This is a genomic window from Streptomyces sp. NPDC034043, assembly GCF_055575675.1.
This window is the reverse complement of record NZ_JBVISF010000003.1, coordinates 389,902-556,181: the sequence shown is the minus strand read 5'-3', so window position 1 is coordinate 556,181 and position 166,280 is coordinate 389,902. Positions and strand designations below refer to the sequence as shown.

The window sequence follows — 166,280 nt, the reverse complement described above, 5'->3', positions numbered from 1 at the left end:
ACCGGACGGACGGTCATCGCGACGGAAACCACCACGGTCGCCACCACGGTTGTCGCCACCACGGTCATCGCGGCGGAAGCCACCCGACGGACGGTCGTCACGGCGGAAGCCGCCACGGTCGCCACCACGGTCGTCACGGTTGAAACCACCGGACGGACGGTCATCGCGACGGAAACCACCACGGTCGCCACCACGGTTGTCGCCACCACGGTCATCGCGGCGGAAGCCACCCGACGGACGGTCATCGCGGCGGAAGCCGCCACGGTCACCGCCACGGTCGCCACCGCGGTTGTCGCGGCGCTCGTAGTTGCCCCGGTCGTCACGGCGCTCGAAGGTGCGCTCCTGGACGACGGGCTCGGCGACGGCCGCCACGGCAGCGGCGACCTCGGCCTCGGCGGCCTCGACGACCTCGGCGACGGCGGCCTCCGGGTCCTCACCGCGCTCGCGGGCGGAGCGGGCGACGAGACGGTCGGCCTCCTCGCGCAGCTCGGCGGCGCGACGGGTCGCGCGCTCCAGCTGCTTCGTCAGGTCGGCGACCTCGCGCTCGGCCTGCTTGGCGGCGTTGTTCGCGGAGTCGGCCTGGACCTCGGTGAGCGAGCGCGCACCGGTGATCTCGGCGACCTCCGGGTCGAAGGCGCCGGCGCCCTGGACGATGTGGCGCGAGGCGTCGACGCCCGCGTCCTCCATCAGGCGGAAGATCTGGCGGCGCTGGTGCGGCAGGGCCAGGGAGACGACGACACCGGACTTGCCGGCACGGGCGGTACGGCCCGAGCGGTGCAGGTAGTCCTTGTGGTCGCCGGCCGGGTCCACGTTCAGGACCAGGTCGATGCCGTCGACGTGGATGCCGCGGGCGGCGACGTCGGTGGCGACGAGCGCGTTGACGTAGCCGTCCTTGAAGTCGGCGAGGACGCGGGTACGGGCGCCCTGCGTCATGCCGCCGTGCAGCGCGTCGGCCTTCACGCCGGCCTCGATGAGCTGCTCGGCGATGCGGTCGGCGCCCAGCTGGGTGCGGACGAAGATGATGGTGCGGCCCTTGCGGGCGGCGATGGCGGCCGTGACCGGCGCCTTGTCCTTCGGCTTCACGACGAGGACGTGGTGGGTCATGGTCGTGACGTTGCCCTGGGCGCTGTCGACCTCGTGCGTGACCGGGTTGGTCAGGTAGCGCTTGACCAGGGTGCCGATCTCGTTCTCCATGGTGGCGGAGAAGAGCATGCGCTGGCCGCCGCCGGGGATCTGGTCGAGCAGCTCGGTGACCTCGGGCAGGAAGCCCAGGTCGGCCATCTGGTCGGCCTCGTCGAGGACGGCGACCTCGACGTTCTCCAGGGAGCAGGCGCCGCGGTTGATGATGTCGCGCAGGCGGCCCGGGGTGGCGACGAGGACGTCGACACCGCGCTCCAGGGCGTAGATCTGGTTGCCCATGGAGGTACCGCCGCAGACGACCTTCATCTTGAGGCCGAGGACGTCGCCGTAGGGCTGGAGGGCGTCCGCGACCTGCATCGCGAGCTCACGCGTCGGCGTGAGGATGATCGCGCGGGGCTTCTTCTTCTCGGTGTGGCCGCCGGCGAGGCGGGCCAGGGTCGGCAGACCGAAGGAGAGGGTCTTGCCGGAGCCGGTGCGGCCGCGGCCGAGGATGTCCTTGCCGGCCAGGGCGTCCGGGATGGTCGCGGCCTGGATCGGGAACGGGGAGGTGACGCCGTTCTGGGCGAGCTTGCGCACGACGCCCTCGGGCAGACCGAGGTCCGCGAAGGTGGTGGTGGGCTCGGCGTCGTCGGCGTCGGCCGCGTCCGCCTCGGCGGTCACGTCGGCGACATCCGCCACGTCGGCCTCGAGGGCCTCGATGATCTCGTCGCGCTCGATGGCGTCCATGGCCTCGGTGACCGCGAGGGTCTCGGCGTCGACGATCTCGGTGGAGTCGTTCTCGGGCATGACGGAACGGTCAGAACTGGAAATGGACATGCGAAATGCGAAACCTTCCGGAGTCTCGGCACGCGCCCAAACTCCGTGAATCGCAAATCGACCGCCTCAATGCGGTCAGCCACGGCTAGGGAGAGTACGCGCCACACGGCGCTCTTCGGATTCGGCGCCGGGCAATGGGATCAAACGATCTATAACCATACGCACCCTACCGGGGGTCTGGCAAGTCGCTCCCGGGACATCGCCCCTGACCTGCGGCGATGCTCCGGGGACGAGTTGCGCGAATCCCGGAAGGGACCACCCAGAACCCCGTGGAACGGGGCAGAGCGCCCCTACGCGACGCTCGACCCGGGACCCGGATCGGACGGCGGCGTGGGTGTGGGTTCCGTCACAGTGGGCGAGGGCTCCGCGGTCGGGCCGGTGCCGCCGCTGGTCCCACCCGACCCGCCCGACCCACCGGACCCACCCGAACCGGAGCCGCCTGAGCCGGACCCGGACCCCGAGCCCGAACCCCCCGACGCCGAACCGGATCCCGAGCCCCCGGCGGCCGACCCCGCACCGCCGGCCCCCGAGCCCGAACCGGAGCCGCCCGCCGCGGACCCCGAGCCGCCGGCCCCCGTACCGCCCCCGGACGGCGCCTGGCCGCCCTGACCGCCCGCGCCGCCGCCCGGACCGGCCGTCGGCGCGGGCTGCCCCGGCTTCGCGGGAGCCCCCGGGCTGGGCGAGGCCCCGGCCGCGCCGGGGGCCTTCCCGGGCTCACCCGGCTTGGCCGCCTGGTTCCCCGTACCGTCCTTCACGCCGCGCCCGCTGCCGTGAACCCCGGAACCGTGGCCGCCGCCGGCCGCCCCGGCGGGCCCGCCCGTGTCCTTGCCGCCGACCGAAGCCGCGGGCCCGGGCTTGGCGGCGTCCTCGCCGACGCTCATGCAGCCGGCCGTCGCCGCCACCGCGAGGGCGGAGACGGCCAGTCTGAGGGACGCGGACAGGGAAGCGGTCAAAGGGCGCACGGGGGCACCTCCGGAGCACTGCGGCGGGGTCCGCGATGAGCGGGTCAATGAACCCAACTCCCTTTACCCCGTAAGAGACACGCCCCTTACGCGAACAGCTGTCGCGCCACCTGAGAGCCGAGCGTCACCGCGCCCAGCCCCACCAGCACCGACGCGGCGACGTTCGCGGCGGCGAGGAACCGCCGGCCGCGCTCGGCCAGCCGCAGGGTCTCGTACGAGAAGGTCGAATAGGTGCTCAGCGCCCCGCACAGCCCCGTACCGAGCAGCAGCCGCACCTGCGAGGAGCCCGCCCCGGCCAGCGCCGCCCCGGTCACCACCCCGAGCAGCAGGCACGCGGCGGCGTTGACGACGAAGGTCCCCCACGGGAAGACGGAATCGTGCCGCGCCTGCACCGCCCGGTCGGTGAGGTACCGCAGCGGCGCCCCGACGACCGCGCCCGCCACGACCAGCAGCCAGTTCACCGGTGCCTCCGCGCGAGCGCCAGCCGCGTCACCGACGCCGCCGCCCACACCGCGCCCAGGGCCGCCGCCACCGTCAGCCCGGCGTATGCCAGCGCGGTCCCGGCCTCGCCCTCGTCCAGCAGCCGGGAGAAGTCCGCGGCGTAGGCGGAGAAGGTGGTGAACCCGCCGAGCACGCCCACCCCCGCGAACGGCCGCAGCAGCGGGTGCGGCGCGCTCCGCCCGCCCTCGCTGATCAGCACCATGAGTACGCCGATCAGCGCGCAGCCCGTGGCGTTGGTCCAGAAGGTCGCCCACGGGAAGGCCCCGGGCCCGGCCGGCCACAGCAGGGCCGCCCCGTACCGCGCCGAGGCGCCCACGGCCCCGCCCGCCGCGACGGCGGCGAGCACCCGGCCCTGCGGTTCGGCGCGCTGGGCGGGTACGTGGAGGTCGACATCGGGGTCGATCGCCTCCGCGCCGGGGACGGGCCGGGTCACCCGTAACCCAGGGCGTGCAGCCGCTCGTCGTCGATGCCGAAGTGGTGGGCGATCTCGTGCACGACCGTCACCTCCGTCTCGGCGACCACGCTCTCCCGGTCCTCGCACATCCGCAGTGTGGGGTTCCGGTAGATGGTGATGCGGTCGGGGAGCACTCCGGCGTACCACTCGCCGCGCTCGGTGAGCGGTGTCCCCTCGTACAGGCCGAGCAGCTCGGGATCATCGGCCGGGGGCTCGTCCTCGACGAACACCGCGACGTTGTCCATCAGCCGCGTCAGCTCCGGCGGAATGCGGTCCAGGGCCTCTGCGACGAGCTCCTCGAACTCCTCGCGCGTCATCTCCAGCACCCGGCCATTGTCGCTCCGGCGGGGGCCGCCGCTACCCCGGGGGAAACCGTTTTGGCGATAGCTCCTCCGATCCCATATGCTTCTCACGTCCCCGACGCGCTGAAAAGTGCCCGGCGGGCCTTTAGCCCTCATCGTCTAGTGGCCCAGGACGCCGCCCTTTCAAGGCGGTAGCACGGGTTCGAATCCCGTTGGGGGTACGCAACACCATGTGCAAGACTTGCTCTTGCACAAACCAGGTCCTGTGGAGCAGTTGGTTAGCTCGCCACCCTGTCAAGGTGGAGGTCGCGGGTTCAAGTCCCGTCAGGATCGCTGAGGCTGGAAACAGCCTCGTGGCTGGGTAGCTCAGTTGGTACGAGCGATCGCCTGAAAAGCGATAGGTCGCCGGTTCGACCCCGGCCCCAGCCACAACAGGAAGGCCCCGTCCATCGGACGGGGCCTTCCGCGTTCTACCCCTCCCGCTCCTCCGCGCGGGCCGTCCGCCGCCACCGGACCAGCCCGAAGGCGAGCGCCCCCGCGCCGACCAGTGCGAGCAGCGCCCAGTCCGGTACGGCGTCCGCGAGGGCGCCCACCCGGCGCTCGACGGCGTACGAGTCGTCCACGTCCAGCAGCCCGGGCAGGGCGCTCGTCCCGTCGTAGGCCAGGAACAGCGTGCCCAGGGTGATGAAGAACAGCCCGGACAGCAGCGAGGTCGTGTGCAGTTCGAGGCGGCCCAGCCGGACGGCCCGGCCGCGCAGCCAGCGCCGCCGGCCCAGGTCGAAGCGCTCCCACAGCAGGGCCAGCACGAACAGCGGTACCGCCATGCCCAGCGCGTACACGGCCAGCAGCAGACCGCCGTAGACCGGGCTGCCGCTGACGGCGGCCACGGTCAGGACGCTGCCTAGGATGGGGCCCGCGCAGAAGCCGGCCAGCCCGTAGACCGCGCCGAGGGCGTACACCGACAGGGCGGTCGTGGGGCGGATCCGGCCGGACAGCTCCGAGAGCCGCTTCGGGGCGAAGCCGAGGCCCAGGATCTGGGCGAGGCCCAGCGCGATGATCAGCCAGCCGCCCGCGAGGACGAGCAGGTCGCGGTTGCCGTGGAAGAAGCGGCCCGCGTAGGAGCCCGCCGCGCCCATCGGTACGAGGGTGCTCGCGAGGCCCGCGTAGAAGATCCCGGTGCGTGCCAGGAGCCGTGAGCGGGAGTCGATCGAGTACGCGAAGAAGGCGGGCAGCAGCAGGGCGCTACAGGGGCTGAGCAGGGCGAGGAGACCGCCGAGCAGGGCGGCCAGGTATCCGATGCCGGTCACTGCCCGGCCGCTGCCCGCTCGGCCCTGGCGATGGCGGCCGCGAAGGCGTCCAGGGGCTGGGCGCCGGCGAGGGGCTGCCCGTTGACCAGGAAGGAGGGGGTGGAGCGGACGCCGATGCGGTAGCCCTCTTCCTGGTCCCTGCGCAGGGCGGCGGCGGCCTCCTCGCCCGCCGTGTCCCGCTTGAAGCGCTCCAGGTCCGGGACCCCGGCCTCGCGGGCCAGCTCGGTCAGGCGCTCCTCGCCGAAGCCCTTGGCCTTGGCGTCCTCGGCGTACGCGGCGGCGTGGAAGGCCTTGAAGCGGTCCTGCCGGCCGGCGGCCCAGGCGGCCTTGGCCGCGGCCTCGGACTCGGCGCCGAAGATCGGGAAGTTGCGCCACTCGATGCGCAGGGTGCCGTCCTCGACGTACTTCTTCACCAGTTCGGGTTCGGTGTCGCGGGCGAACTTGCCGCAGTAGCCGCACTTGAAGTCGGAGTACTCGATCAGGACGACGGGGGCGTCGGCGCGGCCCAGCGCGAGCTTGTCGCCGGCGTCGCGGCGGGCCAGGGCCTTGAGCTCGGCGGCCGGGTCGGTGCGGGGCGCGGAGGCGGAGGCGGTGTCGCGGGACCGCTCCTCGGGGGCGGTGGCCTGCCAGGAGACCAGCCCGAGGGTGACGGTGGCGAGCGCGACCCCGGCGGAGATCAGCAGGGGCTTGCGGGACGAGCGGGACATAGGGGTGCTCCAGAGCTGCGTGTGATGAGGGGAACCGGTGGTACGGCTCCTTCTAGACCCGCATCACGGACAGCTCCACCGGCGAGGGCGCCGGCCGGTCCGGCCCGCGTACGGGGACCCGTACGCACTCCCCCCGGTCCGGCCGCTCCCCCTCGGGCGCGGGGCGCGCCGGGGGCACCGCGGCGTGGTCCTGCCCGGCGCGGGGCGGTACGGCGGGTGCCGGGCCGTGGCCGGGGGAGTCGGGGCCGCAGGCGGGCCCCCGCCCCGGGAGCCCCTCGGCCGCCGTCTCCCGCACCGGCCCCGCCGCGGCGCCGGCCGGGTGCGCCACCGGGACCGCGGCGGCCGCGTCCTGCCGCACGGCGGCCTCGGCGCCCGCGGGCGGCGGTGCGGGCGGGCCGGCGGTGCGGGCGAGGCCCGTGAGGGCGACCGCGAGGAGGCCGAGGACCAGCGCGAACAGGGCGGCGGCCGGAGCGCGGGGAGGACGGCGGGACAACGGTGGGCTGCCTCTCACTCGCACGGCCGGGGGACTCGTCCCGAAATGGTACGGGGAGGGGCACAAATGCGTTCGCCACCCGCCCGGCCCAGGTGAGATCCTCGATCAGGTATGTCTACTTCCTTCGCCGCCCTGCAGACGCTTCTCGGAGAGATCTCCCTCCGGGACGCGCACCGCCTCGGCCGCCGCCTCGAGGGCGCCCGCCGTATCCGCAAGCCCGAGGCCAGGCAGGCCGTGCTCGACGAGATCGCCGCGGAGGCCGAGAAGGCCGCCGCGCGACTGGCCGGCCGCGCCTCGCGCATGCCGGAGGTCACCTATCCCGAGAACCTGCCCGTCAGCCAGAAGAAGGACGAGATCGCCGAGGCGATACGCGACCACCAGGTCGTGATCGTCGCGGGCGAGACCGGCTCCGGCAAGACCACGCAGATCCCCAAGATCTGCATGGAGCTGGGGCGCGGCGTCCGGGGCATGATCGGGCACACCCAGCCCCGGCGGATCGCGGCCCGTACGGTCGCGGAGCGCATCGCGGAGGAGCTGAAGTCGGAGATCGGCCAGACGGTCGGCTGGAAGGTCCGCTTCACCGACCAGGTGGACCCGGACGCGACCTTCGTGAAGCTGATGACGGACGGCATCCTGCTCGCGGAGATCCAGACGGACAGGGAGCTGCGCGCCTACGACACGATCATCATCGACGAGGCGCACGAGCGGTCCCTGAACATCGACTTCCTGCTGGGCTACCTGGCCACGCTGCTGCCCAAGCGTCCCGACCTCAAGGTGGTCATCACCTCGGCGACCATCGACCCGGAGCGGTTCTCCCGGCACTTCGGGGACGCGCCGATCGTCGAGGTCAGCGGCCGTACCTATCCGGTGGAGGTGCGGTACCGCCCGCTGCTGGAGGAGGACAGCGAGGAGAGCGACCGGGACCAGATCACGGCGATCTGCGACGCGGTGGACGAGCTGCAGGGCGAGGGGCCGGGCGACATCCTGGTGTTCCTCTCCGGTGAGCGGGAGATCCGCGACACCGCCGACGCGCTGGTCAAGAAGCAGCTGCGCTTCACCGAGGTGCTGCCGCTGTACGCCCGGCTCTCGCACGCCGAGCAGCACCGGGTCTTCCAGCCACACACCGGCCGGCGGATCGTGCTGGCCACGAACGTCGCCGAGACCTCGCTGACCGTCCCGGGCATCAAGTACGTGATCGACCCGGGCACGGCCCGCATCTCCCGCTACAGCCACCGCACGAAGGTGCAGCGGCTGCCGATCGAGCGGATCAGCCAGGCCAGCGCCAACCAGCGCAAGGGCCGCTGCGGGCGCACCAGCGACGGCATCTGCGTCCGGCTGTACTCCGAGGACGACTTCAACGCCCGTCCGGAGTTCACGGACGCCGAGATCCTGCGGACGAACCTGGCATCCGTCATCCTCCAGATGACCGCGGCCGGGCTCGGGGAGATCGAGAAGTTCCCCTTCATCGACCCGCCGGACCACCGCAACATCCGCGACGGCGTGCAGCTGCTCCAGGAGCTGGGCGCCCTGGACCCGGCGCAGAAGGACGTGAAGAAGCGGCTCACCCCGCTGGGCCGCCAGCTCTCCCAGCTGCCCGTGGACCCGCGGCTGGCCCGCATGGTCGTGGAGGCGGACAAGAACAACTGCGTGCGCGAGGTCATGGTCATCGCGGCGGCCCTGTCCATCCAGGACCCGCGCGAGCGGCCCTCGGACAAGCAGACGCAGGCGGACCAGAACCACGCCCGGTTCAAGGACGAGACGAGCGACTTCCTCTCCTACCTGAACATGTGGCGCTACGTGCGCGAGCAGCAGAAGGAGCGCGGTTCCTCCGCCTTCCGCCGGATGTGCAAGCAGGAGTACCTGAACTTCCTGCGGATCCGGGAGTGGCAGGACATCTACTCGCAGCTGCGCACGGTCGCCAAGACCATGGGGATCCACGTCAACGAGGCCGACGCGCCCGAGACGAGCATCCACGTCTCGCTGCTGGCCGGTCTGCTCTCGCACATCGGGCTCAAGGACACCGACAAGAACGAGTACCTGGGGGCCCGGTCCGCCAAGTTCGCGATCTTCCCGGGCTCGGCGCTGTTCAAGAAGCAGCCGAAGTTCCTGATGTCCGCGGAGCTGGTGGAGACCTCGCGGCTGTGGGCGCGGGTGAACGCCAAGGTGGAGCCCGAGTGGGTGGAGCCGCTGGCGCAGCACCTGATCAAGCGCACCTACAGCGAGCCGCACTGGGAGAAGGACCAGGCGGCCGTGATGGCCTACGAGAAGGTCACGCTGTACGGCGTGCCGATCGTGGCGCAGCGGAAGATCAATTACGGCCGGATCGACCCGGAGGTGTCGCGGGAGCTGTTCATCCGCAACGCGCTGGTCGAGGGCGACTGGCGCACGCACCACAAGTTCTACGCGGACAACCGCAAGCTGCTGACCGAGGTCGAGGAGCTGGAGAACCGGGCGCGGCGCCGGGACATCGTCGTGGACGACGAGACCCTGTTCGACTTCTACGACCAGCGGATCCCGGAGCACGTGGTGTCGGGGGCGCACTTCGACTCCTGGTGGAAGCACAAGAAGCGCGAGGAGCCCGAACTCCTCGACTTCGAGCGGGAGATGCTGCTGACGGAGAAGGCGGCCGGGGTCACCAAGGCCGACTATCCCGACACCTGGCGGCAGGGGCAGCTGAAGTTCCGGGTGACGTACCAGTTCGAGCCGGGCGCGGACGCGGACGGCGTGACCGTCCACATCCCGCTCCAGGTGCTGAACCAGGTCACCGACGAGGGCTTCGACTGGCAGATCCCGGGCCTGCGGGAGGAGGTCGTCACGGAGCTGATCCGCTCGCTGCCGAAGCCGGTCCGCCGGCACTACGTGCCGGCGCCGAACTTCGCGACGCGTTTCCTGCGGACGGCGCATCCGATGCGGGAGCCGCTGCCCGTGACGCTGGCGCGCGAGCTGCACCGGATGGTGGGGGTGCCGGTGTCGCCGGAGGACTTCGACCTCAGCCGGATCCCCGACCACCTGAAGATCACTTTCCGGATCGTCGACGAGCGGCGCCGCAACCTCGCCGAGGACAAGGACCTGGAGGCCCTGCGGCTGAAGCTGAAGCCGAAGGCCCGCCAGGCCCTCTCCAAGGCAGCGGCCGCCACCGCCGAGCGGGCGGGCGGGGAGTCGCTGGAGCGCACCGGGCTGACCGACTGGACGATCGGCACCCTGGTGCGGGTCTTCGAGACCCGCCGGGCCGGCCAGCCGGTGAAGGCGTACCCGGCGCTGGTGGACGAGGGGACGAGCGTCTCCGTACGGCTCTTCGACACCGAGGCCGAGCAGCAGCAGGCGATGTGGCTCGGCACCCGGCGGCTGATCCTGCTGAACATCCCGGTGAATCCGGCGAAGTTCGCCTCGGACAAGCTGACCAACCAGCAGAAGCTGGCGCTGTCGCGCAATCCGCACGGTTCCATCCAGGCGCTGTTCGACGACTGCGCGACGGCGGCGGCCGACAAGCTCATCGCCGACCACGGCGGTCCCGCCTGGGACGAGGCGGGCTTCCGCCGGCTCCACGACGCCGTCCGGGCCGACCTGGTGGACACGACGGTGCGGACCGTGGCCCAGGTGCAGCAGGTGCTGGCGGCCTGGCAGGCCTGCGAGCGGCGGCTGAAGGCCACCGGCAGCCTGGCCCTGATGGCGAACGTCGCGGACGTGAAGGCGCAGCTGGCGGCGCTGATGCCGGCCGGTTTCGTCACGCTGACCGGGCTGAAGCGGCTGCCGGACCTGATGCGCTACCTGGTGGCGGCCGACCGGCGGCTGCAGCAGATGCCGACGGGCGTCCAGCGCGACACCACGCGCATGGAGAAGGTCCACGAGATGCGGGACGAGTACCTGTGGCTGCTGGAGCAGCTGCCGAAGGGCCGGCCGGTCCCGGAGGCGGTCACGGAGATCCGCTGGATGATCGAGGAACTGCGGGTCAGCTACTTCGCGCACGCGCTCGGGACGGCGTACCCGATCTCCGACAAGCGGATCGTGAAGGCGGTGGACGCGGCGGCGCCGTGATCCGGTTCGACCGCACCCCCTGAGCTGCTGTACAGTCTGTTTCGCAGCCGCGCCAGTCGGCCGCGAATCAAGGTCCTGTGGAGCAGTTGGTTAGCTCGCCACCCTGTCAAGGTGGAGGTCGCGGGTTCAAGTCCCGTCAGGATCGCAGAAACGTCAGGGCCCGTACCCCCTCGGGGGTGCGGGCCCTGACGCGTATCCGGGTGCGGTCCGCGCGTACGGTGCCCGCTCCGCCGGCGGCTCCCCGCCGCGCGATCACCCGAAACCCGCCGCGCCTCTGAGCGGCCCCCTGAGGGCTCCGGCACCCCCGCGTGCGCTCCGGGCACCGAAACGCGGCCCCGGCCCCTCCAGCGGCCACCCAGCGGGGCCGGTGCCCCATCCGCCCGGGCCGGAAAAATCCCCCGTACGTGTGAGGCGCTCTGTACCGGACCTTCCCTTTACGAGGTGCATTGCCGGATGTACAAGAGTTATCAGCTGTGACGGGAGTCACCCTATGAGTTTTCGAGACCCGTACGTTTATCGGACCCCTACGCCCGCTCGATTTAATATGTGCAATGGCACCCACCCCGCCGGCCTCGCCCGCGACGGGATCCCGCACCGGTCCGGAGCATGAAAAAAGACCGCGCTGGACCCGGCGGAGTCCAGCGCGGTCAAACGGCATGGAGCCTGTTGGGGCAGGCCCGGCCGATGAAGCCATGTGGGTTTCATCGGATTGGGGGATCCGACACGTACCCGTTAATGCGGTGGTGCTGCGGGACCTCAGGCCTCGCTGCGCTGCTGCGGAATTCCCGCGAGCAGTGCGCGGACCTCAGCCTCGCGGTAACGGCGGTGTCCACCCAGGGTGCGGATGGACGTGAGCTTGCCAGCCTTGGCCCAGCGGGTGACCGTCTTCGGGTCCACGCGGAACATCGTGGCAACCTCAGCCGGGGTCAGCAGCGGCTCGGCATCAGGGGTGCGAGCGGTCATGAGCGGCCTCCTCGGGAGAACCGAACCATCTCGGTTCTTTCCTCTAAATTCTGCACCTTGGCCCGCGTTGCCCGAAATGGACATACGCAGGCCGAGTCGGTTATAGGACGAACGGCTTGTCCTCGGCACTACAACTACACCATCCGTCCAGCCTCGACGGCCAAACCGATGGAATTGCCCTCCGAGGTGTTCATCAGCGGCGGAAGCCGATGGACCGTCCCATAACGGACAGTCACCCCACTGTGACGATCAGTCACAGAGCGATCAGGAGCCGTCAGACCCCCCATAGAGTGCAATACCGAGCATTCCGCCCAAAGTTGGGCGGAAGGAACCCTCCCCGGACTCCTTGTCCTATTTTGGCACGAGGGTAGGGGAAGGGCGCAAGGGTGTGGATAGTGCGTTCCGTCACGCTTGAGCCAATGGCCCGTATCGGGACGTAGGTCCTGGGACTAAGACCTTAATGCGGTGATCGAACCCCTGATCTGCGCATTGCGGCTGATCGGCCGATGACAACCGATACGGGCGATACGAGGGGGGTCCGAACGGGTCCGAACGGGTGCCGAACGGGATTCGTACATGATCCCCACCGACCCCGGGTTCCGAAAGGCCCCGAGCCCACCTAGTTCGCGAAGAGCCTCTCCCTGACCGCCCGCCACCGGAGCGACAGCTCCCCGTACACCTGCGCGGCACCCTCGTGGTCCCCCGCCCGCAGGGCCGCGATCCCCTCCGCCAGATCACGGGCCGACCGGTCCCCCGCCAGGCCGTCAGCCGGCAGCGCGTGCAGCAGCCCGCCGTAGTCCAGTTCGACCATCGACCGCGGATGGAACTCCTCCAGCCAGCCGCCGACTTCCACCAGCCCGTCCGCCAGCGGCCCGTACCCCCGCCCCTCCGCCGCCCGCAGGGTCCGCAGCGTCCGCGCCAGGCGCCTGCGGGCCTGGACCATCGGCGTCCGGTAGCGCAGCCGCTCGCCCGGCAGGTACTCCCGCTCCTCGTCGGCCACCAGCACGAACCAGCGCAGGGGCACCTGCCACACCCCGGTACGGATCCACGGGCGCGCGTCCGGGTTCCGCTCGCGCCAGGCCGCGTACGCCTCCGCGGCCCGGCGCCGCTGCGCCGGCGGCAGCGCCGCGTCCAAAACCGGGCGCGGGAAGTCGGCGACCAGCTCCTGGAGCGCCAGCCAGCCGCGCAGCCGGGTCCGCCAGGGGCAGACCAGCAGCACCCCGTCCAGCTCCGCCGTGAAGGCGTCCCCGCTCTCGTGCACCGGGACCCCCACCACGGGGACCCGTACCAAATCCGCGAGGGACCGCCGTAGTTCGTCCTGGGCCGTCGGCGCGCCGCCGCGCCGGGCGTACGCCGCCCAGTGCGTGCGCTCGGGCTCGGTGAACGCCGTCAGGGGCTCGTACACGCGCAGGTAGGAGGCGTACGGGACGGCCGGCCCGGGCCGTGGGGATTGGCTCACGCACCCGTCCTGCCCCTTCCGGCGGTCCGGCTCACCTCCGGGGCGGCGGTAACACGGGAGTGTTCCGATCCCCGGACAGGGGGTACCCCCGCACGCCGCAGGTCTTACTCTGCTCCCAGTGCGCCCTCCCCCACCCGCAGGGCGGGCGACTTTCCGCCGCATCTCTTCCATGGGAGTCACCACCGTGACCGAAATGACCGACGGCGTCCTGCACACCCTGTTCCGTTCGGAGCAGGGCGGCCACGAGCAAGTCGTGCTGTGCCAGGACCGTGCCACGGGCCTCAAGGCCGTCATCGCCATCCACTCCACCGCCCTGGGCCCCGCCCTCGGCGGCACGCGCTTCCACGCGTACGCCTCGGACGAGGAAGCCGTCCGCGACGCGCTGAACCTCTCGCGCGGCATGTCGTACAAGAACGCCCTCGCCGGCCTCGACCTCGGCGGCGGCAAGGCCGTGATCATCGGCGACCCGGCCGTCCTCAAGACCGAGGAACTCCTGCTGGCCTACGGCCGGTTCGTGGAGTCGCTCGGCGGCCGCTACGTCACCGCCTGCGACGTCGGCACCTACGTCGCGGACATGGACGTCGTCGCCCGCGAGACCCGCTGGGCCACCGGCCGCTCCCCCGAGAACGGCGGCGCCGGCGACTCCTCGGTGCTCACCGCCTACGGCGTCTTCCAGGGCATGCGCGCCAGCGCCCAGCACCTGTGGGGCGACCCCACCCTGCGCGGCCGCAAGGTCGGCGTCGCCGGCGTCGGCAAGGTCGGCCGCCACCTGGTGGAGCACCTGCTGGAGGACGGCGCCGAGGTCGTGATCACGGACGTCCGCGAGGAGTCGGTCCGCGAGATCCTCGCCAAGCACCCCGGCGGCAAGGTCGGCGCCGTGGCCGACACCGAGGCCCTGATCCGCACGGAGGGCCTGGACATCTACGCCCCCTGCGCGCTCGGCGGCGCCCTGAACGACCACTCCGTCCCCGTCCTGACCGCCACGGTCGTGTGCGGCGCGGCGAACAACCAGCTCGCCCACCCGGGCGTGGAGAAGGACCTCGCGGACCGCGGGATCCTCTACGCCCCGGACTACGTGGTCAACGCGGGCGGGGTCATCCAGGTCGCCGACGAGCTGCACGGCTTCGACTTCGACCGGTGCAAGGCGAAGGCCTCGAAGATCTTCGACACCACCCTGGCCATATTCGCACGTGCGAAGGCCGATGGGATCCCGCCGGCCGCCGCCGCCGACCGGATCGCCGAGCAGCGCATGGCCGACGCCCTCGCCCTGCGCGCCGCCGCCCGCAAGGCGTAGCCCCTTTCGGGGACCCGCCGGGGCGCGGCGAGACGGAACTCACTGCGCTTCGGCGGGTCGGCGGCCGGGAAAGCGTTAAAATCGCAGCTGACCAGCGAGTACGGGGTGTCCCGCTGGTTCTGTGGAGAGGCGCGTCATGCGGGCGGCGTACCGTATGGCCGCGGAAGCAGGTACCGTTAAACCCCTACGGACGGTCTCTCCACGGAGAGCCCGCTCCGAACCATGAACGCGTGTCAGACTCTGGGGCCGTCGAGCCCCGTCACCGAGGGGGTCGAGCCATGGGGCGCGGCCGGGCCAAGGCCAAGCAGACAAAGGTCGCCCGCCAGCTGAAGTACAACAGCGGCGGGACTGACCTCTCGCGTCTGGCCAATGAGCTGGGCGCATCGCAGACAGAGCCGCTGCCTATCAGCGCGCCGGTCGAAGTCGATGACGATCTGGACGACGACGACCCGTACGCCAAGTACGCGGATCTGTACAACGATGACGACGAGGACGAGGACGAACAGTCCGGTCCGTCGGCGCACCGTCGCGGGGCTTGACGCAACGATCCTCTGCACACCGCGTGCGTACCAGCGGGCTGAGTCAGCCGCTGAACTCGTTCCATACGTGCCGAAACCCGGTCCGGGGCATTGCCCCGGACCGGGTTTCAGTGCTGCTCAGACCGCGTAGCTGCCGGTCAGGACCGCGCCCTCGGCGTGGTCGCCCCGGTCGAGGATCTCGCCGGCGACCCAGGCCTCGACGCCACGGTCGGCCAGGGCGGTCAGGGCCACGTCCACCGACTCCTGCGGGACCACGGCCATCATGCCGACGCCCATGTTCAGGGTCTTCTCCAGCTCCAGCTGCTCGACGCTGCCGGCCTTGCCGACCAGGTCGAAGACGGCGCCCGGGGTCCAGGTGCCGCGGTCGACCGTGGCGTGCAGGTGGTCGGGGACGACCCGGGCGAGGTTGGCCGCGAGGCCGCCGCCCGTGATGTGCGAGTACGCGTGGACCTCGGCCGTGCGGGTGAGGGCCAGGCAGTCCAGCGAGTAGATCTTGGTGGGCTCCAGCAGCTCCTCGCCGAGGGTGCGCCCGAGCTCGTCGACGTGCTGGTCCAGGGACATCCCCGCCCGGTCGAAGAGGACGTGCCGGACCAGCGAGTACCCGTTCGAGTGAAGGCCGGACGAAGCCATCGCGATGACGGCGTCACCCGTACGGATGCGATCCGCGCCCAGCAGCCGGTCGTACTCGACCACACCGGTGCCCGCGCCCGCCACGTCGAAGTCGTCCGGGCCGAGCAGCCCGGGGTGCTCGGCGGTCTCGCCGCCGACGAGGGCGCAGCCGGCGAGGACGCAGCCCTCGGCGATGCCCTTGACGATGGCGGCGACACGCTCGGGGTGCACCTTGCCGACGCAGATGTAGTCCGTCATGAAGAGCGGCTCGGCGCCGCAGACGACGATGTCGTCCATGACCATGGCGACCAGGTCGTGGCCGATGGTGTCGTACACGCCCATCTGGCGGGCGATGTCCACCTTGGTGCCCACCCCGTCGGTGGCCGAGGCCAGCAGGGGGCGCTCGTAACGCTTGAGGGCGGAGGCGTCGAAGAGGCCGGCGAACCCGCCGAGGCCGCCGAGGACCTCGGGGCGCTGCGTCTTCTTCACCCACTCCTTCATCAGCTCGACGGCGCGGTCGCCCGCTTCGATGTCCACGCCTGCGGCTGCGTAGCTGGCACCGGTGGTCTTCTCTGTCATGACAGGAGAGAGCTTTCGTGTCGTTACTGCGGTTGGTGCGGGGCCCTGGGAACGTGCTGGTCTTCCGGGGCTGGAAGGACAGGGCCCGGCGCAGGTGGTGCTTCAGCCGGTCCTACGGGCGGCGGAGCGCGTCGGCGGCGTCGGTGCCGCCCGCGAGCTCGGTCTCCAGCAGCTGCTTGCCCAGCAGCTGCGGGTCGGGCAGCTCCATGGGGTACTCGCCGTCGAAGCAGGCACGGCAGAGGTTGGGCTTCTGGATGGTGGTCGCCTCGATCATCGCGTCCAGCGAGATGTACGAGAGCGAGTCCGCGCCCAGCGACGTGGCGATCTCGTCGACCGTCATGCCGTTGGCGATCAGCTCCGCGCGGGTGGCGAAGTCGATGCCGAAGAAGCACGGCCACTTCACGGGCGGGGAGGAGATCCGGATGTGGACCTCGGCCGCGCCGGCCTCGCGGAGCATCTTCACCAGGGCGCGCTGGGTGTTGCCGCGGACGATCGAGTCGTCCACGACGACGAGGCGCTTGCCCCGGATGACTTCCTTGAGGGGGTTGAGCTTGAGGCGGATGCCGAGCTGGCGGATCGTCTGCGAGGGCTGGATGAAGGTCCGGCCGACGTAGGCGTTCTTGACCAGGCCGGAGCCGTAGGGGATCCCGCTGGCTTCGGCGTATCCGACGGCGGCGGGCGTGCCGGATTCCGGCGTCGCTATCACCAGGTCGGCCTCGACCGGGGCCTCCTTGGCGAGGCGGCGGCCCATCTCGACGCGCGAGAGGTAGACGTTCCGGCCGGCGATGTCGGTGTCCGGGCGCGCCAGGTAGACGTACTCGAAGACACAGCCCTTGGGCTTCGCTTCCGCGAAGCGCGAGGTGCGCAGGCCGTTCTCGTCGATCGCGATGAGCTCGCCCGGCTCGACCTCGCGGACGAAGCTGGCTCCGCAGATGTCGAGGGCGGCGGTCTCGCTCGCGACCACCCAGCCGCGCTCCAGGCGGCCGAGGACCAGCGGGCGGATGCCCTGCGGGTCACGGGCGGTGTAGAGGGTTCCCTCGTCCATGAAGACCAGGGAGAAGGCGCCCTTGACCTGGGGGAGGACCTTGGCGGCCGACTCCTCGATGGTCAGGGGCCTGCCCTCGTCGTCGGTCTGGCCGGCGAGGAGGGCGGTGACGAGGTCGGTGTCGTTGGTGGCGGCCACCTGGGTGGCGCGGCCGTCCTGACGGGGGAGGTCGGCGACCATCTCGGCGAGCTCGGCGGTGTTCACCAGGTTGCCGTTGTGACCCAGGGCGATCGAGCCGTGGGCGGTCGCCCTGAAGGTGGGCTGAGCGTTCTCCCAGACGGAGGCACCGGTGGTCGAGTAGCGGGCGTGACCGACCGCGATATGACCCTGGAGCGAGCCGAGAGAGGTTTCGTCGAAGACTTGGGAAACGAGGCCCATGTCCTTGAAGACGAGGATCTGGGAACCGTTGCTCACAGCGATTCCCGCGGACTCTTGTCCGCGGTGCTGCAGTGCATACAGTCCGAAGTAGGTGAGCTTGGCGACCTCTTCACCCGGAGCCCAGACACCGAAGACGCCACAAGCGTCCTGGGGGCCCTTCTCGCCGGGGAGCAGGTCGTGGTTGAGTCGTCCATCACCACGAGGCACACCACCGAGTGTAGGCGAGATCGACCACTGGTCCGAATTGGGGACGGCCGGGAAATGTCACAGCACACAGGGTGACGGAACGGCCCCGGCTGGTGTTCCGATCACTTTGTGCGGAGCTACGAATAAGGCGGGCGGACGAGGCGCCGTCATGGCCCCTAAGTGACCGGACGGTCACCCCGCGCGCCGACCCGCACAAGCATCCGGCTGACGGCGCGAGCGCCGGCGGGCGCCCTTCCTCCCGGTCGCAACTCTTTCCCGCTTTTCATGATTTCGCTCCTCCGGGCGGCGGTCTCCGGTGCGGTGGGTCCGGCCGCGGCCGCCCGGCAGCGGCGCGGCCCGGCCCCGGCGCGGAACCCCTGTGTCTTCGTACGAGCCGACGCCGCGCCGAGGCGCCGTCCGCGTGGCCGGATCACTCCGCGGACGAGGCCGCCCCGGCGGTCAGGGAGTCACCGTCAGTGGCCGTGAGGGTGAGATTCTGACCCTGGATCCGCCAGCTGAGGGGACCGCTCCCGAAGAGGGCGGTCAGGGCCCGTTCCAGCTCGCCCGCCGGGCCCTCGCAGGCCATCCGGGTCGTGGTCAGCGGCCCCAGGGTCAGGGTGGGGCCGTCGACGGCCGCCGGGGCGCTGAAGCGGTTGCAGCCGAGGGTGCCGCTCGCCCGCCCGTCGGGGGTGAGGGTGAAGCGGGCCGCCCGGCCCTCGGGGGCCGCGGTCCCGGCGACGGAACCGACGATCCAGACGGTCGCGGTGAGCGGGGCGTCGGGGAGCGGCGCCGTCGTCGGGGCCGGCCCGGTCGGGGCGGCGGCGTCCCCGACCCGCCCGTCCGGCCCGCACGCGGCCAGGGCCAGTACGGTCAGGGCCAGTACGAGGCCCAGGGCGGCGTTCGTGAGGTGCCTGAGGGTACGCATGCCCCTGGGACGGGCCCGGTCCCGGCCCGGTTCCCCCCTCAGCTCATCAGGGGCAGCAGCGCGGACAGGTCGGCCCGCTCGCCGCTGGCGCTGACCCGGGCCGCGTCCAGCTCCGCGGCCCAGCCGGTACGGCCCGTCGCGAGCCGCACCCAGGTCAGCGGGTCGGTCTCCACCACGTTCGGCGGGGTGCCGCGCGTGTGGCGGGGGCCCTCGACGCACTGGACGACCGCGAAGGGCGGGATCCGCACCTCGACGGAACCGCCGGGCGCCTTGAGCGCGAGGGCGTCGGCGAGCAGCCGCGTACAGGCGGCCAGGGCCTGCCGCTCGACCGGGACGTCCAGTCCGGCGGCGCGGTTCAGGTCGTCGGTGTGGACCACCAGCTCCACCGTCCGGGTGACCAGGAAATCGGCCAGGGTCATGTCCCCGATCCACAGGTCCAGCACCCGGCTGCCCCGGTTCGCGTCCAGCGCCTGCGCCATCCGGGCCGCCGCCCGCTCGTACAGGTGGGGCAGCGGCTCCCCGCCGAGGGTCTCGCGGGCGGCCTCGGAGATCTTCCCGGCGAGGGAGGCGGTGGCGAACGGCCACTCGACGGCGGTCAGCTCGGCGACGGCGGCGGGCGGCCGGGCCAGGCCGGACGCCAGCGAGTCCGCGACCCAGGCGATGTGCGCGGCGAGTTCGGCCACGGACCACTCCCCGAGCCCGCTGGGCCGCGTCAGCTGCTCGGGGGTCAACTCCCCCACGGCGGCGGCGACGTGCCCGAACTGCGCGGTGATCGCGGTGCGGATCTTCGCCTGGTCGTACGTACGCGGCTTCTTCCTGGCGGGCGGCATGCCCCGACCCTACTCGGGCCCCGGCAGCGGGCGTGGGCCTCGCGCACCTCGCCGGGGCGGTCCCGGGGCAGCCGCACGCGCCCCGTCGGGCGGCGCCGCCAACGCCGCGGGCCCCCGGCCGGAGGGAATCCGGCCGGGGGCCCGTGGGAAGAACGGCGGGATCAGGCCAGCAGGGCCGGGATCGTCGCCTCGTGGGCCTCGCGGAGCTCGGCCAGGGGCAGGGTGAACTCGCCCTGGATCTCGATCTCCTGGCCGTCCACCACACCGATGCGGGTGGCGGGCAGGCCGCGTGCGCCGCACATGTCGGTGAAGCGGAGCTCCTCGCTGCGCGGGACGGCCACGACGGCGCGGCCCGCGGACTCGGAGAACAGGAAGGTGAACGCGTCCAGGCCCTCCGGGACCACGATCCGCGCACCGTTGCCGCCCTTGAGGCAGGACTCGGTGAGCGCCTGGATGAGGCCGCCGTCCGACAGGTCGTGGGCCGCGTCGATCATGCCGTCGCGGGAGGACGAGATCAGGATCTCGGCGAGCAGCTTCTCGCGCGCCAGGTCCACCTTCGGCGGCAGGCCGCCCAGGTGGTCGTGGACGACCTGGGACCAGGCCGAGCCGCCGAACTCCTCGGCCGTGTCGCCCAGCAGGTACAGCAGCTGGCCGGCCTCCGCGAACGCCATCGGCGTACGGCGGTTGACGTCGTCGATGACGCCGAGGACCGCCACGACCGGGGTCGGGTGGATCGCGACCTCGCCCGTCTGGTTGTAGAGGGAGACGTTGCCGCCGGTCACCGGGGTGCCCAGCTCGAGGCAGCCGTCGGCGAGGCCGCGGGTGGCCTCGGCGAACTGCCACATGACGTCCGGGTCCTCGGGGGAGCCGAAGTTCAGGCAGTTCGAGATCGCGAGCGGCTTCGCGCCGGTCGCGGCGACGTTGCGGTACGACTCCGCCAGCGCGAGCTGCGCACCCGCGTACGGGTCGAGCTTGGCGTAGCGGCCGTTGCCGTCGGTGGCCATGGCGACGCCGAGGTTGGACTCCTCGTCAATGCGGACCATGCCCGCGTCCTCGGGCTGCGCCAGGACGGTGTTGCCCTGCACGAAGCGGTCGTACTGGTCGGTGACCCAGGACTTCGAGGCCTGGTTCGGGGAGGAGACCAGCGCCAGGACCTGCGCGCGGAGCTCTTCCGAGGTCTGCGGGCGGGGCAGGGCGCCCGCGTCGTCGGCCTGGAGGGCGTCCTGCCACGTGGGACGGGCGTAGGGGCGGTGGTAGACCGGGCCCTCGTGGGCGACGGTGCCCGGGGGCACGTCCACGATCTGCTCGCCGTGCCAGAAGATCTCCAGGCGCTCGCCGTCGGTCACCTCACCGATGACCGTGGCGATGACGTCCCACTTCTCGCAGATCTCCATGAAGCGGTCGACGTACTGCGGCTCGACGATCGCGCACATGCGCTCCTGCGACTCGCTCATGAGGATTTCCTCGGGCGAGAGCGTCGCGTCGCGCAGCGGGACCGTGTCGAGCTCGACGCGCATGCCGCCGGAACCGGCGGAGGCCAGCTCGCTCGTGGCGCAGGAGAGCCCGGCGCCGCCGAGGTCCTGGATGCCCGCGACCAGCTTCTCCTTGAAGATCTCCAGGGTGCACTCGATGAGGAGCTTCTCCTGGAAGGGGTCGCCGACCTGGACGGCGGGGCGCTTGGTCGGCTTGGTGTCGTCGAAGGTCTCGGACGCGAGGACCGAGACGCCGCCGATGCCGTCGCCGCCGGTGCGGGCGCCGTAGAGGATGACCTTGTTGCCGGGGCCGGAGGCCTTGGCGAGGTGGATGTCCTCGTGCTTCATCACGCCGATGCAGCCGGCGTTGACCAGCGGGTTGCCCTGGTAGCAGGCGTCGAAGACGACCTCGCCGCCGATGTTGGCCAGGCCCAGGCAGTTGCCGTAGCCGCCGATGCCCGCGACGACGCCCGGCAGGACGCGCTTGGTGTCGGGGTGGTCGGCCGCGCCGAAGCGCAGCGGGTCGACGACGGCGACGGGGCGGGCGCCCATGGCGAGGATGTCGCGGACGATGCCGCCGATGCCGGTGGCCGCGCCCTGGTAGGGCTCGATGTACGAGGGGTGGTTGTGCGACTCCACCTTGAAGGTGACCGCGTAGCCCTGGCCGACGTCGACGACGCCGGCGTTCTCGCCGATGCCGACGAGCATGGCGTCGTTCTGGGGGACCTTCTCGCCGAACTGCTTCAGGTGGACCTTGCTGCTCTTGTACGAGCAGTGCTCGGACCACATGACGGAGTACATGGCGAGTTCGGCGCCGGTGGGGCGGCGGCCGAGGATCTCGCGGATCCGGGCGTACTCGTCCTCCTTGAGGCCGAGCTCCCTCCACGGCTGGGAGGCGTCCGGCGTCTCGGTGGCGTTCTTTACGGTGTCGAGGCTCATGCGCTGACCAGCTTCTTCAGGACCGACGTGAAGAACGGGAGGCCGTCGGTGCGGCCGGTCCCGATCAGCGGCTCGACCGCGTGCTCGGGGTGCGGCATGAGGCCGACGACGTTCCCCGCGGCGTTGGTGATGCCGGCGATGTCGCGCAGCGAGCCGTTCGGGTTCACGTCGACGTACCGGAAGGCCACTCGGCCTTCGGCCTCCAGTTCGTCGAGCGTGCGCTCGTCGGCGACGTACCGGCCGTCCATGTTCTTGAGCGGTACGGAGATCTCCTGGCCGGCGGTGTAGTCGCCGGTCCACGCGCTCTCCGTGTTCTCCACCCGCAGCTTCTGGTCGCGGCAGATGAAGTGGAGGTGGTTGTTGCGGAGCATCGCCCCCGGCAGCAGGTGGGCCTCGGTGAGGACCTGGAAGCCGTTGCAGATGCCGAGGACGGGCATGCCGGCCTTGGCCTGCTCGATGATGGTCTCCATCACCGGCGAGAACCGGGAGATGGCTCCGGCGCGCAGGTAGTCCCCGTAGGAGAAGCCGCCCGCGAGGACGACCGCGTCGACCTGGTGGAGGTCCTTGTCGCGGTGCCACAGCGAGACCGGCTCGGCCCCCGCGAGGCGGACGGCGCGCAGCGAGTCACGGTCGTCGAGCGTTCCGGGGAACGTGACGACTCCGATGCGAGTGGTCACCGTCAGGCCTCGACCTTCACGGTGAAGTCTTCGATGACGGTGTTGGCGAGGAACGTTTCGGCCATCTTGTGGATGCGGTCGAGGGCGGCCTGGTCGACCGGTCCCTCCACCTCCAGTTCGAAACGCTTCCCCTGGCGGACGTCGGCGATCCCGTCGAAGCCCAGGCGCGGCAGTGCACGCTGCACCGCCTGGCCCTGGGGGTCGAGGATCTCCGGCTTGAGCATGACGTCGACTACGACGCGTGCCACTGGCACTCCCGATGAGGTGGTTGGTGCGAAGGCGGTTCCCTCAGCGTACCCGCCCGAAATTTCTACGCGGGTAGATATCCTGTCGGTCCGATCCGCACGCCGTTTCGGCTTCACCAACGCTTCGCAAAATCCACCGGAAAACCACGCGCCCGGGATTGCGGCGGGACACGCGGGGAGAATTAACTGGGCTTCGCAATTCAATGCGAATCGCGGTACAAAGGAATCAGTCGAGACCGTGACATTTGCCGCTCCGCGACGGGTACGGTTTGACGCATTCCACCGAAACATCCACACAGGCGACATCACCGCACGTCAGCGCGCGGCGAAGCGCACGAAGGGACCGATATCCGTGGCGCAGCGCGTAGTAGTCACGATCTCCGACGACCTCGACGGCGGAGAAGCGGCGGAAACGGTCACGTTCGCCCTCGACGGTAAGTCGTACGAGATCGACCTCAATGAGGCCAACGCAAAGAAACTGCGGAAGACCCTGGCCCCCTTCGTGGCCGCGGGCCGCCGCCAGTCCCGCTCGGGGAAGGCTTTCAAGATGACGTCGATCGCCCCGGACCCGGCGGTCGTACGGGCCTGGGCCCGTTCCCACGGGCACGACGTGCCGCCTCGGGGCCGCATCCCCAAGGCCGTCTACACGGCGTACGAGGAAGCCCACTGACCCACCTCCGACCCACCCCTGACCCACCTCGCGGAGCGTCGGGCGGGCGGCCACCGGTCGCCCTCCGGGCCGCCCGCCGGCCGGCCCGGAGGGGTCCCGCGACCCGGATTTGCCATGCACCCCCTCTGATCGGCTAATGTGTGGATCACGCCGAGGGGCGAGGCCGAAAGGCCGGAACCCCGAAGTCGTGCGGGTGTAGTTCAGTAGCAGAACACCCCCCTTCCAGGGGGGAGGCGCAGTGTGCAATCCCTGTCACCCGCTCTGCACGCTTTACCGACCACGGTTGTGGATCAGGTAGAGTAGTGCTCGCATCGCGACGGCCCCGGTCGTAGCGAGATGCGGACGTAGCTCAGTTGGTAGAGCACCACCTTGCCAAGGTGGATGTCGCGCGTTCGAGTCGCGTCGTCCGCTCAGAGAGCGAAGGGCCCCGATCGGAATCCGATCGGGGCCCTTCGCCATTCCCGCTTCCCTCTTCCCGCACTCCTCGTGGCGCACGTCACATTCAATGACAAATGTCATCGCGGCCCGTGACAGCGCGCACTGCCGCGAACTCCGCGCCGCCGCGAGGCTGGATCCACGGTGACGGACGACGGGGCGTCGCCGGCCCACGAGACGGTGCTGCGGCCACCACGCTGGCCTGGATGATCGTCACGGTGTTTGCTGTCCAGCGGCGGTCCCGCCGGACAGCGCGGCCGCCAGTCACGCACGTCACAGGAAGAGCCGGGGGGACGGGACCGTGTCGAAGCTGACCGGGTGGTGGGGGAACCGCAGCAGTGCGGGGAAGGTCGAGCTGTACACCCGCTGGTCCTTCCACTTCTTCGTACTCGTGGAGATCGTGTCGTTCGGGCTCGTCGCCCTCACCGGCCGGGAGAACGACACTCCCCGGCCGCTCGGGGTCACGGCCTTCCTGGTGGTCTGCGCGCACGCCGTCCTCGTCGGCTTCCTCTCCTCCAGGGCGCTGGACTTCGTGTCCGGCCGCCGCGAACCGCCCGTGCGGCTCGCGGTGGTGACGTCGGCCCTCACCGCCGCGGCCGTCCTGCTCTTCCTCTTCCTGCGCCGCTTCGGCGCACTCGACGAGTTCGCGGCGCCCGGTCTGGTGGTGGGGGTGAGCTGCTTCGGCTGCGGATCCCTCGTACTGACCCTGGAGAAGGTCCGGCACATGAGGTACGTGCCGCTGGCCGCCGCGGCCGGGACCGCGGCGGTCGTCGCCGCGCTGGGCCTGGACCTGGACGAGGTCGTCGGCTACTTCATCGCGGTCCTGATCGCCGGCGCCTTCCTCGCCTTCACCTGCGGGTTCTCCGGATGGCTGCTGCGCACCGTCTACGAACTCGACCACGCCCGGGAAATCCAGGCCCAACTGGCGGTCGCCGAGGAGCGGCTGAGGTTCGGCCGGGACCTGCACGACGTGATGGGCCGGAACCTCGCGGTAATCGCCCTCAAGAGCGAACTGGCGGTACAGCTGGCACGGCGCGAACGCCCCGAGGCCGTGGACCAGATGATCGAGGTCCAGCGCATCGCTCGCGAGTCGCAGCGGGAGGTGCGCGACGTGGTGCGCGGGTACCGCGAGGCGGACCTCGCGGTGGAACTGGAAGGCGCGCGCGGGGTGCTGAGCGCGGCCGGTATGGACTGCCGGGTGGAGTTCCGTACGTCGGCGGTACGGACGCTGCCGGGCGAGGTGCAGTCGGCACTGGGCTGGGTGGTGCGGGAGGCCACCACGAACGTGCTGCGGCACGGGGACGCGCGCAGCTGCCTGATCCGGCTGACGGCGGCGGAGCCCGGGGACTCGGTGACGCTGCTGGTGGAGAACGACGGGGCGCCCGACGCCCCCGCCGGAATGCCCGGGTCCGGGCTGACGGGGCTGCGTGAGCGGCTCGCGGCGGTCGACGGGACCCTGCTGGCGGGGCCGGCCGAGGGCGGCCGGTTCCGGCTGCGGGCCGAGGTCCCCCTGGACACACGACGAGTGGAGGTGCGGGCGTGACCCCCGTACGGGTACTGCTGGCCGACGACGAACACCTGATCCGGGGCGCGCTGGCCGCGCTGCTGGGCCTGGAGGACGACCTCGTGGTCGTGGCCGAGGCGGCCTCCGGACCGGAGGCGCTGGCGATGGCGCGGGCGCACCGGCCGGACGTGGCGGTGCTTGACCTCCAGATGCCGGGCGCGGACGGTGTGAGTGTCGCCACATCGCTGCGGGCCGAACTGCCCGACTGCAAGACCATGATCGTGACCAGCCACGGCCGTCCCGGGCACCTGAAGCGGGCGCTCGCGGCGGGCGTGCGGGCCTTCGCGCCGAAGACGGTCTCGGCGCAGCGGCTGGCCGAGCTGATCCGCACCGTGCACGCCGGAGGGCGTTATGTGGACCCGGAGTTGGCGGCCGACGCGATCAGCGCCGGCGACTCGCCGCTGACGGCCCGAGAGGCCGAGGTGCTGGAACTCGCGGCGGACGGGGCGCCGATCGCGGAAATCGCGGAGCGGGCCTCGCTGTCGCAGGGGACCGTGCGGAACTACCTGTCGTCGGCGGCGACGAAGCTCGGCGCGGAGAACCGGCACACGGCGGTGCGTTTGGCTCGGCAGCGGGGTTGGGTATAGTAGTTCTCGCGTTACGGCGCAGTGCGGACATAGCTCAGTTGGTAGAGCACCACCTTGCCAAGGTGGATGTCGCGCGTTCGAGTCGCGTTGTCCGCTCAGAGTGCGAAGGCCCCGATCCCCGATCGGGGCCTTCGTCGTTCCTCAGGCGCCGGTGACCGAGGCCCAGGACTGGCCGGTGAGGCGCTCGTAGGCCTCGACGTACTTGGCGGACGTCCGCTCGGCGACCTCCTGCGGGAGGGCCGGCGGGGGGAGTTCGCCGTGGCGGTCCCAGCCGGAGGCCGGGGAGGTCAGCCAGTCGCGGACGAACTGCTTGTCGAAGGACGGCTGCGCGCGGCCCGGCTCCCACAGGTCGGCGGGCCAGAAGCGGGAGGAGTCGGGGGTGAGGACCTCGTCGGCGGCGACCAGCCGCCCGTCCTCGTCGAAGCCGAACTCGAACTTGGTGTCCGCCAGGATGATCCCGCGTTCCCGGGCGATCTCGCGCGCCCGGGAGTACACGGCGAGGGTGGTCTGGCGCAGCATCGCGGCCGTCTCGGCGCCCGTGGTGCGCGCGACTTCCTCGTAGGAGACGTTCTCGTCGTGCTCGCCGACCTCGGCCTTGGCGGCCGGGGTGAAGATCGGGGCGGGCAGCTCGGAGCCGTCGACGAGGCCCTCGGGGAGCGCCAGTCCGCAGACCGTGCGGCTCTGCCGGTACTCGGCCAGGCCGGAACCGGTGAGGTATCCGCGGGCCACGCACTCGACGGGCACCATCTTGAGGTTCTGGCAGATCAGGGTGCGGCCGGCCCAGTCGGCGGGGGCGCCCGCGGGCGGCTCGGTGCCGAGGACGTGGTTGGGGACCAGGTCCGCGAGCTGGTCGAACCACCACAGGGAGAGCTGGGTCAGGACGCGGCCCTTGTCCGGGATCTCGGTGGGCAGCACCCAGTCGAAGGCGGAGATGCGGTCGCTGGCGACCATGACGAGCCGGCCGTCCTCGTCCCGGTAGAGGTCGCGGACCTTGCCGGTGTGGAGGTGGACGAGGCCGGGCACCTGCACCGGCTCGGGCTTTTCGACGAATCCGGACACGGGGTCTCCCTGTGGTTCTGTACGAGCGCGCCCCCATTCTCCCGTACGGGCCCCCGTGCACCGGTCAGGGGGTCGCTCAGTCCCGCTTGCAGATCCGGTCGAGGAGGTTGGCCGTGGCCCGCTGGACCCGCTCGTCCACGTGCCCCGGGCGGTCGAGCGCCGGGGACCAGGCGAAGGTGCCGGACGCGAAGACCAGCGCCCCGCTCGGGGCCCGGTACAGGGAGGTCTCCTGGTGCCGCTTGGCCCCTTCGCCGTCGAGGTAGGGGGAGTGCGCGAGCAGGATCCGGTCCTGGTGCTCGGGGAGCTGGACGCGCGGGAAGTAGCGGTCGGCCTCGCCCGCCACCATCCCGTCCAGCTCGTCGTTCTCGGCGGCGCCGGTGGAGTCCCAGAGCCAGTGGGAGGCGTTGCGGACGATCAGCGGCGCGGGCTCGGGGACCCGGCCCGCGTACTGGATGCCGAGCAGCTGCTGTTCGGGGCGGTCGATCTCGCGCCACAGGCTGGGGCGGCCGGGGCCGCGGCGTTTTCGGCAGGTCAGGAGCCGGTCCTCGACGCCGGAGGGCGACGGGGACAGCTCGACCTGCCAGTACATGGTGTTGGCGGAGAGGAAGACGAGGGAGGTGCCGTGGTCGCGGGCGCGCTCGACGGTGCGGCGCATGGGGACCGACCAGTACTCGTCGTGGCCGGGGAAGACCAGGCCCCGGTAGCGGGTCGGGTCGATGCGGCCGGCGTGCAGGTCGCGGGTGTCGGCGTAGGCGAGGTCGTAGCCGTAGCGCTCGGCCCAGCGGATGAAGTCGTAGGCGTGGCCGACGTGCAGGGGGAGGCCGGCGCCCGCGTAGGGGCGGTCGAAGGACACGGTGGTGGCGGCGTCGCGCTCGCCGAGGAGCCGGCCCTGCTCGTCCCAGGCGTGGTAGAGGCTGGCGCCGGTGCGGCCGTCCTCGGGGTAGAGGTTGTAGGCCTGCCAGGTGATGTCCGGTAGCAGGAGCAGGAGATCGGCGGGGTGGTCGTCGCGGACCGTGAAGGGGATGTGGGAGCGGTAGCCGTCGGCGGTGGTGAGGACGGCCACGTACGCGCCGATGCTCCAGTACGAGGGGACCTGGAGGCGCCAGGAGAGCCACCAGTGGTGGCAGGAGACGGTGCGGTCGGCGGTGAGCGGGGGCGGCTGGACGATGCCGGACAGCCGGGGGCTGGTGGTGATCTTGGAGGCGCCGTCCCCGCCGTAGTGGCCGATCCGGTAGACGTCGACGGAGAACTGCTGGGGCGGGTCGACCGTGATGTGGAAGTCGATGGCCTCGCCGGGGGCGACGGCTCCGGTGGAGGCGAAGCCCTTGATCTGCCGGTGGACGTCGTCGGCGGTGCGGGGGCCGCCGCGGGGGTTCTGGCCGGGGACGGCGAGCGCCGGGCCCACGTACCAGGGCACGACCTGCCCGGTGTCGTCGAAGTACACCTCGCTGCCCCGGAACCAGGGCAGGGGCCCCTGGCCGAAGGGGTCGTTCACCGCGTGCGCGAGCGCGCCCGACTCCCAGCGCCGGATCTGGTCCGCACCCATACCGTTCCCCTCCCTCATCCCCCGAACGTGTGCTCCCGTCGGTGCGCGGCGGGTTTTCGGACACCCATCCGCGACCGGTCCCAAGCACATCACATAACGCACTCACTCCGTCACCGTTCGTCGTGAATTGACGTGACCGGAACGTAGCGCGCCGCTCGGGACGCGCCGGGCGCCGTGCGCGCCGGGGCGGTGCGGGGGTGGCGGTGACCGTGCGGGCCGGGGCGGGGGTGGCGGTGACCGTGCGGGCCGGGGCGGGGCGGGGGTGGCGGTGGGTCAGAGGAGGCGGACGGGCTTCTCGGGGGGTACGCCCAGTTCGTCGAGCCAGTCGCGCAGGGGCTCCGGGTCCCCGTCCTCCACGAGGGAGAGCACCCGGGGGGCGAGGTCCGCGCGGCGCTCGCCGCCGACGAGCAGTACGGGCCCGTCCAGCCAGTCCAGGCCGGGGCCCGCGCCGGCCGAGTCCACGGCGGCGCAGCACACCAGGGCGGTGACGTGGTCCGCCAGCAGGTCGCGGCCGCTGCGCGGGGGCTGGAGGGGGAACAGCGGCAGCGTGTCCGCGCCGCCGCGCGGCCGGGGGCTCCCGGCTCCGGCGGCACGTTCCTCCCGGGCCAGGTCGCCGCTGAGCCGCCCGGCGAGGGCGTCTCCGGCAGCGCCGTCCCCCGAGGGGTCGGTGAGGTAGCCGAGGATCCGCTCCAGCGTCGGCCCGCCCGGGGACGCCGGTTCGCCGAGGGCGGCCCGGTCGGCGGCCGTGGTGGAGGCCGTGGCGGGGCCGGCGGGTTGGCCGGGGCCGGCGCTCGCGGACCCTGGGGCTCCGGCCTGGGCGGGGGCTCCCGTGGTCACCGGGACCGGCTTCCCCGGCGGCCGGGAGCGGTCCGGCCGGGCCGGAGCGGCCGCGGACGGTGCCGGGCCGGCCGGGACCGACAGGGCGTCCAGGGCGGCGTGCAGGCGGGCCGCCTCGGTACGCCACTTCCGGTCCACGACCTCCCGCGGGTAGGCCGCCCAGTCCACCGGCGCCCAGTCGGGTCCCGCCTCGGCGGGGCCGCCGTGGAACAGCCGGGCCGCCAGCAGGGAGGCGGCCTCGTCGACCACTCCCGGCTGCTCCAGCAGGTCGCAGGCGGGGCGCTCGCCGAGCCGCGAGGTGAACCCCTCGGCCAGCCGGTCCCGCCGGGACAGTTCGGTCAGGGCGGAGACCACCCCGACGTCGAGGTGCGCCGGCCAGCGGCCCATCCGCCAGGCCGGCAGCGCGACCCGGGTCAGCAGCCGGTCCCAGCCCGCGTAGGCGAGACCGACCTGCTCCTGGGCGGCGATGCGCAGCGCGTAGTCCACGTCCTGTGCGCGGTCGGAGGCGGCCGCGGCCACCCCGCGCTCCATCTCGGCGGCGTCCGTCCGGCACAGCCGCAGCAGCAGCCGGGCCGGGCGGGCGATCCACCCCAGCCCGCGCCTGCCGCCCACGTCCACCGCCGCGTCGAGCCCCCGTACGAAGCCGCGCGCGTCGGCTATGTCCGGGTGCGCGGAGGGACCCGTACCGGCGACGACGGGCGCGAGGACGGCCCGTAGCTCCGCGACCCTCATCCACCACAGGAACGGCGAGCCGATCACCAGCACGGGGGCCGCGCCGGGCTCGGACTCCGGGCCGGTGCCTATGCCGGACCGGCGGTGGGCCGCATGGGTGCGGTCCTCCAGCCAGCTGTCGCAGTCCGGGGTCAGCGCTATCGCCGAGGGCGCCGGGACGTCCATCCGGTCGGCGAGGTCCCGCACGAGCCGGTAGAGATCGGGGGCGGCGGCCTCGGGCAGTGGCACCGTCGGGGTCACGGCGGGACCCGCGCGCAGCACCACCGCGCCGAATATCCCGCCCGCCAGCAGCACCAGCGCGGCCACCGCGCAGACGGCCAGGGTCACCGCCGGCCAGGGGTCCCCGGCCAGCCGGCCCGTCATGCGGGCGGCGAGGAGCACCACCGCGACGGCGGCGGGCAGCAGCACGACGGCCATGGCTCTGCTGCGGACCCGCAGCACGGCGAGGGCCCGCGACCGCGCGGACGGCGCGCCCACTTCTGCGTTCGAACCGGTTCCGGACACGACCGGACCTCACCCCCTCTGCCCTGCGGCGGCTTTGCTCACTCCCCCACTGTGACACCCGCCACTGACATCGCAATGCCGGTGGGCCATGTGCCGGAATGCTTGCGCCGCACCCTAGTTGGGGCGGGCGCGGCAGTCAGGCACTCCGGGGGACGATCACCCGATGGAATGGCTTTGGGTAAAGGTGGGTGCGTTCGAAGGCGGCTGGATGCAGTCGCACGCGCATACACGCGCGGGCCCGGTGCGCGTCTTCGCGCCCCCGGGCCCGCCTCGTGACAGCCGTGCTGGTCAGCGGCCTTCGGCCGCCTTGGCGGCGATGTCCGTGCGGTGCTGCGAGCCGTCCAGCCTGATCCGTCCGACGGCCTTATACGCCTTCTCGCGCGCCTGCGCCAGATCGGAACCGGTCGCCGTCACCGAGAGCACGCGGCCGCCCGCGCTGACCACCGCGTCGCCCTCGCGCCGGGTCCCGGCGTGCAGCACGTACGCGTCGGGCGCGTCCTGCGCGGCCACCTCGTCGAGGCCCTCGATCGGGTCACCGGTGCGCGGGGTGTCCGGGTAGTTGTGCGAGGCGATGACCACGGTGACGGCCGCGTCGTCGCTCCAGTTCAGCGGCGGGAGGGCGTTCAGGGTGCCGTTCGCGGCGTTCAGCAGCACGCCCGCCAGCGGGGTGCGCAGCCGGGCCAGGACCACCTGGGTCTCGGGGTCGCCGAAGCGGGCGTTGAACTCGATGACGCGGGTGCCGCGGCTGGTGATGGCCAGACCCGCGTAGAGGAGCCCGGAGAAGGGGGTGCCGCGGCGGCGGAGCTCGTCGACGGTCGGCTGGAGGACCAGTTCCATGACCTCGTCGACCAGCTTCGGGTCGGCCCACGGGAGCGGCGAGTACGCGCCCATGCCGCCGGTGTTGGGGCCCTCGTCGCCGTCGAGCGCGCGCTTGAAGTCCTGCGCGGGCTGGAGGGGCAGCACGGTGACGCCGTCGGTGATGGCGAAGAGGGAGACCTCGGGGCCGTCGAGGTACTCCTCGATGACGACCCGCTCGCAGGCCAGCGCGTGGGCGCGGGCGGCGGCCCGGTCCTCGGTGACCACGACGCCCTTGCCGGCGGCCAGGCCGTCGTCCTTGACCACGTACGGGGCGCCGAAGGCGTCGAGGGCCGCGTCGACCTCCTCGGCGGTGGTGCAGACGTAGCTGCGCGCGGTCGGCACCCCGGCCGCGGCCATCACGTCCTTGGCGAAGGCCTTGGAACCCTCCAGCTGCGCGGCCTCCGCGGACGGGCCGAAGACCGGGATGCCGGCCGCGCGGACGGCGTCCGCGACACCGGCGACCAGGGGCGCCTCCGGTCCGACGACGACCAGGCCGGCGCCGAGTTCGGTGGCGAGGGCGGCGACCGCGGCGCCGTCGAGGGCGTCCACCGGACGCAGCTCGGCCACCTCGGCGATCCCGGCGTTGCCGGGGGCGCAGTACAGCGCGGAGACGTCGGGGTCGAGGGACAGAGAGCGGCACAGGGCGTGTTCGCGGGCGCCGCCGCCGATGACGAGGACCTTCACGCCGCCCAGGGTAGCCCGGACGGCGCGGCCGGTTTCGTGCGGCCACCCAATCAGCAGGGGCTACTCATTCGTGTATTCCTCCACAACGGTCGCTCCGAGCTCGCGCACGATCAGCTCGTGTCCGGTCAGGGCGCTGTCCACGAGGTCCGGGTCGTCCTCCTCGGGTACGTCGTCCTCGGGGGCGACCGGCGGGGGCGCCTGCTGTACGGGCGGCCGCGGCGCGGAAGCCTGCTGCTGGGGCGGCGGCTGGTGGGCGGGGGCCTGCGGCTGCTGGGGCGGCGCCTGGGCCGGCCGGTCCTGGGGGGCGGGGGGCGGGCTGTAGGCGGGGGCGGCCGGGGCGGAGTAGGAGGAGTACGAGGAGGGCGCGGCCGGGGCCGCGCCGCCCCCGCCCACCACGGCGTCGATCTTCCAGTTGACCTGGAACTGCTCGGCCAGGACCGCCTTCAGGACATCCTCGCTGCCGCTGCTCGCGAAGTTGTCGCGGGCTCCGGCGTTGGGGAAGCCGAGCTGGAGGGTGGTGCCGTCGAAGCCGGTGACCTGGGCGTTCTGGCTGAGCAGGATCCAGGTGAAGCGCCGGCGGTTCTTGACGGCCTCCAGGACGCCGGGCCACATCGCCTGGACCTGCCCGACTCCGGCGGCCATGTCGGCGGAGGGCGCGGCGGCCGTCGGCGCGGAGGCGGAGGCCGCGGGGGCGGAGGCGGGGGCGGGGGCAGGGGCGGGGGTGGCCGGTGCCGGTGTGCCGCTGTCGGGCACGGCGGCGCTGGGCCACGCCCCGGCGGCGGGGGTCACGGGGGCGGCCGGGGCGGGGGCGGCCGGGGCGGCGGCCCCGGGCCAGGCACCGCGCGCGGGCGCGCCGCTGCCGGGCTGCGCGGCCCCGGGCCAGGCGCCGGGCGCCTGCGCGGGGGCGGCAGCCGGGGCGGGGGCCTGCACGGCGGCCGGGGCGGCAGCCGGAGCCGGGGCGGGAGCCTGCGCGGGCGGGGCCTCCGCTGCGGCCTCCGGCCCGGGACCCCGTACGGCGGCACGCGCGGCGGCGACCCCGCCGCCGGGCCCGGCCGGGGCCATGGCGTGCGCCTCGGGCCCGGGCACGTACCCCATGGCGGGCGCCGCGACGGGCGCGACGGCGGCCACGGGCGGCGCGGCGAAGGCGGCGGGGGGCCCGCTGCGCTCCAGCCGGTCGAGCCGGGCCTGGAAGGAGCGCTCGTCGTCGAAGGCAGCCGGCAGCAGCACCCGGGCGCAGATCAGCTCCAGCTGCAGCCGGGGCGAGGTGGCACCCCGCATCTCGGTGAGCCCGGCGTTGACCAGGTCGGCGGCACGGCTGAGCTCGGCGGCCCCGAACACCGACGCCTGGGCCTGCATCCGCTCCACGACATCGGCGGGGGCGTCGATCAGCCCCTTCTCCCCGGCGTCGGGCACGGCGGCCAGGATCACCAGGTCGCGCAGCCGCTCGAGCAGGTCGGCGACGAACCGGCGCGGGTCGTTCCCGCCCTCCACCACCCGGTCCACGACCTCGAAGGCGGCGGCCCCGTCCCCGGCGGCGAAGGCGTCCACGACGGAATCGAGCAGCGATCCCTCCGTATAGCCGAGCAGGGAGGTGGCCATGGCATACGTCACACCCTCCTCGCCGGCACCGGCGAGGAGCTGGTCCATGACGGACATGGAGTCACGCACCGACCCGGCGCCGGCGCGCACGACGAGCGGCAGCACCCCGTCCTCGACCCGCGCCCCCTCGCGCCCGCAGACCTCGCCGAGGTACTCGCGCAGCGTCCCCGGCGGCACGAGCCGGAAGGGGTAGTGGTGCGTCCTGGACCGGATCGTCCCGATGACCTTCTCGGGCTCGGTGGTCGCGAAGATGAACTTGAGGTGCTCCGGCGGCTCCTCGACCACCTTCAGCAGGGCGTTGAAGCCCGCCGAGGTGACCATGTGGGCCTCGTCGATGATGTAGATCTTGTACCGGCTCGACGCCGGCCCAAAGAATGCCTTCTCGCGCAGGTCACGGGCGTCGTCCACACCACCGTGCGAGGCGGCGTCGATCTCGATCACGTCGATCGATCCCGGCCCGTTGCGGGCCAGGTCACGACAGGACTGGCACTCCCCGCAGGGGTCGGGGGTCGGGCCCTGCTCGCAGTTCAGACACCGGGCGAGGATGCGGGCGCTGGTCGTCTTTCCACAGCCGCGCGGGCCGCTGAACAGGTACGCGTGGTTGACCCGGTTGTTCCGCAGGGCCTGCATCAGCGGGGCAGTGACATGCTCCTGCCCGATGACCTCGGAGAACGACTCGGGGCGATAGCGGCGGTACAGCGCAAGGGACGACACGTCTACGAGGTTATCCGGGCCCACCGACAACAGCGGCCCGCCGACGCCCCCGGACCGCCCGCCCGAGAACGCAAAGCGCCCCCCACGCACCCGCCAGAGCCCACTTACCCTTGCTGCCTTCCGGCCCTGGGGGAGTTGGGTGAGATAGCGCCACGTGAGGGGCTGCCCCCCACCCTAGCGGATACGACCCCCCGGAATCGAGCCGGTCCCCCGGCCGATCCGGATCCGGACCACCGATCCGGATCGTGTTCGCGAGCACCCCTCAACGTCTTGTATTGTTTGCGGCGGAGGATTCGCCTAGAGGCCTAGGGCGCACGCTTGGAAAGCGTGTTGGGGGCAACCCCTCACGAGTTCGAATCTCGTATCCTCCGCAGCCGCCTGAACAGGCGAAACGAAGAGCCGGACCGCTGATTGCGGTCCGGCTCTTCGCCGTGCCCTGGTTGCAGTTCGGGTTGCATTTATATCCGACATAAGGCGCATTCCAACAGTCTCGCGCCGAGTCGGGAGCGCTCCACGCTCGCAATGCCGATACGAGCCCGGAACAGGCGCTCGCGGCACGAGGGGCAGGCGTCGCATCCCGTGGAGCCGCGGACCACGAGGGAGCCGACCGGCCGCGGCTCACGCCCGACCGACGAACACCCGGGCGCTCCACCCTTCCGCACCGAGCGGACTCCGACACCCCCACCCGGACAGAGTGCAGCCCGTTCACACCCCTCCGGCCTCCACCCGAGCCGCTGCGGACACCCGACAGCCGCGAGGAAGAGAACGCAGCACAGCGATGAACTATCGGAGGTATACTTTTCTCCATACTTGATATCAAGGAGGTGTACCATGAGTCGTACGGTGATCGACCTCGATGACGAGCTGGTCGCGGACGTGGCCAAGGCTCTGGGGACCAGCACCAAGAAGGAGACGGTCAACACCGCCCTGCGCGAGGTGCTGGAGAGCAGGCGGCGCGCGCTGGCCCTGACCCGCCTGCGCGCCGCGGCCGACGAGGGCGCATTCGATCTGACGCTCTTCGAGGACAAGCGGAACTACCGACGGTGAACGCAGCGCTCTACCTGATCGACACCAGCGCCCTCGCCCGCTTTATGCGGGGCGACGCGGAGCAGTACGGCTGGGACCAGGCGGCAGCCGCCGGCCTGATCGCCACGTGCCCCATCACGGAGCTGGAGTTCTTCTACAGCGCCCGGTCGGCAGCCGACCGGGCGCGCGGCATTGAGGACATGCGACTGCTCTTGGGCTGGGTTCCCGTCGACGACCGCGCCTACGGCCGCGCCTGGCAGGTCCAGGAGGCCCTCACCAAGCAAGGCAAGCACCGCAGCGCAGGTGCGGTCGACCTCGTCGTCGCAGCGACTGCCGAGCTGCAGGGGCTCACCCTCCTGCACTGTGACCACGACTTCGACTGCATCGCCGCAGTAACCGGCCAGCCCGTTCAGTGGTACGGCCCTGAGGGCCGTAAGTAGCCGAGCAGTAGTTGCAGTTCTGGTTGCATTCACCTCCGTCCGGGGCCGTCCACACGAAGGCCAGGAGAACGCTCCGTCGCAGGCCAGGATGGGTACAGCCCCCACCGGACCCCCGTACGAACATTTGGAAAGCGTGTTGGGGGCAACCCCTCACGAGTTCGAATCTCGTATCCTCCGCACTCGCCCGCCAGGGCAAACGAAGGACCCGACCGCATCGCGGCCGGGTCCTTCGTCGTTCGTGGGCTCAGTTGCCTCCGGAACCCCAGCTCCCACGCTGGGCAGCCCAAGGCCGCAGAGGCGGCCCGCTCGACCGGCGTGACGGCGTGCGGTTCCGGGACCGCCGCGGATGGCGGTGGGGCTGTAGCGACTGCCTCGGCGTGAAGCTCGGCACTCCTTGATCAGTCACGCTTCCCTGGTCTCGATTCTGGTCGTTGGTGCGGAGGGGCATACTGCCCGCACAGTCGCGGAATCGGGGGGTGGCGAGTGCAGGAGCAGGTATCCGAATCAAGGCGCGGTCGAGCGTGGCGTGAGGCAGAGGACGCCCGGCTTGTCGACAGCGTGCGGGAGGGAGTCTCTCTGCAAGGGCTTGCCGAGCGGCACGGGCGTACGACAGGTGCCATCCGTGCGCGCTTGGCTCGGATGGTTCCCGAACCGGCCGCAGATGAGCCGCTGGGATGGTTACGGGCTCGGCTGGCCGTCGACCCCACGTACTCGTGGCAGAGCGTTCTGGACGACCGCCGCCAGGAGCGGCGCGAGCGTCCGGGACGTAACGACCGCGTCCCCACCCCTGCCGAACAGCGGAGTGAGGCAGATGGTGCCGAGGTGCTGGCTGATTGGGAGGAGGCGACCGGTCACGTTCTTCGTCCCGAACGCCGCGACGTCTTCCTCGCTCGCACAGTGGTGCACGATCTGGCGGCGGTGACCTCCGACGTGCGACGAGCGGCAGCCCGGCGGTTGTGGCAGGCCGACACCCGACTGCTGCTGGACGAGTGGCTGCTGGAATGCGTGTGTCCAGGTGCCGTGGGTTTGACGGCCGACTGGAACCGCGTCGCCGAGCGGGACGCGGACGTGCTGCTGGTGTTGCGTGAGCTGCTTGCCGCCGCCGTGGGAGAGATCGTCGAGGAACGAGACCGGGAGGTCCTTTCCCGGCGCCTCGGTCTGCACGACCAGTCGGCTGACACGCTGGAGAAGATCGCCGAAGCCCTCGGCGTATCCCGAGAACGGGTTCGTCAGCTGCAGACACGGGCCATCCGCAGCATGGGCCGCACCGTCGGCCCGGCGTCGCGGAAGATGCGCGCGGTGCTGGCAGAGCTGAGCTGCGTGGACCGTGTGCCACCGAGCCCGGGGCCGACGGCAGCGGAACGGCTGCTCGACTTGGCCGACGCGCTGCTTCCCTCGGTGGCGCCGCGACAAGCGGCGCCACTGCTGGCCCGTCTGGCCGGCGCCGACAAGGTGCGTGCGGAGAACCTTGCCGCCGAGGCCGCCACGGTGCGCATGTTGCGCCACGAGGCCACTCGTCGCGAAACAGCGCGGCAGGGGCGCGTCGACCGCGCTGCCCGGCGCTGGGATGCGCTGTCCGCTGACGTGAACTGGTTCGGGAAGGCTGAGCCGGCGCCGGCGCGTGAAGAGCTGGAGGTGCTCAGGGAGAAGGGCGGCAGGGGGGACTTCGGGAAGTGGCACTGCCCGAAGCTGGGCCGGGAGGTGGCGTACGAGTCGGACACGGAACTACGGGTGATCCAGCTGCTCAGCTTCGCCCCTCAGGTCGCGTACTACCAGGAACAGCCTCTTGCGATCAGCTACCGGTTCGCCGGGCGGCAGCGCACCTACTACCCGGATCTGCTCATGGCCACGGTCGACGGCCAGTGCATCCTCATCGAGGTGAAGCCGCTCTACGAGATGGCGATGGCCGTCAACGTCGCCAAATACCGTGCGGTCGAAGCCTTCTGCCGCGACCGGGGCTGGGGACTCATCGCCACCGACGGGAACCGCACACTCAGGCTCCTTGAGAACCGATCCGTCGACCCCCGAGTGGACACCGCGCTGACCGCAGCACTGAAGGCGCACGGCGAACTGACATGGCCCCAGGTACGTGCCGCACTGGGCGATCTGGAGGTGGACTCTCTGACCATGTCTGCCCTGATCTTGAAGCGTGGCTGGTCGTGGTCCATCCGCCCGTATCGCCTTCGGATGCGCGATCCTGCCACCCCTCTTGCTCCTCTGGAGTCGGATGACCCCGGCTCATTGATCGATCTCCTGGATTCCCCGGAGGTCGCTGCCACACCCGCAGCAGGCGTTGTCATTCCTTCTCCGTACGAGATCGAAGCCATGCGCACACCTGCAGGTGGCTGGACCAGGGACCAGCTCTCCGCTTGGGGCGTCCCCTGGCCCCCGCCGAAGGGGTGGCGAAAGCGGCTCGAAAGCGAGTGGAAGGCCGAGCAGCGGAAACCCGCCAGGTGAATCAGTCTGGGCAGAGCCCCGCCCTGTCTCGGTTCTGGTCTCAGTCGGCCCCGTCCGGCGCTTTCCGGATGGGGCCGTCACGAACGCTCCGCCGCAGGTCAGGGTCCGACCGCTCAGCGGTCGGACCCTTCGTCGTGCACGCGGTCTCAGCATTGGTCTCACTACGCCCGGATCGGTGTTTCGCGCGGCCCCCATACGATCACTCGTCATGGACTGGCTGGAGCGGACCGCGAAGTTGAGGCAGTGGACCAGGGGCGGGGCACGCGCTCCGCACAAGCCTCTGCTCTTCCTCTACGCCCTCGGCCGCTTCCAGCAGGACGCCGACGGCGAGCTGCGTTACAGCGCGGTGGAGGAGGACCTCAAGCGGCTGCTGGCCGAGTACGGCCCGTCCAACCAGACGACGCCCGCCTACCCCTTCCACCATCTGGTCAGCGACGGTGTGTGGGAGGTGCGCACCAGCCGCGGACCCGGCAGTCCCGGCAGCGGGGTGAGGGAACTGCGGGCTGCCGGGGCCGCGGGGCGGCTGGTGCCAGAGCTGCGGGCGGCGCTGCGGCGGGAGCCGTCGTTGCTCGAACGGATGGCACGCGTACTGCTCGACCTGCACTTCCCGCCTTCCCTCCACGGCGAACTGTGCGAAGCGATCGGACTGGAGCTGGAGCCGGCGGAAACCGGACGGCTCTCGACGGTGCCGAGGCAGCGGGACCGGCGGATGCGGGAGCTGGTGTTGACGGCCTACGAGTACCAGTGCGCCTTCTGCGGCTACGACGGACGGATCGGGACGGCGCCGGTCGGGCTGGAGGCCGCACACGTGCACTGGTGGGCGTTCGGTGGCCCCGACGAGGTCGACAACGGGCTGTGCCTGTGTTCGCTGCACCACAAGCTGTTCGACAAGGGAGTCCTCGGTGTCGGCGGCGGCCACCGCATCCTCGTCTCGCAGCGCTTCGTCGGCCACAGCCCAGCGGCCCGCCAGCACGTCATGGCGCTCGCGGGCCGGCCGCTCATCGGCCCTCAACCCGGCACCCGCCCCGTCGCCGCGGCCCACCGGTCCTGGCACACCAGCCAGGTCTTCCAGGGCGTCCCGCGTCCCGCCGCTGACCATTGACCCCCGGGTAGCCGGACTTTTCGCGCCCCCCGGCCGTCAGTCCAGGTTCAGGCGGGCCAGTTCCGTGCGGGAGCGGATGCCCAGCTTCGGGTAGGCCTTGTACAGGTGGTGCTCCACCGTGCGCGGGCTCAGGAAGAGAAGGGCGGCCACCTCGCGGCTGCTGCGGCCCTCCGCCGCCAGGCGGACCACCTGGAGCTCCTGCGGGGTGAGGCGGTCGGCGAGGGCGCGGGCGGTGGGGACGGCCGGGGTGGCGGACTCGCCCGCGGCGCGGAGTTCGGCGCGGGTGCGGTCGGCCCAGGGGGTGGCCTGCAGGCGCTCGAAGATCTCCAGGGCTTCGTGCAGGCGGGCCCGGGCCTCCGCCTGGCGGCGGGCGCGGCGCAGCCACTCGCCGTGGACCAGCAGGGTGCGGGCGGCCTCGAAGGGGCGCCCGCTCTTCCCGTGGAGCGCTTCGGCCTCCGCGTACGCGTCCTCCCGTCCCGTCAGCTGCGCCTCGCAGCGCAGCGCGAGGGCCCGGGCCCAGGGCTGGCCCCCGGCCTCCGCCCAGGACACCAGGCGCTGCCACGGGAGCCGGGCGCGTTCGGGGGCACCGAGGCGTACCGCGGCCTCGACGAGGTCGCCGGTCGCGGCCACCAGGGCCGTCATGTAGTGGGCCGGGCGGGTCCACGCCGACTCCAGGCGGACCAGGGCGTCCTCGTAGCGGCCCAGGCCCAGGTCGAGCAGGCCGAGCAGGCAGGCGACCGCGATCCCGCCGTCGACCGGCCCCCCGGCCACGGGCCGGCAGCGCTCGGGGTCTCCCTCGATCGCGGCGATCCGGGCGAGGGCCACGTCCAGGCGGCCGATGCGCTGGGGCATGCCGCAGTCCTCGGCGACGGCCCGGGCCTCGGCCACCGAGGCCTCCGCGTCGCGGTGCCGGCCCTGGATGACCTGGAGCCTGGCCAGCATCTGGAGGGCCTCCGGGAGTCCGCCGACCAGGCCGGCGCGGCGCCTGCGGGCCACTTCGGCGACGACCAGTTCCTCCGTCCGGCCGTCATCGCCGAGCAGGGCCGCGGCGTAGACGGGACGCATGCCCGGTCCGCCCTCGGCGACGGCCTCGGCGAGGGCGGCGAGACCGGCGCGGTGGTCGCCGTCCACCAGCCCGGCCATGCCCTGGACGGTGTGGTCGCCGGGGAGGAGCCCGGCGCAGGCGCGCACGGAGTCGGCGTCGCCGGAGAACCACGCGTACGTCGCCGCGGTGCGCAGCATCGACGCCGCCGGCCCGGGCTCGGCCTCCGGGGCGCCGGCGACGAGGAGGCGCGCCGCGGCGGCCTGGTCTCCGCGTTCGAACTCCACGGCGGCGCGGACCTCGGCGAGGGCCGCCCGGTCCGTTCCGGTGGTGGCGAGCGGGCCGGCCTGTTCGGCCAGGACTCCGGCCAGGCGCAGGTCCCCGGCGCCCACCGCCGCGGCGGCCGCGCGGCGCAGCATGCGTCCGCGGTCCGGCAGGGAGGTGGTGAGGGCCGCGGCACGCTGGTAGAGGTCGCAGGCGATGGCGGGGGCGGCCCGGTCCCGGGCGCGGTCCGCCGCCCGGGCGACTTCCGCGGCGACCGAGGCGTCCGGTCCGAGGGCGGCCAGCGCCAGGTGGCGGGCGCGGGCGTCCGAGTCCGCGGCCAGGCCGGCCAGCTCGCGGTGTACGCGGGACCGCTGGACGGAGGCGGCGCTCTGGTAGGCGGCGGCGCGGATCAGCGGGTGCCGGAAGGCCGGCTGGACGCCGTCGATCCGGAGCAGCCCCGACCGTTCCGCCGCCTCCAGCGCCTGCGGCCCGTTGCCGCCCAGCGCGTCGACGGCGGCCAGTACGGAGGCCAGGTCGCGGCTGCTGTCGGCGGCGGCGGTGAGCAGCAGCAGCCGGACGTCGGAGGGGAGTTCGGCGATCGTGTCGCGGAACGAGGCGAGCACCCGGTCGGTGACGTGCCGGCCGGCGGAGGGCCCTGAGGTGCGGTCGCTCCGGCCGAACTCCAGGAGTGCGAGAGGGTTTCCGTCCGCGTCCTCGAGGACCTGTTCGCGTCGCGGGGCGGGCAGCCGGTACCGGTCGAGCACTTTCGCGGCGGCCTGCCGGTCCAGGCGGGGGAGGAAGAGTTCCGGGAGACCGCGCGCGTCGAACCCTTCCTCCCGCGCGGCGAAGACGAGCGCCACCGGCTCGGCGTCGAGCCGGCGGGCCGCGAACAGCAGGGCGTCCGCGCTGCTCTGGTCCAGCCACTGGGCATCGTCGACCACGCAGAGGACCGGGCCGGACTCGGCGAGGTGGGCGAGCAGGGTGAGCAGCGCGAGCCCGGTGGTGTACCGGTCCGCGGGGACGGCGGAACCGCCGAGTACGGTACGCAGCGCCTCCGCCTGCGGGCCGGACAGCCGCGCGACCACGTCCTGCAAGGGCCACAGCAGTTGGAGCATGGCGGCGCCGACGAGGTCGCGTTCCGCCTCGCAGCCGGTCACCCGCAGCACCGTGTGCAACGGCGCCTCCGAGACGCGGTCCAGCAGGGCGGACTTGCCGATGCCCGCCTCCCCGCGCAGGACGAGCGCGCCTCCGCGCCCCTCGCGCGCCGCGTCGAGCAGTGCGTCCAGCGCCGCTTCCTCGGTCTGCCGTCCGTAGAGCATGTGCCGCTTCCCCCCTCGCTGCTCGCGCCGCCCCTGACGGGCTTACGTAGGCACCGGCTTACGCAGCACTGACTTGCGTAACCGCCGGCTTACGTAGCCGCTGCCAGAAACCTTACTGATCCGGCCGGTAGCCGCCCCTGCCTACTGTCGGGAGCAGCTTCGCGGTACCCGCCGCGGCCTCCCCCTCAGGTCTCTCAGCAAGGAGTCCGACCATGACCGTGCGTGTCCTCGCCCTCGTCGGCAGCCTCCGGGCCGGCTCGCACAACCGGCAGCTGGCCGAGGCGGCCGTCAAGCACGCACCCGAGCACGTCTCCGTCGAGATCCACGCCGGTCTGGCGGAAATCCCCTTCTACAACGAGGACATCGACGTCGCGGGCGCCGTACCGGGCCCGGCGGCGGCCCTGCGGGAGGCGGTGGCCGGGGCGGACGCGCTGCTGTTCGTCTCGCCCGAGTACAACGGCACCATCCCCGCCGTGCTGAAGAACGCGATCGACTGGCTGTCCCGTCCGTACGGGACGGGCGCGATCACTGGCAAGCCGGTCGCCGTCATCGGTACCTCCCTGGGCAGTTACGGAGGGGTCTGGGCCCAGGACGAGACCCGCAAGTCCGCCGGTATCGCCGGCGCCGCCGTGCTCGAACAGGCGCGGCTCGCCCTCCCCCGCTCCCTCACCCGCTTCGCCGACACCCACCCCGGCGACGACAGCGAAGTCGTCACCGGAATCCTCCAGGTCCTCGACCAGCTCGCCGCCAAGGCGACCGTCTGAAACGTCCGGGCTGACGTACCGCAGCTCCGTCGGGCATTCACGCTGCGGCCGGGTCACCGGCCGGAAAGGAACACCGCCATGCTCATCCTGACTCCCCGTGAAGGCGCCGCGCCGAGGGTCTTCGGACCGGCTCCGCACGGCCAGGGCTCCCAGATCTCCCCGATCATGCTGCAGGAGGAGCTGTGGGAGCGGATGCGCGCGCTGCCGTACGTCTACATGGCGCCCACGCTGGTCTCGGTGCCGCACGCCCGTTCCCTCTTCATCCCCGAGGGCATCGGCACGGGCCCGGTGGAGGCCTTCCAGCGGGGCCGTGAGTGGGCGCACATCCACCCCCACCACGACGGCTCGCTGCACCTGACGCTGCCGCGGGACGCCGAGGCCGACGTCATCGCCGCGGGCTGGGGCGTGCACCACCCGGCGCAGCCGGTGACGCTCATCTACGGGCCCAGGACCGCGGAGGAGCTGGAGACCGTCTGGAAGATCGTCCAGTTCTCCTACCGGTACGCGGTCGGCGCGAAGTGAAGCCCCCCGGCCCGGCCGGCCGTCGGAGCCGGCGAGGCCGCCCGGTCGTGGGGCGGGGCGGAACGCGCCGGCTTCGCTGAGCGGCCGGGTCCCCAGGCAGTGTCCGCCCCCGCGCGGTGGACACTGCCTGTTCCCGTGCGGCGCTCCCGGGGCCCGGCGCTCGCGCCGGCGCGGGGCCTGCCGGGAGGCGACGTACGCCGGCATCAGGCGTACGGGGCCGGGGCGTTCGCTCCCCCGGCCGGCGGTGGCGTACGCGAAGCCGAGCGCCGGTGACGGCGGAGCGGGCGCCGTCCCGCGCGGCCTCACGGCCTCGCGGCCTCACGGCCTCCAGGTCCAGGTCGAGGACCAGGGTCCGGCCGAGGTCCTTGGTGGGAGACCGGGTTCTCGACTCTCAAGGAATTCCGTCGGACCGGGCCGCACCCTCACGACCGGCGGCCAACGAACCGGAGCACCCCATGACCATCCTCACCACCGGCGCCCGCGGCAAGGTCGGCCGGGCCGTCCTCGAACGCCTGCACTCCGCCGGTCTCACCGTCCGCGCGGCCAGCGCCTGTCCCGCCGAACTGACCGTCCCGGCCGGCGTGGGGACGTACAAGCTGGCCCTCGACCGGCCTGAGACCTTCGCCGCCGCGCTGGACGGCGTGCGGCAGGTCTTCCTCTACCCCGAGCCCGCCGGCATCCAGGAACTGGTCGCGGCCGCCGAGGCCGCCGGCGTCGAACACGTCGTACTGCTGTCCTCGTCCTCGGTGCTCGGCCCGGACGCCGAGAACGACCCGCTCGCCGGCCACAGCCTCACGGTCGAGCGGGCCCTCGCCGCCTCCACCCTGACCTGCACCTTCCTGCGCCCGGACGCCTTCGCCAGCAACTCCTTCGGCTGGGCGTACTCCATCGGCCGGTCGCTGCCGGTCGAGCTCGCCTACCCCGACGCGCACATCGCGCCCATCCACCCCGAGGACATCGCCGACATCGCCGTGGAGGCCCTCACCGGCGACTCCCTCACCGGCCGCCGGCTCACCCTGACCGGCGGCGAGTCGCTGACCTTCCGCCGCCAGCTCGCGATCCTCGCCGACGCCATCGGCCGCGAGATCACCGTCGCGCACATCACCCGCGCCGAGGCCGAGCGGCGGATGGCCGCCCACATGCCCGCGCCGATGGTCTCCTCGCTCCTCGACCTGTGGGAGGCCGCGAACCGCGGCCCCGCGCCCATCGCCGACACCACCGAGACCCTCCTCGGACGCCCCGCCCGCACCTTCGGGCAGTGGGCCCGCGAGAACGCCGCCGCCTTCACCGGCCGCTGAGCCGGGGCGGCGGCGCGGTCGCCCTCACGCGCCCCCGCTTCACCACCACACGCCGTATCACGGAACGTAACCTTCCCTTACCTTCGGTCATGACAGCTGGTCAGGCGAGCGGAACGAGGCGGGCGATGGCGATGCGAAGGACGGCGAGGCTGCTGGGGGCGTGCGCGGCGACCGCGGTACTGGCGCTGGCGGCCCCCGGCACGGCACAGGCGGCCCAGGGGGTCCTGTACGTCGACGGCGTCCGGTACGACGACCCGAGCGGCTGCTTCCCGCTGGGGGACTTCGTCCCCTCGGAGGTCGCCAACTTCACCGACGGGGTGGCCTGGGTGTGGGACGGCCCGCACTGCGACGGCCGGGTGGTGCACGCGGTCCACCCGGGCCGGATCGCCATCGGGCACGGCCTGAGCCTCTACATCGAGTGAACGGCGGGCCCCGCCCCCGACCCCGGTACCGGTCAGCCCCGCACCACGCGCCCGAGCGCCGCTCGGCCCGCCGGACCCCAGGTCCGCTTGCCGCCGGGCAGGCCCCGCTCCCACGCCCGGCCGATCTCGACGAGGCCGAGGCCCCGGAGGAGCGCCCACCCCCGGGCGCGCCGGACCGTCGCGGCGTCCACCTCCCCGTACGCGGCGAAGAAACGTGACACCGAGGCCCCGGGGAGCAGCAGCCATGCCGCCGCCAGGTCCGCCGCCGGATCTCCGGCGCACAGCTCGCCGAAGTCGACCACGCCCGCGAGCGTGCCGTCCGAGACGACGACGTTCGCCGGATGGAGGTCGCCGTGCAGCCAGACCGGCGGGCCGCCCCACGCGGGGGCCGCTACCGCCGCGTCCCAGACCGCCCGGAGCCGCCTGCCGGTGGCGGGGGCCGGGAACGTGCCGAGCGGCACGCCACGGCCCGGATTCGCGGGGGCGCCGTCGGGCGCGGGCCGGTGGAGGGCCCGCAGGAAGGCCGCCAGCCGGTCGGCGGCGTCGTGACCCCGGCTGATCGGGACCCGGTCGGCGGGGTCGCCGGGGACCCAGGCGGCGACGGTCCAGGGCCTCGGGAAGAGCCCGGACGGCTCGCCGGCGCGCAAGGGCACCGGCACCGGGAGCGGCAGGTGCGGGGCCAGTACGGGCAGCCACGCGCGCTCCTTCAGGAGCAGCCCCGGAGCGCGCTCCGTACGCGGGACCCGCGCGGCCAGCCCGTCGCCGAGGCGCCACAGCTGGTTGTCCCAGCCATCGGCCACCGGGCGGATCTCCAGGGCGGCGAGGTCCGGATGCTGTTCGCGCAGCAGCGCCCGTAAGAGGCGCTCGTCGATCCCGTCCATGGTCCGCTCCCCGGCTCCCGTTCCGTACGCGGGGACTCCTCCCGCCCCTCACCCTCAGGACGTACGCGGGCCGCCGCGCGGTTGACGGGCTTCCGGCCCGGGCACCGGCTCGCGGTTATCCGGGGGTCGGCGGGGCCGTACGTTTCTTTTGCTACGCAGTACCGGGGGAAAACACCTTGCCCAACCCACCCAGCCCTCCCCGCAGAGGCCGCCTCACTCACACGGGTGAACAAGTCCAACTCGGCTGGATTTGGCACCGGTTGCCGGGCATATGCTCGCCCCGACCACCCCAGACATGAAGCGGCCCCCGCCGGGACGGCAATCCCGAACGAGGGCCTCACCAAGCAGGAAGTAACCGGCTTCCCCATGGCTCTCAAGCACACTAGCGTGCGCATGCGCGCGGCGTACGGCGTTCATCACTCCAACGTCCGTCACACGTCCCGGTACACCGTCATCGGGAACCACCTGCTCCAGAACCCCGAACTCTCGCTGACCGCCCGGGGCCTCGGCGCGTACATCCAGTCGCTGCCGCCCGGAACGCCCATCAGCATCAAAGAGCTGGTCAAGCGGGTGCCGGAGGGGGAGGTCCGGATCGCGGCGGCGCTGCGCGAGCTGGAGGCGCTCGGCTACCTGGAGCGGGTCCGGGAGCAGCTGCCGAACGGCCGGTTCGTCACCCGTACGGTGTCCTACAACCACCCCAAGGCCGCCGCCATGGCCCGCGCCGAGCGGCCGACGGCCTCCCAGCCGAAGCCCGCACCGGAACCCGAGCCCCAGCCCGCGCCCGTCGCGGAACCCGAGCCCGAGCCCATCGCGGAGCCGGAACCGGAACAGCAGCCCGAAGCCGCACCGCAGCCCGAGCCCGCACAGCCCGAGCCCGCACCGCATCCGCAGCCGCTCCCGGAGCCAGAGCCGCAGCCCGATGCCGCCCCCGCCCCCGCCCCCGCCCCCGAGGTCCCGTCGGCCGATCCGCCCGTGGACGACGGCCCCTCCCCCGCCCGCAAGGCCGCCATGGCCCTGCTCGCCGAGCTGCGCCGCGTCGACCACCGCCTGCTGCTCGGCCAGCGGGACATCGAGCGGCTCTCCTGGAAGGCCGAGGTCTGGACGGAGCGCGGGGCGAGCAAGGAGGCCGTGATCGCCGTTCTGACGGCGAACATCCCCGACTCGGTCCGCAACCCGGCCGGACTGATCGCCCACCGCCTCTCCGTCCAGGAACCCCCGGCCCTGGCACCCCTCTTCCGCAAGGCCGCATACGTCCCGCCCGACCCCTTCCAGAGCTGCGACACCTGCGACCGGGCCTTCCGCAGCCCCACCCCCGGCACCTGCGGCCCCTGCACCGGCGAGATCACCGTCGGCACGGCGGCGCGGTGGAGCCCCACCCCCTGGGACTGAACCGAAGGCCGGACCGTACGGCCGTGCCGGGTCAGCCGAACTCCGGCATCTCCCCGACCGTCGTGGACAGGTCGATCACCGCGAACGCCGCGCCCTGCGGGTCGGTGAGCGCCGCGAAGCGGCCGAAGGGGCTGTCCATCGGCCCGAAGTGCAGCTGCCCGCCGTGCTTCCTGGTCTTCTCGACCGCCTCGTCGCAGTTCGGCACGGCGAAGTAGACCTGCACGTACGACGGGATCTCCGGCGGGAAGTCCTCGCCCATCCGCATGCGGCCCAGCACCGGGTTCCGCGGGCCGCCGATGCTGAAGACCTTGAAGTCCATCCCGGCCGTCTCCGGGTCGTCACCGGCCTCCATCTGCTGGGACTCGTACGGGAAGACCTTCGACAGGAACTCGTCCGCCGCGTCGGGATCCCGGGTGAAGACCTCCGCCCAGGCGTACGCGCCGGGCTCGCCGAGCTTCTCGAAGCCCTTGTGCTCGCCGGGCTGCCAGACGCCGAAGACCGCGCCGCTCGGCTCCCGGGCGATCGCCATCGTGCCGAAGGAGCCGACCTGCATCGTCTCCATCACCAGCGTCCCGCCCGCCGCCTTGATCTTGTCGGCGGTGGCGGCGGCGTCCCGCGAGGCGAAGTACAGACACCACTGCGAGGGCGCGTCACCACCCGGCATCGGCGGCACCACGGCCGCGACCGCCTTGCCGTCGGAATACGCCTGCGTGTAATTGCCGTACTCGCTGCTGGCCTCGCCGAAGGTCCAGCCCAGCACGTCGCCGTAGAACTGCTTGGCGGCCTCCACATCGGTGAACATCGCGTCCACCCAGCACGGGGCGCCTTCCGGGAACTCAGCCATGGTCGATCGACTCCTGTGTCGTCTGTCGTCCAGTACGCATGCTTGCCCTGTCGATCCCACGCTAGGCGGGGGGTCTGACAATCGCGCGGTGACCGCGTGCCGCCCGCACTGCCGGGCGGTCCCGGGGGAGGCTGGGGGCATGGACGACATCACCATCCGGCTCGCGCAGCAGCCCGAGGCCGACGCCCTGCTCGCGCGCAGCCCGCTGGCCGCGCTGACCGGCATGCTCCTCGACCAGCAGGTGCCGATGGAGTGGGCGTTCTCGGGGCCGTGGACCATCGCCCAGCGGCTCGGCACCGACGACCTCGACGCGCACGCCATCGCCGCCCACGACCCCGAGGCCTTCGCCGCGCTGCTGTCGCAGAAGCCCGCCGTGCACCGCTATCCGGGGTCCATGGCCAAGCGCATCCAGCAGCTGTGCGCGTACCTGGTGGAGCACTACGGCGGCGACGCGTCCGCCGTCTGGGCCGACGCCGCCACGGGTGCGGAACTGCTGGCCCGGCTGAAGGCGCTGCCGGGCTTCGGGGAGCAGAAGGCGCAGATCTTCCTGGCCCTGCTGGGCAAGCGGTTCGGGGTGCGCCCGAAGGGCTGGCGCGAGGCCGCCGGCGGCTACGGCCTGCCGGGGGTCCACCGCTCGGCGGCCGACATCACGGGCCCGGAGTCACTGGCGAAGGTCCGCGAGTACAAGCAGGCCCAGAAGGCCGCCAAGCGCTCCCCGTCCTGACGCGCGGGGCAGCCGGGCCGAGACGGCCCCCGGGGACCCCGGCAACCCCATCGGCAGCCCGACCGCGTACGCCGGGCCCTACGCCGACCGCGCCGCCCGGGCGCGCAGCACCGAGGCGTAGACCTCGTCGGCGTCGAGCCGCCGCAGCTCCTCCGCGATCAGCTCGGCGGTGCTGCGGATCTTGAGCGCGACCTTGCGGTCGGGCCAGCCGGGCAGGACCAGGGTGGCCAGCGAGCCGGTGGGACGGTCCACGACCACCTCCCCGGCGGAGGTCTCCAGCCGGACCCGGGTGATGAGCGGCCCGGCCGTCGCCACCCGGGTCACCGGCACGCCCAGGCGGTCCTCCAGCCAGCGCGCCAGCAGCTCGGCGCTCGCGTTGTCGGCCTCGCTCTCCACCGTCGCGGCGGTCACCGGCAGCGGCCTCTGGTCGAACGCGCAGGCCAGCAGGGAGCGCCACGGCGTGAGCCGGGTCCAGGCCAGGTCGGTGTCGCCGGGGGCGTACGAGGCCGCGCGCGCGGCCAGCACGCCGACCGGGTCGGGCGCCGCCTGGGAGTCGGTGATCCGGCGCTGCGCCAGGACGCCCAGCTCGTCGCGGGCGGGATCGGCGGGGACGTCGGCCGGCCACCACGCCACCACCGGCGCGTCCGGTGCAAGCAGCGGGAGCACCACCGAGCCGGCCTGGGTGGTGAGGTCGCCGTGCAGGCGCAGCAGCACGATCTCCCCGGACCCGGCGTCCGATCCCACGCGCAGCTCGGCGTCGAGCCGGGTCCGGCGCCGGCGTTCCGGGCCGCGCGTGGTCCGCTTGATCACCGCGATGATCCGGCACGGGTGCTCGCGCGAGGCCTCGGATGCCGCGCGCAGCGCGTCGTAGGCGTTCTCCTCGTCGGTGACGATCACGAGGGTCAGTACCAGCCCCATGGTGTGGCTGCCCACGGCGCGGCGGGCGTCGAGGAGCGCCCGGCCGATCTTGCTGGACGTGGTGTCGGTGAGTTCGGTCCGCATGCCCCCGAGTCTGTCAGCGCCCCGCGCGGGGCCGGCAGCCGGTTCGCTCGATTCCGTCTGGAGGAGCCGCGCGGGGTGACCCGGGGTGACGCGGGCTCAGCGGCGCCGCCGCGCCGTTCCGAAGACCGACCGCGAGATCTCCCGTCCCAGCTGCGTCCCGATCGACCGCGCCAGGGAGCGGAACAGTCCGCTCCCCACGACCTGTTGGACCAGCGAGGGTTCCGCTTCCGGCGCGCCGCGTGCGGCCTTCCCCGTCTTCCCCTCCGCGGCCCGCTTCCGGGACTCCTCCGCCGCCGCGGCCGCCTCCGCCTCGGCCTCCGCGGCGGCCTGTTCGGCGGTGATCTTCTCGTACGCGGACTCGCGGTCGACCGGCTCGGCGTAACGCGCGTACAGCGGTGATGACGTGACGGCCCGTTCCAGGGCGTCGGCGCCGACCGGCGCCATCAGCGACTGCGGTGCGCGCAGCCGGGTGGCGGCCACCGGGGTGGGGGCGCCCGTCTCGCTGAGCACCGTGATGACGGCCTCGCCGGTGCCGAGCCCGGTGAGCGTCTCTTCCAGGTCGTACGCGGAGCGGGGGAAGGTCTTCACCGTGGCCCTGAGGGCCTTGGCGTCGTCCGGGGTGAAGGCGCGCAGGGCGTGCTGGACGCGGTTGCCGAGCTGGGCCAGCACGTCCGCCGGGACGTCCTTGGGGGTCTGGGTGACGAAGAAGACGCCGATTCCCTTGGAGCGGATCAGCCGGACGGTCTGGGTGACGGACTCCAGGAACGCCTTCGAGGCCCCGTTGAAGAGCAGGTGCGCCTCGTCGAAGAAGAAGACCAGTCTGGGCTTCTCCAGATCTCCGACTTCGGGCAGCCCGCCATAGAGATCGGCGAGCAGCCACATAAGAAATGTAGAGAAAAGCTGTGGTTTGTCCTGAACTGCCGGGAGTTCCAGTACGGAGACCACTCCGCGCCCGTCGGCGGCGGTCCGGAGCAATTCGGCGGTGTCGAATTCGGGTTCGCCGAAGAATTCCGTCGCGCCCTGCTGCTCGAATGCGGTCAGGGCGCGCAGGATCACTCCGGCGGTGACCGTGGAGAGTCCGCCGATTCCCTTGAGCTCGGACTTCCCCTTGTCGGAGACGAGGAAGGCGACCACCGCCCGGAGGTCCTTGAGGTCGATCAGCTCCAGGCCCTTGGAGTCGGCGCAGTGGAAGATCAGGCCGAGGGACTGCTCCTGCGTCCGGTTCAGCTGGAGCACCTTGGACATCAGCACCGGCCCGAAGGCCGTCACGGTCGCGCGGACCGGGATGCCGGGGCCGATCCCGCCCAGGGAGTAGAACTCGCCGGGGCAGCCGGCCGCCTTCCACTCCTGCCCGACCTGCGCGGCCCGCGCCGCGGTCCTCCCGTCCGCCGGGCCGGGCGCGGTGATGCCGGAGACGTCGCCCTTGATGTCGGCCAGGAAGACGGGCACCCCGTGGGCGGACAGCTGCTCGGCGATCAGCTGGAGCGTCTTGGTCTTGCCGGTGCCGGTGGCTCCCGCCACGAGCCCGTGCCGGTTGAGCATCGACAGCGGGATCCGGATCTGCCGCTCGGGCAGGCACGTCCCGTCCCAGAGCAGGGCACCCAGGTCGAGCGCGGGGCCCGTGAAGGCGTACCCGGCGGCGATCTCGGCGGCGGCCCGGCCGGACGTCCCGGCCGCGCGGGGCGGTGCGGCCGCGCCGGCTTCCCCGGCCGGACCGGGCGGGTCCGCCGGATCGGGTGAGTCGGTGCCCTGGCTCATACATCCCTCCCGGAATAGCCCTGTCTGCCACTTTTGCACCGACCGGGCGAGGCTGCGCCCGGAGGCACCGGCCCGGTAGGCTTTCCGTGTGATCTTCAAGCGCATCGGAAGCGGGCGGCCGTACCCCGACCACGGCAGGGAAACCACCCGGCAGTGGGCGGACGTCGCCCCGCGCCCGGTCCGGCTCGACCAGCTCGTGACCACCAAGGGACAGCTGGACCTCGAGACCCTGCTCGCCGAGGACTCCACCTTCTACGGGGACCTCTTCGCCCACGTCGTGAAGTGGCAGGGCGACCTCTACCTGGAGGACGGGCTGCACCGCGCCGTGCGCGCGGCCCTCCAGCAGCGCCAGGTCCTGCACGCACGCGTCCTCGAGATGGACTGATTGCGCCTTTCGGGTCGCCCTCACCCGATCAACTCATCATTTAGTAGGCATCATTCCGGTACGGCACTACGCTGCCGCTCATGAGCATGCTCACTCCCCCCGGCATGGGCGGAAAGTACCGCGTCACGGGAGCTGCCTACCCCCGTATGAGCCGTCCCAGGCGGCGCCGGAAGATCGTCCTCGCCCTGCTGGGATGCGTCGTGGCCCTGGCCCTCCTCGGCTACGGAGCGCTGCAGCTCATCGACGTGTTCGGCGGCGACGACAGCGGCGAGCGGAATATGGCGGCGGCCCGCAAGGACTGCCCGACGGCCTCCGCCAAGCCCGCGGGCGCCGTGAAACCGGCCACCGCGCCCGACGCGGGCCCCGCCGCCTCCAAGGCCCCCGCGGTCGCCCTCCCGCAGCCCGGCCAGATCACCGTCAACGTCTACAACGCGACCCCGCGCTCGGGCCTGGCCAAGGCGGTCGGCGACGAGCTGAAGAAGCGCGGCTTCACCGTCGGCCACGTCGGCAACGCCCCCGCCGACTTCGACAAGAAGGTCCAGGGAACCGGGATACTGCTCGGCTCTCCACGCACCGACAAGGCGGCCTACTCCGTCCTCGGCACCCAGCTCACCGGGCTCACCACCCAGACCGACACCCGTGAGGGCGCGGACATCGACCTGATCCTCGGCGACGCCTTCAAGGAGCTCAGCACGAAGGAGGACGCGGACAAGGCGCTGGCCGTCCTGGCCAACCCCGCGCCCACGCCCTCCGCGCGGTGCTGATCCCCCTCCGGGGGAAGGACTGCTACTCGGCCGAGCCGTACATGCGGTCGCCCGCGTCGCCCAGGCCCGGCACGATGTAGCCGTGCTCGTTGAGCCGCTCGTCCACGGCGGCCGTCACCACGGTCACCGGCGTGCCCGCGAGCTCGCGTTCCATGATCTCGACGCCCTCGGGCGCGGCCAGCAGCACCACGGCGGTCACGTCGTCGGCGCCGCGCTTGATGAGTTCACGGATCGCGGCGACCAGCGTGCCGCCGGTGGCCAGCATCGGGTCGACGACGTACACCTGGCGGCCGGAGAGGTCCTCGGGCATGCGCGTCGCGTACGTGGAGGCCTCCAGGGTCTCCTCGTTGCGGACCATGCCCAGGAAGCCCACCTCGGCGGTCGGCAGCAGCCGCACCATGCCGTCCAGCATGCCGAGGCCGGCGCGCAGGATCGGGACGACCAGCGGACGCGGGTGCGACAGCTTGACGCCGGTGGTCGGGCCGACCGGGGTCTCGATGTCGGACTGCTCGGTGCGCACGTCGCGGGTGGCCTCGTACGCGAGGAGGGTCACCAGCTCGTCGGCGAGCCGCCGGAACGTGGGGGAGTCGGTGCGCTTGTCGCGCAGCGTGGTGAGTTTGTGCGCCACCAAGGGGTGATCGACGACCTGCAAACGCACAACATCCTCCAAGACTCAGCCGGGCTTCGATCTGCGATCCGCGAACTGCGAGACCCTGCTACCTGCGAAAACGGCCGCCTGTTCGCGACCCACTGGCAAAAGGCTACGCGCTGTGCGCACCGCTCCGCGTCCGCCGCGGGCCCCGGGATGCGGGGCGCCGCACCCCCCAGCACCCTGGACTCGTGAGCAACGGACTGGTCATCGCGGCCGTCGACGGATCCGAGCACAGCCTGCGCGCCCTGGAATGGGCCCGCGCGGCGGCGCTGCGGCACGGCACCGGGCTGCTGGTCGCCCACGTGCTGCCCGACGTCACCCAGCTGTACGCCGGCCGCCGCTCGGCGCTGCACGACCCGAACCAGCCCGAGGAGCACGCCGACCCGGTGGCCGACCGCGTACGCGCCCTCTTGGAGGCCTCTCCCGAGCTGCCCCGCGAGGTCCGCTACGAATCCCTGGAGGGCTCGGTTCCGGCGGCCCTGCGGGTGATCAGCGCCGAGGACTCGCCCCGGATGCTGGTGATGGGCTCCAGGGGGCGCGGCGGGTTCGCCGCGCTGCTGCTCGGCTCGAACAGCAGGGCCGTGGCCACCACCGCGTCCTGCCCGGTGGTGGTGGTCCCGCACTCCGATCGTGACGCGGCGGCCCGTCCCGCCGGAGAGGCCGCGGAGCCCTCGGCCGGCAAGGTGGTGCTCGGGCTGCACGTCACCGAGACCCCCGAGTCGGTACTGGCCTTCGCCTTCGCGGAAGCCGCCGCACGGGCGACCACCGTCCAGGTGGTCTCCGCGTACGCCGTCCCGCCCGGCCCGACCAACCTGCTCGGCGCCCCCTTCGCGGTGGTCCCGCCCGAGGCGCTCGCCGACGCGGGGGACACGGTGCCGGCCGAACGGGAGACCCTGCGGGCCCAGACGCGGCGGCTGGAGCCGCTGCGGGCCAGGTACCCGGACGTCCCCGTCGAGCAGGCCACCGAGCCCGGCAACGCGGCCGGGCGGCTGGTGGAGGCGTCCCGGTCGGCCGCGCTGGTCGTGGTGGGCCGCCACCACCCGCGCGTACGGTCACTGCTGATCGGATCGGTGGCGCACGCGGTGCTCCAGCACGCGCACGGCCCCGTGGCCGTCGTCCCGACCCTGGCGGAGGAGGACGGCGGGCCCTGACCGCCGGCGCTGTCGCGGCCCGACCCCTGACCTGGGGTGATCTGCGCGAAGGTGGCATCAAACGAGCCGGCCGGGGGAAGGTGGGAACGCGGGGGGTCTGCTTCGCGACGGCGGAGGAGGACGACCGGACCAGCCTGGGGTGGTGCCGATGCCGGAGACGCAGCCCGACGACATTGACGTGAGAGAGGCCCACGAGACGCCGGAGACGGCGGCGCAGCGCAGGGCGCGACGCGCGCAGTTCCTGCGCGACCTGAACGAGGCCAGAGAGCTGCGCGACCGGGTCCAGCCCCGGCGCGCCCGTGCGGCCCGGATGCGGCAGCAGATGCGGATGCGGACCTTCCGCTGGTGAGCGGGGGCGCGGCCGGGCGCGTCGCGGCCCGTACCGGCGGCGCCCGCACCGGTCCCCGGACCGCCCCCGCGACCCGGCGTACGACCGGCGCCGCGACACGGCCGCCGTGCGGAAGACCTCTCGCAACGCCGCTGTTTCTGCCACGATGCCGATTGGGCGGGGTGCGGACGGCGGGCGTCACGGCCGTGCACACCCCAACCTCCGGCCGGGGGGACCTCCAACCGGCACGCCTATGACCAGTGGGAGAGTCACGGTGTACTTCGCCGCACTGCTCGCGCGCACCGAAGACGGGTGGGAAGCGAGCGACATGGAACTCGACGACGTCGAGTCCCTCAGTGATCTGATCGATCTCGCACGGTCCGCCGCTGTCGACGACGACACGGTGGTCGCCCTCATCGAGCAGGAGGACGCCTGGTTCGGCGTCATCCGCGTGGACGGAGAGGAGGACCCTCGGTACTTCGTCTCGAACGCCTCCGTGGCCGACCGCAGCTCCTACGGATCGATGCTGACGAAGGAACTGCTGGGCACCGACGAGGAGGACGAGGACCTCGACGAACTGGACCTGGACGGCACCGAGGACGGCGACGGCGAACCGGTCGCCGCCTACACGGACGAGACCGACGACGAGGACGACGAGCCGCGCTCCGGCTCCGAGCCCCTGCCCGCCGGCCCCCTCGGCGACCCCCGCCTGCTGGACGACCTCGGGGTCGGCCACAAGGAACTGCTGACCCTCGACGGAGACGCCCTCACGGAGATCGCCGACGCGCTCGGCGCCACCGAAGTACTGGAGGCCGTCCGCTAGTGATCTCCGAGCACGACATTCCGTACGGCCCCGATCCCGTACGGGATCCCTGGCGGGACTCCATGCGCCTGGCGCTGAAGGAGGCCGCCCTGGCGGTACCGGCCGGCGACGTGCCGGTCGGTGCCGTCGTGCTCGGTCCCGGCGGGGAGCTCCTCGCCACCGGGCACAACGAACGGGAGGCCGTCGCGGATCCCACGGCACACGCCGAAGTACTCGCGCTGCGCCGGGCGGCCGCCCGGCTCGGGGAGTGGCGGCTGACGGGATGCACGCTGGTCGTGACCCTGGAGCCGTGCGTGATGTGCGCGGGCGCGCTCGTCCAGTCCCGCGTGGCGCGTCTCGTCTACGGGGCGGGGGACGAGAAGGCGGGCGCGGCCGGGTCGCTCTGGGACCTCGTGCGCGACCGCAGGCTCAACCACCGCCCCGAGGTGATCCGCGGGGTGCTGGAGCAGGAGTGCGCGCGGCAGCTCACCGACTTCTTCCGGGAGCGGTGAGCAGCGCCACGTGCCGCGGATTTGCAAACCACTCCCCACCGTGGGCTAGGATCTCTCTCGGTAGTGTGTCCGAGTGGCCGAAGGAGCTCGCCTCGAAAGCGAGTATGGGGCAACCCATCGGGGGTTCAAATCCCTCCACTACCGCTCTTGAGAGCCCCGGTTCGTACGAACCGGGGCTCTCGTGCGTCCCCGCCGTGACCGGCCGTCCGCTCGGCCGTTGACACGGCATGACCAAGACCCAGCGCATGCTCGCCGCCTTCGCCCTCGCGGGGGCCGCCGCGGGCCTCGCCGCACCTGCCGCCTCCGCCGCGCCCGTGGGCGTGACCCCCCTGGCCCTCCCGGACCTCCCGGCCGCCGCCCCGGGCATGCCCGCCGGCGCGCAGCCCTCCGTACCCGAGATCGGCGCGAGGCTCAGCCAGGGGGCCAACCAGCTCAACCAGCTGGCCGACGTGCCCGACCAGCTCACCCCGGTGATCGCGCCCGTCGAGCCGGTCCTCGGTCTCCTGGGCGCCATCCAGTAACCCCGCCGCCGGCCCTCCTCCCCGTCCTTCCCCCGCCCCCCAGACGCGAAGAAGGCCCCGACCGGAGCCGGGACCTTCGACGGTGGGGACGGGGGAAGTGGCCATCGGGGGGACGAGCCACTTCCCCCGGTGAGGACGGACCTGCCAGTCCGAGCCGCGGTCAGGGGGAAGCCCGCGGCTCGGACCCCGCAGTGAGGTCCGGTCCCTCACCCACCGGTTTCCTGCCAGAACCGGTGGGCTCGCGTTCCATCCTGCTGCGCCCCCGACCCGGCGCTCAGCGGCAAAGGGCCCCAACCAGCGGGTCATTGGTCCTTAAAGGTCAGGTGAGTGACCAAACCTGACCGGTTAGACTCACCCGACTTTGCAGCGCCGGTTGGGGAGGCCGACACCGTTCATGGACACCAAGAAGCTCATCACGGGCGTCCTCACCGTGTTCGTCCTCTTCGTGATCATCACCCAGCCCAAGCGGGCGGCGGAGATGGTGGGAATAGGCTTCCAGGGCATATCGGATGCGGCCTCGGGCATCGGCGAGTTCATCACCGAACTGGTGAACTGAAACCGTACGCCGAAGCGATTTCCGGACTTCCAGGTCCCCCACTCCGACGGGTGGGGGACCTTTCGCGTTCGCGGCCGGGGGAGCCGGTAAAAAGAATACGCCTAAATGCCCAACTTGCCCTCAACACGGCTATATACGGTGCTTGCACATAGTGCACATCTCTTGTGATGCTATGACCGCTTTTGACCGATGAGTTGACCGAAGGGGTGGCGTGACCGTGCCGGCCAGTACTGCGCCTCAGGTGCCTCCCCAGCAAGAGCTCCGCCCGCACGAGCCGCGCCGCCAGGAGCCGCGACCGGCGGAGCCCCGTACGACGGAGCCGCGCACCGAGGCGCGTCCCGGGCCCGGGCCCCACGAGCCGCGCCCCGAGTCCCGCCCGCAGGAGTCACAGCAGCCCCCGGAGTCACAGGAGCCCCTCCAGGACGTGAACGACGCGCCCGAGGAGCCGCCGCAGGCTCCCCCGAGACCCCAGGGCCGGGGCGCCGACACCCGGGCCCTGACCCAGGTGCTCTTCGGCCAGCTGAAGGGGCTGGAGCCGGGCACCAGCGAGCACCACCGGGTGCGCGGGGCCCTGATCGAGGCGAACCTCCCGCTCGTTCGGTACGCGGCCGCCCGCTTCCGCAGCCGCAACGAGCCGATGGAGGACGTCGTCCAGGTCGGCACCATCGGGCTGATCAACGCGATCGACCGGTTCGACCCCGAGCGCGGGGTCCAGTTCCCCACCTTCGCGATGCCGACGGTCGTCGGTGAGATCAAACGGTACTTTCGCGACAACGTTCGTACCGTCCACGTCCCGCGCCGCCTCCACGAGCTGTGGGTGCAGGTCAACGCCGCGACCGAGGACCTCACCACCCTCCACGGCCGCACCCCGACCACCGCCGAGATCGCCGAGCGGCTGCGCATCGGCGAGGACGAGGTGCTGTCCTGCATCGAGGCCGGGCGCAGCTACCACGCGACCTCCCTGGAGGCCGCCCAGGAGGGCGACGGCATGCCCGGTCTGCTCGACCGGCTCGGCTACGAGGACCCCGAGCTGGCCGGCGTCGAGCACCGCGATCTCGTGCGCCACCTGCTGGTCCAGCTGCCCGAGCGGGAGCAGCGGATCCTCCTGCTGCGCTACTACAACAACCTGACGCAGTCCCAGATCAGCGCGGAGCTGGGCGTCTCGCAGATGCACGTGTCGCGGCTGCTCGCCCGGAGCTTCGCCCGTCTGAGATCCGCAAACAGGATCGAGGCTTAACCGGAACGGGTGGAGCCGTTACCGCGTTTCCCTACAGAATCGGCTCATTCCGCTCGGTCGCCTGTCTGTCGCTGGAGATACTTGTCGACATGGCGCTACAGCGTGTTGCCGACATGTGACATTCTGCTGGAACCGCGTTTGCCGCAGCCCCGCCTCCGGTATTCAGGTGGAGGCTGCGTTCCTCCGACGGGCGCAGAGACGCGACCGTCCGCGACCTCAAGGGGGTGGCATGTCCGTAGAACAGGGCAGCTCCAAGGTGCTCACGCTCGACAAGCGTGAGCTGCCGGCAGTGGCCGACCGCTCGGAAGCCATCGACACCCGCACCCTCTCCCGCACCCTCTTCCAGCGACTCGCCGCCCTGGACGCGGACAGCCCCGAACGGGCGTACGTACGTGACACCCTGATCGAGCTGAACCTGCCGCTGGTGCGCTACGCGGCGGCCCGGTTCCGCAGCCGCAACGAGCCGATGGAGGACATCGTCCAGGTCGGCACCATCGGCCTGATCAAGGCGATCGACCGCTTCGACTGCGAGCGCGGCGTGGAGTTCCCGACGTTCGCGATGCCGACCGTCGTGGGCGAGATCAAACGATTCTTTCGGGACACCTCCTGGTCCGTCCGCGTCCCGCGCCGGCTCCAGGAACTGCGCCTCGCGCTGACCAAGGCGAGCGACGAACTGGCCCAGAAGCTGGACCGGTCCCCGACCGTTCCGGAGCTGGCGGCCGTGCTCGGCGTGTCCGAGGAGGAGGTCGTCGACGGCCTCGCCGTCGGCAACGCCTACACCGCCTCCTCGCTCGACTCGCCCTCCCCGGAGGACGAGGGCGGCGAGGGCTCCCTCGCGGACCGGCTCGGGTACGAGGACAGCGCTCTGGAGGGCGTCGAGTACCGCGAGTCGCTCAAGCCGCTGCTCGCCAAACTCCCGCCCCGGGAACGGCAGATCATCATGCTGCGCTTCTTCGCGAACATGACGCAGTCGCAGATCGGCGAGGAGGTCGGCATCTCCCAGATGCACGTCTCCCGGCTGCTCACCCGGACGCTCGCCCAGCTGCGGACCGGCCTGATCGGGGACTGAGCCAGGAGCGCGGGGTTCACATTTGACATGGCGTCAGGAACACTGGCGCGATGCGAACGGGATCCCGCGCTGCGCTCGCCCTCGCCCTCTGCTGCACGGCCTCCGTCGCCCTCACCGGCTGCGGCCGGGACCGGGACGGCCACGTCGTCGTGGGCGCGGTCGCCGCGGGCCCCGAGCGGGGCGCGGGAGAGAACGTGCCGCCCGGGGGCCGGGTGGAGTTCCAGCCGCTGGCATCCGCCGGATCGGCCGCCTCCGCCGAAGCCCCCGTTTCTACGCCGCCCGGCGCGCCCGGGTCCCCGCCCGCCGGCGGCTCCGCCCGGGGCGGAGGGACGGCCGGCGCTCCGGGCGGCTCCGCGCCCGTCGGCGGCCCCCCGCCGGACCCGGGTTCCCCGGCCACCCCCGGCGGCACCGGGGGCGCGGGCACGGGCGACACCACCCCGGGCTCGCCCGCCCAGCCGACCCCGCCCGCCCAGCCGGCCCCGCCCGGCACGCCGAGCACGCCCGTACCTCCGGCACCGCCGGCCCCTCCGGCCCCGAAGCCGCCCGCCCCGCCGGCCACCCCGGCGCAGCTCACGCTCGGCGCCCCGGTCCGTACGGCGGCGTCCGACCGCTGGTGTGAACGCGTCACGGTGACCTTCACCAACACCGGCACCACGGCGGCCCGCTCCGGCACGGTCAGCTTCGCGACGCACGTCATCGGAGCCCTCGGCATCGACTGGGCCACGGTCACCACGACCCAGCCCCTGCCCGCCCCCCTCGCGGGCGGCGCCTCGAAGACGCAGCTCTACACGGTCTGCGTGGACGCCTGGCGGGTTCCGCTGGGCATGCGCGTCGAGACCCGGAAGGTCACCGCCACCTGGAGCTGACCCCGGCGGCGGAACCGGGCGCCGGCGGCCGCCCCGGCTGACCGGCGGAGGGCATGCCGGCCCGTCGGCGGTTTTCCGATTCCTTTACCGCCCCCACCCCGAAATCATTTGCCTGTAGCAACCATGCGGTTCTATGGTTGCCTTAAGCAACAAGATGGGGGTGGTTCCCGGTGTCCACACCGACGGCCCAGCACACCCGCTACGAGGAGCTGGCCCGCCAGCTCACCGGAATCGGCGCGGTCAAACGCGACCTGGCCCGGACGCTGCCCGCGCACTGCCCGCCCGGCTCCGCCACCGTCCTCACCATCCTCGACCGGCACGGCGAGATGCGGCTCAGCCGGCTCACCGAGTTCATGGGCGTCGACATCTCGGTCAGCAGCCGGCACGTCGCCCACGTGGCGCGGCACGGCTGGATCGAGCGCGAGACCGACCCCGGTGACGGCCGCTGCCGGATCCTGCGCCTCACCGGCGCGGGGCGCGCCGTGCTCTCCGAGCTCGGCGCCCGCTACACGGACGCGCTGGAGAGAGCCCTGGCCGACTGGGCGGCCGAGGACATCGACGTACTGAACACCCTGCTGGCCCGACTCCGATCGAGCTTCTAGGCAAAGGAAACACATGGCTACGACCACACCCGACGGTGTGCGGGGAGGCGGCCGGTCGGAGACCACGTCCGACGGCGCACCCATGACGCACCCGCAGATCATGAAGGCGCTGTCCGGGCTCATGCTCGGCATGTTCGTGGCGATCCTGTCCTCGACGATCGTCTCCAACGCCCTGCCCCAGATCATCAGCGACCTCGGCGGCACCCAGTCCTCCTACACCTGGGTCGTCACCGCCGCCCTGCTGTCGATGACGGCCGCCACCCCGCTGTGGGGCAAGCTGTCCGACCTGTTCAGCAAGAAGCTCCTCGTCCAGATATCCCTGGTGATCTACGTCCTCGGCTCGGTGATCGCCGGCATGTCCCAGAACACCGGCATGCTGATCGCCTGCCGCGTGGTCCAGGGCATCGGCGTCGGCGGCCTCTCCGCCCTCGCGCAGATCGTGATGGCCGCGATGATCTCCCCGCGCGAGCGCGGCCGCTACAGCGGCTACCTCGGCGCGGTCTTCGCCGTGGCCACCGTCGGCGGCCCGCTGCTGGGCGGCGTCATCACCGACACCGACTGGCTGGGCTGGCGCTGGTGCTTCTACGTCGGCGTGCCGTTCGCCGTGATCGCGCTGATCGTGCTCCAGAAGACCCTGCGGCTCCCGGTGGTCCGCCGCGACGTCAAGGTCGACTGGCTCGGCGCCTTCCTGATCAGCGGGGCCGTCTCGCTGCTGCTGATCTGGGTCACCCAGGCCGGGGACTCGTACGACTGGATCTCCTGGACCACCCTGGCGATGACCGGCGGCGCCGTGGTGCTCGGCCTGCTCTTCCTCCTGGTCGAGTCCCGCGCGAGCGACCCGGTCATCCCGCTGCGGCTGTTCCGCAACAAGACCATCAGCCTGGCCTCCGCCGCCTCGCTCTTCGTCGGCATCGCGATGTTCTCCGGCACGGTCTTCTTCAGCCAGTACTTCCAGCTGGCCCGGAACGAGTCCCCCACCATGTCCGGCGTCCTGACCATCCCGATGATCGGCGGCCTCTTCGTCTCCTCCACGGTCTCCGGCCAGGTCATCACCAAGACCGGCAAGTGGAAGGCCTGGCTGGTCTCCGGTGGCGTGCTGCTGACCGCCGGGCTCGGACTGCTCGGCAGCCTGCGCTACGACACCCCGTACTGGCAGATCGCGCTCTACATGGCGCTGACGGGGCTCGGCCTCGGCATGATGATGCAGAACCTGGTCCTCGCGACGCAGAACCAGGTGGCCCCCGAAGACCTCGGCGCCGCCAGCTCCGTCGTCACCTTCTTCCGCTCCCTCGGCGGCGCCGTGGGCGTCTCGGCGCTGGGCGCGGTCATGGCCAACCGGGTCACCCACTACGTGCAGGACGGGCTGGCCGCGCTCGGGCCGAAGGCGGCGGCCCTCGGGCACGGCGGCACCGCCGGGGGCGGGATCCCCGACCTCGACAAGCTGCCCGCGCCGTTCCGCACCGTCATCGAGTCCGCCTACGGGCACGGCGTCGGCGACGTCTTCCTGTACTCCGCCCCGACCGCGCTGCTCGCGCTGCTGCTGGTGCTGTTCATCAAGGAGGTCGCGCTGAAGTCGAAGCCGTCCCTGCACAGCCCGGCCGCCGAGGGCGGTACGGAGGCCGCCGCGGCGGGCGCCAGGAACTCCGCCGCGGACACCGCCCGGGCCGGCGCCTGAGCGGGAGGGCCCAGAGCTGGGGGAGCCCTGAGCTGGACCGGCCCTGAGCTGGAACGGCCCCGAGCGGCCCGGGCCGGGACCCCGACGGGGTTCAGGCCCGGGCCGCCGCCGTATGCGCGGCCTTGGCCTCGATGCCGGCGATCAGGACGTCGAGGGCGAGGGCGAACTCCGCCTCGGCCGCCCGCCGGACCGTGCCGCCGCAGCCGTTCAGGGCGCAGCCGCTCAGGAACTGGGAGACCGCCAGGTGCGCGCCGGTCCGGGCGGCGCCCACCAGGCCGGTGGCCTCCAGCAGCCGGTGCAGGGCGGCGTCGAAGGCCCGGGCGTGCGGGCCGATGTTCGGGTACGCGACGCTGAGCGGCGCCACCCACGGGTGTTCCGCCAGCAGCCGCCGGTAGCCGCGGGCGAGGGACCGCAGCCGGGTGGGCCAGCCGCCACGAGGGGGCGGTCCGGCGGGCAGCCGCTGCTGGCCCAGGGCGCTGTCCAGGGCCAGTTCGAGCAGGTCGTGCTTGGTGTCCACGTACCAGTACAGGGACATCGCGGTGACCCCCAGTTCGGCGGCCAGCCGGCGCATCGAGAACCGGCCGAGTCCCTCCGCGTCCAGCAGCCGCACGGTGGCGGTGGTGATCCGTTCCCGGTCCAGGCCCGAAGGCGCCTCGCTGCGCCGTCTGGTGGGGGCGGCGGGCCTGGCGGCCAGCCACACACTGGTCCTGGAATCGCCCGGATCGGCCTCGGTCACCATGGAGGCGCCCTCCTCACCACAAGGGGATCAGCCCGGAATGCCCGGTCCGCCCTCTTGATGCTAGGGGGTGACGCCTGGATGGGGGGAGGATCAGGACGGGCCGGCCACGGGGGCCGTGGGGTGGCGGAAGGGGCGGCCGGGGTGCACCGGGACAGGGGCGGGCGCCTGCGCGGGACCCCTACTCGGCCGGCTTGATCAGGTAGCCGGCTCCTCGCCGGGTATGGATCATCGGGGGCAGGCCGGTGCCGCCGTCCAGCTTCCGTCGCAGGTAGGAGACGTAGAGCTCCACCACGTTGGCCTGGCCGCCGAAGTCGTAGGACCACACCCGGTCCAGGATCTGCGCCTTGCTGAGCACCCGGCGCGGGTTGCGCATCAGGTAGCGCAGCAGCTCGAACTCGGTGGCGGTCAGACGGATCTCCCGGCCGCCCCGGACCACCTCGTGGCTGTCCTCGTCGAGACTCAGGTCGCCGACGGTCAGGACCGAACCGCCGCGCGCGGCCCGCGCCGCCCCGGAACGGCGCACCAGCGCGCGCAGCCGGGCCACGACCTCCTCCAGGCTGAACGGCTTGGTGACGTAGTCGTCGCCACCCGCCGTCAGGCCCGCGATGCGGTCCTCCACCGAGTCCTTGGCGGTCAGGAACAGCACCGGGACCTGAGGGAGTTCCCGGCGCAGCAGCCGCAGGACGGCCAGCCCGTCCATGTCCGGGAGCACCACGTCGAGGACCACCACGTCCGGGCGGAACTCCCGCGCCGCCCGCACCGCGCCGGCCCCGTCACCGGCGCCGCGGACCTCGCAGCCCTCGTAGCGCAGGGCCATCGAGAGCAGCTCGGAGGGGGACGCCTCGTCGTCGACGACGAGGACCCTGCAGGGTCCGCCGTCGGGCCGCAGCAGGGCCGTCGGAGTACCGGTGGACGTGGACGCGTGGGAAGTGGTCGTCGCGGTCATGACCCCACGCTGGCGGCCGCCCCTGAGAGCGTTCTTGCGCCTGTCTGTGAATCTCCTGAGAAAGGCCGGGGCTCAGGGAGTGAGGCCGAACAGACGGGCGCCGTTGTCGTGGCAGACCGCGCGCAGCCAGTCGTCGCCGAGGCCGAGCCGTTCCAGGGCCTCCAGCTGGTGCTCGTAGGGGTAGGGGATGTTCGGGAAGTCGGTGCCCAGCAGGATCCTGTCCCCGAGGTCGGCGAGCCGCCCGAGCTCCCCGGGCGGGAAGGCGCTGAGCCGCTCGGAGAAGTCCGTGAAGACCATCGTGGTGTCCAGGCGCACCTCCGGGTACCGCTCGGCCAGGTCGAGGAAGTCCGCGTACTCGGGCATCCCCATGTGGGCGACGATCAGCGGCAGCCGCGGGTGGCGGGCCAGCAGGCGGGCGATCGGCTCGGGTCCGGTGTGCTTGCCCGGGACCGGGCCCGAACCGCAGTGGACGACGGCCGGGATCCCCGCCTCCGCCAGCAGCCCCCAGACCGGTTCCAGCCGGCTGTCGTTGGGGTCGTAGCCGCCGACCTGGAGGTGCGCCTTGAAGACCCGCGCCCCGCCCGCCACGGCCTGCGCGGTGTACGCCGCCACGTCCTCCTCCGGGAAGAACGTCGCGGTGTGCAGGCAGTCGGGGGTGCGGGCGGCGAAGTCCGCGGCCCACGCGTTGAGCCAGGCGGCCATCGCCGGCTTGTGCGGGTAGAGCATGGAGGTGAAGGCACGGACTCCGAACTCCCGCAGCAGCGCCACCCGCTGCTCCTCCTCGTGGCGGTAGGTGATCGGCCACTCGACGCCGGTCAGCGGGCCGACCGCGTCGAAGTAGTCCCAGACCTTGTCCAGCACGCGCCCCGGCATGAAGTGCGTGTGGACGTCCACCAGGCCGGGCAGTCCGAGCCGCTCGCGGAAGGCGCGGACCGCGTCAGCCGTTGCGGGCAAAGCCGTGGCTCCGCTCGACGGTCGCGACGTGCAGGGTGTAGCTCTCGTACCAGTGGGCGCGGCCCTGCTTCATGGCCGCCTGGTGCTCCAGGTCCTCCCGCCAGGCGCCGAGGGACTCGTGGTCGCGGAAGTAGGCGACGGTGATGCCGAGGCCGCCGGGGGTGCGGGCGAACTCGTAGCCGAGGAAGCCGGGGTTCTCCCGGACGATCTCGTTCATCCGGACGTTGGTCTCCGGATAGCCGCTCTCGTCAGAGGTGCGGACATTGCTGAATACGGCCATTACGTACGGCGGTTCGAACGCCGGAACGGGCTGAATGCTCATGCCCACACCCTCGGCGGAAGACCCCTGGCGTGTCCACGAAAATCGGCCCCCGCGGGCCAAAGGGATCCAAGTTTTGACCTTGCTCCCCCGGGGTCGGTAGAGCCCGGGGTCGGAGCAGTCAGGGGCCAGAGCAGGCCCGGGTCAAAACAGTCCGGGGTCAGAACAGTCCGCCCTGTTCGGCCTCGGACGGCGCGGGCGCGACCACGGTGAGGGGTACGTCGGTCCGCGCCCCGTCCGGAGCGACGGAGAGCTCCCATCCGGCCAGCAGCCGGGTGTCCACCACGAGCCCGTCCGCGAAGTGCAGGTCCGGCCCGGCGGCTCCCGCCAGCCGCCCCACGACGGTGCCGCCGGGCACCAGCTCCGTGACCAGGCGGACCGGGACCGGCAGCCCCGCCAGCGCGAAGGCCCCGGCATGGTCGGTGATCTCGCGCCCCACCCGTTCCAGGGACTCCGGCCACCCGGGCAGCGCGGCGGCCCGCGCGTGCAGCTCGGCGACCTCCCGGGCCCGCTCGGGCTCCGGCGGCAGCTGCGCCCGTACGGCGCGCTTGCGCGCGTACGCGATCCGGTCGGGCACCCCCAGTGCGGCCCGCAGCAGCTCCTCGGTCCGGCGCGCCGCCATCAACGGCCCGCGCCCCAGCCAGGCCCAGGTCACCGCACCCTGCTCCAGCAGCCGCACCGGCCCGCGCTCCTCGGCGGTGATGCCGACCTTCACCATCCCGGGTCCGAACCAGGCCAGGTACACACGATAGGTGCGCGGATCGGCCGCGTTGGTGTCGGCGGCCACCGAGAAGGACCGGTCCAGCCGGGCGCACTCGGGGCACTGCGCACTCCCCGCGCGGCCCGGTACCGACCGCGTCGCGGGACACGGCGTGCGCTTCCCGGCCCGCCACACGCCCAGGCAGTGCCGCTCGCCGCGGGCGGTGAAGGCCAGCCGCTGCCCGGGGGCGAGCGGGCTGCCTCGCTCCCCGCGCCCGCACCACCCGATGGCGGGGCCCTTCGCACTCCACCGGATCCCGGTGCACGACCAGCTCCCGGCGGCGGCGGTCACAGGGGGAGCGGCCGCTCGAAGAAGGTCTCCAGGACCACCGTGGCCTGCGTGCCGCTGACCCCGTCGATGGCGTAGAGCCGCCGCAGGACGTCCTGGAGCTGCTCCGTGGTGGCCGTGCGCACCTTGACCAGCACCGAGGCGCTGCCCGCGATGATGTGCGCCTCCTGGATCTCGGGGATGGCGGCGAAGTCCTCCGCCGACTCGCCCATCCACGCGTTGGAGTCCACCATCACGTAGGCCAGCACGCCGCTGCCGACCGCGGCCGGGTCCACATCGACGGTGGTCCGCCGGATGACCCCGCGCTCGCGCAGTTTGCGTACCCGCTCATGGGTGGCCCCGGCCGAGAGGCCCACGGCCGCGCCCAGGGATGCGTAGGACTGGCCCGCGTCCTGCTGGAGGCGCAGGACGAGCGCCCGGTCGATGTCGTCCACGCCGTCTTCCTCCCATGGGCCGGCCGGCCCCTTGAGCCGCTTGAGCCCGTCGGCTCTCGCAAAGACGGTACCTGCTCCTGCAATCCCACCATCACACCGAACAGGATTCGGCGCTTCATCCATCTGGGGGAATCAGGCGGGACATTCCTGATCTCACTTCCCAGAGATACTGGACGAGCACTTCCGCACCCGCGGCGCCGCGCCAACGGCGACGCCCACCAGGAACGGCTCTACGACGACCGTCACCGCCGAGGGCCCGCACACCCCCGCCGGCCGCACGCCCACCCGACAGCGGCTCCGGATCCGCCGCTGCTCCGAGTCCGCCCACCCCTCGGGGCCGCCGCCGCTCCGGATCCGCCCGCCGCTCGGCCCGGACGAGCGTCCAGCCGATGTCCGGCTAGCGCGCGACGAACTGCGTCAGAATCGCCTGCATCTCGTAGATGTCGACGCCCTTGGTGAAGGTCTTCTCGATCGGCGCAGGGTTGCCGGATATCCAGATCTTCAGCTCGGCGTCGAGATCGAAATGCCCGGCGGTCTCCACCGAGAAGTGCGTGATGCTCCGGTACGGGATGGAGTGGTACTCCACCTTCTTGCCCGTCAGCCCCTGCTTGTCGACGAACACCAGCCGCCGGTCGGTGAACAGGATCGTGTCGCGCACCAGCAGGTACGCGGCGTAGACCTGCTCCCCGTGACCCAGCAGCCTCGCGTAGTCCCGCTGCGCCGACGACGGGTCGACGGTGTGCGCGTTCCCGAACATTCCCATGAGAGCCCCCCATCAAGGTTCGAACGATCTTCGAAAACCCTAGCGGGGCGGCCGCGTGGTCCACGTCCCCCTCAGGAGCCATCCCGCCCCTGAGTTCTTCCGGGGGACCCCTCCCTCTCCGGTACTGCCACCACACACGAAAGAGGCCCTCAGGACTTCTCCTGAGGGCCTCTCGGCTGTGCACTCGGCAGGATTCGAACCTGCAACCTTCTGATCCGTAGTCAGATGCTCTATCCGTTAAGCTACGAGTGCTTGGGCTTCCCGGGGTTTTTCGCCCCGTTGGCCTTGCGAGAACAACAATACATGGACCTCGCCGGGACGCGAAATCCATTAGTTACAGCGCCTCTGACCTGCGGAAACGCCCTGGAAGAAGATCGTCCGGGCGGATCCGCGACACCGCTCCGGGCCCGGCGGGCTACCCATGAGGGGCCGCCTCAAACCCTTCCAAGGCCTGAACGCACCGACACGGCTCACGCCGGCGCCCGACGCCCGGCGCGCCTCGGGCCGCCGTGACGAACACCGCCACCCGCCTCCCGGCGACTCCGGCGCGCACCGGTGCCCGAACGCACCGAAGCCCCGGTCCATCAGGACCGGGGCTTCGGTGAGGTGCGGAGGCGGAGGGATTTGAACCCTCGATGGGGTGTAAGCCCCAAACCGCATTAGCAGTGCGGCGCCATAGACCGGACTAGGCGACGCCTCCAGCACACCTTCGCGTACGAAGGTGCGTGCAGATGATGACACAGGCGCGGGGCCGGTCACCAATCCGCTCCCAACGGTACAAGGAGCCGGGGCCACAGGGCAAAGGCTTAAGCACGCAACGTCCGAGCCGGAATGTCGTTGGTGAGGCGTACGACGTACGGACGACCTGGAGTGCCCCATGCTGCGTCTCGCCGCCTTCGCCGTCACCTCCGCCCTGGCCGCCGCGGCTGCCGGACCGCTGCCGCCGCTGCCCCTGGGACGGCTGCTGGCCGCGCCCGACCGGCTGACCATCGAGATCTCCAAGAGCGGCAACCGCCTCGTCGACGGCACGCACCGGCTGGAGTGCCACCCCGCCGGCGGCGACCACCCCTTCGCCCAGGAGGCCTGCGCCCGTCTCGACGCCCTGTCCAAGCAGGGCAAGGACCCCTTCGCCGAGCCGGACTCCAGGAACTGCTCCTTCCAGTACGGCGGGTCGGCCGTCGCCCGCATCACCGGAACGTGGCGCGGCGAGAAGGTGGACAGCACCTTCCAGCGCAGGAACGGATGCGACATCGCCCGGTGGAAGAACCTGGAACCTGTGCTTCCGGGGGAGCATTCCTGACCTGGGACGATGCGGCGGATGCGCGCTTTCCCCCGCACATCCGCCACCTCACGGCAGGGCGGTGCCCTTAGACTCCTCCCGTGACATGCCGGTAGTCGTGGTCAGGGAGGAAGCTCGTCGTGAGCAGCAGGCCATCCCGAGGCGCTGCTCGCCTCGCAGCAATACTCGACGCGCTCCCGGACGCGCTGTTGCTCGTCAACGCCAACGGCACGGTCGTCAACGCCAATTCGATCGCCCTCGAGGTCATGGAGAGCCCCGGCACCGGGCTCGTCGGCCGAGGGGTGCTCGACCTCCTGCCGGAGTTCGACTCCAAGCAGATCCCCGGTTCGATGCGCCGCCCCGGCGACCGCGAAGAGGGCCGCTCCCGGCCGAAGCGGATGATCGCGCGCCGCACCGACGGCAGCGAGTTCCCCGTCGAGGTCACCAGCGCCCACCTCGACGGCCGTGACGCCTACCGCGAGCCCCAGCCCTACACCGGCGACGAACTGCTGATGCTCGTCGTCCGGGACCTCTCCGAGACCGTGGACACCGAGGCCGAGCTGGCCCGCTCGCAGCGGCAGACCGAGATGATCCTGCGCGCCGCCGCCGAGGGCGTCGTGGGTACGGACACCGAGGGCCGCGTCGTCCTCGTCAATCCGGCCGCCGCGCAGATCCTCGGCTACCGCGCCACCGACCTCGGCAACCGCGAACTGCACGGGCTGATCCAGCACTCGCGCGCCGACGGCTCGCCGTTCCCCTTCGACGAGTCACCGCTCGCCGACACCCTGCGCAGCGGGCGCAAGCACCGGGTCCGCGGCCAGGTGCTGTGGAACAAGGCCGGGCAGCCCGTCGCCGTCGACCTGACCACCTCGCCCGTACGGGACGGGGAGCTGCTCGTCGGCGCGGTGATGACCTTCACCGACCGCCGCCCGTACGACGCCCTCGCGGCACGCCACGCCCAGCTGCTGGCCGTCCTCAAGGACTCCCTGCGCGGTCCGCTGGAGGAACTGCGCGGGGAGCTGGCCACGCTGGCCGCCGACGACGGGGGACAGCTGTGGCCGGAGGCCAACCAGCTGCTGCACCATCTCGCCGCCGGCTACTCGCGCATGACCACGCTCGTGGACAACGTGCTCGAATACCAGCGCCTGGACGCGGGCGGCGACAAGCTCAAGAAGAAGAACGTCCTCATCAACACGGTCGTCGCGGCGGGCGTCGACGGCGCGGTCGAGCTGATCGGCCCCGGGCGGGCGCAGTTCGCCGTCCATGCCCCGACGATCGAGGCCGAGGTGGACGCGGAGCGGATCGCGGCCGCTCTCGCGCACCTGATCACGGACGTCGCCGGGGTGGACGCCACCGGCAAGACCGCCCAGGGCAACGGGTACGGCGACTCCACGATCGTGGTGGCCGCGGCCCAGCGGGGCGATGTCGTACGGATCGAGGTGCGCGGCCCCTACGAGGGCGGCAACCCGGTGCACGAGCCGATCGTGCGGGGCATCGTCACCGCGCACGGCGGGGTCCTGCAGACGGTCGAGGTGCCCGGCGCGCCCGGCGGGGCGTACGTGCTGGAGCTGCCGCTGGGTTCGGGCGCCGGGACGGTGACCCTGCCGGAGCCGGAACAGCAGCCCGCCCCGGAGCCCGAGGCCGCCCCCGCGACGGTCTCCGGCGGCCGGCGGGGCCGGCGCGGGGTCGACGCCTTCCTGGAGGACGAGGCCGCCGGGGCGAAGGCCGCCGCGGCACGCGAGGGCGGGAGCGCGCTCGCGCTGCCGTCGGGGCGTCGCCGGGTGGAGGGCGAAGCCCCCGCGCAGGGCGTCGTGTCCGGGCCGGCGGAACTGGCGCAGTCCCCGGTGAACCCGGCGGGGCTCGGTACCGGGCGCCGGCGCGGCCGCGACGGCGATGACGCCCCGCACGACCGGCCGGTGCCCCCGCAGGCCACCGCCATGCCCGCGCTGCCGCCCGTACCGACGGTGCCCCCGGTCCCGGTGACCGAACACCCGGCGGGCCGCCGCCGGGCGCTGGGGCCGGCCGGAGCGGCCGCACAGCCCGCGGGCCCCGTGCCGGCGGCCGGGATCCCGGCTCCCGCCGCGCCCCGCCCTGTCGCCCCCGAGGGTGGTTTCGCCCTGCCTGCCGGGCCCGCCCCGGGTTCCGCTTCCGCCGAGACCGACTCCGACGGAACGGGCGGGCGCCGTGGCCGGCGGGTACTCGGGGCACCTGCGGCCCCCGAGCCGCCGGAGCCGGCGACCGGTGCGGAGCCCGGACCTCCAACCGGGCGGCGACGTGCCCTGCCCTCGACCCCCGCCTGGCCGGTTCCCGCGGCCCGCACCGCTCCCGAGGACGGAGCAGCCCCCGGGCAGCCCTCGGTCCCCGGTGCCCGCCGGCCCGGCGAGGCTCCGGCGAACGGGGCGCAGCCGATCAGCGTGCGCGCTCTGGGCACCCTGGGCCAGGGCATCTCCGTGGACCCGGCCGCTGCGGGCGCGGAAGGTTCCGGTTCCGGCCGGCGCCGTCGTCTCGCCGAACCCGCGCCCCAGGGGCGGGCCTTCGCCATAGGGGCACCCGAGGCGGGCGCCGCCGAGGGTCCGGAACCGCTGGACGGCCCCGGGGGTGCGGTCGAGGTGGTCAACCGGCCCGTACCGCAGCCCGTGGACGACGAGCTGCCGCCGGAGCCGCTGGACAACCCGCGCCGGCTGCTGGTGTGGCCGGCGCCGGACGCGCAGACGCAGCAGGCGCTGAGCGAGCGCGGCTACCGCCCGGTGATCGTGCACTCGCGCGAGGAGGTGGACGCGCAGATCGCGGCGTTCCCCGCCGCGCTGTTCGTCGACCCGCTCACCGGGCCGATCACCCGGACCGCCCTGCAGTCCCTGCGCCAGGCCGCGGTGGCCGCCGAGGTGCCCGTACTGGTGACGGCCGGGCTGGGGCATGCCACCCGCGAGGCGGCGTACGGCGCCGATCCCGCTGTCCTCCTCAAGGCGCTCGCGGCGCGCGACAGCGAGCAGCACCCGTCCCGGGTCCTGCTGATCGAGGAGCACGACGAGATCGCCACCGCGCTGACCGCCGCGCTGGAGCGGCGCGGTCTCCAGGTCGCCAGGGCGGGCGCGGACACCGACGCCGTCGAGCTGGCGACCCGGATGCGGCCCAACCTGGTGGTCATGGACCTGATGCAGGTACGTCGCCGGCGGGCCGGGATCGTGGACTGGCTGCGCGGGCACGGGCTGCTGAACCGCACCCCGCTGGTCGTCTACACGACCGCCGGGATCGGTCCGGCCGACCTGCCACGGCTGGCCTCGGGTGAGAGCGTGCTGTTCCTCGCCGAGCGGGCCACCACCGCCGACGTGCAGGGCCGCATCGTGGACTTGCTGGCCAAGATCGGGACCAACTAGCGATCCTGGGGCCCATGGCCATCACCGACACGTCCGAGCGCCCCGTTCCCGCCGACAACGGGGAGGTCAACCTCCTCATCGCCCGGCAGGTGGAGCCCGGCCACGAGGAGACGTTCGAGGCCTGGGCCCACGGGATCCTGGAGACGGCCGCCGCGTTCCCCGGGCACCTCGGGTACGGGCTGTTCCGGCCCGCCACGGAGGGCGGGCCGTGGTTCCTGGTGCATCGCTTCCGCGACCAAGCGGCCTTCCAGCGCTGGCAGGACTCCTCCGAGCGGGCCCAGTGGTTCTCGAACTGCCTGGGGCACCACCACACCGAGATAGCCCGCCGTGAACTGCACGGCATGGAGACCTGGTTCGCCAAGCCGGGTACGACCCGGCCCGCGCCGCCGCGCTGGAAGATGGTGGTCAGCTCGGGGCTGGCCATCTTCCCGATCTCGCTGGCGGGCAACGCGCTGCTCGGGCCGTACCTGGTGGACCTGCACTTCGTGGTGCGGACGGCCGCCTTCGCGGTCGTCTTCAGCACCCTGATGACCTACGTGGCCATGCCCGCCGTCAGCCGGCTCCTGCGGGCATGGCTCACGCGCGGCTGATCCGGCAGGACCGGTCGGCTAGCCGAGCGTGGTGACGTCCAGCTCGCCGTCGGCGTACTGCTTGCGGATCACCTTCTTGTCGAACTTGCCGACGCTCGTCTTCGGCACGGCACCGACGATCGCCCAGCGCTCCGGGAGCTGCCACTTGGCGATCGACTGGGCGAGGAACGCGCGCAGTCCGGCGTAGTCCACGGTGGCGCCGTCCTTGAGGACGACGGTGGCCAGCGGGCGTTCGCCCCACTTCTCGTCCGGGACGGCGACGACCGCCGCCTCGGTCACCTCGGGGTGGGCCATCAGGGCGTTCTCCAGGTCAACGCTCGAAATCCACTCGCCCCCGGACTTGATGACGTCCTTGGCCCGGTCGGTGAGGGTGAGGAAGCCGTCGGGGCTGATCACGCCGACGTCCCCGGTCTTGAGCCAGCCGTCCGCGCTGAACTTGTCCTCGGGACGGTCCGGTTCGCCGGCCGCGCCGCCGTAGTAGGAAGAGGCGATCCAGTTGCCGCGGACTTCCAGCTCGCCGGCGGACTCGCCGTCCCAGGGGAGGTGGTCGCCGTTGGGCCCCACGAGACGGGCCTCGACGCCGGCCGGGAAGCGGCCCTGGGTGACCCGGTACGGCCACTCCTCCTCGGCGCTCAGCCCGGCCGGCGGGTGCGCCATGGTGCCCAGGGGCGAGGTTTCCGTCATGCCCCACGCGTGGCAGAGGCGGACGCCGAGCTTGTCGTAGGCCTCCATCAGCGAGGGCGGACAGGCCGCTCCGCCGATGGTGACCTGCTTCATCGAGGTCAGGTCGCGGGGTCGGGCGGTGACCTCGGCGAGCAGCCCCTGCCAGATGGTGGGGACGGCCGCGGCGTGCGTGGGCTTCTCCCGCTCGATCATCTCGGCGAGCGGGGCCGGCTGGAGGAACCGGTCCGGCATCAGCATGTTGATACCGGTCATGAAGGTGGCGTGCGGCAGTCCCCAGGCATTCACGTGGAACTGCGGGACGACGACCAGCGAGGTGTCCCGGTCGGTGAGGCCCATCGACTCGGCCATGTTGACCTGCATGGAGTGCAGGTAGATGGACCGGTGGGAGTAGACGACGCCCTTGGGATCCCCGGTGGTGCCGGAGGTGTAGCACATGGCCGCGGCCTGGCGCTCGTCCAGCTCGGGCCAGTCGTAGTGCTCGGAGCGGCCCTTCAGGAGTTCCTCGTATTCGTGCACGCGGACGCCGAGGCCGTCGAGGGCGGAGCGGTCGCCGATGCCCGAGACCACGACGTGCTCGACGGTGGGCAGGTGCGGCAGCAGCGGGGCCAGCAGCGGCAGCAGGGTGCCGTTGACGAGCACGACCTTGTCGGCGGCGTGGTTGACGATGAAGACCAGCTGCTCGGGGGGCAGACGCAGATTGAGCGTGTGCAGGACGGCGCCCATGGACGGAATCGCGAAGTAGGCCTCGACGTGTTCCGCGTTGTTCCACATGAGCGTGGCGACGGGGTCGTCCTGCCGGACTCCGAGCTCGTCACGCAGGGCGTTGGCGAGGCGGGTGGCGCGGGCACCGATCTCGGCGAAGCTGCGGCGGTGCGGCTCGGCCTCCCCGGTCCAGGTCGTGACCTGGGACTTCCCGTGGATCGTCATCCCGTGCTGCAGTATGCGGGTGACGAGGAGTGGTACGTCCTGCATGGTGCTCAGCAAAGCGTCCTCCCGGTGAGCGCTGCGGCTCTGCGGCGGCTTTAGGGTGCAGCCGATTCTGCGCACGTACCGGTCGGCATGTCACTACCCGGGAGTACAAACAGGGCGGCCGATCATTGTGACCAACCCCTCCCCAGCCGTTGTTTCACGTGAAACGGTCACGGCTCAGAAGGAAACAGCCAACCGTCTCACGTCAAAAAGCCAGCCGTTTCACGTGAAACACCAACCCCTTTCCATGGGAAAGGCGGTCCGTTTCACGTGAAACAGCGGCCGGAGCTTCAGCGCACCGGAGTGAGTTCGGGGTCCTCACGCAGCTTGACCAGCGCCCGCGAGACCGCGCTCTTGACCGTGCCGACCGAGACACCGAGCATCTCGGCGGTCTGCGCCTCGCTCATGTCCTCGTAGTAGCGCAGGACGACCATGGCCCGCTGTCGGTCGGGCAGCCGGGTCACCGCGCGCCACATCGCGTCGCGCAGCGCCTGCGCCTCCGCGGGGTCGATGCTCTCGAGCGCCTCGCTCTCCGGGATCTCGTCACAGACGAACTCGTCCACCTTGCGCTTGCGCCACTGGGAGGTGCGCGTGTTGACCAGGGCCCGCCGGACATAGCCGTCCAGGGCCCGGTGGTCCTCGATGCGGTCCCAGGCCACATAGGTCTTCGCCAGTGCCGTCTGGAGCAGGTCTTCGGCGTCACAGGGGTTGGCGGTGAGGGAGCGCGCGGTGCGCAGGAGGACGGTGCCACGGGTCCGGACGTACGCCGAGAACGACGGATACGGCGTCGGATTCGAGGCGAGCGTGCACACAGACGTGGTCATGGCTCCACGCTAGAAGCGGCGCGTCCTCCTGGAATCGGCCCCAAGTGCCGAAGCCGGATCCCTCTCAGGTTGTACGGCCAGGCCGCACCCCACCTCCTGAAGGTGGAGGGCCCTGCCCCGCCACCGGGACCGGAGTCAGTTCCCGGTCCCAAGGATCAGGCCGGAGGTCGGCACCCCCGTACCGGCCGTGACCAGTACGTGTTCTGCTCCCAGGAGCTGGTTGACGGAGGTGCCGCGCAGCTGGCGGACGGCTTCGGCGATCCCGTTCATGCCGTGCAGGTACGCCTCCCCGAGCTGCCCCCCGTGAGTGTTGAGGGGTAGCGCTCCTGCCGCCGTGAAGTCGGCGGCCTCCCCCGGGCCGCAGAAGCCGAACGCCTCCAGCTGCATGAGGACGAAGGGGGTGAAGTGGTCGTAGAGGATGCCCACGTCGATGTCCGAGGGCCGCAGCCCGCTGGTGCGCCACAGCTGGCGGCCTACCACGTCCATCTCGGGCAGACCGGTGAGATCGTCGCGGTAGAAGGAGGTCATGGCCTCCTGGCGGCGGCCGGCGCCCTGCGCGGCCGCGGTGATCACCGCGGGCTTCTGGCGCAGGTCACGGGCCCGCTCCGCCGTGGTGACGACGAGGGCCTGACCGCCGTCGGTCTCCTGGCAGCAGTCCAGCAGCCGCAGCGGTTCGACGATCCAGCGCGAGGCCGCGTGGTCGGCGAGGGTGATGGGTCTGCCGTAGAAGTAGGCGGCGGGGTTGTTCGCGGCGTTCTTCCGGCCGGTGACCGCCACGTGGCCGAAGACCTCGGGGGTGAGGCCGTAGGCGTGCAGGTAGCGCTGGGCGGCCATGGCCACCCAGGACGCCGGGGTGAGCAGGCCCCACGGCAGGGACCAGCCGAGGGCCGTGCCCTCCGCCGAGGGTTCGCGCTGCTGGACGCCGGAGCCGAAGCGGCGGCCGGAGCGCTCGTTGAAGGCGCGGTAGCAGACCACGACCTCGGCGACTCCGGTGGTGACGGCGAGAGCGGCCTGCTGGACGGTGGCGCACGCCGCACCGCCGCCGTAGTGGATGCGGGAGAAGAAGGAGAGTTCCCCGATGCCGGCCGCCTGGGCCACGGTGATCTCGGGGCTGGTGTCCATGGTGAAGGTGACCATGCCGTCGACGTCGGCGGGGGTAAGTCCGGCGTCGTCCAGGGCGGCGTGCACCGCCTCGACGGCGAGCTTCAGTTCGCTGCGGCCGGAGTCCTTGGAGAACTCGGTCGCGCCGATGCCGGCGACGGCGGCCCGGCCGCCGAGGTCGTCGCGGGTGCGGACGCTCATGCCCCCGCCCCCAGGCTGACGGTCACGGTGCCGGTGACGTGGTGGCCGATGCGGTTGGCTCCGACGACCCGGATTTCGGCGGTGTCCCCGTCAACGGCGGTGACCGTGCCCGTGAGGGTCATGGTGTCGCCCGGGTAGTTGGGGGCTCCGAGGCGGATGGCGACCCTGCGCAGGACCGCGCGCGGGCCGAGGCGGTCGGTGATGTAGCGGCCGACCAGGCCATTGGTGGTCAGGATGTTCATGAAGATGTCCGGGGACCCCTTCGCGCGGGCGAGCTCCGCGTCGTGGTGCACGTCCTGGTAGTCGCGGGAGGCGATCGCCCCCGCCACGATCAGGGTGCGGGTGACCGGGATCTCCAGCGGCGGCAGCGCGTCGCCGACGTTCATGCGTGTTCCCCCTCGGATATGAGCGCGCCCAGTTCGGCCAGCAGCTCGCTGCCGCAGCCCAGGTAGGCGTCCAGCTGGCGGCCCCACAGGAAGTGCCGGTGGACGGGGTGGTCGAGGTCGGCGCCCATCCCGCCGTGCAGGTGCTGGCCCGCGTGGACGACCCGCTTGCCCGCCTCGGACGCCCACCAGGCCGCCGTGAGCGCGTGCTCGCGGGCCGGGAGGCCCTCGTCGATCCGCCAGGCCGCTTCGTACGCGGTGACCCGGATCGCCTCCGTGTCCATGTGGGCGTCGGCCGCGCGGAGCATGACGCCCTGGTTCGTGGACAGCGGCCGCCCGAACTGCTCACGGGTGGAGGTGTGTTCCGCGGCCCGTGCCAGCGATCCCGCGCAGACCCCCGCCTGGAGTCCGGCGAAGGCGGTGCGGGCCGTGTCCAGTACTCGGCCGTAAGCCTCCGGGCCGCCGAGCCGCTCCGCGCTCACCCCGTCCAGGGTGAGGGCCCCCGCCGACCAGGGCGCGGTCGTCTCCACCGGCCGGGCGGCGACTCCGGGCGCGTCCGTCCGTACGAGCCAGAGAGACCGGCCGGTATCGGGGACCAGCACGTGGGTGGCATCGCGCAACCAGGGGACGACGGGCGTGGTGCCGGTGAGACGGCCCTCGGGGGTGGCGGTGAACCGGCCGCGTTCCGGGAAGGCGCCGGTGGCCACGGCCTCGCCGGAACCGAGTGCGGGCAGCAGCCGGCCCCGCTGTTCGGGGCTGCCGTGCGCGGCCACGGGAAGGACGCCGTACGCGCAGGTGGCGGCGTACGGGACCTGCGCGGTGGTGCGGCCCTGCTCCTCCAGCAGCAGCACCAGGCCGAGGAGGCCGACGTCCTCGACGGCGGCGGTCAGCCCTGCGGAGGTCAGGGCCTTCCACAGCTCGGCGTCGCTGCCGGTGCCGGCGGCGGCGAGGCGGTCGTGGGTGGCCAGGTCGCCGAAGATCCTCGCGGCCAGACCGGCCGCGGCGGCCTGTTCCTCGGTGGGGTGGAAGTCCATGTCAGCCGGCCTCTCCGCGGAAGACGGGCAGTTCGAGCGAGTCGTCGACGCGCAGGAACTCCAGCTGGACGGGCAGGCCGATGCGGACCTTGTCGTAGGGAACGCCGGTGATGTTGCTGATCATGCGGACGCCCTCGGCCAGCTCGACCAGGGCGACCGCGTACGGGCCCCCCGCGTCGGCGGGATCCTCGTGCGCGGTGAAGGCGGGGAAGGGCGGGTGGTGCATGACCACGTACGAGAAGACCGTGCCGGCACCGCTCGCCTCGACGGTGTCCCAGTCGGGGGAGGAGCAGGCGTTGCAGCCGGGCAGCCAGGGAAAGCGCGGGGTCGCGCAGGCGGTGCAGCGCTGGATCAGCAGTTTGTGCTCGCGGACCCCGTCCCAGAAGCCCTGGTTGTCGCGGTTGATCACGGGGCGCGGGCGGGACGGGGCCCCCGAATGGCCGCGTTCCGGGAGGGGCCGGGCCTCGCGGCCGCGTTCCGGCCCGGCCGCCGGGGCGTATTTCAGGATGCGGAAGCGGTGGATGCCGGCGGGTTCGCCGTTCGCGCGGACGACCATCCGGGTCGTCACGAAGTGGCCGGTGCCCAGCTTGGTCTTCTTGCGCGGCGAGACCGACTCGATCACGGCGTCGAAGGTCACCTCGTCGCCCGGGCGCAGCGGGCGCAGGTACTCCTGCTCGCAGTCGGTGGCGACCACGGAGGTGCAGCCGTGGCCGTCGAGGAGGGCGAGCAGCTCGTCGTAGGCGGAGGAGCGGTCGATGTGGCCGGAGAGGCCCCCCATCGTCCAGGCCTGGAGCATGGTGGGCGGGGCGATGGCGTCCGGTCCGGTGTAGGCGGGACTGGTGTCGCCCATCGCCTCGCACCAGTGGCGGATCATCGCCTCGTTGACGGCGTCCTTGCCCCGGCCGGCGGTGGCGGCGGGCCGCCCCTCGAAGGCTCTGAGCCGCTCGTGGAACCGGTCGCTCTCCCCGCCGGTCATCGCTTCCTCCCCTTCATTCCGAGCCTCATCGTGGCGACGATCTCCCGCTGTACCTCGCTGACCCCGCCGCCGAAGGTGTTGATCTGGGCGGCCCGGTTCATCCGCTCAAGCTCGCCGCCGGCGAAGGCCTGCGGGCCGCGTACGAGGGCCTCCTCGCCCACCGCCTCCTGGCAGATCCGGTACACCTCGACGGTGGACTCGGTGCCGAGGAACTTCACTCCGCTGGCGTCGCCCGGGGCGAGGGTGCCCGCTGCGACGTCCTGGACGAGGCGCCAGTTGAGGAGGCGTACGGCGGCCAGCCGGGCGTGTGCCTCGGCGAGCCGGGACCGCACCCAGGGGTGGTCGGCCGGGCGCTCGCCGGTGGCGGGGTCCCGGGTGCGGGCGTGGCGCAGGGCCTGCTCGTAGAAGTCCTCGGCCTGCATGCCGATGGCGGCGAGGGCGACCCGTTCGTGGTTGAGCTGGTTGGTGATCAGGCTCCAGCCGCCGTGTTCGGGGCCGACGAGGTTGCCTTCGGGGACCCGGATGCCGTCGTAGTACGTCGCCGTGGTAGTGAGGCCGCCGACGGTTTCGATCGGGGTCCAGGCGAAGCCGGGGCTGTCGGTGGGCATCAGGATGATCGATATGCCCTTGTGCTTGGGGGCCTGTGGGTCGGTGCGGCAGGCCAGCCAGATCCAGTCGGCGTTCTGGGCGTTCGAGGTGAAGATCTTCTGTCCGTCGATCACCCATTCGCCGCCGTCGCGGACGGCCCTGGTGCGCAGTGCGGCCAGGTCGGTGCCGGCCTCGGGCTCCGAGTAGCCGATGGCGAAGACGGTCTCGCCGCGCAGGATCCGGGGCAGGAAGTAGTCCTTCTGGTGCTGGGTCCCGTACTTCATGAGGGTGGGGCCGACGGTGTTGAGGGTGACCATGGAGACGGGGGCGCCGGCCCGGTAGGCCTCGTCGAAGAAGACGAACTGCTCGTCGGGACCGCGGCCTTGGCCTCCGTACTCGACGGGCCAGCCGAGGCCGAGCAGCCCGTCGGTGCCGATGCGGCGCAGCAGTGCGCGCCGGGCGGCCGGGTCTTCGGGCACTCCGCCGGGAAGCAGGTTCCGGAAGTACGCGCGCAGTTCGGCGCGCAGTCGTGCCTGGCCTTCGGACGGGGCGAGGTGCACGGCGCTGGCCTCCCGGCATCACATCGGACGAATAAAACTGACTGTCCGTCAGATTTACCGTGGATGTCAAGGTCGCGACAGCCGGCGGGCGGGAACGCGCGAGGGCACCCGCACTACCGGACCCCAGCCGGTTGTCCCCGAACGAGCCGTGGTCGGCCGCGGGCGACCCCGCCGAGGAGGCCGACGGCGAGGGGGAGCGAGGCGGCGGCGGCAATGAGGCGGGCGGTACGGATGCTCGCCATGTCTGTGTTCCTCCAGGAAACCGAAGTCGGCTGCAATTCACGGCAGATGGCCGACCGCCCCGGCCGTTCGTGCTGCCGACGACGTCGCGAGTCCAGACCGGCCCGCCGCGGGCATGCCGAAAAGGGCCGCTCCGTCCGGGAACCCCACCGTCTCCCGGCCCTGCGGCCCTGCTTTACCAGCCTTCATACCCCCGCACGCCCCGGCCGACCGCCGGTGCGACCCCTGCGCCCCACTCCCGGAGGCGCTGCGCGGCGCGCCCGCGCCGCATCCTGCCGTTTCCTCTGATCCTGCCGTTCCCACTGATCCTGCTGCGCGGCAGCTCCTGCTGCCGCTCCCCGCTAGGCGGCGAGGGAGAGCCGACTCCGGCCAGCGGCGGGAACGGGGGCCGCGACGGTGACGGCGGCAGCGTCCGGAGCGAGGGCCGGGGCAGCGGCGGGGACGGCATCGGCGGCGAGGGACGCGGCGGTGGTCGAGCGCCGGACGGACGGGGCCTTGCCGTGGGCCTCGGCCCGGATCCGCTGCTTGATCGTCGGCGGGAGCGAACCACCCCGCATCATCGCCCGCCACGTCCGCCGCGCCACCACGCCCGGCCGCCGGCGCACCACCGGAGCCACGGGGGCGGCGACCGCTTCACCGGCGGCGACCCGCGCCGCCTTCCCACCGAGACCGAGTGCGGCCAGGAGCGCCACGAGCGCGGCGAGGACGGTGGTCCAGATCGAGGCGATGCTGCGGTGCGTCATGACGGGCCCTCCATTGCGGGATGTTCCGACGGGCGGATCTGCATACATTCGTCATGATGTGGCCGCAACCGCACGACCCCCACCACGCGCGCCGATCTTCCGACAAACACCACCCGGAAGGCCCAGGGGCGACCGCCCCGCCCTGACGGGGACAGCACCTCACACAGAAGGGGCGCCCCGGAATTGGGACGCCCCTTCTTGGTCAGCGCGTGCGCTGACCTGTGGCGGTGGGTGTGGGATTTGAACCCACGGTGACTCGCGCCACGACGGTTTTCAAGACCGTTCCCTTAGGCCGCTCGGGCAACCCACCTGGCCGGTACAGAGTACCGGGATGTGGGGGTGGGTGGGGTGGGTGTTCCGGGCGGCCGGGTCAGGAGGTCTGGGCCTTGTCGTAGGCCGCCTTCGCCTCGTTGCCGAAGTAGGGCCCGAACATCGTGTTCGGCAGGAAGGTGTAGCCGAAGCTGTTCACCGAGACCTGGGTGCCGAGGCCCGTGGACTCGTTGAAGTCCTGGAACCAGGGGCCGCCGCTGGAGCCGCCCGTCATGTTGCACGCCATGCTGTGGTCCTTGGTCAGCAGGAAGTCCTTGCCCGTGCTGGCGCTGCAGTAGACGAGCTTGGTGCCGTCGTAGGGGGCGGCCGCGGGGAAGCCGAAGGAGTACATCCGCTTGTTGTAGCCGCCGTTGAACAGAAGGCCCTGGGCGCCGACGACCTGGCTGAGCTTCTGGCCGTTCAGGGGGGCGACGACGGCGAGGCCGACGTCCATGTTCATGTCCTCGTTCGCCGCCCACTGGTCGGTGGCGAAGGTCTTGGTCGCCGACCACTGGCCGTACGGGGCGTTGCCGTTGTCGTACGCCGGCACGAAGATCCAGTTGGTGTGCCAGGCCCCCTGGTACTTCACGCAGTGGCCTGCGGTGATCACGGTGCTGCCGTTCTGGCTGGTGATCGAGTCGCCGGAGCAGGAACCCGTGCGGCCCTGGAAGGTGAAGAACACCCGGCCCGAGGTCTTCACCACGGCCCCGCCGCCCGTCCAGGCGCCGCCGGGCTGCGGGAACGCCATGACGGACGTGGGTGAGGTCGGGGGTATCCGGGTCGGGAGGGCCGTCGTCATGGGCGCCGTCGTCGCGGGGGCCTTTGCCGTGGGCGCCGTACGCGCCCCGCCCGGGGCCGCCGTCAGGTCGAGCGGGGTGGCCTGACGCATCCGCTCGGCGGTCCAGAAGCCGGGGGTCTGCACGGGCCGGTACGAAGAGGGCGACTCGGCGGCCGCCGAGGGGGAGGCCGCCGTCAGGGCGCCCGCGAGCAGGGCGCCCGCGGCGAGGAGGACGGATGACGCCGTGCGATGACGATTCACGCAGACTCCTTCTGCCGTGCCCGTGCCGGAGCGGCCCGGGCAGGGGTGGGGGTGAAGAGCTGTCGGTGCGGATCGGCTGTTCGACTTGCGGGGGCAGGGTCGCACGGGTTCCCGGAGATGTCAGCGGGCAGTCCGGACGTTCGGTCGGTTCCGGCCACGAAATGGCCAACTCACCCTGCATCCATCCGTCATGTGGTGGCGAGGACCCCCGCGTACGAGACCCCCGCCACGACCACCCAGGCCCCGAGCCCGAGCACTGCGGCGCGCCCGCCGGTACGGGCCAGGGTCGGCAGGTGGACCGCGCTGCCCAGCCCGAACAGGGCCGCCGCCAGCAGGGCCTCCTGCGCCGTGTGGGCCCAGTCCAGCGCCGCGCCTGGCAGCAGGCCCGTCGCGCGCAGTGCGGCCGCCGCCAGGAACCCGGCGACGAACAGCGGCACCGGAGCCGGACGCCGCCCCGAGGACGTGCGTACGCCGCGCCGCCGGGCCCGCATCGAGAAGGCCACCGCCGCCACCAGTGGGGCGAGCAGGGCCACCCGCATCAGCTTGACCAGCACCGCCTCGCCGAGCGCGCCGGGACCCGCGGTCTGGGCCGTCGCCACCACCTGGCCGACATCGTGGACGCTCGCCCCCACCCATCGCCCGAAGGCCAGCTCGGAAAGCCCCAAGGGGCCTTGGAGGAGCGGGAGTACCGCGATCGCCAGCGTCCCGCACAGGGTGACCAGCGCTACGGAGGCCGCCACGTCCTCCTCGTCGCTGCCGGACACCTCGCTCACCGCGCCGATGGCCGAGGCCCCGCAGATCGAGTACCCGGTGGCGATCAGCAGGGGCTGGTCCCCAGGGAGCCCCAGGCGGCGGCCGAGCCAGACCGTGCCGAAGAAGGTGGCGGCCACCACCGCGCACACCATGGCCACCGTCGACCAGCCCAGCCGCAGCACCTGGTCCAGGCCCAGACCGAGGCCCAGCAGGACGATGCCGATCCGCATCAGCCGCCGGCCGGCCAGGGACAGGCCCGGGCGGGCCGGTCCGCGCACGACGGTCCGTACGCCGGGAAGGTGGGCCACCGCGATCCCGAGCACCACCGAGACGGTCAGCATCGGCACGCCGGGGAGCAACTGGTGCACACCCCATGCCACCAGCACACCGGCTGCGGCCATCCCCAACCCAGGCCAAGGGGTGGGCGTTTCACGTGAAACATGGCGGACCGCCTCGCTCTGGGGGCGGTGGAGGAGGGCCATCAGTCGACGGGGAGCGTGTAGACGCGCCGGATGCTGCTGCCCAGGCGGGAGACGTCGGCACCGTAGACGTGGATGGATATCGCCTTGTCGGTACAGGAGTTGCGCACCTTGTGGATGTCCCCGGGCGGCGCGAAGCCGCAGACCTCACCCTGGGCGTTGACCACGTCCTCGGTGGCCACCAGCCGGGCGGCGTCCGCGCCGGGCGCGAGCCGGTAGCGGCGCTCGCTCTCCTCGCCCTGGTGCACACCGGCCACGCACCACGAGACGTGGTCGTGGATACAGGTCTCCTGGCCGGGCATCCAGACCAGGGCCACGACCGAGAAGCTGCCGTCGGGCTCGGCGTGCAGGATGTGCTGCCGGTAGCGCTCCGGGTCGCCCTCCTGCTGCTCGGCGGTCAGCAGGTCGGCCGTACCCAGGTGCGGGGCGAGCCGCTCACCGACCAGGTAGGCGGTCAGGTCGGGGGCCAGACCCCGGTCGACGACGCTGCGGATCTCACTGACGAGGGCGGCCATCCTCGTGGTCGTGCGGGCCGGCGTGGTGGTGGTCATACAAGCAGCGTCCGTCGGCGCATCCATCACGTCCAACGACAGTTATGACCTGAAATCCCAAGCAGAGCTTATGGATCCGGCGGACGAAGATCCTCGGGTCAGGGCGGGGAGTCGTCGGGTCAGCAGCCGACGCGGTTGGACGCGGCTCTCTTCAGCTCGTCGAGCACCACCGCCGTAGCCGGTATCCGCAGGTGGTCGCGGTAGACGTACGCGGCGATGTGGCGGCGGGCGGCCGGCTCCAGCACCCGCCCGCAGACCCGGCTGAGGGAGAGGGAGGGGAGCACCAGGGCGGGCATCATCGCCACGCCCAGCCCCTGTGCGACCAGGCTCTGGACCACCAGGTTGTCGTCGGTCGCGAAGCGGATGTCCGGTACGAATCCCAGCTCGGCGCACTCGTGCAGCAGGTTCGCGCGGCAGCGCGGACAGCCCGCGATCCACCGCTCCTCGGCGAGGTCGGCGAGGTGAACGGCCCGGCGGCGGGCGAGCGGGTGGCCCGTCGGCAGCAGCACCGTGAGCTGGTCCTCCAGCAGCCTGACCTCGGCGACCTCCTCCGGGATCTCCTCGTGCAGGCCGGGATAGGTGAAGGCCAGGGTGATGTCGCACTCGCCCCGCTGGAGTCGGCGCAGGGACTCCGGGGGCTCCCCTTCCAGCAGCTCGACCTGGACGCCGGGATGGTCCTTGGCAAGGCCGCTGAGGGCTTCCGGGACGAGAGTGACGTTGGCGCTGGGAAATCCGCAGACCCGCACCCGGCCGGTGCGCAGCCGCGTGTACGCCTTCAGCTGGGCCTCGGCGGCGGAGAGGCTGCCGAGGATGGACTCGGCGTGGCGGGCCAGGGACTCACCGGCCTCGGTGAGCTTCATCCGGCGGCCGACACGGGTGAACAGGGGGGTGCCGACGGCGCGTTCGAGCGCCTTCATCTGCTGGGTGATCGCGGGCTGGGTGTAGCCCAGGACGCGAGCGGCCGCCGAGTACGAGCCCGCGGCGACCACTTCATGGAATGTCCGTATGTGCCGTGAATCGAACACGAGCGAAGCATAAGCAGATATTGGGAGGGGCCGTAGGCGGAATCCCGCCCACGGCCCCTCCCATCAAGCCACTGTCGAGCGGCTCCTCACCGCTTCGTCCGCTCGTCCGCGCTGCTCGCGGCTACTTGTCGCCGACGCGCGAGCCGAGCGTGATGTCGACCGTGGTCGGCTTGCCGGCGCGCAGGTAGGTCAGCTTCACCGTGTCGCCCGGCTTGTACGTCCAGATCAGACTGATCAGGGTCCGGCCGCTGTCGACCGGCCTGCCGCCGAACTCGGTGATGATGTCGCCGGGCTTCAGGCCCGCCTTGCCGGCCGGGCCGTTGGGGTCGACCAGCTCGTTCGGGGGCGCGCCCTGCTCGGAGATCTTGGCGCCGTCCACCTTGGACTGGAGGTCCACGGAGACGGAGATCACCGGGTAGACCGGCTTGCCCGTCTTAATCAGGGACTCCGCGACGTTCTTGGCCTGGTTGATGGGGATGGCGAAGCCGAGCCCGATGGAACCGGCCTGGCCGCCGCCGAATCCGCCGTTCCCGGCGGACTGGATCGCCGAGTTGATGCCGATGACCGCGCCGCGGCCGTCGAGCAGCGGCCCGCCGGAGTTGCCCGGGTTGATGGAGGCGTCCGTCTGCAGGGCGCTCATGTACGAGCTCTTGCCGCCGGAGCCGTCACCGGAGGCCACCGGGCGGTTCTTGGCGCTGACGATGCCGGTGGTGACCGTGTTCGACAGACCGAAGGGGGCGCCGATCGCGATCGTGGGGTCGCCGACCGCGACCTTGTCGGAGTCCCCCAGCGGCAGCGGCTTGAGGCCCGCGGGCGGGTTCTTCAGCTTGAGCACGGCCACGTCGTAGCCCTCGGCCCGGCCCATCACCTCGGCCTCGTACTTCTTGCCGTCGGAGAAGGTCGCGGACAGCTTGCCGCCGTTCGCGGCGGAGGCCACCACGTGGTTGTTGGTGAGGATGTGGCCCTGCTGGTCGTAGACGAAGCCGGTGCCCGTCCCGCCTTCGCCGTCGCCGGCCGAGGCCTCGATGGTGACGACGCTGGGCAGGGCGTTCGCGGCGAGACCCGCGACGGAGCCGGCGTCGCGCTTGAGGTCCTTCGGGGTGTTGCCCGCGGTGATGGTCGTGGAGCCGAAGCCGCCGCTGTCGTTCCGCTCGGCCGCCCAGTAGCCGACGCCGCCGCCGACGCCCCCCGCGAGGAGGGCCGCCGCCAGGACGGCCGCGACGAGGCCGCCCTTGCCCTTCCGCTTGGGCGGCGGGGTGCCGTCGGTGGTGAGCGGGGCGCCCCAGGCGCCGCCGCCGTGACCGCCGTGACCGCCGGTCGCGCCGTACGCGGGGACCGCGGGCGGCGGCGGGGGCCAGGCTTCGGCGCCGTACGCCGTCTGAGCGGCGGGGGCCTGGGCCGGCGGGTGCCCGTAGCCGTAGGCGGGGGGCGCGGAAGGCGGCGCCGCCGGGGTGGGCGGCAGCTGCTGGGTGTGCTCGACACCCGGCGCGGGGGCCGGGGCCGGGGCCTCCGGGGGCCGGCCGGGCGCACCCTCCGTGGCCACCGCGGCGGCCACGGGCGCGGCCGGGGCGGCGGGAGCCTCGGGCGCGGCCGGGGCGGCGGGAGCCTCGGGCGCGGCCGGGGCCTTCGCCAGGTCGGGGGTGGAGGCGGCCGGCGCGGGGGGTACGGACGGGGCCGCGGGGGGTGTCGGGGCCGCGGTGCCCTCGTTCTCGGTGCTCACAGCGCTCTCTCCTCGTCACACACGGCTTGCAGGCTTACACGGCTGCACAGGCTCTGGGCGTCTCAGGCTCTGGTCATATCAGGCGAAACCGGCCCGACGCCCACCTGGCATCGGTCCGACTGAACGTTCGAGGTGCCGTACAAGTTCCAGAGTGAAGCCTTTCCCATGACCCGTCAGGGCACTGTAAGCCGGACCTGTGCATCTCCCTCCATCCTTTATATCCGACATATCAGACGCACCCCCAGGACTCACCCCGACGCCGGAGGCTCCTCGGTGGCACCATGACCGGGTGACCCACGCATTGCCGAGCCCCATCCAGGTCGTCGCCCACCGCGGCGCCTCGGAGGACGCCCCCGAGCACACCCTGGCCGCGTACCGGAAGGCCATCGAGGACGGTGCCGACGCCCTCGAATGCGACATCCGGCTGACCGCCGACGGACACCTGGTCCTGGTCCACGACCGCCGCGTGAACCGCACCTCCAACGGCCGTGGCGCCGTATCCGCCCTGGAGCTCGCCGATCTCGCCGCACTCGACTTCGGCTCCTGGAAGGACCGCGAGGAGTCCCCCGACTGGGACGCCGACCCCGAGCGCACCTCCGTGCTCACCCTGGAGCGGCTGCTGGAGCTGGTGGCCGACGCCGGCCGGCCCGTCCAGCTCGCGATCGAGACGAAGCACCCCACCCGGTGGGCCGGACAGGTGGAGGAACGCCTCCTCTTCCTCCTCAAGCGCTTCGGACTGGACGCCCCGCCCGCCGAGGGCCCGCACCCGGTCCGGGTCATGAGCTTCTCCGCCCGCTCCCTGCACCGGGTCCGCGCGGCCGTGCCGACGGTGCCGACCGTGTACCTGATGCAGTTCGTCTCGCCGCGGATGCGCGACGGGCGGCTGCCCGCCGGGGTGCGGATCGCCGGCCCGGCCATGCGGATCGTCCGCAACCACCCCGGCTTCATCCGCAAGCTCCAGGCCGCCGGGCACTCCGTACACGTATGGACAGTGAACGCTCCTGAAGATGTTCAGCTATGCGCTGATCTGGGTGTAGAAGCGATCATCACGAACAGGCCACGCCAGGTTCTGTCACAACTCGGGCGCTGACGTCCCGATTTGCCCACCTGTCACACCCGTCCCGGGCGTGACAGGGAGTGCACCGGCGCATCCGCTCCGCATCCGACGGTCACGAATGCGTCAGGACGGGGTCAGAGGGCCTCCTCACGGCGGTTTCCGGTCCAGGCCATTGGGGCATCCAGACCATGGCGTGGGGCTAAGGAGGTTCCGGGGGTGGCGTTGGTGATGGCACAGGAAGTGCCCACGTCGTCGTGCATGGACATACGCCATGGTCCTGCGGGCGTGGGTGAGGCGAGACACCGGATGCGCGAACAACTGCGCATGAGCGGCCTTTCCGAATCGGTCGTGGACGATGCCGAACTGATCCTTTCCGAACTGCTCAGCAACGCCTGCCGGCACGGCAGGCCGCTGGGCCGGCGCGAGATCGGAGACGGGGAAATACGCGCCGCGTGGCGCGTCGACACGGCGGGGCGGCTGACGGTCGAGGTCACGGACGGCGGCGGCCCCACCCGCCCGATTCCGGCCACGCCTTCGGTCACCGCGCACGGCGGCCGGGGGCTGAACATCATCAGCGCCCTGGCCCAGGACTGGGGTGTCCGGGACGGAGCGGCGGGTGAGGTCACCGTATGGGTGATCGTCGCCCGGGGGCCCCGGCACGAGGATTTCGCTACGCGCGTCACCGCCCCGGCGATGAACTTCGCATCGGCCTTCGACGATCTGGATCCGTGAAGCGGATCCCCGGCGGCCGTCCGGGAGCGCACGCCGACCGTGCTCCCGGCCGCACCCCACCGGTTCCGGCGGTACGAACGGCTAGGCTCGCGCCCAGAGACACCGCCGTACCGCCGCAACCGGGAGACACCCACGATGGCCAAGAAGCGCCCCGCCGCGAAGACCGCGAAGCCCCAGCTCGAGAACGGGGAGATCCCGGTCGTCGGCGCGCGCGAGCCCTGCCCCTGCGGGTCCGGGCGCCGCTACAAGGCCTGCCACGGCGCGGCCGCCTCGCACGCCGCGACCGAGCACGTGCAGCGACCGTTCGAGGGGCTGCCGGGCGAGTGCGACTGGGTCGCGCTGCGCGAGCTCGTCCCCGCGGCCACCGTCCCGCTGACCCTCAAGGGCGGTCTGCCCGAGGGCGTCCCCTCCGTCACGCTGGTGACCGTACTGCCCATGGCCTGGCCGGCGCTGCGGCGCGAGGACGGCTCGGTCCTGCTCGGCCTCCAGAACGAGTCGAACAGCGGCGACCTGTCCCGCGACATGGCCGACACCCTCGAGCGTGCGCTCGTCGCCGAGCCGGGCACCCCGGTCCCCGCCCGCCGCGTTCCGGCCGAGGGGCCCCGACTTCAGGATCTCCTCGACCTGGACGGCGTTTTCGAGCCGGTTGTGCACACGGGCTTCGAATTCTGGATTCCGGAGGCGGAGAGCGCCCAGAACGCCTCCCCGGAGATCGCCGCCTCGCTGGAACGCGCCAACGCCGCCGCCATCCCGACCGTCAAGCTGACCGGCGTGGACGCGGCCTACTGGTGCGAGACGCCCGACAAGAACCACCTGCGCTGGGTCATGCCGCACGCCGAGGAGAAGCTGCTCGACGCCCTCGCGCGGCTGCACGCGGCGGGCACGTCCTCCCTCGGCGAGGGCACGAAGCTCGTCGGTTCCTTCCGTGCCCACGGCCTCGTCGTCCCGGTCTGGGACCTGCCCACCGGGGTCTCCGCGGAGGACGTGGAGAAGCCCGCCGCCGAGTTCGCGGAGCGGCTGGCCGCGGCCCTGTCCACCGACGCACCGCTGACCTCCGACGAGCGCCGGGCGCGCGGCGGGCTCACCAACCGCCAGGTCACGCTCAGCTGACGCGCGGACAGCCACGGGTCCGGTGACTGGGGTCACAACTCCCGCTAATCGCCTGCAAATCGATGTCTGAATATCAGAGATCGAATTTGCGAACAGGCGATCTCTTGTTACCGTTCTTGTAGCCCGGTCGCTGGTGCATCCCCCGTCGCCAGCGACCGGGCCTTGTCTTTCCGGTGGCGCTCAACCTTCGCCCGGGCCCGGTGAGTTGCTCCCGGACCGCAGCAACAGCCGCCCTTCTTCATCCGGAACTGCAAACTCCGCTACAGCCGAGTACTCCTCCGGAGTCCCGGCGGAATCCGCCCGGGGCGTCTCGCACAGCCCGGGTTCGTCCCCCGCGCCCACCGCGCAGCGGATCTGCACGGTCCGGCCGGCGGGCCCCATCACGGTCAGTACGGCGTCCAGCGCCCGCCCGCCGGTGTTGCGGTAGTAGCTGCGGCCCCAGGTCTTGCCCGCGCTCTCCAGGATGCACGTCTGAGCCTCCAGCCCCTGCGGAGCGGAGAGTTCAGGCCCGCACCGGGAGTCGGTACGCGGCTGCTCGGCAGGCCCGGGCCGCGCCGGCGCCGTGGCGGGCCGCGCCCCGTCCGGCGTACCGGAGGCATGGGAAAGACCGAGCGACGAGAGCAAACCCCCGCCTTTTCCGTCACTCTGACCGGCGAAATCCGGCCCGGCGATCGCTCCGGCCAGGGGAAGCGACAAGATGATCAGCACACCGGCGCCGATACCGATCAGGCGGAGATTCATTCGCCGAAGATAGCGACGCGGGAAAGGGGCGCGGAGATGCCCGCGCCCAATTCCCTTGGAAACTCGTCGCGCTGGCACCCGTACGAGTGATGCGACGGCCTCCCGGACCCCCGGGGCGGGCCGGGCACCGGGGGCGGGCCGGGCACCGGGGGCGGGCCGGGCACCCGGAGCGGGCAGCCGGGCCGCCCGTTCAGTACGCCAGTCGGCTGCCGCCGCCGGGCGCACCGCTGCTCGCCTCGACGAGCGCGTCCACGACCGTCTCGACGTCCGGCAGCCACATCCCGCGCGGCCCCGCCTCCGGCACGGGTTCCCGCTCCCAGCGGACCTGCCCGCCGCCGCTGGCCGTGGACGGCGGCAGCAGCAGGTAGCCGCCCTCGCCGTGGAAGCGCAGCGAGGAGGGCACGTGGTCCTTCGCGTACAGAAGTTCGCCGAGCCGCTCCAGCGAGTACGGGGCCACCAGCAGGGACCACCGGGTGGGCGTGGCGACGACCGGACCGAGCCGCATGCCCTGCGCGTCCAGCCGTACGACGGCCCGCGCGGCCGCACCGGCCGGGAGGCTCACCGCGCACGGCGCGTTCCCGCCGGTGGCCAGCAGCACCGGGGCGGCCGGCCGCCTGGTCCACCACCAGGCCACCATCCGGGCGTCGGTCGTGGCGGCGAGCAGCCCCGGGTCGAAGGGGTGCGCGCCGGGCACCACGCAGTCCGGGTCCGGGCAGGCGCACCGCGCGCTGTCGGCGCCGGCCCGGCCGACGCCCGGCAGCACGGGCCAGTGCCAGACGGTGGCGCAGGTCAGCGCCCCGTCCAGCGGGGAGGCTGCCGGCGCGCCGTCCACGGCTGCCACGGCCGGGCGGGAGGCGGCCCGCGGGAATTTCAAGCGATCGCGGAGCCGCTGGAGACGCCTTCCGAGGATCTCGCGCATGAGCGCTCGTTCCTTTCCGTTGAACGCCGAAGGGCCACATCACACCATGTAACCGGTGTTTCACCACACGTACACGTTTCGCGTCACTGTCCGCCAGAAGCAGGTTCACACGGTTCGTGCAGTTTTCTTACGGGTCCGTCAAACGTCCGGCGGGGACCCGGAGCGAGCGGTCCGGTCGACCCGCACGGTCTCGAAACCGGCTGCCGCCGCTAAGGACGGCCGGCCGCGCCGGGCGGTTCCCGGCGGTGCCGGGAGGCGTCAACTGACCCCGGGAACCATCGAGTACGTACCCGGAGCCCCTGGAGCGCCCGTACAGTCGATCGCAAAAACCGTCTGCTCGGCGCTTTTTCCGGCCAAGTTTTAGCCTTGGCTGGACAGTGAGTTGCCGCCCCACGGACACCAGTATTCCCGCCTGGGCAATGCTGGACATCGATCCTCGTGTGCGTGTAGATGTGGATCCATTGATGGCGGCGCAGCACGATCTGGGGGTTTGCGATGCTATATGGCGAATCGCACCAGGTGGAAAGGCGGACGCCATGAGCGCCCCGCATCTGCCGAAAGTGGCTGGAATCGATCCAGCAGTTACAGCGTCAGCGCACACTGCGGCGCCCACGCCCGGCTCCACTCCCGCGACATCCACACCCCAGGCCGCGCCGGGACCTTCCGGCTCCGCTTCCGCCAGGACCGCACCCGCCCCCGGGGCCTCGCCCCCGGCGAGCAGCGTCATCCAGGACCGGCTGGCGGGCATGGTCTCCGATCTCACCACCCTCCACGAGCTCACCGAGCGCCTCGCCCGGGCCGCTGACCTCGACTCCTCCCTCCGGGAATTCCTGCGCGCCGGAGCCGCCCTCGTCGGCGCGCGCCGCGGACTGGTGGTCCTGGAGCCCTCCGACGGCCTCGGCCCCGCCACCACCATCGGCCTCGGCCTGGGCCGCGCGGACCTCGGGCACATCGAGACGGTCCCGCGCAGCGCCACGTCGTACGGCCGGATCCTGGACGGCCTCCCCGACGCCCACGGCGGCTCCGAAGTGCTGCCGGAGCCGGGCACGGCGGCGGTTCCCGGCGCCGGTGGCCACGAGCCCCCCGTCGACCCCCGCCACCGGGAGGTCGCGGCCCGGCTCGGTTATGCCGCGAGCTACGCGCTCCCGGTGAACGCCGATGCCGCCGGCCGGCTCGGTGCCGCCGTCTGGCTGTACGACGAGCAGGCCGAGCCGAGCGACCGCCAGCGCGACCTGGCCGGGCTGTACGTCCGGCACGCCGCCGAGCACCTGGCCCGGATGGTGGAGGTCACGCGCTCGCGCGACCGGCTCGCCACCATCGCCGAGGAACTGCTGCCCAGCCGGCTGCCACGGATCCCCGGGGTGCAGCTCGCCGCCCGGCACCGCAGCGGGCCGCGCGGCGGCGGCGACTGGTACGACGCGCTGCCGCTGCCCGAGGGCGCCATGGGGCTGGCCGTCGGGTCCGTCACCGGCTCCGGCCCGAGCGCGGTCGCGGCGATGGGGCGGCTGCGGGCCTCGCTGCGCGCGTACGCCGTGATGGAGGGGGAGGACCCCGTCGCGGTCCTTTCCGATCTGGAGCTGCTGCTGCGCCTGACCGAGCCCGCGCGCTCGGCGACCGCGCTCTTCGCGTACTGCGAGCCCGCGGCCCGCAAGATCCTCCTGGCCGGGGCGGGGCACACGCCCCCGCTGCTCATCGGCGCGCGCCGGACCGAGTACGTGGAGACCTCCCTTTCCGCACCGCTGGGGATGCTGGCGTGCTGGGAGGCGCCGAGCGTGGAGGTCGAACCCGCGCCCGGAGAAACGGTGCTTCTCTACACCGACGGGCTACTGCGGCGCACCGGCGACACCATGGACCGGGCCTACGCCCGGCTGCACGCGGCGGCGGCGGGGGTTCCGCGCGCTGCGCGGGAGGACCCGGCCGCCATCTGCGAGCACATCCTCAAGACGGTGCTGCCCGAGGAGGGGGCCGGCACGGCGGAGGAGTCCGAGGACGTCGTACTGCTCGCGGCCCGGTTCGACTGAGGCCCGCGGCCCGGGGCCGCCCGCGGCAGCTCACGGAGGCCTGCACCCGGCATGCGCGCCCGGTTTTGACTGATATGTCACAAGTCGAGCCGGGAGCCTTCCCTTCGCACATACGATGGACGGGGTCCGCACCCGGTCCTTGCATGTCGTAGCAGCTGAGGAGAAGACGTGGCTGACGAGCTCACCCCGGAGACCCCGGAAGAAGAGCAGCCCCAGAAGAAGCACAAGCAGCGCAAGAACGGGCTGTACCCGGGCGTCAGCGACGAGCTTGCGGAGAACATGCGGACCGGCTGGGCCGACACCGAGCTGCACGGTCTGGAGCCCATCGCCCAGGCCGGCCACACCGCCGACCGCCGCGCCGCGCTGTCCGCGCGCTTCCCCGGCGAGCGCCTGGTCGTTCCGGCGGGCCGCCTGAAGACCCGCTCGAACGACACCGAGTACCCCTTCCGCGCCTCGACCGAGTACGCCTACCTCACCGGTGACCAGACCGAGAACGGCGTCCTGGTCCTGGAGCCCACCGGGGAGACCGGCCACCAGGCCACCATCTACCTGCTGCCCCGCTCCGACCGCGAGAACGGCGAGTTCTGGCTGTCCGGCCAGGGCGAGCTCTGGGTCGGCCGCCGCCACTCCCTCGCCGAGGCCGAGCAGCTCCTGGGCATCCCGGCCAAGGACGTGCGCGAGCTCCCCCAGGCCCTCACCGAGGCCACCGGCCCGGTGCGCGTGGTCCGCGCCCACGACTCCGTCATCGAGTCCGCCCTCACCGACAAGGTGACCAAGGAGCGCGACGAGGAGCTGCGCGTCTACCTCTCCGAGGCCCGTGCCGTGAAGGACGCCTTCGAGATCGGCGAGCTGCAGAAGGCCGTCGACTCCACCGTCCGCGGCTTCGAGGACGTCGTGAAGGTGCTCGACAAGGCCGAGGCGACCTCCGAGCGCTACATCGAGGGCACCTTCTTCCTGCGCGCCCGCGTCGAGGGCAACGACGTCGGCTACGGCACCATCGCCGCCGCCGGCGCCCACGCCTGCACCCTGCACTGGGTCCGCAACGACGGCGCGGTCCGCTCCGGCGACCTGCTGCTGCTCGACGCCGGCGTGGAGACCGACTCCCTCTACACCGCCGACGTCACCCGCACGCTGCCGATCAACGGCACGTACAGCGACATCCAGCGCAAGATCTACGACGCGGTGTACGAGTCCCAGGAAGCCGGCATCGCCGCCGTCAAGCCCGGCGCCAAGTTCCGCGACTTCCACGACGCCTCGCAGCACGTCCTGGCCGAGAAGCTGGTCGAGTGGGGCCTGCTGGAGGGCCCGGTCGAGCGGGTCCTGGAGCTCGGACTGCAGCGCCGCTGGACCCTGCACGGCACCGGGCACATGCTCGGCATGGACGTCCACGACTGCGCGGCCGCGCGCACCGAGGCGTACGTCGAGGGCACCCTGGAGCCGGGCATGTGCCTCACCGTGGAGCCCGGTCTGTACTTCCAGGCCGACGACCTGACCGTGCCGGAGGAGTACCGCGGCATCGGCGTCCGTATCGAGGACGACATCCTCGTGACCGAGGACGGCAACCGGAACCTGTCGGCCGCGCTGCCCCGCACCTCGGTCGAGGTCGAGGCGTGGATGGCGCGGCTCAAGGGCTGACGCCGGCGCCCGGGCGTACGGGGTACGGACGCGGTACGGACGGACGTACGAGGCACGGGCGGGCTTACGAGTGGGCTTACGAGTGGGCGGGAACCGGATCCGGTTCCCGCCCGCCGTCGTCCTACGAGACCCTCAGCAGCGCGTCGTCGCGCCACTTCAGCGTCTTGTCGAAGCTCACCACGGCGCCGCGGCCCGGCCGGTTGCGGAAGCGGACGTGGTCGGAGAGCTGCTCGATCAGGTGCAGTCCCCGGCCGTTCTCGGCCAGGCGGGGGGCGCAGGACCCGGGGCGGGCCACGGCCGAGGGCGGGAATCCCGGGCCCGAATCGGTCACCTCGATGCGGCAGCGGTCCCCGTCCAGGTAGGCCGTGACGTGGTACGCCTCGGTCCCGTCCGCGACCCCGGCGTCCGGGGTCCCGCCGAGGTCTCCGCCGGGGTGCCCGCCGGGGAAGCCGCTGCGGCCGCCGTGCTCGACCGCGTTCGCGCAGGCCTCGCTCAGCGCGACCGACAGGTCGTGGCAGATGTCCGGATCCACCCCCGCGGTCTCCATCGTCCCCAGCAGCAGCCGCCGGGCGAACGGCACGCTCGCGGCTTCGCGCCTCAAGTGGAGAGACCACCAGATGCTCATACGGATACCTATTGCCGCCCGTACCGGCCCGTAAGCGCACGGGAGCCGGCACAGCCCTCATTCGGCCGATGCGCGGTTCCCCGGCGTCGGTGTACGCGGCGCCGTGCGGGCGGCGGCACGGGACCGGTCCGGCGCCCGCAGCGGGAGGCCGGGCCCGGGGGCGCCCTCCCGGACCGAGCCCCTCGGAGTGCCGTCGTCGGCGGGTCGCCATGCCGTCGGAGCACGGTCGGCACGGGACGCCCGGGCGTCGGCGGCGTCACCACGCCGTCAGCGAGCCGTCGGAGCGCGGTCGGTACGGGGCGGCCGGCTGACACCGCCCTGACCCGGGACGAACCGGACGCCGACCCGAGACCGGAACCCAAGGGTCCCTCCAGCACCTGCCGTAGGCAGGGCACCACCTCAGTGCGATGATGGCCCGGCCATGACTGCCACCCACACGACACGCCCCGGAGCAGGTCTCCGGATGACCCGGGCCGCGGTGTTCACCGCGGTCTGCGTCGTGCTGTCCGCAGCCGGCCACGCCGTGGCCTCCTGCGCGACCGTGCCGTGGTGGGCCCTGGCCCTGGCCTTCGTCGCCGTCTTCGCGGTCGCGGCTCCCCTCGCGGGACGCCCTCGACCGCTGCCCCGCATCGCCGCCGGGCTGGCCGTCGGCCAGCTGGGGCTGCACACGCTGTTCGGGCTCGGCCAGCACGGCGCCACCGCCACCGGAGCCGCCCAGGCACCTGCCGGCGACGGTGACGCCTCGCTCGCTGCGCTCGCCGCCCAGCTGGTCTGCGGGGGCAACTCCGTACCGCTGAGCGCGGCCGACGCCCGCCGGATCCTGGAGGCCGCCGGACTGGACCCGGCCGCCGTGGTCGCCCAGGCCGCCGCGCAGGGCCACCCGGCCCACGCCCACCTGGCGGGGGGCGCCGCGGCGCCGGCGACCGGCCTGTTCAGCCCGGCCATGCTGATCGGCCACCTGCTGGCCGCGCTCGCGGCCGGCTGGCTGCTGTCCCGGGGCGACGCCGCGCTGTGCCGGCTCGTCGAACTGTCCCGGCTCTCCGCCGAAGCCGACCCCGTACGTCCGCTGCGCGCCGCGCTGGCCTTCGTACGCGCCCTCGCGGCCGGACTCCCCGGCGCGCCCGCGCGCGGCCCCCGGGCACGCCGGAGCGCCTACGTCCCCGCCGCCCCGACCGGCCGGGACGCACTGCTGCACACCGTGATCCGGCGCGGCCCGCCGGCGACGGCGCTCGTCCTCGCAGCCTGACGCGGCACCCCGTCCGCTCCCCGGGACACCCGGCCGGAGCACCGGTGCCGCGACCTCCGCGCGCGCCCGTACGCGGAGCCACTGTCACCACTGCTTCCGTGGAGTGTTCACGCCATGAAGACCTCTCGCGTCTCCTTCGCCGCCGCCCTCACCGCCGGCGCCGTCCTCGCCCTGTCCGGTACCGCCTTCGCGCACGTCAGCGTGCAGCCCGGCGAGGCCGCCAAGGGCGGCTACGCGACGCTCAACTTCAAGGTCCCCAACGAGCGGGACAACGCCTCGACCACCCAGCTCGAGGTCAACTTCCCGGCAGACCAGCCGCTCACCTCCGTCATGCCGCAGGAACTGCCGGGCTGGACGTCCACCGTCGAGAAGACGAAGCTCGACAAGCCGCTGACCGTGCACGGCAAGCAGATCAACGAGGTCGTCACCAAGGTGACCTGGACCGGCGGCAAGATCGAGCCCGGCAAGTTCCAGCAGTTCCCGGTCTCCGTGGGCAAGCTTCCCGAGAACGCCGACAAGATGGTCTTCAAGGCGATCCAGACGTACGACAACAACGAGGTCGTCCGCTGGATCGAGGAGCCCAAGGAAGGCGCCCCGGAGCCGCAGACCCCCGCGCCCGTGCTGAAGCTGACCGCCGCCAAGGGCGGGGACGGCCACAACGACAGCGCCGCCAAGCCGGCTGCCGACGGGGCGAAGAGCGGCGACGCCAAGGCCGCGAAGGACGAGAAGGACGGGCACGACGAGGCCGCGAAGAGCGCCTCCGACACGACTGCCCGCACCCTCGGCATCGTGGGCATCGTCGTCGGTCTCGCCGGCGTCGCCTTCGGCATCGCCTCGCGCCGCCGCGCCTCCTGAGGCGACGGCCCGCCGCTCCACGCCGTAGCACGACATCCGTCATCCCCCGATCCCAGGGACATTTCCTCATGCGCACCACACGTGTGACGGTCGCCGCCCTCGCGGTGGCGACCGCACTCGCCCTCACCGCCTGTGGCAGTGAGACCGATCAGAAGACCGGTTCGGTCACCCAGATCTCCGGCCAGGCCAAGGCCGGGGCCGCGACCGTCCTCGACCGCCCCTTCGACAAGCCGGACCTGGTCCTCACGGACACCACCGGCAAGCCGTGGAACCTGCGCGAGCAGACCAAGGGCCGGCCGACGCTCATCTACTTCGGCTACACCAACTGCCCCGACGTGTGCCCGCTGACGATGAGCAACGTCGCGGTCGCCAAGAAGGCACTCTCCAAGGCGGACCAGGACAAGCTCCAGGTCGTCTTCGTCACCACTGACCCGGAGCGGGACACCCCCGACTCCCTCGGCGCGTGGCTCAGGGCCCAGGACCCGTCCTTCACCGGACTGACCGGGGACTTCGCCACCATCCAGGCCGCCGCCCGATCTCTCGGCATCGGTATCGAGGCCCCCAAGAAGGAGGCCGACGGCACCGTCGTCTCCATGCACGGGGCCCAGGTCGTCGCGTTCTCGCCCAAGACCGACGAGGGCTACGTCCTCTACGGCGAGGGCACGACCGTCGACGACTACACCAAGGACCTGCCGAAGATCATCAAGGGAGAGAACCCGTGAACGCCCGCACCATCCGCACCATCGCCGCCGCCCTCTCCCTGACGGCAGCGCTCGCCATATCGGGCTGCTCCTCCTCCGACCCGGACTCCGGCTCCGGCTCCGCCGCCTCGGCCGGCGCCAAGGCCTCCTCCGACACGAAGGCCCCCGCCGGGACGGAAGCCGGCAAGCCCGCCATGACGGTCAGCGGGGCCTTCATGCCCGAACCGGTCAACGACAAGATGGCCGGCGCTTTCATGGTCATCAAGAACGACTCGAAGACCGCCGACAAGCTGGTCTCCGTCACCAGCCCGCTCTCGGACGATCTCCAGATCCACGAGACCAAGGACCAGAAGATGCAGCAGGTCCAGTCGATGGAGGTGCCCGCGGGCGGCGAGCTGCGGCTCCAGCGCGGCGGCAACCACATCATGTTCATGGGGCTCAAGAGCCAGCCGAAGGTCGGCGAAAAGATCACCATCGAGCTGCGCTTCGAGAAGGCCGACCCGGTCAACGTCGAGCTGGACGTCAAGGAACGGACGTACAACGCGCCGAACTCCAATGCCCACTGACGGACTGAGGAACTGACACGCCATGACGGCCACCGCCCCCGCTCCTTACCCGGCCCGCGCCCGGGCCACGGCACTCCTGCCACGCCTCGCGCTGGTTCTCGCAGCCCTGCTGGCCACCCTGTTCACCACGGCAGGCCCGGCCGCGGCGCATGCGGCACTCACGGCGAGCGACCCCCAGGACGGGGCGGTGGTCGCCACGGCGCCCGCCCAGGTCACCCTCTCCTTCTCGGAGCAGGTCGCCATGGGTGACGACTCGATCCGCGTCATGGACCCCCAGGGCAAGCGCGTCGACACCGGCGAGCTGCGGGACATGTGCAGCGGGTCCGTCATCCGTTACGGCACCGCCCTGCACTCGGGCCTGCCCAACGGCACGTACACCGTCGCCTGGCAGGCGGTCTCCGCGGACAGCCACCCGATCTCCGGCGCCTTCACCTTCTCCATCGGCGCCCCGTCGGCGACCAGCGTCGCCCTTCCCACCCAGAAGGTGGGCGGCGGCCCCGTCGGCATCGCCTACGGCATCGCCCGCTACGCCGCCTACGCCGGGTTCACCGTCCTCGTCGGCGGTGCCGCGTTCATCCTGCTGTGCTGGCGCCGGGGCTCCGCGGAGCGCCCGCTGCAGAAGCTGGTGGTGCGCGGCTGGGTCACCCTCACCGCGGCCACCCTGGCGATGCTGGTGCTGCGCACCCCGTACACCGGGTCGGGGAAGTTCGCCGACGCCTTCGACCTCGACGGACTCAAGGCCGTCCTGGACACGAAGACCGGCGCCTCCTTCCTCTCCCGGCTGCTGCTGCTCGGCGCGGCCGCGCTCTTCGTCGCCGTGCTCTTCGGTGCCTACGCCCGCCGCCAGAAGGTCTCTGCCGACCTGACGGGGTCCGACGGTTCCGAGGGCCGGGCCGAGGACGAGAAGGAGACGAGCGACCTCGCCTTCGGGCTCGGCATCGGCGGGACGGTCGTGGCCGGCGGCATCGCCGCCACCTGGGCCCTCTCCGAGCACGCCTCCACCGGCATCCAGCCCGCGATCGCGATGCCGGCCGACATCCTGCACCTGCTGGCGATGGCCACGTGGCTCGGCGGCCTCACCGCCCTGCTGATCGCCCTGCACAAGGTGCCGGACATCGAGCGCGACGCCGTCCAGCGGTTCTCCCGGGTCGCCTTCGTCAGCGTCCTGGTCCTCGCCGTCACCGGCGTCTACCAGTCCTGGCGCCAGGTCGGGAGCTGGTCCGCCCTCACCGGTACCAGCTACGGCAGGCTGCTGCTGATCAAGGTCGCGCTCGTCGCCGTCCTCATCGGCGCTGCCTATCTCTCGCGGAAGTGGACGGCTCGGCTGGGGGAGGTCCGGGCCGAAGAGCCGGCGAAGCTGCTCGCGGGAGCCGATGTTTCACGTGAAACGGCGACCGGCACCAGTGTGGGCAATTCCACCGAAACCGGAGCAGCGGGAGAGGCCGGAGCTGCTGAAGGGGCCGAGGGGGCCGGCTCCTACGCCGCCGACTCCGACCCCAAGCGGGCCGCCCAGCTCGCCCGACAGCGTGCCGCCCGGGAGAAGGCCCGCGAGACCCGCGTCCGCGATGCCGATCCGGGCCGTGCCGGCCTGCGCCGCTCCGTACTCGCCGAGGCCGGTGTCGCCGTCGTGCTGCTGGCCGTCACCACCGTCCTGACCAGCACCGAACCCGGACGGGCGGTGGAGCAGGAGGCCGGCCGGGGCGGAGCCGCCAGCACCGCCGTACCCAACCGCCCGGTCAAGATCACCCTGCCCTTCGAGACCGGCGGCCAGAACGGCAAGGGCACCGTCCGGCTGGAGCTCGACCCCGGACGGGTCGGCGCCAACACGCTCCACCTGTTCGCCGACGGCCCCGACGGCAAGCCCATGGACCTCCCGGAGGTCAAGATCGCTTTCACCCTCCCGGCCAAGGAGATCGGTCCGCTTCCGCTCACCCCGGACCGGGCCGCTGCCGGACACTGGACCGCGTCCGGGGTCCAGCTGCCGCTCGCGGGCGAATGGCGCATCGACGTGACCGTACGCACCTCCGACATCGACCAGACGACCGTCCAGAAGAACGTGAAGATCGGCTGAACAGCGTGACCGACAGCACCACCAGCACCCCCGAAATCGAGATCTCCCGACGCCGACTGCTGGGCACGGTCGGCGCCACGGGCGCCGCCGGACTCGCGCTCGGCGCCACGGGCGGCGCGCTCGTACGGTCAGCGGTCTCCGACTCACCGGCCGGCTCCTCCGGAGCCGCCGGTTCCCTCGCGTCCCTCGGCGCCACCCAGGTCGCCTTCCACGGGGACCACCAGGCCGGAATAACGGATCCGCTCCAGGCCAAGGGCCACGTCCTCGCCTTCGACCTGGCACCGGGCGCCGGCCGCAAGGAGGCCGCCGCCCTGCTGCGCCGCTGGTCCGACACCGCCCGGCGGCTCATGGCGGGCGAGCCCGCGCCGACCGCCGACAGCGGGATCGCACTGGACGCGGGGCCGTCCTCCCTCACCCTCACCTTCGGCTTCGGCCACTCATTCTTCGACCGCACCGGCCTCACCACCCGGCGCCCGGTGGCCCTCGATCCGCTGCCCGACTTCTCCTCGGACCGGCTCGACCCGCAGCGCAGCAACGGCGACCTGTGGGTCCAGATCGGCGCCGACGACGCACTGGTCGCCTTCCACGCCCTGCGCGCCGTACAGAAGGACGCCGGGGAAGCCGCCCGCGTGCGCTGGCAGATGAACGGCTTCAACCGGTCCCCCGGTGCCACCGCCTCGCCCATGACCGCCCGGAACCTGATGGGCCAGGTCGACGGCACCGGGAACCCCCGGCCCAAGGACCCCGACTTCGACAAGCGGATCTTCGTACCGGACGCCGGTCCCGGACCCGCCGAGCACTCATGGATGGCCGGGGGCTCGTACGCCGTCGTCCGCCGGATCCGGATGCTGCTCGACGACTGGGACAAGCAGTCCCTCGACCGGCAGGAGCAGGTCATCGGCCGGACCAAGGCCACCGGAGCGCCGCTGACCGGCGGCGACGAGAAGACGGCGATGGCCCTGGACAAGCTCGGTCCGGACGGCAAGCCGGTCATCCCGTCCAACGCGCACGCCCGGATCTCCGCGCCCGCGCAGAACGGCGGGGCGGCGATGCTCCGGCGGCCCTTCTCCTACCACGACGGAATCGGCCCCGACGGCACGCCCGACGCCGGGCTGCTCTTCATCTGCTGGCAGGCCGACCCCCTGCGCGGATTCGTCCCGGTCCAGCGCAAGCTCGACCGCGGTGACGCCCTGTCGGAGTTCATCCGGCACGAGTCCAGCGGGCTGTACGCCGTACCGCCCGGGCCGCGCGACGGGGAGTACGTCGGGCAGCGCCTGCTCGAAGGGTGAACAGCGCCGCACCGGCGGGTGGCACGGCATTAGGCTGACCGCATGTCGGCCACCCGCTTCACGTATCTCGGTCCCGAGGGCACTTTCACCGAAGCCGCCCTGCGCACGCTGCCGGAAGCCGCCACCCGGGAGCTCGTCCCGATGGTGTCGGTGCCGGCCGCCCTGGACGCCGTACGCAACGGCGAGGCCGCGGCGGCGCTGGTGCCGATCGAGAACTCGGTGGAGGGCGGGGTCACCGCCACGCTGGACGAGCTGGCCTCCGGCGAGCCGCTGATGATCTACCGCGAGGTGCTGCTGCCGATCGCGTTCGCGCTCCTGGCGCGACCCGGGACGAAGCTGTCGGACATCAAGACCGTCACGGGGCATCCCGTCGCCCAGCCGCAGGTGCGCAACTGGCTGCGGACGCACCTGCCCGACGCCGTGTGGGAGTCGGCGGCCTCCAATGCCGACGGTGCCCGACTGGTGCAGGAGGGCCGGTTCGACGCGGCCTTCGCGGGCGAGTTCGCCGCGGCCACCTACGGGCTGGAGGCGCTGGTCACCGAGATCCACGACGCGCAGAACGCCGAGACCCGCTTCGTGCTCGTCGGGCGGCCCGCCCGGCCGGCCGCTCCCACCGGCGCCGACAAGACCTCCGTCGTGCTGTGGCTCGGCGATGACCACCCCGGTGCCCTGCTGGAACTGCTCCAGGAGTTCGCCGTCCGCGGGGTCAACCTCATGCTGATCCAGTCCCGTCCGACCGGCGAGGGCATCGGCAACTACTGCTTCGCCGTCGACGCCGAGGGCCACATCTCCGACCGCCGGGTCAGCGAGGCGCTGATGGGGCTGAAGCGCACCTGTCCCCAGGTCCGCTTCCTCGGGTCCTATCCGCGTGCCGGTGTCGCGTTGAGCGAAGTGCGGGCCGCTCGGCCGGGAACGTCCGACGGCGACTTCACCGAGGCCTCCGACTGGCTGACTCGCTGCCTCGACGGCCGGGCGTAGTCCTCCGTCCACTGTCCACAGAGTTATCCACAGGTCGAGAGGGCCGCCTGGGGACAAGTCGACAGAGCCGCACGACAAGGTCGACATATCGGCCGGGCGGCGCAGGTTTCGCGCTGGGGAGCGGCAGGTGAACGGCGTCACCCCCGTATCGCCAATCAACTCTTTGGGGCGAGCCATTCCCACCCGAATGAGTGTGTGAGGGCGGTTTGAACCCTGATCGACCGAGACCGGTCCCGGGCCCCTATTGATCTAATTCGATGTCCACAGATCCGGCACACAGCCTGTGGATAAGAGCGGCTCCGGGGGAATTCCTGTGGACAAGGGTGCCCCTCCAGCCACCCTCCTGCCCTGCTCAGGCACCTCGCGACGGTTGCCGTTGTGCCCCATTTCGGAGAAAGGGCCGTTTTTATCGATGGACCCACAGGGGCTGGATCCAGCCGCCGCGCGAGCGCACGACGAGCACCGCTCGCGCCATTTCCATTCGCCTCAATCGGGACATAGCGACACGCAGCGTGATATCGGTGTGAGCCCGGGAAGCCCAGCCCGGTAGCCTGGAGGGGTGATTGACCTCCGGCTGCTCCGTGAAGACCCCGACCGTGTCCGCGCCTCGCAGCGCGCCCGTGGAGAGGACGTCGAGCTCGTCGACGCGCTGCTCTCCGCCGACGAGCGCCGCAGGTCCTCCGGCATGCGCTTCGACGAACTGCGCAACGAGCAGAAGTCGCTCGGCAAGCTCATCCCCAAGGCCTCTCCGGAGGAGCGGGCCGAGCTGCTGACCAAGGCCGAGCAGCTGAAGCAGGACGTCAAGGCCGCCGAGGCCGAGCAGAACGAAGCGGACGAGGCTGCCAAGCAGCTCCTGCTCAAGCTCGGCAACATCGTCCACGAGGACGTCCCTGTCGGCGGCGAGGAGGACTTCACCGTTCTCGAGACGCACGGCACCATCCGCGACTTCGGCGCCGAGGGCTTCGAGCCCAAGGACCACCTGGAGCTCGGCGAGTCCCTGGGCGCCATCGACATGGAGCGCGGCGCCAAGGTGTCGGGCTCGCGCTTCTACTACCTCACCGGCGTCGGCGCCCTGCTCGAGCTCGCCCTGGTCAACGCGGCGATCGCGCAGGCCACCGAGGCCGGCTTCATCCCGATGCTGACCCCGGCGCTGGTCCGCCCGCGCGCCATGGAGGGCACCGGCTTCCTCGGCCAGGCCGCGGAGAACGTCTACCACCTGGAGAAGGACGACTACTACCTGGTCGGAACCTCCGAGGTACCGCTCGCCGCGTACCACATGGACGAGATCATCGACGCCGACAAGCTGCCCCTGCGGTACGCCGGCTTCTCCCCGTGCTTCCGCCGCGAGGCGGGTACGTACGGCAAGGACACCCGCGGCATCTTCCGCGTCCACCAGTTCGACAAGGTCGAGATGTTCTCGTACGTCGCACCGGAGGACGCCGAGGCCGAGCACAAGCGGCTCCTGGAGTGGGAGAAGCAGTGGCTGACCAGCCTGGAGCTGCCGTTCCAGGTCATCGACGTCGCCACCGGCGACCTGGGCGCCTCCGCCTCCCGCAAGTTCGACTGCGAGGCCTGGATCCCGACCCAGGGCAAGTACCGCGAGCTGACCTCCGCCTCGAACTGTGATGGCTTCCAGGCCCGCCGCCTGGCGATCCGCTACCGCGACGGCAAGAAGACCGCTCCGCTGTCCACGCTGAACGGCACCCTGTGCGCCGTCCCGCGCACCATCGTCGCCATCCTCGAGAACCACCAGCAGGCCGACGGCTCCGTACGGGTCCCCCCGGTGCTCCGCCCCTACCTGGGTGGCCGCGAGGTCCTGGAGCCGATCACCAAGTGAGCCCCGCTCCGTTCCCGTACAAGCTCGTCGCGACCGACCTCGACGGGACGCTCCTGCGCAACGACGACACCGTCTCGGAGCGCACCCGTGAAGCGCTCGCCGCGGTCACCGCGGCGGGCGCGGCGCACATCGTCGTCACCGGCCGTGCCGTGCCTTGGACCCGGCACGTGCTGGACGACCTCGGGTACCGCGGGATCGCCGTGTGCGGGCAGGGCGCCCAGGTCTACGACGCCGGGGCGCACCGGCTGCTCACCTCGGTGACCCTGGACCGGCAGCTGGCCGGCCTGGCCCTGTCGAAGCTCGAGGCCGAGGTGGGACCGCTGGCCCTGGCCGCCAGCCGCGACGGGGTGGAGGGCGAGGTCCTCTTCGGCCCCGGCTACCAGGTGCAGGGAGGCCTCCCGGCGCTCTACCTGGAGGACACGGCCGAGGTCTGGACCGCCCCGCTGAACAAGCTGTACATCCAGCACCCCGGGATGGGCGAGGACGAGCTCGTCAAGGTGGCCCGGGAGCTCGTCGGCAACCTCGTGGACATCGTCATGGCGGGCCCGGGGATAGTGGAGATCCTTCCGCTGGGCCTGAGCAAGGCCACCGGCCTGTCGCTCGCCGCACGGCGCCTCAAGGTCAAGGCCTCCGAGACCATCGCCTTCGGCGACATGCCCAACGACATCCCCATGTTCGGCTGGGCCGCGCACGGTGTCGCCATGGCCAACGCCCACGCGGAGCTGAAGGCGGTGGCGGACGAGGTGACGACCTCCAACCAGGAGGACGGCATCGCCGTGGTCCTGGAGCGCCTGCTGGGCGCCGCGTAGGAACGGGGACACAGCTCCCGGGAACGCAGCATCCCGGGGCCGGACGTACGAGAGGTCCGGGACGGCCCGCGCCGCGAGGCGCGCTCGAAGTGGCCGTCCCGGACCTTTTGTTACTCCCCGCACCACTCACTGTGCCCCTGCCGGACGGGCCGTACCAGCGAATTTCCCCCGCCGGCCGCAGATCCGGAGGCGTCGCCGGCATGCCGGTGAGGCGCGTGTTTCACGTGAAACGTCGTGCGGAGAGACGGGGGGTCAGGCTTGTGTTTCACGTGAAACAACGGCCGCCACCTGCGCCCGTGGTGGTCCCGGTGCAGCGTCAGCGGCCAGGCGAGAAGTCCGACGGCGAGCGAGACGGCATGGCCGAAATCGGTGGAGGTGGCGCCCGTGAGGAGGGGGAGGTCGAAGAGTACGGCGTAGAGGGCGAGCGAGGCCGGGTTCTCGATCCAGAAGGCACTGTTGAGCAGCGCCCGGACCGGATACTCGTCCAGCTGGTGGATGTTGCTGCACCCGATGATGCCTGGCGAAGCTGTGCCCCGCCTGGCCGGTGGGCCGGGCGGGGCACGGTCTTCGACGGGGGCGGCGGCGCTCCTACTCCTCGCCGGCGATGGTGAGGCGGCGCAGCTTCTGGCCCGCGTACAGGGTGGCTCCGACGGTGACCGCCAGGAGCAGGGTCACCGCGGTGGGGAGGCCGACGCCGGCGTCGACGTACCCCTGTCCGGCGACCTTCTCGGCCAGGGCCAGGGCCCACTGCTGGACGCTGAGCGTCTTGGCTCCGGAGACCAGGCTTCCGAAGAGGGACTCCCAGATCAGGGCGTAGACGAGGCCGAAGACGACCGCGTGCCGGCTGACGGTGCCGAGCAGCAGGAACAGGGCGCTGTAGGCGATCGAGGCGACGAGGGCCGCGACGGTGTAGGCGATGGCGATCTGCTGGCCGTTGCCGTTGAGGATGAGGCCCGCGATCAGGGTGGGGATCGCGGAGAAGGCCATCGTGACCGCGATCGCGACGATCAGCTTGGTCATGATGATCGTCGGACGCTTCACCGGCTTGGAGAGCAGGTACACGATCGAGCCGTCGTCGATCTCGGGGCCGATGGCGCCGGTGCCGGCGATGACGCCGATCAGCGGGACCATCGTGGCGAGGGCGAAGCCGCCGAGGAGGTCGGCCGCTACCTTGTCGTCCACTCCGGTGAAGAAGCGGACGGCGAGGGAGATGACGATCAGCAGCGCGGGGAGCGCGAAGAGGATCAGCGCACGGCGGCGGCCGAGCAGGGCGCGGTAGGTGAGCCGGGCAACGGTGGGGTTGTACATGGGTGCCAGCTCCTTCAGGCCGCGACGAGGTAGGAGAAGACCGACTCGAGGGACTCGTCGGAGGGCGAGACCGTCATCAGCCGGATGCCGTGCGCGCGGGCGACCCGCGGCAGCAGCTCGGTGAAGCGCCCGAAGTCGACGGCCTGGATGCGCAGGGCGCCTTCCTGGAGGTCGACCTCGATGCCGGCGGTGGACGGGTCGGCGATCAGGGCCGCGGCGAGGGCCCGGTCGTCGGAGGAGCGGACGAGGTAACGGTGCGGGCGGTCCGTCATCAGGCGGCGGATCTTGCGGAAGTCGCCGGATGCGGCGTGCCGGCCGGCGACGACCACCTCGATGTGGGAGGCGAGCTGCTCGACCTCCTCCAGGATGTGGGAGGAGAACAGGACGGTGCGGCCCTCGTCCCCCATCCGCCGCAGCAGGTCCATGAGCTGCATGCGCTGGCGCGGGTCCATGCCGTTGAAGGGCTCGTCGAGGAGGAGCACGGACGGGTCGTGGACGAGGGCGGAGGCCATCTTCACGCGCTGGCGCATGCCCTTGGAGTACGTGGAGATCTTGCGGTCCTGGGCGTACTCCATCTCCACGGTGGCGAGGGCCCGGGCGGCCGCCGCGTCGTCGAGCCCGTGCAGTTCGGCGTTGGCGACGACGAACTCCCGGCCGGTGAGGAAGTCGTACATCGCCTCACGCTCGGGTACGACGCCGATCTGCTTGTAGACCTGCTCATTGCGCCAGATCGGAGCTCCGTCGAGGGTGACGGTGCCCGTGGAGGGGGCGAGGAAGCCGCCCATCATGTTGATGAGGGTGGACTTGCCTGCTCCGTTGGGGCCGAGGAGTCCGGTGACGCCGGGACCGATGCGCATGGTCACGTCGTTGACCGCGACGACGTTCCCGAACCAGCGGGACGTGTGGTCGATGTCGATGATGGTCATGGGCGCGGCCCATTCCTTAGGGGGGTGGTGGTGGGCGACGGGTGGGAGGTCACAGCCCGGCCTTCCGGTAGCGGGCCATCAGGGCTGCGTAGGAGCCGATGATGAGGCCGAATACGACGAGCAGGTACACGACGCCGGTGGCGGCGGAGGGCCCTTCGCCGCCCGGGAAGGCGGAGGTGGCGCCGAGGAACGCGGTCTGCACTCCGTCGATCAGGGAGACCGGGGAGAACAGGCCCATCCACTCGATGGCGCCGTTGTTCCCCGTGGAGTAGGCGACCGCCTGGATGGTGGAGACGGCCCCGTACGGAATGAGCAGCAGGGCGATGACGGCCGCCACGCCGAAGCCGCGGCGCGGGGTGAGCGCGGCCATGACCAGGCCGAGGCCGGCGAAGAGCAGCGACAGCAGCAGTACCGACACCAGTCCCTGCCCGAATCCCTTTGTCTGGTGACCGAAGTCGAACTTCGCCAGCAGCGAGCCGATCCACATGATCAACAGCGGGGTGGCGGTGAGGATGAAGAGGGCCGATGCCATGGCGGCGTACTTGGCCACCACGTAGTCGACCCGCTCGATGGGCCGCGAGAAGTACAGCGGCACCGTCTTGAAGCGCAGGTCCCGCGAGACCGACTGGGGGGCCTGCGAGGCGAGGTAGAGGCCGATGACCACCTGTGTGGTCAGGGCGTACGTCGTGTACTTGATCGGCAGGTCGCTGGAGCCGGGGACCGCGATGGCCACCGCGACGATGATGAGCGCGGGTACGCACATCACCGCGAAGAGGATCATCGGCAGCACCTTGGACTTCGCGGAGCGGCCGAGGCCGTAGGCACCGCGCAGGGACTGCGAGAACAGCGAGGTGCGGGCGTAGCCGCGGCCGAGCCGGGGTCCGTCGTAGGACCGGTAGCCGATGTTGTGGATCTGGGTCGAGGTCTCAGGCGCCATCGGAGCCGGCTCCCTTCGGGTGGGCGGGGGACGAGGTCCGGTCGTTGTCGCGGAAGACCTCGGCGATGTGGTGGCGGCGCTGTTCCATGCGGACCAGGCCGAGGCCGAGGTCGGCGACGGTGTCGCGGACGGTGTCGTACGTGTCCTCGCCCATGGCCTCGACGAGGAGGATGTGGCCGGCTCCGGGCAGGCCCTGCTCCTCGCCCGCGTGGAGGCTGACGCCCGCGGCGGTGAGCGCCTTGCGGAGGGCGGCCGTGCCGTCCGGGTGGGCGTCGGAGTCGGTGACCTCGACCGCGAGGGTGGTCGTGGTCTGGGTGAAGTCGCTGGTGGAGCTGGAGCGCAGCAGCTTCCCGCCGTCGACGACGACCACGTGGTCGCAGGTCCGCTCCAGCTCGCCGAGGAGGTGGGAGGTGACCAGGACCGAGATGCCGAAGTCGGTGTGGACGCGGCGGATCAGGCCGAGCATCTCGTCGCGGCCGACCGGATCGAGGCCGTTGGTCGGCTCGTCGAGGAGGACCAGCTGCGGGTCGTGTACCAGCGCCTGCGCGAGTTTGACCCGCTGCTTCATGCCGGTGGAGTAGCCGCCGATGGGGCGGTAGCGCTCCTCGTACAGCCCGACGTGACGCAGCGTGTCGGCGGTCCGCTCACGGGCGGCGGTCGGCGGGAGCCCGGACATGCGCGCCATGTGGACGACGAACTCGGTGGCCGAGACGTCGGGTGGCAGGCAGTCGTGCTCGGGCATGTAGCCGACCCGCTCGCGGATGGCGCTGCCGTGCGTGGCGACGTCCAGTCCGAGCACGGCGGCGCGGCCCTCGGTGGCGGGGGAGAGTCCCAGCAGGATCTTGATCAGCGTGGACTTGCCGGCTCCGTTGGCGCCCACGAGCCCGGTCACGCCGGGCCCGATGTCCAGGGAGAGCCGGTCGAGGGCGGTCACTCGGGGGTACCGCTTGCTCAGGCTTTCGGTCGCGATGACAGTCACGGCTTCGACGTTAGTGCTGCGGTGCCTGCGGATCGTCAGACCTGGAGCGGGAACGCGTATCAGCCTTGAGGACTACGAACCCTGACGGAAGGCTGATGCCACCGGAGTTTTCCACAGGTGCGTGCACGGGCCTTGACGTGGTCTCCAGGCATTGTCACATTCATCAGTGTCAAGTTTCGGGAGCGTCGGGCTACAGGGACGGACGGCGGCATGACTGGGGACACCAAGCAGCGCACCGCGCACGACTCCGGGCAGCTCTCCGCCGGGCTGCGCGGCTTCAGAGAGGTCCAGCGGCTCGCGTACGAGTGCGCGGAGACGGTGGCGGCGCAGCTGCGCCCGGGGGTGACCGAGCGCGAGGCGGCGCGGATGCAGCGCGACTGGCTGCGCGAGCGCGGGGTGCGGGACTGGTTCCACCTGCCCTTCGCCTGGTTCGGGGACCGGACCGCCTTCGCGAACTTCAAGATCCCGCTCCAGTTCTTCCCGACCTCGCGGCGGCTGGAGCCGGGGATGCCGTTCATCCTCGACATGGCGCCGGTGTACCGGGGCTACGCGGCCGACATCGGCTACTCCGGCAGTCTTGGCCTCAATCCGGTGCAGGACCGGCTGATGTCCGACCTGCGCCCGCACCGGGAGCTGATCCTGGAGCAGGTGCGCGAGCGCCGGCCGCTGCGGGAGATATACGAGAACGTGGAGCGGCTGATGACCCGGCAGGGGTACGCCAACCGGCACCGGGCCTACCCCTTCGGCGTCATCGCGCACAAGATCGACCGGGTCAAGGAGCGGCGCTGGTCCCCAACCGTGTTCGGCTTCGGCAGCCAGTCCCTCAAGGGGCTGGCCTCCGACGCCCTGCACGGGCACCGGGAGGGCTGGTCACCGCTGTGGAGTCCGTACCACTTCTCCGACCATCCGCCGCAGCCCGGGCTGTGGGCGGTGGAGCCGCACCTGGGCTTCCGGGGCACCGGCGCGAAGTTCGAGGAGATCCTGGTCGTCACCGACTCCACGGATCCCGCGGAGGCCGCGTTCTGGCTGGACGACGACCTGCCGCACGTGCGGCGCTGGGCTGAGGAGAAGGCGGCATGAGCGGGATGAGCGGGACGGCACTGGAGGGCGCGCGCGAGCGCCGCGTGAGCACCGGCGGGATCGAGCTGTGCGTCCTCGAGCTCGGTGAGCCGGACCGGCCGACCGTGCTGCTGGTACACGGCTACCCGGACAGCAAGGAGGTCTGGTCGGAGGTCGCCGAACGGCTCGCGGCCCGCTTCCACGTGGTGCTGTACGACGTACGCGGCCACGGGCGCTCCTCGGCTCCGGTGCCGCTGCGCGGGGGCTTCACCCTGGAGAAGCTGACCGACGACTTCCTCGCCGTGGCGGACGCGGTCAGTCCGGACCGTCCGGTGCACCTGGTCGGGCACGACTGGGGCTCCGTCCAGGGCTGGGAGTTCGCCACGGTCGCCCGTACCGAGGGCCGGATCGCCTCCTTCACCTCCATGTCGGGGCCCTCCCTCGACCACTTCGGGCACTGGATCAAGCAGCGGATGACGCGCCCCACCCCGCGACGGGCCGCCCAATTGCTGGGACAGGGCGCCAAGTCCTGGTACGTCGGCGTGCTGCACACGCCGGTGCTGCCGGAGCTCGCCTGGCGCGGGCCGCTCGCCAAGCGCTGGCCGAAGGTCCTGGAGCGGTTCGAGGGCATCCCGGCCGGCCCCTACCCGACGGCCTCCCTCGCCTCCGACGCCGCGCACGGCGCCTGGCTCTACCGCGACAACGTTCGGGCCCGGATGAGCCGTCCCCGCACCGACGCGTACGCGCACGTACCGGTGCAGCTGATCGTCGCGACCGGGGACGCCTTCCTCTCCGAGCGGCTCTACGACGGCCTGGAGCACTGGGCGCCGGATCTGGTGCGGCGGACCGTGCCCGCGAAGCACTGGCTCCCCAGGACCCGGCCGGACCAGGTGGCGGCGTGGATCACCGACTTCGTCACCGCCCGCGAGGAGCCCGCCGCACGGGCGCCGGAGCTGCGTGCGCCGGGCAAGTACGCGGACCGGTTCGGGGGGCAGCTGGTGCTGGTCACCGGAGCCGCCAGCGGGATCGGGCGGGCCACGGCGTTCGCGTTCGCCGAGGCCGGCGCCCGGGTCGTGGCCGTCGACCGGGACGGGGAGGGTGCGGCCCGCACGGCCGAGATGGCACGGCTCGTCGGCGCGCCCGAGTCATGGGGCGAGTGCGTCGACGTCAGTGACGAGCAGGCGATGGAGAAGCTCGCGGCGAAGGTCGCCGCCGAGTACGGGGTCGTCGACGTGCTGGTCAACAACGCGGGTATCGGTCTGTCGGGCTCCTTCCTGGAGACCGGTTCCGAGGACTGGAAGAAGGTCCTCGACGTCAACCTGTGGGGGGTCGTCCACGGCTGCCGGATCTTCGGGAGGCAGATGGCCGAGCGCGGGCAGGGCGGCCACATCGTCAACACCGCCTCCGCCGCCGCCTATCTGCCGTCGAAGTCGCTGCCCGCGTACAGCACCTCCAAGGCCGCGGTCCTCATGCTGAGCGAGTGCCTGCGCGCGGAGCTGGCATCCAAGTCGATCGGGGTCTCGGCGATCTGTCCGGGCATCGTCAATACGAACATCACCGCCACCGCCCGGTTCGCCGGGGTGGACGCGGCGGAGGAGAAGCGCCGCCAGGAGCGCTCCTCGCGGCTGTACGGACTGCGCAACTTCCCCCCGGAGAAGGTCGCGGACGCGATCCTGCTGGCCGTGGTGAAGAACCGGGCCGTGGTACCGGTGACCCCCGAGTCCAAGGCCGCCCTGTGGATGTCCCGCTTCGCGCCCAATACCCTGCGCCGGCTCGCGAGGCTGGAGCCCCGGCTGTGAGGCCGTCGCGCCGCGGGCGGGTCCGAAAGGCCGGAGCGCCGGGTGGGAGGCCGGTCGTCGGCTGGCCGGGCACGGGCATACCCGGCTCCCGCGCGCGGTCGTACCATCCCACGCAGGAGGGCTCGCTGCTCGAGGCGGTCGAGTACCTGGCGGCGTCTCCTGCCGCCCGGACCGCGGCGGGCGCGGTCGGCCGAGCCGCCATGTCGTAGGGAGCCGGGATTGTCCGATCAGGCGGTAGCCGAGTACCGGATCGAGGATCTGGCCCATCACAGCGGGGCGACGGTGCGCACGATCCGCGCGTACCAGGACCGCGGCCTGCTGCCGAAGCCGGAGCGCCGGGGACGGTCCAACGTCTACCGGGACACGCATCTGGCGCGGCTGCGCCAGATCGCGGACCTGCTGGACCGCGGCTACACCCTGGCCTCCATCAAGGAGCTGCTGGAGGCCTGGGACGCGGGGCGCGGGCTGGGCGGCGTGCTGGGCCTGGTCGCGGAGGTGCACGGGCCCTGGACCGACGAAGAGGCCGACCGGATCAGCCGGGAGGACCTCAACGCGCGGTTCGGCGGCCTGCCCGACGACGAAGCGGTGGACGAGGCCTGCGAGCTGGGGGTCCTGGAGCGGATCCCGGGGCGTCCGGACGAGTTCCTCGTGCCCTCGCCGCAGGAACTGGCGGTGGCGGCCGAGCTGTACGCGGCGGGGGTGCCCCTCGGGGCCATCACCGGGCACCTGCGGGAGCTGCGCGGGCAGGTCGAGTACATCGCCTCGCGCTTCCTGGAGTTCACCACCGAGCACGTGTTCGCCCGCTACCTCGGGCAGGTGCCGCCGACGGACGCGGACGCGGCGGAGGCCGCGACGATGGTGCGCCGGCTGCGGCCCCTGGCCCAGCAGACGGTCGACGCCGAGCTGGCGCGGGCGATGCGGCTCTTCGCGACCCGGCACCTCCAGCGTCATCTGGGGGCGCCCGGTGCGGCGCAGCCGACCGGCCCCGCCCCGGTGGCCCTGCCCGCCGCGACGGTGCGGGCGGTGCAGGAACTGGTGGGTCCGGACAACGTGTCGGAGTTCGTCCGGGCCGCGACGGAGCGGGAGCTGCAAGCCCGGACGATGAACGATCTGGCAAGCCGGGGCGGCCGGTAATGCTCGATCGGTAGTCCACAGGGGGCCCCGGGGGCGAATCGCTCAGATGTCACCGAAACCCGCTGAAACGGCTGTGGACAACCCCCTTCACCCTGTGGGCAACGCAGGCGATCGGCTAGACGATGGCCTCGAAGGCCCCGCCCGTACGGGGCATACCGGCCACCACGACCTCCGTCTCGGGCTGCCCGGAGCGCGGTACTCCGGTGCCGCCGTCGTGGCGCTCGCGCCCGTAGAGGAGTACGGCCAGGGCAAGGCCGAGAACGCCGCCGAGCAGCTGCGCCACGACGAACCCGGGAAGGGACTGCGGGGCGATGCCGGTGAAGGAGTCGCTGAAGGCGCGCCCGATGGTGCCGGCGGGATTGGCGAAGGACCCCGACGAGGTGAACCAGATCGCGGCGGCGATGTACCCGGCGACCGCGGCCGGGATCAGCCTCGGCCGGCCGATGCGCCCGAGGCCCTGGATGACCAGGACCAGTCCGGCGGTCGCGATGATCTCGCCGATCAGCAGGTGACCCCCGTCGCGGACCTGGGTGGAGAAGGTCCCGGGGGTGCGGCCGAACATCGTCTCCGCCAGCACGGCACCTGCGATGGCACCGGCGGTCTGGGCGGCGGCGTACGCGAAGGCCTCCCGCGCGTCGAGCCCCTCGCCCCCGGTGCGCCGCGCCCACCAGGCGGTGAGGGTGACGACCGGGTTCAGATGGGCACCGGAGAGGGGGCCGAACAGGGTGATGATCAGGCCGAGGCCGATCGCGGAGGCGAGCGAGTTGGCGACGAGGGCGACACCGGTGTCGCGGCTGAGGTTCGCGGCCTGGATGCCCGAGCCGATCACCACCACGAGCAGGCCTGCGGTGCCGATGAGCTCGGCAGCCACACGCCGAAGCAGTGAGGCCTTATTGGTCATAGTTTCTCCCTCTGGGTACGTCGTGATGCGGAAAATGTATTCCGTATCTTGGAAACGCGATAGAGGGACGCCCGCGCGTGGAAAATCGCTGCTCGGAACCCCTTCGAGCCGTCAAGCTGGGCACATGGATGACCGACGCACCGTGAAGGTGTCCAGATACGTCTCGAAACATCTGCGCCACCAGCCGGAACGGATCGGACTGGTGCTCGACCGCCAGGGCTGGGTGGAGATCGACGACCTCCTGCGGGCCGCCGCGGAACACGGATTCCCCTTCACCAGGGCCGAGCTCGACCATGTCGTCGCCACCAACGACAAGCAGCGGTTCGCCGTCGACGGCACCCGCATCCGGGCCAACCAGGGTCACACCGTCGCGGTGGACCTGGGCCTGCCGGAGGCCGAACCGCCCGCGTACCTCTACCACGGCACCGTCGCCGCCGCCCTGGCCTCGATCCGCGCCGAGGGACTGCGCCCCATGGCCCGCCACCACGTACACCTCTCGCCCGACCGCGAGACGGCGACCCGGGTCGGTGGGCGCCGGGGCCGGCCGGTGGTCCTCGCCGTGGACACCGGGGCGATGCGAGCGGCCGGGCACGTGTTCCGGATCAGCGCTAACGGGGTGTGGCTGGCGGAGGCCGTCCCGCCGGAATTCCTCCGCTTCCCCTGACGGGCCGGGGCCACCGGGGGAACCGCCCGGTCGGAGCGGAATTCACGGAGTGATTGTCGGATCGTCCACCTACTCTGTTCCTCGTTCCGGCATCAGTGAGGGGGGTACCTCGCGATCGCCGACCACCACGCGAGCAAGCGAGCTGATGCCCGATGACATCCGTGTCTCCTTCCCCGTCCGAATTCCCCGCCGCTTCACCGGCCGAGGGCGCCGTCAACAACTTCCAGGTCGACCTGCGCGGCCTGGTCGACCTGCTCTCCCACCACCTCTATTCCAGCCCCCGCGTCTACGTGCGCGAACTCCTCCAGAACGCCGTCGACGCCGTGACCGCCCGTCACGCCCTCGAACCGGGCGCGGAGGTCCGCATCCACCTGTCCGCCACCGCCGGCCGCATCACCATCGAGGACTCCGGCATCGGCCTGACCGCCGCCGAGGCCCACTCCCTCCTCGCCACCATCGGCCGCAGCTCCAAGCGCGGCGGCGACGGTGCCTCCGCCGCCGAACTGCAGGGCCTGGAGACCACCCGCCAGCAGTTCCTGGGCCAGTTCGGCATCGGCCTGCTCGCCTGCTTCGTCGTCGCCCGGCAGATCCGGGTCGTCACCCGGTCCGCCCGCGACCCCCGGGCGGCGCCCGTCGAGTGGCTGGCCACGGACGACGGCTCCTACACCGTGCGCGAACTGCCCCACGACGCCCGCCCCGAGCCCGGCACCACCGTCCACCTGGAAGCCCGCCCGGGTGCCGAGGAGTGGACCGAACCGGCCCGGGTCGAACGGCTCGCCCGCGACTACGGCTCCCTGCTCCCCCACCCGATCACCTTCGACGACGGCACCGGCAGCGCCCCCCGGCCCATCACCGACCGGCCCGCCGTATGGGACCGCGCCCACCCCACCCCGACCGCCCGGCGCGTCGCACTCGCCGGGCACTGCGCGCAGCTCTTCGGCTTCACCCCGCTCGACAGCATCGACCTCGACCTGCCGGTGGCCGGAGTGCGCGGAGTCGCGTACGTACTGCCCGAACCGACCAGCCCCGCCCACCGGGCCGGCCACCGCGTCCACCTCAAGGGCATGCTGCTCACCGACCAGGCCGACAACCTGCTGCCCGACTGGGCCTTCTTCGTCCGCGCGGTCCTCGACACCGACACCCTGCGGCCCACGGCCTCCCGCGAGAACCTCTACGACGACGAGACCCTCGCCGCCGTACGCGAAGCGCTCGGCGCCCGCATCCGCTCCTGGCTGGCCGAGCTGGCGGCAACCGAACCGGAGCGTCTGGCCGCCTTCCTGAGCGTCCACCACCTCGGCGTGAAGTCCCTCGCCCGGCACGACGCCGAACTGCTCGGGCTGATGCTGCCGTGGCTGCCGTTCGAGACCAGCGACGGATCGATGAACCTGGAGGAGTTCACGGCGGCCCACGCCGAGATCCACTTCACGCGGACCGTCGAGGAGTTCCGCCAGATCGCCCCGATCGCGGCGGCGCACGGCCTCGGCGTCGTCAACGCCGGCTACACCTACGACGCCGACCTGCTCGCGCTGCTGCCCTCCGTACGCCCCGACCTGAAGGTCACCGAGCTGGACGCGGGGGCCGTCACCGACCGCCTCGACCCGGTCCCCACCGCCGCCGAACTGTCCCTCGCCTCCTTCCTCTCCACCGCCCGCACCCGCCTGGAACCCCAGAGCTGCGACGTGGTGCTGCGCGCCTTCCAGCCCGTGGCCGTACCCGCCCTCTACCTCGACGACCGCCAGGCCCGTCAGGAGCGGGACCGGACCACCGCCCTCGAGTCCGCCGACTCCCTGTGGAGCGGAATCCTCGGCTCGCTGCGCGGCTCCGGCCCGCGCGCCCGCCTCGTGCTGAACCACAACAACCCCCTGGTCCGGCGCATCGCGGGGCTTGCCGACCCCACGCTCGCCGGCACCGCCGTCGAATCGCTGTACGGCCAGGCGCTGCTGATGTCCCAGCGGCCGCTGCGCCCGGCCGATTCGGCCCTGCTCAACCGGGCCTTCATCGGGCTCCTGGAATGGGCGACCCACTCCGCCGACACCCCGACCGGCAAGTCCCAGGAGGACGAGAAGTGAGCACCCTGACCCCTGAGGAGATCCGGCGCGCCCTGCGCGAGAACCGCGGCCTGCCCCACGGCGCCGCGCGCAACGCCCAGGCCGAGGCACTGACCGCCGCCGCCGAGGTGTGCGGTGACACCGAGGTGTTCCGGATCGCGCTGATCAACCAGATCGACTCCTACGAGTACAGCGCCGAGCGGAGCCGGATGGTGGTCCCCTTCGCCCGCCTGCTCCAGGAGTACGACCGCGACCCGTCGGCGTTCACCCCGGCCGACGCCCACTCCCTCTTCTGGCGCTTCAAGTGGGTCTCGGGCCAGATCATCAGCTCCCCCGACGTACCGGTCTCCTCCGTCACCGGCTACCTCGACGACATGGAGAAGCGCTACCGGATCGCCGGCTACAGCGAGCGGGCGGTACGCCAGTCCGAGTACTTCCTCGCGGACGCCATCGGCGACGACGAGCGCGCGGAGCGGGCCATGGCCCAGTGGCGGGCGGCCGACCGCGACGAGATGAGCGACTGCCACGCCTGTGAGACGAACTCCCAGGGCGTGTTCTGGGCGACCAAGGGCGAGCACGCCAGGGCGATCGAGGTCTGGGGCCCCGTACTGAACGGCGAGCAGACCTGCATGGAGGAACCGCACCGGGTCCTCGCCCGGTCCCTGCTCCCCCTGCTGCGCCTCGGCCGCACCGACGAGGCCCGCTCGCACCACCTGCGCGGCTACCGGATGGCCCGGGGCAAGGAGAGCCTGCTGCGCGCGATCGGCCAGCACATCGAGTTCTGCGCCCTCACCGGCAACGAGGCACGCGGCGTTGAGATCCTCGCCGAGCACGGCGCGCACCTGCGGCCGCTCGTGGACGTCAGGACGCAGATGGACTTCTACGCGGGAGTCGTCGTCCTGCTGCGGCGGCTCGTCGACCTCGGCCACGCAGCCGACCCGACGGTGCCGTACGAGGGCTCCGCGCGCACCGTCGGCGAGCTGCACGGCATCCTCCGCGAGGAGGCCCTCGGCATCGCCGGGCGGTTCGACGTGCGCAACGGCACCACCCGGGTCTCCGAACGGCTCCTGGAACGGCTCTCGCAGGCACCGCTGGCCGACGTACTGCCCCTGGGCGTGCGCAGTGCCGCGCTGCCGCAGCCGACGGCGGCGACGGCGGCACCGGCCGCCGCGGCCGTGCCCGTGAGCGCCGCCGAGTTCGGCGGGCTCGTCGAGCGGGCCCGCGACGCCCGCGACGCGGGCCACCCGGACGCGGACCGGCTGTGGGCCGAGGTGGCCGTACGGGTCTCCGCGCTGCCGGAATCGGAGGTGGACCCGCTGCTGCGCGCCGAGGTGGCCGACCACCGGGCCCTGACGGCCGCGCGGGCCGGAGCACCCGACGCGGCGGAACTGCTGACGGCCGTCCGTGACGGGTACCGCGCGCTGGGGCAGGCAGAACGCGCCGCCCTGGCCGAGCTGCGGCTGGCGAGCGCGGCCGCGCAGGCCGGGGCCGCGCCGGAGGAGGTCCGCGCGCAGCTGGCGGCTGGACTGCGGGCCGCCGAGGCGCTGGACGCGGCGGAACCGCTGCGGGCCCGCAGGATCGCGGTCGCGGAACTGTCCGCGCTGCGGCTGGAGCCGTACCTGCGCTCGGCCGAGGCCGCCCGGGAGCATGCCGAGGAGCACGTGGACGGTCACGACCACGATCACGGCCACGGCCACGGGGACGGACACACGGACGGCCACGGGGACGGTCACGACCACGGCCACGAGCTGCTGACGGCCGAACTCGCCTCCTTCGTCTCCTCCTACGGGCAGGCCCTCCCGGACCTGGCGGCCGAGGCCGAGGAGATGCTGGGCCGTCTGTCCCTCTCCCAGGGCGACACCGACCGGGCCTTGGAGCTGCTGGCCTCCGCCGCGGACCGGGCCGTCGGAGCGGGCCGGCCGTGGCAGGCGGTGGATCCCCTCGTACTGCGGGCCGGTGTGCTGCTCTCGCTGGGACGGCCCGAGGAGGCCGAGGCGGCCGCGCGGTCCGGCCTGGAGCACTCCGCCGAGGAGACCGACCCCGAGCAGCAGGGCCTCGTACACCTCACCCTCGCGGACGTCCTGCTGCGCGGGCGGGACACGGTGGCGGAGGCCGCCGAGCACGCCCTCGCGGCGGCGCACTGGTTCGACCAGGCCGGTCTGGCCGCCGACGGCGGGGCCCAGGCGCGGCGGATGCTGGCCCAGGCCTACGCCCGGGACGGCCGGACCGCCGACGCGGCGGAGGTGCTCCAGTCGGCGCTGCCCGACCTGCTGGAGCACGGCGAGGGACAGGCCGTCTCCGCGAGGGACTTCCTGGGGAACCTGCTGCGCGACCTGCGCGAGCCCCGGGCCGCCGCGGAGCAGTTCCTGCAGGCCGCCGAACTGGTGAAGGACTGGGAGGACCCCCGGCCTCAGGCGCGGTTCGCGCAGGCGGCCGCCGACTGTCTCTCCGACACCGGCCTGGACGAGGAGGCCGTCGCCGCGTACCGGCGCGCCCTGGAACTGCGCCGGCTGACCGGCGACGCGGTGGTCTCCGAGGTCCGGATCCTGCGCTCGCTGGCCTGGCTGGGGATGCGCGAGGAGGTCACCGAGGAGACCGCGGCAGCCGCCCGGGCCCTGATGGACGAGGCCGCCGAAGTCCTGGAGAAGGCCCTGGCGGCCGACGGCTCACAGGATCCGGAACTGCTCTCCGAACTCGCGCAGACCTGGCACCAGCTGGCGCAGGTGCTGGACCGGCTGGTGAGCGCCCTTCAGCCGGAGGGGGCGGGGGAGCCCCCGGCGGGGAACGCCCTGAGCCCGGCCGCCGTCGAGGCCCTGCGGCTGGAGGAGATCCGGCTGTGGGAGCGCGCGGCCGAGCTGTACGCGAAGCTCGGGCTGGAGAACCTCCAGGACCGCTTCCAGTGCCTGAACAACGCCGCCTGGACCCATCACGAGCTGGGCCGTCCCGCCGTGGGCGCCGCCCTCATCTCGGCCCTGCTGGAGGAGGTCGAGACCCTTCCCGAGGGCATGGCTCCGGAATGGGTGGCCCCTCAGGCCCGGCGGATCATCACGCAGCTGACGGCCTGATCCCCTGACCGGTCCGGCCGGAGCCCGTCACGCGACGGGGCCCGGCCGGGCCGGTGGGGTGCCTCAGCCGTCCAGCTGGGCGAGCCCCTCGGTGGCGATCCGCTCGAAGACGGCCTCGTCGGCGGCGAAGTCGGAGTCCGGGATCGGCGCGTGGATGACCAGCTCGGTGAAACCCAGCTCGCGGTGGCGGCCCGCGAAGTCGACGAACGCGTCCACCGACTCCAGCATGGTGCTGCGCTCCGGGGTGAAGCCGGTCAGCAGCACCTTCTCGATGGAGTCCGAGTCCCGTCCGATCTCCGCCAGGGCCTTCTCAAGACGCCCGTGCTGGAGGCGCAGGGCCTCCAGCGACTGGTCGGGTGTGCCCTCGAAGACCTTCGGGTCCCCGGCGGTCACCCAGGCCTGGCCGTGGCTCGCCGCGAGCTTCACCCCGCGCGGGCCGGTGGCCGCGACGGCGAACGGCAGGCGCGGGCGCTGGACGCACCCGGGAATGTTGCGTGCCTCGTGGGCGGAGTAGAAGGTGCCGTGATGGGTGAGCGCCTGCTCGGTCAGCAGCCGGTCGAGCAGCGGTACGAACTCTGCGAACCGGTCCGCCCGCTCGCGCGGGCTCCACTCCTCCTGTCCCAGCGCCGTCGCGTCGAAGCCGTTGCCGCCCGCGCCGATGCCGAGGGTGATGCGCCCGCCCGAGATGTCGTCCAGCGACATCAGGTCCTTGGCCAGAGTGACCGGGTGGCGGAAGTTCGGCGACGTCACCAGGGTTCCGAGACGGATCCGCTTGGTGACGGAGGCGGCAGCGGTCAGGGTGGGCACCGCGCCGTACCAGGGGCCGTCGCGGAAGGTCCGCCAGCTGAGGTGGTCATAGGTGTAGGCGGTGTGGAACCCGAGGCGCTCGGCCCGCTCCCACTGGTCACGGCCTCCCTCGTGCCACGGACGTACCGGCAGGATCACAGTGCTCAGGCGCAGAGTCATGCCTGCGAGCGTACGGTGGTCCGTGGCTCGTACACCAACCACGCCTGAACCATCAGGGGACCTCGGGCGTTCGTTCCGGGTACCTGTTCCACGTGAAACATGTGCCGGAGCGGCACGACCCGGGCCTGTTTCACGTGAAACATCTGTAGGGTCCCACGGTTTCACCCTCGCATCCCGCGGCGCAGTCCTGGGGGAGGAACCTGTCTGCTCGATCATGGTTCGGCGGCAGGGGCCCATGGGCGAAGATGGAGCGGTGACCTCGGCTTCCCAGCGCCCGGACGGGCCAACCCCCGTACCCCGGCTCATCGCCACCGATCTCGACGGCACCCTGCTGCGCGACGACAAGTCCGTCTCGCTCCGCACGGTCGCCGCGCTCGCCGCTGCCGAGGAGGCCGGGATCGAGGTCTTCTTCGTCACCGGCCGCCCGGCCCGCTGGATGGACGTGGTCAGCGACCACGTCCACGGCCACGGCCTGGCGATCTGCGCGAACGGCGCCGCCGTCGTGGACCTCCACGCCGGACGGGAGTTCGTCCAGGTCAGGGCGCTGCCCCGGGCCACCGCCCGCACGGTCGTGACCACCCTGCGGGAGGCTGCTCCCGGCACTTCCTTCGCGGTCGAGATGACCACTGGCATCAACTACGAGCCGGGCTACCCGCCGTTCTTCCAGGACCCGGGGGCCACCGTCGCCACCGCCGAGAAGCTGCTCCACGAGGAGCCCGAAGACCGTGCGGCGCCGGTGCTGAAGCTGCTCGCTCACCACGCGGATCTCGCCCCGGACGAGTTCCTCGCCCTGGCCCGGTCCGCCGCCGGCGCCTACGCGTCGATCACCCGCTCCAGCCCGACCGCATTGCTGGAGATCAGTGGGCTAGGCGTGTCCAAGGCCAGCACGCTGGAGCTGTGCTGCGCCGAGCGCGGCATCTCCTCCGCCGAGGTCGTCGCCTTCGGGGACATGCCGAACGACGTGGAGATGCTCCGCTGGGCCGGGACCTCGTACGCGATGGGCAACGCCCACCCGGATGTGATCGCGGCAGCGTCCGGCCGTACGGTCGCCAACAACGAGGACGGGGTCGCCGTCGTCATCGAACGCATCCTGGCCGCACACGCCGCACGCGGCTGAGCCGCCCCGCCGCCCCGCCGGGCCGCCCTCCACGGCTCACAGCGGGGCCTCCCACACCAGGGTGGTCCCGCCACCGTCCTCCCCGATGCCCGGTCCGTACCAGCTGGACCCGCCGAGCGACTCCGCCCGGCGGCGCAGGTTCCGCAGCCCGCTGCGCCGGCCGCCCTCCGGCATGCCCACCCCGTCGTCGGCGACCTCCAGCCGTACCCCGGGGCGGCCCTCGGGCAGGCTGACGGTGGAGTCGACCAGCACCTCGATCCGGGACGCGTCCGCGTGCCGGAACGCGTTCGACAGAGCCTCGCGCAGGGCGGCGATCAGGTTCTTGCCGACCAGCTCGCCGACGGCCGTGTCGACCGGGCCGACGAAGCGGTGCGCGGGCTTGAAGCCCAGCGGCACGGCCGCCATGTTGATCTCACGCAGCACGCGGGTGCGCAGACCCGACGGCGCCTCCGCCGGGCCCTGCTGGAGCGCGAAGATCGCGGTGCGGATCTCCTGGATCGTCACGTCCAGCTCGTCCACGGCCTTGCCCACCCCGTCACGGACCTCCGGGACGACGGAGCGGCGCTGTGCGCCCTCCAGCATCATCCCGGTGGCGAACAGCCGCTGGATGACGAGGTCGTGCAGGTCCCGGGCGATCCGGTCGCGGTCCTCGAACACCGCTAGCCGCTCCCGGTCGCGCTGCGCCTCGGCCATCATCAGCGCCAGGGCTGCCTGGGAGGCGAACTGCGTGGCCAGGGTCCGCTCCGCCTCGGTGAAGGGCCTCTCGCCCCGGGACCTCGGGGTGACCAGCGCGCCCAGCACCCGCCCGCCACTGTGCAGCGGCAGCATCATGCAGGGTCCGTACTGGCTGGTCAGCCTGCTGGTCATGCGGGGGTCGGCGGCGGCGTCCTCCACGAAGACCGGCTCGCCCCGCAGCAGCTCCCCGACCACCGGGCTCTCCGCGGGAACGACCACGCCGAGCGAGGTGGCCGGGTCGTCCGCGGAGACCGCGACGATCTCCATGCCGCCTTCCTCGGCCGGCAGCATCACGATCCCGGCGGCGGAGTCGGCCAGACGGCGGGCCTGTTCGGCCACCACCGCGAGGGCGTCGTCGGCGTCCCCGCCGGACAGCAGGGCGGTGGTGACGGCGACCGAGCCGTCGATCCAGCGTTCGCGCTGGGTGGCGGCCTCGTACAGCCGGGCATTGCCGATGGCGATGCCCGCCTCCGTGGCCAGCACCCGGACCATGTGGACGTCGTAGTCGCTGAACTCGACGCCGCCGTTCTTCTCGGCGAGGTAGAGGTTCCCGAAGATCTCCCCCTGCACCCGGATCGGGACGCCGAGGAAGGTCTTCATGGGCGGGTGGTGCGCGGGGAACCCCGCCGCCCGGGGGTCCTTCGTCAGATCGGCGAGCAGCACGGTGTCGGGATGGGAGATGAGGGCGCCGAGCAGACCCCGCCTGCCGTCCGGGCGGTGCCCGATCCGGTCTGCCAGCTCGCCGCTGACGCCGAAGGTGACGAAGTCCGAGAGCCCCGGGCCGTCCGTGTCGACGACCCCGATCGCCGCGTAGCGGGCGTCCGCGAGTTCGGCGGCCGTCTCGCAGATGCGGTCGAGAGTGGAGTGCAGTTCGAGGCCGGTACCGACCGAGCGCATGGCTTCCAGCAGCTGCGGGACGCGCGCGGTCAGCTCGGTGGACAGCCCGTGCAGGCTGCGCGTCGCCTGGGCGGCGGCCTCCAGGGGATCCGGTGCGCCCCCACCGGACTCCGGTGATTCCTGCGACTCCTGCACTGACATGCTCTCGAGCCTAGTTAGTCCCGTTTAGGAGGGAAAGTCAGCCCCCGGTACGGGCGAGGGACCGATCCGCCTCCTGTTCCCGCTCCAGGAGGCGCCGCAGCGGCCCCTCGACCGCCGCCAGCTCGGCGTAGCCGCCCCGCTGTACGACTTCTCCCCGGTCCAGGACGAGTACCTCGTCCACCGCCGTCAGCCCGGCGAGCCGGTGCGTGATCAGTACGGTGGTCCGGCCCTCGGTGGCCGCCAGCAGATCCGCCGTCAGGGCGTCCGCGGTCGCCAGGTCCAGGTGCTCGGCCGGCTCGTCCAGGACGAGGACGGGGAAGTCCGCGAGCAGTGCCCGCGCCAAGGCCAGCCGCTGACGCTGCCCGCCGGAGATCCGCTCCCCGTGCTCCCCGACCAAGGTGTCCAGCCCGTCCGGAAGGCCGTCGGCCCACTCCAGGAGCCGGGCCGCGGCGAGCGCCTCGCGCAGCTGCTCCTCGCCGGCGTCCGTACGGGCCAGCCGCAGGTTCTCGCGGACCGAGCTGTCGAAGAGGTGCGCGTCCTGGGCGCACAGGCCCACGATCCGGCGTACGTCGTCGCCGTCGAGCGCGCGCACGTCCGTCCCGCCCACGGTGTACGTGCCTTCGCGCGGGTCCAGGAACCGCAGCAGGACCTGCGCCAGCGTGGTCTTGCCCGAACCCGACGGCCCGACGACGGCGATGCGCCGGCCGGCCTCCAGGGTCAGGTCCAGCCCGTGCAGCGCGTCCCGCTCCTGCCCGGCGTGCCGGGCGGCGAGCCCCGTCAGCCGCAGCGGGAACGGTGAGGCCGGCAGCGCACCGGGCTCGGCCGGCTCCGCGACGGGCGCCGGAGCGTCGATGACCTCGTACACCCGCTCGGCACTGCGCCGTACCCGCTGGCGGTACTGGACGGCCAGCGGGAGCCCGCTGACGGCCTCGAAGGCGGCGAGCGGGGTCAGCACCACCACCGCCATGGCCACCCCGGACAACCTGCCGTCCGCGACCGCCTCCGCACCGGCAAGGGCGGCGCACACCACCGTGAACCCGCTCATCAGGGCGGACAGCCCGCCGCCGAGCCCGGTGGCCGCGGCCCCGCGCGAGGCGATCCGCGTCAGCACGCCGTCGCTCTCCCGGGCCCGCTCCTTCCGGCCGGCCAACGCCCCCGCCACCGTCAGTTCGGCGGTACCGGTCAGCAGGTCGGCGACCCGGGTGGCCAGTTCCCCGCGAGCGGGAGCCAGCCGCCGCTCGGCACGCCGCGCGCAGGCCCCGCTGAGCAGCGGCACCCCGACCCCGGCCGCGAGCAGCCCCGCTGCGAGCGCGGCCCCCGCCTCCGGCAGCATCCAGGCGGTGAACGCCACCGACCCGGCGCCGACGAGCACCGCGGTGCCGACGGGGAGGAGCCAGCGCAGCCAGTAGTCCTGGAGCGCGTCGGCATCGGCCACCAGCCGCGACAGCAGGTCCCCGCGCCGCTGCTCGCGCAGCCCGGCGGGGGCGATCCGCTCCAGCCGCCGGTACACCGAGACCCTCAGGTCGGCGAGCATCCGCAGGACGGCGTCGTGTGACACGAGCCGCTCGGCGTAGCGGAAGACGGCCCGTCCGATGCCGAAGGCCCGCGTCGCCGTGACGGCCACCATCAGGTACAGCACCGGCGGCTGCTCGGAGGCCCTGGAGATCAGCCACCCGGAAACGGCCATCAGCCCGACGCTGCTCCCCACGGCCAGCGCCCCGAGGAGCAGCCCCAGCCGGAACCGGCCCTGCCAGGCCGCGGCCACGGCCCGCACCCGCCGCAGCGGGTCACCACCCGGGCCGGCGCCGCCGGCGTTCCCGCTGCCCCGGCCGCTTTCAGTCCCTTCGGGTGCGGCTCCGAGGATCCACTCGCCGGGGCCGGAGCTCGCCGCCGCCCCGCGCGGGGCCGTCCCGGCCGCGGCGTCCTGGGCCGCACCGGCGGAGGCGCCCGCAGCCAAGTCCGCCGCGCCGACCCCGGCCGTCGCCGCCGCGGCACCGGATGCCGCGACCGGCCGGGCCGGGGCGCCCGCGCCCACCGCCACCACCCGGTCCGCCACCGCCAGCAGCGCCGGCCGGTGCACCACGAGCAGCACGGTCCGCCCGGCCGCGAGTCGGCGTACGGCGTCCACGACCGCGGCCTCGGTCTCCCCGTCCAGGGCCGCGGTCGGCTCGTCCAGCAGCAGCACCGGCCGGTCCGCGAGGAAGGCCCGGGCCAGGGCCAGGCGCTGGCGCTGCCCGGCGGACAGCCCGGCCCCGCCCTCTCCGAGCAGGGTCCGTGCCCCGGCCGGCAGGGCCGAGACGAACTCCCACGCCCCGGCGTCGCGCAGTGCCGTCTCCACCGCTTCGTCAGCGGCCCCGGGCCGGGCCAGGCGGACGTTCTCGGCGATGGTGCCCGCGAACAGGTGCGGCCGCTGCGGCACCCACGCGATCCGCTCCCGCCACTGTCCGAGGGAGAGTTCCGACAGATCCGTGTCCCCGACGCGCACCCGCCCTGCCGTCGGTGTGACGAAGCCCAGCAGCACGTTCAACAGCGTGGACTTGCCCGCTCCGCTCGGCCCGGTGACGGCCACGCACTCGCCCGGTCCGACGACGAGCGATACGGGTCCGGGCGAACTCGCGCCCCGTCCCTCGTACCGGACCTCGACCCCGTCGAGCGAGATCCGCAGTCCCGTGGCCGGCACGTCGACGCCGCCGCCCGGCGTCGGGACGGGGGTCTCCAGGACTTGGAAGATCTCTTCCGCGGCGGCCAGCCCCTCGGCCGCCGCGTGGTACTGCGCGCCGACCTGCCGCAGCGGCAGATAGGCCTCCGGCGCGAGGATCAGGATGACCAGCCCGGTGTACAGGTCCAGTTCCCCGTGTACGAGCCGCATGCCGATGGTCACCGCGACGAGCGCCACCGACAGCGTGGCAAGCAGTTCCAGCGCGAAGGAGGAGAGGAAGGCGATGCGCAGGGTACGCATCGTGGCCTGGCGGTAGTCGTCGGTGATCTTGCGGATCGACTCCGCCTGGGCCTTGGCCCGTCCGAACACCTTCAGTGTCGGAAGGCCCGCCACCACGTCGAGGAAGTGCCCCGACAGCCGGGACAGCAGCCGCCACTGGCGGTCCATCCGGCTCTGGGTGGCCATGCCAATGAGAATCATGAACAGCGGGATCAGCGGCAGGGTGACCACGATGATGGCCGCCGACACCCAGTCCTCGGTGACGATCCGGGCGAGGACCGCCACCGGGACCACCACGGCGAGCCCCAGCTGGGGCAGGTAGCGGGAGAAGTAGTCGTCCAGCGCGTCGACGCCGCGGGTGGCCAGGGACACCAGGGATCCCGTGCGCTGTCCGCTGAGCCAGCCGGGACCCAGCCCGGTGGCCCGGTCCAGCAGCCTGCCCCGCAACTCGGACTTCACGGCCGCGCTCGCCCGGTGCGCGGCCAGCTCCGTGAGCCAGGCGACCAGCCCGCGCCCCAGCGCCACCGCCGCGAGCAGCAGCAGTGGCGTCCGGAGCGCGGCACCGTCGAGTCCCAGCTCGAAGGCTCCGACCACGATCTCGGCGATGAGCATCGCCTGACCGACGACCAGCCCCGCCCCGGCCAGTCCGAGGGCCACCACCGCCCCGAGGAACAGGCGGGTGGAACGGGCGTACCGGAGCAGGCGCGGGTCGATCGGTTTCACGTGAAACATCCCCTCGGCAGGGTCGGGCAGGAGTGACGCGCGGGGCTCAGTGCGCGTCGACGATGTGCTGCGTGCCGATCCGCTTGCGGAACACCCAGTACGTCCAGCCCTGGTAGAGCAGGACCAGGGGGGTGGCCACGGCGGCGCACCAGGTCATGATCTTCAAGGTGTACGGGGTGGACGAGGCGTTGGTGACCGTGAGGCTCCAGGCCTCGTCCAGCGAGGACGGCATGACGTTCGGGAACAGCGTCAGGAAGAGCATCGCGACGGCTGCCGCGATCGTGATCCCGGACAGGGCGAACGCCCAGCCCTCCCGGCCCGCCAGGTTGAACCCGAGGGCCGCGACCAGCGCGAGTACGGCGACGGCCATCGCGACCAGGCTCCACGCGTCCCCGCGCGAGGCCTGCGTCCAGACGAGGAAGACCAGGGCCAGCACCGCCGTCACCACACCCAGCCGGGTCGCCAGCGCACGTGCCCGCTGCCGGATGTCCCCGACGGTCTTCAGGGCGGCGAAGACGGCGCCGTGGAAGGTGAACAGGGTGAGGGTGACCAGGCCGCCGAGGACCGAGTAGACGTTGAGCAGGTCGAGGACGTTCCCGACGTACTCCATGTTGCGGTCGATCTTCACACCCCGCGCGATGTTGGCGAAGGCCACGCCCCACAGGAAGGCGGGGATCAGCGAGGTCCAGAAGATCGCGTGCTCCCAGTTGGCCTGCCACCGCTCCTCGGACCGCTTGTGGCGGTATTCGAAGGCGACGCCCCGGACGATGAGGCACCCCAGGATGAGCAGGAGCGGCAGGTAGAAGCCGGAGAAGAGGGTCGCGTACCACTCCGGGAAGGCGGCGAAGGTGGCACCGCCCGCGGTGAGCAGCCAGACCTCGTTGCCGTCCCAGACGGGGCCGATCGTGTTGATCAGGACCCGCTTCTCCGTGCGGTCCCGGGCGAGGAGCTTGGTCAGGACGCCGATGCCGAAGTCGAAGCCCTCCAGGAAGAAGTAGCCGGTCCACAGGACGGCGATCAGTACGAACCAGACGTCGTGAAGTTCCATGGTGTGGTCTCCTCAGCCTCAGTACGAGAAGGCCATCGGCCGGTCGGGGTTCTTGTCGTCCCCGCCGATCCTGGTGGGCGGGTTGAGATCGGCCTCGGTCAGCTCGGGCGGTCCGGCCTTGACGTACTTCACCAGGAGCCGGACCTCGATCACCGCGAGCACCGCGTAGAGCAGCGTGAAGCCGATCATCGACGTGAGCACCTCGCCCTGCGAGACGTTCGGCGAGACGGCGTCCCTGGTGCGCAGCACTCCGTAGACCACCCAGGGCTGGCGGCCCATCTCGGTGAAGATCCAGCCCCAGGAGTTGGCGATCAGCGGGAAGAGCATGGTCCAGAGCGCGACGATCCAGTACAGCCGGGAGAACCGGGGGCCGAGCGGCTTCTTGGCGAGGACGAGATGGGGGACCTCGTCCTCACCGGTGCGCAGCGCCGGCGGCAGCAGGAACCGCTTGCGGGTCAGCCACAGCCCCAGCATGCCGATCCCGAGCGAGGCCATGCCGAAGCCGATCATCCAGCGGAAGCCCCAGTACGCGACCGGAATGTTGGGGCGGTAGTCGCCGGGGCCGAACTTCTCCTGCTCGGCCTTGTTGACGTCGTTGATGCCGGGGACGAAGGAGCTGAAGTCGCCGTTGGCGAGGAAGGACAGCACGCCGGGGATTTCGACGGCCACCTTGTTGTGGCCCTTCTCCACGTCTCCGTAGGCGAAGACGGAGAAGGGAGCCGGCGCCTCGCCGTCCCAAAGGGCCTCGGCGGCGGCCATCTTCATCGGCTGCTGCTTGAACATCACCTTGGCGAGCAGGTCACCGCTGATCGCGGTGCCCATACCGGCGATGATCATGACCACCAGGCCGAGCCGCAGCGAGCTGCGCATCACCGGGACGTGCCTCTTGCGCGCGAGGTGGAAGGCTGCGATGCCGACCATGAACGCGCCGCCGACGAGGAACGCGGCCGTGATGGTGTGGAAGAACTGGGTGAGCGCCGTGTCCTGGGTGAGGACCGCCCAGAAGTCGGTGAGCTCGGCCCGGCCCCGCTCCCCGTTGAGGCGGTAGCCGACCGGGTGCTGCATCCAGGAGTTGGCCGCCAGGATGAAGTAGGCGGACAAGACGGTGCCCAGGGAGACCATCCAGATGCAGGCCAGGTGGATCTTCTTCGGCAGCTTGTCCCAGCCGAAGATCCACAGGCCGATGAAGGTCGACTCGAAGAAGAAGGCGATCAAGGCCTCGAACGCCAGCGGGGCGCCGAAGACGTCCCCCACGAATCGCGAGTAGTCGGACCAGTTCATGCCGAACTGGAACTCCTGGACGATGCCGGTGACGACACCCATCGCGATATTGATCAAGAAAAGCTTGCCCCAGAACTTGGTGGCCCTGAGGTACTTCTCCTTCTCCGTCCGGACCCACGCGGTCTGCAGGCCGGCGGTCAGCGCGGCGAGCGAGATCGTGAGCGGCACGAAGAGGAAGTGGTAGACGGTGGTGATGCCGAACTGCCAGCGAGCCAATGTCTCAGGCGCCAAAGCTAGGTCCACGTCGTCTTCTCCTTGTCGTCGCCGTGGTCACAGCGGGCAGTCTGCCTGGCGGGTTCCCTCCCATACCGGGAGGAAGCAGGACACGCTTGTGAACGCGTTCACATTCACAAGCATTATGACGCACCCCCTGCGGCCGGAATCAGCCGGGGTCCCCTTATCGGCCACTAGCCAAGGATTTCAACAGATTGTTGAATGTGGCCATGCAGATTCGAATCTCCTGGCCCGCGGGCCTGCTCACCGCGACCCTCGACGACACCCCGACCAGCAAGGCGCTGGCCGCGGCCCTGCCGATCTCCGCCTCGGCCAACACCTGGGGCGAGGAGGTCTACTTCGACACCGGGGTCTCCGTGGCCCTGGAGGACGACGCCCGGCAGGTCGTCGAGCCGGGCACGGTCGCCTTCTGGACCGAGGGCGACGCGCTCGCCCTGCCCTACGGCCCCACGCCCATCTCGCGCGGGGGCGAGAGCCGCCTGGCGAGCCCCTGCAACGTGCTCGGCTCGTTCGACGGCGACGCCCGCCTCCTGGCCACCATCCGCGACGGCGACCCCGTCCGCGTGGAACTCGTCTGACGACCGACCCTGACTACAGCTCCTTGAAGAACGCCTCCGCCGCGTGCAGGAAGAGGTCGTTCGCCTCGGTCTCACCGATCGTGACCCGCAGGCCCTCGCCCGCGAAGGGCCGGACCACCACACCGGCCTTCTCGCAGGCCGCCGCGAAGTCGGCAGTCCGCTCCCCCAGCCGCATCCACACGAAGTTGGCCTGGGTGTCCGGAACCGTCCAGCCCTGCGCGAGCAGCGTCTCGTGCACCCGGTTGCGCTCGCACACCAGCGCCCCGACGCGGCCCATCAGCTCGTCCTCGGCCCGCAGCGACGCGACCGCCGCGTCCTGGGCGAGCTGGCTGACGCCGAAGGGCACCGCCGTCTTCCGCAGCGCCGCGGCCACCGGCTCGTGCGCCACCGCGAAGCCGACGCGCAGGCCGGCCAGCCCGTACGCCTTGGAGAACGTCCGCAGCACGGCCACGTTCGGGCGGTCGCGGTAGAGCTCGATGCCGTCCGGAACGTCCGTGTCGCGCACGAACTCCCGGTACGCCTCGTCCAGCACCACCAGGACGTCCGACGGCACCCGGTCCAGGAACCGCTCCAGCTCGGCGCGGCGCACGGCGGTGCCGGTGGGGTTGTTGGGGTTGCAAACGAAAATCAGGCGGGTCCGGTCGGTGATCGCGGCAGCCATCGCGTCGAGGTCGTGGACGTCCCCCTCGGTCAGCGGCACCTGCACCGACTTCGCGCCGGAGATCTGCGTGATGATCGGGTAGGCCTCGAAGGACCGCCAGGCGTAGATGACCTCGTCACCCGGGCCGGCCGTCGACTGGATCAGCGACTGGGCCACGCCCACCGAGCCGGTGCCCGTGGCGATGTGCTCGACCGGCACCCCGAAGCGCTCCGCCAGCTCGTTCACGAGACCCGTGCACGCCATGTCGGGGTAGCGGTTGAACCGGCCGGCGGCCGCTACCGCGGTCTCCAGGACCCCGGGAAGCGGCGGATACGGGTTCTCGTTCGAGGACAGCTTGAACGCGACGGCCCCGCCCGCGGCCGCGGGCTTGCCGGGCTTGTAGGTGGGGATGCCGTCCAGCTCGGCGCGCAGCTTCGGGCTCTTCTCGCTCACCGCAGGTCCTCCTCGACCGTCCCGTCGACGTCTCCGTCGACTCAATACTGCTCACCTTATGAGGATTCCGCCGATCCGAGAATGGCGGGCGCCAGGAACACAGGGGGAGCGCACGCATATATGCGCGCGCCGGTGGCCTGCGCCGTGGCGCGCGTCCCTCGTGCAGGTGAGTTGAGAGCGGCCCAGGACGGCTCCGTTTTGGCATGCTCGTACCCGTCCACAAGCCCCACCCTCGGGACAGAGCGGTAAGTACCTTCAATTCCATGGTCATTGGGGGTGGCGAACCGTGCAGAATCGTGCCTGTCAACGCGTGCATATGCACCTGAACCACCCTGCCCCGCGAGCCCTACTATCGGCTCGCCATGACAGCAGCAGGGAAGCATCAGGTGAGCCGGACCGAGACCACCCGGCGGGTCGGCGGCCGACAGAGCCGGGCCGGAATCAGGGACGTGGCCGCCGCGGCGGGCGTGTCCATCACAACCGTCTCCGACGCGCTCAATGGCAAGGGGAGGTTGCCGGACGCCACCCGCCGCCACGTTCGCGAAGTCGCCGACCGGCTGGGGTACCGCCCCTCCGCCGCGGCACGCACGCTCCGTACCGGCAAGTCGGGCCTCATCGGCCTGACCGTGACCACGTACGGGGATGAACCTTTCACCTTCACCGAATTCGCGTACTTCGCCGAGATGGCGCGGGCCGCCACCTCCGCCGCGCTCGCCCGCGGCTACGCCCTCGTCATCCTGCCCGCCACCTCACGACACGACGTCTGGTCCAACGTGGCCCTCGACGGCACCGTCGTGATCGACCCCTCCGACCACGACCCGGTCGTCAGCGAGCTGGTCCGCCAGGGCCTGCCCGTGGTCTCCGACGGCAGGCCGGCGGGCACCCTCCCCGTCACCGCCTGGGTGGACAACGACCACGAGGCCGCCGTACTGGGCCTCCTCGACCACCTCGCCGCCGCCGGCGCCCGCCGCATCGGGCTGCTGACCGGAACCACCACCGACACCTACACCCGGCTCTCCACGACCGCCTACCTCAACTGGTGCGAACGCGTCGGCCAGGACCCCGTCTACGAGTCCTACCCCGCCCACGACCCGTGCGCCGGCGCCGTCGCCGCCGACCGGCTCCTCGCCCGCCCCGACCGTCCGGACGCCGTGTACGGGCTCTTCGACCCCAACGGCACCGACCTCCTCGCCGCCGCCCGGCGCTACGGGCTGCGCGTCCCCGAAGACCTGCTCCTCGTCTGCTGCAGCGAATCCACCGTCTACGCCAACACCGAACCGCCCATCACCACGCTCTCCCTCAAACCCCGCCGCATCGGAACCGCCGTCGTACAGCTGCTGATCGACGCGATCGAGGGAGTGGACACCGGACGCCCCGTCGAGCAGGTCGTGCCCACCGAGCTGATCATCCGTACCTCCTCTCAGCGCAGAACGCCCCGGACGACCGTCAGCCCACCGCGCACACCGGCCCAGGACTGACCTCCGCACCCTCACATGGGCGGGACCCACGGCCCCGCTGAGGATTTCAACAACACTGAAATCGGGAGAAAAGGGCAGGAAGGAACGGCTCCGGCCAGGATTCACCACCCCTGGTGCGTCACAGAGCGCGAGCCGCATTCCTATGATGGGCGCACGACATCACGGACCCTCCGCCCAGGAGGTGAGGGGTCCGCAGGTGTACGGCAGCGCGACGGTGGTGGAGGGGTCGATGACTCAGGGGGCCGGTCAGGGACCCGCGATGCGGACGGACACGCTGCGGGACTTCCGGGTGCCGGTCACCGAACCCGCGCCGTACACCGTGCCGGCCGCGCTGGCCGGCGAGCCCCCCGTGTACGGCGAGTACCCCGCGTACTACGAGGAGAGCGCGCCCCTCGCGCCCCCTCGGCCCGGGTACGCCCCCGACCGGCCCGCCGCGGCTCCCCACGCCCGCCCCGGCACGGACACCGTCCCGCAGCAGCGCGCCGCGGGCGACGTCGAGTACGAGGAAGCCGACGGCGCTGACGACGGCTACACGCCCACGCAGCGCGACCTCCCCGTCATCGGCCGCGGCGCGGCGACCGGGCCCGGCCACACCGTGCAGGTCCAGTACGTACCCCAGGAGGCCCCCGGCTCCGGTCCCGGCCCCCTGTACGTCGTCGGTGACGTCCACGGATACCTGGACGAGCTGATCAGCGAACTCCAGGCGCAGCACCTCATCGACGCCGAGTGCCGCTGGTCCGCCGGCAACGCCCGGCTCTGGTTCCTCGGCGACTTCACCGACCGCGGCCCCGACGGCATCGGCGTCATCGACCTCGTCATGCGGCTCTCCGCCGAGGCCGCCGCCGCCGGCGGCTACTGCAAGGCCCTGATGGGCAACCACGAGCTGCTGCTCATCGGCGCCAAGCGCTTCGGCGACACCCCCGTGTCCTCCGGCGCCGGTACCGCCACCTTCCAGGCCGCCTGGCTGCTCAACGGCGGCCAGCGCGCCGACATGGAGCGCCTGGAGGACGTCCACCTCCAGTGGATGTCCCGCCTCGACGCGGCCACCCTGCAGGACGGCCACCTGCTCCTGCACTCCGACACCACCGCGTACCTCGACTACGGCGACTCCATCGAGGACGTCAACGACACCATCCACGAGCTGCTCAACCGCAACGACGCCGACATCACCTGGGACCTCTTCCGCAAGTTCACCAAGCGGTTCGCCTTCCGCGACGAGGAGACCGGCCCCCAGGCCGTACGGGAACTCCTGGCCACCTACGGCGGCGGCCGCGTCGTCCACGGCCACAGCCCCATCCCCTACCTGCTCGGCGAGGTCGGCACCGAGGACGGCGACGACTCCCACGGCCCCGAGGCCGTGGACGGGCCGCACGTGTACGCCGACGGGCTGGCCATCGCCATGGACGGTGGCGTGACGATGGCGGGCAAGCTGCTCGTCGTTCAACTACCTCTGCGCGACTGAGCGTTCTCGGAGCGGGGTATTTCAGCAAAGCCCTTGTCACGGCGTGGCAGGGGCGCTCTACCATCGCTCTATCCGTAGCAGGCTCTCCTCCGTTTACGCCGGGATCCACGGATCTACGCGGGCATACCGGCACGTACGGAGCATCGGGGGATGCACATGACCAGCGCTCCGCACCTGCTCACCGAAGACCGACCGGAGTTCGATCGGCTCCTCGACGAGGCGCTGCGCACCGCGGACCAACGGCCCGAACTCGCCACTCTGGGCGAACGGCTGAACGCCGAACAACTGCGCACCATGGCCCAGGCCGCCACCACACTGCTGACCGCCGCGGCGGCCGCCGAGTACGACCACTACGTGAAAGTGCGGGAGGAACTGCGCGACGCGGTCCTGTCCGCCCCGGGAACGAGCACCGAGGACGGCGCCGAGGACCAGGACGACGGGGCCGGCGTGAGCGCGGTGATCGGCGTCCTCGCACCGGTGCTGGCGGGCACCGCGATGCTGATCTTCCTGCTGGTGGGATACGGCCTCAAGATGATCGAGCCCGCCCCGGCCTTCGCCGAGACGATGCTGACGGCGGGCTGGCTCTTCGGCGGGCTCACCGTGGTCGCCCTGCTCTTCGCGGTGATCGCGCTGCTCGTGACGGCCCTGCGCAACAGCTCCACGGAGGTCGCGGCGGAGGAGAGCGTGTCGATACCGGACGAGCTCTCCCGCGCCCGGGAGGCCTGGCGCAACGCGCTGCTGGAGCGGGGCATCGTGCCCTTCCTGCGTGACGCCCTGGCCGACCCGACCGCCGGACCGGGCTACCCCGTGCCGCGCACCCCGGGCGCCGGGCGCATCCCAAGCCTGGGCTACACCCCGCCGGACTTCACCAGCCCCGGCCCGCCCTCCGAGGGACCCCGCCCCGGCTACAGCTCGCCGGACTTCACCAGTCCGGACTTCGGCGGCACGGGCCACGCCCCGGAATGAGGCCACAGAAGTCGCCCCGTTTCACGTGAAACATCCACCCGTATTCACCGGCCGCCCCGCCTCAGCGGAGGGCTGACCGACGACTCCCCCCGGAATCCCGTCGGTCAGCCCTCCGCACACGGATCAGTCCGCCAGCGGCAGGTAGACCCGGTTGCCCGAGGCCGCGAACTCGGCGGACTTCTCCGCCATGCCCGCCTCGATCTCATCGGCCTTCAGGTCACCGCCGTGCTCGCGGCGGATGTCCTGCGAGATCTTCATCGAACAGAACTTCGGACCGCACATGGAGCAGAAGTGCGCGGTCTTGGCCGGTTCCGCCGGGAGCGTCTCGTCGTGGAACTCACGGGCGGTGTCCGGGTCGAGGGCCAGGTTGAACTGGTCCTCCCAGCGGAACTCGAACCGCGCGTCCGACAGGGCGTCGTCCCACTCCTGGGCACCCGGGTGACCCTTGGCCAGGTCCGCCGCGTGGGCGGCGATCTTGTACGTGATGACCCCGGTCTTCACGTCGTCCCGGTTGGGCAGGCCCAGGTGCTCCTTGGGCGTCACGTAGCAGAGCATCGCGGTGCCCCACCAGGCGATCATCGCGGCGCCGATGCCCGAGGTGATGTGGTCGTACGCGGGCGCCACGTCCGTGGTCAGGGGGCCGAGCGTGTAGAACGGCGCCTCCTCGCAGATCTCCTGCTGGAGGTCGATGTTCTCCTTGATCTTGTGCATCGGGACGTGGCCCGGGCCCTCGATCATCGTCTGGACGTTGTGCCGCTTGGCGATGGTGTTCAGTTCGCCCAGCGTCTTCAGTTCCGCGAACTGCGCGGCGTCGTTGGCGTCCGCGATGGAGCCCGGGCGCAGGCCGTCGCCCAGCGAGTAGGTGACGTCGTACGTCGCGAGGATCTCGCAGAGCTCCTCGAAGTTCGTGTAGAGGAAGTTCTCCTTGTGGTGCGCCAGGCACCACGCGGCCATGATCGAGCCGCCGCGGGAGACGATGCCGGTCTTGCGACGGGCGGTCAGCGGCACGTAGGGCAGCAGCACGCCGGCGTGGACCGTCATGTAGTCGACGCCCTGCTCGGCCTGCTCGATGACCGTGTCCTTGTAGATCTCCCAGGTCAGGTCCTCGGCCCGGCCGTCGACCTTCTCCAGGGCCTGGTAGAGCGGCACGGTGCCGATCGGGACGGGAGAGTTGCGCAGCACCCACTCGCGGGTGGTGTGGATGTTGCGGCCGGTGGAGAGGTCCATGACCGTGTCGGCGCCCCAGCGGGTCGCCCAGGTCATCTTCTCCACTTCCTCCTCGATCGAGGAGGTGACGGCGGAGTTGCCGATGTTGGCGTTGACCTTCACCAGGAACCTCTTGCCGATGATCATCGGCTCGATCTCCGGGTGGTTCACGTTGGCCGGAAGCACCGCGCGGCCCGCGGCGATCTCCTCCCGGACGACCTCGGGGGAGACGTTTTCGCGGATCGCGACGTACTCCATCTCCGGGGTGATCTCGCCCCGGCGGGCGTACGCGAGCTGCGTGACGGCGGCGCCGCCGCGGCCCCGGCGGGGCTGGCGCGGGCGGCCCGGGAAGACCGCGTCGAGGTTCTTGAGGCCCCCGCGCGGAGAGGTGTGCTTGATGCCGTCGTCCTCGGGACGGACGGGGCGCCCCGCGTACTCCTCGGTGTCACCGCGGCCGATGATCCAGTGCTCCCGCAGCGGGGGCAGGCCCCGGCGAACGTCGGTCTCGATCTGCGGGTCGGTGTACGGCCCGGACGTGTCGTAGAGCGTCACGTCCTTGCCGTTGGTGAGGTGGACCTGGCGGACCGGCACCCGGATGTCCGGGCGGGAGCCCGCCAGGTATCCCTTGTGCCAGCCGGGCTGGCGCTCGGTCTGGCCGTCGGCGTTCTGGTCGGCGGCAGGCGTGCGTGCGTCCTGAATGGTCATGAGACCTGATCTCCCTACGCCGGCATTACCCGGTAACAGGTTCGGCGGTCGGCGCAGCCTCCTCCCGTACGCATTCTCATGCGCGTACGGTGATCAGCGCCCTCTCAGCCCGGTGCTCCGAGCTCCCGCGTTGTGCAAAGTAGCCCCCACGTTAGCGTCGTGTGTGGCGTGCTGAACAGTGGGCCCCCTCATCTCTTGCGATGATCTGCCGGTGACGTCCTCGCCGCAGCCCCCCCACGAGCCCACCGAGCCCATGGGCCACACCGGCCCCGAGCACGCGTCCCACGGGGATGCTGCCGAGCCCTCCCACGGGCACTCCTCCGGCCACAGCCACGGGCACAGCCACGGCCACGGGCCGGCGGCTCCGGTCTCCAAGCATCTGCGCAAGGTGATCGCCGCCGTACTGATCCCCTTCGCCGCCGCCGTCTTCATCGGCATGGCCGTGCTCTGGCCCGGCGGCGCCCCCGCGCACGAGCGCACCGGGGTGGGCTTCGACCGCCAGACCCAACAGGGCATGGTCGTCGCTCTCGCGAAGGTGGACTGCAAATCGGTCAACGCCTCGCAGGTCCCTCCCACGGGCGACACCTCCACCCCCGAGGGGCGCGAGGCGCAGGCCGCCAGGACCGGCGAGTGCAAGAAGGCCACCATCGAGGTGACCAGCGGACCGGAACGGGGCCGGGCCTTCTTCGAGATCGTCCAGCCCGGCGCGCCACGGCAGTTGGAGAAGGGCCAGGAGGTGGTGGTGGCGTACGCGCCGGACGCGCCCCGGGACCTCCAGTACTCGGTGATCGACCTGAACCGGAAGTTCCCGATGGCGCTGCTGGCCGGCATCTTCGCCGTCGCGGTCGTCGTGGTGGGCCGGATGCGCGGCCTGTTCGCCCTCATCGCCCTCGTCGTCAGCTTCGGGGTACTGACGCTCTTCATCCTCCCGGCGATCCTGCAGGGCTCGAACCCGCTGCTCGTCGCGGTCATCGGGGCCAGTGCGATCATGCTGATCGCCCTCTACATGTGCCACGGGCTGACGGCCCGGACCTCGGTAGCCGTCCTCGGCACGCTGGTCTCGCTCCTGCTGATCGGCCTGCTGGGCTCGCTGTTCATCGGCTGGGCGTTCCTGAGCGGCAACACGGACGACAACACCGGGCTGATCCACGGGCTCTACCCGAGCATCGACATGAGCGGCCTGCTGCTCGCGGGCGTGATCATCGGATCGCTCGGCGTACTCGACGACGTGACCGTCACTCAGACGTCGGCCGTCTGGGAACTCCACCAGGCGGACCCGGCGATGGGCCCGCGCGCCCTGTACCGGGCCGCCATCCGGATCGGCCGCGACCACATCGCGTCGGTGGTGAACACCCTCGTGCTGGCGTACGCCGGCGCCGCTCTGCCGCTTCTGCTGCTGTTCTCGATCGCCAACAGCAGCATGGGGACGGTGGCCAACAGCGAGCTGGTCGCCGAGGAGATCGTACGGACCCTCGTCGGTTCCATCGGGCTGGTGGCCTCGGTGCCCGTGACCACCGCCCTGGCGGCGCTGGTGGTCTCCGCCGACCGGCCGGGGGCTGCGGGTGGCATGGCCGCGGGACCGGCCGCCGGACCGGCACGCGGTGGCCGGGGCCGGCGCCGGCGCAAGCGCTGAAGGACTCGGTGACGGCGGGACCTTCCGGCCCCGCGCCTCAGCCGGCCTTCCGCTCGTCCTGCTGCGACTCGGCGAGGATCTTGCCGAGCGCCTGGTCGAGGCTCTCCTCGAAGTCGCCCAGACTGCGCTCCTGACCGAGCGGAACGAGCCGGTCGGTCCGGTCGAGGAAGGCGACGAGCGGCCCCGCGCCCGCGCGGAAGAGGGCCCGGTCCCCGCCGACCTGGAGACGGATGTGGACGTCGGACAGCTCCTCGGGGTCGGTGGGCGCGATGTGCACGTCACCGTCACCACTCGGCTTGTTGATGCCGTCGAGAAGCAGTTCCCGGCCGAACGCCCAGGTCACGGGCGCGTCTCCGGGAAGGTGGAAGGTAAGGCGCACCGCGTAGGGGTCACGGGCGTCGTACCGCAGCTCCACCGGGATCCGGAACGCGAGTTCCTCGGAAACGAGGAAGCTCATCATGACCTCTGCCTGTACCGAATCGCGCATTGCCTACCCCTGTAGTGGAAGTGGCCAGGAATGATCCCCCAGGGCCTCTTGACAAGGGTGGTGGAAGCGGCAGCAGATCACAAGGAGTGAGTTTTCAGATACTGATAGAGAACGAGAGGGTGCTCAACAGCGCGCCTACTTCACTCCGTAGGCTATCGACAGCAGAGAGCAACCGTTCTTCTTGGTGCAAGGGGAGAGAAATGGCCACGGTCGCGGCGGTGTCGCCGACGGTGATCGGGATGGCCGCGCACACCGTGCCCAGGGCGTACTCCTGACGCTCGATCACGGGCTGCGTCCGTTCCCGGGAGCCGATCCGCTGCTCCAGGGAGTGCACGTCCCGCACGGTGTAAGGCGTGATGCTCTCGACCGGGTGCCGCTCGTAGTAGTCCTTGCGCGTCTTCTCGTCGAGCTGGCCCAGCAGGCACTGGCCGATGGCGTGGGCGTGGCCGGTCGCGCGGACGTCGGCCCATTCCTCGCAGACGGGGTTGGCGGGGGTGTCCGAGACACCCACGATCTCGATTTCACCCTCACGGAACACCGCGAAGTAGACGGGGGCCCCGACCGTGTCACGGAAGTGCGCGAGCGAGTCGAGGATCATGCTGCGACGTTTCTGCTGGAGCCCACCGCCCGCCAGCCGGCCGGCCGCGTCACCGAGTACGAACACCCCGCTCTGCCGACGCAGATAGCCCTCGTGCGTCAGCGTGCGCAGCAGGTGGTAAGCGGTGGGGAGCGGGAGCCCGGCCTCGCGCGCCAGCTGTTTCGCCGGGGCTCCCCCGCTATGGGACCCTGCCGCTTCCAGCAGCCGCAACGCCCGCTGCACCGAACCGATCAGGGTCGGCACACCGGGATTGTGAACCGAAGACAAAGCTCACCCCCAGGCCTGGCGGCGGGCCTCGGGGTGGGCCCGCCCTGCGGGGGCCGCCCCCGCGTGTGCCGTGGCTCCTGGGGTTCGTGCCCAGCAGTTGCCCCGACACGACCGCCCGTCCGAGCGGAGGTATCGGCGCCCAGGGAACGGCACAGATTGCCACTGTATCCACCGGTTCCCGGCGTGTGGGCGGTTTGGCCGGTCCCATTCCCCCGCCTGGGTCAATCCCCTTACCCGTTGGGGTGGGGTTGGGCGGGCCTGGTGCTACCAGTCGCTGGAGGAGGCCTTCGACCCACTCCCGGTGAACTTCTTCACCACGAACACCAGGCCGCCGACGAGGGCGACGAAGAGCAGCAGCTTGAAGGCGAACGAGATCAGCGTGCCGAGGATCGAGGTGATCACTCCGCCGAAGACGAAGAGCGCCAGCAGCGGAACGGCGACCCACTTCACCCACCAGGGCATACCCGCGAACATCGCTCGGATCCCGTCCATGTTCCTACCTCTTCCTCGTCCGTGCCCCGTGACCCCCGCGAGTCCGCGGCTTCATGAACTGAGCCGGTGATCGCGTGAGTCCGTGCGTCCGTTTCTTGCCTCGCTCTCGATGCTAGGAGCCGGCCGCGCCGCACAGGTGGCCTCGAGCCCCCGGAACCCCCTGACCCGCCCCTTAGGGGGTTCCGGGGCACGACCCTCAGTCCGGCGGCCGTCCGACCCGCGCTCAGCCCTCCGGCGGGGAGAAGACCACCATCACCTTCAAAGGCTCGGTGATGTGGTGGAACTTGTGCGGTACCCCCGCGGGGACGTAGACGACGCTGCCGTTCGCCACCACCGTCGTCTCCTCCCCGACCGTGATGGATGCCCTGCCGCTCACCACGAAGTACACCTCGTCCTGACGGTGCGGCTGCTGCGGGTCGCTCTGCCCGGCATCGAGCGCGTACAGCCCGACCGACATGTTCCGTTCCCGCAGGAACTGCAGATAGGCGCCGTCGTTGGCGGCCCGCTCCGCCTCGAGCTCGTCCAGTCGGAAGGCCTTCATCTTCGCTGTGCCCCTTGCTCTTGCCCGGTGGTGCCCCGGGATCCGCCGGTCTGCCGATGCCCGGCCCGGATCTTCTCTGCCACGATCAGACACATGACGAATTTCGTAGTCAAGACGCTCGCCAACGCGGCGGCCCTGGCCGTCGCCATCTGGCTGGTCTCCGGGATCACGCTCGACGACGGCAGCAGCACGGGCCGCCGCGCACTGACGCTGATCCTGGTCGCTCTGGTCTTCGGACTGGTCAACCTCATCGTCAAGCCGGTCGTGAAGCTGCTCTCGTTCCCGCTGTTCATCCTCACACTCGGTCTGTTCACCCTGGTCGTGAACGCCCTGATGCTGCTGCTCACCTCCTGGCTGGCCGAGCAGTTCGACCTCAGCTTCCACGTGGACGGCTTCTGGACCGCCGTCCTCGGCGGCCTGATCATCTCCGTCGTCTCCTGGGCCGTGAACCTGGCCCTGCCCGACAAGAACTGAGCGGGCCGCCGAACACCGGTCCGACCGCCGCCGTACGCACCGCCGTGAAGGAGCACACCCCGTGAACGAGCACACTCCCGGCGGGACCGCCGGACCGCCGGCCGCGTCCGGCGCGTACGGCGACGGCACACGCGCCGTACGCGCCGGGCTGCCCGAGCCCGTCAAGAACGAGCCGCCGCTGCCCGGACCGGTGTTCGCCGCCCACTTCCACCTCCCGGGCGAGGTCTCGGGCCCGTATACCTACGGCCGCGACACGAACCCCACCTGGACCCTGCTGGAACGGGCCATCGGCGAACTGGAGGCACCGGACGGGGAAGGGGCGGAGACCATCGTCTTCGCCTCCGGAATGGCGGCCGTCTCCGCCGTCCTGCTCTCACAGGCCCGCACCGGCGACACCGTCGTCCTGCCCTCCGACGGCTACCAGGCGCTGCCCCTGGTCCGCGAACAGCTCGAGGCGTACGGAGTCCACGTGCGCACCGCGCCGACCGGCCAGGACGCGCAGCTCGCCGCCCTCGACGGGGCCCGGCTGCTGTGGATCGAGACCCCGTCCAACCCGGGCCTCGACGTGTGCGACGTACGCCGCCTCGCGCGGGCCGCGCACACGGCGGGCGCCCTGGTCGCCGTCGACAACACCCTGGCGACCCCGCTCGGACAGCGGCCCCTGGAACTGGGAGCGGACTTCTCCGTCGCCAGCGGCACCAAGGGGCTCACCGGCCACGGGGACCTGCTGCTCGGCTACGTCGTCTGCCGCGACCCGGAACTGGCCGCGGGCATCCGCCGCTGGCGCAAGATCGTCGGAGCGATCCCGGGGCCCATGGAGGCCTGGCTGGCCCACCGCTCCCTGTCCACCCTCCAGCTGCGGGCCGCACGCCAGTGGGGCAACGCGCTGGCGGTGGCCGAGGTGCTGGCCGACCGGCCCGAGGTGACCGGGGTCCGCTACCCGGGGCTCGCCTCGGACCCCTCCCACAAGACGGCCTCCCGGCAGATGCGCGGCTTCGGCTCGGTGGTCTCGTTCGTCCTCCCGGACCGCGCGCACGCGGAGCGCTTCATGACCGCTCTGCACCTGGTCGAGGACGCCACGAGCTTCGGCGGAGTCCGGTCCACCGCGGAGCGGCGCGGACGCTGGGGCGGCGACGCCGTGCCGGAGGGCTTCATCCGTTTCTCCGCCGGGGCCGAGGACCCCGAGGACCTGGTCGCGGACGTGCTGCGGGCCCTCGACTCGGCGGCCGCCGGGGCCTGAGCGGCGGAGGAAGAAGGAATGCGGTCCGAGCCTCCCCCCTGGTGGCTCGGACCGCGCCGGGTTCCCCGCGAGAAGAACCACGCTGACAAGGCTAGTTGACTCAGTGTCAGAGTCCAATCACGGTAACGACAGGGGCCTATCGGCATATTTATAGTTGAAGGCCCCCACCGAGAGGGGCCGCCATGGACCTGGCCCTGCTGCGCACCTTCGTCGCCGTGCACCGGGCCGGCTCGTTCACCCGGGCCGCCACGCTCCTCGGGCTGTCACAGCCCGCCGTCACCTCACAGATCCGCACCCTGGAACGGCAGCTCGGCCGGCCCCTGTTCCACCGGCGCGCCCGGGGCGTCACCCCCACGGCCGTCGGCGACGAGCTGGCCCACAAGGCCGCCCCTCACCTCGACGCGCTGCTCCGGATCGCCGAGACCGAGCGGGAGGCCGCCGGAACCCTGCGGACCCTGCACCTCGCCGGGCCCCCGGAGTTCCTCAGCCTGCGCGTACTGCCCGCGCTCGCGCCCCTGGTCGGCCAGGGCCAGAGTCTGCGCACCGCTCTGGTGCCCGGCTCCGAGGAAAACCTCGCCGGGCTGGCCGCCGGGCAGCACGACCTGGTCGTCACCACCTCCCGTCCGCGCGGCGGCCCCTTCACCGCCAGTGTCCTCTGCGACGAGGAACAGGTGCTGGTGGCCGCGCCCTACTGGGCCGCCCTGGCCGACCCGGCCGCACTGAACGCTTCGGGCCCCGCGGCGCTCGACGGGATCCCGGTCGTCGAGGTCCACGAGAGCCTGCCGCTGGTCACCCGCTACTGGGCCACCGTCTTCGACTCGGTGCCCGACACCGCCGCCACGGTGGTGGTCCCCGACCTGCGGGCGGTCCTGGAATGCGTCCTGGCCGGCGCCGGACTCGCCGTCCTGCCCCGCTACCTGTGCCAGGACGCCCTCGACCGCGGGGAGGTCGTCTCCCTGCTGGATCCCGCCGTCCCGCCGCTGCGCACGTGGTTCCTCGTGGTCCGGGCGGGCAGCCTGGCGCTCGCCCACCTGGCACGGGCCCACGACCGTCTGCTGCGCGCCGCCGCGCACTGGTGAGCCCCTCGTTTCCGGCCGCTGACGCGTTTCAGACGGGCGGGCGCGGGCCACTCTTCTCCCATGACCGAACGTCCCGTGGTCAAACGCACCGCCCGCGCGATCCTGCTCGACGGTGACGACCTGATCCTCATCAAGCGCACCAAGCCAGGCGTCGACCCGTACTGGCTCACGCCGGGCGGTGGCGTGGAGGCCTCGGACCGCACCGTCGTCGACGCCCTCCACCGAGAACTCCACGAAGAACTCGGCGCCAAGATCACCGATGTGGTGCCGTGCTTCGTCGACACCGTCGAGCACATCACCACCGGGGGAGTGACCGGGGTGAAGGTCCAGCACTTCTTCGTCTGCCGCCTCGAATCGATGGACCCCGGCCAGCGGCACGGCCCGGAAGTCGACGATCCCCAGGGCGAGTACGAGATCGTCCGCGTGCCCTTCAGCCGGGTCGGCATCGCCGCCGTCCACCTGGTTCCGCTCTCCCTGCGCCACTACCTCGACGGCAACATCGAGGGGGTCCGCGCCATGCACGCCCCCGACCTGGGCTGACGGCTCCGGGGAGCGGGCGGCTGCGTACGCCTCAGCCGGCCACGCCCGCCAGCTCCTCGAGGGCGTCGTAGCGGATGCGCTCTCCGGGGATCCCGATCCGCTTCAGCGCGTCCACACCGTTGCGGATCATCGCGGGCGGTCCCGAGATGAAGGCGTCGTACGAGCTCCAGGGCCCGTGCTCACCGACCGCCTGCGGCAGCTGTCCGGCCAGCCCCTCGCCGACCACCGGGCGCACCGACAGCCACGGGTGGGAGCGCTGCAACCCGAGCAGGGTGTCCTTGTCATAGAGGTCGTGATCGCTGCGCGCCCCGAAGAAGACCTCCATCGGGCGCCGCTCACCGTGCTCGGCGACGTCCTCGATCAGTGCCTTGATCGGGGCGATGCCGGTACCGCCGCCCAGGCACAGCATCCCGTTGTCGGTGCTGTGGTCCACCACCATCGAACCGGCCGGCGGGCCCAGCCGCAGGACATCGCCCGGCCGGGCGTGCCGTACCAGGGCATTGGACACCCAGCCCGCCGGGACGGCCTTCACGTGGAAGGACAGCAGCCCGTCCGCGCGGGGCGCCGAGGCGAAGGAGTAGTGCCGCCAGACCCGCGGCCACCACGGGGTCTCCAGACTGGTGTACTGGCCGGCGAGGAAGGGGTACGGCTGATCGGGGCGGACCGTCAGCACGGCGATGTCCGAGGTGCGCAGGTCGTGCGAGACCACCTCGGCGTGCCACCAGGCCGGTGCCCTGGCCTCGTCCGCCGCCGCCGCGTCGATCATCGTCTGCGAGATGGCGGTGTACGCGCGCACCCATGCCGCCTCGGCCTCCGGTCCCCAGGTGAGTTCCGCGTACCGGGCCAGCGCGCCGATCAGCGCCTCTCCGACCACCGGGTAATGGGCGGGCACGGTGCCGTACTTGCGGTGGCCGGCGCCGAGCCGCTGGAGGTAGGGGGTCAGTACGGCCGGGTCGTCGATGTGCTCGGCGGCGGTCAGCAGGGCCTTCAGCAGCCGGTCGCGCTGGACGTCCATGGCCGCGGGGAACAACTCCCGGACCTCGGGGTGGCTCGTGAAGACCAGCGCGTAGAAGTACGAGGTCACCTTGTCCGCGACGGGTGCGATCTCGGCGAGGGTGCGGCGGATGAGGACGGCGTCCGGGGAGGGCTCCGTCGCACCGCCCCCGGCGGGTATCCAGCCCGTCGGTCTGGCCGATCTGGTGGGCGGAGCGTCCATGCGGTGCCTCGCTTCGAGCATCTCGGTCGGGTCTCACACGCCACGGCCTCGAATCCGTGGTTCCGGGATTCACAGCGTGCCAGTCGGCGGGGTGCGCGGCGGGAGAATGGAAAAAACGGTGTTTCGAACCCCCTTTTCCCCTTAAGATTCCTCGACTTCCGGGCGTGCCGCGCCCAGGAGCTGGTACGCCTCCCGGAGGTCGCGGCCCTCGTAGACATGGGTGGCCCGCTCGGCCAGGTACGGGCGCGCGTTGACCGCGACCGAGCGCGGCACCACCTCGAAGAGCACCGCGTCGGTCATGGAGTCCCCGTACGCGACACAGGCGCTGCGGCCCACCCCGAACCGCGCGCACAGCTGGTCCGCGACCTCCACCTTACGCTCGGGCGTCAGGATCCCGGTCACGTCGACGGGCCGGGTGAAGGGCACCTCGGGAAAGACCGATCCGTGAGCGGCGTGCGCGCCCCATTCCAGTAGCAGTTCCACGAAGAACGAGGGGGACAGCGAGATCACCGCGCAGTAGTCACCGCGGCCACGGATCTCCGTCCAGACCTCCTGGATCCCCGCCAGCCACGGTGCCCCGTCGAAGGCCGCCCGGACGTGCGCCGGTGTCAGCTCGGCCCACAGCTCCCGGGCCGCCACCGAGAACTCGTGCGGGCCGATCTTCCGCGCGCTGAAGGCCCGCTCCAGCGCGGCGATCTCGGTGTCCACCCCGAGCTGCCGGGAGATCTCCACCGGCGCGGCCGAGCCGTACATCAGGGTCCCGTCGAGATCGAACAGGTGCAGCGAAGTCATAACCGCCGAGGCTAGCGGCTCCGTTCCGCCGGGGCACTCCCCTCGGCGGCGGCCGGAGAAAGGGCGGGCCCTGGGGCGCGGCCGGCACGGTGGCCCAGCCATGTTTCACGTGAAACAGGCCATGTGCGACACGAGCGGAGGCGGGCAACACCCCATGCGCGAGACGGGCTGTGTGTGAAACGAGCCGGTGTTTCACGTGAAACATCGGCTGACGGATCCCCGAATTCCCTGGACTCCTCCCGAGCCGGTGATCCACTCTGGGCCGGTGACACCACCACAGCTCATCGACCTGCCGATCCGCGCACTGACCATGGCAGATCTCCGGCACTGCGCCGACCTGTCCGAGGACCGCGGCTGGCCGCGCGAGGACCACAAGTGGGGGCTGCTCCTCACCGCCGGCGACGGCTACGGCATCGACGCGCCCGACGGCCAGGGGCTTGCCGCCGCCTGTGTCGTCACCCGGTACGGAGACACCGGCGTGAAGCCCGACCTCGCCGCCATCGGGATGGTCCTCGTCGCCGACCGGTACGCCCGCAAGGGTCTGGGCCGACGCCTCATGAGACACGTGTGCGACGACCTGCTCCCCGGCGTCCCGCTCACCCTGCACTCCACCCCCTACGGACGCCCGCTCTACGAGGAGCTCGGCTTCGGCGTCACGGGCCGCGCGGAGATGCTCCGAGGCGCCTTCCGCCGCGAGCAGGACGGCCCGGCCGACGGCCCTGCCGGTGTCCGCGTCCGGCCGGCCGCCGCCGAGGACCTCCAGGGAATCGTCCGGCTGGACACGGAGGTGTTCGGGACCGACCGGACCCACCTCATCACGCGGCTCCCGGCATTCACCGACAGGCTGCTCGTCGCCGAGGACCCCTGCGGTGCCCTCATCGGCTACGCCGCGATCTGGCCCAACATGGACACCCATGTCGTCGGCCCCCTGATCGCCCGCGACACCGCCGTCGCCAAGGCCCTGGTCGCCGCATTGGCCGCGGGCACCGACCGGGACCTGCGCACCGATGTGGACGTGCGCCACGAGGAACTCCTCACGTGGCTCAAGGCGCGCGGCATGGAGTCCGTGGCCTTCAACGCCGTCATGACCCGGGACATCCCAGGCCTGCCCGGCGACTGGTCCCGCCGCTGGGCGCCGCTCACCGTCGCCGCCGGCTGAAACGAGGACACCTGCCCATGACCGACGCACCCGAGCTGACCATCCGCCCGGCCACGGAGGCCGACCTTCCCGAGATCGTCGCCATGCTCGCCGACGACCCGCTCGGCGCCACCCGCGAGTCACCCGACGACCTGACCCCGTACATCGCGGCCCTGCAGCGGCTGACCGACGACCCCCACCAGCACCTCGTCGTCGCGGTCCGCGGCGACCGCGTCGTGGGGACGCTCCAGCTCACGATCGTTCCTGGACTGTCCCGCAAGGGCGCCACCCGTTCCATCATCGAGGGCGTCCGGGTCCACGCCGACGAACGCGGCAGCGGCCTGGGGACCCGGTTCATCGAATGGGCCGTCGCGCGGTCCCGGCAGGAGAACTGCCAGCTGGTCCAGCTCACCTCGGACGTGACCCGCACCGACGCCCACCGGTTCTACGAGCGGCTCGGTTTCACCCCCTCCCATGTGGGGTTCAAGCTCCAGCTCTGAGCAGCCCCGGAGCGGGCCGGGCCGCTGTCGGTGGCCCGGCCTACGATCGGGAGGATGAGCCGCAGCCTCCCCCTCATCACCACCGCCGAGCGTCGCCACCGTCTGGGCCGACGGCACCGTCTGGCTCCCTCCGCCCGCGCCCGAACCACAAGCCAGGCCGCGGACGCCGTCGTCGCCCTGCACGCCACGGACGCCGCGACCGTGTACCTGTCCGTCCGGGCCCGGCTTGCCGAGGGCGGGCCCGACGCGGTCGAGCAGGCCCTGTACGAGGACGTCAGCGTGGTCCGCATGCTCAGCATGCGCAACACCCTCTTCGCCGTCTCGGCCGGTCTCGCCCCGTACGTGGACGCGTCCACCGCCCGGGGAATCGCGGTGAAGGAACGCAGGACCCTCCTCAAGCACCTGGAGGAGGACGGCCGGGGCCTCGACGCCGACTGGCTGGCGCACGCCGAGGCCGCCGCCCTCGAGGCGCTCGACGCCCGGGGTGCTTCCACGGGCGGCCAGCTCTCCGCGGCGGTACCCGCCCTGCGGCAGAAGATCACCATCGCCCGGGGCAAGAAGTACGAGGCCGAGACCGGCGTGGCCACCCGCGTCATCCGCCTCCTGGCCGCCGACGGCCGCATCCGGCGGGACCGGCCGCGCGGGACCTGGACCTCCAGCCAGTTCCGCTGGGTCCACACCCAGCCCTGGCCCTCCGTGCCCGTCGCCGAGGCGCGGGCGGAGATCGCCCGCCGCTGGCTCCACGCTTACGGCCCGGCCACCGAGGCAGACCTCAAGTGGTGGACCGGCTGGAGCCTCACCGACGTACGCACGGCGCTGGCCGGCGTGGGGCCCGAGCAGGTCCGTCTCGACGACGGCGGAACGGGACTCGTCTGCCCGGGTGACACCGTCCCCGAGCCGGCCCCTGAACCGTGGGCCGCCCTGCTGCCCGGCCTCGACCCCAGCGCCATGGGGTGGGCGGACCGGGGCTTCCACCTCGACCCCGCCCACCGTCCCGCCCTGTTCGACTACGCGGGCAACATCGGGCCGACCGTGTGGTGGAACGGCGAGATCGTCGGCGGCTGGGCGCAGCGTCCTGACGGGGAGATCGTCTGGCGGCTGCTGGGCAGCCCCGGCCAGGCCGCCGAGGAGGCGGTCGCGGCCGAGGCCGCCGCCCTCACCGACTGGGTGGGCGACGCCCGTGTCACCCCCCGCTTCCGCACCCCGCTGGAGCGCGAACTGGCCGCCTGAACACCGCGGCCGAAGGGACACGGCCCCGGAGGCGTCAGCCGATGCCCCGCCAGCCCTGCGGGTCCACCCCGCCGGGCACCGGGGCGCCCGGGTCGTAGGGCTCGCGCGTGAAGACGAACGAGGCGAGGTCGAGGTGGCTCACGGAGCCGTCCTCACGCCTGACCGCCCGAAGCGTCTCGCCCGCGTAGTACCCCGTCAGACCGGTCCAGCTGCCGTCCGGCTCGGCGCGGAAACGGGCCGCCCGGCCGGTGGCCCCGACCGGACTCAGTTCCAGGGACCCGTCCCAGTTCAGCCGGAGGACCTGCGCCGAAGTACCCCAGTACCAGGGGCCGCACAGTTCCAGCGGCACCTGGTCGTCCTCCCTGAACGGGCGCCACGGCTCGGGGATGCGCGGCTCCGCCTCCGCGACGATCGCGATCAGATCGGTGGCCACCGTCGAGGCCGGCAGGCCCGACGTGCAGTTCGACAGCACGACCGCGGCCACGTCGTCCGCCTCGCTGAACCAGAGTCCCGCGACGAACCCGGGCAGCGAACCGCCGTGTCCGGCCAGCCGGCGCCCGCCCTGGTCCGCCAGCTGGAGGCCGAGCCCGTATCCGACTTCCGCCATACCGGGCTCCGGAGGAGCCGCAGACGTGCGCATCTCCCGTGCGCTCTCCGCGCTCAGCACCCGGTCGTCGCCCCGCATCAGCAGCCGCGCGAACCGGGCCAGGTCACCGGTGGTGGACCACAGCTGACCGGCCGCGGCCATCAGCCCCAGGTCCTCGGAGGGCTCCGGCATCATCACGTCCGCCCACGGGTGCACCGCCCAGCCGCCCGCGTGCGGGGCCTGCGGCTGCGCGCTCGTACGGTTCAGGCCCAGCGGTTCCAGCACCTCGGCGCGCAGCACCTCCTCCCACGGCTTCCCACGGAGCGCCTCGACGAGCGAACCCAGCAGGGTGTAACCGGGGTTGGAGTAGTGGTGCCGGGTACCCGGTACGTGCTTGAACGGCTCGGCCCCGAGCACGTCGGCGAGCTCCGGCCGCAATGCGGCCGACGAACGCTCCCACCACTCACCGGGAGTCTCCGCCCCGAGACCGGAGGTGTGCGCCAGCAGCTGGCCGATGGTCACCTCGTCCGCACCGCTGCCGGGGAGGTGCTTGCCCAGCGGGTCCGACAGGTCCAGCAGGCCTTCGTCCCGCAGCCGCATCACCAGGACCGCGGTGAAGGTCTTGGTGATCGACCCGATCCGGTACTGCACGTCCCCGTCCGGTCCGTGGCCCTCGACGGAGGTCCGGGAGCCCTCCCAGACCACCTCCCCGCCGCGTACGACGGTCGCCACCAGCGAAGGGGTCCGCCCCTCGCGCTGTGCGACGGCGATCCGGTGCCGGAGGGCACGCCGGGTTGCGGGGAGCAGTTCCAGGTCTTCAGAGAGCGCGTCCATGATCGGATGCTACGTGTTGGCCATGTCCACGAACCGCGAATAATGGCCCTGGAAGGCGACCGTGATGGTGGCCGTCGGACCGTTTCGGTGCTTGGCGACGATCAGGTCCGCCTCGCCGGCGCGGGGCGACTCCTTCTCGTACGCGTCCTCGCGGTGCAGCAGGATCACCATGTCGGCGTCCTGTTCGATCGAGCCGGATTCACGCAGGTCGGAGACCATCGGCTTCTTGTCGGTGCGCTGCTCGGGACCACGGTTCAGCTGGGAGAGCGCGATCACCGGCACCTCCAGCTCCTTGGCCAGCAGCTTGAGGTTTCGGGACATGTCGGAGACCTCCTGCTGGCGGCTCTCGGGACGGCGCGAGCCGCCCGACTGCATCAGCTGCAGGTAGTCGATGACGACGAGCGAGAGGTCGTTGCGCTGCTTGAGCCGGCGGCACTTGGCCCGGATCTCCATCATCGACAGGTTGGGGGAGTCGTCGATGTACAGCGGGGCGGCCGAGACGTCCGGCATCCGGCGGGCGAGCCGCGTCCAGTCGTCGTCGGTCATGGTGCCCGAGCGCATGTGGTGGAGCGCCACCCTGGCCTCCGCCGAGAGCAGACGCATGGCGATCTCGTTGCGGCCCATTTCGAGGGAGAAGATGACGCTCGGCAGGTTGCTCTTGATCGAGCAGGCGCGGGCGAAGTCCAGCGCGAGCGTCGACTTGCCCATGGCGGGTCGGGCGGCGATGACGATCATCTGGCCGGGGTGCAGGCCGTTGGTCAGGGAGTCCAGGTCGGTGAACCCGGTCGGGACGCCCGACATCTGGCCGGAGCGCGAGCCGATCGCCTCGATCTCGTCGAGCGCGCCCTCCATGATGTCGCCGAGCGGCAGGTAGTCCTCGGAGGTCCGCTGCTCGGTGACGGCATAGATCTCGGCCTGGGCGCTGTTGACGATCTCGTCGACGTCTCCGTCCGCCGCGTAGCCCATCTGAGTGATCTTCGTACCGGCCGCGACGAGGCGGCGCAGGACGGCCCGCTCGTGGACGATCTCCGCGTAGTACTCGGCGTTCGCCGCGGTCGGTACGGACTGCACCAGGGTGTGCAGGTACGAGGCGCCGCCGACCTTGCTGATCTCGCCGCGGCGGGTCAGCTCGGCGCCGACCGTGATCGGGTCGGCGGGCTCACCCTTCGCGTACAGGTCGAGGATGGCCTGGTAGATCGTCTCGTGCGAGGGGCGGTAGAAGTCGTGCCCCTTGAGGACCTCGACCACGTCCGCGATCGCGTCCTTGGACAGCAGCATGCCGCCGAGCACGGACTGCTCGGCGTCCAGGTCCTGCGGCGGGACGCGCTCGAAGCCGCCCCCTCCGCCGTCCCAGGAGCCGCCCTCGCGGCCCCGGTCCTGCTGGTCGTCCCCGCGGCCGCGGCCCTCGCCGCTGCGACGCGGACGGGCGGGCAGACGGTCACTGGGACCGCTGTCGGCCCAGGGGTCGTCCATGGGCTCGGGCATGCTCACCGGGCCGCCTCCTCCGTCCGCGAACGCGGACCCTCGCCGTGGCACTCTTTTCTACGCCACGGCTCTGACATTTGGGACACCCGAAGCGGCTGTGGGCGCGCCGGGCAACGCACAACGGTAGGGCCGCGAGCGGCGTCAGCCAATCTTGTTATCCACAGGCTGTGTGGATGAGATGTGGACGACGGAGCCAATGCTGTGGGTAAGTCGCCCGAAGCTGTGCACAGAGCGGGGGACGACGCTGTGGACAAAATCACCTGACCCACCCCCGCACCCCATTTGACCTGCACTTTCACCGCACGCAGGGCCCGGGGAAGAAAATTCTTGGCCACTGTCTCAAGATCGCCCCCGACGGGCCGGAAAGAACGCCCAAGTCAGCGGCTTAGTAAGGGTCCTATGGGCCTTGCATCCATTACCTGTGGAAGATTAGATTGAGCACATGACACAGGCCTCCACCACCACGAAGACGACCGCGAAACGGTACGACCGCGAGATCCTCGCGCTCGCCGTACCGGCCTTCGGCGCACTCGTGGCCGAGCCGCTCTTCGTGATGGCCGACAGCGCCATCGTGGGACACCTCGGCACCCCCCAGCTGGCCGGCCTCGGCATCGCGGCGGCACTGCTCACCACCGCCGTGAGCGTCTTCGTCTTCCTCGCCTACGCCACCACGGCCGCCGTGGCCCGGCGCGTCGGCGCGGGCGACCTCCCGGCAGCCATCCGGCAGGGCATGGACGGCATCTGGCTCGCCCTGCTGCTCGGCACCGCCGTCCTCGTCGCAGTCCTGCCCACCGCCCCCGGCCTGGTCTCCCTCTTCGGCGCCTCGGACACCGCCGCCCCGTACGCCGTCACGTACCTGCGGATCTCGGCGCTCGGCATCCCCGCGATGCTCGTGGTCCTGGCGGCCACCGGCGTCATCCGCGGCCTCCAGGACACCCGCACCCCGCTCTACGTGGCCATCGGCGGCTTCGCCCTCAACGGCGCCCTCAACGTGGCCCTGGTCTACGGCGCGGGTCTCGGCATCGCGGGCTCCGCCTGGGGCACGGTCACCGCCCAGTGGGCCATGGCCGGCGCGTACCTCTTCGTGGTCGTCCGGGGCGCCCGGCACCACGGCGCCTCCCTGCGGCCCGACGCGGCGGGCATCCGCGCCTGCGCCCAGGCGGGGGTGCCGCTGCTGGTCCGCACCCTGTCCCTGCGCGCCATTCTGATGATCGCGACAGCCGTGGCGGCACGGCTGGGAGACGCCGACATCGCCGCCCACCAGATCCTGCTGTCCCTCTGGAGCCTGCTCGCCTTCGCCCTGGACGCGATCGCCATCGCCGGCCAGGCCATCATCGGCCGCCACCTGGGTGCCGGTGACACCGAGGGGGCCCGGGCCGTGTGCCGCCGGATGCTGTTGTGGGGCGTCGTCACCGGCGTCGTGCTGGGCCTGCTGGTCGTCCTGGCCCGTCCGGTGTTCATCCCGCTGTTCACCAGCGACCCGGTGGTGGAGAACACCCTGCTGCCCGCCTTGCTGGTCGTAGCCCTGAGCCAGCCCGTCTGCGGAGTCGTCTTCGTCCTGGACGGAGTGCTGATGGGGGCCGGTGACGGCCGGTACCTGGCGTGGGCGATGCTGCTGACCCTGGCCGTCTTCGCGCCGGCCGCGCTCCTGGTCCCGGCTCTCGGCGGCGGTCTGACCGCGCTCTGGTGGGCCATGACCGTGATGATGCTGGTCCGGATGGTTACCCTCCAGCTCCGCGCGCGTTCGGGTCGCTGGCTGGTCGCAGGAGCGACCCGATAACGGCCGCCGATGTTTCACGTGAAACAGGAGGCCGTCCCGCGTGAAACCGGAGGCGTTTCACATGGACGGCAGGCCGTTTCTCGTGAAACATCGGGCCTCTTCACCTGGGATCAGGCCGTTTCACGTGAAACATCGCCTCCTGGGAACGACGAAGGGCCGCACCCCGGAGGGTGCGGCCCTTCATGTGCTGCCCTTAGGCGGCGACGACCTCGATGCCCACGTTCGCGACGACCTCGGCGTGCAGACGCACGGAGACCTGGTACGAACCGAGGGTCTTGATCGGGGAGCCCAGCTCCACGCGACGCTTGTCGACCTTCGGGCCACCGGACGCCTCGACCGCGGAAGCGATGTCGGCCGGGGTGACGGAACCGAAGAGGCGACCGGCGTCACCCGCGCGGGTGGCCAGACGGACCTTCACGCCCTCGAGCTTGGCCTTGACCTCGTTGGCCTGCTCGATGGTCGCGATCTCGTGGATCTTGCGGGCGCGGCGGATCTGCGCCACGTCCTTCTCGCCACCCTTGGTCCAGCGGATCGCGAAACCACGCGGGACCAGGTAGTTGCGAGCGTAACCGTCCTTGACGTCGACGACATCGCCGGCGGTGCCGAGGCCAGAGACCTCGTGGGTCAGGATGATCTTCATTAGTCGGTCACCCTTTCCTTATCGCGCGGTGGACGTGTAGGGCAGCAGCGCCATCTCACGGCTGTTCTTGACGGCCGTGGCGACGTCACGCTGGTGCTGCGTGCAGTTGCCGGTAACGCGGCGGGCACGGATCTTGCCGCGGTCGGAAATGAACTTCCGCAGCATGTTCGTGTCCTTGTAGTCCACGTACGCGGTCTTGTCCTTGCAGAACGCGCAGACCTTCTTCTTAGGCTTGCGCACAGGCGGCTTCGCCATTGTGTCTCTCCTGTGTGATCAAGAAGTTTGGAAGGAGCTGCCCTAGAAGGGCGGCTCGTCCGAGTAGCCACCGCCGGAACCGCCGGAGCTTCCGCCCCAGCCGCCCCCGCCGCCGCCCTGCTGGCCGCCGGCCGGCGCACTGGACGCCCACGGGTCGTCGGAGGGAGCTCCGCCGCCCTGGGGACCAGCGCTGGGGGCTCCGCCCCAGCTGCCGCCGCCGCCCTGCTGCTGACCGCCGCCGCCGTATCCACCCTGGCCGCCGCGACCGGTGGTCTTGGCGACCTTGGCCGTGGCGTTCTTGAGGCTGGGGCCGACTTCCTCGACGTCCAGCTCGTAGACCGTGCGCTTGACACCCTCACGGTCCTCGTAGGACCGCTGCTTCAGCCGGCCCTGCACGATGACGCGCATGCCTCGCTGAAGGGACTCGGCGACGTTCTCAGCCGCCTGCCGCCACACCGAGCAGGTCAGGAACAGGCTCTCGCCGTCCTTCCACTCGTTGGTCTGACGGTCGAAGGTGCGGGGGGTGGACGCGACACGGAACTTCGCGACCGCCGCACCCGAGGGGGTGAAGCGCAGCTCGGGGTCGTCGACGAGATTGCCGACGACCGTGATGACGGTCTCGCCTGCCATGGATGGAAACCTCTCGGCGGGGATTGCTGCTGGGCTGCTGTGCTACTCGGTCCCGATTACCGCTGAACCTGAGTTCAGTGGGTCTCGGGGCGAAGGACCTTGGTCCGGAGAACCGACTCGTTCAGGTTCATCTGGCGGTCGAGCTCCTTGACGACCGCAGGCTCGGCCTGCAGGTCGATGACCGAGTAGATGCCCTCGGGCTTCTTCTTGATCTCGTAAGCGAGACGACGACGGCCCCAGGTGTCGACCTTCTCGACCTTTCCGTTGCCCTCACGGACGACGGAGAGGAAGTTCTCGATCAGCGGGGAGACAGCGCGCTCCTCGAGATCGGGGTCGAGGATGACCATCACTTCGTAGTGACGCATGTGGAACCCACCTCCTTTGGACTCAGCGGCCACGGTCGTTCCGTGGCAGGAGGGTCGTGATGCGTGCCGCACGGCGTCCGAGAGCAGACACCGCGCAGACCGTACAGACTACCTGCTCGCCTCCTTCCGGTTGAAATCCTGCGGGAGGAGGCCACACTCTGTATGCGTCGGGTGTGCTCGGTGCCACGCCCCCGCCCCAGGTCGGAGGCGCGCCGCGCACCGCTCTGCGTCAGCCAGGAGGTGCCTTCCGATGGCACAGGCCATGCATCGCCAGTCCTCGCCCCCGCCGATCTCGCTCTTCTCCACCGACGGCAAGTCCCATCCGGTCCAGGACACCCTGATGGTGGTCACCCTGGTCCTCGGCGCCGTGGCGTTCGTCACTGCGTTCTTCCACGATCTGCACCTGCTCACTTCCTGGGCCGGGCTGATCGGGATCGGGACCGGGCTGTACGGACAGTTCATCTCCGCCACCACCCGCGAGCGCTTCGTGCTGATCATCGGCCTAGGCGCGTCTGCCATCGGCTTCATGCTCGGAATGGCGCACGGCGGCCTCTTCGGCGGCTGGCTGGGCTGACCGGGCGACCTCCGGGACGGGGCGCCGTCCTTCCTCCGGCCCAGGCACCGGCCCGTACCGGCCTGTCCCCCAGATGGGTGGCGCCACCGTCGCAGTAGGCTTCGCGCCATAGCAGCGAAGCCGCCGGAGGAGACACCCCGCATGAGCCTGTCCCTGAGCACCATCAGCCGCGAGCAGCATCTGGCGTACCTCCAGAGCCTGCCGTCGGCTAGCCACTGCCAGGTCCCGGCATGGGCCGACGTCAAGAACGAGTGGCGTTCGGAGAACCTCGGCTGGTTCGACAAGAACGGCGAACTCGTCGGCGCCGCGCTCGTGTTGTACCGCCAGCTGCCCAAGGTGAAGCGCTACCTCGCGTACCTCCCCGAGGGCCCCGTCATCAACTGGTACGCCCCGAACCTCGAGGAGTGGCTCCAGCCGATGCTGGCCCACCTCAAGCAGCAGGGCGCCTTCACCGTGAAGATGGGCCCGCCCGTCGTCATCCGCCGCTGGAACTCGGCCGCCATCAAGGCCGGCATCCAGGACCCCGAGGTCAAGCGCCTGCGCGATGTCGAGGCCTCGTACATCGAGCCCCGCGCCTTCGAGGTGTCGGACAAGCTGCGCCGCATGGGCTGGCAGCAGGGCGAGGACGGCGGCGCCGGTTTCGGCGACGTCCAGCCCCGCTACGTGTTCCAGGTCCCGCTGGCCAACCGCTCCCTGGACGACGTCCTCAAGGGCTTCAACCAGCTGTGGCGCCGCAACATCAAGAAGGCCGAGAAGGCCGGCGTCGAGGTCGTCCAGGGCGGCTACGAGGACCTGCCGACCTGGCAGTACCTGTACGAGATCACGGCTGAGCGCGACAAGTTCCGCCCGCGCCCGCTCAGTTACTTCCAGCGCCAGTGGACGGCCCTCAACTCCGAGGACCCCAACCGCATGCGCCTGTACATCGCCAAGCACGAGGGGGAGCCGCTGGCCGCCGCCACGATGCTCACCGTCGGCCAGCACGTCTGGTACTCGTACGGCGCCTCGGCCAACCACAAGCGCGAGGTCCGTCCCTCGAACGCGATGCAGTGGCGGATGCTGCGCGATTCGTACGCGCTGGGTGCCAGCGTCTACGACCTTCGCGGCATCTCTGACACGCTGGACGAGAACGACCACCTGTTCGGCCTGATCCAGTTCAAGGTCGGTACGGGCGGCGAGGCCGTCGAGTACGTCGGCGAGTGGGACTTCCCGCTCAACAAGGTGCTCCACAAGGCGCTCGACATCTACATGTCGCGCCGCTGACCCAGCTGTTTTTCGAGAGAGGTTCCGGACGGGCATGGCGCTCACGCTCTACGTCGACACCGCGCGCTGGCGTGCGCACCAGAAGCAGATCACGGACCAGTTCCCCGGTCTGATCCCGGTCTGCAAGGGCAACGGCTACGGCTTCGGCCACGAGCGGCTGTGTGAGGAGGCGACCCGGATGGGCGCCGACATCCTGGCCGTCGGGACGACGTACGAGGCCGCGAGCATCAAGGACCACTTCGGTGGCGACCTGCTCGTCCTCACCCCCTTCCGGCGGGGTGAGGAGCCGGTGCCGCTGCCGGACCGGGTGATCCGCTCGGTGTCCTCGGTGGACGGGGTCCGCGGACTGGTCGGGGCTCGCGTGGTCATCGAATGCATGAGCTCGATGCGCCGCCACGGCATCTCCGAGCAGGACCTGGGCCTGCTCCAGTCGGCCATCGAGGACGTCCGGCTGGAGGGCTTCGCCCTGCACCTGCCGCTGGACCGCCCCGACGGCTCGGACGCCGTCGAGGAGGTCATCGGCTGGATGGACCGGCTGCGCGCGGCCCGGCTGCCGCTGCACACCATGTTCGTCAGCCACCTGCGGGCCGAGGATCTGGCACGGCTCCAGCAGCAGTTCCCGCAGACCCGGTTCCGGGCGCGCATCGGCACCCGGCTGTGGCTGGGCGACCACGACGCCACCCAGTACCGGGGCTCGGTCCTGGACGTCACCCGGGTCGCCAAGGGCGACCGCTTCGGCTACCGCCAGCAGAAGGCGGCCTCGGACGGCTGGCTGGTCGTGGTCGCGGGCGGCACCTCGCACGGAGTGGGCCTGGAGGCCCCCAAGGCCCTCCACGGGGTCATGCCGCGCGCCAAGGGCGTCGCACGGGCCGGTCTGGCCACCGTCAACCGGAACCTGTCGCCCTTCGTCTGGGCCGGCAAGCAGCGCTGGTTCGCGGAGCCGCCGCACATGCAGGTGTCGATCCTGTTCGTGCCCTCGGACGCGACCGAGCCGAAGGTGGGCGACGAGCTGGTGGCCCACCTGCGCCACACCACGACGCAGTTCGACCGGGTGCTCGACGCCTGAGCCGCTGGGGGGGGTGACCGGGCCGGCGGCCCGGTCAGTCCTTGACGTCCACGCCCCAGGCGACCCGCTGTCCTTCCGAAGGCGCCGCGTACCGCGGCGCCTTCGCCTTGTCCGAGAGGGTGAAGACGTCCTCGGCCCCGTCCAGGACACCGCCGGAGGGGTCGTCCGAGCCGTCGCGGCGGACGACGTCGCGCTCGGGCAGCAGGACGTCCCGTACGACGACGGCGCAGAGGTACAGGGTGGCCAGCAGGTGGGCGGCGATGGCCAGCTGGTAGCCCTCCACGGGCAGGCCCTGGTGCTTGTCCCCGCTGCTCGTGTAAGCGAGGTAGAACCAGATCCCCAGGAAGTACGCGACCTCGCCCGCCTGCCAGATCAGGAAGTCACGCCAGCGGGGCCGGGCCAGGGCGGCCAGCGGGATGAGCCACAGCACGTACTGGGGTGAGTACACCTTGTTGGCCAGGATGAAGGCGGCGACGACCAGGAAGGCGAGCTGGGCGAAGCGCGGGCGCCTGGGGGCCGTCAGCGTGAGCAGTCCGATGGCGAGGCACAGCAGCAGGGTCAGCCCGGTCGCGTAGGTGTTGGCCCCTTCGAGGGGGTTGCCGGTGCGCTGGGAGATCAGCAGCCAGACGGAGCCGAAGTCGATGGGCCGCTCCTGGCTGAACTCGTAGAACCGCTTCCAGCCGTCCCAGGCGAAGTACATGACCGGGGCGTTCACGAGGAGCCAGGAGCCGGCCGCGCCGAGGACGGCGGCGCCGTACGCCCGCCACTTCCCGGCCCGCCAGCAGAGTACGAAGAGCACCCCGAGCAGCAGGACCGGGTAGAGCTTGGCCGCGGTCGCCAGGCCGATGAGCACGCCGGCGAGCAGGGGCCGGCTGCGCGACCACATCAGCATCGCCGCGGCGGTGAGGGCCACGGCCGGCAGGTCCCAGTTGATGGTGGCGGTGAGCGCGAAGGCCGGTGCGAGGGCGAGGAGCAGGGCGTCCCACGGCCTGCGGCGGTGGGTGCGGGCGACACAGACGGCGATGACGGCGGCGCAGGCCATGAGCATGCCCGCGTTGACCATCCAGTACATCTGCTCGCGGTGCTGGATGGAGCCGGAGGTGGGCGTCATCCACGACGCGACCTGCATGAAGGCTCCGGTGAGCACCGGGTACTCGAGGTACTGCATGCCCCCGTACTTGGGGTCGGTCACGATGTCGGGGAACTTGTCGAGGTACGGCACCATGCCCTCGGCGAAGCCGCGGGCGGAGTACAGGTGCGGGATGTCGGAGTAGCAGGCGTGGGTGTACTGCGAGGCCGCTCCCCGGAACCAGGCCCAGTCGTAGCAGGGCATCTTCTGCACCATGCCCAGCGCGAACATGCCGAGGGCCACGAGGACCACGACGCGGACCGGGTTCAGCCAGTGCCCGCCCAGCCGGGCGTGGCGGCCGGCCGGTCCCCCGATGAACTCGCTGCCGGCGGTGGCGACCTCGTCCTGCTGCGTGGGCGGTACGGGCCGGTCCTCGTGCACCTTGGTCATGGCGCCCATCCTGCCGTACCGCGCCGCGCACGGGGGAGGGCCGCCGCACGGTGTGCGACGGCCCTCCGGGTGGGGACGGGGGCGGGATCAGCCGGAGGCGCCCATGATGCTCCCCCAGTTGGTCGACCCGCCCGGCCGGCCGGGGCGGGGGGTGGTCGGGGACGGCATCGTGCTGGTGCCGCCGTCCGGGAAGCCGCCGGTGGTGGTTCCGCCGTCGGCTCCCTCGTTCTGACCGCCGGTGACCGTCGGGTCGCAGTTCAGGTTCCAGGGCCTCGGCTTGCAGGACGGCTTCCCGTTGCCGGACGGCGACGGCGACACCGACGGAGAGGTGCTGGGCGAGGGCGATGCCGAGACGGAGGGCGACGGTACCGCCGAGGGGGTGGGCTGCGGGGCTCCGGCCGCGTCCGCGATGACGCCGGTGTCCTCGGCCTCCGGGAAGTCCTTGACCGGGGTGCCCTTGAGTGCCTCGCGCATGTACTCGGTCCAGATGGCCGCCGGAATGTCACCACCGTGGATGGAGTCGACCCCGCCCACGTGGTTCATGGACATGAGCTCCTTGTTCTTGGAGGTCGGGTCGTTGCGGAAGAGGGCGACCGAGGTGGACAGCTCGGGGGTGTAGCCGACGAACCAGGCCGACTTGTTCTGGTCGGTGGTGCCCGTCTTGCCGGCCGCGGGCCGTCCCAGCTTCTTCGCCTTGGTTCCGGTGCCGTTCTCGACGACGTTGCGCAGCACCTTGGTGATGTTGTCCGCGATGGAGTCGTCCATGGCGCGGGACTCCTTGGGCGGCTCGAAGCCGGGCACCACCTTGCCGTCCTTGACGACCTTCTTCACGGAGAAGGGCTCGCGGTGGGTGCCGGAGGCGGCGAAGGTGGCGTAGGAGTCGGCCATGCGGATGGCGCTGGGCGTCGAGGTGCCGAGGGCGAAGGAGGCGTTGTTGTTCTTGTCCATCGACTCCTCGAGGATGCCGGTGGACTTGGCGACCTCGCGGACCTTGCTGTGGCCGACGTCGAAGACGAGCTGGGCGAACGGGACGTTGATGGACTTCTCCATCGCCTCGTTGAGGGTCACGTAGCCGTAGGGGTACTCGCTCTCGTTCTTCTGCCGGAACGGCGTGCCGTCGTTGGCGAGCAGCGGCTTGCCTTCCCGGTTGTTGATCACGGTGAGGTCGTTGGCGTTGTACTTGCTGTCGACCGAGATGCCCGAGCCCTTGGAGTTCTGCGTGCCGTACTGCATGGCCGCCGCGAGGACGTACGGCTTCCAGGTCGAGCCGACGGGGACGCCGGAGGTGTTGGCGTTGTTGGCGAAGTACTTGTGGTCCCAGCCGGGGCCGCCGTACAGGGCGACGATCGCACCGGTCTTCACGTCCACAGAAGCGGCACCGACCTGTACGAAGGTGTCGTACTGGGGCCGCTTCTTCTCGTCGAGGAAGTCTTTGCGCGTGTCCTCGACCGCCTTGACCAGGGCGTCCACCCTGGGCTTCTCGAACGTGGTGGTGATCGTGTAGCCGCCGAGCGCCATCTTCTCGGCGGTGATGCCGGTGGTCTTCATGACGTACTGCTTGGCCACCTCGACCAGGTAGCCCGTCTGGCCGGACATGCCGCGGGCCTGCTCGGAATCCACCCGGGCGGGGAACTCCCGGTACTTGTCCCGCTCGGACTGCGCCATGCGCCCCACCGCGACCTCGCGGTCGAGCACCCACGCCCAGCGGAGCCGGGCGCGCTTCTCGTTGGCCTCCGGGGTGGCGGCCGGGCCGATGCCGCCGTCGGGGTTGTAGAGGTTGGGGCCCTTGAGCATGGCGGCGAGGAAGGCGCTCTCGGACGGGTTGAGGTCCTTGGCGTCCTTGCCGAAGTAGGCGCGGGCGGCGGCCTGGATGCCGTAGGCGTCGCGGCCGTAGTACGCGGTGTTCAGGTAGCCGGCGAGGACGACGTCCTTCTCCTCGGTGACGCCCAGCTTGATCGCGATGAAGAGCTCGGTGACCTTGCGCTTGAGGGTCTGCTCGGAGTCGAGGTACGTGTTCTTGACGTACTGCTGGGTGATGGTCGAGCCGCCCTGGGTGGAACCGCCCGTGGCCATGTTCACCACGGCCCGTGCGATACCCATCGGGTCGACGCCCTTGTCCGTCTCGAACGACTCGTTCTCCGCCGCGATCACCGCATTCCGCATGGACAGGGGAATCTGGTCGATCGGGATGATCTGCCGGTTCGTGGTGCCGCCGGTGGCGACCATCTGGGTGCCGTCCGCCCACTGGAAGACGTTGTTCTGCGCCTTCGCGGTCTTGTTCGCGTCCGGGGTGCCCACGCTGGCGATACCGATGCCGGCGCCCGCGAAGATCACTGCGAAGAAGCCCAGGAAGGTCCCGGAGACCAGCTTCCAGGACGGTACGAAACGCTTCCAGCCGACCCTGCCCGCGCGCGGGTAGTCGATGAACCGGCTGCTCCCCTTTCCGCCTCTGCCCCCCTTCCCACCTGCGCGTCCGTGTCCGGCAGCGCCCCGCTGGGCGGCTCGGCGGGCATCGGAACGGCCTCCGTGCGCACCGTGCTCCGCATACGGTCCGCCGGGCGGTGACGCGGGGGCGCCATGACCGGGTCCGGCGCCCCTGCCGGGGCGCTGCGGTACGGCCCTGCGGGACGCGGCGCGGCCGCCGCCCTGGGGCTGCGGCGGTTTACGGCGGTGCTCGCTCATCGAACGACTACTCCTCGGGCAGGCGAGTGGCCTGGAAGCGGCAGGTGATTCCGGTTCCCCCCGGTGGTCCTCCCGCACAGCCTACGCACGGCCAAAACCCAACCAGTGCCGAAGTTCACCCCAAATCAGGCAACTTGCGTCGTACGAATCGGTGATGTGACGCCGGTCACCACGTCACCGCTTGTCGCTGGGAGCGGCCCGTTCTATCGTCTGGATGTATCGAGCCGATACATCAGCTCGACATAAACTCCGGGGCAGAGAGGGGCAGGCGGATGAGCAGGCGCTCAGGCATCCTCGAGTTCGCCGTCCTCGGCCTGCTCCGTGAATCCCCCATGCACGGTTACGAGCTCCGCAAGCGGCTCAACACCTCGCTGGGAGTGTTCAGGGCGTTCAGCTACGGGACTCTCTACCCCTGCCTCAAGACTCTGGTCGCAAACGGCTGGCTGATCGAAGAACCGGGGAACGCCCCGGAAGACGCTCTCGCCGCTTCACTCGCAGGGCGCCGCGCCAAGATCGTCTACCGGTTGACGGCAGCAGGTAAGGAGCACTTCGAAGAGCTCCTGTCCCACACCGGCCCAGACACCTGGGAGGACGAGTCCTTCGCCGCCCGCTTCGCCTTCTTCGGCCAGACCGAACGAGACGTGCGCATGCGGGTACTGGAGGGCCGCCGCAGCCGGCTGGAGGAGCGCCTGGAGAAGATGCGCGCCTCGCTCGCCCGTACACGGGAGCGCCTGGACGACTACACGCTCGAACTGCAGCGGCACGGTATGGAATCCGTCGAGCGTGAAGTGCGCTGGCTCAACGAGCTCATCGAGAGCGAGCGGGCGGGACGGGATCGGCGACGATCCGGACCGCCCGACGAAACTGCAAAGTGAGGCCTGTATTTCGCAGGCCTCGTTCCGAGAACAAACAGGGAGCAACCGGAATGGGTTCGGTTCGCGTAGCCATCGTAGGCGTGGGCAACTGCGCCGCCTCGCTGGTGCAGGGCGTCGAGTACTACAAGGACGCCGACCCGGCGTCGAAGGTCCCCGGTCTGATGCACGTCCAGTTCGGCGACTACCACGTGCGTGACATCGAGTTCGTCGCCGCGTTCGACGTCGACGCGAAGAAGGTCGGCCTCGACCTCTCGGACGCCATCGGCGCCAGCGAGAA

The 166,280-nt window shown here is 71.8% G+C and carries 146 protein-coding genes, 12 tRNA genes, 1 other RNA gene and 1 pseudogene (1 of these 160 running past the window's edge); 80 read left to right on the top strand and 80 right to left on the bottom strand.

All coding sequences use genetic code 11. The features are described 5' to 3' along the window. From ACZ51S_RS11085 to ACZ51S_RS11070, 4 genes are all read right to left on the bottom strand, one after another. On the bottom strand, positions 1-1,956 hold a 1,956-nt coding region (locus tag ACZ51S_RS11085), incomplete at its 3' end, for a DEAD/DEAH box helicase (RefSeq protein WP_468960548.1). Positions 1,957-3,004: 1,048 nt separating this feature from the next. After that, positions 3,005-3,379 carry a fluoride efflux transporter CrcB gene (crcB, locus tag ACZ51S_RS11080; RefSeq protein WP_468479731.1) on the bottom strand — a complete coding sequence of 125 codons (375 nt, stop codon included), beginning with the start codon at positions 3,377-3,379 and terminating at the stop codon, positions 3,005-3,007. Further along, positions 3,376-3,852 carry a FluC/FEX family fluoride channel gene (locus ACZ51S_RS11075; protein ID WP_468479732.1) on the bottom strand — a complete coding sequence of 159 codons (477 nt, stop codon included), beginning with the start codon at positions 3,850-3,852 and terminating at the stop codon, positions 3,376-3,378. The genes crcB and ACZ51S_RS11075 overlap by 4 nt, the downstream gene beginning before the upstream one ends. Further along, on the bottom strand, positions 3,849-4,199 hold the full coding sequence (locus tag ACZ51S_RS11070) for a metallopeptidase family protein (protein ID WP_030225620.1): 351 nt from the start codon (positions 4,197-4,199) through the stop codon (positions 3,849-3,851). The genes ACZ51S_RS11075 and ACZ51S_RS11070 overlap by 4 nt, the downstream gene beginning before the upstream one ends. 124 nt (positions 4,200-4,323) lie before the next feature. Between ACZ51S_RS11070 and ACZ51S_RS11065 the strand changes: the two genes are divergently transcribed. The 3 genes from ACZ51S_RS11065 to ACZ51S_RS11055 all read left to right on the top strand — a co-directional run bounded on the left by ACZ51S_RS11065 (position 4,324) and on the right by ACZ51S_RS11055 (position 4,604). Then, positions 4,324-4,396, top strand: a tRNA-Glu gene (locus ACZ51S_RS11065). Between the two features lie 38 nt (positions 4,397-4,434). Beyond that, positions 4,435-4,508: transfer RNA gene (locus ACZ51S_RS11060), tRNA-Asp, on the top strand. Between the two features lie 22 nt (positions 4,509-4,530). Then, positions 4,531-4,604 (top strand) — tRNA-Phe (locus ACZ51S_RS11055). 41 nt (positions 4,605-4,645) lie between these two features. Here the strand turns inward: ACZ51S_RS11055 and ACZ51S_RS11050 are convergent. Genes ACZ51S_RS11050 through ACZ51S_RS11040 form a run of 3 tightly spaced genes read right to left on the bottom strand, consistent with a single transcriptional unit; the run spans position 4,646 to position 6,682 of the window. Then, positions 4,646-5,482 carry a cytochrome c biogenesis CcdA family protein gene (locus ACZ51S_RS11050; RefSeq protein ID WP_468479733.1) on the bottom strand — a complete coding sequence of 279 codons (837 nt, stop codon included), beginning with the start codon at positions 5,480-5,482 and terminating at the stop codon, positions 4,646-4,648. Next, positions 5,479-6,189, bottom strand: a complete 711-nt coding sequence (locus tag ACZ51S_RS11045; protein ID WP_468960546.1) for a thioredoxin domain-containing protein — start codon at positions 6,187-6,189, stop codon at positions 5,479-5,481. The genes ACZ51S_RS11050 and ACZ51S_RS11045 overlap by 4 nt, the downstream gene beginning before the upstream one ends. A 52-nt stretch (positions 6,190-6,241) precedes the next feature. After that, on the bottom strand, positions 6,242-6,682 hold the full coding sequence (locus ACZ51S_RS11040) for a hypothetical protein (protein WP_468960544.1): 441 nt from the start codon (positions 6,680-6,682) through the stop codon (positions 6,242-6,244). 111 nt (positions 6,683-6,793) lie between these two features. Here ACZ51S_RS11040 and hrpA point away from each other — a divergent pair, with 111 nt between their 5' ends. Both hrpA and ACZ51S_RS11030 read left to right on the top strand, forming a co-directional pair. Beyond that, complete coding sequence (gene hrpA, locus ACZ51S_RS11035) at positions 6,794-10,717, top strand: ATP-dependent RNA helicase HrpA (RefSeq protein WP_468479736.1); 3,924 nt, start codon at positions 6,794-6,796, stop codon at positions 10,715-10,717. Positions 10,718-10,788: 71 nt separating this feature from the next. Continuing rightward, positions 10,789-10,862, top strand: a tRNA-Asp gene (locus ACZ51S_RS11030). 611 nt (positions 10,863-11,473) lie between these two features. Here ACZ51S_RS11030 and bldC read toward each other — a convergent pair. Together bldC and ACZ51S_RS11020 are read right to left on the bottom strand one after the other, a co-directional pair. Continuing rightward, positions 11,474-11,680 (bottom strand): developmental transcriptional regulator BldC, encoded by a 207-nt coding sequence (bldC, locus tag ACZ51S_RS11025; protein WP_003949541.1) that lies wholly within the window; start codon positions 11,678-11,680, stop codon positions 11,474-11,476. A 619-nt stretch (positions 11,681-12,299) separates the two neighbouring features. Further along, complete coding sequence (locus ACZ51S_RS11020) at positions 12,300-13,139, bottom strand: DUF8083 family protein (RefSeq protein WP_468479737.1); 840 nt, start codon at positions 13,137-13,139, stop codon at positions 12,300-12,302. A gap of 169 nt (positions 13,140-13,308) precedes the next feature. Here ACZ51S_RS11020 and ACZ51S_RS11015 point away from each other — a divergent pair, with 169 nt between their 5' ends. Beyond that, positions 13,309-14,433 (top strand): Leu/Phe/Val dehydrogenase, encoded by a 1,125-nt coding sequence (locus ACZ51S_RS11015; RefSeq protein WP_468479738.1) that lies wholly within the window; start codon positions 13,309-13,311, stop codon positions 14,431-14,433. Positions 14,434-14,711: 278 nt separating this feature from the next. Continuing rightward, positions 14,712-14,972, top strand: coding sequence for a DUF3073 domain-containing protein (locus ACZ51S_RS11010; RefSeq protein WP_125602468.1), 261 nt, complete (start codon positions 14,712-14,714; stop codon positions 14,970-14,972). Positions 14,973-15,089: 117 nt separating this feature from the next. On the opposite strand, the gene purM is transcribed toward ACZ51S_RS11010, so the two are convergent. From purM to purS, 7 genes are all read right to left on the bottom strand, one after another. Next, positions 15,090-16,160 carry a phosphoribosylformylglycinamidine cyclo-ligase gene (purM, locus tag ACZ51S_RS11005; protein ID WP_468960542.1) on the bottom strand — a complete coding sequence of 357 codons (1,071 nt, stop codon included), beginning with the start codon at positions 16,158-16,160 and terminating at the stop codon, positions 15,090-15,092. 112 nt (positions 16,161-16,272) lie between these two features. Further along, the gene (gene purF, locus ACZ51S_RS11000) at positions 16,273-17,790 is read right to left on the bottom strand and encodes an amidophosphoribosyltransferase (RefSeq protein ID WP_362582099.1); all 1,518 of its coding nucleotides are present in this window, start codon (positions 17,788-17,790) and stop codon (positions 16,273-16,275) included. Between the two features lie 409 nt (positions 17,791-18,199). Beyond that, a complete protein-coding gene (locus ACZ51S_RS10995) occupies positions 18,200-18,694 on the bottom strand; it encodes an META domain-containing protein (RefSeq protein ID WP_468479740.1) in 495 nt (164 codons plus the stop codon). 38 nt (positions 18,695-18,732) lie between these two features. After that, entirely contained in the window at positions 18,733-19,524 is a 792-nt protein-coding gene (locus ACZ51S_RS10990; RefSeq protein WP_468479741.1) for a maleylpyruvate isomerase family mycothiol-dependent enzyme, read from the bottom strand. Between the two features lie 161 nt (positions 19,525-19,685). Next, positions 19,686-21,935 (bottom strand): phosphoribosylformylglycinamidine synthase subunit PurL, encoded by a 2,250-nt coding sequence (gene purL / locus ACZ51S_RS10985; RefSeq protein ID WP_468479742.1) that lies wholly within the window; start codon positions 21,933-21,935, stop codon positions 19,686-19,688. Next, the gene (gene purQ, locus ACZ51S_RS10980) at positions 21,932-22,612 is read right to left on the bottom strand and encodes a phosphoribosylformylglycinamidine synthase subunit PurQ (protein WP_467885068.1); all 681 of its coding nucleotides are present in this window, start codon (positions 22,610-22,612) and stop codon (positions 21,932-21,934) included. Before purQ ends, purL begins: the two co-directional genes overlap by 4 nt. A 2-nt stretch (positions 22,613-22,614) precedes the next feature. After that, the gene (gene purS / locus ACZ51S_RS10975) at positions 22,615-22,860 is read right to left on the bottom strand and encodes a phosphoribosylformylglycinamidine synthase subunit PurS (protein ID WP_042801325.1); all 246 of its coding nucleotides are present in this window, start codon (positions 22,858-22,860) and stop codon (positions 22,615-22,617) included. A 349-nt stretch (positions 22,861-23,209) separates the two neighbouring features. Between purS and ACZ51S_RS10970 the strand changes: the two genes are divergently transcribed. From ACZ51S_RS10970 to ACZ51S_RS10945, 6 genes are all read left to right on the top strand, one after another. Continuing rightward, entirely contained in the window at positions 23,210-23,527 is a 318-nt protein-coding gene (locus ACZ51S_RS10970) for a histone-like nucleoid-structuring protein Lsr2 (protein WP_388932402.1), read from the top strand. A gap of 189 nt (positions 23,528-23,716) precedes the next feature. Then, positions 23,717-23,788 (top strand) — tRNA-Gly (locus ACZ51S_RS10965). 77 nt (positions 23,789-23,865) lie between these two features. Continuing rightward, positions 23,866-23,938 (top strand) — tRNA-Gly (locus ACZ51S_RS10960). A gap of 325 nt (positions 23,939-24,263) precedes the next feature. Then, the gene (locus tag ACZ51S_RS10955; RefSeq protein ID WP_468475250.1) at positions 24,264-25,505 is read left to right on the top strand and encodes a sensor histidine kinase; all 1,242 of its coding nucleotides are present in this window, start codon (positions 24,264-24,266) and stop codon (positions 25,503-25,505) included. After that, positions 25,502-26,113, top strand: coding sequence for a response regulator (locus ACZ51S_RS10950; protein ID WP_468164283.1), 612 nt, complete (start codon positions 25,502-25,504; stop codon positions 26,111-26,113). Before ACZ51S_RS10955 ends, ACZ51S_RS10950 begins: the two co-directional genes overlap by 4 nt. 23 nt (positions 26,114-26,136) lie before the next feature. Then, positions 26,137-26,209 (top strand) — tRNA-Gly (locus ACZ51S_RS10945). Between the two features lie 45 nt (positions 26,210-26,254). Here the strand turns inward: ACZ51S_RS10945 and ACZ51S_RS10940 are convergent. The 6 genes from ACZ51S_RS10940 to ffs form a co-directional block, all read right to left on the bottom strand. Beyond that, positions 26,255-27,172, bottom strand: a complete 918-nt coding sequence (locus ACZ51S_RS10940; protein WP_468960540.1) for a phosphoribosylaminoimidazolesuccinocarboxamide synthase — start codon at positions 27,170-27,172, stop codon at positions 26,255-26,257. A gap of 76 nt (positions 27,173-27,248) precedes the next feature. Continuing rightward, positions 27,249-28,718 carry a N,N-dimethylformamidase beta subunit family domain-containing protein gene (locus tag ACZ51S_RS10935; RefSeq protein ID WP_468475248.1) on the bottom strand — a complete coding sequence of 490 codons (1,470 nt, stop codon included), beginning with the start codon at positions 28,716-28,718 and terminating at the stop codon, positions 27,249-27,251. A 273-nt stretch (positions 28,719-28,991) separates the two neighbouring features. After that, positions 28,992-30,791: a M48 family metalloprotease gene (locus tag ACZ51S_RS10930; protein ID WP_468960537.1), complete on the bottom strand. Its 1,800-nt coding sequence runs from the start codon at positions 30,789-30,791 to the stop codon at positions 28,992-28,994. A gap of 288 nt (positions 30,792-31,079) precedes the next feature. Next, positions 31,080-32,333 (bottom strand): phosphoribosylamine--glycine ligase, encoded by a 1,254-nt coding sequence (gene purD / locus ACZ51S_RS10925; RefSeq protein ID WP_468475246.1) that lies wholly within the window; start codon positions 32,331-32,333, stop codon positions 31,080-31,082. Positions 32,334-32,393: 60 nt separating this feature from the next. After that, positions 32,394-34,646 (bottom strand): DNA polymerase III subunit gamma and tau, encoded by a 2,253-nt coding sequence (locus ACZ51S_RS10920; RefSeq protein ID WP_468960535.1) that lies wholly within the window; start codon positions 34,644-34,646, stop codon positions 32,394-32,396. A 68-nt stretch (positions 34,647-34,714) separates the two neighbouring features. Further along, positions 34,715-34,813: signal recognition particle sRNA small type (gene ffs, locus ACZ51S_RS10915), an RNA gene on the bottom strand. Between the two features lie 119 nt (positions 34,814-34,932). On the opposite strand from ffs, the gene ACZ51S_RS10910 reads away from it, so the two are divergent. The 5 genes from ACZ51S_RS10910 (at position 34,933) to ACZ51S_RS10890 (ending at position 39,671) form a co-directional block, all read left to right on the top strand. Further along, a tRNA-Ser gene (locus tag ACZ51S_RS10910) sits at positions 34,933-35,017 on the top strand. A gap of 460 nt (positions 35,018-35,477) precedes the next feature. Continuing rightward, positions 35,478-35,693: a type II toxin-antitoxin system VapB family antitoxin gene (locus tag ACZ51S_RS10905; RefSeq protein ID WP_028797722.1), complete on the top strand. Its 216-nt coding sequence runs from the start codon at positions 35,478-35,480 to the stop codon at positions 35,691-35,693. Further along, on the top strand, positions 35,690-36,112 hold the full coding sequence (locus ACZ51S_RS10900; protein WP_468960533.1) for a PIN domain-containing protein: 423 nt from the start codon (positions 35,690-35,692) through the stop codon (positions 36,110-36,112). The genes ACZ51S_RS10905 and ACZ51S_RS10900 overlap by 4 nt, the downstream gene beginning before the upstream one ends. A 639-nt stretch (positions 36,113-36,751) precedes the next feature. Then, positions 36,752-38,569, top strand: coding sequence for a TnsA endonuclease N-terminal domain-containing protein (locus ACZ51S_RS10895; protein WP_468960531.1), 1,818 nt, complete (start codon positions 36,752-36,754; stop codon positions 38,567-38,569). 208 nt (positions 38,570-38,777) lie between these two features. Beyond that, a complete protein-coding gene (locus ACZ51S_RS10890) occupies positions 38,778-39,671 on the top strand; it encodes a phosphorothioated DNA-binding restriction endonuclease (protein WP_468960529.1) in 894 nt (297 codons plus the stop codon). 36 nt (positions 39,672-39,707) lie between these two features. On the opposite strand, the gene ACZ51S_RS10885 is transcribed toward ACZ51S_RS10890, so the two are convergent. Beyond that, complete coding sequence (locus ACZ51S_RS10885) at positions 39,708-42,296, bottom strand: AAA family ATPase (RefSeq protein ID WP_468475241.1); 2,589 nt, start codon at positions 42,294-42,296, stop codon at positions 39,708-39,710. 212 nt (positions 42,297-42,508) lie between these two features. On the opposite strand from ACZ51S_RS10885, the gene ACZ51S_RS10880 reads away from it, so the two are divergent. The 4 genes from ACZ51S_RS10880 (at position 42,509) to ACZ51S_RS10865 (ending at position 45,302) form a co-directional block, all read left to right on the top strand. After that, positions 42,509-43,060, top strand: coding sequence for an NAD(P)H-dependent oxidoreductase (locus ACZ51S_RS10880; protein WP_468960526.1), 552 nt, complete (start codon positions 42,509-42,511; stop codon positions 43,058-43,060). A gap of 78 nt (positions 43,061-43,138) precedes the next feature. Then, positions 43,139-43,582: a luciferase domain-containing protein gene (locus ACZ51S_RS10875; protein WP_388932445.1), complete on the top strand. Its 444-nt coding sequence runs from the start codon at positions 43,139-43,141 to the stop codon at positions 43,580-43,582. Positions 43,583-44,037: 455 nt separating this feature from the next. Then, complete coding sequence (locus tag ACZ51S_RS10870) at positions 44,038-44,880, top strand: NAD(P)H-binding protein (RefSeq protein ID WP_468475239.1); 843 nt, start codon at positions 44,038-44,040, stop codon at positions 44,878-44,880. 125 nt (positions 44,881-45,005) lie between these two features. After that, on the top strand, positions 45,006-45,302 hold the full coding sequence (locus tag ACZ51S_RS10865; RefSeq protein ID WP_468801583.1) for a hypothetical protein: 297 nt from the start codon (positions 45,006-45,008) through the stop codon (positions 45,300-45,302). Between the two features lie 32 nt (positions 45,303-45,334). Here ACZ51S_RS10865 and ACZ51S_RS10860 read toward each other — a convergent pair whose 3' ends face one another. Continuing rightward, positions 45,335-46,183 carry a phosphotransferase gene (locus ACZ51S_RS10860; RefSeq protein WP_468475237.1) on the bottom strand — a complete coding sequence of 283 codons (849 nt, stop codon included), beginning with the start codon at positions 46,181-46,183 and terminating at the stop codon, positions 45,335-45,337. 366 nt (positions 46,184-46,549) lie between these two features. Here ACZ51S_RS10860 and ACZ51S_RS10855 point away from each other — a divergent pair, with 366 nt between their 5' ends. Beyond that, a complete protein-coding gene (locus ACZ51S_RS10855) occupies positions 46,550-47,572 on the top strand; it encodes a helix-turn-helix domain-containing protein (RefSeq protein ID WP_468475236.1) in 1,023 nt (340 codons plus the stop codon). A gap of 31 nt (positions 47,573-47,603) precedes the next feature. On the opposite strand, the gene ACZ51S_RS10850 is transcribed toward ACZ51S_RS10855, so the two are convergent. Next, entirely contained in the window at positions 47,604-48,416 is an 813-nt protein-coding gene (locus ACZ51S_RS10850; RefSeq protein ID WP_468475235.1) for a VOC family protein, read from the bottom strand. Between the two features lie 139 nt (positions 48,417-48,555). Between ACZ51S_RS10850 and ACZ51S_RS10845 the strand changes: the two genes are divergently transcribed. Next, positions 48,556-49,140 carry an HhH-GPD-type base excision DNA repair protein gene (locus ACZ51S_RS10845; RefSeq protein ID WP_388932461.1) on the top strand — a complete coding sequence of 195 codons (585 nt, stop codon included), beginning with the start codon at positions 48,556-48,558 and terminating at the stop codon, positions 49,138-49,140. A gap of 78 nt (positions 49,141-49,218) precedes the next feature. On the opposite strand, the gene opcA is transcribed toward ACZ51S_RS10845, so the two are convergent. Further along, positions 49,219-50,142 carry a glucose-6-phosphate dehydrogenase assembly protein OpcA gene (gene opcA / locus ACZ51S_RS10840; RefSeq protein WP_468801578.1) on the bottom strand — a complete coding sequence of 308 codons (924 nt, stop codon included), beginning with the start codon at positions 50,140-50,142 and terminating at the stop codon, positions 49,219-49,221. A 96-nt stretch (positions 50,143-50,238) separates the two neighbouring features. Further along, a complete protein-coding gene (locus tag ACZ51S_RS10835) occupies positions 50,239-51,900 on the bottom strand; it encodes a helicase HerA-like domain-containing protein (RefSeq protein WP_468960521.1) in 1,662 nt (553 codons plus the stop codon). 88 nt (positions 51,901-51,988) lie between these two features. Between ACZ51S_RS10835 and ACZ51S_RS10830 the strand changes: the two genes are divergently transcribed. Both ACZ51S_RS10830 and ACZ51S_RS10825 read left to right on the top strand, forming a co-directional pair. Next, positions 51,989-52,285, top strand: coding sequence for a type II toxin-antitoxin system VapB family antitoxin (locus tag ACZ51S_RS10830; RefSeq protein ID WP_008740979.1), 297 nt, complete (start codon positions 51,989-51,991; stop codon positions 52,283-52,285). An 80-nt stretch (positions 52,286-52,365) separates the two neighbouring features. Then, on the top strand, positions 52,366-53,049 hold the full coding sequence (locus ACZ51S_RS10825; protein WP_468475232.1) for a LytR C-terminal domain-containing protein: 684 nt from the start codon (positions 52,366-52,368) through the stop codon (positions 53,047-53,049). A gap of 22 nt (positions 53,050-53,071) precedes the next feature. On the opposite strand, the gene upp is transcribed toward ACZ51S_RS10825, so the two are convergent. After that, the gene (upp, locus tag ACZ51S_RS10820; RefSeq protein WP_388932471.1) at positions 53,072-53,707 is read right to left on the bottom strand and encodes a uracil phosphoribosyltransferase; all 636 of its coding nucleotides are present in this window, start codon (positions 53,705-53,707) and stop codon (positions 53,072-53,074) included. A 182-nt stretch (positions 53,708-53,889) separates the two neighbouring features. Between upp and ACZ51S_RS10815 the strand changes: the two genes are divergently transcribed. From ACZ51S_RS10815 to ACZ51S_RS10760, 12 genes and pseudogenes are all read left to right on the top strand, one after another. Next, on the top strand, positions 53,890-54,852 hold the full coding sequence (locus tag ACZ51S_RS10815; protein ID WP_468475231.1) for a universal stress protein: 963 nt from the start codon (positions 53,890-53,892) through the stop codon (positions 54,850-54,852). A 148-nt stretch (positions 54,853-55,000) separates the two neighbouring features. Beyond that, positions 55,001-55,201, top strand: coding sequence for a hypothetical protein (locus tag ACZ51S_RS10810; RefSeq protein ID WP_468960519.1), 201 nt, complete (start codon positions 55,001-55,003; stop codon positions 55,199-55,201). Positions 55,202-55,454: 253 nt separating this feature from the next. Further along, positions 55,455-56,003, top strand: coding sequence for a tRNA adenosine deaminase-associated protein (locus ACZ51S_RS10805; RefSeq protein ID WP_468475259.1), 549 nt, complete (start codon positions 55,455-55,457; stop codon positions 56,001-56,003). A gap of 62 nt (positions 56,004-56,065) precedes the next feature. Then, complete coding sequence (gene tadA, locus ACZ51S_RS10800; RefSeq protein ID WP_388933680.1) at positions 56,066-56,494, top strand: tRNA adenosine(34) deaminase TadA; 429 nt, start codon at positions 56,066-56,068, stop codon at positions 56,492-56,494. 59 nt (positions 56,495-56,553) lie between these two features. Further along, positions 56,554-56,638: transfer RNA gene (locus ACZ51S_RS10795), tRNA-Ser, on the top strand. Between the two features lie 83 nt (positions 56,639-56,721). After that, positions 56,722-57,015: a hypothetical protein gene (locus ACZ51S_RS10790; protein WP_388932477.1), complete on the top strand. Its 294-nt coding sequence runs from the start codon at positions 56,722-56,724 to the stop codon at positions 57,013-57,015. Positions 57,016-57,409: 394 nt separating this feature from the next. Continuing rightward, entirely contained in the window at positions 57,410-57,571 is a 162-nt protein-coding gene (locus tag ACZ51S_RS10785) for a hypothetical protein (RefSeq protein ID WP_164720920.1), read from the top strand. A 424-nt stretch (positions 57,572-57,995) separates the two neighbouring features. Next, positions 57,996-58,808 (top strand): RNA polymerase sigma factor SigF, encoded by an 813-nt coding sequence (locus tag ACZ51S_RS10780; protein WP_468960577.1) that lies wholly within the window; start codon positions 57,996-57,998, stop codon positions 58,806-58,808. Between the two features lie 229 nt (positions 58,809-59,037). Further along, on the top strand, positions 59,038-59,877 hold the full coding sequence (locus ACZ51S_RS10775) for an RNA polymerase sigma factor SigF (RefSeq protein WP_388932479.1): 840 nt from the start codon (positions 59,038-59,040) through the stop codon (positions 59,875-59,877). 50 nt (positions 59,878-59,927) lie between these two features. Continuing rightward, positions 59,928-60,743: a hypothetical protein gene (locus tag ACZ51S_RS10770; RefSeq protein ID WP_468960517.1), complete on the top strand. Its 816-nt coding sequence runs from the start codon at positions 59,928-59,930 to the stop codon at positions 60,741-60,743. 170 nt (positions 60,744-60,913) lie between these two features. Next, positions 60,914-61,345 (top strand): MarR family winged helix-turn-helix transcriptional regulator, encoded by a 432-nt coding sequence (locus ACZ51S_RS10765; RefSeq protein WP_388932483.1) that lies wholly within the window; start codon positions 60,914-60,916, stop codon positions 61,343-61,345. A gap of 82 nt (positions 61,346-61,427) precedes the next feature. After that, positions 61,428-63,011: pseudogene (locus ACZ51S_RS10760) on the top strand (MDR family MFS transporter); the annotation flags it as partial. Positions 63,012-63,111: 100 nt separating this feature from the next. Here ACZ51S_RS10760 and ACZ51S_RS10755 read toward each other — a convergent pair. From ACZ51S_RS10755 to ACZ51S_RS10715, 9 genes are all read right to left on the bottom strand, one after another. Beyond that, positions 63,112-63,759 (bottom strand): TetR/AcrR family transcriptional regulator, encoded by a 648-nt coding sequence (locus ACZ51S_RS10755; RefSeq protein WP_468475228.1) that lies wholly within the window; start codon positions 63,757-63,759, stop codon positions 63,112-63,114. A 178-nt stretch (positions 63,760-63,937) separates the two neighbouring features. Next, positions 63,938-64,705 (bottom strand): response regulator transcription factor, encoded by a 768-nt coding sequence (locus tag ACZ51S_RS10750; protein ID WP_468475227.1) that lies wholly within the window; start codon positions 64,703-64,705, stop codon positions 63,938-63,940. A 72-nt stretch (positions 64,706-64,777) separates the two neighbouring features. Next, positions 64,778-65,659: an amidohydrolase family protein gene (locus ACZ51S_RS10745; protein WP_468960514.1), complete on the bottom strand. Its 882-nt coding sequence runs from the start codon at positions 65,657-65,659 to the stop codon at positions 64,778-64,780. Further along, positions 65,643-65,981 (bottom strand): antibiotic biosynthesis monooxygenase family protein, encoded by a 339-nt coding sequence (locus ACZ51S_RS10740; RefSeq protein WP_468475225.1) that lies wholly within the window; start codon positions 65,979-65,981, stop codon positions 65,643-65,645. Before ACZ51S_RS10740 ends, ACZ51S_RS10745 begins: the two co-directional genes overlap by 17 nt. A gap of 157 nt (positions 65,982-66,138) precedes the next feature. Further along, a complete protein-coding gene (locus ACZ51S_RS10735) occupies positions 66,139-67,029 on the bottom strand; it encodes a DUF2797 domain-containing protein (protein WP_468801563.1) in 891 nt (296 codons plus the stop codon). Further along, entirely contained in the window at positions 67,026-67,460 is a 435-nt protein-coding gene (locus ACZ51S_RS10730) for an Lrp/AsnC family transcriptional regulator (RefSeq protein ID WP_468475223.1), read from the bottom strand. The genes ACZ51S_RS10735 and ACZ51S_RS10730 overlap by 4 nt, the downstream gene beginning before the upstream one ends. A 397-nt stretch (positions 67,461-67,857) precedes the next feature. Then, on the bottom strand, positions 67,858-68,223 hold the full coding sequence (locus tag ACZ51S_RS10725) for a PH domain-containing protein (RefSeq protein ID WP_468475222.1): 366 nt from the start codon (positions 68,221-68,223) through the stop codon (positions 67,858-67,860). A gap of 179 nt (positions 68,224-68,402) precedes the next feature. Continuing rightward, positions 68,403-68,475: transfer RNA gene (locus tag ACZ51S_RS10720), tRNA-Arg, on the bottom strand. 357 nt (positions 68,476-68,832) lie between these two features. Continuing rightward, positions 68,833-68,923: transfer RNA gene (locus ACZ51S_RS10715), tRNA-Ser, on the bottom strand. 177 nt (positions 68,924-69,100) lie between these two features. Here ACZ51S_RS10715 and ACZ51S_RS10710 point away from each other — a divergent pair. From ACZ51S_RS10710 to ACZ51S_RS10700, 3 genes are all read left to right on the top strand, one after another. Continuing rightward, positions 69,101-69,523: an SSI family serine proteinase inhibitor gene (locus tag ACZ51S_RS10710; protein ID WP_468801560.1), complete on the top strand. Its 423-nt coding sequence runs from the start codon at positions 69,101-69,103 to the stop codon at positions 69,521-69,523. Between the two features lie 119 nt (positions 69,524-69,642). Further along, the gene (locus ACZ51S_RS10705) at positions 69,643-72,876 is read left to right on the top strand and encodes a response regulator (protein WP_468475220.1); all 3,234 of its coding nucleotides are present in this window, start codon (positions 69,643-69,645) and stop codon (positions 72,874-72,876) included. A gap of 14 nt (positions 72,877-72,890) precedes the next feature. Further along, the gene (locus ACZ51S_RS10700; RefSeq protein WP_468475219.1) at positions 72,891-73,466 is read left to right on the top strand and encodes an antibiotic biosynthesis monooxygenase; all 576 of its coding nucleotides are present in this window, start codon (positions 72,891-72,893) and stop codon (positions 73,464-73,466) included. Between the two features lie 18 nt (positions 73,467-73,484). Here ACZ51S_RS10700 and ACZ51S_RS10695 read toward each other — a convergent pair whose 3' ends face one another. The 14 genes from ACZ51S_RS10695 to ACZ51S_RS10630 form a co-directional block, all read right to left on the bottom strand. Next, positions 73,485-75,134, bottom strand: a complete 1,650-nt coding sequence (locus ACZ51S_RS10695; protein WP_468475218.1) for a long-chain fatty acid--CoA ligase — start codon at positions 75,132-75,134, stop codon at positions 73,485-73,487. 275 nt (positions 75,135-75,409) lie between these two features. Continuing rightward, positions 75,410-75,943, bottom strand: a complete 534-nt coding sequence (locus tag ACZ51S_RS10690; protein WP_468960511.1) for a SigE family RNA polymerase sigma factor — start codon at positions 75,941-75,943, stop codon at positions 75,410-75,412. A 135-nt stretch (positions 75,944-76,078) separates the two neighbouring features. After that, positions 76,079-77,245, bottom strand: coding sequence for a lipid-transfer protein (locus ACZ51S_RS10685; RefSeq protein WP_468960509.1), 1,167 nt, complete (start codon positions 77,243-77,245; stop codon positions 76,079-76,081). Beyond that, positions 77,242-77,631, bottom strand: a complete 390-nt coding sequence (locus ACZ51S_RS10680) for a MaoC family dehydratase (RefSeq protein ID WP_468801551.1) — start codon at positions 77,629-77,631, stop codon at positions 77,242-77,244. Before ACZ51S_RS10680 ends, ACZ51S_RS10685 begins: the two co-directional genes overlap by 4 nt. Beyond that, entirely contained in the window at positions 77,628-78,662 is a 1,035-nt protein-coding gene (locus ACZ51S_RS10675) for an acyl-CoA dehydrogenase family protein (protein ID WP_468960507.1), read from the bottom strand. Before ACZ51S_RS10675 ends, ACZ51S_RS10680 begins: the two co-directional genes overlap by 4 nt. A 1-nt stretch (position 78,663) precedes the next feature. Next, positions 78,664-79,638 (bottom strand): bifunctional MaoC family dehydratase N-terminal/OB-fold nucleic acid binding domain-containing protein, encoded by a 975-nt coding sequence (locus tag ACZ51S_RS10670; RefSeq protein ID WP_468801547.1) that lies wholly within the window; start codon positions 79,636-79,638, stop codon positions 78,664-78,666. Beyond that, positions 79,635-80,786, bottom strand: coding sequence for an acyl-CoA dehydrogenase family protein (locus ACZ51S_RS10665; RefSeq protein ID WP_468960504.1), 1,152 nt, complete (start codon positions 80,784-80,786; stop codon positions 79,635-79,637). Before ACZ51S_RS10665 ends, ACZ51S_RS10670 begins: the two co-directional genes overlap by 4 nt. A gap of 581 nt (positions 80,787-81,367) precedes the next feature. Further along, a complete protein-coding gene (locus ACZ51S_RS10660) occupies positions 81,368-81,769 on the bottom strand; it encodes a DUF6344 domain-containing protein (RefSeq protein WP_468475211.1) in 402 nt (133 codons plus the stop codon). Positions 81,770-81,991: 222 nt separating this feature from the next. Continuing rightward, positions 81,992-82,079 (bottom strand) — tRNA-Ser (locus ACZ51S_RS10655). A gap of 60 nt (positions 82,080-82,139) precedes the next feature. Then, the gene (locus ACZ51S_RS10650; RefSeq protein ID WP_468960501.1) at positions 82,140-83,117 is read right to left on the bottom strand and encodes a trypsin-like serine peptidase; all 978 of its coding nucleotides are present in this window, start codon (positions 83,115-83,117) and stop codon (positions 82,140-82,142) included. Positions 83,118-83,305: 188 nt separating this feature from the next. Then, positions 83,306-84,352, bottom strand: a complete 1,047-nt coding sequence (locus tag ACZ51S_RS10645) for a YeiH family protein (RefSeq protein WP_468475209.1) — start codon at positions 84,350-84,352, stop codon at positions 83,306-83,308. Continuing rightward, positions 84,352-84,900, bottom strand: a complete 549-nt coding sequence (locus ACZ51S_RS10640; protein WP_388932588.1) for a cysteine dioxygenase family protein — start codon at positions 84,898-84,900, stop codon at positions 84,352-84,354. Before ACZ51S_RS10640 ends, ACZ51S_RS10645 begins: the two co-directional genes overlap by 1 nt. A 119-nt stretch (positions 84,901-85,019) precedes the next feature. Then, positions 85,020-85,925 (bottom strand): LysR family transcriptional regulator, encoded by a 906-nt coding sequence (locus ACZ51S_RS10635; RefSeq protein WP_388932591.1) that lies wholly within the window; start codon positions 85,923-85,925, stop codon positions 85,020-85,022. Between the two features lie 121 nt (positions 85,926-86,046). Further along, positions 86,047-87,645 carry a S1C family serine protease gene (locus ACZ51S_RS10630; protein WP_468960498.1) on the bottom strand — a complete coding sequence of 533 codons (1,599 nt, stop codon included), beginning with the start codon at positions 87,643-87,645 and terminating at the stop codon, positions 86,047-86,049. A 289-nt stretch (positions 87,646-87,934) separates the two neighbouring features. Here ACZ51S_RS10630 and ACZ51S_RS10625 point away from each other — a divergent pair, with 289 nt between their 5' ends. The 3 genes from ACZ51S_RS10625 (at position 87,935) to ACZ51S_RS10615 (ending at position 90,544) form a co-directional block, all read left to right on the top strand. Next, positions 87,935-88,735 (top strand): glycerophosphodiester phosphodiesterase, encoded by an 801-nt coding sequence (locus ACZ51S_RS10625; RefSeq protein WP_468475207.1) that lies wholly within the window; start codon positions 87,935-87,937, stop codon positions 88,733-88,735. Positions 88,736-88,873: 138 nt separating this feature from the next. Next, positions 88,874-89,434 carry an ATP-binding protein gene (locus ACZ51S_RS10620; protein ID WP_468960575.1) on the top strand — a complete coding sequence of 187 codons (561 nt, stop codon included), beginning with the start codon at positions 88,874-88,876 and terminating at the stop codon, positions 89,432-89,434. A 135-nt stretch (positions 89,435-89,569) separates the two neighbouring features. Beyond that, a complete protein-coding gene (locus ACZ51S_RS10615) occupies positions 89,570-90,544 on the top strand; it encodes a DUF5926 family protein (protein ID WP_388932603.1) in 975 nt (324 codons plus the stop codon). A 180-nt stretch (positions 90,545-90,724) separates the two neighbouring features. Here the strand turns inward: ACZ51S_RS10615 and ACZ51S_RS10610 are convergent, their stop codons facing one another. Then, entirely contained in the window at positions 90,725-91,285 is a 561-nt protein-coding gene (locus tag ACZ51S_RS10610) for a hypothetical protein (RefSeq protein WP_468801540.1), read from the bottom strand. Between the two features lie 190 nt (positions 91,286-91,475). Further along, positions 91,476-92,204 (bottom strand): bifunctional DNA primase/polymerase, encoded by a 729-nt coding sequence (locus ACZ51S_RS10605; RefSeq protein WP_468960497.1) that lies wholly within the window; start codon positions 92,202-92,204, stop codon positions 91,476-91,478. A gap of 419 nt (positions 92,205-92,623) precedes the next feature. Between ACZ51S_RS10605 and ACZ51S_RS10600 the strand changes: the two genes are divergently transcribed. Both ACZ51S_RS10600 and ACZ51S_RS10595 read left to right on the top strand, forming a co-directional pair. Further along, a complete protein-coding gene (locus ACZ51S_RS10600; RefSeq protein WP_468475204.1) occupies positions 92,624-94,225 on the top strand; it encodes a PP2C family protein-serine/threonine phosphatase in 1,602 nt (533 codons plus the stop codon). A 168-nt stretch (positions 94,226-94,393) separates the two neighbouring features. Then, positions 94,394-95,860: an aminopeptidase P family protein gene (locus ACZ51S_RS10595; RefSeq protein ID WP_468960494.1), complete on the top strand. Its 1,467-nt coding sequence runs from the start codon at positions 94,394-94,396 to the stop codon at positions 95,858-95,860. Between the two features lie 121 nt (positions 95,861-95,981). Here ACZ51S_RS10595 and ACZ51S_RS10590 read toward each other — a convergent pair whose 3' ends face one another. Beyond that, complete coding sequence (locus ACZ51S_RS10590) at positions 95,982-96,485, bottom strand: ATP-binding protein (RefSeq protein ID WP_468960493.1); 504 nt, start codon at positions 96,483-96,485, stop codon at positions 95,982-95,984. Positions 96,486-96,906: 421 nt separating this feature from the next. Here ACZ51S_RS10590 and ACZ51S_RS10585 point away from each other — a divergent pair, with 421 nt between their 5' ends. The 9 genes from ACZ51S_RS10585 (at position 96,907) to ACZ51S_RS10545 (ending at position 106,837) form a co-directional block, all read left to right on the top strand. Continuing rightward, the gene (locus ACZ51S_RS10585) at positions 96,907-97,731 is read left to right on the top strand and encodes a hypothetical protein (protein WP_468801536.1); all 825 of its coding nucleotides are present in this window, start codon (positions 96,907-96,909) and stop codon (positions 97,729-97,731) included. 114 nt (positions 97,732-97,845) lie between these two features. Then, positions 97,846-98,586 (top strand): YcnI family copper-binding membrane protein, encoded by a 741-nt coding sequence (locus ACZ51S_RS10580; RefSeq protein WP_468475200.1) that lies wholly within the window; start codon positions 97,846-97,848, stop codon positions 98,584-98,586. 68 nt (positions 98,587-98,654) lie between these two features. Continuing rightward, positions 98,655-99,308 (top strand): SCO family protein, encoded by a 654-nt coding sequence (locus ACZ51S_RS10575; protein WP_468960491.1) that lies wholly within the window; start codon positions 98,655-98,657, stop codon positions 99,306-99,308. Then, the gene (locus tag ACZ51S_RS10570; RefSeq protein WP_468960489.1) at positions 99,305-99,853 is read left to right on the top strand and encodes a copper chaperone PCu(A)C; all 549 of its coding nucleotides are present in this window, start codon (positions 99,305-99,307) and stop codon (positions 99,851-99,853) included. Before ACZ51S_RS10575 ends, ACZ51S_RS10570 begins: the two co-directional genes overlap by 4 nt. A 22-nt stretch (positions 99,854-99,875) precedes the next feature. Continuing rightward, a complete protein-coding gene (locus ACZ51S_RS10565; protein WP_468960487.1) occupies positions 99,876-101,924 on the top strand; it encodes a copper resistance CopC/CopD family protein in 2,049 nt (682 codons plus the stop codon). 5 nt (positions 101,925-101,929) lie between these two features. Next, positions 101,930-103,213 carry an iron uptake transporter deferrochelatase/peroxidase subunit gene (efeB, locus tag ACZ51S_RS10560; RefSeq protein ID WP_468475196.1) on the top strand — a complete coding sequence of 428 codons (1,284 nt, stop codon included), beginning with the start codon at positions 101,930-101,932 and terminating at the stop codon, positions 103,211-103,213. A gap of 42 nt (positions 103,214-103,255) precedes the next feature. After that, positions 103,256-104,191 (top strand): prephenate dehydratase, encoded by a 936-nt coding sequence (pheA, locus tag ACZ51S_RS10555; RefSeq protein ID WP_388932630.1) that lies wholly within the window; start codon positions 103,256-103,258, stop codon positions 104,189-104,191. A gap of 559 nt (positions 104,192-104,750) precedes the next feature. After that, on the top strand, positions 104,751-106,028 hold the full coding sequence (serS, locus tag ACZ51S_RS10550; RefSeq protein WP_468475195.1) for a serine--tRNA ligase: 1,278 nt from the start codon (positions 104,751-104,753) through the stop codon (positions 106,026-106,028). Beyond that, positions 106,025-106,837, top strand: a complete 813-nt coding sequence (locus ACZ51S_RS10545; protein WP_468475194.1) for an HAD family hydrolase — start codon at positions 106,025-106,027, stop codon at positions 106,835-106,837. The genes serS and ACZ51S_RS10545 overlap by 4 nt, the downstream gene beginning before the upstream one ends. 588 nt (positions 106,838-107,425) lie before the next feature. On the opposite strand, the gene ACZ51S_RS10540 is transcribed toward ACZ51S_RS10545, so the two are convergent. The 4 genes from ACZ51S_RS10540 to ACZ51S_RS10525 are packed head-to-tail and all read right to left on the bottom strand — an operon-like array spanning position 107,426 to position 110,987. Beyond that, on the bottom strand, positions 107,426-108,145 hold the full coding sequence (locus tag ACZ51S_RS10540) for an ABC transporter permease (RefSeq protein ID WP_468475193.1): 720 nt from the start codon (positions 108,143-108,145) through the stop codon (positions 107,426-107,428). A gap of 14 nt (positions 108,146-108,159) precedes the next feature. Next, positions 108,160-109,071: an ABC transporter ATP-binding protein gene (locus tag ACZ51S_RS10535; protein ID WP_388932640.1), complete on the bottom strand. Its 912-nt coding sequence runs from the start codon at positions 109,069-109,071 to the stop codon at positions 108,160-108,162. Positions 109,072-109,120: 49 nt separating this feature from the next. Beyond that, positions 109,121-110,008, bottom strand: coding sequence for an ABC transporter permease (locus tag ACZ51S_RS10530; protein WP_388932645.1), 888 nt, complete (start codon positions 110,006-110,008; stop codon positions 109,121-109,123). Then, positions 109,998-110,987, bottom strand: coding sequence for an ABC transporter ATP-binding protein (locus ACZ51S_RS10525; RefSeq protein ID WP_468475192.1), 990 nt, complete (start codon positions 110,985-110,987; stop codon positions 109,998-110,000). Before ACZ51S_RS10525 ends, ACZ51S_RS10530 begins: the two co-directional genes overlap by 11 nt. Before the next feature lie 210 nt (positions 110,988-111,197). Here ACZ51S_RS10525 and ACZ51S_RS10520 point away from each other — a divergent pair, with 210 nt between their 5' ends. The 3 genes from ACZ51S_RS10520 to ACZ51S_RS10510 all read left to right on the top strand — a co-directional run bounded on the left by ACZ51S_RS10520 (position 111,198) and on the right by ACZ51S_RS10510 (position 114,979). Then, entirely contained in the window at positions 111,198-112,067 is an 870-nt protein-coding gene (locus tag ACZ51S_RS10520) for a M24 family metallopeptidase (protein WP_468885490.1), read from the top strand. Between the two features lie 5 nt (positions 112,068-112,072). Beyond that, positions 112,073-113,845: an SDR family oxidoreductase gene (locus ACZ51S_RS10515; protein WP_468475257.1), complete on the top strand. Its 1,773-nt coding sequence runs from the start codon at positions 112,073-112,075 to the stop codon at positions 113,843-113,845. A 219-nt stretch (positions 113,846-114,064) separates the two neighbouring features. Further along, on the top strand, positions 114,065-114,979 hold the full coding sequence (locus ACZ51S_RS10510) for a MerR family transcriptional regulator (RefSeq protein ID WP_468475190.1): 915 nt from the start codon (positions 114,065-114,067) through the stop codon (positions 114,977-114,979). A gap of 115 nt (positions 114,980-115,094) precedes the next feature. On the opposite strand, the gene ACZ51S_RS10505 is transcribed toward ACZ51S_RS10510, so the two are convergent. Next, positions 115,095-115,880, bottom strand: coding sequence for an aquaporin (locus tag ACZ51S_RS10505; protein ID WP_468475189.1), 786 nt, complete (start codon positions 115,878-115,880; stop codon positions 115,095-115,097). A gap of 124 nt (positions 115,881-116,004) precedes the next feature. Here ACZ51S_RS10505 and ACZ51S_RS10500 point away from each other — a divergent pair, with 124 nt between their 5' ends. From ACZ51S_RS10500 to ACZ51S_RS10490, 3 genes are all read left to right on the top strand, one after another. After that, positions 116,005-116,544 (top strand): RNA 2'-phosphotransferase, encoded by a 540-nt coding sequence (locus ACZ51S_RS10500; protein ID WP_468475188.1) that lies wholly within the window; start codon positions 116,005-116,007, stop codon positions 116,542-116,544. Between the two features lie 152 nt (positions 116,545-116,696). Then, positions 116,697-118,613 (top strand): HSP90 family protein, encoded by a 1,917-nt coding sequence (locus ACZ51S_RS10495; RefSeq protein WP_468801529.1) that lies wholly within the window; start codon positions 116,697-116,699, stop codon positions 118,611-118,613. Next, on the top strand, positions 118,610-121,657 hold the full coding sequence (locus ACZ51S_RS10490; protein ID WP_468960484.1) for a tetratricopeptide repeat protein: 3,048 nt from the start codon (positions 118,610-118,612) through the stop codon (positions 121,655-121,657). The genes ACZ51S_RS10495 and ACZ51S_RS10490 overlap by 4 nt, the downstream gene beginning before the upstream one ends. 63 nt (positions 121,658-121,720) lie before the next feature. Here the strand turns inward: ACZ51S_RS10490 and ACZ51S_RS10485 are convergent, their stop codons facing one another. Continuing rightward, positions 121,721-122,623 carry an LLM class flavin-dependent oxidoreductase gene (locus ACZ51S_RS10485; RefSeq protein WP_468885497.1) on the bottom strand — a complete coding sequence of 301 codons (903 nt, stop codon included), beginning with the start codon at positions 122,621-122,623 and terminating at the stop codon, positions 121,721-121,723. 235 nt (positions 122,624-122,858) lie between these two features. On the opposite strand from ACZ51S_RS10485, the gene ACZ51S_RS10480 reads away from it, so the two are divergent. Continuing rightward, positions 122,859-123,740, top strand: a complete 882-nt coding sequence (locus ACZ51S_RS10480) for a Cof-type HAD-IIB family hydrolase (protein ID WP_468801526.1) — start codon at positions 122,859-122,861, stop codon at positions 123,738-123,740. Between the two features lie 36 nt (positions 123,741-123,776). On the opposite strand, the gene ACZ51S_RS10475 is transcribed toward ACZ51S_RS10480, so the two are convergent. From ACZ51S_RS10475 to ACZ51S_RS10460, 4 genes are read right to left on the bottom strand one after another with little or no spacing between them, the layout of a single operon-like run. Next, positions 123,777-125,513 carry a GAF domain-containing sensor histidine kinase gene (locus ACZ51S_RS10475; protein WP_468475183.1) on the bottom strand — a complete coding sequence of 579 codons (1,737 nt, stop codon included), beginning with the start codon at positions 125,511-125,513 and terminating at the stop codon, positions 123,777-123,779. Positions 125,514-125,550: 37 nt separating this feature from the next. Then, positions 125,551-129,174 (bottom strand): thiol reductant ABC exporter subunit CydD, encoded by a 3,624-nt coding sequence (gene cydD / locus ACZ51S_RS10470; protein WP_468960481.1) that lies wholly within the window; start codon positions 129,172-129,174, stop codon positions 125,551-125,553. A 46-nt stretch (positions 129,175-129,220) separates the two neighbouring features. Then, entirely contained in the window at positions 129,221-130,222 is a 1,002-nt protein-coding gene (gene cydB / locus ACZ51S_RS10465) for a cytochrome d ubiquinol oxidase subunit II (protein WP_468960480.1), read from the bottom strand. Positions 130,223-130,240: 18 nt separating this feature from the next. After that, the gene (locus tag ACZ51S_RS10460; protein ID WP_468475181.1) at positions 130,241-131,746 is read right to left on the bottom strand and encodes a cytochrome ubiquinol oxidase subunit I; all 1,506 of its coding nucleotides are present in this window, start codon (positions 131,744-131,746) and stop codon (positions 130,241-130,243) included. 200 nt (positions 131,747-131,946) lie between these two features. Between ACZ51S_RS10460 and ACZ51S_RS10455 the strand changes: the two genes are divergently transcribed. Continuing rightward, positions 131,947-132,315: a cyclophilin-like fold protein gene (locus ACZ51S_RS10455; RefSeq protein ID WP_468960477.1), complete on the top strand. Its 369-nt coding sequence runs from the start codon at positions 131,947-131,949 to the stop codon at positions 132,313-132,315. Between the two features lie 13 nt (positions 132,316-132,328). On the opposite strand, the gene hisC is transcribed toward ACZ51S_RS10455, so the two are convergent. Beyond that, the gene (gene hisC, locus ACZ51S_RS10450; protein ID WP_467885299.1) at positions 132,329-133,408 is read right to left on the bottom strand and encodes a histidinol-phosphate transaminase; all 1,080 of its coding nucleotides are present in this window, start codon (positions 133,406-133,408) and stop codon (positions 132,329-132,331) included. A gap of 362 nt (positions 133,409-133,770) precedes the next feature. On the opposite strand from hisC, the gene ACZ51S_RS10445 reads away from it, so the two are divergent. The 3 genes from ACZ51S_RS10445 to ACZ51S_RS10435 all read left to right on the top strand — a co-directional run bounded on the left by ACZ51S_RS10445 (position 133,771) and on the right by ACZ51S_RS10435 (position 137,314). Next, positions 133,771-134,886, top strand: a complete 1,116-nt coding sequence (locus ACZ51S_RS10445; RefSeq protein ID WP_467885302.1) for a LacI family DNA-binding transcriptional regulator — start codon at positions 133,771-133,773, stop codon at positions 134,884-134,886. A gap of 214 nt (positions 134,887-135,100) precedes the next feature. Further along, positions 135,101-136,348: a metallophosphoesterase gene (locus tag ACZ51S_RS10440; protein ID WP_468960573.1), complete on the top strand. Its 1,248-nt coding sequence runs from the start codon at positions 135,101-135,103 to the stop codon at positions 136,346-136,348. Between the two features lie 150 nt (positions 136,349-136,498). Next, entirely contained in the window at positions 136,499-137,314 is an 816-nt protein-coding gene (locus ACZ51S_RS10435) for a hypothetical protein (RefSeq protein ID WP_468475180.1), read from the top strand. A 123-nt stretch (positions 137,315-137,437) separates the two neighbouring features. Here ACZ51S_RS10435 and thiC read toward each other — a convergent pair whose 3' ends face one another. Then, complete coding sequence (gene thiC / locus ACZ51S_RS10430) at positions 137,438-139,225, bottom strand: phosphomethylpyrimidine synthase ThiC (protein WP_468801519.1); 1,788 nt, start codon at positions 139,223-139,225, stop codon at positions 137,438-137,440. Between the two features lie 178 nt (positions 139,226-139,403). On the opposite strand from thiC, the gene ACZ51S_RS10425 reads away from it, so the two are divergent. After that, the gene (locus ACZ51S_RS10425; RefSeq protein ID WP_468801517.1) at positions 139,404-140,858 is read left to right on the top strand and encodes a YibE/F family protein; all 1,455 of its coding nucleotides are present in this window, start codon (positions 139,404-139,406) and stop codon (positions 140,856-140,858) included. Between the two features lie 37 nt (positions 140,859-140,895). Here ACZ51S_RS10425 and ACZ51S_RS10420 read toward each other — a convergent pair whose 3' ends face one another. The 4 genes from ACZ51S_RS10420 to ACZ51S_RS10405 form a co-directional block, all read right to left on the bottom strand. After that, the gene (locus ACZ51S_RS10420) at positions 140,896-141,345 is read right to left on the bottom strand and encodes an SsgA family sporulation/cell division regulator (protein ID WP_468475177.1); all 450 of its coding nucleotides are present in this window, start codon (positions 141,343-141,345) and stop codon (positions 140,896-140,898) included. A gap of 94 nt (positions 141,346-141,439) precedes the next feature. Further along, positions 141,440-142,186 (bottom strand): IclR family transcriptional regulator, encoded by a 747-nt coding sequence (locus tag ACZ51S_RS10415; RefSeq protein WP_468960474.1) that lies wholly within the window; start codon positions 142,184-142,186, stop codon positions 141,440-141,442. Between the two features lie 288 nt (positions 142,187-142,474). Then, a complete protein-coding gene (locus tag ACZ51S_RS10410) occupies positions 142,475-142,702 on the bottom strand; it encodes a DUF5326 family protein (protein ID WP_388932712.1) in 228 nt (75 codons plus the stop codon). A 223-nt stretch (positions 142,703-142,925) separates the two neighbouring features. Beyond that, the gene (locus tag ACZ51S_RS10405) at positions 142,926-143,243 is read right to left on the bottom strand and encodes a cupin domain-containing protein (protein ID WP_388932715.1); all 318 of its coding nucleotides are present in this window, start codon (positions 143,241-143,243) and stop codon (positions 142,926-142,928) included. Between the two features lie 93 nt (positions 143,244-143,336). Here ACZ51S_RS10405 and ACZ51S_RS10400 point away from each other — a divergent pair, with 93 nt between their 5' ends. The 4 genes from ACZ51S_RS10400 to ACZ51S_RS10385 all read left to right on the top strand — a co-directional run bounded on the left by ACZ51S_RS10400 (position 143,337) and on the right by ACZ51S_RS10385 (position 146,576). Beyond that, positions 143,337-143,717: a phage holin family protein gene (locus ACZ51S_RS10400; RefSeq protein WP_388932717.1), complete on the top strand. Its 381-nt coding sequence runs from the start codon at positions 143,337-143,339 to the stop codon at positions 143,715-143,717. Between the two features lie 61 nt (positions 143,718-143,778). Further along, positions 143,779-144,957, top strand: coding sequence for a cystathionine gamma-lyase (locus tag ACZ51S_RS10395; protein ID WP_468475175.1), 1,179 nt, complete (start codon positions 143,779-143,781; stop codon positions 144,955-144,957). A gap of 182 nt (positions 144,958-145,139) precedes the next feature. After that, entirely contained in the window at positions 145,140-146,036 is an 897-nt protein-coding gene (locus ACZ51S_RS10390; RefSeq protein WP_468475174.1) for a LysR family transcriptional regulator, read from the top strand. 60 nt (positions 146,037-146,096) lie between these two features. Continuing rightward, positions 146,097-146,576 carry an NUDIX domain-containing protein gene (locus tag ACZ51S_RS10385; RefSeq protein WP_388932724.1) on the top strand — a complete coding sequence of 160 codons (480 nt, stop codon included), beginning with the start codon at positions 146,097-146,099 and terminating at the stop codon, positions 146,574-146,576. Between the two features lie 31 nt (positions 146,577-146,607). Here the strand turns inward: ACZ51S_RS10385 and ACZ51S_RS10380 are convergent, their stop codons facing one another. Further along, positions 146,608-147,792, bottom strand: a complete 1,185-nt coding sequence (locus tag ACZ51S_RS10380) for a globin domain-containing protein (protein WP_468960472.1) — start codon at positions 147,790-147,792, stop codon at positions 146,608-146,610. Positions 147,793-147,933: 141 nt separating this feature from the next. After that, positions 147,934-148,584, bottom strand: coding sequence for an HAD family hydrolase (locus ACZ51S_RS10375; RefSeq protein ID WP_468475172.1), 651 nt, complete (start codon positions 148,582-148,584; stop codon positions 147,934-147,936). A gap of 265 nt (positions 148,585-148,849) precedes the next feature. Between ACZ51S_RS10375 and ACZ51S_RS10370 the strand changes: the two genes are divergently transcribed. The 3 genes from ACZ51S_RS10370 to ACZ51S_RS10360 are packed head-to-tail and all read left to right on the top strand — an operon-like array spanning position 148,850 to position 151,452. Beyond that, positions 148,850-149,743 carry a GNAT family N-acetyltransferase gene (locus ACZ51S_RS10370; RefSeq protein WP_468960470.1) on the top strand — a complete coding sequence of 298 codons (894 nt, stop codon included), beginning with the start codon at positions 148,850-148,852 and terminating at the stop codon, positions 149,741-149,743. A 17-nt stretch (positions 149,744-149,760) separates the two neighbouring features. Then, entirely contained in the window at positions 149,761-150,222 is a 462-nt protein-coding gene (locus ACZ51S_RS10365; RefSeq protein WP_468960468.1) for a GNAT family N-acetyltransferase, read from the top strand. Positions 150,223-150,276: 54 nt separating this feature from the next. Then, positions 150,277-151,452: a winged helix DNA-binding domain-containing protein gene (locus ACZ51S_RS10360; RefSeq protein ID WP_468960466.1), complete on the top strand. Its 1,176-nt coding sequence runs from the start codon at positions 150,277-150,279 to the stop codon at positions 151,450-151,452. 34 nt (positions 151,453-151,486) lie between these two features. On the opposite strand, the gene ACZ51S_RS10355 is transcribed toward ACZ51S_RS10360, so the two are convergent. Both ACZ51S_RS10355 and dnaB read right to left on the bottom strand, forming a co-directional pair. Next, positions 151,487-152,872, bottom strand: a complete 1,386-nt coding sequence (locus ACZ51S_RS10355; protein ID WP_468475169.1) for a serine hydrolase domain-containing protein — start codon at positions 152,870-152,872, stop codon at positions 151,487-151,489. 9 nt (positions 152,873-152,881) lie between these two features. Next, complete coding sequence (gene dnaB / locus ACZ51S_RS10350; RefSeq protein ID WP_388933696.1) at positions 152,882-154,345, bottom strand: replicative DNA helicase; 1,464 nt, start codon at positions 154,343-154,345, stop codon at positions 152,882-152,884. Positions 154,346-154,799: 454 nt separating this feature from the next. On the opposite strand from dnaB, the gene ACZ51S_RS10345 reads away from it, so the two are divergent. Further along, on the top strand, positions 154,800-156,137 hold the full coding sequence (locus ACZ51S_RS10345; protein ID WP_468475168.1) for an MATE family efflux transporter: 1,338 nt from the start codon (positions 154,800-154,802) through the stop codon (positions 156,135-156,137). A 193-nt stretch (positions 156,138-156,330) separates the two neighbouring features. Here the strand turns inward: ACZ51S_RS10345 and rplI are convergent, their stop codons facing one another. From rplI to rpsF, 4 genes are all read right to left on the bottom strand, one after another. After that, a complete protein-coding gene (rplI, locus tag ACZ51S_RS10340; protein ID WP_125594108.1) occupies positions 156,331-156,777 on the bottom strand; it encodes a 50S ribosomal protein L9 in 447 nt (148 codons plus the stop codon). An 18-nt stretch (positions 156,778-156,795) separates the two neighbouring features. Next, complete coding sequence (gene rpsR, locus ACZ51S_RS10335; RefSeq protein ID WP_005315025.1) at positions 156,796-157,032, bottom strand: 30S ribosomal protein S18; 237 nt, start codon at positions 157,030-157,032, stop codon at positions 156,796-156,798. 42 nt (positions 157,033-157,074) lie between these two features. Beyond that, positions 157,075-157,662, bottom strand: coding sequence for a single-stranded DNA-binding protein (locus ACZ51S_RS10330; RefSeq protein ID WP_468475167.1), 588 nt, complete (start codon positions 157,660-157,662; stop codon positions 157,075-157,077). Between the two features lie 74 nt (positions 157,663-157,736). Next, the gene (gene rpsF / locus ACZ51S_RS10325) at positions 157,737-158,027 is read right to left on the bottom strand and encodes a 30S ribosomal protein S6 (RefSeq protein ID WP_004950685.1); all 291 of its coding nucleotides are present in this window, start codon (positions 158,025-158,027) and stop codon (positions 157,737-157,739) included. A 250-nt stretch (positions 158,028-158,277) separates the two neighbouring features. Here rpsF and ACZ51S_RS10320 point away from each other — a divergent pair, with 250 nt between their 5' ends. The 3 genes from ACZ51S_RS10320 (at position 158,278) to ACZ51S_RS10310 (ending at position 160,927) form a co-directional block, all read left to right on the top strand. Then, on the top strand, positions 158,278-158,601 hold the full coding sequence (locus ACZ51S_RS10320; protein ID WP_468475166.1) for a hypothetical protein: 324 nt from the start codon (positions 158,278-158,280) through the stop codon (positions 158,599-158,601). 141 nt (positions 158,602-158,742) lie between these two features. After that, positions 158,743-159,861, top strand: coding sequence for a lipid II:glycine glycyltransferase FemX (locus ACZ51S_RS10315; RefSeq protein ID WP_388932752.1), 1,119 nt, complete (start codon positions 158,743-158,745; stop codon positions 159,859-159,861). Between the two features lie 34 nt (positions 159,862-159,895). Further along, positions 159,896-160,927 carry an alanine racemase gene (locus ACZ51S_RS10310; protein ID WP_388932755.1) on the top strand — a complete coding sequence of 344 codons (1,032 nt, stop codon included), beginning with the start codon at positions 159,896-159,898 and terminating at the stop codon, positions 160,925-160,927. A 34-nt stretch (positions 160,928-160,961) separates the two neighbouring features. Here the strand turns inward: ACZ51S_RS10310 and ACZ51S_RS10305 are convergent, their stop codons facing one another. Both ACZ51S_RS10305 and ACZ51S_RS10300 read right to left on the bottom strand, forming a co-directional pair. Further along, a complete protein-coding gene (locus ACZ51S_RS10305) occupies positions 160,962-162,446 on the bottom strand; it encodes a glycosyltransferase family 87 protein (protein ID WP_468801498.1) in 1,485 nt (494 codons plus the stop codon). A gap of 87 nt (positions 162,447-162,533) precedes the next feature. Beyond that, positions 162,534-165,128, bottom strand: coding sequence for a transglycosylase domain-containing protein (locus ACZ51S_RS10300; RefSeq protein ID WP_468801496.1), 2,595 nt, complete (start codon positions 165,126-165,128; stop codon positions 162,534-162,536). Between the two features lie 272 nt (positions 165,129-165,400). On the opposite strand from ACZ51S_RS10300, the gene ACZ51S_RS10295 reads away from it, so the two are divergent. Both ACZ51S_RS10295 and ACZ51S_RS10290 read left to right on the top strand, forming a co-directional pair. After that, positions 165,401-166,003: a PadR family transcriptional regulator gene (locus ACZ51S_RS10295; RefSeq protein ID WP_249766869.1), complete on the top strand. Its 603-nt coding sequence runs from the start codon at positions 165,401-165,403 to the stop codon at positions 166,001-166,003. A gap of 50 nt (positions 166,004-166,053) precedes the next feature. Continuing rightward, on the top strand, positions 166,054-166,280 hold the start of the coding sequence (locus ACZ51S_RS10290; RefSeq protein ID WP_468164060.1) for an inositol-3-phosphate synthase. It continues 856 nt past the right edge of the window; 227 of the gene's 1,083 nt are visible here — the first part of the coding sequence; its start codon is at positions 166,054-166,056; the stop codon falls past the right edge of the window.

Coding starts and splice junctions, on each gene's coding strand:
- ACZ51S_RS10410 (WP_388932712.1), bottom strand. CDS start 142,702: ATGGACGGGATCCGAGCGATGTTCGCGGGTATGCCCTGGTGGGTGAAG.
- ACZ51S_RS11045 (WP_468960546.1), bottom strand. CDS start 6,189: ATGTCCCGCTCGTCCCGCAAGCCCCTGCTGATCTCCGCCGGGGTCGCG.
- ACZ51S_RS10685 (WP_468960509.1), bottom strand. CDS start 77,245: ATGAGCGTCCGCACCCGCGACGACCTCGGCGGCCGGGCCGCCGTCGCC.
- ACZ51S_RS10320 (WP_468475166.1), top strand. CDS start 158,278: ATGGCACAGGCCATGCATCGCCAGTCCTCGCCCCCGCCGATCTCGCTC.
- ACZ51S_RS10515 (WP_468475257.1), top strand. CDS start 112,073: ATGAGCGGGACGGCACTGGAGGGCGCGCGCGAGCGCCGCGTGAGCACC.
- ACZ51S_RS10990 (WP_468479741.1), bottom strand. CDS start 19,524: ATGCCGCCCGCCAGGAAGAAGCCGCGTACGTACGACCAGGCGAAGATC.
- ACZ51S_RS10750 (WP_468475227.1), bottom strand. CDS start 64,705: ATGACCGCGACGACCACTTCCCACGCGTCCACGTCCACCGGTACTCCG.
- thiC (WP_468801519.1), bottom strand. CDS start 139,225: ATGACCATTCAGGACGCACGCACGCCTGCCGCCGACCAGAACGCCGAC.
- ACZ51S_RS10755 (WP_468475228.1), bottom strand. CDS start 63,759: ATGGTGACCGAGGCCGATCCGGGCGATTCCAGGACCAGTGTGTGGCTG.
- ACZ51S_RS10845 (WP_388932461.1), top strand. CDS start 48,556: ATGGACGACATCACCATCCGGCTCGCGCAGCAGCCCGAGGCCGACGCC.
- ACZ51S_RS10775 (WP_388932479.1), top strand. CDS start 59,038: ATGTCCGTAGAACAGGGCAGCTCCAAGGTGCTCACGCTCGACAAGCGT.
- purM (WP_468960542.1), bottom strand. CDS start 16,160: ATGACAGAGAAGACCACCGGTGCCAGCTACGCAGCCGCAGGCGTGGAC.
- ACZ51S_RS10615 (WP_388932603.1), top strand. CDS start 89,570: ATGGCCAAGAAGCGCCCCGCCGCGAAGACCGCGAAGCCCCAGCTCGAG.
- ACZ51S_RS11015 (WP_468479738.1), top strand. CDS start 13,309: ATGGGAGTCACCACCGTGACCGAAATGACCGACGGCGTCCTGCACACC.
- bldC (WP_003949541.1), bottom strand. CDS start 11,680: ATGACCGCTCGCACCCCTGATGCCGAGCCGCTGCTGACCCCGGCTGAG.
- ACZ51S_RS10640 (WP_388932588.1), bottom strand. CDS start 84,900: ATGACCACCACCACGCCGGCCCGCACGACCACGAGGATGGCCGCCCTC.
- ACZ51S_RS10400 (WP_388932717.1), top strand. CDS start 143,337: ATGACGAATTTCGTAGTCAAGACGCTCGCCAACGCGGCGGCCCTGGCC.
- ACZ51S_RS10700 (WP_468475219.1), top strand. CDS start 72,891: ATGGCCATCACCGACACGTCCGAGCGCCCCGTTCCCGCCGACAACGGG.
- ACZ51S_RS10865 (WP_468801583.1), top strand. CDS start 45,006: ATGGCGATGCGAAGGACGGCGAGGCTGCTGGGGGCGTGCGCGGCGACC.
- ACZ51S_RS10375 (WP_468475172.1), bottom strand. CDS start 148,584: ATGACTTCGCTGCACCTGTTCGATCTCGACGGGACCCTGATGTACGGC.
- dnaB (WP_388933696.1), bottom strand. CDS start 154,345: ATGGACGACCCCTGGGCCGACAGCGGTCCCAGTGACCGTCTGCCCGCC.
- ACZ51S_RS10330 (WP_468475167.1), bottom strand. CDS start 157,662: ATGGCAGGCGAGACCGTCATCACGGTCGTCGGCAATCTCGTCGACGAC.
- ACZ51S_RS10935 (WP_468475248.1), bottom strand. CDS start 28,718: ATGGGTGCGGACCAGATCCGGCGCTGGGAGTCGGGCGCGCTCGCGCAC.
- ACZ51S_RS10860 (WP_468475237.1), bottom strand. CDS start 46,183: ATGGACGGGATCGACGAGCGCCTCTTACGGGCGCTGCTGCGCGAACAG.
- tadA (WP_388933680.1), top strand. CDS start 56,066: ATGCGCCTGGCGCTGAAGGAGGCCGCCCTGGCGGTACCGGCCGGCGAC.
- ACZ51S_RS10530 (WP_388932645.1), bottom strand. CDS start 110,008: ATGGCGCCTGAGACCTCGACCCAGATCCACAACATCGGCTACCGGTCC.
- ACZ51S_RS10485 (WP_468885497.1), bottom strand. CDS start 122,623: ATGACTCTGCGCCTGAGCACTGTGATCCTGCCGGTACGTCCGTGGCAC.
- ACZ51S_RS10500 (WP_468475188.1), top strand. CDS start 116,005: ATGGATGACCGACGCACCGTGAAGGTGTCCAGATACGTCTCGAAACAT.
- ACZ51S_RS10770 (WP_468960517.1), top strand. CDS start 59,928: ATGCGAACGGGATCCCGCGCTGCGCTCGCCCTCGCCCTCTGCTGCACG.
- hrpA (WP_468479736.1), top strand. CDS start 6,794: ATGTCTACTTCCTTCGCCGCCCTGCAGACGCTTCTCGGAGAGATCTCC.
- ACZ51S_RS10565 (WP_468960487.1), top strand. CDS start 99,876: ATGACGGCCACCGCCCCCGCTCCTTACCCGGCCCGCGCCCGGGCCACG.
- rplI (WP_125594108.1), bottom strand. CDS start 156,777: ATGAAGATCATCCTGACCCACGAGGTCTCTGGCCTCGGCACCGCCGGC.
- pheA (WP_388932630.1), top strand. CDS start 103,256: ATGTCGGCCACCCGCTTCACGTATCTCGGTCCCGAGGGCACTTTCACC.
- opcA (WP_468801578.1), bottom strand. CDS start 50,142: ATGCGGACCGAACTCACCGACACCACGTCCAGCAAGATCGGCCGGGCG.
- ACZ51S_RS10355 (WP_468475169.1), bottom strand. CDS start 152,872: ATGGACGCGCTCTCTGAAGACCTGGAACTGCTCCCCGCAACCCGGCGT.
- ACZ51S_RS10890 (WP_468960529.1), top strand. CDS start 38,778: ATGGACTGGCTGGAGCGGACCGCGAAGTTGAGGCAGTGGACCAGGGGC.
- ACZ51S_RS10540 (WP_468475193.1), bottom strand. CDS start 108,145: ATGTACAACCCCACCGTTGCCCGGCTCACCTACCGCGCCCTGCTCGGC.
- ACZ51S_RS10875 (WP_388932445.1), top strand. CDS start 43,139: ATGCTCATCCTGACTCCCCGTGAAGGCGCCGCGCCGAGGGTCTTCGGA.
- ACZ51S_RS10895 (WP_468960531.1), top strand. CDS start 36,752: ATGGTTCCCGAACCGGCCGCAGATGAGCCGCTGGGATGGTTACGGGCT.
- ACZ51S_RS10390 (WP_468475174.1), top strand. CDS start 145,140: ATGGACCTGGCCCTGCTGCGCACCTTCGTCGCCGTGCACCGGGCCGGC.
- ACZ51S_RS10610 (WP_468801540.1), bottom strand. CDS start 91,285: ATGAATCTCCGCCTGATCGGTATCGGCGCCGGTGTGCTGATCATCTTG.
- ACZ51S_RS10495 (WP_468801529.1), top strand. CDS start 116,697: ATGACATCCGTGTCTCCTTCCCCGTCCGAATTCCCCGCCGCTTCACCG.
- ACZ51S_RS10520 (WP_468885490.1), top strand. CDS start 111,198: ATGACTGGGGACACCAAGCAGCGCACCGCGCACGACTCCGGGCAGCTC.
- ACZ51S_RS10445 (WP_467885302.1), top strand. CDS start 133,771: ATGACAGCAGCAGGGAAGCATCAGGTGAGCCGGACCGAGACCACCCGG.
- ACZ51S_RS10670 (WP_468801547.1), bottom strand. CDS start 79,638: ATGACCGGCGGGGAGAGCGACCGGTTCCACGAGCGGCTCAGAGCCTTC.
- ACZ51S_RS10660 (WP_468475211.1), bottom strand. CDS start 81,769: ATGACGCACCGCAGCATCGCCTCGATCTGGACCACCGTCCTCGCCGCG.
- ACZ51S_RS10905 (WP_028797722.1), top strand. CDS start 35,478: ATGAGTCGTACGGTGATCGACCTCGATGACGAGCTGGTCGCGGACGTG.
- ACZ51S_RS10725 (WP_468475222.1), bottom strand. CDS start 68,223: ATGGGAATGTTCGGGAACGCGCACACCGTCGACCCGTCGTCGGCGCAG.
- ACZ51S_RS10880 (WP_468960526.1), top strand. CDS start 42,509: ATGACCGTGCGTGTCCTCGCCCTCGTCGGCAGCCTCCGGGCCGGCTCG.
- ACZ51S_RS10435 (WP_468475180.1), top strand. CDS start 136,499: ATGCACATGACCAGCGCTCCGCACCTGCTCACCGAAGACCGACCGGAG.
- ACZ51S_RS10405 (WP_388932715.1), bottom strand. CDS start 143,243: ATGAAGGCCTTCCGACTGGACGAGCTCGAGGCGGAGCGGGCCGCCAAC.
- ACZ51S_RS10590 (WP_468960493.1), bottom strand. CDS start 96,485: ATGAGCATCTGGTGGTCTCTCCACTTGAGGCGCGAAGCCGCGAGCGTG.
- ACZ51S_RS10575 (WP_468960491.1), top strand. CDS start 98,655: ATGCGCACCACACGTGTGACGGTCGCCGCCCTCGCGGTGGCGACCGCA.
- ACZ51S_RS10580 (WP_468475200.1), top strand. CDS start 97,846: ATGAAGACCTCTCGCGTCTCCTTCGCCGCCGCCCTCACCGCCGGCGCC.
- ACZ51S_RS10535 (WP_388932640.1), bottom strand. CDS start 109,071: ATGACCATCATCGACATCGACCACACGTCCCGCTGGTTCGGGAACGTC.
- ACZ51S_RS10305 (WP_468801498.1), bottom strand. CDS start 162,446: ATGACCAAGGTGCACGAGGACCGGCCCGTACCGCCCACGCAGCAGGAC.
- ACZ51S_RS10345 (WP_468475168.1), top strand. CDS start 154,800: ATGACACAGGCCTCCACCACCACGAAGACGACCGCGAAACGGTACGAC.
- ACZ51S_RS10475 (WP_468475183.1), bottom strand. CDS start 125,513: ATGTCAGTGCAGGAGTCGCAGGAATCACCGGAGTCCGGTGGGGGCGCA.
- ACZ51S_RS10680 (WP_468801551.1), bottom strand. CDS start 77,631: ATGAACGTCGGCGACGCGCTGCCGCCGCTGGAGATCCCGGTCACCCGC.
- ACZ51S_RS10790 (WP_388932477.1), top strand. CDS start 56,722: ATGACCAAGACCCAGCGCATGCTCGCCGCCTTCGCCCTCGCGGGGGCC.
- ACZ51S_RS10885 (WP_468475241.1), bottom strand. CDS start 42,296: ATGCTCTACGGACGGCAGACCGAGGAAGCGGCGCTGGACGCACTGCTC.
- ACZ51S_RS10600 (WP_468475204.1), top strand. CDS start 92,624: ATGCTGGACATCGATCCTCGTGTGCGTGTAGATGTGGATCCATTGATG.
- ACZ51S_RS10365 (WP_468960468.1), top strand. CDS start 149,761: ATGACCGACGCACCCGAGCTGACCATCCGCCCGGCCACGGAGGCCGAC.
- ACZ51S_RS10455 (WP_468960477.1), top strand. CDS start 131,947: ATGCAGATTCGAATCTCCTGGCCCGCGGGCCTGCTCACCGCGACCCTC.
- ACZ51S_RS10295 (WP_249766869.1), top strand. CDS start 165,401: ATGAGCAGGCGCTCAGGCATCCTCGAGTTCGCCGTCCTCGGCCTGCTC.
- ACZ51S_RS10825 (WP_468475232.1), top strand. CDS start 52,366: ATGAGCATGCTCACTCCCCCCGGCATGGGCGGAAAGTACCGCGTCACG.
- ACZ51S_RS10385 (WP_388932724.1), top strand. CDS start 146,097: ATGACCGAACGTCCCGTGGTCAAACGCACCGCCCGCGCGATCCTGCTC.
- ACZ51S_RS10645 (WP_468475209.1), bottom strand. CDS start 84,352: ATGGCCCTCCTCCACCGCCCCCAGAGCGAGGCGGTCCGCCATGTTTCA.
- ACZ51S_RS10505 (WP_468475189.1), bottom strand. CDS start 115,880: ATGACCAATAAGGCCTCACTGCTTCGGCGTGTGGCTGCCGAGCTCATC.
- ACZ51S_RS10870 (WP_468475239.1), top strand. CDS start 44,038: ATGACCATCCTCACCACCGGCGCCCGCGGCAAGGTCGGCCGGGCCGTC.
- ACZ51S_RS10605 (WP_468960497.1), bottom strand. CDS start 92,204: ATGCGCGAGATCCTCGGAAGGCGTCTCCAGCGGCTCCGCGATCGCTTG.
- ACZ51S_RS10690 (WP_468960511.1), bottom strand. CDS start 75,943: ATGACCACGTCTGTGTGCACGCTCGCCTCGAATCCGACGCCGTATCCG.
- ACZ51S_RS11010 (WP_125602468.1), top strand. CDS start 14,712: ATGGGGCGCGGCCGGGCCAAGGCCAAGCAGACAAAGGTCGCCCGCCAG.
- ACZ51S_RS10855 (WP_468475236.1), top strand. CDS start 46,550: ATGGCTCTCAAGCACACTAGCGTGCGCATGCGCGCGGCGTACGGCGTT.
- ACZ51S_RS10710 (WP_468801560.1), top strand. CDS start 69,101: ATGCTGCGTCTCGCCGCCTTCGCCGTCACCTCCGCCCTGGCCGCCGCG.
- ACZ51S_RS10380 (WP_468960472.1), bottom strand. CDS start 147,792: ATGGACGCTCCGCCCACCAGATCGGCCAGACCGACGGGCTGGATACCC.
- rpsF (WP_004950685.1), bottom strand. CDS start 158,027: ATGCGTCACTACGAAGTGATGGTCATCCTCGACCCCGATCTCGAGGAG.
- ACZ51S_RS10480 (WP_468801526.1), top strand. CDS start 122,859: ATGGGCGAAGATGGAGCGGTGACCTCGGCTTCCCAGCGCCCGGACGGG.
- ACZ51S_RS10850 (WP_468475235.1), bottom strand. CDS start 48,416: ATGGCTGAGTTCCCGGAAGGCGCCCCGTGCTGGGTGGACGCGATGTTC.
- ACZ51S_RS10420 (WP_468475177.1), bottom strand. CDS start 141,345: ATGCGCGATTCGGTACAGGCAGAGGTCATGATGAGCTTCCTCGTTTCC.
- ACZ51S_RS10300 (WP_468801496.1), bottom strand. CDS start 165,128: ATGAGCGAGCACCGCCGTAAACCGCCGCAGCCCCAGGGCGGCGGCCGC.
- rpsR (WP_005315025.1), bottom strand. CDS start 157,032: ATGGCGAAGCCGCCTGTGCGCAAGCCTAAGAAGAAGGTCTGCGCGTTC.
- ACZ51S_RS10835 (WP_468960521.1), bottom strand. CDS start 51,900: ATGAGCCAGGGCACCGACTCACCCGATCCGGCGGACCCGCCCGGTCCG.
- ACZ51S_RS10740 (WP_468475225.1), bottom strand. CDS start 65,981: ATGAGCATTCAGCCCGTTCCGGCGTTCGAACCGCCGTACGTAATGGCC.
- ACZ51S_RS10315 (WP_388932752.1), top strand. CDS start 158,743: ATGAGCCTGTCCCTGAGCACCATCAGCCGCGAGCAGCATCTGGCGTAC.
- ACZ51S_RS10785 (WP_164720920.1), top strand. CDS start 57,410: ATGGACACCAAGAAGCTCATCACGGGCGTCCTCACCGTGTTCGTCCTC.
- purL (WP_468479742.1), bottom strand. CDS start 21,935: ATGAGCCTCGACACCGTAAAGAACGCCACCGAGACGCCGGACGCCTCC.
- ACZ51S_RS10675 (WP_468960507.1), bottom strand. CDS start 78,662: ATGGACTTCCACCCCACCGAGGAACAGGCCGCCGCGGCCGGTCTGGCC.
- ACZ51S_RS10360 (WP_468960466.1), top strand. CDS start 150,277: ATGAGCCGCAGCCTCCCCCTCATCACCACCGCCGAGCGTCGCCACCGT.
- cydB (WP_468960480.1), bottom strand. CDS start 130,222: ATGGAACTTCACGACGTCTGGTTCGTACTGATCGCCGTCCTGTGGACC.
- ACZ51S_RS10585 (WP_468801536.1), top strand. CDS start 96,907: ATGACTGCCACCCACACGACACGCCCCGGAGCAGGTCTCCGGATGACC.
- ACZ51S_RS10310 (WP_388932755.1), top strand. CDS start 159,896: ATGGCGCTCACGCTCTACGTCGACACCGCGCGCTGGCGTGCGCACCAG.
- ACZ51S_RS10810 (WP_468960519.1), top strand. CDS start 55,001: ATGCCGGAGACGCAGCCCGACGACATTGACGTGAGAGAGGCCCACGAG.
- ACZ51S_RS10995 (WP_468479740.1), bottom strand. CDS start 18,694: ATGCGTACCCTCAGGCACCTCACGAACGCCGCCCTGGGCCTCGTACTG.